Genomic DNA, 227,528 nt, shown 5'->3' on the forward strand with positions numbered 1-227,528 from the left:
ATGGAGCAGTCCGGTAGCTCGTCAGGCTCATAACCTGAAGGTCGCAGGTTCAAATCCTGCTCCCGCAACCAAATCAATCAAAGCCGTCCCTAAGGACGGCTTTTTTTTGTCAAAATCCCAAAAATACACAGACCAATTGACCTGAGCCCCTGATTATCCGCGTCTATAAGTTAGCCCGGTTGAGGTTTTTGCCTTCCTTTGACCGGTTAGCATATTCGCGTGGTGTTAGACCAGCCAGGCTCGTATGCGGGCGGTAATGGTTGAAGTTGATCCTCCAGTTTTCAATGATGTCCCGGGCGTGGCGATAGCTACGGAATTGATGTTTGTTGAGGCATTCATCCCGAAGTCGTCCGTTGAAGCTCTCGACAAAACCATTCTGCATCGGTTTTCCTGGCGCGGTGTAGTGCCATTCAACGCCACGATCCTGCTGCCATTTGAGCATGACGTTTGACGTGAGTTCGGTGCCGTAGCACGTCGGGAATAAGGGCATCGGAGACGAAGTCGAGGGACCAACGCTGATCGGCTGCCTGTGGCACCGTCATCGGGGCACGTGTTCCCAGGGCTCCCCTCCGCAAGGCCACAGTGCCACATCTCAATCAGACAGGGGGGGCGGGGACCGAAGTCAGGAGCGCCGGAAGCTTGAGTTTTCCGACGGCTATCACGGCGACGTGCTGGGGATGCCACCGGGGTCATGCATTGCGGTCGGGACGTTGTAACCGATCGCTGAATGAGGTCGTTCCACAGGAATCGGGAAGAAGGTGGCTCCCAGTCTAGCGGCTGTTCAACCGTCCAGGCCAGTAGGCCTCCAGGATTGCCGGGTCGGTCTCCATATGGCCGGCACCGATCAGTTGCAGGCAATAGGGAATTGCCGCAAAGACGGCGTTCAGGCAGACGTCGATGCTTGAAGGGGCTCCGGGCAAATTGAGAATAAAGGTCTTCCCGCGCGTTCCTGCGGTTTGCCGAGAGAGGATTGCGGTGGGGACATGTTCGAGACTGGCGCGGCGCATCAATTCGCCAAATCCGGGAAACTCCTTGGCGAGCACGGCGCGCATGGCTTCCGGTGTAAGATCGCGCGGGGAAGGGCCGGTGCCCCCGGTCGTCAGAACCATATCGACCGTCTCCCGGTCGCAAAGCGCGATGAGTTCGTCCCTGACCGTTTCGAAACCATCGGAAATGATCTTCCGTGAAATCTCCATCGGCGTGGTTACGGTTCTGCGTAGCCAGCTGTCGATCGCCGGGCCTCCAAGGTCCTCATAGGCGCCCCGGCTGGCTCGATCCGAAATTGTGAGAATGGTGATGCGCATGTCCTGACCTCCAGGTGTCGATCGCGTGCGTGCAATGGCAGACGTGCGGTTGAATTCGATGTGACGGCGTGTTCCGGCGGGTCAATCAGAGCCGCCATCATGATGGGACGTGCGGTGTCTTCATTGCCGTCTGGGAGCACGGCCCGTTGCCCGAAAAGCGTGTCAGCCATGGGCAGCCCTTGCGAGGGGCGCCTCGACCACAGCGGCACACCAGCGCAGAATGCCGGCCGTGTTTTCCGGCAGTTCGACCGACAGAGTTCCGGTGAAGCTGCGCCAGTCTTCCAGATATGGCGGGCGAACCGCGGTGAGAACGGGAATGTTCCTTTCCACCGCAGCTGCAATCAGTTGCCGGAAGCCCTGACCGTCCTGTTCTCCCTTGCCGAACCGGTTGAGCACGAGGAGGTCGGGAAAGGCGTCGAGTTCGCGCATGAGGCGCGCGGTGATCTCTGCGAGACCGCGAGGATCCAGGCGGCAGCCGCGCGAGGCCTTGCCCAGGGGCTGCGAAATTTCGATGCGTTCACCGGTTGAAAGGAGTTCGAGTCCCATGTCGGCGCAGCATGTATCGACAGCTTCGGCCTGCCGTTGCAATACGCCTGATACATGGTGGCCGTTGCGGCGGAGCGTTTCGCAGACATCTTGCAGGAGAACGTCCACGGCGCTGCCTCTGGTGGTGAGAACCGCGGCACAGATCGGTGTCGTTTCGGTCATCCGTCTTTCCTTCTCGATGGATGCGATCGGTTGTCCATTTCGTCGTCCGGAACGGGAGGAAGGGGACGCGCAGGGTCTTGTTGCCGCGGAGCCGCCCCGTTTCCGGTGAGGCCAGAATGCGTGTCGCTGCGGATTTCCTGTTGATCTTTGTCAAGCGTACAGGCGGTTGTCCGGAAAAAAAGCGCGCAGGGGATCAATATCAAAATACCCGGAATCCGATGGCAAGGGGCACGGTTGCATCCCACAAACCACTAGGGTACTTCTGCCAACCGAGGGCTTGATAAACATCAAGAGGACGAAGGCATGCGCACAACCGACATGGAAGTGGTCAGAGGACTGCCGCTGTTCCGCAGCATGAGCGAGCAGGCCTTCGACGATCTGGTGCAGGCCGCCTACGTCCAGAACTTTCCCGCTCAGCTGGACCTGATCCATGAAGGAGAACCGGCCGATTTCCTCTATGTCGTCCTGGAGGGTCGTGTCGAGCTCTACACCAACTGGAACGGGCGGTCGGCGACCATGGGGATGGTTTCCCCTGTCACGACATTCATTCTGGCCGCCGTATTGAAAGACGCGGTCTGCCTCATGTCGGCGCGCACCTGCGAACGGTGCAAGCTTCTGTTGATACCTGCGGCGAATGTGCGGGCCGCCTTTCATCGCGACGAGGCGTTTTCGCATGCGATCATCATAGAGCTTGCGGATTGTTATCGAACGGTCGTCAAGGCACACAAGAACCTGAAACTGCGCTCCGGTGTCGAACGTCTGGCCAACAAGCTGCTGCACTACCATACGGTTCAGGGCGGGACAGGCCGGATTGTCTTGCCCTATGACAAGAAACTGCTGGCCTCCATGCTGGCCATGACGCCGGAAAATCTCTCCCGGGCCTTCAACACGCTCAAACCCTATGGGGTTGAGGTCAATGGAGCGGAAATCACCTTCACTGATCTCAAGGGCCTCGAAACCCTGGCCAAGCCAAATCCACGCATCGACGACCGGCAGGTCTGAAAAGGCGAAATCCGGGAGGAAGGCCCCTGGCAGGACGGTGAGTCCGGCAGCCGGGGGACCGACCGAACGACCTGACCCGGCAGACACGCGGCCAGCTCGGTGCAGTATCATCCGTTCAGGCCGCCTTGGCATCCCTGGTTGAGCCGGCCGGAGAGCTGTCCGGCGGGCCGGCTTCCATCCGGCTCAGGTAGGGCCAGAAGGAAACGAGCCAAAGGCAGAAAGACATGGACCAGAGGCTCACGGCAATTCCGTGATAGGGGCCGGGCAGGTCCAGTCCGAAGTCCGGTGCTACGCGCAGGAAAGCCGACAGGCACAGGCAGAGCGCACCAAGCCGCACCCACCGCGACTGCCCGAGGGCCTGGCCGCTGTGCAGTTTTCCGGCGATGCAGTACACCGAATAGACCCCAAGTCCGAGTCCGCCGAGAAAGGCAAGATGCAGGCCGGTGACTTCCGCCCAGGGGGCGCCGAGCCTGGCGGCTCCGGCGAGCATCAGTCCTGTGCCGGCGAAGGCCGACGACCCCGCAAGCATCAGGATTTCCGACTGGAACGCCGCCCTGCCGATGAAGGCTTCTGCGACCCGATCGACGAAGGCCGCACCTGCCGCCATCAGGAGAAAGCCCGAGACGCCGGGACTGAGACCGGCAATGTCTCCCGCCATGGCGACGAAAACCAGCCCCGGCGCCAGGTTGAGACGTCCCGGATGGGGACGAAACGGCGAGGTTGCCTCGCTCGGATCGAGAATGTGGTTGGTCACCGGAACGCTGATGCGGCTCAGCGCCAGGCCGAGCAGACCGAGATAGGCCAAGCCGACCAGATGTAGGGCCCTTGCGGCAAACTCGACGTGGCCGTTCCAGAAGCCGATACGGACAGACAGGGTGCAGGCGATCAGGATCGCCAGCCACAGTGCGAAGGCAAGCAACCGGTCGGTCCTCTGCCGCCACGACAGTTTCAGAAGATAGACGAGGAGCACCGACATCCAGGCGAGATCCGCCACCGCTCCGGCGGTTCCCGGCCCGTCCCAGCCGGTCAGGCCACCCGCCCGCCCGGCGAGCCAGAGGGCTGCGAGGAGCCACAGGCCGCGGCCTCTGATCGGGCTGGTATCGGTCCATTCCGGCGCTGCCGTGGTCAGAAAGCCGATCAGGGCGGCGCCGAACGCGCCGACCAGCATTTCGTGACCGTGCCAGAGCTGGGGCGGCACGGTCGTGGCGAACGGAAGATCTAAGCCGAAGGCAAGCACCCAGAGAAATGGGGACAGGGCGGCGTAAACGGCTCCGAGCGTAAAAAACAGCCGGAAGCCCTCGTCCGCGAGCACGCTCCACAGGCCGGTCGGGATGGGACGGTCGCAGCTCTGGCACGCCGGGCCGCAGCTCATGTGATCTGCCTCTCATCGACATCGTGGATATGGCGGAACAGCGGATCGCTTGCGAGCGCCGATTGAACCCAGTCGAAATTCGTGGCGTCGGTCCGTTCGGCCGGTGCCGAGGGAAGGGGCCGGATGCCGAGAACGCCTTTGCCGTGACTGTCCAGGACCGCGATCCTGTCCGCCAGACGCGCGGCTTCCTGCAGATCATGGGTGATGAACAGTCCGGAAAGCTGGCCACCCGCGCAGGTGTCGATGACGAGATCCTGCATGCGGCGGCGAAGGGCGACGTCCAGCGCCGTGAACGGTTCGTCGAAATAGATGAAATCCGGGTGAACCGCCAGGGCGCGGGCGATCGCCACGCGCTGCTTCATGCCGCCGGACAGTTCAACGGGAAACTTCCGCAGGTCTTCCGGCAAGAGCGCGACGCGCGCAGCGGTATCGGCGATGCGGGCAGCTCTCTGCCGGCGTGGAACGCCGGCCAGCTTGAGGGAAAAGGCAATGTTGTCTTCGGCGGTTGCCCAGGGCAGTAGGGCCGGTTCCTGGAAAATCATCGTGTGACGGCGGTAGCCGCGCAGGACCCGTCCCGCGCGTGCCTCGATCAGATCCGCCGCGATATGCGACAGGGTGGATTTGCCGCAACCGGAGGGGCCAACGAGAGCGACGATTTCCCCCGTGGCGACCGCAAGATCGATCCCGTCGAGCACCGTCCGTCCGAGATAGGCATGCCCCACGCCTTGCAGGTTCAGCGCGTTCATCGCCTGATCCCCCAGGGCTGGGCCGCCCGCCGCCAGCGGTCGAGCTCGCCCTTGACCGGGTAGATGAGCGTGTATTCGACGGCGATCAGCAGGCCCACGGAAACGATGACCCAGGCAAGGGCGTTGGCGATATCGAGATTGGTGCGGGCGTCGGCGAGCGCGCCGCCGATGCCTCCGGCATTGGCAAGAAGTTCCGCCATGACCGCCACCTTGAAGGACGTCCCCAGGGCAAGCGCCAGGCCGGGAAACAGGGTGGTCGTCGTCTGGCGCAGCCCGACGGAGAGGAACCGCCTCAACGGCCCTGCTCCGAAGGCCTGGGCCATCCGGTCGAGACCCCGGTCCCGGGTCAGAATTCCGCGAGCCGCCCCCAGGAACACGACCGGCAATGCCGCGATCAGAATGACCGTGCGCACCGTTGCATCCGAACCGCCGAACCAGATCATGGCAAGCACGATCCAGGCAATCGGCGGAACTCCCAGGATGACGGTCACAAGCGGTGAGGCGAGGCGCATCGTGGCAGGTGAATAGCCCGCAACGATCCCCAGTCCTCCCCCCAGGAGCGCGGCCAGGGCGAATCCCGTGACGGCCCGCTGAAGCGTGGTCAGCGCAAGGGCCCAGGCACGGGGATCGGAGGCCAATGCGGCGGCGGCCTGCAGCGTTTCGACCGGGGAGGTCAGAATGAAAGGCCCATAGGCTTCATGACCTGCCTGCCAGACGGCGGCCAGGAGGCACATCGCGGCAAGTCCAGCCCAGCCGGACCACAGGAACTCCAGAACCCGGCCGATACGGTCGGCAAGGCGCGGGAGGAGAGTGCCGTGACGTCTTGTGGTCATTTGCGAAAGGTCTTCGAAAGTGAGCCGGTCGGCGGATGCGGCCGGCTCAGGTTCAGTCTTCTGTCACCTGCGCCCGCATGGCTGCGGGAGGCCGGGTGTCCTCACAGGTAGAAGCCGTCGTCCGGGAGCTTGCCGCCGATCCGGGCCTTGTTCTCGCCCGCCATGGCTTCGAGCATGCGTTCGATGTCGGCACGCGCCTCGCGCGCCGGCCGTGCCACAAGATTGCTGTGCGGGATGGACGCGGCCAGCAAGGGCGCGGGCAGTCCGAGCGGCTTGCTCGCATGGGTCGCTGCCTGAGACGGGGTTGCCAGGACCTCCGCCGTCGCGATGCGCAGCACGGTCAGGACATCCGGGAGCGAGGTGCCATGCGCCTCCAGAAACCCCTGGGTGACCGCCAGTCCCGCCTGCGGCAGGACGGGCGCTGCTCCGGTCATCTGGCCCCAGGCCGCCTGCAGGTCGATGACCCGCGTCACCGTCTTGCCGGCCTTGCGTCCGCGCAGGATCCCGGCCGTGGTCGACGGCTCGGCGGTGAGGGCGGCGTCAACCTGTCCGGCGAGCAGAAGCTGCATCGCTTCGATCGGCGTGCCCGCGTAGGCGATGTCCAGATCGGCTTCCGGATCCAGGCCGTTGTGCGCGAGAAGTTGCGTGAAAATGATCTCCGGCGTGTCGCCGCGGAAGGGGACGGCAACGCGCCGCCCCTTGAGGTCGGGAACCGAGCCGATGGTCTCGTCTTCGCTGATGACGTAAAGGAGACCATTGGTCATGACATTTGCGAGGCGGATCGGAAATCCCCGGTTGTAAAGGTTCGCGGCGGCCTGAACGGGCACGACCGACAGGCCGATTTCGCCGGATGTCAGTCCGGCGCGCAGTTCGTCCGGATTCCGCCAGACCGAGAATGTCGCCTCATCGGCGATTTCCTGAAACCCTCCATTGGCGACGGCGTTGGCGAGGGTTACCGAAGGACCGGCGGGCGGGCCGAAAAGCGAAAGTGTCCCGATCGTCTCCGCTTGCGCGGCGGCGGGCAGCAACGGAACGGCAACGCCTGCGGCCAGAAGGGAAAGCGCATTGCGGCGGGTCAGCAGGGGCTTGAAGGACATTTCATTTTCTCCGGAGTTCCCGGGTCTGGTGCGACATGCCATCGTTGCAGCCGCTCGCGATCAGGTGCTGCAGGACCGGGGATATGAGGAGCCGCTTTCGGGGCGGCAGGAATGGCTCGCACGAAGCTGGCTGTGGATCTCAGGCCGCCGGGGAGGGGCGTCCGAGGATGAAAATGGCGGCTCCAGCCATGCACAAGGCCTGAACACAAAGAACCGGCACAGAGACGGACAGGGCCAGACTGAGCGCGAAGACGCCCGCCATCATGGCGATCGACAGGAGTTTGAACCGCGGGGCAATCGCGCCGCTTTCGCGCCAGTCGGTTATGACAGGGCCGAATACAGGGTTGCTTTCCAGCGTCGCCTGGATCCGGGGGGCGCTTTTGCCGAAGGAAAAAGCGGCGAGAATGACAAAGGGTGTCGTCGGCAAGATCGGCAACACGGCCCCGAGCGCACCCAATCCCAGTGCGGATGTTCCCAGAAACAGCCAGAACGCGCGTCTTGCCGTTGGGACGGCTTCGTTCAGAAGGATTCTCAAGGCACTCGATTCCTTTAAGTGGAATATTATAGTCATAATTTAGCAGGCGGCGCACTGCGTTCATTTGACATTGGTCAAGTGAGGGGATTTTTCCGGCCGGGGAGAGGGCGTCTTCTGACCGGGAGGCGCGCGGGTCCGGGATGGCCCGACGCCATCAGCTGTCGGGGCAACCGGTCCAGCGTCGCAAGTGTCCTTCGGGATCCAGGCCTGCCGTGGCCAGGGCGCGCGCCGCGATCTGCCGGTTCATGTCGTCCAGGTCCGCAAGGCCGGAATAGAATGGCGGAACCGGTGGAAAGACGATGGCGCCCATGCGGGTGACCTTCAGCATGGCTTCCAGATGCCCTTCGTGCAGAGGGGCCTCGCGCGCGACAAGAACCAGCGGCCGGCGTTCCTTCAGGGTGACATCCGCCGCGCGGGCAAGCAGGCCCTCACCGGTCCCGTAGGCGATCGCCGCCAGACTGCGCATCGAGCAGGGCACAACGAGCATTGCCTCAGCCCTGAAGGACCCGCTTGCGATCGCTGCGGTCAGATCGGAGGGATGCAGGTCGTGCGTGGCAAGCGCATGGATCTCCGCGCGCGCCTGCGCACCCAGCTCATGGCGGATCGTCAGTTCGGCCCCCGCGGTCACCGTCACATGGCGGGCGATCCGCAAGTCCTTCAGGATCCGGAGTGTCTCCAGGGCAAGACCGGCCCCCGAGGCACCGGAAATTCCCACGACGACGTTTTTGTCTGCGCTCACCTGGCTGTTCCTTCCATGGCCGTCCCGCGCGAGATGGTGGCAAACAGCGCCTCGGCACGGGCATCCACATCGTCCGGCATGACCAGCCTGGCCGCGAAGGGCCGGGCTGTTTCGGAACCGACCTTGACCGTCGCGTCGATGCCGAGCTTGCCGCCGAGGCCGACGCGCGGACTGGCGAAGTCGAGCTGATCCACCGGGGTCCCCTCGAGCACGATCATGTCCCGCTCCGGATCCGAGCGGGTTGCGACCGCCCACATGACCTCATCCCAGTCGCGAAGGTTGATGTCCGGATCGACGGCGATGACATATTTGGTCATGGAGAACTGCGGCAGGAGCGACCAGAAGCCCAGCATCGCGCGTTTGGCCTGACCGGGATAGAGCTTGTCGATCGCCAGGATGGCCACCCGATAGGAGCAGGTGGCGGGAGGCAGGAAGACGTCAACGACCTCCGGCAGCGCCTGCCGCAGGATCGGCCGGAACAGATCCGTCATGGCCTCGCCGATGACCGAGGGCTCGTCCGGCGCGCGGCCGGTGAAGGTCGACAGATAGGCGGCATCATCGCGCATGCGCAGGCTTCGCAGCCGGAAAAGCGGGTAGGGCGCAGGGTCGTTGTAATAGCCCGTGTGATCGCCGAAGGGCCCTTCCAGAGCCGTTTCCCCGGGCTGCACCTCGCCCTCGAGAACGATTTCGGCGCTCTCGGGTACATGCATGTCGATCGTGCTGCAGGGAGAAAGGCGCACCGAGGCGTTGTTGAAGATCCCGGCAAGCGCGAGTTCGCTGATGTTGCCCGGCGCGGGCAGGACCGCGGCCAGCAGGGTTGCGGGATCGCAGCCGATCATGACGGCTACGGGCATCGCCTTGCCCTCGTCACGCCATTGCCGGTAATGGACGGCGCCGCCGCGGAAGGGGAGCCAGCGGACGATTGCGGTGTCCGGTCCCAGAACCTGCATCCGGTAGATCCCGAGATTGTAGCTGCGCGGATCGTCCGGCCCCGGCGGGCGGGTCACGACGACGCCCCAGGTGATCAGGGGGCCCGCGTCCTCCGGCCAGCAGGTCTGGACAGGCAGCCGGGTCAGGTCGGGCGCCACCGTCTTGAGCTTCCTGTCGAAGGATACCCGTTTCGGGCGGGTGTTCAGACCGGCTCTGGCAACGGGAAACAGCTTGCAGGTTTCGCGCAGGCTCGCCGGAGGTGAGGGTGCGCGCAGGGAGGCAAGGAATTCGCCGAGCGCCGGCAGGTGCTCCGGCGCCAGTCCCAGTCCGTTGGCGACCCGTTTGCGGGTGCCGAACAGGTTGACAAGAAGAGGTGCGGCAAATTGCTTCACGCCTGCTTTCACGGGTGTTTCCAGCAGGAGTGCGGGGCCGCCGCGTTCAATCGCCTTCCGGTGCAATGCGGTCGCTTCGAGCTCCACATCCACCGGGTCCCTGACATGCAGAAGTTCCCGGTTTTCGCCCAGGAAGGCGAGAAATTCCCTGAGATTGCGAAACGGTTGCAGGTCGCGGCTGGACATGAAGGGGACCGTTGGTTCGTGAAAGGCAGACATCGGAAACGCGCCTGCGGGAGCCGCCGGTATCCGGGAGCGGGATCTGAAGGGCCTTGATTATTGTCAAGAACTCCGCTTCGGGAGTCGGCATAGGGTCTGTGCCGGAAAGTGAGACCCCGCATGCAAGACCTACATACAAATCTCAGCCTCCCGCCCGTCGTTTCCACGCTGATCGAACCTCTTCCCAGGTCGCCGATCGAAGCGCTCCTGTCCGTGTTCACCCGGCGTCTGGTGGCCCGAAGACCGGACCTGCTGCGCCGGCTTGGCGCCGTCGTCCATGTGCCGATCGCGATCGTTCCCGACGACATGCCGCACGCCTTTCTTCTCTCGCTCGACGCAGACAACTCAAGGGTGGCGATCTGCGAAAAAAACGAGATCGGCGATGCGGAGGCGATCATACGGGCGCCGTTTCTGGTGTTGCTCGGTCTTCTGGACGGGACCTATGACGGCGATGCGCTGTTCTTCTCGCGCGATCTCAGGATTCAGGGCAGGACCGAATATGTTCTTGCGCTGCGAAATACGCTGGAAGAAGCCAATCTGACCTGCGGGGAGTTCTTCGGTCTTGCCGATGCGCCCGCCCGCTGGGTCGACGACATCACACGCAGCCTGCTTGCACAGGTCCGGCATTTCGCGTCCGTTTCAGCGGAGTGGAGCAACCGTGCTCCAGGGCGGCATTCGTGACTGTGATGAGCGGGAAGCGGATGGAACTGGTCTGTCCGGCGGGGACACCCGCCGCCTTGCGGGCCGCTGCCGATGCAGGCGCGGACGCGATCTATTGCGGCTTTGCCGACGAGACCAATGCCCGGAATTTTCCGGGACTCAATTTCTCGCCCGAGGAACTGTCCCGGGGCGTCGATTACGCGCATGGGCGGGGCGCGAAGGTTCTTGTCGCGATCAACACCTTCGCGCAGGCCGGAAGCACAGACCTTTGGAAAAACGCCGTCGACAACGCCGCTGATTGCGGCGCGGATGCGATCATCGCGGCCGATATTGCCGTTCTGGATCATGCCGCGACCCGCCATCCGGATCTTCGCCTGCATCTGTCCGTTCAGGCCGCGGCCAACACCCCGGAGGCGATCCGGTTCTACACCGAGACATTCGGCGTAAAACGCGTGGTCCTGCCACGGGTGTTCAGCGTCACCGAAATCGCGGCGCTGAACCGCGAGATCGATGTGGAAACGGAAGTGTTTGTTTTCGGCGGCCTGTGCGTCATGACGGAAGGACGCTGTTCGCTGTCGTCCTATGCGACCGGCAAGTCTCCAAATCTGACCGGCGTCTGTTCGCCGCCCGATCATGTTGACTACGCGGAAGACGAAGCAGGGCGAATGAAGGCGCGTCTGGGCGGCTTCACCATCGACTGTTTCGAACGGGGAGAGCCTGCCGGATATCCGACCCTCTGCAAGGGGCGGTTCTCCGCCCTGGGGCGCAGCGGTTATCTCTTCGAGGATCCGGTCAGTCTGAACGCCTTTGAACTGCTGGAAGAGCTTGCAAAGGCGGGTGTGACGGCGCTGAAGATCGAGGGCCGGCAGCGCGGCAAGGCCTATATCGCCGGTGTTGTGGGCGCGTTTCGCAAGGCGGTCGACGGCTTGTCCGGCGGCGCTGACGCGCGTGCCGCGATTTCCGCGTTGAAAGCCATGTCCGAGGGCGGGCAGCAGACGACCGGTTCCTACAGAAAAACGTGGCGGTAATACATGACGGTCGCATCTCCCATCGAACTTGCTCTGGGGCCCTGCCTGTTCAACTGGCCGGCGGACCGGCTCCTGGAGTTCTACAAGCAGATAGCCGCCGAAGCGCCCGTGGACCGGGTTTACCTCGGTGAGGTCGTGTGCGGCAAACGCATGCCGTATAACGATCCCGTCTGGCCGGACGCCATCGCGATGCTGACAGACGCGGGCAAGGAGGTCGTGCTTTCGACGCTTGCCCAGCCGGTCAACAAGCGGGAGAGGAACATCCTCGCCCAGCAGGCGGCCTATGACATGCCCATCGAAATCAACGACATGTCCATGCTGCCTGCCTGTCGGGGCCGTCGCTTCGCCGTCGGCCCGTTCCTGAATATCTACAATGAAGCCAGCCTGCGGTTTCTGGCGGAACAGGGGGCGACCAGCTGGTGTCCGCCTGTCGAGCTCCCGCTTGCCTCGATCCAGAAGATCACCGCGCTTGTTCCAGAAGTCGACACGGAACTATTTGCTTTCGGCAGATTGCCTCTGGCGCTGTCCTCCCGCTGCTACCACGCAAGGGCACATGGTCTGCGCAAGGATTCCTGTCAGTTCGTGTGTGAGAAGGACCCGGACGGGATGGACATTGCGACCCTCGACGGAACGCGGTTCCTGGCGGCAAACGGTATCCAGACCCTGTCCGATGCCTGTCACTATTCCGGTCTTTCCGGCGGACAGCTGAAAGCGACGGGCATAAGGCGTCTGCGCCTGTCGCCGCACTCGCTTGGCATGGTCGAGGTCTTGACCGTATTCCGGACGTTTCTGGATGGCGGCATCGATGCGCAGGAGCTGGAAGCGCGGCTGACCGCAATGAATTTGCCGGGCCCCCTGTGTAACGCTTATCTTTCTGGAGAACCGGGATGGAAGAAGACAGCCCTTCCTGCATGACCGACGACGTGGTGCCCCTGCGGGATTCCTGCTGTGACGTGGTGGACCAGATCCACCGCGAACTGGCGCGTCTCGACATGCCATGCACCTGCAAGACACAGCTGGACCGCACGATCGTCGCGATCGAGGTCTGGCGCAAACGGAAACGGCAGAAGGAACTGATCCGGACAATTTCCGCCGACTATGCGCAACTTGGTGCAGGAGTTGAATTCATGTCGGAACTCACCCGGATGGAAGAGCAGGCGCTGAGCCCGCAGGAAATGCACGACCATGCCGAGAGCCTGAAATTCCTCGCCGATCTTGCAGATCGCTGTGCGAGATATCTGACGGAACTGGCATCGATAACACCTTCACGATGACCGGTACGTCCTTTCCTGCAAGGGTCGGCTCGAACAGGCTCTGCCGCAGATCACCCCTCAGCTGACAGGAGAACAGGTTGGACGACGGACCTGAAAATGCATCCGCAAACGCGCTGGAGACACTGCCCGGCGATCTCATGATGTGGGTTCTGATCGTCAGCGAGTTGCTGGTTTTCGGGGCGGGGCTGGCGGCATTCCTGTCCGTCAGGATCACCGATCCGTCCGGATTTTCCCTGGCGCAGGCCAGGCTGTCCCCGACGGCTGCCGGCATCAACACCATTGTCCTGATCACGAGCGGGTTTCTGGCGGCTCGCGCACTGAACCTGCGGCTGCTGGCGCAACGGTCCGCGGCCCGCTGGCACCTGGTCGCGGCCATCGGACTGGGGGCAATCTTCATGGCGCTGAAGATCGACGAATATATGGAAAAGGCGGGAGAAGGCATTTCCACCGAGACCCATCCCTTCTTCACCTTCTACTACCTGCTGACGGGATTTCATGCGGCCCATGTCCTGGCCGGAATGGTCATTCTCGCTCTGGTCGCCTGGAAGGACGATCCGGGAGACATGGAGGCCGGAACGGCCTTCTGGCACATGGTCGATCTCGTCTGGGTTCTTTTGTTTCCCGTTATCTATCTTCTGGGGTGATCTGCGATGATCCGTGATGCCACGACACGTGCCTGGGTGATGCTCATGATGCTGAGCGCGGCATCCGTTATGGTTGCCCTGACGGATGGTGCGGGGTTCGGCGCCAGTAGTGCCGGTGCCGTCATCCTCCTGTTTGCCTGGATGAAGGCGCGGGTCATTCTCGCCCGCTACCTCGGTCTTTGGCAGGCGCCCGGCTGGCTGAGCGGCTTCAACTGGGTGCTGGGTCTCTACTGCCTGCTGTTGCTCGGCCTGTTTCTGGCTCCGGGTCTCGTCCGGTAAAAGCGGCTGACACTCCAATGCCGAACATGCGCGCTTCCGGCCGCAATCAACCTTGAAGTCAGTCGGTCATCCCTTGTGCCAGGCTTCGACGGGATCTTCCTCGGAAAAGGTCCGCAACCGTTCAATATCGTCGATTTCCGCGTGATTGCGGTTGACGCGCACTCCGGCGGACTTGAGACGGGCGAAGGATCGCGACAGGCTTTCGGGTTTCATGCCCAGACGGCCGGCGATCAGGAACTTGTCGTAGGGGAGGGTAACCTCGCACTGCCCTTTTTCCTGATCGCACAGTTCCAGGAGGAATTCGGCGACGCGCTGCGGGCCGGTCTGAGCCTTGAGCTGTTCCAGCTGCGAGACGAGCGAGTGCAGATGGGCAAAGGTGGACGCGATCATGGAGACGGCGATCTCCGGGTCTTTGCGCATGGCTTCCAGCAGCGCGATGCTCGGAATGCGCATCACCTCGCAGGACGTAACCGCTTCGGCCGAGACCGGGTAGGCCAGACCGCGGAAGGCGACCGCTTCGCCGAAGCTTTCTCCCCTGGTGAACACATTGACGATGGCCTCGCCGCCGTTGGGTGAAATCCTGTACAGCTTCACCCAGCCATCCATCACGATGTGAATCGCCTGAGCCGTTTCCCCCTGCAGGAACAGGGTCTTCCCCCTGTCGTAGGTCGACCAGCTGGACATGCTGAGAACCATTTCCCGGATCTGTTCCGGAAAACTCTTCAGCAACAGCGAGGTGCGGGCAATCTTTCTCTGGCGTTCGGTAGGCATTCCTTGTGACCCTTTCAGTCCACGCGACGGAACAGGCATGAGACATATAGTGATTTTGCACAATAGGTGAGTAGGGCCACTGACGATGTTTCACATGTCGATGTGCCGCAAGGCCGAAGGCCTGGGACAACGGGCCTGCAGCAGCCTGGCGGATGTCGGGCCGCACGCCCGCAGTCACGGTTTCAGGGCGAGGGGCGGATGCTGAAGCGCGCTTCGATGGCGCCTGAAACGGGGTCCCTGATCGTGGCCGAAGCGTCGACCGGATCAAGCGCTGTCCTGAATTCCGCGAAGCCGGCTTTCCGGAAAGGATGTCGGCAAAGCCTCTTTCCGAATTGCAGGCAATTGTTTCCAGGGGGCTCGCTTCGATCGTGGAAACCGGTGCCGATGGAGATGTTCGCCGGCAAGGCGAGGCGCCGGATTTCTCGCCATAGGATCCCGGAAGCGGTTGCTTCGGTCGCGTTTAAATAACAATTGGCATCTTGATAAATATCAAGAGCCTGATTGATCGGTATTTTCAACTGCTTGATGTTTCGATGGAATTGCCTCGACATGTGTGTCCGCATCATTTGTTTTGCTGCGTTTCCTGAGACATCTTGATCCAAATCAAGAGCAGCCGGTCCGAAGTCCTCAATCTCCTCAACGTGCTTGAAGAAAGCATGTCGCACACGCAGACGCGAGGAGGCAATTTCATGGACAGTACCGGGACCGTCCGCACCGCGGATCAGAACAGGGCCCTTGGACTGAGTACAATCGCATTTACGGCGTGTTTTGCCGTCTGGACGATTTTCTCGATCATCGGTGTCGCCATCAAGGCGGAGTTGGGGCTGAACGATACCGAGTTCGGCCTTCTCGTTGCCACACCGATCCTGACCGGGTCCGTTACGCGCCTGTTCCTGGGTGTCTGGACGGAAAAATACGGTGGCAGGCTGGTCTTTTCGGTCCAGATGATCCTGACGGCTCTGGCCACATGGGCACTCACGCTGGCAGACAGCTACATCATGTATCTGATCGCCGCCCTGGGCATCGGCCTTGCGGGCGGATCGTTCATCATCGGCGTTGCCTATGTCTCGCGCTGGTACGACGCAGGCCGTCAGGGCACGGCGCTGGGCATCTTCGGTGCCGGCAATGTGGGTGCCGCGGTGACAAAGTTCGTCGCCCCCTTCGTGATGGTCGCCTTCGGATGGCACGGCGTGGCCTACGCCTGGGCCGCGGGTCTGGCCATCATGGGCGTGCTGTTCTTTCTTCTGGCGAAAGACGATCCCGAACTGGTCGCGCGCCGCCAATCCGGTGTCCGGGCACCGTCCCTGGCCGAACAGTTCGCGCCCCTGAAGAATCTGCAGGTCTGGCGCTTCTCGCTTTACTACTTCTTCGCCTTTGGCGCCTTCGTCGCGCTGGCCCTGTGGCTGCCGCACTATCTGATCGACGTCTATAGCGTGAGCGTCGAGACCGCGGGCATGGCGGCCGCGTCCTTCAGCCTCGCCGCGTCGGTGTTCCGCGCCTATGGCGGCAAGCTGTCGGATCAGTTCGGGGCACGCAAGGTCATGTACTGGAGCCTCGGCTTCTCGACCATTCTGCTGTTCATGCTGTCCTACCCGGCGACCGACTATGTCATCCAGGGACGGAACGGTCCGATCGCCTTTTCCACGAGCATGGGTTTCTGGCCCTTCGTGATGCTTCTGTTTGCCCTGGGATTCTTCATGAGCCTGGGGAAGGCAGCTGTCTTCAAACACATTCCGGTCTATTACCCCCAACATGTGGGGGCCGTCGGCGGTCTTGTCGGGATGATCGGCGGACTGGGGGGCTTCGTCCTGCCCATCGTGTTCGGCACGGTCCTGGACCTGACCGGGGTCTATACCTCCTGTTTTGCCCTGTTGTTCCTGTTGGTTGGAGCGGCTCTCGTCTGGATGCACTTTGCCATCCAGATGATGGAACGCGAGGCACATGGCGTGTCGCGCGACGCCTTGCCGGAACTGGCCGAACTGGACGGCTTTCCGCTGCCTGAAACCGCCGGGGCGCCTCACACACTTGAGGAATGGGTGCCTGAAAACGCCGCCTTCTGGCAGGCCAGGGGCCGCCGGATCGCCCGCCGCAACCTGTGGATTTCCATCCCGGCGCTGTTGCTGGCCTTCTCGGTCTGGATGGTCTGGTCGATGGTGGTGGCGAAGCTTCCGGCAATCGGCTTCGACTTCACCACGACCCAGCTGTTCTGGCTTGCGGCATTGCCGGGCCTGTCCGGGGCGACGCTGCGGATCTTCTACAGCTTCATGGTGCCGATCTTCGGCGGACGGTTGTGGACGACACTGTCGACGGCTTCGCTGCTGTTGCCCGCAATGGGCATTGGCTATGCGGTCCAGGACGCCGAGACGCCATATCTCATCTTCCTGGTTCTGGCGCTGCTGTGCGGCCTGGGCGGCGGCAACTTCGCCTCGTCGATGGCCAATATCGCCTTCTTCTTTCCGAAAGCCGAAAAGGGCAATGCCCTGGCCCTGAACGCAGGTCTGGGCAACCTGGGCGTTTCGGTGATGCAGTTCCTGGTGCCGCTTGTCATCACGATGGGCGTGTTCGGGGCGATGGGCGGCGACCCGGTTACGCTGGAAGACGGCAGCCAGCTGTGGATGCAGAACGCGGGCTTCATCTGGGTGCCCTTCATCCTCCTGTCGACAGTCGCTGCATGGCTCGGGATGAACGACATCGCCGATGCCAAGGCCAGCTTCCGCGAGCAGGCGATCATTTTCACCCGCAAGCACAACTGGCTGATGTGCATTCTCTATACCGGCACATTCGGCAGCTTCATCGGCTATTCGGCAGGCTTCCCGCTGCTGACCCGACTGGCCTTTCCCGAAGTGAATGCGCTGCAATTCGTGTTCCTCGGGCCGCTGGTGGGGGCTCTGAGCCGGGCCGCCACCGGGTGGGTGTCCGACCGCTTCGGCGGCGGGCGTGTCACCCTGTGGGTCTTTGTCGCCATGATCGTCGCGGTCTTCGGTGTCATCACCTCACTGGGAGCGGGCAGCTTCACGGCATTCTTTGCCTGTTTCATGGCGCTGTTCTTCCTGACCGGGGTCGGCAATGCCTCCACCTTCCAGATGATACCCGCGATCATGGGGCGCGAAGTGCCGCGCCTGATGCCGGAACTGGATGCGGCCGAAAGCCGCCGCCAGGCGGAACGCGAAAGCGCCGCGATCATCGCCTTCACATCCGCCATCGCCGCCTACGGAGCGTTCTTCATCCCGCAGGCATATGGCACGTCGATCGCGATGACAGGCTCCGCCGTCGGCGCGCTGTGGGGCTTTCTGGTCTTCTACGTCATCTGCCTGGTGCTGACCTGGGTCTACTACGCGCGCCCGGGCGGGCTTCTCCATGACATCGAACGCGGTCGCGGCGCTGCCGCCGCCCAACCGGCCGAATAGGAAAGGAAACACCATGAGCCATCTGCTCGACAGATTGAACTTTCTGCAGCCCAAGGAACTCGAACAGTTTTCGGACGGGCACGGACAGGTCACTCGTGAAAGCCGCGACTGGGAGGATACCTACCGCAACCGCTGGCGGCACGACAAGATCGTGCGGTCCACGCACGGGGTGAACTGCACCGGGTCGTGCAGCTGGAAGATCTACGTCAAGTCCGGCATCGTGACCTGGGAAACCCAGCAGACCGACTACCCCCGCACCCGTGCGGATCTGCCCAATCACGAGCCGCGCGGCTGTGCCCGGGGAGCAAGCTACAGCTGGTATCTGTATTCGGCCAACCGGGTGAAAAATCCGCTGGTGCGCGGCCGGCTGATGAAGATCTGGCGCGAGCTGCGCAAGACGCTGGGCCCGATCGAAGCCTGGACCAAACTGCAGGCAGACCCGGTCCTGCGCGCCTCCTATGTCAAGACGCGCGGCAAGGGAGGTTTCGTGCGCGCCACCTGGGACGAGGCGACCGAGATCACCGCCGCCGCCAATGCCTATACGGCCAGGACCTGGGGCCCCGACCGCGTGTTCGGCTTTTCGCCGATCCCGGCCATGTCGATGGTCAGCTATGCCGCCGGCGCGCGCTATCTCAGCCTTCTGGGCGGCACCTGCCTGAGCTTCTATGACTGGTATTGCGACCTGCCGCCGGCGTCCCCGATGACCTGGGGCGAACAGACGGACGTGCCGGAGAGCGCAGACTGGTACAATGCCGGTTTTCTGCTGCTGTGGGGCTCGAACGTGCCGCAGACACGCACGCCGGATGCGCATTTCTACACGGAAGTGCGCTACAAGGGCACCAAGTCCGCCGTGGTCTCGCCGGACTATTCCGAGGCAGCGAAATTCGGCGATGTGTGGCTGAACGCCCGGCAAGGCACGGACGCGGCTCTGGCCATGGCCTTCGGGCACGTGATCCTGCGGGAATTCCATCTGGATCGCCAGGTCGACTATTTCGAGGACTATACACGCAAATATTCCGACTTTCCGATGCTGGTCAGGCTGGAGGAACAGGACGGCAAGCTGGTTCCCGGCCGGTTCCTGCGCGCCGACGATCTGGACGACAAGCTGGGGGAGGCCAACAACCCCGAATGGAAGACCGTCGCCTATGACGAACTCAGCGGGGGACTGGTCGCGCCGAACGGGTCGATCGGCTATCGCTGGGGGCAGGACGGTGTCTGGAACCTCGAGGAAAAGGCGAAGGATGCCCAGACCCGTCTTCGGAAGAGCTTTGTGCGCGAGGAAGATCACGATGAGGTTCTCGGCGTCGACTTTCCCTATTTCGGCGGCATGGCCGTCGGCCAGTTTGCCACCAACGCCGATCACCCGGATGTTCTGACCCGCAATGTCCCGGTGAAGGTGATCGAGACGAAGGAGGGCAAGGTCCGGGTCGCGACCGTGTTCGATCTTTTCTGCGCCAACTACGGTCTCGATCGCGGACTGGGCGGCGACTGGGTCACGAACGACTTTGCCAACGACATGCCCGGCACCCCCGCCTGGGCGGAAAAGATCACCGGTGTGAAGGCCGACAAGATCATTCATGTGGCGCGCGAATTCGCCTCCAATGCGGCAAAGACGCATGGCAAGTCGATGGTGATCCTCGGTGCGGGGATCAACCACTGGTATCACATGGACATGTCCTACCGCGGCATCATCAACATGCTGGTGATGTGCGGTTGCGTCGGTCAGTCCGGTGGCGGCTGGGCGCATTACGTGGGGCAGGAAAAGCTGCGTCCGCAGACCGGCTGGCTGCCACTGTGCTTTGCGCTGGACTGGAACCGGCCGCCGCGCCAGATGAACGGCACCAGCGCGTTCTATGCTCATACCGACCAATGGCGGTATGAGAAGATGACCGTGAAGGACATCCTGTCGCCGACGGCACCTGAAGGCGACTGGGACATCTCCATGATTGACTACAACATCCGTGCCGAACGGATGGGGTGGCTGCCTTCTGCGCCGCAGTTGAAAACCAATCCGCTGGAGGTGGGGAAGGCGGCGAAGGCGGCGGGCAAGGACATTCCGGCCTATGTCGCGGAGACCCTGAAGTCCGGCGAATTGCAGATGTCCTGCGAAGATCCCGATGCGCCGGAAAACTGGCCTCGCAACATGTTTGTCTGGCGCTCCAACCTGCTGGGATCGAGCGGCAAGGGGCATGAATATTTCCTCAAGCACCTGCTGGGCACCGACCATGGTGTCCTGGGAGCGGATCTGGGTGAGGAAGGCGGCCAGATGCCGAAGGAGGCGGTCTGGCACAAGGACGCGCCGCGCGGGAAACTGGACCTTCTGGTGACCATCGACTTCCGCATGTCCACCACGGCGGTCTATTCCGACATCGTCCTGCCCACGGCGTCCTGGTACGAAAAGGACGACATGAACACATCGGACATGCATCCGTTCATCCACCCGCTTCAGGCGGCGGTCGATCCGGCCTACGAATCCAGATCCGACTGGGAAATCTTCAAGTCTCTTGCCCGGAAACTGCAGGACATCGTCCCCGGCTATCTCGGCAGGGAGACGGACGTGGTGGCCGTGCCGACGTTGCACGACACGCCGTCCGAGCTTGCCCAGGACCAGGTGAGAGACTGGAAAAAGGGCGAATGCGATCTGATCCCCGGCAAGACAGCGCCCAATTACGTGCCCGTCGAGCGGGACTATACCGCGATCCATGACCGCTTTGTCACGCTCGGGCCCCTCATGGACAAGCTCGGCAACGGCGGCAAGGGGATCACCTGGAACACCGAGGATGAAGTCGAAAACCTTGGTGATCTGAACGGGCGGCAGCTGGACGGCTCCGCCGCTGGCCGGCCCAGGATCGACACCGGCATCGACGCCTGCGAAACGATCCTGATGCTGGCGCCCGAGACCAATGGCGAAGTCGCGGTCAAGGCCTGGCAGTCGCTGGAAAAGGCGACCGGGCGCGAACATGCCCATCTGGCCGAAGGTGAGCACCACAACAAGATCCGCTTTCGTGACATCGCCGCCCAGCCGCGCAAGATCATCTCCAGCCCCACGTGGTCGGGCATTGAATCGGAGAAAGTCAGCTACAACGCCGGCTATACCAACGTGCATGAACTGATCCCGTGGCGGACGCTGACGGGCCGGCAGCAGCTCTATCAGGATCACCTGTGGATGCGGGCCTTCGGCGAAGGCTTCATGTCCTACCGGCCGCCGGTCGACCTGAAGTCGGTGACGGAGGCGGTGAAGGACAAGGGCGACACTCTGGTCCTGAACTTCATAACGCCGCACCAGAAATGGGGCATCCATTCCACCTATACCGACAACCTGCTGATGCTGACCCTGAACCGGGGCGGGCCGGTGGTCTGGATATCGGAGGTGGACGCGGCAACCGCGGGCATCGCCGACAACGACTGGATCGAGGTGTACAACGTCAACGGCGCGCTGACGGCCCGGGCCGTTGTGTCCCAGCGGATCAAGAAGGGCACCACCTTCATGTATCACGCCCAGGAAAAGATCGTGAACACGCCGGGGTCGCAGAAGACCGGCAATCGCGGCGGCATCCACAATTCCGTCACGCGCACGGTGCTGAAGCCGACCCATATGATCGGCGGCTATGCCCAGCAATCCTACGGTTTCAACTACTACGGCACGGTCGGCGCGAACCGGGACGAATTTGTCGTCGTGAGAAAGATGAACAAGGTCGACTGGCTTGACGCCGAGAAGCCGTACCAACCCGCTCAGACGGAGGCCGCAGAATGAAAGTCCGCGCACAAATCGGCATGGTGCTGAACCTCGACAAATGCATCGGGTGTCACACCTGCTCTGTCACCTGCAAGAACGTGTGGACCAGCCGCGAGGGGGTCGAATACGCATGGTTCAACAACGTCGAAACCAAGCCCGGCCTTGGCTATCCCACGGACTGGGAGAACCAGAAACGCTGGAAGGGTGGCTGGGAGCGTACCAGATCCGGCAAACTTCAGCCCAGGCAGGGCGGCAAGTGGCGGATCCTGGCGAATATCTTCGGCAATCCGAACCTGCCGGAAATCGACGATTACTATGAACCTTTCACCTTCGACTACGACCACCTGAAATCGGCGCCCGAGATGGAGGCCTTTCCGACGGCCCGCCCGCGTTCGGTCATCACCGGCGAGCGGATCGAGAAGATCGAGAAAGGTCCGAACTGGGACGAAATCCTGGGCGGCGAATTTTCGAAGCGGTCCGGGGACTACAACTTCGAGGGCATTCAGAAGGAGATCTACGGGGAATACGAAAACACCTTCATGATGTATCTGCCCCGGCTGTGCGAACACTGCCTGAACCCGGCCTGCGTATCGTCGTGCCCCTCGGGCGCGATCTACAAGCGCGAGGAGGACGGCATCGTCCTGATCGACCAGGAAGTGTGCCGCGGCTGGCGCATGTGCGTGTCCGGCTGCCCCTACAAGAAGGTGTATTACAACTGGTCCACCGGCAAATCCGAGAAATGCACCCTGTGTTACCCGCGGATCGAGTCCGGCAACCCGACGGTCTGTTCGGAAACCTGCGTGGGGCGTATCCGCTATCTGGGCGTGATGCTCTATGACGCCGACAAGATCGAGGAAGCGGCCAACATGGAGGACGAGCAGGATCTCTATGATGCCCAGCTCGGCGTTTTCCTGGACCCCAACGATCCGGCGGTCATCGAGGCGGCGCGTGCCGACGGCATTCCCGAGGACTGGATCAAGGCGGCGCGCGAAAGCCCGATCTGGAAAATGGCGATGGAGTGGAAGGTGGCCTTTCCGCTGCATCCGGAATACCGGACGCTGCCCATGGTCTGGTATATCCCGCCGCTTTCGCCCATCCAGAATGCCGCCGAGGCCGGCAAGATCGGGCTTGACGGCGCCATGCCCGACGTCCGCAACCTGCGTATTCCGGTGCGTTACCTGGCCAATATGCTCACCGCCGGCGATGAGGAACCCGTGATCAGCGCTCTGGAACGGATGCTGGCGATGCGGTCCTACATGCGTTCGAAGACCGTGGAGGGTGTCATCGACGAAGGCATCGCCGAGCGCGTCGGCCTGAGCGGCCGCATGATCGAGGACATGTACAAGATCATGGCTCTGGCGGATTACGAGGACCGTTTCGTGATCCCCACCACCCATCGCGAACAGGTCGAGGACGCCTATGACCTGCGCGGGGGCTGCGGATTTACCGACTCCAACGGATGTTCGTCGGGCATTTCGACGGGATCCTTGTTCGGCGGGTCCAGAAAACCCCTCAAGATGCCTTCGGAGGTGCTGTGATGGACCCCCAACTCCAGGATCGCACGCTCAAGGCCCTGTCGCTGGTCCTGAGCTACCCGACACGGGAATTGCAGAAGGCCATGCCGGAGATCGGTGCCGTTCTGGCCTCCGACACGCGGCTGACCGCCGCCGAGCGGCGGGCATTGCGCCCGCTGGTCGAGGAACTGGCCAGTCGCGACATTTACGATCTCGAGGAGCAATATGTCATGCTCTTCGACCGGTCGCGCACCCTGTCCCTGAACCTGTTTGAACATGTCCACGGCGAAAGCCGGGATCGGGGAGGGGCGATGGTGTCGCTGGTCGAAACCTACCGTGCGGGCGGGTTCGATCCGGTGACACCGGAGCTTCCGGACCATCTTCCGGTCCTGCTGGAGTTCCTTGCCACACGTCCGTTCACCGAGGCCCGCGAAACCCTGGCGGATGCGGCGCATATCTTCACCGCCCTGATCGGCCGGCTTTCGCGGCGCGAAAGCAATTATGCGCCGGTGTTCGGAGCGTTGGTGCAACTGTCCGGGGTGAAGGCAGACAAGGAAGCGGTGGCAGAAATGCTCGACCGGCCCGACGACGATCCCAACGATCTTCAAGCGCTTGACGAGGTCTGGGAGGAAAGCGAAGTGCTGTTCGGTCCCGATCCGAATGCCGACTGCCCGCAAGTGCGCGACATGCTCGCCAAAATGGATCCCCCCCAGACGCCCGCGCCGATGCTTCGGCCGGCGGCTGACTGACGGAGGCTCAGATGCATACCTTCATTTTCGGAATCTATCCCTATATCGCCCTGACCGTGCTCGTGATCGGCAGTATCGTTCGTTACGAGCGCGATCCCTTCACCTGGAAAACGGAGTCCAGCCAGCTGTTGCGCAGCAAACGGCTGATCGTCGGGTCGATCCTGTTCCACATCGGCGTTTTGACGATCTTCTTCGGGCATGTTGTCGGCCTGCTGACGCCCATTCCGCTGCTGGAAGCGCTGCATGTCGGCCACGAGTTCAAGCAGATCCTGGCAATTGTCGTAGGCGGGGCCGGGGCCGTATCGGCGCTGATCGGCGGTTTCATCCTGCTGCACCGCAGGCTGTCGGATCCGCGCATCCGCAAGACCTCCAGCACGATGGACATCGCGATCCTGTCGCTGCTGCTGTTTCAGCTGGTGCTCGGGACCCTGTCGATCTTCGTTTCCCTTGAGCACATCGATGGCAGCGAAATGATCAAATTCATGATGTGGGCGCAGGGCATCTTCACGCTCGATCCGAACGCCGCCAGCTATACCGAAGGCACCTCGTGGATCTTCGAGCTCCATATCCTGACGGGTCTGACGATCTTCGTCCTGTTCCCCTTCACCCGGCTGGTTCACATGCTGTCGGGCATCTTCGTACCTCTGCGATACCTGTTCCTGCGTCCCGGGTATCAGATCGTGCGGTCCCGCCGTCAGACGACGCCGGCGCAACGGCGCGCCTCCACTCAAACTCCGGCGGAGTAGCGATCATGGCAGAACCGCTTCGAACAGTCGTAAGCCACAACGGCAAGGCTCTGGGAGGGCAGCAAACGGCTCCCAGGACCGCGGAAACCTCCCTGGTCGTCAACGGCGAAAAGGTGCCGCATGCCGTTGTCGCCGCCGAAACGCAGAACCACGAGGCCCCGAAGGGAAATCCCGGCATCGCCTGGCGCAAGGCCGCCAATGCGGTCGCCATCCGGACCCTGTTGCTGCAGGAAGCCCGGTCGCGCGGGATCGTGGCGGACCCGCAGGAAGTGGGCCCCGGACGTTTCGAAACCGAGGAAGAAGCCCTGATCCGGGGTCTTCTCGAACGGGTCATCGACGTTCCACTGCCTGACCAAAGCGACATTCGCCTGGAATGGGAGAAGAACCCGGCCCGCTTTCGGGCGCCGCCGCTCTGGGAAGTGTCGCACATTCTGTGCGCCTGCGATCCCCGCGATGAAGCCGGCCGGACAAAGGCGCTGGCACGTGCCGCCGGAATCCTTGAAGTGGCCCTGGGCGATCCGAAAGGGTTTGCGTCGCTGGCGGCGCGCGAAAGCGATTGCGGGTCGAAGGCGTCGGGCGGGGCGCTGGGACAGCTGGGACCGGGAGACACGGTCCCCGAGTTCGAGGCCGCCCTGCGGCAGCTTGCCGAAGGCGAGATCACCGCAGAGCCCGTTCTCACCCGTCATGGCTATCACATCATCCGGATGGACGCCCTGGGAGAAGGGCAGGTCCTGCCGTTTGAAGCTGTGCGGGAAAAGATCGCCGAGGCCATGGAGAAAACCGCCTGGGCCAGACAGGCGCGTCGGTTTGTCGATCAATTGGTGAAAGCTGCGGAAATAGAAGGCGCTGACTTGAACATGGGCTGATCGGGAGGAAAGCCAATGACTGGGGAGGCTGGACGAGGTTTGGCCGCGGCAGGAGGAGAAACCGCCAGACTTGGAGCATTGGAAAACCCGCTGGACTTCCTGGCCGAAGATCATGCGCGCGAACGGGAGGTCTGCGCGCTGATCGACAGGCTGGCTGCCGGGGCAGCGGTCGATGACGGCGAGCGCCGCATGCTTCTGGCTTTCCTGAACGAACAATTGCCGCATCATCTCGCGGATGAGGACATCGACCTCTTCCCCCTGATGCGGCAACGCTGCACGCCCGACGAGGACATTGATCGGGTGATCCGGCAGCTTCTCGCCGGACACGGGGCAACGCGCTCGGATGCGCCTGCCATAGCCGACCTGATCGAAGCCAAGGAAAGCGGGCAGGCGGCGTTTTCTTGGAAGATGCAGGTGCGGATGACAGAATTTGCGCGTCATGCGCGGCAGGACATGATCGTCGAAACCGCGATCATCCTGCCTCTGGCGCGTGCCCATCTGACCGGACACGATCTTGCGACACTGAAAACCCGCATGTTGCAGCGGCGCAACTCAGGGGCGTGATTGGGGAACTCGGGGCGTTGAGCGGCCTGCTGTCGAGCAATAGGCCTTGGTCCGAGCAGATTTCCGGGGAACTCCTCTACGGTCGTTCCTGTCGAGAGGCGTATGTAGCCCCTGCTTTATCCAGGAATAATCATCCCGCAACCAGGTACAAAAGCCTTCCATCAGGGCGGCTTATTTTCCCTGAAATCACGCGGGCCAAAAGCCACAGAACATTCCGGCAAAACCGGACAATTCCAAAGCCCTTCGCGAATCGCGACGGGCTTTTTGCGACTTGGATCGCTTCGCGGAAACAGGCACCGGCAGAACCAGGCAAGGCCCCGCTAGGCGAAGGAACGGGCGATGAGGTAGCTGACGGCGGTTATCACGAAAAGACTTCCGGTGATGCCTGAAAGCAGTCTGGGTCCCACTTTTAGCACCACACGCATATCTACGCTCAATCCAAGGCCGGTCATCGCGACGACGAAGAGAATATGGGATGCGCCTGAACTCGCGTTACTGAGTGTGGCCGGAACAAAACCCAGATTGGCCATCAGGGCTGCAATTAGAAACCCGGGCACGAACCATGGCACGACCTTCATCAAGAAGACCTGCGGCGCCGGTCTCCGGGGAGCCGGCTGCGCCCGGTTTCGCAACAGAACCGGGGCGATCAGCACGGCCGGGACCAGCATCAGGACCCGCAGCAGTTTTACTGTCGTGCCGATCTGGGCGCTGGCCAGGCTGACCGGCGCAGTTGCTGCCACCACTTGCGGCACGGCATAAACCGTCAGTCCGGCAAAGGTTCCGTATTGGAAATCGGACAGGCTCAGGTAGGGGGCGAGATAGGGCAGTCCGATGACGAAGAGAACTCCCAGAATTGCACTGAAACTGATGGCCGCTGCGACGTCTTCATTGCGCGCCTTGATGGCGGGGGCCACGGCGGCGATGGCGGCATTTCCGCATATGGAATTCCCGCAGGCGACCAGAATGGCCATTTCCTCCCCGATCCCGACCGCGCGGCAAATCGTGAAACAGGCCAGGATCATCCCGAGAACCAGAAGAAAGACGATGCCGACGAGTTCCAGCCCGCTTTCAATGAGGCCGCTGAAGTCAACGGTAAATCCGAGCAGAATGACGGCAATTTCCAGGATGCCCGAGGAGCTCAACCGGATGCCTTTCTCGACGGAGCTGTTGAGATGGAAGGCCGACCGGACGCAAATTCCAAGCAGGATCGCGCAGGTGAAGGGGTCCATGAACCGACTCCCGGCAAGCCACAGCTCAAGACGGTTGAGGCCAAGCGCGGCAGCCGCGAGCGAAACGCACAGAACAAGGCCTGGAAGGTGCTCTCGGCCCCTGATACGGTTCATTCGGCGAAGGCACGTTCGATGACGAATTCTGCTGGACGGTTGTTGGCGCCCTCGGTCAGACCGGCCTTTTCAAGAAGGTTCTTGGTATCCTTGAGCATGGCGGCCGATCCGCAGATCATGCCCCGGTCCGTTTCCGGGTCGAGAGGCGGTACCTTCAGATCCGAATAGAGCTTGCCGCTTTCCATCAGGTCGGTGATGCGGCCCATGCAGGGATAGTCTTCGCGGGTGACGGAGGTGTAGTGCCGCAATTTGCCCACATCGACCAGTTCGTTCAGCATATCGTCCGCACGGATCGTCTCGACCAGCTGCTGTCCATACTTGAGCTCGGCCACCTCGCGGCAGGTGTGTGTCAGGATCAGTTCGTCGAACTTCTCGTAGGTCTCCGGATCGCGGATGAGACTGGCGAAGGGGGCAATACCGGTTCCGGTCGAGAACATGTAGAGCCTTTTTCCGGGGATCAGCGCGTCGTTGACTAGCGTGCCGGTGGGCTTGCGCCGCATCAGGATGGCATCGCCTGCCCCGATATTCTGAAGGAGCGAAGTCAGGGGCCCATCGGGGACCTTGATGGAGAAAAATTCGAGCTCCTCGTCCCAGGCCGGACTTGCAATAGAATAGGCGCGGTAAAGTGGCTTGCCGTCGATCATCAGTCCAATCATCACGAATTCACCCGACCGGAACCGGAATTCGGACGGTCTGGTCATGCGAAAGCGGAACAGGTGGTCCGTGTAATGGGTGACTTCGGTCACCGTCTGCACAAAGGTTCCGGCGGGTGCGCAGGCGGACAGCTCTTCCGGGCGGGTCATGACATTCATGATCAAGGCTCCAACTAAAGATTTCCTGGGTCCGATTGACGGAGGCGTCAGACCGCTTCCACAACTGTTTCGCTCAAGAGGTCCAGCTTTCCCGGTTTTCCGTTCCATTCGTCGGCATCCGGGAGGGGCTCTATCCGCTCGGTAATCACCGGCCATTGCGCGGCAAGGCGGGCATTCAGCTCCAGCCACCTGGCCGCTTCCGGCTCCGTATCCGGCAGAATTGCTTCCGCCGGACATTCTGGCTCGCAGACGCCGCAGTCTATGCATTCGTCCGGATTGATGACGAGCATGTTCTCGCCCTCGTAGAAACAGTCGACTGGGCAGACCTCGACGCAGTCCGTGTACTTGCACTTGATGCAGTTGTCGGTGACGACAAATGTCATTGCGAGCTCCTCTTGGATTTCCAGTAGCGCCAGTCATGGCGGCGAATCCCGAAGCTGTCGGTCAACTAGTTGCTATTGCGGATTTTGGCCGTGTGGTCAGCTGGTCCCAGCGAGAGAGGGACCTGCAATGAAGACTGCTGAAATACAGCGGAATGATCCGCCGAGCCTGGACAACGGTGCTCGACCTGTGCCGCCACCGATCGAAGTCCGGCGGACATCCCAGAAAAAGGCCCTGGTCCTGACATGGGAGAACGGACAGGTATCGCAACTGTCCGCCCGGGTCCTGCGGGACAACAGCCAGTCTGCAGGCTCAAAGCGTCTGAGACTGCGTGGCCTGGATGTTCCTGCCTCGGATGACCTGACCATAGAGGCGATCAGACCCGTTGGTGCCTATGCACTCAATCTCGTTTTTTCGGATGGCCATGACCGGGGAATCTACCCCTGGTCGCTCCTGCGGGATCTCGTCGGCGGTGTGGAAACGCCCCCCACCGGCAAGGCGCCGGCAGTGGGCGCCGGACGCTTGCTGACGGTCGATGACTTTCTGATTGGCAATTAGTTGACCGACCCTGTTCGGCATTTGGACCTAGCCTCGTTCTCAAAGGCAAATATTTCCGGAGACAGATATGGACGACCTTCGTGAAGGATTGAATGAAGTCGAATGCGATCTATTGGTGATCGGCGGCGGGACCGCGGGGCCGATGGCCGCCTACAGGGCGCGGAAGAAAAATCCGAATGCCAAGGTCATCCTGCTGGAAAAGGCCAACGTCAAGCGGTCCGGGGCCATTTCCATGGGTATGGACGGACTGAACAACGCGGTCATTCCCGGCCACTCCACACCGGAGCAATATACCAAGGAAATCACCATCGCGAACGACGGTATCTGCGATCAGGCCGCTGTCTACAAGTACGCTCAGCAATGCTACTCGATCATCGAGGAACTGGACGGATTCGGCATTCGTTTCCAGAAGGACGAAAACGGCGAGTACGACGTCAAGAAGGTTCACCATATGGGAACCTACGTCCTGCCAATGCCGAACGGCGATACGGTGAAAAAGGCGCTCTATCGGCAACTTCGCCGTGCCCGGGTGCTGATCTCCAACCGCTTCATGGCAACCCGTCTTCTGATCGGCAAAAGCGGTCGGGCCGCCGGAACGATCGCCGTCAATACCAGGACGGGCGAGTTTCTCGTCATCAAGGCAAAGGCGGTCATCATGTGCATGGGCGCCGCGGGGCGCCTGGGGCTGCCGACGTCCGGTTATCTTTATGGCACATACGAGAACCCGACGAATTCCGGCGAAGGTTATGCGATGGCCTATCATGCGGGTGCGAAGCTGGCGAATCTCGAGTGCTTCCAGATCAATCCGCTGATCAAGGACTACAACGGCCCCGCCTGTGCCTATGTCGCCGGGCCGTTTGGTGGCTACACGGCCAACAGCAAGAACGAGCGCTTCATCGAGTGCGACTACTGGTCGGGCCAGATGATGCAGGAATTCTACAATGAACTGCAGTCCGGCAACGGGCCGGTCTTCCTCAAGCTCAATCACCTGCACAAGGATACGGCCGATCATATCGAGCACATCCTGCACACCGTGGAACGACCCAGCCGTGGCCGATTCCACGAGCAGCGCGGCACCAAATACTCCGAAAAGATGATCGAGATGCATATCTCCGAAATCGGCTTTTGTTCCGGTCATTCCGCGTCCGGCGTCTTCGTGGACGAGTTCGCACGCACTTCCGTTGCAGGGCTTTATGCGGCTGGAGACATGGCAAGTGTTCCGCACAACTACATGCTCGGCGCCTTCACCAATGGCGCAATCGCCGGCGAAGACGCGATCGACTTCGCAGAAGAAGTCGACTTCGATGACTTTGACAGCGAGGCCGTTGCGCTCGAGCGGGAACGGGTTCTCGCCCCGACCAGACGCGAGGACGGCATTCCGCCAAATCAGATCGAATACAAGACTCGCCGCCTTGTGAATGACTATCTTCAGCCGCCCAAGGTGACCGCGAAATATGAACTTTGTCAGCAGCGTCTGGCGGAAATCAGGGACGACCTGGAAAACCGCATGGTCGTCCGCGATGCTCACGAGCTGATGCGTTCCATGGAAGTCGCCAGCATTCTGGACTGTGCCGACATGGCGGCCTTTGCCTCGCTTTATCGCAAGGAGAGCCGCTGGGGGCTTTATCACTATCGTTCGGACTTTCCGGACTCCAATGACGAGGAGTGGAACTGCCACGTCATGCTGTCCAAGCAGAATGGCAGGATGACCTGCGAGAAACAGGCGGTTCAGCCTTACATCATCCCGATCGCGGACGATGAAAAGGATGCCTATTACAAGCAACGCATTACGGCGCAGGCCTGATCCCGGCGGAAGACAAGAAGGAGAAAGATAATGCCTCTGGCAAACACCCCCACTTCGGTTCCGGTAGAGGTCGATGAAGGCAAGTGCATCGCCGACAAGGGCTGCACCGTATGTGTCGATGTCTGCCCGCTCGACGTTCTGCGGATCAGTGACCTGACAGGCAAGGCCTACATGAAATACGACGAGTGCTGGTATTGCATGCCCTGTGAGGCGGACTGCCCGACCGACGCGGTTACCGTGAACATCCCGTATCTCCTGCGATAGGTGGACCTGATGGTATTCGAACCTTTTGAGGAAGAAAGCGATTTCGAGGAACTGGCGGAACGTCTGGACGATCCGGATCCGGCCATACGCCGTGTGGCCGTGTTGAATCTTGCAGATACCGCTGATCCCGAGGCGATCACCCTGATTGCGAGAGCGATCTCGGATTCGAGTCCGGAAGTGCGCCTTCAGGCGGCAATTGCTCTTGGTGAATTCGATGGGCTGGAAGCGGCAGCGGCCCTGTGCGAAGCCCTGCAGGATGGTGACAGCGGTGTGTCCAGAGCGGCAGCGGACAGCCTGGCGGAGATCAAGGATCCGCACGCGGGCGAACCCATGCTGGCGTTGACGTCACACCAGGACCCGAAAGTGCGCGAGGGTGCCCTTCTGGGGCTGAAGCAATTGCGTCGCCCTGATGCCCTGGCAAACGGCATCAAGGCAATGAATGACCCGGTTCCGGCAGTGCGCATTCAGGCGGTGGGTGTCGTCGGTTACCTGAAGGCCGAGGAGGCATTGCCAGCCCTGATTGCCGGATGCCGGGACGATGAACCGGAAGTCCGGCGGACGGCGGTTGGGGCTCTTGCCTTTTCGAAATCAGCCCATGCGGTTGAAGCGCTTGTCAATGCAACAGCTGATGACAACTGGACCGTCCGGGAAATCGCTGCGGAAGTTCTCGGCAAGCAGGACTCGGGAACACGGGCTTCCGAACTGATGGGCCTGCTGGAGGATCCATTCTGGCAGGTTCGGGTGAAGGCAGTGCGAAGTCTCGGGAAACTGCGCGTTTCGGCTGCCGTGGACAAGATCGCGACGCAACTTGACGAAACCGTCAGCAATCTGCGCAAGGAGGCTGCCGCGGCTCTTGGTGAAATTGCCGATCCGGCTGCATTGCCTTATCTGGAGAAGCTGGTCGATGACCCGGATCCCGATGTTCGAAAAAATGTACGTTGGGCATTGGGCCAAATAGGATAGTATTGCTGCAGAGCAGCAATTCTGGAGAGGTTGCGGGAGAGGTCCATCTTGGCCGGATTGGTAAAAGGGAACGGAATTCAGGACGAGCCTGAATATGCGGCGCGCATTGAGAATTGCGCGGGTGCAGCGGGCTCTGCCGCCAATGCTCCCAAATACCAGAAAATCGGCCATGACCTGATGAAAACCATACTGTCGGGCGGCTTTCCGGCCGGCAGTTATCTTCCGAGCGAGAGTTCGTTGATGCGCACCTACGGTGTCAGTCGTGTCACGATTCGGCTGGCTCTTGACGTGCTGCGGGAAGCCAACCTGGTGGTGGGGCATCAGGGCAAGGGGTATTTCATCCGCAATCTGCAGGCGGTGCAGGATCTGGGTCGTCTCCAGGGGTTCGGAGAGCTGATGGCGCCTCTCGGGGTTGAAACCCGTTCCGAGGTGCTTTCAGGTGACTTCGTCGCAGCGCCACCGGCGATCGCGACAGCGCTTGATCTGAAAAGAAATTCTGAAGTGGTGAAAATCCGGCGGCTCAGAATTGCTGCGGACGAGACCATGTCACTCGACGTCAGCTATTTCCCGAAAGACCTGGGGGCGGTGCTGCTGGAGCAGGATCTGGCGAATGTCGACGTGTTCACCCTCATCGAGAGCAATCTTGGTATTGAAATCGGTTTTGCCGACATTTCCATGACCGTGGTGCCGGCGGAGAGCGACGTTCAAAGGCAGCTCAACATGCAGCCCGGAGAGAGCGTGATCCGCATTGAACGCCTGACGTTCAGCGCTGCCGGGCGTCCGATCGATTTTGAATATCTGTATGTCCGTCCGGAAAGTTACAAGTTCAAGGTCAGGGTTCCGAGATGGTGAGGCTGAAGAGTCCGTTCTTGTAGCCAGGATGCGGGGCGGACGGGTTCAGAACTTTCTTGGTCGGACAGCTCTCTCCGGAAGTTGATAACATTATTTACTTGTAAGGCTCGGAGTTTAATGACTCCGGGCCGTTGCTTGTTCTCGGGCAGCTTCAAGAATTTCCCTGATAATAACTTTTCTTGGCGTGACTTGTATTAGGTCTTTCCGATATTTTGTGTTTATTGTGGTGGCAGTTGCTTGTTTGCTGAGCGAGTGAGCATGCCCGGTTTTGCGGCATGCATTTTCTGGAAATATTTTTCTGTCAATCAACATAAGTAAAAACAATGACTTATTAGTTTTTTGGATCTGTTTCCCGCGGAATTGGCACGCTGCTTGCGCATAAATGTTCGTCCTGAGATAGGCGGCAAACATTGAGGGGAATGATCATGAAACTTGCAAAACTTGCTCTAGGTTTAGGGTTGGGCCTGACGACGGCCCTATCGAGTTTCTCTGCTTTGGCAGAAACGATTACCATTGGCATCGGTCATCAGAGCACCGTCACGAACACGGTGCCTGGAGGCATCATTCTTGAGAAACTGGAACTTCTGCAAAAGCATCTGCCCACGACCGGAAAGTATGCCGACGCCGAGTATGAGGTCATCTACAAGGATTACACGTCCGGCCCTCCGATCACCAACCAGATGCTGGCCGGAAAGCTGGCCTTCGGTGTCATGGGTGACTACCCGTTGATCGTCAACGGGGCGAAATTCGAAGAGAGTGGATCGGAAGAAAGTCGGTTCATCGCCATCACAGGCTACAATCTCAAAGGGACGGGCAATGGTATCGTCGTGCCGGTTTCTTCAGATGTCTATTCCATCGACCAGCTGGCCGGCAAATCCGTGTCCACGCCAGTCGGCAGTGCGGCCTGGGGAATGTTGCTGAAGGTCCTTCGTGACAACGACCTGACCGACAAGGTCACCGTGGTCAACCAGTCACCGCCGGTCGGGGTCAACAACATCGCCCAGGGCAAGATCGGCGCGCATATCGATTTCTGTCCCTGGTCGGAAGTGATGGAGTTCCGTGGAACGGGCCGCAAGATCTACGACGGCAGCGAGGCTGGCATTCCAACGTTCCATGGTACGGTTGTCGCAACGAGCTTTGCGGAAAAGTACCCGGAAATCGTCCAGGCCTATGTCGATGCGACACTTGAAGCTCAGGAATGGATCGCCGCGGACCCGGTAACCGCTGCCGTCAAGGTTTCGGAATGGACGGGGATCGAGAAGGAAGTCCTGTATCTCTACTTCTCCAAGGGGGGCATCTCGACCTTCGAGGCATCCGTGAAGCCGCAATGGGTTGATGCCCTGAAGTACGACCACGACTTGCTGGTCAAGGAAAAGGGCATCCCGCCGCTGACTTTCGACAAGTGGGTCGACGAAACCTATGTCAAGGCTGCCTATGCCGCCAAGGGCGTGGATTACGACACGCTTGCCGCGACGGTTGTCGACACGAAAGAGGCCAATGTCGGCCTGCCGGTGGAGTTCTGGCACCCGCGTGACGGCATTCAGCAGTTCCAGACAATATCCGAGATGCTGAACGCCATCGCCGAGGTTGGAAACACGGGCTTCAAGCTCAATGCAATCTATGTCTACGACAAGCCGAGCGGCCTGAAACTCTTCGGCAACACCGCATTCTTCGTCAAATTCGGCGCGGACGAATATGCAGCCTTCATGCGCAAGGGGGATGCAGACGCCTTCGCCGCGGAAGCCGAAGGCGAGGTTCTCGACCTGCCGACCGCGGTCGCTGCGTACGTTCCGACCGAATAACAATGACACCAGGGATGCCGGGCTTTCGGCATCCCTTTTCGCCTGCAGCCGCACCGTTGGCGCATCGTGGCATCGAGGGAGAATGAGAATGACCATCAGTGGACAGAGTTCCAGTGCGTTGAAGGACGATCAAACGCCGCTCTCTGAACAGTCCTCCACACAGACAGAACAAGACGCCGGTGTTGCGGACGTGACCATCAACCGGAACCTGAACGAGGTTCTTCCTATCCGGAATGTCTTCGCATCTGCGGTGGCGATCATCAGGAAGCATGCTCTGCAGACGAGCATCAGCGTGATGTCCCTGGTCGTTGGAGTATATCTCTGGCATCTGGCCACGGCCTACAAGGTCGACCTGTACATCAACTTCCAGAATGTTCCGCCTCCGCTGAAAGTCTGGTCGGCGTTTTGGACCCATATGGGCCAGGCGGACTTCTACATTCACATGGCGGTTTCGATGCAACGCATCCTGACAGCCTATCTGACGGCAGCCGTTCTGGGCATCGTCATCGGCGTTCTCATGGGGCGTTCGAGGATCGCCCGGTCAGTGGTCTACCCCTATATCGAGATTCTGCGTCCGATTCCGGCCGTCGCCTGGATTCCTCTCGCCATCCTCATGTGGCCAACGGAAGAGGGGTCGATCGTGTTCATCACGTTATTGGGGGCATTGTTTCCGATTATCCTGAATACGCTTCACGGCGTCGAGCAGACCCCGGAAGTGCTCGTGCGCGCGGCAAAATCCCTGGGGGCCTCCAGGCTTCAGATCTTCCGGCATGTCATCCTGCCGGCTGCACTGCCATCAATTTCCGCGGGGCTTGCCATCGGGATGGGTGTGAGCTGGTTCTCGCTTCTGGCCGGCGAGATCATCTCGGGTCAATACGGCATCGGCTATTTCACTTGGGACGCCTATTCCCTGATCAACTTTCCCGACATCGTTGTCGGCATGTTGGTGATCGGCTGTCTCGGTACGCTTTCGACCTACGCCGTCAGGCTGGCGATGAAACCCTTTTTGGCATGGCAGAAGCGGTCACGCTGACCGGACACGCGCCCATCCGGTCAGGCTCCAGTCATGTCAACAATTCTCAACTGTTCAGAGAGGGGACAGTCATGAACACCCAGGTCGTCAATTTGAAGGAACACATCAATCCCAGGGACGGGCACCCGAAGAGTCCGGGTAGCGGTCATATCGTGATCGAAGATGTCGAGATCACTTTCGGCGCGGGCGCGGAACGGAACCATGCGGTGACGCGGACAAGTCTCGATATCAAACCCGGAGAGTTCGTTTGCATCCTCGGACCGTCCGGTTGCGGCAAATCCACCCTGCTCAACAGCATCGCGGGTTATGTCAGCCCGACCCACGGCAATGTGAGTGTCGATGACAGGAAGGTCGTGGGGCCAGGGCCGGACAGGGGAATGGTCTTCCAGCAATATTCCCTGTTTCCGTGGAAAACTATCCGCGACAACATTGCCTTCGGACCTAAGGTGGCTGGCCGCAGCACGGTGGAATGCGGCTCCATTGCGAACACCTTTCTGGAAATGGTGGGTCTGACAAAATTCGCCAACAAATATCCCGCCGAACTGTCCGGCGGCATGCAGCAGCGTGTCGGCATTGCCCGGGCGCTCGCCAATTATCCTTCTGTCCTGTTGATGGATGAACCCTTCGGTGCGCTCGATGCCCAGACACGTCTGGTCATGCAGGAAAACCTCCTGAACATCTGGGCGGATTTCGGGATTACCGTCGTCTTCGTCACCCACGACGTGGACGAGGCGATCTTTCTAGCCGACCGCGTTTTGATCATGAGCGCCAGCCCGGGGTCCGTGATTGCGGATCTGGAAGTGCCTCTGCCCCGCCCCCGGGATCCGGCCATGGCAATCTCGGAGGATTTTCTGGAGCTCAAGAAACTCTGCCTGGAGCGGATCAGGGCGGAAAGCACGAGGGCATTCGAGCAGCAGAATTCGTAATTGGGTCAATCAGAATTTTCAACCGGACGCGATGAGGGACGCATGAAACATATGTTGGCAGAAACCTCCACTTCTTCCAGGATGGATGCAGGCGAGCGCGACCGGGTTTCGGCGGTCTATTTGAGCGAGGAACTGGGCGATCTGGACGAAGGTGCAAATTTCCTGAACCGTCTCTCAGGTGCCGAATTGGAAGCCGCTTGCGCTGCCGGCAGTTCGTGCTCCTTTTCAAAGGGGGAGGGCGTGTTTTTCCAAGGAGACCAACACAACGGAATCTGGTTGATCGAGGAGGGAGCAGTGCGCACCTTCTATGTCGGGCCGTCGGGCCGGGAGATCACCCTGGCCTATTGGACGCCGGGTCACTTTATCGGCGGGCCGGAGGTGTTCGGCGGCGGGACACATATGTGGTCCGCTGATGCCCAGACGGATTCCCGTCTTCTCTATCTTACCGGCAGCAGCATCCGCCGGCTCGTGGATACCATTCCAAGCTTCGCGGTTTGCCTCATCAACGGCCTTGTCGCCAAGGGCAAATGCTATTCCGCGCTTGTGCAGATGCTGGGGACGCGCTCCGTCACCGAGCGCCTGGCCCAGCTGCTGATCATCCTGGGCGATACGCACGGACGACAGGAGGGTAACAGGCTGCTGATTGAACGAAAGATTACCCACGAACATCTGGCAACCATCGTCGGCTCCACCCGCCAGTGGGTAACGATGACCCTCGACAAGTTTCAGAAAAAGGGACTGATCACGATTGGGCGCTCACAGATCCGGATCGAGAACTACGAAATGCTCCAGAGCATGGCCTCCTGATCGCCGGTCGCGTTCGGGGCGGCAATTGTGGTGGGGTTATGCCGATGGCTTGTTGGGATACCCGGCCCTTCTCGATGCTGCCGGCCGTCCCCCCGACAATCTCCGGCATCATAAAAAGAATTAGATAATCCCGATCCAGCAGGTATCGTGCTCCTCAGGTTTTCGGCTGATACCTTGAGGGAACGAATGTGATGCAAGACTTTGTCCGGGCGATATTGGCAACGGCCATCCTGTTATCGCCATATGCCGGCGTTGCAACGGCGGAGGAAATGCCGCTTTTCGATGCGCATATCCATTACAGTCACGATGCGGTCAAACAGGTGCCGCCTCGTCAGGCGGCCAAGATCCTCCGCGACGCCGGGATAAGGAAAGCGCTTGTTTCGAGTTCCGACGATGACGGCACCCAGAAGCTCCATGAAGCGGCCCCGGATATCGTTGTGCCATCGCTGCGTCCCTACCGCCGCCGCGGCGAGACGCGTACGTGGGTGGATGACGAGAGCGTCATTGCCTACATCGAGGACCGTCTCTCGAGGTTCAAGTACAAGGCCATCGGAGAATTCCATGCCTATGGGAGCGATATCGACAAACCTGTCGTTCAGCGCATGATTGCCCTCGCGAAGGAAAACGGTCTTCTGCTTCATGCGCATTCGGATGCGGATGCGATCGATCGCATTTTCAGCACCTGGCCCGGGGCGAAGGTGCTCTGGGCGCATTCCGGCTTCGAGTCTGCGGAGGAGGTCGGACAGATGTTGGGCAAACACGAAAATCTCTGGAGTGATCTCGCTTTCCGCTCCGAGCACGGCAGTGGCGGCTCGGTGCCTGCCAACTGGCGCGCGGTGTTTGAGGCGTTTCCGGAACGTTTCATGATCGGAACGGACACATTTGCCCCGGAGCGCTGGTACTACATCAAGTCGCACGCGGATTTCTCCCGCGCCTGGCTGAAGGATCTGCCACAGGATCTGGCCCGGAACATCGGGTACAGCAACGCGGAACGCATGCTGGAGGCCGTGGGCCAGTGAGGAAGCGGGTCTGTCTTGCCGTCTGTCTTGCGATGGCCGTGCCGGCCTGTGCGCAGGCCGACTGTCCCGTGCCCGAAGGCTGGCTTGCCCTGCAGCCTGTCGGGGCGTCGGATGCGGTCGTTGCCGTTCAGCTGCCCTCAACGCCATTGCCGGTTGGAGAGCTGTTCGATATCGAGGTCAGCGTGTGCGATCCGCAGGACGGAAACCTGCCGCTTGCGAGGGCGGATGCCATGATGCCGGCGCACAGGCACGGAATGAACTATCGCCCCGAGATTGCGGGCCATGGTCCAAACCTTCATACGGTCAAGGGATTCATGTTTCACATGCCGGGAGCCTGGCAGATCAGCATTGAGCTGGGGGCGGTCGAACGGCAGCGTTTCGTTCTGGGCGTGACGGCGGAATGATCAGGTTTCGCCGTCTTCTGGCGGGCTTGCTGCTCTTCCTTGGTGCCGGCGCTGCAGGGGCGCAGGGCGTTCTGCTGGATCAGGGGGAAATTGACGCCGCCTTGTTGCACGGTCCGTGGCCGCCCCCCCGGACCGGCGACCCGAGCAACCGGGTTTCCGGCATCCCCGAGGCCATCGAGCTTGGCAGGATCCTGTTTTCAAGCCCGGCTCTGTCGTCCGGTGGCCGGCTCAGTTGCGCCAGTTGCCACGATCCTGACAACGGCTTCACGGACGGGCTCGAAACGGCAAGATCGCATGTCGGGCGGCTTGACCGGAACACGCAGGGTCTTTTCAATCTGGCAGGCATGCGCTGGTTCGGCTGGGACGGGCGCAGCGACAGTCTCTGGGCACAAAGCCTGTTGCCGATCATCCGCAGCGACGAGATGGCGCTCGATGTCGGCCAGATTGCGGACGCGCTGCAAGACGGACCGCTCCGCGAGCGCTATGAGGGCTTGTTCGGGCCGGCTGACAGTCAGGCGCCTGACCGGAATCTGGCAAATGTCGGCAAGGCGCTCGCCGCCTATATCGAAACGATCACGACCGGCAAGACACCTTTCGACAGGTTCCGGGATGCCCTGGAGGCCGGAGACCTGGAGGCTGCGGCCGCTTATCCGGAGGACGCCCAGCGTGGCTTCAGGATTTTTGCAGGCAAGGGCAAATGCACCTTCTGTCATGTCGGACCGTTGTTTTCCAACAGCGAATTTCACGATGCCGGTGTTCCCTATTTCGTCGAACCCACGCGGGTCGACACGGGGCGTCACGGCGGTATCGAGGCGCTTCTCGGCAGCCGGTTTACCTTGAGAGGCGCGTTTTCCGACGATCCGGCCAAGACGGGCGCATGGAAAGTGGAGCGACTGGTGCGGTCTCACGACGATTTCGGAACGTTTCGAACCCCGAGCCTGCGCGAGCTCACCAGGACCGCTCCATACATGCACAACGGCAGCCTTGCGACGTTACGCGATGTGGTGAACCATTACTCCACCATCGATCTGGAACGCATGCATACGGACGGCGAGGCAATTCTCGAGCCGCTGGATCTGTCAGAGCGGGAGACCGCCGATCTGGTTGCATTTCTGGAAAGCCTGTCCACACGGTAAACCGCCGATCGCCTTTCCGGCCGGCCGGGAATTTCAGCTTCGGTCTGTGGCGATCAGGTGCGGGAGGCGGGCGCGGAGCGCGATCGCCGGTCCCGGTTACAAACGGTTACACTTCAACAAACTCCGTTACTTGAATTGTAAGGCTTCCGATCGGATAGAAGGGTAAGGATGTTGGTGGGAGGCTCACTCCAGGATCAGTGAAAAGTTCAAATGAAACATCTCGCAAGTTTTCTTGCCGCTGCGATTCTGATCGCAGGCGTTTATGTCTACCAATTCGGTTTGCCATCCATTGCAGGGTTGCCGGGGCAGACTGCCGGGGTGTCTCAGGAGACCGCCAGGTCAGGCGCTGCGAATGCGCAGGGGCAACCTGCACGACGCGCTGCGGCGGGCGGTCCGGGAACAGGTGGTCCGGGCCCCGGCGGCCGCGGACGGGCCCAGGGGGCGACCTATGTGACCACGGCAGCCGTTGTCATGCAGCCCTATGCGGATGAGTACAGCGCGATCGGTACCGGTGTGGCGCAAAAGAGCGTCACATTGATTTCCGAAGTGTCCGGCCAGATCAGGGACGTGCTTTTCAAAGGCACGCCCTTTGTCTCAAAGGGGGATCTCCTGATTCAGCTCGATGACACGAGCGAACGGATCAACGTGGAAATCGCAAAGGCCAATCTGGTAAAGGCCCAGGACAGTCTGGAACGTTACCAGGCCCTTCAGAAGGTGAACAGCGGTGTGGTACCGCAGGTCACCATAAAGGAAGCGGAAGCCGCGCTCGCCATCGCCAAGGGCAATCTGGCACTTGCGGAGGAAGCCGTTAAGGACCTGGCCATCCGCGCACCGATAGACGGCAGACTGGGTCTGACCGAATTCGAGACCGGTGACTACCTGTCCAGCGGCAGCAAAATCGCCGAAATCAACAACACCGACACAATCCTTGTGAATTTCGAATTGCCCGAGCGCGCGATCTCCATCCTGAAGCTCGGCATGCCCGTGCGCGCGATCACGCTCTCGAAACCGGGGCAGGTGTTCGGTGGCGAGATTACCGCATTCGACAGTGTGATTGACGAAGCGACCCGGACAATCACGGTCAGGGCGGAAATCGACAACCCGGAAGGTCTGCTCTGGCCGGGCATGACATTCACCATTCACCTGGAAGAAGTCAGTGAGCCTGTCGCGTCCATTCCGGCCATGGCGATGACCTGGACACGCGAGGGCACCAGGGTCTGGGTCGAGGACGGAGGACGTGTCCAGCCCGTTCCTGTCGTTTTCCGAAAGCGGATCGATGACACGATCTGGGTGGAAGGTGACCTGAAACCGGGCACGAAGGTGGTTGTCGATGGCGTGCACAAGCTGCGCCCGGGGCTTCAGGTGCTGGTCGCCGGACCGGCGAGCGGAGACAATACCGCGTCGCTCGAGACCTGGCAGGGGGATCAGGCCGCCGGCGGGCAGGTCGCCCGGGCCAGGCTTGCGCAGGTTGTCCCGCCCGACGGGACGGTGCAGGAAACGGCCGGGCCGAAAGACGCGGATACCGTCCGATGAGCGCCGGGCACTCCTCATTCGGCGGCATGACACGTGTGTTCGTCAGCCGGCCCATTCTCGCGTTCGTTCTGAACCTTCTGATCATCATCGCCGGCCTTGCCGCCCTGATGGGGCTGGAAGTGCGCGAGATGCCCGATGTCGATCAGCCGTCCCTTTCCGTGCGCACCACGTATGATGGTGCCGCGGCGGATGTCGTCGACCGCGAGGTCACGTCTGTCCTCGAGGACGCCTTCGGCGCCCTTGACGGCGTCAAGGCGATATCGTCCACGTCGAGCTACGGGTACAGCAGGATCACGCTGGATCTGACCAGCAACACGGACGTGGATATTGCCGCGAATGAGGCGCGTGAAATCGTATCCCAGACGTCCCGGGATCTTCCGGACGACATCGATGAGCCGACGGTGCGCAAGAGCGATGCGGATGCCGACCCCATCATCCGGCTGTCCCTTTCCGGCAACCGGAGCATGGCGGAGCTCACCCTGCTTGCGGAAGGGCGCATTACGGACCGGTTGTCGTTGATCGAGGGCATTGCCGAGGTCACGATCACCGGCACCCAGGCGGATGAGTTCCGCATCACCGTCTTCATGCCCGCCCTGCTCTCACGCGGGCTGACACTGGAAGATGTCAGCACGACGCTTGAAACCCTGCGCAATGATTATGCGCTCGGTTCGGTCGACAGCGCCGCCAACACGACGGTTCTTCGCTCCGTCAGCCCGGATGTGACTGCGGAACTGATCGGCGGACTGCGGATCAATGCCACCACCCGTGTTTCCGATGTGGCACTGGTCCAGTTGACAGGCGAGGAAAGGGATGCCTACGCGCGGTCCAACGGCCGCCCGTCCATCGGTATCGATATCGTGCGCCAATCCGTCGGCAACACGCTGACGATCTCTCAGGAGGTGCGCCAGGCGGTTGAGGAACTGAAAACCCAGTTGCCGACCGATGTGACGCTGAACGTCATGACTGATGACGGCGTGTTCATCGAGGGTTCCATCAAGGAAGTGACGACCTCCATCCTCATGGCCATCGGCATCGTGATTGCCGTGATCTTCCTGTTCCTGCGTTCCTGGCGTGCCACGCTTATTCCGGCCGTGGCCATACCGGTCGCCCTCATCGGCACCCTGGGGGCAATCTGGCTGGTGGGTTTTTCCGTCAATACCATCAGTCTGCTTGCCCTGGTTCTCGCCAGCGGCATGGTTGTGGACGATGCGATCGTCGTGGTCGAAAACATCGTTCGCAGACGACATGAGGGCGAAGGCGCCCGCCTTGCGGCGGTGAACGGGTCGAACGAGGTTTTCTTCGCCGTCATTTCCACGACCGCCACGCTCGCTGCCGTCTTCATTCCCATTTCTTTCCTGCCCGGTCAGGCGGGAGGGGTTTTCTCCGAATTCGGATTTGTCCTCGCCTTCTGCGTGACGATATCCTCCGTCGTTGCCCTGACCCTGGTTCCCATGCTCGCATCGATACTGGATCCGGGAGGCAAGCGCTCGAACCGGCCGTCCGGGGAGGAGGGGAATGGGGCAGACGAAAAGGTGGGAACCGTAACCCGGGCCTTCCTGTGGCTCATCGACCAGTCGATCCGGCTGCCGCTTCTTACCATCGGCATTGCATTGACGATTGCCGTCTTTGCGATCGGGGCCTCGCAGAAACTGACGAGCACGCTGACCCCGCCGGAAGACCGCGGCACCTTTTTCACGATCGTGGCGGGTCCGGTCGGGGCGAACAACGATTACATGAGCGAGCAGGCCGCGCAGGTGGAGGCCATTCTGCAGCCATACCGGGAAAGCGGCGAAGTGGAAGCCGTCCTGTCCCTGATCGGCAGGGGCGGCGGGACCACCGCATTCGTGATCGTCCGTCTGGCCGACTGGTCGGCGCGTGAGCGGTCCCAGCAGGAAATCGGTGCTGACCTGAACCGTGATCTGGCGCAGGTGCCGGGTGTCCGGATCCTGCTGCGTTCTCCCAATTCTCTCGGTATTCGCGGGGGCGGTTCGGGACTGAAATTCGCGGTGACCGGCAATGATTACGGCCGTCTTGAAGCCGGTGCCGCCGAACTGATTGCCGCGATGCAGGATGATCCGGTCTTTACCAATCCGCAACTGGCGGAGAACGATACCTCCCCTCAGATCAGCGTCGATATCGATCGGGACCGGGCCCTGGAGCTCGGCATCGAGCCGGAGACGATCGCCGACATGATCTCGGCGGTTACCGAGGGTCTGACGGCGACTTCCGTGTATCTCAACGGCGAGGAGGTCGATCTTATGATCCGGGTGGGCGGGAAGCCTGTGGACGACGATGGGGACCTGGAGCGCGTGTTTGCGCGAACCGATGACGGAAGCATCATCCCGTTGTCGTCGGTAACGCACTTTTCCACCGAACTGGCCCAATCGTCCTATGCGCGTGAAAACGGTTCGCTTGCGATCTCGATCAATGCGAACCTGCCTCCGGACGTGAGCCTGGGTACGGCTGTCGCGCGAATGAACGAACTTGCGGCGGATATCCTGCCTGACGGCGTGGGCGTCACGCTGCTCGGGGAGGCGGCGGAGCTGGAATCCGGCAAGTCCGGAACCTACGCCATCTTTGCCATCGCCGGACTGATCGTCCTGCTGGTGCTTGCCGCCCAGTTCGAGAGCTTCGTCAGCGCCACCATCATAATGCTCACGGTGCCCTTCGGTCTGGCGGCTGCCATGATGGCGATCACCCTCAGTGGAGGGACGCTGAACTATTACAGTCAGATAGGTCTGGTGATGCTGATCGGCGTGATGGCGAAGAACGGTATCCTGATCGTCGAGTTTGCCGATCTCCTGCGGGAGAAGGGGCAGGATATCGACAGCGCCATCCGCAACGCGGTCAGGCTCCGTCTCCGGCCTGTCATGATGACCATGGTCTCCACTGTCTTCGGTGGATTGCCGCTCATCCTGACGTCCGGTGCCGGGGCGGAAGCGCGGATTGCCGTCGGCTGGGTTGTCGTTGGCGGTCTCGGATTTGCCACCATTTTCACGCTGTTTCTCACGCCGGTGCTCTATCGGTGGATCGCGCCTCTGGGCGGTGCGCCCGGCGCGGCACACAGGAAGCTGCTGGCCGAAGTCGGGCAACCGGCTGAAATCAGTGCCTGAGCAGGCGTGAACCGCTCCAGATCCGGGTGCCGGTCGATTGCGACCATGCAACGGGCATGACGGCTGCGCCGGGGCATCGAGGTCCAGACCGGGAAGCCCGCAGGAGCTTGCGGGCTTTCTCATCGGATGCTCCCGTAACCCGGGATCCGCAGCAGCAGCCGGCGACAGCCCTGTTCCGACCCTCTCCATGACAGGTGACTGTCGACGCGTTGCAGCCACCCGGTCACCCCCGGGGACCTGCAGGGTGGCGGAGACCCGTCGCACAGCTCCTATCCCCCCACCGGGGATGCGGGGAGGTCTTTCCCCGCAGCCCGGGGCGGCATCGCCGGGCCCATCAGCGAATGCGAACAACCGCTGACCGTCTGTGCGTCCCGGACGGATGCGGGGATAAATCCCGGCAGCCGGTCCGACTTCTTCAGCGCCGGCATTTCCTCCAACACTTCGCCGCCGGTTCCGAAGCTCATGCCGGAGTGCAACAGGTCAGCGATGGTCTCGGTGCCTACGTTCTGAAGAATGCTTCCTGCACCGGTCAGAAAAATGACCAGCAACTTGATCAGGCGTGTCCGGCGCTTGCTGTCCTCTATGGCTTGATAGGTGTTCGGATCACGTTCTTCCGGTTTCATCTGCTTGTTCCTACGTTCGTAAGCGACTTGCAGGCTGGAAGATGGTCGGCAATTCGCCAGCCAAAGCGCAGGAAATGTGTCTCAAGCGTGATATTTTCGATCAATTGTGATCGCCCGAAGGTGGTCTCCGGGGACCGGAGACCAGAAGGTCATCCATCAGTCTTTGTGTCGCGAGTTGCGACCAGGCAGGATATGGCGGATGGCTGCCTTGGGAGCGGCGGGCCGGTTGTGGGGGGCTTCCGGTCGACGGACGCGATACGGCTCCGATGTCGTCGACAGGCCTGAGGGCGGCCGGTCTGATTTCCATCGAGGGGCCTGGAACCGGTGATCGGGCAAATGGCAAAGCCGTCCGGGGATGCCCCGGGCGGCTTGCTTTTCATGGACGACCATATTCGCCCGGATCAATTGTCCTGGAGCGCAACCGTCCGAAGGTTCCATTCAGGCCGCATGGGGAAGGCGAGGGTGATCGCGCTGACTGCGCTTGAATGCAACACGCTTCGGGGTTTCCGTCCGGTCTGTTTTCGTGACGGATGGCAGCCTATCCCCGAGGGGGCGGTGCGTCGTTCGGAAAACAGGCTGAAACTCCCTTCTGAACTTGCGTGCAGGTTCCGGAGATCGTCTGGTTGCGGCGCGGGTCATTGAAGGAACAGGGTGTTTGTTCCTGCTGGTTCGCACATGCTGCGATCGCTTCTTCGGGAACGCGGCGGGGCCTCTGGTTATTGGCTGCCATGAGGCCGTCGGACTTCGCCAGTATCGTAAGTCCGTTCAGCGTGCTGCCGCCGGCGGTCGAGCCAGAGTCGAAAAACAGGGTGTCCTCTCCCCTGACAATGCTTGCCGCCTGTAAGCCGCACCCGGTTACGACCATGAGAGCGATCGCAAATCTGAACCGGCGCGTGCGGCGCTTCCTGCGTGTGACGTCATTTTTTTCGGCTGGGGTGAGTTCTTCCGGGGTCATGCTTCAGATCCTTCGTTCCGAGGTGTATGCAGCGGGAAAATGAACCGCAAATCGCCAGCGAAAACGCAGGAAATATGGCCGAATCGTGTTTTTTACTTATTCCGGATCGAAGGAATATCCCACTCCGTAGACGGAGCGGATCGGGTCCCAGTCTCCGGTGGATTTGATCTTGTGGCGTATATTCTTGATGTGACTGTCGATCGTCCGGTCAAAAATTTCGCTGTCCTGGGGAAAGGCGAGATCGAGCAGCTGCGATCTGGAAAAGACACGGCCGGGACGCCTGTAAAGCGCCTCGAGCAGCTGGAATTCGCGTCTGGTCAGATTGAGCAGTTTTCCGTCCAGTCTGGCAATCCAGCCGGTGGTGTCTATGGAGAGCCTCGAGGAGGAGGATCCGGCTTCCGTTGAAGCGCCACGCGATCTGCGCAGGACCGTGCGGGCCCGGGCAATCAGCTCCCGCGGAGAAAACGGCTTGCAAAGATAGTCGTCGGCGCCCAGTTCCAGGCCGATCAGGCGATCTATTTCCTCCACCTTTGCCGTGACCATGATGATCGCCACGTCGGAGGACTGACGGACCTCGCGGCAAATCTCCAATCCGTCCTTGCCCGGCAGCATCAGGTCAAGCACGATCAGGTCGTAGGATCCGCAGAGAATGGCTTCGACGGCCGGTGTTCCGTGATCCAGATGATCGACAGCCATATCGGCGTCGATGAAATAGTCGCGCATGATTTCCGCAAGGGCGGTTTCATCTTCGACGACCAGGACTCTCGGAGCTATCTTTTCTTCTTCTTCAGGCATTTCGAAGGTCTTGCAATTGTGCGCTGTGCAGCGGCAGAGTGAGGGCGATACGCAATCCGCCGAGGTCGGAGAAGGACGCAGCGATAGTGCCGCCGTGGGCCGCGACGATCGTCTCGCAAATGGACAGTCCCAGCCCGGATCCGCCAAAAACACGCGAACGGGAGGTCTCCTCGCGGTAGAAGCGCTGGAACAATTTGGGCATGGATGTCCTGGCCGGAGACGGAGACGTATCTTCTATCACGAGCTTCGCCCGGTGATCCGAAACGCTCGCCTGGATCTGGATCTGACCCGGTGCATCGGTATATCGGCGTGAATTTTCAAGAAGGTTGTCCAGCAGTTGCCCGATCCTTGTCGGATCGCAGGCAATCGAAACGCCAGGCTCCAGGAACAGGGTCAGCGTGAGCCCCTCTTTCTCAATTCTCAATCGCGCCCTTTCGACGGCCTCGTTCACAAGTTTCGACAGGTCATGCCGGTTCGGATCGATTTCGATGTGACCTTCCTGGGTGCGCGCGAGAGAGTTGAGATCGTGGACAAGGGCGGAAAGACGCATGACGGAGGCGTGCAGTCCCGCCAGTGTTTTCGGATCCGGTTTCCGGATGCCGTCCTGAAGCGCCTCGATTTCCGCCCGCAGAAGGCTTACGGGCGTCTGGAGTTCATGAGAGGTGTTTGAGACCCAGAGGCGTTCGGCCTTTTCCTTGTTTTCGAGATTCTCGGCGAGTGAATTGAAATCGTCTATCAGGGCTCCCAGTTCATCCTGACGATTGTTGACGATGCGCGTTGCGAACCTTCCATCGGCCAGGGCATTGGCGCCTTCCGCAAGGAGGTTGACCGGTGTCAGAATTTGCCGGGCCAGGACGAAGGCGGCGATCAACGACAATGCAATGGCGGCCACGGAAACGACTATCAGCGATTTCGTCTGGCCTTCAAGAAAGACGGCATCCGCGGGGCCGGCGCCGCCGAGAGGGGCGGTCATGCCCAGCCAGCCAAGCGGCCTGGAGCTCGCGCCCGTGGTGCTGTCGGCATTGTCCGGAGCCGGGATCGGCCGTTTGGCGAAGCGGGTGCCGGAAGGCGCCGAGCCGATGAGGATCTCGCCATTGGCATCAAGGAGGATGATTCGGTCGGACAGCTGTTTCAGGTCAAAAGCCGGCCGCGGCCCGGGAGGCATCGGTCCTTCGGCACCGGCCGGGGGATGGCGCGGTTCCCCCGTCCTGAAGTTGTCGACGACGAATTCATGCCAGGACGCGTGCGATGCCACGAGATCGGGCCACCCCGGGTTTTCCGGATCATATGAGGCCGTCAGGGCCTGCTCCAGGGATTGCAGCCGACCAATCTCCTCCTGGAGAACATATTGCGCAAATCCTTCACGCATGCTCATGACGACAAGGAGCGCCATGGCGGCTACGATTGTCGCGGATGTCGCCCCTATTGCGATGAACAGCTTGCTGGTGAGGGAAAGTTTGCGCCAAAACATATGGAACTCGTGACCGGCAATTGTGGAGGGAACATGGAGATCATGTCCGCAAGGGAAGGCGAGCAAGAAAAATGAGCTCTCTTTCAAGAGTTCTGGGACATGCCGGTGCGGAGATGGCGACATATTTCCTGCATCCTGTCTTCACATTGTCATGCAATGTGGCACGCCAACAAAAGGAGCCGGACATGCATTTCAAAAAGCGGATCGCAGTCGCCCTGCTGGTGGCGGGCGGGGTTTCACAGACGGCCTTCGCTGACGATGAGACAGAACGTCTGGCGGAAATCTCCGCCTATTTCACGTCAGCGAACCTTCTGAAGCCGATCACGGTGGTCGACTGCACATTGTCCGGGGGCACCACGACCCGCTGTGCGTCCATTACCACCAATGCCGAACCGGGCGCCCGGGAAATGGGCCCCTGGTGTCCGGACTCGATCGAAGACGGTGCAGACAAGGGGGGGATATGGCTTGAAAGTGGAAGAAAATATGACGTTTCGGGCCAGTTCGTAAAACAGCTGGCCGAGTTCTATGAAGACCCGGACTGGCAGCTTTACGATACGCAGACCGGCAAGGTCCACGTCACCGACACGGAAGAAGCCTGCCGTGCGGCGGCCAGGCCGGATGTGGACGTGAAATATCAAAACTATTGCGTGGAATGCAGCCCCTCCTATCTGGGCGAAGATCATTCGACGACTTTTGTCATCCCGTTGGAACCGGTTGAGGCAAAGAAGAGCCTTTGGTTTCTCGATCTGTTCGACAGGCGGAGGCCGCCCGGTTTCGGCGTCGCGTTCGATGGTGTGAAACTCGAAGCCCCCGCACCTGTCGATGCGATCCTTGATGCCCATACGCTCGCCCCCTTCGATGACTGTGGTGGGCATGTGAACCCGCATGAGGGATATCATTATCATGCGGTTACCGGCTGCACGCCCGAGATAGCTGCCGCCGAGGAACATGCTCCGATGATCGGTCTGGCCCTCGATGGTTACGGGATATTCGCGCAGTTGAACCGGGACGGGAGCGAACCGGCAGGTCTCGATGAATGCCGAGGCCATGAGGAACCGGGGCTCGGATATCACTATCATGCCGACGCGGCCGGCTCGAACCTGATCATCGGCTGCCTGAAGGCACAACACGGGTGTACGCTGGACGACCCGGACAAAAGCTGCGATGCCAGCGTCAGGCCGGAAAGACCCTAGGCCGGCAGCCCGGTCAGGCACGCTGATGATACGGGCCGAAGCCGGGTGGGATTCTGATGTTTCGTTCGCGGTCACGGCCTGCCGAGGGGAGACATTGCGGCGCTCGCCTGAATCGGGCCGGCTGTTGCATCGAGGCGGAAACGAGGCGAACCACCGTCAGACCCTGTCCGGACTTACGGACCCGGCCCGGAGGAGCCGGTCCCTTTCATGTCACCTGCTTCGGTGACAGGCCGAATTCCCGTTTGAAGGCAGTGGAGAAGTTGGCGGGTGAGGAATAGCCGGCCAGATGGGCGGCATCCGCGATCGTGGCCGAGTCCCGTTCCAGCGCTTCGCGGGCTTTTTCCAGCATGAAGCGGCGGATGAAGCGGGAGGTCGACAGGCCATAGCTGCGCGACAGCAGGCGCTGCAGGGAATTCTGGCTCATGCCGGTATGCCGGGCGAGTTCTTCCGCCGTCACCCAGTGGCCTTTCTGGCTGCCAAGGTAGTGTTCGATGGCCCGCAGACGCTGCCGGTCCTGGCCGCTGCCATGGGCTCCCGGATCGCCTTCAGACCGGTTTTCCGAAAAGTGCCGGAAGGCTTCTTCCAGGAGACCGTAGACCCGTCCGGCGATATAGAGCCGGTGCTGGAACGGGGACCGGCCCGGTGCGGCGATGATCTGCTCGGCCAGACTGATCGCATGGCTGCTTGGCCACCAGCTCATGTGGGTCATGTGTTCCGCGGTGAAGTCCAGGAAGGCCGCATGGTCGGGATCGGTGGCGTCGAGATAGGTCCGCACCCATGCGTGGGACACCGTGATCACGACTTTTTTCAGACGGACACCCCGGCGCGCCTGCCGGACAAATTTTTCCGGCCGGTTCTGCGAGTAGACGGTCGCCACCGGCTGCCAGCGCCGGGCGGCAGCGTCATAGCGCGGCATGGGCACGCGGAACGGCCCCACATAGGCTTCGACTTCCCCCTCGAGGAAGAGCGAGACGCACAAGCGCGGTTCCGTGTCTGATTCGATCTTCAGATCATGCAGATCTTCCGCATTGGAACAATGCACGGACAGTCCGTCCTCGATTTTCACGAAATGGATCGCACCGCGCAGAACCGGATCTTCCGTCTCCAGTCTCGGCCCGAGCCAGCGCACGGGCCGGGTATCCGCATGACGGATAAGGTCTTCCTTGGTGACGTAGTGTCTTTGGTGGTCGGTCGGAACAAACATGTCGGTGCCGTATCTCGTGGAGAAAACAAACCGGGATGGTCCGACAATGCCGGTCTGTCCGGCTGTCCAAAGACCCGTCCCGCCGTCCGGTGGGATTCGCAAAGGTCTTTGAGTGACAGGCAAACGGATTCGGAATTGTCTGGACCCGGCAAGCCACTTATCAAATACATGAGTAATTAAATCAAGTTTAAGTCCTGCCGGCATCTCGCATGAGTCAGGTGCCGGGGGATTGTGGTTGGGGTGCAATATGAAGTGTCGTGTTTCAATTCGGGCGGTAGTTGTGGCGTCTGTCAGCGGTCTGGCTCTGACAGCGGGGCAGGCAGGCGCCCAGGACGTGCAGCAGCTTGAAACCGTTGTCGTCACGGATGCGGAAGCGGACAAATACGAGGCGCTGGAAACCAGCGTCAACATCAGCCGTGAAGAGATCGAGGCGCGGCAGCCCGCCGATCTGAAGCAGCTGTTCCAGGGAACCCCTTCCGTGACCACCGCCGGCGGCAGTCCGGCCTCGCAGAAAATCTACGTGCACGGGATCGACCAGTCCAAGCTCAACGTGACGGTCGACGGGGCCCGGCAGAAAAACAACGTCTGGCACCATAACGGCGATCTTGGCATCGATCCGCGCTTCCTGAAGGCCGTCGAGGTCAACGAAGGCGTGGCGCCTGCCGATGGCGGCCCCGGTGCGCTGGGCGGCTCCGTGGAATTCGAAACGGTGGATGCGGTCGACATGCTGAAGGAGGGGCAGAAGCTCGGTGCGCTCGTTTCCTTCGGCTACGACACCAATTCCATGACGCTTACGGGAACCACCGCCGCCTATGGCATTGAACAGGGCTTCGAGTATTTCGGCGCCCTGACACGGGCGGAAGGTCAGGACTACGATGCGGGCGACGGGTTTACGGAGCCTGGAACCGCAACGGACCTCTGGACAGGCCTCGGCAAGCTGGCCTACCAGAGCCAGGAAGGGCATCGTTTCGAGGTCTCGGGTGAATATTACCGTGACAACGGCTATCGGCGGCTGCGTACCAACATGGGAGCGGTCGGCACGGACTTCAACGAGAATCTCTATGAACGCATCACGACGACCTTCAGGTATTCTCTGGAAGGTGCCGATGGCCAGTTCGACCCGGATGTGCTGCTCTATTACAACCGCAACAAGCTGAGCAGGCCGAACAATTCCGGCTACACGCGGGCGAGCGGGGATTTCAATTCCGATCTGCAATCCCTCGGCGGCCACATCGAAAACCGTTTTCACTTCGCCATGGGAACGCTTACGGCCGGTGTCGATTTCTACCACGACCAGATCGATATCGAGCGGTTCCACTTTTCCACCAATGCCTCTGAAGACATCACCAATATCGGCGGCTACGTGCAGGCCCGGCTCATGCCGGTTCAGGGTCTCGATGTTTCGACCGGCCTTCGGGCGGATTTCCAGAGCTATCATTCCGTCGATGACCAGACCTTCGACAACGTGGGTCTCTCGCCGAACATCAATCTGGGCTACGAGATCTTCACCGGCCTGACGGTCAATGGGGGATATTCCTATGTCTTCGGCGGTCTGGAGCAGTCAGAGGCGGCGCTCTACCACGCGCAGGACTACACCTATTCCTCCGATCTCGACCCGACGACGGCGCATAATGCCAAGGTCGGCCTGACCTACCGGTGGAGCGGCCTGACCCTCGGGGCGGACCTGTTCTACATCAAGATGCTGAATCCGATCACCTACGACTATGCGACCCTCACGCGCGTCAATGGCGACGACCTGATCTCCAAGGGCTTCGACCTTTCCGCGCGCTTCGACTGGGCCAATGCCTATGTGTCGGCCGCCTATACCCATACGGATGTCGAGTATGGCGACCGGATCGCTCTCTTCGGGGATGTGAACTCGGCTGTGCCGGTGGGCGATATTCTGGCGCTCGGCGCAGGGTATACCTTCGAAGACTGGGACCTGACGCTCGGGGCCGATGCGGAAATCGCATTCGAATATTCCAACCAGGACCTTGCGGACAACGGCTTCGAGAACCCGATCCCGGGATATGAAGTGGTCAATGTCTTCGCTGAATGGGCGCCCACGTTCGGAGAGACCGATTTCTCCCTGAGAGCCGAGGTCAACAATATCTTCGACGAGACCTACTACAGCCGGGGCAGCTACAGCGCGACAAGCCGTGTGGTGCCTGTCAATTCGCCGGGACGGAGCTTCTTCCTGACGGCCTCCGCTAAATTCTGAAGATAGAATTCATCTTTTTCGCGCGGGCCGGTTCCCCCGGCTCGCATTTTCAGTGTAAAGAACGGACCGCCAGGGCAATGTTCATCGTCACCACGACGGCAGAGACCGCCTCAGCCTCAAAATATCTTCAGCAGCTTTGCAAGCATTTTGCCCACAAGGTTCCGGCCGAATGGGATTCTGCGTCCGGCAAGGTGTGTTTTCCGTTCGGTTCGTGCCGGATGGAAGCTTCGCCGACCTCCCTGACGATCCGCTGCGAGGCCGACGAAGAGCAGAAAATCGACCGCATGAAATACGTGATCGACGATCACCTCGAGCGGTTTGCCTGGAGAGAGAAACTGACACTCGAATGGTGCGGGCCGGACAGTTCCAGGCAGGACTGACGCCCGCAGGATTGCTCCAACGGGAGAGCTAAGGGATGAAAAGATCTTTGGTTCCGGCACTGGTTTCGGCCTGCCTCCTTGCTAGCGCGGCCGGCGCGCAGTCGGCCGAGTCGATTTCCATTCAGCTGAATGGCGCCGAGACGGTTGGCGACGCCTGCAGACTCACCTTCGTCATCCGCAACGAACTCCCGAAACCGGTCAAGGCTCTCGGGCTCGATCTGGTGATGTTCGACAGGTCCGGAGGGGTGGCCGGCTATGCGGCCGTCGACTTCGGAGACTTGCCTGCCGGAAAGACCCGGGTCCGCCAGTATGACGTGGCCAGGGGCGAGTGCTCCGGCATGTCGCGCGTGCTGCTGAACGAGGTCCGGGCTTGCGAAATCGACGGCGAACCGGCCGGAGACTGCCTGCCCAAACTGCAGCTCAGCACCCGTTCGGAAATCGATTTCATCCTTTGATCCAGATTGTGTTGACCAGACATGCCCGAAGGCGCTGATGTAACGATGCCGCAATTCCTTTCTCCCCTGACCGGCCTGATCGACCAGGGCGGTCCGGTGGTCATTTTCCTGCTTGTACTCTCGCTTGTCGCGGTGGCCCTGATCGCGGCCAAGATCCTGCAGTTCACCTTTCTTGGCGTCGGACGTTTCGGGGCCGCCCGAAAGGCGCTTGCCGCCTGGCTGGACGGACATCCGGATGACGCGAAGGCGATTGCCGCGCGGGGCAGGTCGGTTGTCGCGGACATCATGCTGAAACTGATCCTGGGCAGCGGGGCCGGTTCGGCTCCGGCGGAGGTGCTGAAAGAGGATGTGGAGCGTATCTGCATCCAGCGGATCAACGCGCTTCGGGCCTATCTGCGCCCGCTCGACATGATCGCGCAGACCGCACCTCTGATCGGTTTGCTCGGGACCGTGCTCGGCATGATCGAAGCCTTTCAGGCCATGCAGGGCGCGGGGGCCGCTGTGGACCCCTCGGTGCTTGCCGGCGGAATCTGGGTGGCCCTGCTGACGACGGCGGTCGGCCTCGCCGTGGCGATTCCCGTTTCCGCGGTCGTCGGCTGGCTCGACAGCCGCATCGAGGCGGAGCAGTCCGAGATGGAAGCGCTGGTGACCGCATTCTTCACCGGCGCGGTCGCCGAGCGAGGGCCCGGGCGGGTCGTGTCTCTCGAAGCGCCACCGGAGACGAGGCATGCAGTTTAAGCCGAGAACGCGGCGCCGGCCTGTCGGCCTCACCTCGCTCATCGATGTCATTTTCCTGTTGCTGCTGTTTTTCATGCTCGCCTCCAGCTTCACCCGCTACCAGGCGCTAGACGTTTCGAGCGGCGGCGAGGGCGGCGGTGCGGATGTCCGGCCGGCCTATCTGCGTATTCACTCGGCCAGCAAGCTTGACCTGAACGGCAGACCGCTCGTGAAGGCCGAGCTGTCCCAGCGCTTTGCCGAGCTGAAGGAAGACAGTCTCGTCGCGATCTGGTCCGGGCCGGAGGCGAATGTTCAGGATGTGGTCGACAGCATGTCCGCAGCGCGCCAGACCGGCCTGCGGACCGTTCTGGTAACCGGAAACTAGGTGATTTCATGCGCATGAAAAAACAGCAGCGCCGGGAACCGCCGGAAAACACCATTCCGCTGATCAATGTCGTCTTCCTGATGCTGATCTTTTTCCTGTTTGCCGGGTCGATCGCCAGGGATGACGCACGGCAGATCAAGCCGCCGGTGAATATCCTCGAGGATGAAACCATCCGCTCCACGGGCGCGCTGATCATCGACCCGCAGGGGCGGACCTATGGCGGTGAGATCGAAATGACCGTCACCGACTGGCTGGCGCAACGGGAAGAGACGTCCGAAGAAGACGGTCCGATCAAGGTGGCTGCCGACGGTACCCTGAAAGCCGATGCCCTGGAAAAGGTGCTCAAGGACCTGAAAGAAGCGGGCCGCAGGGATATTGTCCTGATCACCAGAAGGGGCGCGCAGTGACTTTCTCCCGTTTCCTGCTGGCGGGTGCCGTCGTTTCGCTGGTGCTGCACGGTACCGGCGCGGCGTATTTTGCCAAGGATCCGGACGACGTTTCGATCGCCGCCTCCCAGGGCGGTGGCGTTTCCGTGATCGGATCGCTCGAGGACCTGGTCGCCGGTGTCCAGGTGGAAATCGTGTCCGAGACCAGGCCGGTGGAGGAGATCGAACCGGATCCCGATCCGCTGGAGCCTGTCACGGAGCCGGTGAAAATGACCGAGGTGCCACCGGACACAGCGGTGAAACCGGTGGAGATCGCTTCCGTTCAGCCGGCCGCTGCTGCTCCGGTTGTCGCCGGCGTGACTTCGGCGGATCCGGTAACGGCCGCAAAACCCGTCGAGACCGTTCAGCCGGAAGCCACGCCACCGACCGAAACGGTTCCCGAAGCACCGGAAACGGTCAGGCCGGTGGAGGCTGTACAACCGACGGAGCCGCAACAGGACCGGACACCGGTCGAGATTGCCAGGGTCGAACCGCCTGTGAGCGTCGAGCCGGTCAAGCCAGTTTCCGAGGTCCTGCGGCCTGTCGAGGATCCGCTGCAGGATGTGACAGAGACGCCCAGAACCAAGCCGAAACCGCCGTTCCGCACGACACGGCCGAAAAAGACACCGGACAAAAAACTCAAGACGGCGCAGACCAGGGGCGCCGAAGCCAGTTCCCGGAAGGGCGGAGAACGGGTCACCAGCAAGACGGCCCGTTCAAACTCCAACGGACGCAAGGACAGCAAGTCCACGGATGGCGGTACCAGGGCGACCTCGAATTACAAGGGGAAGATCCTGGCAAAGCTGCGGCGTGCGAAACGCTATCCGCGACAGGCGCGTCGCGAGAATCTCAGCGGAACGGTGCAGGTCGCCTTCACCATCTCCCGAAGCGGGGCGGTGTCGGGCATTCGCGTCGTCCGCTCCTCCGGTCAACCGGTCCTCGACCAGGCGGCGCTGGACATGGTGCGCCGCGCGGCGCCCATGCCGAAATTTCCCGCCGGGATGACCGTCGGCAGACTGAGCCTTCAGGTGCCGGTGCGCTTCAGCCGTTAACAGCGAAGGACACCTTCGGCCGCTTTCCGTCCATCTGAGGGGCAAGGCGGCGCAGACCATTTTGCGGCGTGAGGCAAACGATATTTCAAACAGTGTTTTACATGAGTAAAATTCTCATGTATACGATCCGGCGTGCCGTGCAAGTGGGGCCGGCACAAGCCAATCTCGGCTGACCCGCCGGATCCAGCTGCTTTCGAGACATCAAGAACAAGGGGGCTGACCTTGCCTGATCGCATGCGTCTATCAATTCTGCTTGCCAGCACAGTACTATCATCCACGCTGATCGCGGACATGGCCGCAGCGCAGGACAGCTCGTCGTCTTCCTCCGTGTCGGCAGCAGATGACATCACGCTGGAGACCATCGTGGTCACGCCAAGCGAAGCGGATCGTTACGACAAGCACCACGGGGCGGCGGACCGCGCGCAGTCGATCTATATTCCGCTCGAGGAGCTGCAGCGGACCGATCCGCAGAGTCTGCGCGAGGTCTTCGCGGGAGATGCGTCGATTTCGGTCGGCGGTGGCATTCCGGTTTCGCAGAAGGTCTTCGTCAATGGGATCGACGAGGCCAATCTGGCTGTCTCCATCGATGGCGTGCCGCAGGGCAACCGGATCTTTCACCACACCAGCACCAATTACATCGACCCCAGCTTGCTGAAATCCGTCCGGGTGGATCCGGGGGTCGCGCCGGCCGATGCCGGCTTTGCCGCCCTGGGCGGGTCAATTGTCTATGAAACGGTCGACGTGCAGGATCTCCTGCTCCCGGACCGCAATGTGGGCGCCTTCGCTTCCGTGAGTTACGACAGCAACGGCAGCACGTTCAGCGAAAGCGGGGCGGCCTATGCGCGCCATGGAATGTTCGAAATTCTCGGCTATGCAAAATTCGCCGATGGCGACGACTACGAGAACGGTGACGGTTTTACCATTCCGGGAACTGCAGCCGGTTTTCACAGCCTGCTTGGCAAGGCGGCTGTTGAAGTGGACAACGGTTACCGCTTCGAGGTCAGTGGTCAGCAGGTGTCGGACGATTCCCTGCGTCCCTACAGGGCCAATATCGGCGGTCTGAACGGCGACTATTCCCTGCGGCCCTATGACCTGAAGCGGACGAATTTCTCGGTTAGCTTCGGCAGAGACGAAGTCGAAGGTCTCTGGAACCCGCAATTTGTCGTCGGCTACAGCGAGAACGACTACACAGTGCCTGAACCCTACGGCAGCGAAGGCCTCGGCAGTGCCTGGACCGCCAAGATCGAGAATGTCTTCGAATTCAACGAAGGCAACACTCTGACAACCGGTGTCGACCTGTTGTCCCAGATTGGCGACTATTACGACCCTGCGGAGACCTACCGGGAACAGGTCACCAATGTCGGCGCCTATGTTCAGGCCCGCCTGCGGCCGATCGACCGGATCAACCTGTCCTTCGGCGGTCGTGCCGACAACAACCGGTTCGAAGGCAAGGACGGCACCACGCTGGACAATTCCGGGCTGAGCGGCAACGTCTTCGCGGAGGTCGATGTCTACGGCGGCTTCTCCGTCAATGCCGGTTACTCGAATGTCTTCGGGGGCATCGATCTGGAGGAAACCTTCGAATACTGGCGGCCCTGGGACTACGGCAATCTGAAGCCGGTCCGTTCGGACAATCTGACCGCCGGTGTCAAATACGAGCATGCCGGCTGGTTCGCGGAAGGCAACGTGTTCAACACCCGCTTCTGGAACTATCGCGACGGCGACGGCAATACGGATTTCTCCAGCTGGGGCTTCAATCTCGGCGCCGGATACAATTGGGGCAATGGCTTTGCCAAGATCTCCTATGCGGATACGCGGCTGGCCCTGGCCGACTCGGTGGTTGAATCCTACTACCTGATCAATGTCGGCGCCGGTGTCGGTCAGATCATTTCCGGTGAAATCGCCCATACCTTTACGCGCTACGACGTCACGCTGGGGGCATCAGTGGACGCGGCGCTGGAATATGACGGCTTTGTCTCGGCCGGTTACGAGCCGCTGGATCCCTATACGGTTTTCAACGCCTATGCGGAATACAAGCCGAAACAGTTCGAATATCTCTCGCTCCGGGTCGAAGCCAACAATATCTTCGACGAGAATTATGCGGACCGGGCGACCTACGGACAGGAGTATGACTCCATCACGCCGCTCTACGAACCGGGCCGTTCCTTCCGGCTGACCGCCAAGCTGCGCTACTGATCCTGGATATAGCGAAGACATGCACACCGGCGGTCGGCCGCGGGTGTGCATGTCATGCGTGATGCAGGGCGATCAGCTTGCCGTCGAGTTCCCGGATACGGACCTCCATGTTGTAGATTGCCGACAACGTCTTTTCGGTCATGAAATCTGCGGTCTTCCCCTGCGCGGCAACCGTGCCATCCTTCAGCGCTATGATGCGGTCCGCATAGGCGGCGGCATAGTTGATCTCGTGCAGCACGACCACGATGGTCTTGCCGTGGGTATCGGCAAGGGAGCGCAACTGCTTCATCAGATCGCGCGCGTAATGCATGTCGAGATTGTTCAGCGGCTCGTCAAGCAGCAGATAGTCCGTGTCCTGGGCATAGGCCATGGCCACAAGCACGCGCTGGCGCTGTCCGCCGGACAGCTCGTCGATGAAGCGTCCGGACAGGTCCCCGAGATCGAACATCTCCAGGGCCTCCCCGACCTTCTCGCGATCATGATTCCCCGGTCGTCCCCTGTGGTGCGGAAAGCGGCCGAAACCGATCATCTCCCGGACGGTGATGCGCGAGGCAATGCTGGTGATCTGGCGAAGAATTGCAAGTTTCAGGGCCAACTCCCTGGAGGGGCTTTGCCGAACATCGAGCTCGTCAAAGGTGATCCTGCCGGTCTGCAGCGGCAGCAGCCGCGCCATCAGCGCAAAAAGGGTCGATTTCCCGGCGCCGTTCGGGCCGATCAGGGCAGTGATGCCGCCTTTTTCGATTGTCAGCGAGATGTCCTTCAGGACCGGAGCTTTGCCATGACGGAACGAGACATTTTCGATCGTTATCATGCGCGCACCTTTCGCAGGATCAACATGAGGAAGACGAGGCCTCCCAGAAATTCGACGACAAGGCTCAGGCTGCCGCCCATGCCGAGCACCCGCTCGAACAGGGTCTGGCCACCGACAAGCACGATGACGGAGATCAGGACCGAGCCGATCAGCAGATCGCCGTGATGCTGGCTCCGGATGATCTCATAGGTGAGCGCGCTGATCAGCAGGCCGAAAAAGGCGACTGGCCCGACCAGTGCGGTGGAGGTTGCCACGAGAACGGAGACAAGGACCAGTCCGGTAAACAGCTCCCGCCGGTGGTCGAGCCCGAGGCTGATCGCCTGTTCACGGCCGAGGGCCATCACGTCGAGCACATGCCGCTTGCGCCAGGCAAGGAGGCTGCACAGGAGAATCAGAGCCCCGGACACCAGCAGCAACTGGGTGTTCGCCTTGTTGAAGCTCGCGAACATGGCCCCCTGGACGACCGCGAATTCGTTCGGATCGATCAGGCGCTGCAGCAGGGCGGTAAGGCTGCGGAAGAAGACGCCGAATATGACGCCCACGAGCAGCATGCGGAACAGATCGTTCAGGCCGCTGCCGAGCAGGCTGCCGAAAAGCGCAAGCGCCGCACCGGTCAGCAGCGCCACCTCGAAGGCGAATTTCGCGTCCGCCGGGATGGCCGCATATCCCAGCCCTCCGAGCAGAAACACCAGCCCGGTCTGGAGCAGCACATAAAGCGCGTCGAAACCCATGATGGATGGGGTCAGGATGCGGTTGCTTGTCAGAGTCTGGAACAGGAGTGTCGACAGGGCGAGGGCGGTGGCAACCAGAAGGAGGGCGGCGAGTTTCGTCCCCCGGAAGCTCAGTATGAAGCCCCAGTTTCCGCGCGCGCCGATTGTCATGTAGGCGAGGATGGCCAGACCGGCGAGGACGCCCAGCACGAGCAGTTTCCTAGCGTGCATGCACCGGCCTCGCGAACAGGAGCCACAGGAACACGCCGGTGCCGACGACACCGAAGACCGTTCCGGCCGGAATCTCGTAAGGGTAGCGCAGCAGCCGGCCGGCAATGTCGCTGGCCAGCACCAGGATACCGCCGAGAAGCGCCACAAGGGGCAGAGTCCGGCGGGCGTTGTCGCCATGAAAACGGCTGACGATGTTGGGAACAACGAGTCCCACGAAGGGCAGCATGCCGACGGTGATGACAGTGAAGGAGGTGATCAGGGCGACGATGCTGAGGCCGATGATCAGTACCTGGCGGTAATTGAGACCAAGACCGGTGGCAGCGTCCCGGCCAAGGCCGGCGATCGTGAACCGGTCGGCATACAGATAGGCGACCAGCGCCACCAGTCCGGCGGCCCAGAGCAGTTCGTAGCGCCCCTGCAGCACCCCGGAAAATTCGCCGTTCATCCAGATGCTGAGATACTGGATCAGATCGTTTTCATAGGCGATGAAGGTTGTGATCGCGGCGATGACGCTGCCATAGACGATGCCGGTCAGCGGCACCAGCAGCGGCTGGGATGGCGGCAGTCTCTGGACAAGCGCGAGAAAGACCGCCGTGCCCGCGAAGGCGGCGCCGCTGGAGACGATCATTTTCAGGAAAATGGAACTTGTCGGCATCAGCATGGTTACGGCCAGAAGGCCGAGTGCGGCGCATTCGGCGGACCCGGCGGTCGCCGGTTCGACGAACCGGTTGCGTGCCAGCATCTGCATGATGACGCCGGCGACGGCCAGAGAGGCACCCGCCAGGAATGCCGCGAGCGTGCGCGGTACGCGGCTGATGAGAAAAAGCTCGAGTCCCTCCGGCGTTTGAAGAAGGTCCAACAGGCCGATATTTGCTGCGCCGATGGCGAAGCTTGTCAGGATGAGGCCGGCCAGAAGGCCGGTCAGCCCGATGGACCACCGGATCGTTGTGGACGGAAATCGGCGTGTGCTCGGGTGCAAAGCCTCTTTTACCGCTTAATTCGCCTTGGAAAACGCGGCGGCAAGATCCGCCATCGTGTCCAGCACGGATTGGTATCCGCCGGCGGAGATATAGATCTTGGCGGCATCCAGATAAATGACCTGACCTTTTTTCCAGGCGGTCGTTTCCGCAACGAGCTTGTTGTCCAGGGTTTCGGCGGCGGATGCGCCTTCGGCACCGATCGCGGCCGCCCGGTCGATCACCAGCAACCAGTCCGGATTGACGTCCCGAATGAATTCGAACGACACGCCCTCGCCATGGGTGGAATCTTCGGTGGTCTCGACGGCGGCATCGATGCCGAGCTCCGTATACAGCCAGCCGAAGCGGGAGCCGGGGCCATAGACGCTGATTTTCGGGCCGTTGGTCAGGACAATGAGGGCCTTGCCTGCACCGGTTGCCTGTGTCCTGAGGCTGTCGATGGCAGCTGCCATTTCCGCATCCAGCCTCGCGGCCTCCTCCGTCTTGTCGAAGAGTTGACCATATGCGGCCAGCCGGGCCCGGGCCTGATCCAGAAGACCGTCGCCCCAGATGGTCACGTCGATGGTCGGTGCCAGGGCGGAAAGCGCCTCGACCTGGGACGAAGAACGGCCGCCGGCAATGATCAGATCTGGCTGCAGGGCGTTGAGGGCCTCGAAATCCGGTTCGAAGAGGGTTCCGATCGGTTCCGCGGATCTGGAGATGTCCTCAAGGTGATCGACATAGACATTTTGCGGTGCTCCCGCGATGGCGACGCCGAGCGCGTTGAGCGTGTCGATGGCCGCGATGTCGAACACCGCGATCTTCTCCGGGCTGGCGGGAACCTCTACCGGCCCCTTGGCCGTTTCGATCGACACCGTGCCTGCCAGGGCCTGGGTGCCAAGCACCATTGCAGCCGCCAGAGCGGCGAGGGAAGGAATGCTGCGCATCGTCCGTCTCCGAATATGGACGCCTGGCTGTTCCCGAAAGATGGCTGAGCGTGAAAAAGCGAGATTGCCGCAAGGCCTTGTGATCGAAGTGCTCACGGCCTGTCCGTCATGCCAAATGCGGTCCGGGAATTCAAGCTCCCCGGCTTGTGATTGTCGTCTCCAGGCGCGAAAGATATGCCTTTACGCCCGCAACAAGGAACGCGCGGATCGCCCCGACCAGGGCAGGGTTCGATTCTTCCGCCGCCATTGCCTCCATGGCGTCGACGGACGTGGTGAACATCAGCCCGATCAGCACAGGTGCCTGCAGCATTTCCCGGTCGATCTGCGGTGTGGTTGCCAACAGCAGGCCGATCAGTCTGGAAATGCCCGGGGCCGTGTAGTCCTGGGCTCTGGTCAGTACGGCTTCCTGTTCGGAGGAGGCACGCTGGATGAGATAGATGAATGGGTCACGCCGACCCGTTCGGGGATCGAAGCCGAGATTGACCAGGGCGTCGAAATAGGCGCCGGTCAGTTCGGCGATATCGGGTGCCGTGGTGTTGTTACGTGCGGTGACCGCGTTCAGGCGCTCCAGCAGCTCGGCATCAAGTTGCAGAAACCGGCGTTTCAGGATTTCGAGCAGGAGTTCCGTCTTGCTGCCGAAATAATAGTTCACCGCGGCGACATTCGCCTCCGAAGCATCGGTGATTTCGCGCACGGACGTTGCCGCGATCCCCTTTTCGGCCATCAGCCGTTCTGCATTGGAAAGCAAGCGCTGGCGTGTGGATTCCGATTCCATGACCTCTCCTCGGTTCATGAAAACGATGTAGACGGTTCATGCCGCAAATTCAAACGCCGTTTGACTTCTGCGCGGGGGCCCGGGCCAATTGCCACGGCAGCGGGACGGGTTCGCCGGTTCCGGTTTCGCTGATCGGAACCCGATCCCGCTGTCAGTCTGTTGCGGTCCCGGCTTCATCCGGGGCATAATTGGCAAGGCACCAGGCCCAGACTGCGTCGACGGTATCGCGCGGGTGCGGCGAGCGTTTCCGCACGAGGTAGAAATCCGAACCGACCTCGAACCCGGCCGGGCAGACCTTGATCAGTCGTCCCGTATCCAGATCCGCCTGCACGAAGGCCTGACAGGCAATCGCAATTCCCTGACCCGCAAGAGCGGCATCGAGCGCAAGTGATGTCTGGTTGAAAACAGCCCCGGGCAGTTTCCCGCCCGTGCCGAAAAACTTTGGCCAGTGATTGTCGGCATCGTGAAGCAGCGGCAGGCTCCTGATCTGCGCGCGGGTCACGGGCAGGCCGACGTCTTTCAGCAGATGCGGGCTGGCCACAAGAACGAGGTCCTGACGGAACAGCAAATGGGTCTCGAGAGAGGCGGGGAACGGCGGCCGTGTCTGACGCACCGCGATGTCGACCTGTTCACGGTCAAAGTCGGAGACGGTCACTGTTGCGACGGTGCGCAATTCCACTCCGGGCAGCGCCGTCTGGAGCCCGGAGAGACGCGGGATCAGCAATTTCGTCGCAAATGTCGGCGTGACACTGATCGTCAGGGTTTCGGCGCGGCCATGAAGCTGTGCTGTTGCCTTGTTCAGGGTGTCGAATGCGCGGGTGACTTCGGAAAGATAGGCAGCGCCCCGGGCGGTCAGTGCAACTCCGCGGGGCAATCGCTGGAACAATGAAATGCCCAGATGGTCCTCCAGCAGCCGTACCTGCTGGGCAACCGCTCCCTGGGTGACGCCAAGCTCTTCGGATGCCTTGCGGAAATTCAGTTGTCGCCCGGCCACTTCGAAGGCGCGCAAGGCGTTGAGTGGTGGCAATGACCTGCGAGAGTCCGGCATGTCTATCCTGTAGATTTTCTACACTATAGCAGGTTTCCTTCTGGCGAGAAACAAACCTGCGAATAGGCCATTATGCCGCTCAAGCCGCTCTGGCGGCATCCCCACGAAAACGAACCACCGCTGGCCCGCTTTCCCTCTGAACTGGCAGTAACCGGGCCGGAGATGTCGCTTCGCCCCTACTCCGGTAGCGGATCGGCCATATCGGGACAACACCGGGAATTTCAATGACGACACACCGAGAAATACTGATGCCAACGTCATATTCGGTCATTCTGGCCGTTAGCGGCACTCACCTCATCAACGACCTGATCCAGTTCCTGCTGCCGGCACTCTACCCGGTCCTGAAGACACAATATGCGCTCACCTATTTTCAGCTGGGCCTGCTCACGCTGGCCCAGCAGATCACAGCCTGCATCCTGCAGCCGGTCATGGGGCTTTACGGCGATCTGAAGCCGAAGCCCTATGCGCTTGCTGTTTCGATGACAGTGGTGGCCGTGGGCGTGGTGATGCTGGCGACCGCTGGTTCGTTTGTCTTCCTGCTCCTGGCGGCCACCGTTCTGGGTATCGGCTCGGCCCTTTTCCACCCGGAAGCTTCGCGCGTGTGCCGCATGGCCTCCGGCGGCAGGCTCGGATTCGCCCAGTCCAGCTTCCAGGTCGGCGGCAATACGGGAACAGCTCTCGGGCCTCTTGCCGCAGCCCTGTTCGTTTTGCCCCTCGGGCAGATCAGCACCGTCTGGTTCGGTCTGCTTGCCGTCGCCGCGGTCATGATCCTGATCCGGGTCGCAGGGTGGTTCACCAATCACCAGCGAATGATGCAATCAGCCGGGGCGCAGCGGAAATGGACCTCGCAACTGCCAAGGAAGCGCCTGATTCTCTCGTTTGCAGTCATCGGTGCCCTCCTCTTGAGCAAATTCGTCTACATCGAGACGTTCAAGAGCTACTATGCCTTTTACCTCATTGACCGGTTCGGACTGTCGATCTCGGAGGCGCAGACAGTCCTGTTCCTTTTCCTTGGTGCGCTCGCGGTCGGCACCTTTTTCGGTGGCCCGGTCGGAGACCGCGTCGGCCGCAGGAAGGTCATCTGGGGGTCTATCGTGGGCGCGTTGCCTTTCGCGCTTGTCCTGCCCCACGCCAGCCTGTGGGGCGTCATTGTTCTCAGCATCGTCGTGGGACTGATCCTGTCTTCCGCCTTCTCGGCCATCGTCGTCTATGCACAGGAGCTGCTGCCGCAAAAAGTCGGCATGGTCGCCGGTTTCGTCTTCGGGTTCGCGTTCGGAGTAGGCGCGCTCGGGGCGGCGGCACTGGGGGCCCTCGCCGACCAGATCGGAATGCAGCAGGTGTTCACTTACCTGTCCGCCATTTTGTTCCTTGGCTTTCTGACGGCCTTGCTGCCTGACATTGACCGGGATTTGAACGCCTAGAACAAACGGCCCGGGTCGAGGCGGATCGGTCTCCATCACCAGAGGAAAGCGCAGCCGCTGGTTCGGGCAACGCGGGTTTCTGCGGCTTTGCGTAAAGCAGCTTGCAGGAGGGCAGGCTGGCGTCTGCCCCTGGCCGGCGGCCTGTTTCTTCTTTGCTTTCCGTCGCATTCGACAGCACATGGTCGGTGGCCGTTAACGGAAATTGCAATTGCGAATGATTTGCAGTTGCAATTTCCGCGGCGGTGGTTATTGATATTGCGAAGCACTCGCAATTAATTGACTTTCCTGCGGGTGGCGGACGGATGTTCAGACCGGTGAAGCGGAAAGGAAGTTTTCATGACTTTGACCATGATAAAGCGTTTGTTGGGGGCTGCGGCCGTGACCGCAATGACGGCCGGTTCCACTTTTGCCGACGAGGACCGGATGAAGGTGGTGACCACTTTCACGGTGCTGGCGGACATGGCGCAGCACGTGGCCGGCGATGCGGCCGATGTGGTCTCGGTCACCAAACCGGGCGCGGAAATTCACGGCTATGAACCGACACCGCAGGACATCGTGCGGGCGCAGGATGCGGATCTCATTCTGTGGAACGGCATGAATCTGGAGCTCTGGTTCGAGCAGTTCCTCAGCAATCTCGACGATACACCCTCGGTGACCCTGACCGAAGGCATTGATCCGATCTCCATCGCCGCTGGTGCCTATGAGGGTAAACCCAACCCGCACGCCTGGATGGGGCTGGACAACGCGCTGGTCTATATCGACAATATCCTTGAGGCTTTTGTCGAACAGGATCCGGAGAATGCGGCGACCTATGTCGCGAACGCCTCGGCCTACAAGGACGAACTGCGGGCCACGCTGGAACCGCTGCGCCAGAAGATCGCGGCGATTCCCGAGGAGCAGCGCTGGCTGGTGACCTGCGAAGGCGCGTTCAGCTATCTGGCGCGTGACTTCGGCATGAAGGAGCTTTACCTGTGGCCGATGAATGCCGACCAGATGGGCACGCCACAGCAGGTGCGCCGGGTGATCGACGGAGTGAAGGACAACGATATTCCCGTGGTCTTCTGCGAGAGCACTGTCAATACGGCTCCGGCCGAGCAGGTCGCGCGGGAGACGGGCGCGCACTACGGGGGCGTGCTGTACGTGGACAGCCTGTCCGAGCCGGACGGTCCCGTGCCCAGCTATCTCGATCTGCTCAAGGTCACGTCACAGACGGTTGCGGACGGGCTCAAGGCCGGCATGAACTAGACGCCCTTTTCGTGAAGGGGGCTGGCCGGGCGGATCGCTGCCCGACCGGATCTTACCGTTTCCGATGCCGGCCCTTCCGGTAGAAAGTTCAAGATGAAACACGAAATCGAGATGACAAGTCCAGGTTTGCCGGGGGGGCGCGATTCAGGGGCGGGAATAAAGGCGCAGGACGTTACCGTCACCTACCGCAACGGCCACACGGCCTTGCGGAATGCCTCCTTCGAGATCCCGCGCGGCACCGTCACCGCCCTGGTCGGTGTGAACGGGTCGGGCAAGTCGACGCTGTTCAAGGCCATCATGGGGTTTGTTCAGGTCGCCAGGGGAGACATCCGCCTGCTCGGTCTCAGCGTGAAACAGGCGCTGAAGCAGAATCTCGTCGCCTATGTTCCACAGTCGGAAGAGGTGGACTGGTCCTTTCCCGTGCTGGTCGAGGACGTGGTGATGATGGGCCGCTACGGGCATATGGGCTTTCTGCGCCGCCCGTCGCAGGCGGATCGCGATGCGGTGGAGATCGCGCTGGGGCGCGTCAACATGCAGGACTATCGCCATCGCCAGATCGGCGAGCTGTCCGGCGGCCAGAAGAAACGCGTCTTTCTGGCCCGTGCGCTGGCACAGGACGGGCAGGTCATTCTGCTCGACGAGCCATTCACCGGGGTCGACGTGAAGACCGAGGAACAGATCATCGCGCTTTTGCGCGAGCTGCGCGACGAGGGCCGGGTGATGCTCGTTTCGACCCACAATCTGGGCACGGTGCCGGAGTTCTGCGACCGGACCGTTCTGGTGAAGGGGACGGTGCTGGCCTACGGCCCGACGGAGACGACATTTACCCACGCAAATCTCGAAGCGGCCTTTGGCGGCGTACTGCGACACTTCACGCTTGGCGGTACCGATCTGCATGACGACGACGATGCCCGGAAACTGTCGATCCTGTCCGACGACGAACGGCCCTTTGTGCAGTACGGTGACAAGATCAAGGTGGTGGAGGAGCAGAAATGATGACGCTCCTGGAACCCTTCAGCTATGGTTACATGACCAACGCCATGTGGGTCTCGGCACTCGTCGGCGGGGTCTGTGCCTTTCTGTCTTCCTATCTCATGCTCAAGGGCTGGTCGCTGATCGGCGACGCGCTCTCGCATTCGGTCGTGCCGGGTGTGGCGGGGGCCTATATTCTCGGCCTGCCCTTTGCCCTGGGCGCCTTTATTTCCGGCGGGCTTGCGGCGGCGGCGATGCTGTTCCTGTCCGACCGCTCCGGCCTCAAGGTCGATGCGATCATCGGGATCATCTTCACCTCGTTCTTCGGACTGGGTCTCTTCATGGCCTCGGTCAACCCGATGTCGGTCTCGATCCAGACCATCACCATGGGCAATATCCTGGCGATCACCCCCGAGGATACGCTGCAACTGGCGATCATCGGCTTTGTCTCGCTGGTGATCCTGCTGCTGAAATGGAAGGACCTGATGGTGGTGTTCTTCGATGAAAACCACGCCCGCTCCATCGGGTTGCGGCCGGGATTGCTGAAGGCGGTTTTCTTCGTGCTGCTCTCGGCCTGCGTGGTGGCGGCAATGCAGACGGTGGGTGCCTTTCTTGTCATCGCAATGGTGGTGACACCGGGGGCGACGGCCTACCTTCTGTGCGACCGCTTCCCGCGGCTGATCCTCACCTCGGTGCTGATCGGCACGGTCACGAGCTTTCTGGGGGCCTATATCAGCTATTTCCTCGACGGAGCGACGGGCGGGATCATCGTCGTGCTGCAAACGCTGATTTTCCTGGCGACCTTCATCCTGGCACCCAAACACGGACTTCTGGCAGCCCGGCGCAAGGCCGCACAGGCCCTTCAGACCGACGAGGTGACGTGATGATGGAGACCCTTCTCCTGCCGTTCCAGTTCAGCTTCATGCAGAATGCCTTCTGGATCGCGCTGATCGTTTCGGTGCCCACGGCCCTGCTGTCCTGTTTCCTCGTGCTCAAGGGCTGGGCCCTCATGGGTGACGCGGTCAGTCATGCGGTTCTGCCGGGAATCGTGCTGGCCTATGTGCTTGGATTTCCGTTGATCATCGGAGCTTTCGGCGCCGGCATGGTGACTGCGCTTGCCACGGGATATCTGTCGGAAAACAGCCGGGTCAAGCAGGACACGGTCATGGGTGTCGTCTTCTCCGGCATGTTCGGGCTGGGGATCGTGATCTATGTCTCGATCCACACCAATATCCATCTCGATCATATCCTGTTCGGCAACATGCTGGGCGTCGGAGCGGACGATCTGTGGACGGCGGGGCTGATCTCGGCCTTTGTCACCACGGCCCTGCTTCTGAAATGGAAGGACCTGATGCTGCATGCCTTCGATCCCGCCCAGGCCCGCGCCTCCGGCTTGCCGGTGGGGCTTCTGCATTACGGGCTGCTGACGATCCTTTCTCTGACCATCGTGGCGACGCTGTCGGCGACCGGGCTGATCCTTGCCGTGGGCTTGCTGATTGCACCCGGCGCCATCGCGTTCCTGCTGGTGCGTAATTTCGGACGCATGCTGGTGGTTTCCGTCGCGGTCTGCATGATCTCGATGCTGGCGGGGGCGTATGCGAGCTTCTTCCTCGACAGTGCACCGGCGCCGACCGTAATTCTGATCCTGACGTCGTTCTTCATCATGGCGTTCCTGCGCAGAACGCTGCAGACGCGCAGGGCATCCGCGCTCGATCCCGCCTGAGCGTCACGGCGCGCACTGGTGTGAGGCCAAACCGCCTTTGACACCGCCGTGGTGGTGGAAAGCCTCGTGGCAGGCGACCGGGCCTATGCCGACTACGCTCCGATTACGCTGCATCTTTCCGGTGGCGCTCTTGGCCCGTTGTGTGATCAGCGCCGGAAAAATCTAACTTCCGGCGATCCGGGGCACGGTCTCAGAACAGACGTTTTGGGGGTCTCTCAGGACGGAATGGAATTGCTTTTGCTGGAGATGCTGCTGCCAAGAGCCGTTGGCCTAAGCTGAATGACGGTGATAGTTGAACTCATCAAAATCGGCCCGATAGATCTTCTCAACGTCACGGTAGAGCGTGTCGTTGTAGTAGCGGGATAATCGTGACTGTGCGCTGGTCACCTTGCCCGGCTCCGACTTTTCCAGATTATGGGGGCGGTCCAGCTGTAAATGCGTCGGAACACTCACACCGATTTTCTGTAAGAAATCCGGAAGGTCGTGGGAAAGGTTTTCCAATTTGGCGACATAGGAGAAGTTGTGAACCGGTTGGTAGAGCAGGTCGGTTTGCGGCCAGAAATGCCGGTCAAAGGAAATTCCGCCGCTGCCAAGAAAGTCGACGAATTTCGCAAACCCTTCTCGACTCTCGTCACCAAAACCAGGAACCTTTTGAAAAAGAGCATCTTTGCCCGACCCGACCTTATCGAGAAACGCGGACAGTGCTCTCGTGTATGGATCACGGGTCACCAAAAAGGAATGATAGTTGCGAAGGTCGCGAAGCTCTGACAGCCGGAGACTGTGGGGCGTCGATATTCTGCGCTTCATTTCGATGGTGTTTGCGGCTTCGGGGTAGCCAGATATCTCTGAAAAAACCGCACAGACACTCGTGTTGCCAGATTTCTTTATCCGGTTGAAGCAAACTCGTATTTCCGGGAATATCGCGACGCAATCTGCGTTGTAGAAATTCTTATGGTTTATATCATTTCTTAAGATTAACTTCTTGGCTATTGCTTTTTTTAGTTTGTGTTTCTTAAGGCTGATAAGTTTTTTCATTGGTTCTATATTGATATTTCGAGCTGTTTAAGAGTGAATTTTACGGAATAAAGTTCACTCTAGCAATCTCAAATATTCCTTGATGTCTCGTGCCGGAGCGCGATGGGGGCAATGAGCCCATCATCGGTCTCAGGGACCAGCTGTCTCGGCATCCTGCCGCCTGTCAGGGCAACAAGCCGGTGACTGCAAGCATCAATTGCGAGCGGAACATTCAGGTGCTGAGGAACGCGATATCCCGATCCGCAGCAGCCTCGGCCGTCGGAGACGGCAGGACGGCTGCAGTCAGATGTCCGGATGCGTAAGCGCCCGTATCGATGGCCACACGGTTGGGAAACACTTCGGGCCGTCCGGATTTGGTAATCGTATGCCCATGCACGACGGTCTTGCCGAAGGACGCCTCGCTGGAGAGAAAGGGTTCCCGGATCCAGCGCAGGTCCTGGGGGGCCTGGGCATTCAGGGGAACGCCGGGGCGGACGCCCGCATGGACCAGGAAGAACCTGTCCAGATCCACGCAGGGAACGGCCTCGAGCAGAAGCCTGTAATGATGAGGATAGCGTTCGCGCACGCGCGCCGCAGCTGTCTTTTCGTCGTCATCCGGGTCAACGCCGTAGCTCCGGAGTGTTTCCAGGCCTCCATAGGTGTGCCAATTTCCGCGAGACTCCGCATCAAGCGTGCCATCGAGGAATTTCAGGAAATATTCGTCGTGATTGCCGAGGATCAGGCGTGAGCCTTCGTACCGGTCGAGACAGTCGCAAACGGTGTCGAGCACCGCGACATTTTCATGCCCCCGGTCAACGAGATCTCCGAGGAAGACCAGCTGCGGCACGGCCTGTCTCTGTATCGCGTGGGCTTCAATCCGCTCCAGGAGGTTCCGAAGCAGTCCTGCCATGCCGTGTATGTCGCCGATGGCGTAGACGATCCGATCTTCTGTCACGGGGCAGTCCTTCTTCTTCCAGTCTTCGAAGCCGCAGTGCCGGGCGCGGTGCGGGCGAAAGGCACTTCGGCCGAACCATGTGCGGCACCTGCTGCCGCACATGGTTCGATTTGATGCGCTACCGCGAAATTGCCTTGAACTTGCGGGTCTGGTCGATCAGCGCGATTTCGGTCGGAAGCCGTTCCATGGAGGAGGCTCCGTAGAAGCCATGGCAATCCGGGCAACGCTTGAGGACATAGGTGGCATCGTCCGGCTGCGCAATGGGGCCGCCGTGACAAAGCACGATCACATCCTCGCGCACCTCACGGGCCGCTCTGGACCAGGCGTTGATCTGGTCGACGCAGTCGTCCAGGGTCAGAGCGGTCTCGGCCCCGATCGCACCGCCGGTGGTCAGGCCAAGGTGGCAGACGATGATGTCCGCGCCCGCTTCGGTCATTGCCTTTGCATCATCTTCCGAAAAGACATAGGGCGTCGTGAAAAGATCCTTGCTGGCGGCAAGACGGATCATCTCGACTTCCTGAGCGTAGCTCATGCCTGTTTCTTCGAGATTCTTGCGGAAATTGCCGTCGATCAGCCCCACCGTCGGGAAGTTCTGTACGCCAGCGAAACCCAGATCCTTGAGGTGGTTCAGGAACCAGTCGAAGTTGCAGAAGGGATCCGTGCCATTGACGCCGGCCAGAACCGGGGTGTTCTTCACGACCGGAAGCACTTCGGATGCCATTTCCACGACGATTTCGTTAGCGTTGCCGTAAGCCATCAGTCCTGCGAGAGAGCCGCGCCCGGCCATCCGGTAGCGTCCGGAATTGTAAATCACGATCAGGTCGATCCCGCCGGCTTCCTCGCACTTGGCGGAAAGACCCGTGCCGGCGCCGCCGCCGATGATCGGTACGCCCTTGGAAATGTTGTCGCGCAGCCGGTCGAGAATAGTTTGCTTGTTCATCTTGGAGGTCGTCCTTCAGTTGTTTATCTCATTGAAGGCCGCAAGGGCGGCTTCAACGAAGACGGGATCATTGATGGCTGCGTCGACGGTGATCAGCTTGCGGTCCGGGGTCGGGTTGAAATTGGTCTCGATCGCCTGAAACAGCGCCTGATCCGCAGCGGGGTCGAAAAACGGCTGCCCTTCGACATCGATCAGGGAGACACCGCGAAGCGGCAAGAGGAACCGCACCGGGCCGGTCATCCGGTTGAGCTTTTCGGCGATCCAGGCGCCCATCTTCCCGTTTTCCTCCACGGTCGTCCGCATCAGGGTGACTTGCGGATTGTGAACGTAAAGCTTGCGGTCCCTGTAGCGTTCGGGAACCGTGTCCATGGCGCCGAAATTCACCATGTCGAGGGCGCCGACGGAGCCGACATAGGGAATTCCCGTGCGAATGATCGCGTCAAGGCGTTCTTCGCCGGCGGAAAACACCCCGCCCATATGCAGGTCGGCGATCTCGGTCGTGGTGATATCCAGCACAGCCTTGAGCATGTGGCTGTCCACCAGCTTTTCCATGGACTGGCCACCCACGCCGGTGGCATGGAAGACAAAGCAGTCATAGGTCTTTTCCAGTTCTTTCGACAGGGCCTGGATACAGGGCGTGGTGACGCCGAACATCGTCAGCCCGATGCCGGGCCGGCTGTCCGCTGCGGGCGGGACGGGGGTGCTCACCATGCCCGCGATCGCGTGGGCGGCATTGGCCAGGACCTTGCGGGAAATGCTGTTGAGGCCCTGCACGTCCGTCACGGAATACATCATGCAGATATCGGCCGGCCCCACATAGGGGCGCACGTCGCCGGAGGCGACGGTGGAGACCAGCACCTTGGGAACGCCGACGGGGAGAGCCCGCATTCCCAGAGACACCAGCGCCGTGCCGCCACTTCCGCCCGCGCCGATGATGCCGCCGATATCCGGGTTTGCCAGAAGATAGTGTTCAAAGGCGACAGCCATGGCCGCGACCGAACTGCCCCGGTCATTGGTGAACACGGAGCCGGCACCGTCGGGGTGGTGGGCCGCGACGGCGCCGGGCGTTACATCCGCGGCGGACTTGTAGCCGCTGCTGGTGGACAGATCGACCGTCTGCGCCTGACAGCCTGCGGCCACGACAAGATCGCGGATGTAATTCAGTTCGGCCGATTTGGTGTCGAATGTACCAGCCACGATGATCATGTTTTTCATTTCGTTCCTCCCGTGAATGATGTTCCGGACCGCCTTGGGGCGTTCGCCGGTGTGAGACAGGTTCAGGCGCTCCCCAATCCCAGAAGCTCCCCTTGCAGTGCCTTGTCCCTGTAAAGTTTTTCCGAGGCGACGGTGGTCTGGATCTTCCCGTTGACCATCACGGCGACTTCCTGCGCGCAGTCGCAGGCGACCCGGATGTTCTGCTCGATCAGGAGGATCGCCATGCCGTTCGCCACCAGCGTCTTCAGCGTCTCGATGACATGGTCGACGATCACCGGCGCCAGGCCTTCGGTCGGCTCGTCCATGACGAGCAGCGAGGGCTGCGTCAGCAGGGCGCGGCCTATGGCGAGCATCTGCTGTTCACCGCCGGACAGATTGGCACCGCCGTTGTTCCGGCGTTCCGCCAGGCGCGGAAAAATCTCGTAAACACTTTCCGTGGTCCAGGGGCCGCTGCGCAGTCCGGCCGCCAGCTGCAGATGGTCCTCCACCGTGAGCGAGGGCCACAGGCGCCGCCCCTGGGGCACATAACCGATACCGCGCGCAGCGATCTTGTGGGGCGCTGCGTTCATGATGTTCGTGCCGGACAGTCTGACGGAGCCGGAGGCGGCGCTCACAAGTCCCATCAGCGTCTGGCACAGGGTCGTCTTGCCCATCCCGTTCCGGCCGACCACGGACAGGACGCCACTGGCCAGCCTGATGTTCACGCCCTGCAGGATTCTGGCGTGGCCGAAGCTCACATGGAGATCCTCAACCGCCAGGATCGGTGTATCAGCCATGGTGACTTTCCCCGGTGTAGATGCGCTGGACCGCTTCGTCGGCCACAATCTCTGCCGGCGTGCCGGATGCCAGTATCCGGCCGTCCTGCATGATGGTCACCCGGTCGGCGACCTTCAGGGCGATATCTAGATCATGCTCGATGAGTCCGATGGAGAGATCCCGCGGGAGCTGTTCCAGAAGATCGGTCAGATGGGTGCGTTCGGTCGGGGACAATCCGGCCGCGGGTTCGTCGAAGAGCAGCAGATGCGGCTCTCCCACGAGGGCCATTCCTATTTCCAGCTGGCGCTGCTGGCCGTAGGACAGGTTGTCGACCGTCTTGTCCAGCATGTCGGTCAGATAGACCTGTTCCGCGCATCGATGCGCTTCCTCATAAAGGGATTTGTCCGCACGGCCGGGGAACAGCGCCTGGCGCCGGCCCCTTACGCCGCTCACGGCGAGAAACAGGTTTTTCTCAACGGTCAGGGATCCGAAGAGAAGGGATTTCTGATAGGTGCGGCGCAGACCGGAGCGAATCCTGAGGTGCGTCGGCAATCTGGTGACATCCCGCCCGTCCAGAAGGATCGTGCCCGAACTGGGCAACAGGTCGCCGGTCACCAGGTTGAACAAGGTGGTCTTGCCGGCGCCATTGGGCCCCAGAATGGCATGCCGTTCTCCGCGTCCGATCTCCAGATCGATATCGGATACCGCACGCAGAGCCTCGAAGTTCTTTCCAAGCCTGCGGATCGCCAGGGCGGGGGATGCGCGCCCCTGAGGGGCGCGCATGTTGTCGGCAGCTTTATCCATGTGACCGGCTACCTGTCGGGTCATTTGCACTCGGGGTTGTCACGGCCGACCGGGCCATATGCAAGGAAGGTTTCGCGGTCGTCGCCCAGGGTCTGATTGACCTGCGGAATGACCGAGATCAGCTCCGAGACCAGTCCGCCATCTTCGCCCGGCCTGATTTCGGACAGGAAAATGTCAGTGACCACCTGACGGTTCTCGTCCAGATGGCGCTCGCCGGCCGGGGTGAGGAAGGTCAGGTCAGACAGGGCGGCACGGAACGCCTTCTGCTGGTCGGACAGGTCTCCGTCCACTTCCTGGAGCGCCAGCAGGGCCGCCTTGGTGGAGACGTAGTATTCCTGGGCGAAGAGGGAGGGTGTCGGAAGCCCTTCGGGAAATTTTGCCTGGTAGGCCGATACGAAATCCGTCCATTCCTTGGCCGTGTTGGTGTCGGCGACCGGCGAGGAGGTTGGCGTGCCGATCAGATAGTCCTTGCTGCGTCCTTTCGAGGACAGGACGGACTGGTCAACCGTGATGGATCCGGCCACCATGGGTTTCTCGCCGCCTGCCTGCTGGTACTGGGACAGGAAGTTGATGGCGTCCGAACCGCCGAGCGTGACGAGAATTGCGTCGATATCGTCAGGGATGCTGGCGATGACGGAGCTGTAGTCCTTGGTTCCGAGCGGTACCCAGAAACGTTCCGCGACCTTGCCGCCGAGTTCGCAATAGGGCTTCATGAAACCGAACACGAGCGTATAGGGAAAGGAGTAGTCTTCCGCCACGATGGCGATGTTGCGGTAGCCCTTTTCCTTGAAGGTGTATTCGCCGAGACCGGCCACCCACTGGGCGCCGTCCGGATTCCAGCGGAAGAAATTCTCCGAGGGATCACGCAATGTGGTGTCCTGCGCAGCCGAACCGCCATTGAGGAAGGAAGCCTGGGGCTGGGTCTTGGAATAATCCTTGATCGCGAGGCCTTCCGATCCGGACAGCGGACCGATGACGATCTGGGCGCCGTCCTGTTCGACGAGCTTGCGGGCCGCGGCAACTGCGGTGTCCGGCTGGGCATTGGAGGAGCCGACCATCAGCTCGATCTTCTTGCCGGCGACTTCTCCGCCGAATTCCTCGATGGCGAGTTCGACGCCCCGGATCCCCTCCTGTCCCAAAACGGCAAAGGGGCCTTCAAGTGTTGCTATGGCTCCGAACTTGATCGTGTCGTCGGCCAGAGCTGCGCCCGTTTGCAGCGTCGCTGCAAGTGCCAGGGCTGTCAGGGTTTTCAGTTTCATTCTTTCCTCCCAGGAATGTGATGACAAAACGTCAGGGACGTTCGGTTTCCCCGTCCGCTCCTCTTTGCAGACCGGGGATGCGGATGCGGTCGGCCAGTCCGAGCAGGCCGTCACGCGAAACGAGAACAACGATCACGAACACCAGACCGATCACCGTGTTGAACCGTTCGGGGTCCACGAGATCGATGGCGAAAGTTTTCAGAAGAACAAAAAGGAGCGCGCCGATGAATGGGCCGATCGGGCGGGCCATGCCACCGATCACCGCGATGATCAGGATGTCGATCATCGGACCGACGGAAATGGTTCCCGGAGAAATCCGGCCGTTGTACCAGACCAGCAGGATGCCTCCGACCGAAGCCAGGAAGGCTGCCAGGCCATGGGCCATCAGGCGATGGGCGGGAACATTGTAGCCAAGCGCTGTGAGCCGGCGGGCATTGTCACGGACTCCGATCAGGCCAATGCCGAATGGCGAACGCCCGATGACCGACACCAAGGCCCAGCCGGCGGCGGCGAGACCGCCGCAAAGGAGAAAGAAGGGGACGGGCTGTCTGAGATCCAGGCCGAAAATCTTCGGAGCCTCAAGTCCGGCATAGCCGGTGAAGCCGTTGAAGATCGTATAGTTCTGGTTGGCAAGAAAATAGACGGCCACCCCGACGGCGAGCGTGATCATGATGGTGTGGATACCGGAGGTCCTGCCTGCGAGGGCGCCCACGAGAACACCGAAGACCGTCCCGATGGCGAGGGCTGACGGCACCACGATCACCATGGACAGGTCGAATCCGAGACCGGCGCTGTTGCTGCCCAGCAGCGCCACGCTGTATCCGGCGATGCCGGCCACGGTCATCTGGCTGAGGGAGACGATGCCGCCCCAGCCCGCCAGCACGGTCAGCGACAGGGCAATCAGCCCGAGAATGGCAGCCTGTGCGCCAATCTGAACCAGGAAGAAATCATTGGCGACGACGGAAAGGCCTGCCAGCGCGAAGAGGACGAGGGAAAATCTTGTCGGCATCAGCTGCTTTTCCCCATGAGGCCCTGGGGGCGAACGGCCAGGACAACGATCATGATCAGGAACGTGTAGACCACGCCATAGGTCGGCGAATAGGCGAGGCCGAAGGTGTCGGCAAAGCCGATCAGCAGGGCGCCATAGGCCGCCCCGGCGATGGATCCCATGCCGCCGACAATCACGACCACCAGAGAGGCGAGCAGATAGCGCAGGTCTTCCCCCGGCGAGAGCGAAAGCGCGCTGCCGCCGACCACGCCGGCCAGTCCGGCAAGGCCCGCGCCGAGCGCAAAGACCACGACAAAGATTTTCTGGATGTCGACGCCGGTGGCTTCCAGCATCGTGCGGTCATCGACACCGGCGCGGATCATCTTGCCCAGGCGCGTCCGGTTCAACAGCAGCCAGAGCAGGATACCGGCGAGAACCGCAGCCGCCAGCACGAACAGCCGGTAGATCGGATATTTCAGCCCCAGAAGGGGGATCTTCACCGAGCCCCAGAGAAAATCGGGCACCTCGAACTGATAGGCCTGCCCGCCCCATGTGGCGAGCATCACGTCGGCAACAATGATCGACAACCCGATGCTGACGAGGGTCTGGCGCAGTTCCTGGCCTTCCAGGAAGCGGAAAACGCACAGCTGCAAAAGTGCGCCGCAGAGCGCCATGCTGACGGCTCCTGCGGCGATCCCGATCAGCCAGCTTCCGGAAAATTCGGCGACTTCCCATCCGATGTAGCCGCCGAGCAGATAGAGCGCGCCATGAGCCAGATTGACCGAGCGCATCAGGCCGAACACCAGAGAAAAGCCTGACGCAACAAGGAAATACAATCCCGCCAGGGTCAGGCTGTTCAGGATTGTCAACAAGAACAGCTTCATATCAGATAGACCTCCCAAGTCCCGGCTTGTTCCGCCAGGTACCGGGCGATTACTACATCCGCGTCCGGGTCAGGCAATCCGTCGAATTTGTACGATTGGGTAAAATTGGGTAATAAAGGACCGGAATGATCGAATATAGACACAGTTGGCATGTGGGCCCCGGCGCCTCCGGGGTGCGTCTGTTATGGCCGGCGCACCGGTTTCAGGGCATGCCGTCGGACGTCGGCGCCTTGCTGCCCGTAGCGGACCACAACGCGATGGTCTTTGCCCTGATCGAAAGCTTCTCGCCGGTGCCGGGAACACCGGTGGTGGCGCCGCTCTTTCTTGCAAATCCCTTCCTCAACCTTCAGGACACGGCCCGGCGCCTGGAACGGATCAAGGTCGGCGCGATCGCCAATCTTCCTAGCGTTGTCCAGTATGATGCCGAATTCCGGGCCACGCTGGACAACGTCAATCTCGGAAGCGAGCGGGAGGAAAGGGCGCTGGCATTCTTTTCGGATGCCGGATTCGATATCTGCCGGACCATCACCCCTGAATGTGCGCAAGCGGCGGGCGACAGCGGCGCGAAATGTCTGCTGGTTGCCCATGGGTTCAAGGACCTCTCCGACCCGGATACGCGGGGCGAGCGGGTCGCGCGTCTGCTCCGGAGCCTGAAAACGGTGCCCGGAAAACCGCAGGTCGTTGTCCTTGGCAGGCAGCCGGAGACAACGGCCGACGTGCCGTATCTGGATCTGGATGACGCTCTGGAGGGCGAGCCTGCTCAGGGCTCCAGAATCCCGTAGGCCCGGATCTTGTTGAAGAGCGTCTTGCGGGAAATGTTTAGAAACTCGGCGGTTCGTCCGCGATGAAACCCGTGCCGCCACAGGGCGTCCAGTATGATTTCCCGTTCTGTGCGGCCCGAGCGGCCAAACCCCTTGGCGCTGTGGCCCAGGAGGGTGATCACATCCTGTTCGGAAACGGCTCCGCCGGGGTTCTGGGCGAGCAGCCGGCCGGCAAACAAACGCAGTTCTGTCAGGTTGCCGCTCCAGACGTGCAGCCGGATCCGGCGCATGGCGGCGGCCGAAAACCGGATCTGTTCGGAGGAGGCGCCGAGTTCCTCCAGCGCGAGTTCCAGGGACGCGTCCAGATCTTCGGGCCGGGCGCGAAGGGGCGGAACGTGAAGCTCGTTGACTTCCAGGTGGCGCGCCAGTTCCGGCATCAGGTGACCTTCGTCCACCAGGGACTTCAGGCTGTCGCTGGTCTCGAACACCATCATCGCCTTCCCGGTCCGCCGGCCACGGGCGCCGACCGGCGTATAGATTCCCTGGTCGAAATAGTAGACGAGCCGCTTTTGCAGCCGCCGGGGCAGGTCCTTCAGATCGCGCAGAACGACGATCATGTTGTCTTCCGAAAGCAGCTCGCGGGAGTTCCCCTGCCGGGCATGACCGAACAGGGTCCGGGTGAGCTGTACGGGGGTGAGTTCGCTGACCATCAGGTGTTCGATGGCGCTGCGGCCCGGCTGGCGCATGGTGCCGATGGCGTTGGCGACGCGGAAACGCCCGCTGCCGGCTTCCCCGGTAATGGTGATCGGCAGGCTCCCCCGAGCGGCTGCCTCGGCCCGCTCCATCAAGGTCATCAGGCTCTTCGAATGTCCTGCAAGGCCCACTTTTCGCGCCCGGGCCAGCAACCGGGCGCCACCGCTGCGCAGGCGGGCAAGAGACCGGGCTGCGTCCTTGAACAGAAGGGTCTGGTTGGTCACCGCCGTTTCGACCGGCAAGCGGTCGATCGTGGACCCGCCGATGTAGCCGTCGACCTTGGAATGCTGCAGAACCTGCAGCAGGTCGGCCGCATCCTCGATGGGGCCGCCTTCGAGCATGATCATGCAGTTCGGGGCAACCCTGGTGACCGTTCGCCGCAGTTCGGTTCCGATCGCCGCGGCTTCGATGAGGTCATGCCGGGAGGCCGGGCCGGTGGCGCCGCCGGCGTTCCAGCCGTAGACGAAGCACACGATTTCCACGCCGGACAGCGCCGCGAGCCGCGCCTGTTCGAGCGTGGTCACATGGGCAATGGTGACAAGCGAGCGGGCGCGGGCGCGCCGCAGCAAATCCAGCTCCCGGGAAAAGCCCAATCCGGCGGTCTCCAGGGCGGCGCGGGTGGCCTCGGGAAAGTGAGCCACGGTCGGAAAATTGATGATGCCCGCACAGCCGCTGCGCCTGGCGCTGTCCACCAGGCCGTCGAGGTCGTCATTGGGGTTCATTGCCGTGAGGCCGAGAAAAACCGGCCGGTTTGTCAGCGGCAGGACTTCGTGGAGGGCAAGGTTGAAGACCATGTCATTGGTGTTTTGCAGCGGCATCATGCAGGCAACGGAAGGAGCGCCCATGATGCGGATCCGTCCGGCGTTCAGCACCAGCGTGAAATCCGCATCGCCCCGCTCTGCGGCCCGTGCAATCGCACCGGAGCCGATGGCAGCTCCGACAAGGAATTCGCCGCGCTTTCTCTTGTGAACCAGCTCGGAAAGCAATTCTGAGACCCTCTATGCCCCTGTTCGCGCCAACCGCAAGGCACTCCATCGCTTTCTTTACACGGTTTGGCCATGGACCAACACCGGTAGCAGCGCGGGGAGCCTGCCGACTTCGGCAGGCCATCCGTGATGCTTCACCGGCGAGCGCGGTGGCAGGGACAATCTAGAACATCAAGGCCGGCAACCACAAAACGATGCCCGGAAAGACGATCAGAATGACGAGGCGCACGCAATCGGCAAGGAGAAAGGGCACCATGCCCTTCATGATTGCCGTCGATGACACATCGGGGGCAATTCCCTTGATGACAAAGAGGTTCATCCCGATTGGCGGAGTGATGAGTCCGAGTTCCGCAACGGTGACGATGAGGATGCCGAACCAGATCGGGTCGAACCCCTGCGCGACGATTACCGGAAATATGAAAGGTACGGTCAGCAGAATCATGGAAAGGGCGTCCATGAAGCAGCCGAGCACGATGTAGAAGAGCATGATGGTCAAAAGGACTGTCAGGGGGGACAGGTCGGCGCCTTCGATCGCGCCAATCAGGAATTGCGGCAGTCCCGTCGTCTCGATGAAATAGTTGAAGAGCGTCGCGCCGATCATGATGAAAAAGATCATCCCGGTCATGGACACTGTTTCCCACATGGCTGCGGAGGCGGCCTGCCTGGTCAGTGTCCGGCGGATGACGGCAATCAGGATCGCACCGCCTGCCCCAACGGCGGCCGCTTCCGTGGGGGAGAAGAGGCCGAATTGTATCCCGCCTATGACGACAAGAAACAGGAAACCGGCGGGCCAGGCGGCGCGTACCGCAGGCCCACGTTCGGCCCACGATTTGCGTTTGACGGTTGTTGCAAGGTCCGGTTTCAAATGGACAGCCACGGTCACGGCTAGTGCATAGAGCACAGTCGCCAGCACCCCCGGCAGGATCGCGGCGGAAAACAGTTTGCCGATCGACTGCTCGGTAAGCAGGCCGTAGATCACCAGGAGAATGCTCGGGGGTATCAGCACGCCCAGGGTTCCGGCTGCGGCAATGCTCGCAGCCGAGAGCTGGTCCTGATAACCCGCCTTGCGCATTTCCGGCAGGGCGACCTTCCCCATCGTTGCAACCGTAGCCAGGCTGGATCCGCAGATCGCTCCGAAACCGGCGCAGGCGCCGATGGCCGCAATTGCGAGTCCGCCGCGCATATGCCCCACCAGCGCATTGGCGGCGTTGAAGAGGTCGGCCGACATCCTGGAATGGGAGGCAAATACGCCCATGAGCAGAAACAGGGGGACGACAGAAAGAGAATAAGGGAAAATTGCCTCGAACGGACCGGCTGCCAGAATGAAACCGATCGTGGAAAACCCGTTGACGATTCCGAAGCCGATCACGCCGGTCGCGGCCATGGCAAGAGCAATCGGCACGCGCAGGGCGACGAGGAAAAGGGATGCGGCGAAACCGGCCAGGCCGATGAGCGGATCAGACATCATGATGCTCCGCTTGGGAGGCGCCGGCTGGGCGCGTTGCAACCATGTGGCGCAGCGCGCCGTCGATGACGGCGAGGAAGGAAAGCGCGAAGCCTGCCAGCAGAGGTATCCAGTACCAGACATAGGAAATGTTCAGCGTCGAAGAACTTGTGTTCAGCTCCAGCTGCCCCTGCATTTCCAGAAGCCCGTAACGGACGCCCGCTGCCAGAAAGACGGTAGCGATAACCATCGACAAGACCACGTTGAAGGATCGCACGGAAGCCGGCAACAGATTGTCGACCAGATCGATCGCCACATGCGCTTGACGATGAAAGGCCACGGCGATCGCCATGGAGGCGGCGGCCATCACGAAAAGCTGGGTCAGATCGACAAGACCTGGGACAGCCCAGGTGAGGCCGGTGCCGTTGAAGGCGGCGAATATCCGGCTGATGGTCCTGAGCAGGATATCGCACAGCGTCACCGCGATGGCGGCCAGAATACACAGGAAGGCGAAAAAAGCCGCCACCCGGATCAGGCCGCTGACCAGTTTCGTGTAGGTTCGGGAAAGAGAGACCATTCAAATAGCTTCCGGAGATTTTCGGTACCGTTCGTCAGGGCGAACGCGAACCCAGTCATCACATCTCGGCAGGCGAGCCCGGCGGCAGGGCCACCGGGCTCGCAGTCTGGTGCAGGTGCGGGATCAACCGTCGTATCGGGCCGCGGTTTCTTTCATCTTATCGTGAATTTCCCGTGCGTTCTCGATGCCCTTGTCTTCCAGATCGGCCAGATAGGCGTCGATCATCGGTTCAAGTTCTGCTGCCCATTCGGCCCGTTGTTCGTCATCCAGGGTGATGATTTCATGGTCGTCACCGGCGACGGCGTCCAGGCCGGCCTTGTCCCACGCGATCCACCAGTCACCGAACTTCGGGATCAGATTGTCACCGGAGAGCTGATCGACGCAGTCGCGGACGTTCTGGGGCCACGACTCGTAGGCCTTCCGGTTGGCCGTGAACCAGAAGGAAACGACATAGGCCTTTGCGTCGAGATGATGCTTCATCACTTCCGCAAGCTTGAAGGAGGCCATGGTATCCCACGTGAATGCGGCACCATCAATCACACCCTTTTGTGCGTTTTCATAGACGGCCCCCGGGGGCATTCCCTGAGGCGTTGCTCCCAGGGCTTCCAGCATCGACTTCACCGCGCCTGACGGAAACCGCAGGCGCAGCCCCTTGAGATCGTCGATGGTTTCGACCCGTTTGTCGGTCGTGTGGATCTGGCCCGGATTATGGGCGTGCAGGGCAAGCACCTTGAGACCGTCATACTCCCCGGCCAGATAGTCGGGATAAAGCTCCCAGAGCGTGCGGGTTGCGGCATCTGCCGAAGCGGCGGTAAAGGGCAGATCGATGATCCGCGTGCGTTCGAAACGGCCGCCCGGGATACCGTGCAGGCCGTGGGCGATATCGACGATACCGGCGCGGACCTCGTCATGAAGCTTTGCGATGTTTCCAAGCTGCGTGCCGCCGGGATAGATGGTCACTTCCACCTGCCCGTCGGTGCAGGCCTCAAGGTCCCGCGCCCAGGGCTCCATGAAATCGCTGTGCATGCCGTTTGCCGTCGGCAGGAAGTGGGCGAGCTTGATCCGGATCTTGTCCTGGGCTGTCGCACCGCATAGCGGAAACACCGCCATGACGGAGGCAAGCGCTGCTCCGATGAACGCCTTGCCGGTTTTACGTCTCAGATTCTGCATTTTTGTTTCCTCCCGATAATGGCGGTCCGGTTTTCCCAAGCCGGGCCCGCCTGATGACGTTTTACTTTCAGGCTGCCTTGCCGTTGGGATAGGACATGAGCACCAGCATCGACGCGGGCAGATTTCCCCGATTGACGATTTCGCGGCGCTCGCCGCCCGGCAAGAGGCAGGAGTCCAGAGGCCCCAGTACCGTTTCCCCGTCGTCGGTGATGATGGTGATCTCGCCGCTCAGAACGACATAGACCTTCTCCACCGGTGACGCGCTCGATGCCGCCCCGCCACCCGGCAGGAAATGGGAAAGTCCGGTCCAGAAATTCTCACTGGGTGATGCGTCGAAACCCTGAAGCCGCAATCCGACCATGTCGAAATGACCGGGGGCTTCATAGGGGCTGGCGTCCCTGATTCTCGTGACATGCATGCCTTTCCTCCTATCTGTTTGCCTTCGCCTGCACCGCCAGGAAATTCCGTAGGCTTGCCCGAACGTTCTCGGCCTCTTCAGGCGACCATTTACGGAATCCTTCTCCCGCCTTCATGCCGAGCTTTCCGCTCTCACACAGATCGAGGAGATAGGGATGGGGAGCCGGCGTGCAGTCCAGATCCGGCATGACGGTCTCGTGAATGGCGCGCGTCAGATCCAGTCCCACGAGGTCGGACTGCTCCAGGGGGCCCAGCACCGCCATGCGGCTGCCGAAACCGTATTTGACCACATCGTCGATGGTTTCGGCGTCGCAAACGCCGTTTGCCACCATGGCGATCGCCTCGCGTTTGAGAGCATGCTGAAGCCGGTTGCCGATGAAACCCGGCACATCCTTCCTGGCATGGACCGGCTTTCGACCGGCCTGCGCGAGAACACCGATCATCTTGTGCACCGCTGGCAGGTTTTCCTCCGCCATCTGGATGACCTCGACCAGAGGCACCAGGTGGGGCGGATTCCAGAAGTGGGTCCCGACCACGCGGGCCTTTTTCTTCACCCGTTCGCAAATCCGGCGGATTGGAATCGAGGAGGTGTTGGACGCCAGAATGCAGTCTTGCGACACCAGGGCCTCGAGGTCCTCGAATATGGTCTGCTTGAGCGCGAGATTTTCCGCAGCGGCTTCGATCACCATGTCCGCGTCGCTCACAGCGTCGCCCATGGAATCCGTGCCCCGGACCCGAGCACGGACATCCGGGCCGGCCCCGAAGAGCGTCTCGATGCTCTCCAGACGGCCCTGCAGGCTGGAGAGCGCTTCCCCTGACCGGTCGTGAACACGCACCTGATGGCCGGCAGCCGCCATCAGCCAGGCAATGCCGTGGCCCATGAGGCCGGCGCCGATGATGGCAACGGTCAAGCGCTCAGTCATTCCTCATCCTGCCGTATAGCCGCCGTCAACATACATGATCTGCCCCGTGCAGAAGCTGGATGCCGGTGTGAGCAGATACAGCGCCATGCCCATGAGGTCTTCCGCCTCGCCGAGACGGCCGAGAGGGATCCGCGACAGGGAGCGCTTGCGCGTTGCCTGACCCACTTCGTCATCGCTCCACATCCAGGCCGTCAACTTGGACCGGAACACGGTCGGTGCGATGGAGTTGACCGTTATGCCGTATTGTGCCCATTCGGTCGCCAGTACACGGGTCAGCGCATCCGTCGCGCCCTTTGAGGTGCAGTAGCCGGTGTAACCGGAATAGTTTCCGTGCCGACCGCGAACGGAAGACATCATCAGCATCTTGCCCTTGATCCCGCTCTCGATCCAGTAGGTGCCCACCACCTTCGCCATCAGCCACGGGCCCCGCACATTGGCATTCATCACGGCTTCCCAGTCGTCAAGGGGAAGGTCCTGGATGAACCCGGCCTTGTTGAAACCGGAAGCGATCACGAGCTGGTCGATACGCCCGTAGGCTTCCAGCGCCGCATCGCGAATTGCTTCGGCGTCTTCAAGCGTGTCCGGACGGCGAACGAGGACGCGGGCTTCACCGCCGACCTCCTTCACCTCCCGGAGAACGTCGTTCAGCTCATCCTGGGAGCCGGACACGAGCAGAAGCTTGCCTCCAAGAGAGGCCAGGGTGAGCGCGCAGGCGCGGCCAAAGGAACCGGATGCGCCTGTGATGATTGCGACCTTGTCTCTGGTGTCGAACATGGACAGCGGGTTGCGCAGGGGTTCTGAAATCATTCTGTCCTCCACATCTAGCCGTTCAGGTTGCCGCGTTCGAACCGGAAACTCTGGTCGGGATCGACAACAGCCAGGATGCGGACGCCGCACCCTTCGCCACCCGGCCAGCGCCAGGGGAAACACATGAAGGTGCAGCGCTTCCCGGTCACTTTTTCAAGTTCGCCGCCGACGCATTCCACTCCGGGAATGCCGCCCTTGCACATGAGCACCTTGTGCGCAGCCTCCCAGTAGGGGAAATCATCCTTCACGTCGCGACCGGTGTAGTCCCTGTATTCCTGGATGAGGTGCGGATGCGTCGGGCCAGGGCCGTGATCGACGAGTTTGGTCGCCATCGGATGGTCGTTGGCCTGCACATCGACGCCGACGAGCTTGACCTTCTTTTCAACCAGCCATTCGGCCCCTTCCTTATAAAGACCGGGCGAATAGGCGTAATATTCGTCGGTGTCGCCGAACTTGTGATGCATGCCCGTGTTGATCATCACGATATCGCCTTCCCGGATTTTCGGAGTGGCATTTTCCAGATCGTCGGCGGTGATGACTTCCCACTTGCCTTTCGGGATCGATACCGCAACGCCCGTGCCGAAAAACCGGGACATGTGATAGCCCATCAGGTCGGGCGTGTTTTCTGTCACGTGGAGCGGGGCGTCCATGTGAGTTCCGCGGTGCATGATGCCTTCGAACTCGGTCTGATAGACCCCGTGACGGGCATGAAACTTGCGGACCGTTACGTTGAGACCCGGACTGGAAGGCCATTGCGGCATGCCGTGGCCCCATCTGTTCGACAGGTCGAAGAACTGCAAAGTCATCTTGAAATTCCTGAAATTCGGAGCTGCTGGATTTAGGCGGCGCTGCCGGTCTCGATGCGGCATTCACCGGTGGGATCGAGCATGGCCACGAAGCGGATCGGACAGGCGTCGCCCTCGTGCCAGGCCCAGGGGGCGGCATGAAATGTCGCCCGCATGCCCCTGACCGCCGCAACGTCGCCGCCGACATTCTCGACCGTCGGAATGCCGGCCTCGAGGAGATTTCTGTGCGCGATGTTCCAGTCCGGAAAATCGGCTTTCGGATCGCGTCCGGTCTCCGTCCGGTACTTATCGGGCAGCCGGTTCAAGAGGGGGCCGCCGCGGTGTTCGGCCAGCGACGTGGCCAGCGGATGGTCGATTTGCGGTGTATCCATTGCCACCAGCCTGACCTTTTTCGCAATCAACCAGTCGGCGGCCGCCTTGGAAAGGCCCGGAGCGTCGCCGAAATATTCCAGGCTGTCGGAATATTTTTCATGCCAGCCGGTCACGATGACGACGAAATCGCCTTCGCGAATTTCGGGTGTTGCGCTTTCGAGGTCTTCCGGTTCGACGAGACCCCACCGCCCCTTCGGCAAGTCGACAAGCACGCCGTTGCCAAAAAGATGATCGAGAGAAATCTCGCCGACCCCTGCACCTTTCTGGACAAGATGGATCGGGGCGTTCATGTGGGTGCCGGAGTGCATCACCATCCGGATACGATGGGCCATCACGCCGTGCTGCCCGTGCTTCACGGCGCGGTACAGCTGGACGTCGTCGTCGCCGGGCATGGACGGGGCGCCGTGGCCCCATTCATGGCTGAGTTCGACGAACTGCAGTCCGGTTACAGGATCGTTGGGAAACGTCATGGCGTCTGGTTTTCCTCCCGGATAATCTTCCGCTCAAAACGCGGAAGCGCATCCTCCTGACGGGGTGCGCGTGTCATGTTCCGGGAGCAGTATCGACCGGTCGGAAGAGACACGGCCAATATAAAGAGGATCAAACTCTATAAATTTTTGGAATACCCAAACTTATGTAAAATGGACTAAAGCAATCGGTATTTGTTATAAAGATGATTGAAAAAGGTGAATTCGACTGGAATCTCCATGCATTCCCGACTTCTGAAGCATTTTCTCGCCATCTATGAAGCCCGCAGTCTGAGCGCTGCGGCAGCGGCTCACAGGATCAGCCAACCAGCGCTGACAAAAAGCCTGCAGTCCCTGGAACTCGAATTCGGCGTCAAGCTGTTCGAGCGCATCCCGACCGGAGTTCAGCCCACGCGCTACGGCGAGGTGCTGGCCCGGCGCGTGCGATTGATGGATATCGAGTACCGGCACGCCATCGCCGAGATCGACGCCATGCGCGGCGGCAAGGAAGGGCAGCTCCGGATCGGAGCGGGCCCGATCTGGATCACCCGGTACCTTCCGCCGGTCGTTGCCGATTATCAGAGACTGCGCCCCGAGATACGCATCTACATGGAAAGCGGTGTGATCGACACGCTCGTTCCTCTCCTGCAACGCGGCGAATTCGATCTCGTGTGCGCGTCGCTCGATTTTCCCAATCAGCCGGACCTGGTCAAGGAGGCGCTGGTCAACATCGAACACGTGGTGGTCGCCGCCCAGACACATCCCCTGGCAGGCCAGGGGATGGTCACCGCGCAGGATCTTGCCGGCTATTCCTGGGCCGCACTTGCGAAGGATCAGGTCGGGACCGGTCGTATCCTGTCCTATTTCGCGGCCTACGACTGCAATCCGCCACAGATCGCCGTGGAAACCTCTTCCACGCCGGCGATGTTCGACCTTCTGAACCTGACCGATTATCTGTGCCACATTCCACGGGCACTTCTGCCGCATGCCGCCAAGTTCAACGTCGTTCCCCTGGCACTTTCCGGGACGTTCTGGGAAACACCTGCCGGGATTATCTACCGGCAAAGCGAGAACAGGTTGCCCGCGCTCACGCAGTTCATCAGGGCCATGCGCGAGAGCTTCGAAAAAGGCAGCTAGAGTATGTCGCGTTGAACTGAATTCAGGAAATCGCCCGACCTCATGATTCCGCCTGAACGCGATAGGCCCTGGATCGTGAATTCGCCAATGGGCCGGTCTCGAGCGCAAATGTCGGCCCGTTCTGGAAAAGGCCCGTCGCAGGCGCGTGCGAGGCCGGTGTTGTCCGGTTGGTGGCCCACTTGGGGCGGGCACGGACCGGCGTTTCGATGCGCTGCCGGAAGATGGCCGGTGGTCAGTCGATGGACTTTGCCAGGGACATGGCTTCCTGGGCGCTTTTGCGCATGACGGAGGCAAGCAGGGTGACATCGATGGCGGTGGCGACGAAGGTGGCGCCGGTCTCGAGGGCCTTGCGCTGCAGGTCCGGTTGGAGCGTCAGAATTCCGCCCGCCTTGCCGGATGCGACAATTCTTTCCATCGCGTCCAGAATGGCCTTTTCGACCTCGGGGTGGCCCTGGTCCGCCGCATGTCCCATGTCGGCCGCCAGATCCGCGGGACCAATAAACACGCCGTCAACACCTTCAACCGCAAGGATGTCGTCCAGGGCGGCCATGCCCTTGCGGTTCTCGACCTGGACCAGCAGGCAGATCTCGGCGTCCGCGCTCGTCAGATAATCGGGGATGGCTCCGAAACCGGAAGCCCTTGCCAGGGCCGCCCCGACGCCCCGCACGCCTTCGGGCGGATAGGTCACGGCCCTGACGAGTTCAGCGGCCTGGGCGCCGCTTTCGACCATCGGCACCAGGAGCGTTTGTGCCCCGCCGTCCAGGAGCTGCTTGATCATCCAGGTCTCGCCGACCACCGGCCTGACGACCGGGTGGCTGCCGGATGCCGCGATGACCTGCATCTGCGCAATCGTGGAGCGCAGATCATTGGGGGCGTGTTCTCCGTCGATCAGCAGCCAGTCAAAGCCGGCACTGGCGCTGATTTCCGCGCTGTAGGGATCGGCGAGGCCCAGCCAGCAGCCCATCTGCGGAGTGCCGTTTTTTAATGCGGCTTTGAAAGGGTTGTGTGGCGCGGGCATGGCAGGATCCTCAGGCGAAATTCGTGTTTCCGGATCCCGAGGATCCGAACCGGCTTGAATGATCTTCGATGGCGGGCACGCCACCAGGCGGAGGAAAGCGCCGGACCGGGCGATATGTCCGGAGCCGGCGAATCGGCCCCAGTGTGCCATTCGCCAGGGGCCTCGGACAATGGTTTCCGCAGGGGCAAAACATGCACAGCGGAAACCGGCGGGTCCGGCTTCCGCTGTGCATGGCGAAGGGCGCCGATGCCGTCAGTCGAACAGCGACGGCAGGAACAGGGAGAAGGCCGGCACATAGGTGATCAGCATGAGCGCCACGAAGAGGGCCAGATAGAATGGCCAGATCGACTTGAGGGCGTCCTCGATGCGGATCTTGCCGACCGCGCAGCCGACGAAGAGGCACGTGCCGACGGGCGGTGTGCACAGCCCCAGGCCCAGATTGACCAGCATCATGATGCCGAACTGTACCGGATCCATGCCGAGCTCTCTTGCGATCGGCAGGAAGATCGGGGTGCAGATCAGGATCAGCGCGGCCATATCCATGATCATTCCGAGGATCAGCAGCATGATGTTGATCAGCAGCAGGATGACGATCTTGTTCTCGGAAATCGCCAGAAGAAACTCGCTCAGGCGCGTCGGGACCTGGTAGAGGGCGAGAAGATACGCGAAGGAACTGGCGAAGCCGATCAGGATCATCACCATCGCCGTGGTGCGCAGCGAGGAGGTAACGCAGACGACGAATTCCTTCCAGCCGAGGGTCCTGTAGACGATGGCCGTCAGGGCAAGGGCGTAGATCGCGCCGAAGGCGCCGGATTCGGTCACCGTGAAGATGCCGGACAACACGCCGCCGACGATGATGACGGCAGTGATCAGGCCGGGTATGGCGCTGACGGCGGATCGCGCGACCGCTCCCCAGCCCGGAAAGGGTTCGGAGCCGTAGTTGTGCTTGACCGCCACCACATAGGCGGCCACGGCAAGACACAGGCACATCAGGATGCCGGGGATGACACCGGCCAGGAACAGCTTGGAAATGGAGATGCCGCCGCCCGCCGCGACCACGAAGATGATCATGTTGTGGCTGGGCGGAATGACGATGCCGGCGATGGACGAGGTGACGGTGACGTTGACCGCATAGTCCGGCCGGTAGCCTTTTTCCTTCATGACCGGGATCAGAAGGGAGCCGAGCGCCGAGATGTCGGCGATGGCCGATCCGGAAATGCCGCCGAACAGCATGCTGGAGGATATGTTCACCATGGCCAGACCGCCGCGCACATGTCCGACCAGGGCGGAGGCGAACCGCACGAGGCGTGCCGCGATGCCGCCGTGCAGCATCAATTCGCCGGCAAAGATGAAGAACGGGATGGCGAGCAGGGAAAAGGACGCGATGCCCGAAATGGACCGCTGAAACGTCATCAGCAGGGGGAAGCCTTCGTACCAGAAGGCCGCTGCTGCGGAAATGCCCATGGCGAAGGCGACCGGAACGCCGAATAAAACGCTTATGCCGAAAACACCCAGCAGGATTGCGAGACCCATATTCTAAGACCTTTTCTATTCGTGGATCTCGCCGCGCAGGGTTTGGAGCCCTCTCAGGATGAAACGCGATCCGGCGAAAATGACAATGAGACCGCCACAGGCGACCGCCGAGGCGGTTCGGATACTCTCCGGGATGTTCAGCATCGGAAGAAGGGTCGCCCAGCCGAACTGGAAAAGCTCCAGGCTGGCGACAAGCATGACGGCTCCGAAAATCGCAAGGCACAGGTCGGTCAGCAGGAGAAGGACCTGCTTGGCCTTCGCCGGCAGGGCATCACGGAGAAACGTGACACCGAGATGCGACTGTTCGTGAATGCCGACGGCCGCGCCCAGGAATGTGATGTAGCAGATGAGGAGAAGGGCCAGCTGTTCGACCCAGGTCGGTGTCGCATTCAGGACGTAACGGCCGAAGACCAGCCAGCCGAAGGTGGCCACCAGAACAACGAGGGCGAGCGACCCGATAAACACGCAGACATTCTTGAGGCGGGACAGCCAGATTTCCAGACGGTCCTCGAAAGCACGCGAATGCGTCATCATATCCTCCCGGTGGCGGGCCGTGCCGGAAGCGCCGGCACGGCCCGTACCATGCGTTATTGCGCGTTTCTGAACAGGTTGACCAGATCGGTCAGTTCAGGATTCTGCGCCAGATACTGCTCGTAAACCGGAGCCATGGCTGCCTGGAAGGCTGCCTTGTCGGCGACGGAATTCACGGCGACGCCGCCTTCCTCGACCTTGGCCATGCTGGCAGCTTCACGTTCCTGCCAGAGCTTGCGCTGCAGTTCCGTACTGTTGCGGCCGGCCACCTTCACGATTTCCTGCTGTTCCGGGGTCAGGGAATCAAAGGTCTTCTTGCTCATGCACAGGCACTCGGGAATGATGAGATGCTGGGTGAGCGAGTAATATTTGGCGACTTCGAAGTGATTGGTGGATTCGTAGGAGGGAGGATTGTTCTCCGCACCGTCGACGACACCGGTCTTGATGGCCTGATACACTTCGGCGAATGCCATGGGCGTGGCGTTGCCGCCGAGGGAATCGACCATTCCGACGAACAGGTCGTTGTTCATGACCCGGATCTTCATGCCCGCGACGTCTTTGGGCTCCTCGATCGGCTTCACGGACGTATAGAAGGACCGCGCTCCGGCATCGTAGTAGCCGAGGGCGATGATGCCTTTTGCTTCAAGTCCCTTGCTCAGGGCCGCGCCGGCTTCACCGTCCATGAGCTCGTACATCTGCGGCACGCTCTTGAAGATGAAGGGTAGGGAGACGACATTGGCTTCCGGTACGACCTGACCCATCGGCCCGAGGCTGAAGACACCGAAATCGATCACGCCGAGGCGCGTCTGTTCGATGGCGTCGGGCTGGGAGCCGAGAACGCCGGAGTGAAAGATCTTGGCGGTCAGTTCGCCGTCTGTCTTCTCGCTCAGCTCCTTCGCGAAGGCTTCCATGCCGTGCGAAACCGGGTAGTCCTCCACGTGGATGTTCCAGCCGCGCAGCTGGCGTGCTTCGGCCTGCAGCGGCGGCATGGCAAGCGACGCAGCTACGACTGAGCCCAGAAGGACAGCTAATTTTACGGATTTGAATTTGGTCATCGGTTCCTCCCTGTTTGACCTCCCTAGACGATATGTATTTTACAAATATTTACAAGTTAAAAAATGAATAAAACAAATTGGTGTTTGCTCCCGGATTAACCGGTTGATTCTTAATTCCGAATTCGGAACTGGCGCCCGAGGCGCCGGCCCTGTCGTGGATGCGTCTGCGGCGGAAGGGAGCGGCCGGCATGGACCCTCGTGTCCGTGCCCGAGCCGGTTTCCCCTGCCGCAGACCCGTCAGGAAATCCTCAGGAAAACAGCATGCCACCGTTGATGTCGATACAGGCGCCGGTGATGAACGCAGCATCGCCCGAAGCCAGGTAGACCGCGAGATTGGCCACGTCTTCCGATGTGCCTTCGCGCTTGAGCGGCGTCACGCCGGCCACATGCTTGCGCACCTCGGGCTTGGTGAAGACATTGTGGAAGTCGGTGTCGATCATGCCGGGGCACAGGGCGTTCACGCGGATGTCGGGAGCCAGTTCCTTGGCCATGCCGCGGGTCATCGTCATGACCGCGCCCTTTGCCGTCGCATAGGCAATGGCCCCCGGACCACCGCCGTCCCGCCCGGCCTGGGAGGCCATGTTGACGATCGCGCCGCCGGCTCTCATGTGCGGCAGGGCCGCCTGGATGATCGTGAAGGCGGAGGTCAGGTTGAGGTCGAGGACCGCCTGCCAGTGCTCCGGCGTGATTTCGCTGACGGTCTTGCGGGCGATCAGCCCGCCGGTCACCGGCATGAGGATGTCGATGCCGCCGAATTCGGCGACCGTCCTGTCAACCAGCGTGGCGACATCCGCCGGCTTTGTCATGTCTCCCTGAAGGGCGAAGGCCCGGCCGCCGGCCGCGGTGATTTCCGCAACGGCGCTGTCGGCGCCGGTGGCGCTGTTGAGATAGTTGATGGCAACATTCGCACCGGCACTGGCCAGGGCCATGACGCATGCGCGGCCGATATCCCGGCCGCCGCCGGTAACGATGGCCGTCTTGTCCTTGAGGTTCATCGATTTGTTCTCCTGAGGTTTCCAAGTGAATGCTGCGGTTGTCGGAGCGCGGACCGAAGCGCGGTCATCTGCGGGCTACGGGCAATCCTCGTGCCTGCGGCTTCCGGTCTAGGTCTCTCCCTGCCGCACCAATAGCGCGGTTTGCGCACAGGGATCAATACAAATTTTTACAAATAATTGACAAATCGAGCGGGGCCGCATATTCCTTCGAGGAGCGCATGTCGCGTCCTGTTCTGCAAATATCGGAGCGTCCCCATGACGGGTTTGAGCAAGCAAGCACACGATAAACTGATGAGTGTGAGCACGGCTACACTGACGACCGTCCTGTTCAAGCATGGTTTGCGGAACATCTTCCTGCAGGGGCCGCAGCGTCTGCGGGCCGGCCGGAACATGGTCGGACCCGCCTATACGCTGCGCTACATTCCCGCCCGGGAAGATCTGGATATTCTGGAAACCTTTGCCAATCGCGAGAACGCGCAGCGCAAGGGGGTGGAGGAGTGTCCGCAGGGCGCGGTCTTCGTGATCGACTCGCGCGCCGATGCGTCCGCCGCCTCCGCCGGATGCATCCTGGCAACCCGGCTTCAGGCCCTGGGGTGCGAGGGGATCGTCACCGATGGCGGGTTCCGGGACACTCCAGAGATCGCGCAGCTGGAGATGCCTGCCTATCATACCCGCCCCAGCGCGCCGACCAATCTGACCAAGCATCATGCCGTTGCGGTAAATGATCCGATCGCCTGTGGCGGTGTCGCGGTCTTTCCGGGCGATATCATCGTCGGCGACAACGAAGGCGTTGTCTGCATACCTGTTCATATGGCACATGAGGTGGCGGACGAGGCTGCGGAGATGACCGTCTTCGAGGATTTCGTCATGGAAATGGTGCAACAGGGCGCGTCGACATTCGGGCTTTATCCCCCGACCGATCCCTCGACCAAGGAGAGGTTCAAGGCTTGGCGGCAGGAAAGAGGCAGGTAAGGGAGCTCGCGGCGTCGGACCGGCAGGTGCGCGACAAGACGCTCTCGGACAGGGCGTACGAGAGCATTCTTGCCAAGATCATGGATGGAGACATTCCCGTCGGCGGAAAGCTGCCGACAGAGCAGGTGCTGTCCGAGGAGCTGGGGGTTTCGCGGCCGGTCCTGCGTCAGGCGCTCAAGCAATTGCGCGAGGATGATGTCGTCGTCTCGCGCCAGGGGTCCGGATCCTATGTCAAGCGTCGGCCGGAAGGCGCGGTGCGTGATTTCGCACCCGTCGGCTCAATCGCCGATATCCAGCGCACATTCGAATTCAGGGCCGCCATCGAGGGCGAAGCCGCCTATCTGGCGGCGGAGCGCCGGCTGGAGTCCGATCTCAGGGAACTGCGTGAGGCGTTGCAGGAACTGGACCGCTGCATCACGAACGGCGAACTGGGCGTGGCCGCCGACGAGGCCTTTCATGTGGCCGTGTGCAACGCGGCGGACAACAAGTATTTCGTGGCGGCCAGGTCGTCGATGAAGTCCAATATCCTGACCGGCATGAACCTGACCAGAAACCTGTCGCTGACAAAGCCTCAGGACCGGTTGAAGCTGGTGCAGTCCGAGCACTATGCGATTTACGATGCGATCGAAAGATCCGATCAGGCAGCCGCCCGGGACGCCATGCGAAGCCACGTGGAAAATGCCCGCAAGAGGATTTTCGAGGGCTGAGCTGCCTCCTGCCGGTGCGCCCCGGAGGTTCCGGTGCTGTTTCCTCGACGTGACAATGCCCGGTCATTCGACCTGAAGGACGATCTTGCCGACATGGCTCTTTTCGCCGAAGGCCTGCTGGGCGCTGGCGATTTCCCGAAGCGGGAAGGTGGCTGCGACCAGCGGTCTGATGTCTCCGCGTTCGATCCGGCCGACCAGATTGGCGAAGACTTCCGGGTCGAGAACCGTGCAGCCGAAAAAGCTCAGGTCCTTCAGATACAGGGTGCGCACGTCGAGTTCGACCATCGGTCCGGCGATTGCGCCGGAGACCGCGTAGCGGCCGCCGGGCCGCAAGACGTCGAGCAGTGCCGGCCAGCCGGGACCGGCCACCAGGTCGATCACCACGTCGATGCTGTCGGTTCCCAGTTCCCTGACAGGATCATCGTTCCGGCCAATCGTTTTTGCCGCTCCCAGGTCCCGCAGGGCGGCGGCTTTCGACGCACCGGTGACCGCAATCACCTGCGCACCGCGCGCCCGGGCAAGCTGGACCGCAGCCGAGCCGACGCCCCCGGAAGCTCCGGTGACAAGGACGGTGTCGCCTTGTCCGGCCCCGGCGCGGGTCAGCATGTTTTCAGCGGTGGAATAGGAGCAGGGAAACGACGCCAGTTCCACATCGCTCAGGCTGCTTTCGATCCCGAAGGCATGACGGGCGGCGATGCGCACATAGTCCGCGAACCCGCCGTCGCATTCCGATCCCAGGTACCAGGGTCTTGCCGGTTCGTGCCCGTCCACCTCGCGCAGGCAGGGCTCGATCAGCACGCGCTCGCCGATCCGGGAGGCCGGAACGTCGTCGCCGACGGCAACGATGTGGCCGCATACATCGGCGCCCTGGATGCGCGGGAAGCTCAGCGGTGTGCCTCCCCAGGCCGCATCCTCCGCGGAGGCGTTGTTTTTCGAATACCAGCCGATGCGGGTGTTGATGTCGGTGTTGTTCACGCCGGCCGCCGCTACGCGCACGATGACATCACGCGGTCCGGGCCGGGGGACGGGAATGTCCGTCCGCCACTCCAGCATTTCCGGTCCGCCGTGTCCGGTCAGAACCATTGCGCGCATGGTGTCCGGCAATGTCATGGCAGATCCCTTCAGGTAGAATGTTTGTTCTACTTGCTCTAGGTAGAGCAATCATTCTACCTTGTCAAACATGAATGAAATCCAGACGAGGATAGCCGCCGGACTCGAGCGTGCCTTTGCCACCCACGGCTTTTCGGCGCCGAATGTCGACAGGCTGCGTGAGGCGGCGCAGGTGAGCCTGCGCACCCTTTACAGATATTATCCGTCCCGGGACGACATGGTTTTGGCCGCACTCGAGTTCCGCCATGAGCGGTACATGTCGCGGATCTTTTCCGACCTGCCGGCCCTGTCGCAGGACGCGCTGTGCGAGGTCATCCGGCGGATCGGGCACTGGATGGAGAGTGAAGCCGCGCACGGATGCCTGTTTCATTCGGCCGTTGCCGCAGCGCCGGAGAACCCGGCGCTGAAACAGCTCCTGCGGCGGCACAAGCTCGAATTTGCCCGGAGGCTGGCCGGGGCGGCGGGCCTTCCGGGATACGAGACGGAGCTGCTGCTGATCTGCGAGGGCCTGATGCAGTCGTGGCCCATTTGCGGGGACAAGGCCTGCGACAGCGCCATGCGGCTGGCAGCAGCACTGCTGGTGCATGCCGATGGCACGGCGCGCGGCAACGCCGATACCGGCGGCAACGGGACGGTCGTCCGGCAGCCTACGGAGCGGATCACGCCGTGAGAGAACGCACCGGATCCTTCCCTGCGGCCCGGTGCGGAGCTCCACCTGACGGTGAAGCCGGAGGACATTCATCTCTTCGACGCGGCCACCGGGACCCGGATCTGATCGGGAACCTGACCGGTGACCTGACGCCGGGCCCCGGCTCAAGGCCGGGGTGGCGGTCAGGGGGGCGCCTTCTGGGGAGCAGATTGGTGACCTGTTTTCAGCGGCCGATGGCGTAGGCCTGCATGAGGCGGGGCGTGGCGCCGGCCTTCAGTGTGCCGTCGGCCTCTCGCCTGGCGGCGGTCAGCCTGCCGATGGTCCAGTTGCCGGACACTTCGACCGAGTGACCGCGGGCCCTGAGTTCGTCGATGGTGCGGGCGCTGAAATTGCCTTCCGCCATGAGGTGGCCCGGCTGGCGCTGGCGTGGGTGGAAGGACGTGGGGAAATGGGTGGTGTGGAACAGCGGCAGGTCGATGGCTTCCTGAAGATTGAGGCCGTGGTGCACGAGACGCAGGAACAGGGAGAGCTGCCACTGGTCCTGCTGGTCGCCGCCGGGCGTGCCGAAGGCGAGTGTCGGCCTGCCTTCGTGGAATGCAAGGCTCGGGGTCAGCGTGGTGCGTGGGCGTTTGCCCGGCTCCAGGCTGGCGGCAAGGCCTTCTTCCAGCCAGAACATCTGCGCCCTTGAATTGAGGCAGAAGCCGAGCGCCGGAATGACTGGCGAGGACTGCAGCCAGCCGCCGGACGGGGTGGCTGCCACCATGTTGCCCCAGCGGTCGATGATGTCGAGATGTACCGTGTCGCCGCGACGCTCCGACAGATGCGCCATGGTGGGTTCGTAAATTCCGGTATCGGCAATGCCGGCCCGGTCGATCATCGCCATGCTTCTGGCCAGCTGGTCCTCATAGCCGGGAATGGTGCCCGGGCGCAGGTCGAAGGAGGCGCGTTCGCAGATCAGGGCGCGGCGGGCGGAATTGTAGTCCTCTCCAAGGAGCTGGTGAAGCGGCACGTCGATGAAGTTCGGGTCGCCGTAATAGACCTCGCGGTCGGCATAGGCGAGCTTCATGGCTTCGGTGACGTGGTGGACGAAGTCCGGGCCGGCCGGCTCCATCTTGCCGATGTCGATTCCGCGCAGAAGGGCGAGCGACTGCAGGAGCACCGGTCCCTGGCCCCACGGACCGGTCTTGGCGACGCTCCAGTCGTGATAATCGTCCGTCAGCGGGGCCTCGTAGGTGGCCTGCCAGTTCGCCAGATCGTCGGGGGTAAGGACGCCCTTGTGCGGGCTGCCCGAGCCGTCCATGACTTCGGCGGTTTCAAGGAAGGCTCCGATTTCCTCGGCGATGAACCCCCGGTAGAAGCAGTCCCGCGCCGCATCGATCTGCTGCTCGCGGCCGCTCTTGCCCTCGGCTTCGTCAAGCAGGCGTTTCCAGGTGGCCGCCAGGACGGGATTGCGGAACATCTCGCCGGCCTGGGGAACGGTGCCCCCCGGAACCCAGGTCTCATGGGAGGTCGGCCATTCCTTGCGGAAGAATTCCTCGAGCCCGCCGATGATCGAGGCGGTGCTGCGCAGCATGGGCTGGCCATGTTCCGCATAGTAGATGGACGGCTCCAGAACGTCGCGCAGGCTGAGGGTGCCGTGGTCGCGCAGCATCAGCATCCAGCCGTCGAAGGCGCCGGGAATGACGGTCGCGAGCAGGCCGTTGCCCGGAATGAGGGTCATGCCCTCGGCCTTGTAGTGGGCGATGGTGGCGCCCGCCGGGGCCGGCCCCTGGCCGCAGACGACGCTGGTTTCGTTCCTCTGTGCGTTGTGGAAGATGATCGGAAGATCCCCGGCGGGGCCGTTGAGATGCGGTTCGAGTACCTGCAGGACGAGGCCGGTGGCCACCGCCGCGTCGAAAGCGTTGCCGCCCTTTTCCAGGATGCTCATGCCGACGGCACTGGCGATCCAGTGGGTGGAGGTCACGACGCCGAAGGAGCCGGTGATTTCTGGGCGTGTTGTGAAAGTCGTCATAATCTACTCATTTGCGTTGAAAAAATCGGGTTCAGGTCTCGCGCGGGTCGAGAGCGTCGCGCAGGCCGTCGCCCAGCAGGTTGAAGCCGAGCACGACCAGGAAGATCGCCGCCCCCGGCCACCAGGCCATCCAGGGGGCCTGGGTCATGAAATTCTTGGCCACATTCAGCATGGATCCCCAGCTGGGTGCGGGCGCCTGCTGGCCCAGTCCGAGGAAGGACAGGCTGGCTTCGGCGATGATCGCGGTGGCCACGGTGAGGGTCGCCTGGACCAGGATAGGCGCCAGGACGTTGGGAAGAATATAGCGGCTCATGATGGCGGCATGGGTGAGGCCGACGGCGCGCGCGCCCTCCACGAAATCCTCCGTCTTCACGGCAAGCACCTGGCCGCGCGTGAGGCGGACGAAGATGGGCACGGCGGACAGGCCGATGGCGATCATCGCATTGCTCAGGCTGGGGCCGAGAAAGGCGGCGAGCGCGATGGCCAGAATGAGGAACGGGGTTGCCAGCAGCGCATCGGTGACCCGGGAGATCGCCTGGTCGGTCCAGCCGCCGAAATAGCCGGAGATCAGACCGAAGGGCACACCGACCATGACGGCGATAAGGACCGAGACGACACCGGCCAGCAGCGAGGCCTGGGCGCCCCATATCATGCGCGACAGGATATCCCGGCCGATCTCGTCGGTACCGAGCCAGTGGGCTGCGGACGGCGCCTGGCGGACCGCGCTCCAGCTCGTGGCCAGCGGGTCATCGATCGGCAGGATCGGCGCGGCCATGGCAATGATGATGAAGAAGGCGACGATCACCAGGCCGAAGCGGGCGCTTCTGTTGGCCTTCAGCTTCTTCCAGGCGCGGTTCTCCGGCCTGACGGTCTCGTCTGCCGGCTCGGCGGCGGAGGTCAGGGCGCTCACAGGCTGTTCCTCATGCGCGGGTTGAGAAGGAAATAGAGCACGTCGGCAATCAGGTTCATCAGGATGAAGCCGGCGGCGGTGCACATGACGACGCCCTGAACCACCGCATAGTCGCGGGTGAAGACGGCGTCGACGATCAGCTTGCCGAACCCGGGGATGGTGAAGATCTGTTCGGTGAGAACGGCGCCGGCAAGCAGTTCGCCGAAGAGGAGCGCGCTGAGGGTGACGATGGGCAGGAGCGCGTTGCGGAAGGCGTGCTTCAGGATGACGGTATGTTCCAGCAGGCCCTTGGCTCTTGCCGTGCGGACATAGTCGGCCTTCAGGACGCCGAGCATGGCCGAGCGGGTGTGGCGCATCAGGGTGGCGGCCAGGGCGGTGCCCAGAACGAAGGCAGGCATGATCATGGTCTGGAAGGATTTTACCGGATCCTCGAATGGCGGCACATAACCGGAGGCCGGCAGCCAGCCCAGATGCACGGATACCAGCATGATCAGCATGATGCCGAGCCAGAAGTTCGGGATCGACAGGCCGGACAGCGCGACGAAATTCGCGATGTAGTCGATGGCGGTGCCCTTTTTGACTGCGGACAGGATGCCTGCGGGGATGCCGATGGCGAATGCGATCACCATGGCCATGACGGCAAGCTGGATGGTGACCGGCAGCTTGTCGGCGATCAGGTCGAGCACCGGTTGCCGGGTTCGCAGGGAAATGCCGAGATCGCCCTGCAGCATGGCTTTCACCCAGTGGAAGTATTGCAGGATGATCGGGTCGTTCAGGTGGTATTTCTCGCGGATGAACGCCAGAACTTCCGGATCGCGCTCCTCGCCGGCAAGCACGAGTGCCGGGTCGCCGGGCAGCAGCTTCTGCAGCACGAAGACGAAGATCGATACGAGAATGAGCGTCGGTATGGCGATGACCAGCCGGCGCGCAATATAGGACAGCATTCAGGCAATACCCGCGTTGGACCGTCCCCCGGCGGGATGCCGGGGGACGCTGAGGGGTGGCTTATTTGAACTTGACGTTCTCGAGGCGGATCATGCCGTCCGGATAGGGGGTGAAGCCTTCCAGCTTGCCGGAAAGCGCCCAGATCCAGGTCGGATGATAGAGATAGATGATCGGCAGTTGCTCGTTGAGGATATCGCGCGCCGCATCGTATTTGGCCTTTCGGGTGGCGGTGTCGGTGCTCGTGCGGGCCTCGTCCAGAAGCTTGTCGACTTCCGGAATGCAGATCTTGGAATCATTGATGCCGCCGTTGCAGGTCATGAACTGGTGGATGTTGCCGTCCGGATCGACACGACCCGACCAGCCGACCTGGCTGGCCTGATAGTTGCCTGCGGACTGGTCCGCCAGCAGGCTGGCGAATTCCATCGTCTTCAGCTTGACGTTGAAGCCGGCTTCTGCGGCCATGGACTGGACGACCTGCATCATCTGGGTCTGGACCGGATTGTTGGCGACCTGGATCTCCACATCGAGGCTGTCATATCCGGCTTCCTTCAGAAGGGCCTTTGCCTTGTCCACGTCGCGGGCCGGAACCGGATGGTCCTTGTCGTACCACGGGCTGGTCGGCGGGAAGGGCTGGTTGCCCGGTGCGAAGACACCTTCAAAGACAACCTGGTTGATCGCATCGCGATCGAGCGACAGGTTGAAGGCCTGGCGGATGCGCGGGTCGTTGCCGAAGGGATTGTCGCCGGCCTCGCCGTTGGCGATGTTCACTGTGATGCCCTGGTAACCGAGGCTGACCGCTTCCGCATAGGCGAGATCCGCATCGGCCTTGACGGAAGCCACATCGGTGGCCGCGAGCCGTTCAAGCATGTCCAGATCGCCGGAGCGCAGGTTTGCCAGGCGCACGGTGGTGTCCGGGATCGGCAGGAAGGTCACCGTGTCGAAGTTGATGGCATCGGCGTTCCAGTACCCGTCGAACTTTGCGAGCACGATGCGGTCCTGCTGGACACGCTCCACGAACTTGAACGGGCCGGAACAGACCGGATTGGCTCCGAAGTCCGCACCGGCGGCTTCCGCGGCGGTGGGGGAGAGCATCATGCCGGCGCGGTCGGCGAACTGGGCCAGAAGCGTGGCGTCCGGCGCCGTCAGGTTGATCTTGAGCTGAAGCGGACCGGAGACCTCAACGCTCTCGATGGATTTGACCTCACTCTTGCGGCGGCTTTCCGGAAGGTTTTTCGAGCGCTCGATATTCGCCTTCACGGCCTCGGCGTCGAAGGGCGTGCCGTCATGGAAGGTCACACCGTCGCGCAGGTCCATGGTCAGGACCTTGCCGTCGTCGGACCAGCTCCAGCCGGTGGCGAGCTGCGGTATGATCTCCAGGTCCGGCGTGATGTCGACCAGCTTGTCGCACAGTGACGCATAGACGATCCGGCCGACGAAGGTCCGGGACTGGTCGGGGTCGAGCACGTCGGCATCGTCCTGAAGGCCGATTCTCAGATCGGCGGCATGGGCGGCCGTTGCCAGGGTTGTCGCGCTCAGCAGCAGCGCTGCAAGGAATTGCTTACGCATTGTTGTCACTCCTCTCGGAAAGCTTGGTTTTCGGTTTCTGTTGCGGCCGTGACCGGCTCTTGTCGTTGGCTTCTCTGGCGGAACAGCGCAAAGCGCCTTTCCGCAATTGTGCTCCTGGGGGGCTCGCGCACGGGCGCTTGCGTGCTTTCTGCAATTGTCTCCCAGTGATGACAGGCGACCGCCCGACCGGTGCCTGCGCCGGTCAGGACGGGCTTTTCCGATGCGCACAGGCTGGTGGCCTGGGGGCAGCGGGGATGAAAGCGGCAGCCGGATGGAGGCGAAAGCGGTGAGGGAACATCGCCGGTCAGGGACACATTCATCGACCGGCCATGGGGCGAGGCGATCGGGATCGCCCGCATGAGGGCCTGCGTATAGGGATGCAGGGGGCGCTCGAACAGCGCGTCGTTGGGGGCCAGTTCGACGATCTCGCCGAGATACATCACGGCGATGCGGTCGCTCATGTGGCGGATCACCGCAAGATCATGGGCGATCAGGATCAGCGTCAGGTCGAATTCGTCTTTCAGGTCCTCCAGAAGGTTGATGACCTGCGCCTGGACGGAGACATCGAGGGCGGAGACGGGTTCGTCGCCGACAATCACCCTGGGGCCGCTGGCCAGGGCTCTCGCGATGCCGATGCGCTGGCGCTGGCCGCCGGAAAACTCATGCGGGTAGCGGTTGGCGAAAGCCGGGCGAAGACCGACCCTGGCAAGAAGATCCGCCACCTTGCGGCGCCGTTCCGCGCGCGAAAGAGACGTATGGACCTTCATCGGTTCCTCTATCAGCGCGCCGACGGTCATGCGCGGATTGAGCGAGGAAAAGGGATCCTGGAAGACGAACTGGAGATCCTTGCGCAGGCGGCGCATCTCCGCATCCGAGAGGGAGGAAATGTCGTTGCCCTCATAGAGCACTTCGCCGCCGGAGGGCGGCAGCAGGCGGACCAGTAGACGGGCCAGGGTCGACTTGCCGCAGCCGCTCTCGCCGACGATGGAAAAGGTTTCCCCGCGGCGGATGTCCAGGGAGACCTCGTTGACGGCGCTGACGCCGGCAGATGACCTGAAGAGGCCTTTTCTGCCGGGAAACCGCTTGGTCACGGCACGGGTCTCGATGATCCTGTCGCGTGTCGGCGGTCTCATGAGCCGGTTTCCGCGAAAACGGTTTCCAGCGGAGCATAGTGACACGCGGCCCGATGGGAGGGGCCGTGTTGATCAAGCACCGGTGGAGAAAGCGCACAATTTTCCTGGGCGAAGGGGCAGCGGGGGGTGAAGCGGCAGCCCGTCGGCATGTCGTCGATGGCCGGTACCATGCCGGCGATGGTCGCAAGCCTGCCCGAGCGCGGGCCGACGGAGGGCACGGAGCTCATCAGTCCGATGGTATAGGGGTGCTGGGGATCGTCGAAAATGGTCTCCACCGGGCCATCCTCGACAATGTGGCCGGCATACATGACGCAGACCCTGTCGGCGATTTCCGCGACAACGCCCAGATCGTGGGTGATCATGATCAGGGCCGTACCGGTTTCCTTCTGCAGCTCCTCGATCAGGTCGATGATCTGGGCCTGGATGGTCACGTCCAGGGCGGTGGTCGGTTCGTCGGCGATGAGCACGGCGGGGTCGTTCGCCAGCGCCATGGCGATCATGACGCGCTGGCGCATGCCGCCGGAAAGCTCATGCGGATAGTCGTTCAGCCGGCTGGCGGCGGCCGGGATCCTGACCCTTTCGAGCATGTCGCGCGCACGCCGGCGTGCGTCCGCCCCGGTCACGTTCCTGTGGCGCAGTACCACCTCGGCGATCTGGTCTCCGATCCTGTAGGACGGATTGAGCGAGGTCATCGGTTCCTGGAAGATCATCGAGATGGTGTTGCCGCGCAGATCCGCCATGGTGCGCTGGGAAAGCGTCAGCAGGTCGCGATCGCCGAACATGGCCCGTCCGGACATGACCTGTGCGACGGAACGGGGCAGCAGTCCCATCAGGGACAGGGCTGTGACCGACTTGCCGCAACCGCTTTCACCGACGATGCACAGGGTCTCACCGGGGCGGACGTCAAAGGAAATGCCGTCGATGATGTTGGCGGGGGCGCCCTTGAAGCGCAGCGCGAGATTGTCGACGCTCAGGACCGGCGCGGCATGCGGTTCACGCTCCGGGCGCATCGGAAACCTCCGGGGCGCTCTGGTAGAGAAGGCGTTGCTGGAGGGCCAGAAGATGACCGCGCATGGCCTTTTCCGCCGAAACCGGATCACGGTTCTCGATGGCCCTGATGATATCGACGTGTTGGGATTTGTAGAGCGCCATCGCGTCGCTGGTCCGCAGTGCCTCGCGTACGTGCCGCCAGGCCGCGTCCTGCCGGACCCGGTCGACCACATCGAAGAGCGCAAGGAAAAGCGTGTTGTTGGCGGCGCGCGCGATGGCCCGGTGGAGGGCGCTGTCCCACAGTTCCCGGCCGTCCAAGTCGTCGGCCTTGCCGACCCGGCCGGCTATTTCCCGCATGGCGGCGATATCCGCCGGATTTGCGCGCAGGGCCGCGAGACGGGCAAGGACGGGTTCCAGCTGCAGCCGGACTTCCATCACCTCGAGCATGTTGGATTCTTCGTTCAGGGCCACGAACTGCTTTTCCGGATGGGCTGGCTCGCTGCCGATAAAGGTCCCGGCGCCCTGCCGCCGCCAGATCTTGCCTTCGGTCTCCAGAACTTCCAGCGCCCGCCGCACCGCCCTGCGGCCGACGCCGATGGTCTCCGACAGTTCGCGTTCGGTGGGAAGCTGTTCCGCACCCTCGACAGTCAGCTGGTTCACGATGATCCTGAGCCGCTCGAGAGCCATGCTTGAATTCCGCTGCGAAGGTTTTTCTGTTTCTTTCATCGTATACCAATGTGAACCAATTTTGATTGGTTTCAGTATTGGCGGGATAAGTTCCGCACGCAACCCCTCCGGATGCGGCAATTCCTGGCGCGCTCCGGTCGGTCGGACCGGTGGTTCTTGGATGTATGGTTCCGCCTGACAGGAAGGAGTTTCATGATAATATACTGTTTTTAAATAGATATTATCATTTTCGCATGAAGGGGTGTCGGGGCAGTTCGTCGAATGTGCGGTGGGTCTGCATGAAATTTATGCGATGGAACAAATTTTAATCGGTTCCCCTTGTTTCCGGTTCGGAAAATGCGGGCGTAAAGATATTTCTCTGTATGGTGCAATATGTTCGGATTATTCACCGGTGCGTATGAAAATATGCCATATTTTTCAGATGGGTTGCTGGTCTGTGCGCGAATTTCCGTGTGAGCGGGATGACTTTCGATTGGTTCGTGCTGGGCTTCTTCTGAAGAGCGCTGTGCATGGTGAAGTTTTATGCGTGCCGGATCTTTGGGCGCTGGCGCGATTGACAAGCGTTTTTTGTTCGGCAATCCTTCACGGAACATAGCGGCATCCGTTCGACCGCATGGCAATCGCGCCCCGATCTTTCGCAGACGTGAGTCTGTGGGTCGGGGTTTTTTTATGTCCGGCCGCTGTCGCGCGTTTCAGGCGGCGCACGGGCAGAACAACAGGTGGATTTGGTCTTGAGGGAAATTCCTGTCGGCGTCCTGTTTTCGAAATCCGGATCCTATTCCGTGATCGGCCAGGAAGGATATTGGGGTGCCCGGATCGCCATCGACGAGGTCAACGCCTCCGGGCTGTTCGATTTCCGTCTGCTGAGGGTCGACCGGGACCCGGCGGGCTGTGCAGAAGCCTATGCCGTGGAGGCGGACCGGATGATGAGCGAGGCCGGATGCCGGCACATCATCGGCACGCAGACCTCGTCCAGCCGCAAGGAAGTGCTCCCGGTGCTGGAGCGCGGGCGCGGGCTGCTCTGGTACACGACGCCCTATGAAGGTTTCGAAAGCCATGACCGCGTGGTCTACACGGGGGCCTGCCCGAACCAGGGTGTCGTTCCCCTGTTCCGGCACATCGTGCCGAAGTTCGGCCGCAGCGCCTTTCTCGTCGGGTCGAACTACATCTGGGGCTGGGAAACCAATCGCATTGCCCGCGAGCTGCTGGCCGGCTGCGGCGGCGAGGTTCTGGGCGAGCGCTATGTCGCCATCGGCGACGAGAAGATCGCGCATCTGATCGCGGAAATCCGCGAAACACGGCCGGCCTTCATCCTCAACAACCTCATCGGTGTCAGCAGCTATGCCTTCCTGCGGGCCATGAAGACCCTGGCCGGGGAAGATCCCGCCTTCGCGCCAGACCGCTGTCCGATCCTGAGCTGCAATCTGACCGAAGCGGAGCTGCCTGTTCTGGGGGCGGCGGCAGACGGGCTGGTTTCCACCTCGACCTATTTCGAAACCCTTGAAACCGCGGAAAACGCGGCCCTGCGTGCGCGGCTGGCAAGCCTGCGCGGTCCGGATGCGGCGATATCCTCCATGTTCGTCGGCCCGTATGAGGCGGTCTGGCTGCTGGCGCGGGCCATCGAGGCCTGCGGAAGCGACCGGCCGGACGACGTGCTGACGGAGCTTTGCCGTCGATCCCACAGGACGCCGCTGAGGGATATCCGCATCGATCCGCAAACCCAGCATGCCCATCTGCAGCCGCTGATCGCGGTGGTGGAAGCGGGCGGCCCGGCGGGGGTGCCGCCGGTCGGCCGGGCGCGGTTCCGGATCATCGAACAGACCCGCGGGCCGCTGGCGCCGGACCCCTATCTCGTTCACTACGATCCGCTGGACCGAGGCGCCGGAGGGACCGCCGGCATGCCCGTTCCGGACAGCGGCAAGACCCCGAACCTGAGGCTGGTGTCGTCATGAGCAGCCTGTTCCGCACTCCCAGTTTCCGGGGCCGCTCCGCCAGCATTCTGCACCGGCCGCACGCGGACCGCGATGCGGTCTGTCGTCAGCTGCACCGTCTCGGTGTGGAGATCTCGACCGCATGGCCGGAGTTGCCCGCAGAAGCCCGGCAGGCGGACCTGCTGATTTTCGATGCCGATGCCGGCCATGATGCCCAGTTCCCCTGGTCCGTCGATGTGCATCCGATGCCGATGATCGCGCTCATGGGAACAGAGGCGCCCGGGCGCGTCGAATGGGCGATCCGGCGGGGTGCCATCGCGCATCTGAACAAGCCGGTCACGTCGAGCGGTGTCTATGGGGCCCTTGTCGTCGCGCAGCGGACCTTTGCCATGCGTCTGGCCTCCGAAGAGCGCATCGCCACGCTGGAGGCGCGCCTCGCCTGCCGGCCGCAGGTCGCGGAGGCCATTCTTCTGCTGATGCGACATCAGGGGGGCGACGCGGACACCGCCTATCGCCTGCTGCAGGACATGGCGATGACAAGCCGTCAGACCATAGAGGCTGTCGCCCGGGACCTCATCGATCGCGCGGGAGGGCAGAATGACGGCCGACGCGAAGCCTGACCTCCTGCCGGAGGTGGCCGTCGAATCGCCCCGCGGCGTGTTCCGGCGCCTGGTGGGCCGGAAACTGGCGCTTTTTGCCATGACGGTGATCGGGATCATTGTCGGGGCGGCCCTGTTCGCGCCGGTGGTGGCGCCGTTCAATCCGGAGGAACAGTTCTTCGAGGGACTGACGCTGGAAGGCGCGCCGTTACCGCCGGGTGAACGGTTCTGGCTGGGCACGGATCTTCTCGGCCGGGATCTTCTCTCGCGTCTGATCTATGGGGCCAGAACGTCGCTGCTCATCGGGATCGTGGCGAATGGCATCGCGGTTGCGGTGGGTGCCTTCGTCGGCATCCTTGCAGGTTTCTTCCGCGGCTGGGTGGAAACGCTGCTGATGCGGTTCACCGATCTGATGATGGCCTTTCCAGCGCTCCTGCTGGCCATCACCCTGGCCGCGCTCTTCCATCCGTCGCTGTGGATCGTCGCCATGGTCATCGCCATGGTGAACTGGGTGCAGATGGCGCGTGTCGTCTACACCGAAACCAGATCGCTTTCCGAACGGGAGTTCATTCTCGCCGAGCGCGCCATGGGGGCAGGGCTGTTCCGCATCCTGTTCCGGCACATTCTCCCGCACCTGTTGTCCACCATCGTGGTGTTCGGCACGCTGGGCATTTCCACGACCGTGCTTCTGGAGGCAACGCTCAGTTATCTCGGCATCGGCGTGCAGCCGCCGACCCCTTCCTGGGGCAACATCATCTACGAGAACCAGACCTATTTCACCTCGGCGCCCTGGCTGGTGTTCTTTCCCGGATTTGCCATCATCGCGCTGGCGCTGGGCTTCAATCTCCTGGGCGACAGCCTGCGGGAAGTGCTCGACCCGACCCAGAAGGGGAGGCACTGACCATGGGCGGCTATGTCCTCCGGCGCATCCTGCAATCGCTGCTGATCCTGCTCGGGATCTCGTTCCTGACGTTCATCCTGCTGTATCTAATCCCGGCCGATCCGGCGCGCCAGATTGCCGGCCGCAGCGCGACGGCCCAGACCGTGGAGAACATCCGCGAGCAGCTCGGGCTCAACCTGCCGTTTTACCAGCAGTATTTCCGGTATCTGACCGGTCTCCTGCAGGGCGACCTCGGCCGGTCCTACCTGCAGAAGACGGAAGTCGGTGAACTGATATGGTCGCGTCTTCCCGCGACACTCCTGTTGATGGCGGGCGCAATCGTCAGCGAACTTGCCATCGGCCTGACCATGGGGCTCGTTGCAGCCCTTCGCCGCAACACGGCGACAGATACGAGCCTCATGGTCCTTTCCTTCGTCGGCGTGTCGTCACCGCAATTCGTGATCGGCATCCTGTTGCTCTACGTGTTTTCCGTCCAGCTCGGCTGGTTTCCCATCGGCGGTTACGGGACGTTCCGGCACATGGTCCTGCCGTCCCTGACGCTCGGGCTGCTGGGGGCCGGCTGGTATTCGCGCATGATGCGCTCGGCGATGATCGACGTGCTGCGCCAGGATTTCATCCGTACCGCGCGGGCCAAGGGCCTGAAGCGCTGGCAGGTGCTGTTCGGCCATGCCATGCCCAACGCGCTGCTTCCGGTCATCGCCATGATCGGCATCGATATCGGCCTGTTCATGAGCGGCATCGTCGTCGTGGAAAGCGTCTTCGGCTGGCCGGGCATCGGTCAGCTCGCCTGGCAGGCCATCCAGCGTGTCGACATCCCGATCATCATGGGTGTCACCCTTGTCTCCGCATTCGCGATCGTTCTGGGGAACTTCCTTGCCGATCTGATCGCGCCCCTGATTGATCCGAGGATCAAGCTGCGCTGATGCGCGGCGAAACTGCCGGAAAATCCGCCGCAGAGCGAACCGGTCCAATCACCTGAACCTGGAGGTTTGACATGAACAAAACACTTCTGGCAGGGGCTGCCGCCCTACTTGCCGCCACGGCTCTCTCCCCCGCGCAGGCGGAGGACATCAAGCAGGGTGGATCGATGATCGTCACCTACAAGGACGATGTCTCCACGCTCGATCCGGCGATCGGCTACGACTGGCAGAACTGGTCGATGATCAAGAGCCTGTTCGACGGCCTGATGGACTATGAGCCGGGCACCACCAACCTGATGAACGATCTTGCCGAGGACTACACGATTTCCGACGACGGCAAGGTGTTCACCTTCAAGCTCCGTCAGGGCGTCAAGTTCCACAACGGCCGCGAAATGACCGCGGAAGACGTGAAATATTCCCTCGACCGGGTCGCCAATCCGAAGACCCAGAGCCCGGGCGCCGGCTTCTTCGGCTCCATCAAGGGGTTTGATGCGGTTGCCGCCGGCGACGCGGACAGTCTCGAAGGGGTCACCGTGGTCGATCCCTATACCGTGCAGATCGAACTGTCCCGCCCGGATGCGACGTTCCTGCATGTGATGGCGATCAACTTCTCGTCGATCGTTCCCAAGGAGGCCGTCGAGGAATGGGGCGCCGACTTCGGCAAGCATCCGGTCGGCACCGGTGCGTTCTCGCTGGAGGAGTGGACCCTCGGCCAGCGTCTGGTGTTCAAGCGCAACGAGGACTACTGGCGGGCCGGCGTTCCCAGGCTCGACGAGATCACCTTCGAGGTCGGACAGGAGCCGATCGTCGCCCTTCTGCGTCTGCAGCGCGGCGAAGCCGACATTCCCGGCGACGGCATTCCGCCGGCGAAGTTCCTCGAAGTCACCAAGGATCCGCAATACAAGGACCTGATCATCGAGGGCGGGCAGCTGCACACCGGTTATGTTACCATGAACGTGAAGATGCCGCCGTTCGACAAGCCGGAAGTGCGCAAGGCCGTCAACATGGCGATCAACAAGGACCGGATCGTGCGGATCATCAACGGCCGCGCCGTTCCGGCCAACCAGCCGCTGCCGCCGACCATGCCCGGTTACGACAAGGACTATGAAGGTTACGCCTATGATCCGGACGCGGCGAAGGCGCTTCTGGCCGAAGCGGGGCTCGGTGACGGTTTCGAGACGGAACTCTATGTCTACAACACCGATCCGAACCCGCGTATCGCCCAGGCCATCCAGGCGGATCTTGCCGCCATCGGCATCAAGGCGGAAATCAAGGCGCTGGCCCAGGCCAATGTCATCGCGGCGGGCGGCGAACCCGACCAGGCGCCGATGATCTGGTCCGGCGGCATGGCCTGGATCGCCGACTTCCCGGATCCGTCCAACTTCTACGGTCCGATTCTCGGCTGCGCCGGCGCGGTCAAGGGGGGCTGGAACTGGTCCTGGTATTGCAACGAGGAGCTGGACGCGCTGGCGACGGCTGCCGACAGCATGACGGATCCCGCCCAGAAGGCGGAGCGCGAGGAAGCCTGGCGCAAGATCTTCATCGCGGTCATGGATGACGCCGCCTGGGCGCCGGTCTTCCACGAACAGCGTTTCACGATGCGGTCCGAGCGGCTGGGTGGTCCTGACGCCATCTTCGTCGATCCGGTCCACATCCCCGTCAACTACGATTATGTATGGGCGAAAGATGTGCAGTAACTGCAAGGCCGCTTATACCATTCATGCGGCGCAACATCACTTCGGCTGGGACAATTCGTTTGCCCCGGTCGAGACGGTGGCTCCGGGCACGGTGCTCGAATTCGAGTGTCTCGACAGTTCCGCGGGGCAGCTGACGCCGGAAAGCACCGTCGAGGACGTTGCGGCCATGGATTTCGGCAAGATCAATCCGGTCAACGGCCCCATCCTTGTGGACGGGGCCGAGCCGGGCGATGCGCTGGTGGTGAAGATCCACGAGTTCAAGCCGTCCGGTTTCGGCTGGACAGCGAATATCCCCGGTTTCGGCCTGCTGGCCGACCAGTTCAAGGATCCTGCGCTGCATGTGTGGTCCTATGACAGGGACAAGCCGGTCATGTCCGCCTTCGCGCCTTTCGGCAAGGTGCCGCTCAAGCCCTTCGCGGGGACGATCGGTGTCGCGCCCGCGGAGGCCGGGCTGCATTCCATCGTGCCGCCACGGCGTGTCGGCGGGAACATGGATATCCGCGACCTTGCCGCCGGCACGACGCTCTACCTGCCGGTGGAGGTTGCCGGTGCCCTGTTCTCCATAGGCGATACCCATGCGGCCCAGGGCGATGGCGAGGTCTGCGGCACGGCGATCGAAAGCCCGATGAACACGGTGATCGAACTGGATCTCATCAAGGGCGCGGATCTGAAGATGCCGCGTTTCGAGACCCCGGGCCCGGTCACCCGTCATCTTGACGTAATGGGCTATGAGGTCACGACCGGTATCGGCACCGACCTGTACGCGGGCGCCCAGGCGGCCGTGTCCAACATGATCGATCTCCTGTGCGCCCGTCACGGCTACAGCGCGGTCGATGCCTACATGCTGTGTTCGGTCTGCGGCGATCTGAGGATCTCGGAAATCGTCGATGCGCCGAACTGGGTGGTGTCCTTCTATTTCCCGAAGGTCGTGCTCCAGTAGTCACATCCGGGCGGCGGCCGCGTGGCTGCCGCCCGTCTTTTCCAATCCAGTCAACAGAGTGAGCCGAGTGTCCGCAGCGTCAGATTCTTTCCAGTCCTCCGACGGCGTCATCCTGTCGGTCCGGGGCCTATGTACGGATGTTGCCACGCCCACCGGAGCAAGAACCGTGGTCAGGGACCTGTCTTTCGATCTGCGGCGCGGGGAAACGCTGTGCATCGCGGGGGAATCCGGGTCCGGCAAGTCGGTCACGGCGCTGTCCATCATGGGGCTGCTGCCGGAGCGGATCGCCCGGGTCTCTGCTGGCCAGGTGCTGTTTCAGGGGCGGGACCTGACGAAGATCCGCGAGGACGAGCTGCGCCGCATCCGCGGCGGCGACATTGCGATGATCTTTCAGGAGCCGATGACCTCCCTGAATCCGGTGCTGACGGTCGGACGGCAGTTGCGCGAGGCCATTCTGGCGCATCAGGACGTCTCGCGGGCAAAAGCGGAAGACATAGCGCTGGCGATGCTTGAATCGGTCCGGCTGTCCGAGCCGCGCCGCCGGTTGCGCCAGTATCCGCACGAATTGTCCGGCGGCATGCGCCAGCGGGTGATGATCGCCATGGCGCTTGCCTGCAATCCGAAGGTCCTGATCGCCGACGAACCGACTACGGCGCTCGATGTGACCATCCAGGCGCAGATCCTGCAGCTCATCCGCGATCTGCAGCGCGACTTCGGCACCGCCGTGATCATGATCACCCATGACATGGGTGTGGTCGCCGAAATGGCCGACAGGGTGATCGTGATGAACCAGGGGAGGATCGTCGAGCGGGGCGAGGTTGCCGATGTGTTCGAGCGGCCGTCGGATCCCTACACGCGCGGTCTTCTGGATGCTGTTCCGAAGCTGGGTGCCATGACGGGTGTCGACAGCGCGCCGGGGAAGGCAACCGATGCGCAGCCGCGGGTCCTCGATGTCGAGGATCTGGTTGTCCGCTTCGACCTGCGCGGCGGGCTACTCAACCGGGTCACTTCCCGCGTCCATGCGGTCGAGGGCGTTTGCCTGCACCTGAAGTCGGGCGAGACGCTGGGGCTGGTCGGGGAAAGCGGCTGCGGAAAATCCACCATCGGCAAGGCGCTCATGAATCTGGTACCCTGGGAAGGGACAGTCCGGGTGGCGGGGCAGCATGCCGGTGTCGGCGGGGCGGTGCAGCAGAAGCGCCTGCGGCGGGACATGCAGATGATCTTCCAGGATCCCTACGCCTCGCTCGATCCGCGCATGACTGCCGGGGATATCGTCGGCGAACCGCTGGTCATTCACGCCTTGTCGAAGGGGCGGGACCTCACGGATCGCGTGGCATCGCTCTTCGAGCGGGTGGGGCTGCCGGCAGAGATGATGAGGCGCCACCCGCACGAGTTTTCCGGCGGCCAGCGCCAGCGCATCTGCATTGCGCGGGCGCTGGCCCTGTCTCCGAAGGTGATCATCGCCGACGAAAGCGTTTCGGCCCTGGATGTGTCCGTGCAGGCCCGTGTTCTGGACCTGTTGCAGGAACTGCAGGAGGATCTGGGTCTTTCCTATCTGTTCATCTCGCACGACATGGCGGTGGTCGAACAGATCTCCCACCGGATCGCCGTCATGTATCTGGGGCAGATCGTGGAGACGGGGACGCGGCGGCAGGTCTTCGAAAATCCGCAGCACGAATATACGCAGCGCCTGTTGAAAGCCGTGCCCATTCCGGACCCGAAAAGGCGGCGCACCGTGTTCGATGTGCCAGCCGGCGAAATCCCCTCGCCGGTGCTGCCGCTCGGACAGGCCGTCAGCAGGGTGCGCTATACGGATGTGGGCGCAAGGCATCTGGTCGCGCAGGGCTAACCTGCCTTCGGTTCGGCCGCGCCCGCGTTTTCAGTCCGACGGAGCCACCCGGTAGGGAACGATGCCGCGCCGGCCGGGCTCGATGAAGGGATCCTTGTCGATTGCCGGGAAGGCGCGCTGGTCGCAATTGTCCCGCGGGCAGATCCGGCAGTTGACGCCGATGGGCTCGGGAGGCGAATTGCCGTCCACCGCAAGACCGTCCGCATAGACGATCGCATCGGCGTATTTGACTTCGCAGCCGATGCCGAGCGCGTATCTGCGTTCGCCTGTCCGGTAGTCGGGCTGATGCTTGGTCACACTGGTGGCCATGCAGATGTATTGAACCCCGTCGGGCATCTGGGCGATTTGGGCGGTGAACTTGTTCGAATTCTGTTCGAAGGCCTGATGCACGTTCCAGCGCGGGCAGGACCCGCCGAACCTGGCGAACTGGAAGCGGGTGGCGCTGTGTCTCTTGACGACATTGCCGGCGCGGTCGATCTTGACGAAGTAGAACGGCAAGCCGTTGGCGCCCGGCCGCTGCAGGGTCGACAGCCTGTGGCAGACGGTCTCGATGCTGGCGTCCATCTGGTTCGACAGCAGCTGAATGTCGTGGCGGCATCTCGTGGCGGCGCGCAGGAAATCGTCGTAGGGCAGCAGCAGTGCGCCGGCAAAATAGTTCCGCAGGGCAAGTCTGGCGATGCTCTGGGCCGAGCCGGTCTTGAACTTCGCCCGTTCGACTTCCGCCGAGATAAGATCCTTCACGCAGAGTTCGGCGATGAAGGACCCCAGCAGGAAATTCTTGGCCGACTGGGGAATGGCACCATAGATGAAAATCCGGCGGCTATAGTCTTCCTGGCGGATGAGGGTGCCCTGATAGTCGGGTTGCTGTTCGACCGTGATCTTGAAGCGCTGATCGAGCCAGCGGGTCAGGCAGTCGAATTTCGAGGCGCAGCCCGGCAGGCCGATTTCATAGCACAGCTTTTCCGCCGCCCGGTCGAGCAGGTCGACGTAATTGTCCATGTAGTGAAAGTAGTCGCGGACCTCGTCATAGGCGGATTTTCTCAGGGAGGTGCCGGCGTCCGCGGTGCCGTTCATGTGAACCAGCTCGTCCTCGATGGCGTCCCGATCCTGAAAGCTGCGCAGGTTGCCGTAGAGATCCATGATCGCCCTGGTGATGCCCGGTGCGCGGGTGACCAGCTCATGCAGTTCCTGCTTGCCGATGGTGGAACTGTGAAATCGGGTGTCGGCGAAGATTTCCTGCAGGTCCCGGACGACCCGGTCGAGATCGTTTTTCTCGAAGGCTGCCAGATCGGTTCCGAAAATCCGGTTGATGGCCAGAAGGACCGAGGCCGTGACCGGCCTGTTGTTGTTCTCGATCTGGTTGACATAGGCAGTCGACAGGCCGACTTTCTTGGCAAATTCGCCCTGGGACAGGCCGAATTCGGACCTGATCTGCCGCAGGGTGTGGCCGGAATAGAGTTTCTTGCTCAAGACACTGTCCTTGTCCGTCCGGAGCGCTTCGGAGGTCGGGTGTCCGTCCCGGCAGGGCCCTCCGGGACCCTTCCTTTGCGAAGGCTTGCGAATGCAGAATGCTCTATATGCAAATTATTAGCAATATACACTAAGCTTTTTTACATTTTACAAAATCGTCATACTGGTGAAAAGTCCCGAGCTACACCTCATAACGAAATCGGGAGAAAGCTATGACGGCTCAATTTGCTCTCGACGAAAGTGCCGGCCTGAAAGGGCAGGGCAATTCCGTCGCAGGATGTGCTCGCTGGCCGATCAACCTGTATGATGTGATGACGCCGCGCCAGCTCGAAATCATGCTTCTGCTGTGCGAGGGAATGGTCAACAAGCAGATCGCCTATGAACTGGATGTTTCCATCGCGACCATCAAGGTACACATCCGCAATGCCATTACCCGGCTCGGTGCGAAGAACCGGACGAACGCCGTGGCAATCGTCGCCGCCAACAGCGCGATCTTCAGAAACGCGGCCGGCTGACCACCCGGTGCATATCTCGCGGGACCGGAAACAGGATTTCCGGCTCAGGTTCCCCGTTTGACCATTGCGCTATGCATGCGCGTGACTTCCGTGGAGAGGAAGTCGCAGAAATCCTTGGCCACGATCGAAATCGGGCGGTGGGTCGGGGTGAGGATCGACAGGCTGTTCTGAACGCGGGGCCTGAAGGGCCTGAAGACGATCATCGGCGGGCCCATGCCGAGCCGGCCGTTTTCCTGCGCCTTGTAGGCGGTGATCATGTCGCAGATCAGGGCACAGAGCCCGGCCTGGACGAAATGCAGTCCCGGAAGGGCGGTCTGTAGTTCGAAACGCTGGTTGAACTGCACTCCGGCGTCCCTGAACCTGGCAAGGGTCTGCTTGTGACTGCGGTGGTCGGCGTGCAGCAGCGCCAGGGGGTAGCCGTCCAGCTCCGCCGGCGTGATGACCTCCCTGGAGGCCAGCGGGTCGGTCGCGGGAATGGCGCACATGCACTCCAGGTCGAAATCGATCTGGTCGAAAGAATTGCGCGCACGTGGCGTTTCCGCAAAGCCGATGTCGAACTGCTGGGCCGCGATCAGTTCCTCGATTTCCGAGGATGTCTTGCTCGCCAGGGCGACCTTGACGCTTGGCTTGTCGGCGATGAACCTCGACAGGCTGTCGGGCAGAAAATCGGATGTCGCTTCGGGAATGCCTGCGATGCGCAACTGGCCGTGTTCGCGATTGGCGAGGCCGCGCAGGGTGCGCTTGGACACTTCCAGTCGCTTGAGGATCGCCTCGGCTTCTTCCAGAAAGAATTCGGCTTCCGGGGTCGGGACGAGGCGACCCTGTTCGCGCATGAAAAGTTTCAGTTCAAGTTCGGTTTCAAGCCCGGCGATCGTCGAGCTGACAGCAGGCTGTGTCCGGCCGAGCGTGCGTGCAGCTTCAGAGATCGAGCCGCTGCGCATCACTTCGCGAAATGTGGCCAACTGCCGAATTGAAAGATTCATGGTTCCTCGAGAACCGCCCCCTGAAATTATATTTTGTTTAATGTGTCTCTTAATTTGGAGCGGGTCAACTACTGTGACATTAGGCACTGATTCGGATAGTTGTTAATTCTGTCAAATTCTCAATAAGTGGGGTTTTATCCAAGTTGGGCGGAAAAATCAGCTTAATTTTGCTTATGACGATGCAGATGCTGGTAAACTTCCGTAACGTCCGTGAAATTCTCTTCGCGTATTACGGGCGTGGCTGCCAGAGGCGGTCGAGATCGAAAGCATTCACGTCCTCGGCCAGTTCGATAAAGCCCCTGGCCGCGTGATCCAGAGACAGCCGGCCTTTTTCGGCCGTGGCCAGGGCGGCATTGCCCAGGGCGCCTGCCGGGTTCAGATCCTGCGCAAGCCAGCCGAACTGGGCTTTCCCATGTCCTCTCAGGTGCTTGAACTCCTTGAGGTAACTCTGTTGCTCCGACAGAAAGTCCTTCGCCAGATCCATCCGCACGAGTTCGGGGTGCAAATGCAGCATCAGCGATGTTTCGATGTCGCCACCGTGAATGCCGTAGGTGAATTCGTCTTGCGGAAAGAGCCCCTCCGGCTGGCCGAAGCGGAGCCAGTTGGTCGCGGTGACGAACATGTCGTGTTTCACCCGCAGTTCCCGGGCAACGATATCGAGAACCGGGACATTGCCGCCGTGGGCGTTGATCAGCACCATCTTGCGTATGCCTGCCCTGGCGACGCTTTCGCCGATCTCCAGCCAGCAGCGGGTGAGGGTGTCCCAGGACAGGGTCAGGGTGCCCGGAGAGTGGATGTGCTCGTCCGATTTGCCGATGGCCTGAACGGGAAGAAAGGTTACCGGCAAGGTGTCGGGCAGAAGTTCCACCACCCGGTTGATCTGGCCCTGCGCAATGGCGGTGTCGGTGAAGAGGGGCAAATGGGGGCCGTGCTGTTCGACCGCCGCCACCGGCAGCACAGCAATCCAGTTCTCCCGGTCGGCATCGCGAAAGTCGACCGTGGTCATTTCATGCCAGAAACGCTTGGGCAGCATGGTTCTGTCCTGTCCGGGTTGGAGTTTGTGTCCTCTTTGCACAGCCGGACGGGGCAGGCAAGGGTGCCCGGCCTTTGCTCCGGCACCGCCCGATCACGCGGATATGATGGCGGCTTTCCCGTAGCCGTTCAGACTTTACTGACCTCTTGCGGTGACAATCGCGCTCATGATTGGCGCGCTTCTGTCCAATGTGCCGGCAGCCCAGTTGAGAAACAGTGGTGTTGGCGGCGCAGTTGAATCCGGTTCCGGGGAGGTTTCTTCGAACCGGGATGGCGAGCGTGCGCGCGAAAGTCTTGCCGCACCGAGGGCCATGGCCCTGCGGGCGGCGAGCAGTCCGGTTCTGACGTCTGAAGCGGTTCTGGCGCTTCAGGATGCCGAGGGGTCCGAGGCGAACGCCCGGCGGCGGCCGGATGCGTCCGGCGGCAAGGCGGACACCCTTGAAGAAACGCAATCGGGCGCGGACGACCCGTTATCGTCCGGCGCGGAAGCAGATGGCGAGAGCGATCCTGCTTCGGGCAGTACCGGGGGCGCCACGGATGGTGCCCTGGAGGCTCCGCAGGACGAAGACGAGGATGCGGACGGCGACGGGCTGAACGAGGCGGAAGAAGAGCAGGTCGATGAGCTGGCGCAGCGGGACCGGGAAGTGCGGGCGCATGAACAGGCTCATGCACGGGCCGGTGGCGCTCATGCCGGCGCGCCCAGCTACACGTTTCAGCAGGGACCGGACGGCAAACGGTATGCGGTCGGCGGCGAAGTGCAGATCGACACCTCCAAGGAACGGACGCCGGAAGCAACGATCCGCAAGATGCAGACGGTCATCCGGGCTGCGACGGCCCCCGCAGAGCCCTCTTCCCAGGATCTCAAGGTGGCGCAGCAGGCCCGCGGGCAGCTGGCCGAGGCCCAGGCGGAACGCCGGAAGGAGGCAGCTGAGCCCTCCGAGGAAGGCGACAGCGCTGTTGACGGTCATTCCGCCGCCGAGCGGCCGGGAACGGCTGACGGACAAACAGGACCTTCAGACCGCGGGGCCTCCGTGCGGTCCGGGCAAGGATCGGATGAGTCTTCAGGCGAAACCGCCGGCTCCGGCGAGGGGCGTCCCGGATCGACCCCTGAGGGACATGATGCCATTTCCGCCTACCGGTCGGCGCTGGACCGGAGCAGGGAAAGCGCGCCTCCGGGCCGGGTCCTGGTTGCCTGACCGGCGGGGGCGAGAAGCGTGCTTGAGAAACGCATTCATGCGTGAGACAAAGGCGCTTCTCTCCAGGGACCGGTAAGCAGATGCACCGGTTCGCGACATTTCAGATTCTGGTCAAACCATGCAAGCAATTGCCGCCCGCCGGGTCGTTTCGGCGATCTTTTTCATGTGCGGGTCCGCCATCGGCCTGTGGGCCTCGCGCATTCCGGACGTGAAGAGTGCGACGGGGCTGGACGAGGGGGGCTTCGGTCTGCTGCTCCTCGTCATGGCCAGCGGCGCCTTTGTCTCCTTTCCCTTCACCGGCGTTCTCGTTGACCGGCTCGGAGCGGCGCCTGCGTCGAAGATTTTCTCGGTGGGGATTGTCATCAGCTTCACGACCATCGGCTTTGCGCCGACGACTTCCCTGCTGGCCGGGGCGATGTTCTTTTCCGGATTCTGTATCGGTGCGCTGGATGTCTCCATCAACGGCTGGGGGGCGGAGGTGGAAAAATCTCTCGGCCGGCCGGTGATGTCATCGTTTCACGGTCTTTTCAGCCTCGGCGCGGGAGCGTCGGCGGCGGTCGGCGGACTGGCGATCGAGGCCGGGTACACGCTGCCCTGGCACTTCAGCCTCTGGGCGGTCGTGACGGTGCCCTTTCTGGTCTGGTTCTGCCTCCAGCCCTGGCCGAAGGAGGAGAGCACCGGCGGAGCAGGGGGCAAGGCGCCGCTTTTCGCATTGCCGAAGGGGGGGCTCATTCTTGTCGGGCTGATCGCTCTCGCGGCTGCCTTAGGGGAAGGGGCGATCACCGACTGGGCCGCACTTTACCAGATCGACGATCTCGGTTACGCGGAATCCGTGGCCCCGACGGCGTTCACCGTCTTTTCCATCGCCATGGTCGTCATGCGGCTTGCCGGCGACAGGGTCATCGCCCGTTTCGGGCCCGTGCCGGTTGCCCGCTTGAGCGGGGTGGTGGCCTTCCTGGGCTGCCTGCTTCTGATATCCGGGATCAATATCTGGGTCGTCTGGACAGGATGTTTCATCATGGGCCTCGGATATGCGGTCCTTTTTCCGCTGGCCATGTCGCGAGCTGCCAGCGATCCGCACATGTCGAAAGGCTCCGCCCTTGCCGCGGTGGCGACGCTCGGATACGGCGCCTTCCTGCTGGGGCCGCCGCTGCTCGGCTTTCTCGGCGACGCCCTGTCGCTGCGAGCCTCCTTCGGTGCCGTTGCCCTTTTGACTCTGGGGCTGCCGTTCCTTGCCGGAGCCCTCAGGGTCAACGGCTAGGCATGGGCGGCTTCCGACCGTCCGGCCGACAGTGTCTGGCGCAAGCCGGAAAAGCAGTCGTCAGACAGATGCGCAGGGGAAAATTCTCACGCCAGGTCAAAACGTCTGTGCGGCATCCGATGTGTCATTTGACGGTTAAAGAGTTGCATTAGGGTGCGCCACATCAAGGCTGGGTATCGTTCGTTCGAATTGAGGACAGGTGTGGGTCAATGGCTTTCAACTACAAGAAGAGCATAACGTTTCGTCTGGTTCAGGCCGCGAAGGCGCAGCGGGCCCGTGCCGGCGCGCATCTGATGCGGATCGGACTGCATCCGGGGCAGGAGCTTGTGCTGAAGGTGCTGGCTGACGGTGACGGGCGCACCATGAGCCAGCTGGCCCTGGCACTCGGGGTCCAGCCGCCCACGGTGACCAAGATGATCACCCGCCTGTCCGCCCAGGGGTTTGTCCGCCGTCAGGTCTCCGATACGGACGGTCGTCTTGCCAGGGTTTTTCTGACGGATTCCGGCCGGGACCTGGTGCAGTCGGTCGACAAGGCCTGGAAGCGACTGGAACGCGAGGCCATGTCCGGCCTGGACGACAAGGACCGCAAGAAGTTGCGCAAGCTTCTGCGTCAGGTGGAAAAGAACCTGTCGGTTGCCGTCGATGATGATCCGGAGCACGAGTCCGATTTCGACACGGACGAGGAAGCGGACGACGGCAAGGGCAAGGAAAAAGAGCTCGCGGTCGCTTAGGAAGTCACACCCCGGGACCGGACGTGCAGCGCAGTGATAGAGGGTGAACTGGAACGAACCTCCGGCTGGACGGAACGCGCCCGAACCGGCTGCTTGCAGGCCCCTGCAACCTCCTCCTAGACCGGTAGAAATTTCGCCAGCAAACCGAGGGCGGCCGTAACCGCCAGAACGGTGGCAATGCCTCTTTTGGCGGCAAACACCAGCAGGGCAGCGACCAGCGCCATGGCCGCCAGCACCGGATCGAGGCTGGTGATATCGGGTTGAAGCACGGTGACCGGGCCGTAGCTGACGGTGCGGGTTTGCGTGAAAAGGACATTGAGGGCGAACCAGAGCGCCAGATTCAGGATCGTGCCGGCCACCGCCGCCGTGATCGCCGAGAGCGCCTTTTCCAGCCTGCGGTTGCCGCGCAAACGCTCCATCCAGGGGGCGCCGGCGAGAACGAACAGGAAACTCGGGGCAAAGGTCACCCATGTGGTCATGGCGGCTGCCAGAAGCGCACCCGTCAGGGGCTGAAACGGGGCCGGGTCGCGCCAGCCCGCGAGAAACCCGACGAATTGGGTGACGAGAATGAGCGGGCCGGGGGTCGTCTCCGCCAGTCCCAGGCCGTCGAGCATTGCGCCGGCGCCGAGCCATGATTTCGTCTCGACGGCCACCTGCGCCATGTAGCTGAGAAGCGCATAGGCGCCGCCAAAGCTGACGACAGCCAGCAGGGAGAAGAATTCGGCGACATCGACAAGCAGGCTGCCCGGGGACAGGAGGACCGCCGCCACCAGGGGCGGAGCACCCCACACGGCCAGGCCGGCCAGAAGGGTTTTCACCGTCCGGGAAAGTGACGCCGGCCGGGTCCGGGTATCTGTTTCTGCCAGGCCGGACCCGGATGCGGTTCCGAATGCCAGGCCGAGCAGGGCAGCGCCCGCGATGACAAGGGGGAAGGGGACGGAGAAGAAGAACAGGGCGCTGAAGGACCCGGCGCAGATGAACCAGGCAAGGCGGGTTTTCAGGGCTTTTCCGCCGATCCGCAGCAAGGCCTGCAGCACGATTGCCAGCACTCCGGCCTTCACGCCGTAAAACACGGCGGCCATGAGCGACGTGTCTCCGTAGGCGGCATAAATGTAGCTGACGACCGCCATGGCAATGGCGCCGGGAAGAACGAACAGCAATCCTGCGATCAGTCCTCCGAGCGTGCGTCCGCTCAGCCAGCCGCAATAGGTGGCAAGCTGCTGCGCTTCGGGGCCGGGCAGCAGCATGCAGTAATTGAGCGCATGCAGGAAACGGTCCTCGGACAGCCATTTCCTGTTTTCGACGAATTCCTGATGCATGACGGAAATCTGCGCCGCCGGACCGCCGAAGGACAGAAGCCCGACCTTGAGGGATACCCTGGTGACTTCGCCCAGCGAGGGAGCCGTGCTGCCGTTTGCGGCAGTGGCGGCCGTCCCTGGTGGTGGAGTGGTTCTGCGCATGAAGACCCTTGCCCTGAAAACCTTACCGCTTCCTACGCGCGGTTTGTGAAAGCGGCAAGACCGTCCGTCAGTCCGGCAACATTACAAAACGGTCATTTGCAAATCCGCTCCGCCGCAGCCACGTGTGAGGCAGAAACAGGAACCGAGCTGCGAGGGTAAGAGACGAATGTCCCGCACAATCAACGAAGAACGGGGTGCCAGGCGCGCGGAAGATCTGCGTCGCCGGTTCCGGCATGTCTCCGATGTATCCTTCAGGAGCGCGTCCGGCAGCCGGTCATGGCAGGGACAGCGTCATCCGGGCAGAAATCCGGCAACCGCGCCTGCGGGCGTGCAGCGGCTGCGGGCGCGCCGGTCACAGATGACGGATTTTCTCACCTGGTGTGTTCTGGCCGTGATCGTCGCCACGATCGGATTGGTCGTTTTCATTTAGGAGTTCACGCCCCGGGTGTGAAAAGCCCGCAATCCCGCGACAACGGGTCCTCGGAAAAGGTGTCAGATTTCGCAATAATGGGGTATCTGTTGCCGGCTCGCCCGAGTGAGGCAGGCCATGGCGCTTAAAAAACGCGCCTGCCGGAACTTTTTCGCGCGACGTGCGTTCCTCTTTGAGGTACCGGAATAGTAACGATTCGTGGTGCGGGGTAAACAGTGATGACATCGGCTGCCGCAGGACGGGAGACGGCGTTCCGACGCTGTTTGTATCTGGAAACACGGGATGAGCACGAAGCCACAGAAGCCACGTTCTCTCCCTTCATCGACGATCCCCATGGCCGGCTGACGTGGTTTCTTGCCGCGCAGCGATCGGGTCTTGCCGCGATTTTCCAAAGTCGTGCCAGCGAGGCCTGTGTGCTTTCGGGGACTGTCGTCGACGATCTTGTCAGGCGACTCGACCAGGATCTTCTGTCGGCCGGAGCGGTTGCCGTGGAGGTTGCTCCGGCCGGCCCGCTCGAACCTCTGGCGATCGACTATCTGGTGCTCGGTTCGCGTCTCGGCACGCAGGCACTGCGCCTGCGTCTGTTTTCCGGGGATCGTGCCGACGAAATTCCCGCTTATTTCCGGGCGCCTGCCTTGCCGCAGCTCTGGCGCGCCCATTGCCTCGCGCTTGAGGCCATCGCTCCGGGATCCGCGCGTGCGGACAGAATTCTGGAAAACGTCAAAACCGGCTTTGCGTTGTTCGCTCACGCTGCCGCCGCACAGAAGACATGACAAGGAACCGGGTTTGACTATCAATCATTCGGATCGGAATGCGGAACTTACTGTCGATTTGACCAATTGCGATCGTGAACCGATCCACCAGCTCGGACGTGTCCAGTCCTACGGCGCATTGCTTGCCGTTTCCTCGGACTGGATCGTCCAGCATGCCTCGATGAATCTCCGGGACATTCTCGGTATCCGGCATGAAGATGCTCTCGGGCGCCCCTTGGGCGAAATCGTTGTTGCCGAGGGTCTTGCCCGCATCCGCGATAATCTGCGTGCTGTCGCGAGCCCTCATGGAGCGGCGCGGCTTTTTGGTGTGGTGATGCGCGAAAGCGGAAACACTTTCGATGTCTCCGTGCATCAGTCGGGCAGCCATCTGATCATCGAATTCGAGCCGAAGCTCAGCACCCGCGGGCGGGATGTCCTTTCGGAGGTCTACCCGCAGATCGCCGCCCTGCGGCGGAACCGCGACCTGCGGCTGCTTGCGGGAGACGCGGCGCGCGGCCTGGGGGAGCTGACCGGATTCGACAGCGTCATGGTCTATCAGTTTCAGGCCGATCACTCCGGCAAGGTGATTGCGGAACAGCGGCTCGATCGCCAGAAAAAATACGACGGGATGATGTTTCCGGCTTCCGATATCCCGGTGCAGGCGCGGGCCCTCTACAAGCGCTCTCTGCTGCGGCTGATCGCGGATGTGAACGACGAGGGCAGCGCGATCGTGCCGGGCGCCGGTGTCGATGGTGTGCCTCTCGACCTGTCCCTGGCCGTCACCCGGTCCGTCTCGCCCATCCATATAGAATATCTTCGCAACATGGGGGTCGAGGCCTCCATGTCGGTATCGATCATGAAGGACGGGGAACTGTGGGGGCTGTTTGCCTGCCATCACGATAGCCCGCGATATATCGACTACGAGCGGCGCACCGCTGTGGAAATGTTCGCTCACATGTTCTCCTACGAGTTGAGCCGGTTCGAGGACGGTTTGCGGAAAACGGTCGAGCAGGATACCAGCCGGCTCCACGCCATGCTCATGGGGCATATGGCCAACGGGCGCGCCCTGGCCGACAGTCTTCTGGCCGTTTCGGAGGAGATCAATTCGGTCATTCCCCATGACGGGCTTGTCCTGTTTGAGAACGAGGGCTTCCACGCCACCGGTTCCGTGCCCAGCGAAGAGGAGTTTCTCTCCCTTGCACGCTTTCTCGACCGCTCCATCGGGTCTGCGGTCTTCACGACCGATTGCCTGAGCAAGCTCCATGAGCCGGCGGCGGATTACGCGGATCGGGTCGCCGGGCTGATGGCCATCCCGATTTCCAAGCGACCGCGCGACTATCTTGTCCTGACACGCCGGCAGGTGGAGGAAACGGTCGACTGGGCGGGAGATCCCTCCAAGCCGGCGAGCGTGGGGCCGAACGGCGCCCGCCTGACGCCGCGCAAGAGCTTCGAGGTCTGGCGGGAAACGGTCTTCAGACGCAGCCTGCCCTGGGGGGCACAAGAGGTCCATGCAGCGGACCTGCTGCGGGTGATCCTGCTGGAAGTGTTCCTGAAAGTGACGGACGCGGCCAATCTGGAACGCAAACGGGCGCATGAACAGCAACAGCTGCTGATTTCGGAACTGAATCACCGGGTGCGCAACATCCTCAACCTCATGCGCGGGCTCGTGGCGCAGTCGCGCTCTTCCGCACGAACGCTCGAGGAGTTCACCGCCAATCTTGACGGACGCATCCATTCGCTTGCCCGCGCCCACGACCAGCTGACCCTGGAACAGTGGGAACCGGCCTCGCTGCGCGCGCTGATCGCCTGTGAGTTCGCCGCCTATGCGGATAGCCAGTCCGAGCGCCTGTCGCTGAAGGGGCCGGATGCGATGATCACGCCCAATGCCTACACCACCCTGGCGCTCGTGTTGCACGAGATGGTGACGAATTCGATCAAATACGGGGCCCTGCACAACGAGGCCGGCCGGGTGTCGGTGGACATCACCGTGGAAAACAGCGGTGGTCTGCTGATCGACTGGACCGAACGCGGGGGACCGCCCGTGATGTCTCCCAAGCGCCGCGGTTTCGGGACCACGATTATCGAAAGCTCCATTCCTCATGAGCTGAAGGGGGATGCCGAAATCTCCTACAAGGTAACCGGCGTTGAAGCCCGGTTTCGACTGCCGGCGAGGGTGATCTCGCAGATCGTTGCCGAGGACGGGCCGGGCGGCACGGACCGGATTGCAGCGGCGGCCTCGGTGGACCTGCAGGAATACCGGCTGTCGGGTCAGGGACTGGTGCTGGAGGATACGCTGATCATCGCCATGGATGCGGCCGGCATGCTTCAGGACCTGGGGGCGTCGGATGTGAAGCTCGTCTCCTCGGTGAAAGCGGCGCTGGCCTGGCTCGAGGACAATACGCCGGAATTCGCCCTCCTGGATGTGAACCTGGGCGAGGAGCAGTCCGTGCCGGTGGCCGAAAAGCTTCGTGCGGAAGGCGTGCCCTTCGTGCTTGCCACGGGTTATGGAGAGGCGCCGGACCTCGTGAAGGCCTATCCGCCCTGCATTCTGCTGCAGAAGCCGTTTTCCATGAGCGCGCTCACCGGAGCCGTTTCAAAGGCCTTCACCCTGCCTGCATGATGGGCCGCAGCCGGTACACGGCCTCCGGCCGTGTTCCCGTGCCTCGGTCCCGGCAATGCGTGCCTCACAGAAGGAAGGGAAAGCCGCCTTCAAGCTTCAGGAGGGCGATCTTTGTTTCGGTGCCGCTGGCTCCGGAATAACCACCCAGTCCGTTTGCGGACAGGATGCGGTGGCAGGGGATGACGATGGGGATGGGGTTGGCCCCGCAGGCCTGGCCGACCGGCTGGCCGTAGGTGCCGAGGTCCCTGGCCAGGTCGCCATAGGTTCTGGTCTGTCCGTATGGGATCGCCTGCATTTTTCGGAAAACGGCCTGATGCAGTGCGCCGCCCCCGGGGGCAAGCGGCAGGTCGAACTCCTTCAGCCGGCCGTCGAGATAGGCCAGCACCTGCCGGCCTGCCTCTTTCAGCAAAGATGTTTCTCCTTGGCCTGGAGGTCCGTTCCATTGTATCTGGGTGATTGCGCTGTCAGTTTCGTGAATCGTCAGGCGCCCCAGCCATGTTTCAATCTCTGCGACAGGCATTTGCGTCCCCGCTTGGCTTACCCATTAAGTAAGGCCCGGGCGGGTTTATCTCAACCGGGGAATTTCAACCGGAAGGCTCCGGTTTCGTATCGTTTCGTCAATGGATGAATTTCAGGAAAAAGGCCCGCTGCCGATGGCGCAGGACAGTCAGAAAGACATCGCGGCCGGGGGGCATTCCACCACGGTGCCCCTGGTCGGGATCAGCCTCATCGTCCTGGCTTGCTTGTGTTTTGCCGTGCTCGATGCCACTGCGAAGTATCTTTCGGCGAGCCTGCCGACCCTGCAGATCGTCTGGATACGTTTTCTCAGCCATACGGTCATCGCGATGGTTCTGTTCCGGGTGTGGAAGACGCCCTCGCTCCTGAAGACGCGGCGCCCGGTGCTGCAGCTCGTGCGCGCGGTCTGTCTGCTGTCCACGACAATCCTGAATTTCTTCGCAGTGCGCTATCTGCAGCTTGCCGAGACCATGTCGATCATGTTCGCCGCACCTTTCGTCATCACGGCCCTTGCCGGGCCGCTGCTGGGAGAATGGGCCGGAATCCGGCGCTGGTGCGCGATCATCGTCGGCTTCATGGGCGTGCTGGTGGTCACCCAGCCGGGCGTGGGGGGCATGCATTGGGCCGCGATCTACTCGGTCGCCGCCATGATCACCTATGCGCTGTATGCGCTGTTGACCCGGCAGCTCACCGCCACGGACGGGTCGGCGGGAATGCTGATCATTTCGGGCCTCGTGGCGGCTGTCGCCATGACGCCGATCGGACTGTCGGTATGGGAAATGCCGCAGGACATCTGGACCTGGGCCTTGCTGCTGGTCACCGGCGCGCTCGGTGCAGGGGGGCATTTCGTGTTCATCATGGCGCACCGGATCGCGCCGGCTCCGGTCCTGGCACCTTTCATCTACAGCCAGATCGTGTGGATGATTGCGCTGGGCTATCTGATCTTCGCCGATGTGCCCACAGCAACAACGCTCCTGGGGGCAGCCATCGTGGTCGGCTCGGGACTCTATATTCTCTACCGGGAACGGGTGAAGGGCATCTAGGGCATGAGGCACGCGGAACTGGCGAGCATTGGGAAAAAGACCGAAATCCGGCGGTCAGGTGTCCAGAGGTTGACGGGCTTCGTGACTTCCAGTCTTATTGGCCCATCGCGTTGAAACGCCGATAAGATTTTGTCACCTGCCTGTTTTCAGGAGGAATGGGATGGAACTCGACCGCCGTATGTTGCTGGGAGGCGCTGCCGCTGCCGCAGGCAGCCTTCTTTTGCCGCAGGCCGCGCAAGCCAATGCCGCCGCAAATGCCTATTTCAACGGCTATCAGGACGACGCCGGTTACCAATACCGGCGAACCAATTTCAAGCGCATCGATCCGGTCTGGCGTCGCCAGATGGTCAAGTATTTCAGCCCCGAACCGCCGGGCACCGTCGTCGTGGATACCTCCAATCATTTCCTTTACTGGATCTGGGAGAACAACACCGCGCTGCGCTACGGTGTCGGAGTGGGCCGGGACGGCTTCAAGTGGTACGGCCGGGCGCGCATCGACCGGAAGGCCCTGTGGCCGCGCTGGGTGCCGCCGCCGGAAATGCTGCAGCGCCAGCCGGATCTGCCGCGTCTGGTCGAAGGCGGGGCGGCGAACAATCCGCTCGGACCGCGCGCCCTTTATCTATACCGGGACGGATCGGATCTCGGCTACCGGCTGCACGGTACGCTCGAGCCCTGGAGTATCGGTCATGACGTGTCCAGCGGCTGTGTGCGGATGTTCCCGGAGGATGTCATCGATCTGTACCAGCGTTGCCCGAAGGGGACCGCTGTTCTTGTGCTCGAGCATCTGGGTGCCGGTGCCGGCTGAGACCGGCGCATTCAAAACATGTGACTGAAGGATTGGGGGCTTCCTTGGGAAATCGGATTGGCCTGTTCGGCCGGGGCATACTCGCTGCCTTTCTTTGCGGGATGGGGCTGGCTGCCTGCAACAGCGCCGGCGGGCTGGTCTCTCCGGATGTGACCAACGCTCCGGCTGCCGGATTCGTCGATATTTCGCCCGGTTCCGAGGAAGAATTCATCGTCAATGTCGGGCGCCGGATCTACTTCGACCAGGGATCCGCCGTCGTCACCGATGAAGCCCGGATCACGATCACCAAACAGGCGGACTGGCTGAAGAAGAACAAGAAGTGGCTGGTCAAGATCCAGGGTCACGCCGATGATCCGGGAAGCGAGGCCGCCCAGAAGACCCTGTCGACCCAACGGGCAAATGCGGTGATGGCCGAACTCGTCAAGCTCGGGGTCAGTCCGAAGCGGATGTGGGTCAAGGGCTATGGCGTGGAACGTCCGGTCACCGACTGCGATGAGCTGGCGTGCAAGTCGCAGAACCGGCGGGTGGTTGTCAATCTGCGCGAGGAATTCGACGACTCCGCACCGCGATGACGACGGTTGATGGCGGCGTTGCCGGACCGCTGGCGGCCCTTGAGCGGCCGCGGGCGCCGTTCGCGCAGCGCTCATTGCCGGTTACCCCACAGCGGGATGCCATCAGGCGTGTTCGCATTTTGTCGAATGGTATTCCCTCCGCAAATGTGAGGTATAGGACTCGGGTGTGATTGAGAAAGCAGTGAATGTCTGAAGACAACGGATCGACCTCGCCGCCACCGGGAATACCGCAGAAGCCCGGGAAGCGGCTGACGCTCGGTCATATTGCGGATCATCTGGGAATTTCGACCGCGACCGTCTCCCTCGCCTTGCGTGACAGTCCGCTTGTTGCGGAGGAAACGCGGGCGAAGGTGAAGCTGACCGCGCAGGAGATCGGCTATATCTACAACCGGTCGGCCGCATCCCTGCGCACCGCCCGCAGCCAGATTGTCGGCGTCGCGGTTCACGACATTCTCAATCCCTATTTCGCCGAGGTGTTTTCCGCGCTCGAGGATGTGCTGGAAGAGCAGGGGCAGATGATCTTCATCTGCAATCACCGGGACGACGTGAACCGCCAGCGGGCGTTCGTGAACACGCTCCTGCAGCACAGGGCGGACGGGCTGATCCTGTGTCCCTCGGTGGGAACATCGGCCGAAGAGATTAACCGCCTTGTGGACCAGGGCATCCCGGTCACGCTGGTGGCGCGCGAGGTGCCCGGTGTCTGGGCGCCCTGTGTGCGCGGTGACGATCTTGTCGGTACCCGCATGATCACCAAACATCTGATCGACCAGGGGCACACCAGGATTGCCATGGCCGGCGGGCGGCGGGCAAGCTCGACCGGGCGGCTGCGGAATGCCGGCTGGCGGAAAGCGCTGGATGAGGCGGATATCGATCCGGACAGCCAGATCGATCTGCCCGAACTGATGACGCAGGCCGATGGCCGCGCGGCGGTGTCGGAAATTCTCGGCGCCAAGGTCCGCCCGACGGCCATTGTCGGCTTCAACGACCTGGTGGCCCTCGGCATGATGACGACCCTGCGCAGGGCGGGGGTCGAACCGGGGCCGGAGATGGCGATCACTGGATATGACGACATCGACGGGGCCGATACCCGTACGCCGGCGCTGACGACGATCCGCAATCAGCCGGACAAGATCGGCCGCCTGGCGGCCCTCACCCTGTTGCGGCAGATCGCGGGAGAGCGGGTTCCGAACAAGCCGATCGTCATCGAGCCGGAACTGAAGATCAGGGAAAGTTCCCCGCCGCCGGGCGTGCGGCTCGGGCCAAGGCTGGCCGAATAGGCGCTTCATGTGACAGCGGGTCTTAAAAGTACGGGCGGCCATGGCCGCCCGTTTTGTTGTCTGATGTCTTGTCTGGTCCCGCGCTAGCGCGGTTCGTCCCAGAGGCCCTTGAAGATCGCGTAGCAGGCCAGCAGGAGCACGATGGTGAATGGAAAGCCGGTGGACACGGCCATCGCCTGCAGGGCGCCGAGTCCGCCGCCGATGAGCAGGGCGATCGCGACCAGTCCCTCGAAGGTGCACCAGAAAACGCGCTGCGACAGCGGCGCGTCGACCTTGCCGCCGGCGGTGATCGTGTCGATGACCAGTGAGCCGGAATCCGAGGAGGTGACGAAGAAGACGATCACCAGGATGATGGCGATGAACGAGGTGATCGACGCCATCGGCAGATCCGCCAGCATGCCGAACAGGGACAGTTCGGGGTTGTAGCTGGCTATGACATATTCGTGCACCTGGCTGTCGCTGTCCGTCAGCACCTGTTCGACCGCCGTGCCGCCGAATGCGGTCATCCACAGGACGGACACGATGGTCGGGATGATCAGGACGCAGACCAAGAATTCGCGGACGGTCCTGCCGCGGCTGACGCGGGCGATGAACATGCCGACAAAGGGTGACCAGGAAATCCACCAGGCCCAGTAGAACGAGGTCCAGCCCTGACGGAAGCCGTCATCGTCGCGCCCGAACGGCATGGACAGCGGCACCACCTCGCGGGCATAGGCGCCGAGGTTGGAGAAGAAGCTGGAGATCAGCGTCCCGGTCGGGCCGGCGATGATGACGAACAGCAGCAGCAGTGCGGCGATCATCATGTTGATCTCGGAGAGCACCTTGACGCCGCCATCCAGGCCGCGCACGACGGAGATCATCGCGATGCCGGTGATGGCGATGATCAGGATGACCTGGGCGGTGATGCTGACGGGAATGCCGAAGACGAATTCCAGACCGGCGTTGGCCTGCTGTGCGCCGAAGCCGAGGGATGTGGCGAGGCCGAACAGGGTCGCGAACACAGCCAGGATATCGATGATGTGGCCCGGCCAGCCCCAGGTGCGTTCTCCGAAGATCGGGTAGAACACCGAGCGCATGGTGAGCGGCAGTCCCTTGTTGAAGGAAAACAGGGCGAGTGCGAGCGCGACCACCGCGTAGATCGCCCAGGGGTGAAGTCCCCAGTGGTAGATGGTCGCCGCCATGCCCATGGCCTTTGCGGCGGCGACATTCTCCGGAATGAGGTTTCCATCCGCATCGAAGGGCGACGGCACTCCGAGAGGCGCGGAGAACGCCATGTGATAGACGGGCTCCAGCACCCCGAAGAACATCAGCCCGATGCCCATGCCGGCGGCAAAGAGCATGGCGAACCAGCCGAAGTAGGAATAGTCCGGCTCCGCGTCCTGACCGCCGATACGGACCTTTCCGAGCGGTGTCACGATGAGTGTCAGGCAGACCAGCACGAAGACATTGGCCGAAATGATGAAGAACCAGTCGAGGCCGGACGTCAGCCACTTGCGCAGGGCATCGAACAGCGGTCCGACTTCCGTCTGGAACGCGAGGGTCAGAAAGACAAAGGCAACGACCGTCAGGCCGGAAATGAGAAAGACCGGGTTGTGGATGTCGAGATTGAACGGGCCGACATTGGCTTCGATATTGTCCTGACCGATCTCGTAACTGGTGTCGATGACGCCGGCAGCCCCCTCCGGGTCGGGGATGCCCTGGTTGGAATCGTTATCGCTCATGAGCGCGTTCCTTGTTGTTCGGGAGTTCCGGTTATCTGACGAGGAAAACGGACACGTCCGAATGTGTTGCGATACGGCCGCCATTGGAGGGCCAGAAATGATCGGAAAGGTGGGGAATATGGGTTTGCATCACCACCAGATCGGCCCCGGTTTCGTGGATGGCCTTCAGCAGCGCGTTCTCCAGATCCACGGCGGGATCATGGGCGAACATGGCATGGCCCGACGCCTCGATGCCGAGCTTTTCCGCCTGAGCCTTCGCATAGGCGTCGAGCTTTGCCCGGAATTCGTCGGGGGTATGCGCGACCGGTCCCGGTACGCTGGAGGTCACCGCGGCAAAGACGACGGGAATGCTGCTCATTTTCGCAAGGTAAGCGCCCGTGGCTACCGCCTTTTCCAGCTTTTCCGCATGGGTCAGATCGATCGGAATGAGTATTTTCTTGAACAAACGTCCCTCCCTGTTTCAAAAAAAGGCAAGAACATAACTCTCGCCTTTGTCATGAAGGGGCGGAGTGCCATTTCGATAAATGGATTTCTTTTGATTTGTTGCCGGACCGCCCACGGTTTCTGATGGCACACTCGCATATGCCCGGCGCAAGGTCAAAGCTATGGCAAGCCCGGTTCCGGAAGGTTCCGGCCTGTGTCAGGCGGCCCCTGGTGAATGAGGGCGATCGGTGCCGGCCGACGTCGGTCGGGAGGTATAGATGACGCATTTGTTGCGGCCGGAGGACTTGGCCTCGTAGAGCGCGGTGTCGGCCTTTTGCATCAGGGACGAGAACTCGATGTCCGCAGGGGTGGCAGCGGCCAGACCCATGCTGCAGGTGACGGTCTGGCCGAACCGCTCCAACTGGCAGTCCGTCAGGATCTTCTTCCGCAGTCTTTCGCAGACCAGCAAGGCTTCCTCTTCATGGGTTTCATGCAGGATCATGCAGAATTCCTCGCCGCCGACCCGGCCGAGCACGTCCACGGCGCGCAGGGCGCCGCCTATGGATGCGGCAAAGCGGGCAAGCACCTCGTCTCCCACGGCATGGCCGAATCTGTCGTTGATCAGCTTGAAATTGTCGATATCCACCATGACGGCGACGAAGGGCTGTTTCGACCGGCGGAAGCGCTGGATTTCCGTGTTAGCGCGTTCCAGGAAGGCGCGCCGGTTGAGTACCTGGGTCAGATCGTCGATGCTCGCAACCCGCTCCAGATTGATCTTGGCGTCCATGAGGGCCTGATGGTCGCGTTGGCGGGCGATTTCGTGACTGATCCAGTCGGCGAACTGGCGGACAATCTGGAGGTCCGCCGCACTGAAATCGCGTTTGCGGGACTCCGGAGCGGTGAAATTGATGGTGCCATGCAGGACGCCGTCGACGAACAGCGGCGCGCCGATATAGGTTTCCAGGGAGAACAATTCGTAACAGGGATGGCTGGAGAATTGCGATTGGGCGGCATTCGAGGTCGCAATGGGACCGTTGGCCTGAATTGTCAGGATGCAATAGGTGTCGCCGAGCGGGAAGGTCGTGCCGGCAACCAGTTCGCCCGCCGGGCTGTGGGCGTGGGTAAGCGTGTACCGGTCTCCCTCAACATGGCTGATTATCCCGAAGGGCAACTCGAAGTGTTCGCAGCCCAGCCTCAGGATTTCGTTGATCTTTTCATCATGCCCCAATTTCCGGGTTGAGGTGATCGCGTAGAGTTCAGCCAGCGTCTGCTCGGTCTTCTTGCGATCGGTAATGTCGTTGATCAGGACGACGAAGCCATCGACACCGCCGCGGCTGTTGAAACGCGGATTGCAGTCCAGGTGGCAGTCGCGCCGGATTCCGTCGGGAAAACGCAGGCTGACTTCCAGGTCGACCTTCTGGCCCGAACGCGCCCGCTGGAATGCCGGCCGCAGGGCCTCGCGATCCTTCCACGCCAGCCGATCTTGCAGGAAGGTGCCGATCAGGTCGTCGGAGGACCCGTTGAACCATTCGCATCCTGTCTTGTTGATGAAAACGCAACGCCCTTCCGGATCGATCTCCGATATGCTCGCCGAAACATTGTCCGCGATCAGGGACAGGTTCTTGTAGGCGCTTTCCGCGCGCGCCTGGGTTTCCTTCAGTTCGGTGATATCTGCCCGAATTCCCGCGGTGCCGCCGCTGCGCGTGCGTGTTTCCGAAATGCGTAGCCAGCGGCCGTCCGCAAGATGCTGCTCGATGACGGCGCCGTCGGCCGCGCGGTGTTTTTCCAGGCGCTGCGCAATCCACTCGTCATCACTCAGACCCCCGGTGTCGAACTGATTGCTTTTCAGACCGAAACGCAGGATGTCTTCGAACTGTTTGCCGGGGACAATCGCCTGGGTGGTGTCCGCATAGAGGTCGCGGTAATTGTCGTTGCAGATGAAAAGGCGGTCGTCGCTGTCAAAGATGGCGAACCCCTCGGAAATCGCCTCAAGCGCATCCTCCAGTGTCAGGGCGATATCGCTGAGTTTCTTTTCCAGCGACTTGCGCTTGCTGATGTCGCGAGCAACGAACATATAGCCGGAAAGCGTGTCCGTGGAATTGAAGATCGGCGCACTGATGATTTCCACGGATGTCGTCGTGCCGTCGCTGCGGACCACTTCGAAGGCATGGGGTTTCTTGCGGGCCTTGGCATTGTCGGGGGAGCGATACAATTCGCCGATCTGTTCGAACTGTCCCGGGTCGGCAAAGAACTGCCTGGTCGTCGTTCCGACGAGGCTGGCGGGCTCAACGCGCAGCAATTGCTCCACGGCCCTGTTCGCATAGACGATGACCCGGTCCGGACCTGTTACGAGTATACATTCCTCCAGTTCTCCGAAGGATTGTTCCAGATCCAGGGTAATGCTTTCAGTCATCTCCGTCCTGTCGATCTCTGTTCCGGTCGACCCCTCCCAACTTGTACCTGAAAGTTTAAAAAAGAGGGTGCGTAGAAATTCCTATTGGAATTGTATTTTACTCTTCTTCAGGTCAAATTCCCTGATTGCAGATAACAACGCCGATTTTGTGTCTAAAGTTCGGAGTTGCTCAGGAACGTTTCGATTTTCCCAAGGGCAGTTTTGATGTTTTTTGTCGAATTGGCGTAAGAGAGGCGGATATAACCTTCGCCAAGAATGCCGAAATCCGGTCCGCCAATGACGGCAACGCCGGCTTCCTCCAACAGGGCGGAAGCCAGCTTCTTGGCCTTCCAGCCGGTCCCCTTGATGTTCGGATAGGCATAAAAGGCACCGAGTGGCGTCCGGCAGGAAATCCCCTCGATTGCGTTCAGTCCCTCGACGACCACCCGGCGGCGGGCATCGAATTCGGTGACCATGGACCGCACGGCGTCCTGCGGTCCCGTGAGAGCGGCCAGTCCGGCGTATTGCGCCGGTGCGTTGACGCAGGACCAGGCGTTGACCGCGAGCTTCCGGGCCTTGTCGATCAGGGCGTCCGGCCACAGGGAAAAGCCCATGCGCCAGCCGGTCATGGCGTAGGTCTTCGACCAGCCGTCCAGCAGGATCAGGCGGTCGCGCAGGCCTTCGAATTCCAGCAGGGAGACATGTTCCATGCCGTCATAGGTCATTTGCGAATAGATTTCGTCGGAAAGCACCGCCACATCCGGGAAACGCTCGAGACCGGCGACAAGTTTCTCGATCTCGCCTCGAGGCGTCACGCCACCGGTCGGGTTGGCGGGGGAATTGAGGATGAGAAGGCGTGTCCTGTCGGTGATCAGGGAGAGGGTTTCGTCAGCGGAAAAGGCGAAATCGTTTTCCTCGCGGATCGGGACCGGGACCGGGCGGGCGCCGGTGAATTCGATCATCGACCGGTAGATTGGAAATCCGGGGTCGGGATACAGAATGTCCGCGCCCGGCTCGCCGAACATCAGGATCGCCATGAACATGGTGACCTTGCCACCCGGCACGATCATGATGTTGCCCGGGTCGGTTTCCGCGCCGTGGCGGTTGAGCAGGTCCGCGGCCACCGCTTCGCGCAGCGGGGCGATGCCGGTGGCGGCCGTATAGCCGTGGTGTCCGTCCCGAAGGGCCTTGATGGCGGCCTCCACGATATGCTCCGGTGTCCGGAAGTCGGGCTGGCCGATGCCCAGATTGATGATGTCGCGGCCCTGCGCGGCAAGCTCATTGGCCCTGGCCAGAACCGCGAAGGCATTTTCCTCGCCAATCCGGTCGAATCCGCTGATCGTATGGAGCATGGAAACCTCCCCCTGTATTTTCCGATTCACTGTGCGAAGGGTATGCCCCCCATCCATTGCTGGAAAGGCAGCAAAGGCGGCAAACGGTTCGCAGCGGGACGGGCGGCAGTCCGCGTGTACGGGAAAATGCAGGTCGGCTCTCCCAATGCTGATGCGTTATGCTTATATTCCCGGCAAAGCAGCCTGCCCCGGCAGGCCGATCGGAAATCCTCTTGCCAGGAAAATGCATGATGTCTGCGACCCAGGACGCCCGGACACAGATCCCCGTTACCGTTCTTACGGGGTATCTCGGTGCCGGAAAAACCACGCTTCTCAACCGGATCCTCACCGAAAATCACGGTCAGCGCTATGCGGTGATCGTCAATGAATTCGGGGAAGTGGGAATCGACAATGATCTGCTGGTCGAATCCGACGAAGAGATCTTCGAGATGAACAACGGCTGCATCTGCTGCACGGTCCGCGGAGACCTGATCCGCACCGTGCAGAACCTGATGAAGCGCAAGGGAGCGTTCGACGCGATCATCGTGGAGACAACCGGTGTGGCCGATCCGGCGCCGGTGGCCCAGACATTCTTCATGGATGACGACGTACGCGCCTCGGCACGTCTGGACGCGGTCGTTGCCGTTGTCGACGCCCGGCATGTCCTTCAGCGCCTCAAGGATACGGAGGAAGCGCAGGACCAGATCGCCTTTGCCGATGTCATCCTGATCAACAAGACGGATCTCGTCTCGCCGGAAGAACTGGCGGCAGTCGAGGCGCGTGTCCGCTCGATCAACCCATACGCGGTTCTCCATCACAGCGAGCGTTGCGGAATCGATATTGCCAAGGTGCTGGATCGCGGCGCCTTCGACCTCGACCGGATTCTGTCCCTCGATCCTCATTTCCTGGAACACGGCCATCATGCCGACGAATGCGGTCCGGACTGCGACCACGATCACAGCCACGACCATCATGATCATGACCACGGCCATCACCACCATCACGGACATGACCATCATCATCATGAGGACGATCCGCATTCGGTGAAGAGCATCTCCCTGACGGCAGGTGACCTGAATCCGGAAATGTTCTTTGCCTGGATCAACCAGGTGACCCAGGCGCAGGGCCCCAATATCCTGCGCATGAAGGGCATTCTGGCGTTCAGGGACGATCCGCAGCGCTATGTCATCCAGGGCGTGCACATGATTGTCGAAGGAGATCACCAGCGTGACTGGAAGGCGGACGAGCCGCGCGAAAGCCGGCTCGTGTTCATCGGCCGTGACCTCAACTGGGATGTGCTGAAAGACAGTTTTCAGGCCTGCGTGGCACAATAAGGATTTGTGATTTGCCGACAGTTGCACCTGTGGATGTGGACGGCTTTGTCGTCCGGGCCGGTTTTCTGAACGGCTGTGCCTACTTTGCTTCCGGAGAAGGCGGGATCGTCCTGTCGGGCACGGGGGAGAGAACGCTTCAACCGCACAAGGCGGGCCTGCTGGCAGCAGAACCGGCCCGGGACGGCGCGGCGCTGATCACTTCCGGAGACGATGGCTGCATCTACCGCAGTGGCATGGACGGATCGTCGGAGCTTGTGGCGGAGCGGCCGCGAAAATGGATCGATCTGATCGCGTCCGGTCCCTCCGGTGCGGTCGCCTTTGCCAGCGGCCGCACGGCCTGGGTGCATCTCGCGGACGGCCGTGAGAAGGAATTCGCTCATGAGCGTGCGGTCGGCGGGCTGGCGTTCGCGCCGAAGGGGCTGCGTCTTGCCGTTGCCCGGTATGACGGCGCGACGCTCTGGTGGGCCGGCACGGACGGCGCACCGGTGGAGCTGAGCTGGAAGGGCGCGCATCTGGGAACCAGCTTTTCGCCGGACGGGAAATATCTTGTGACGGCGATGCAGGAAAATGCCTTGCACGGCTGGCGGCTGACGGACGGTCAGGACATGCGCATGACCGGCTATCCCGCCAAGGTCAAGTCGTTCAGCTGGTCGGTCAAAGGCCGGTATCTGGCGACCTCCGGAGCCAATGCCGCGATCCTGTGGCCGTTCTTCGGTAAGACGGGTCCGATGGGGCAGGCACCTCTCCAGCTCGGTGTGCGTGCCGACAATCTGGTCAGCGCGATCGCCTGCCATCCGAAGGAGGAGGTTGCGGCGGTCGGCTATCAGGACGGCATGGTGCTCATGTGCCGGTTCGAGGACAATGCGGAAGTGCTGCTGCGACGTCCCGGGAAAGGACCGGTTTCCTCGCTGGGCTGGGACGAGACCGGTACCCGGCTGGCCTTCGGAACGGAAACCGGTGAGGCCGGAGTCATCAGTCTGGAGGACTGACTTCAGCCGGTCCGGATTACAGGAGAAAAGATGGCGCGTATCCTGATGCTGATGGTCATGCTGCTGAGCGGCACGGCGACGTCGCAGCTGCCGGAGTTTTCCCAGCAGTACCGCCAGCGGCTTGGCGGAGCCATCGACGCGCTGGAAGAAATTCTGGCGGACTTCCGCAGGGATGCTGCCGAACACGGCCTGAGCCCGGTTGAAGCCATTGCCCGCCAGAAGGCTTCCGGCGATCCCTTCATCCGGTCGCGGGGGGAAAGCATGGTCGAGGCGGAAATCCGCCTGAGTCGCCTGAAACTGCAACAGGAAGAGCTGCTGACGGCAGGTCCGGTGCAGCGGATGATGGTCTTCGCGCGCGGCTTTGATCCGCAACTGGCCCGGGCGACGGCAGAGGACTACGAGCCGGCCGTGCCGGTCACCGTGAGCGGCTTTGTCAGCGCCGGTGCCGGGGCGCTCGCAGGGTTCGCGATCATGCGCCTGCTGATCGGAATAGCTCGGCTCGGTCGCCGCCGCAGGCGCATTGACGCCTAGGATCCATGCGTGACGGGAAGACGGAGCCCATGGCAGGTGTTTGCTGAAAGGCTTGCGCTCATGGCGGCTCACACCGGACCGGTCTTTTGACCCGTGAGCTGAAAATACGCTAAGCAGTTTCTTTCGCATGTGCCTCGGGCACGACCCAGAGGGAAGGAAGCCGGATGGATGCGATCACCCGGATGCGGTGTTTCATTCAAGTTGTCGATTCAAACGGATTTTCCGCCGCGGCCCGGGAGATGGGGCGCTCCAAGGCCCTTGTCTCCAAATATGTCGGCGAGCTTGAAGACGATCTGGGTGTCCGGCTGCTGAACCGGACCACGCGACAGGTCTCGCTGACCGAGGTCGGGGGCGCCTATTACAAGGAGGCGGCCGATATCCTGCAGCGGATCGACGATCTGCAGGCCTCCGTCCAGTCGTCGCACAAGGAAGTCAGGGGGCGGCTGCGGGTGTCGGCACCCAGATCCATGGGCGACGAGATGCTCAACAAGGCGCTGATGCAATTCCTGCTACGGTATCCGGACATCACGCTGGATCTCAGGCTGGAGGACCGTTTCGTCGACCTTGTCGAAGAGGGGTTCGACCTGGCGGTTCGGGTGACCCAGATGGACGATTCCAGCCTGATTGCCCGCAAGATCGCCCCGTTTCGCTCCGTCCTGTGCGCCGCGCCTGCAGCGGTCGAGACATTCGGGGCACCGCAGGTTCCGGCGGATCTTCTCTCCCGGCCGTGCATCATCGACACCAATCACAGGTTCAAGCACAACTGGATCTTTTTCGACAAGGGGGAGCGCGTGTCCGTGGCCGTGAAAGGACCTTTGGAGGTCAACAGCGCGGCGGCGGCGCGGGAGGCCGCGCTGTGCGGGCTGGGGTTTCTCAGAACGCCGCTGTTCTTCGTCAATGAAGACCTTCGGGCCGGCCGGCTGGTCACCCTTCTCGACGATTTCGAGGAACCCATGCGGGGCATTTATGCGGTCTATCCGCATCGGCGGCATCTGAGCGGCAAGGTGCGGGCCCTGGTCGATTTCCTCGTGGAATGGTATGCGCCGGGAAGGCCTGACGGCGCCGCCTCCGATCCGGGGCGTGGCTGAAGACCCTGCTTCCTTCGGGCCACAGGCTGCCAAGGGGCCGGTTTTCCTGACCCAGGTCACAGGCAGGCACGGCTGTCGCAGGACGGGGCGACCGGTGTGCGGGGGGCCTCAAATGATTTCAAAGACAAGCGGATCGGGCCGGGACTTGGGGGCGCCTTAGGAGCGATCCGTCAAGACTCACCTTGCAAATCCCGGGGCCGCGGTGGACACTCGCCGCATGAACGAAGCGCAGGAACAAATCGCGGCCGGTCTGGAACAGGTGTTCTGGAGCAGGGGCTTCGCGGAGCCGAGCGTTCCGGAGTTGCGGGCCGGCGTGGGCGTGAGCATGCGTACACTGTACCGGTATTTTCCCTCCCGGGAAGCCATGATTCTCGGCGCGCTTGAGCATCGTCACCGCCGTTACCTCAGCTATGTGCGCGAAGGCGTGGGGGCGCCGGGGCTGGCGGCTGCGGAGCAGCTGTTCGACAAGCTCGGCGGCTGGATGCGCATGACGGAGGGCAAGGAGTGTTTCTTCCGGCAGGCGCTGGCGGCAAATCCGGACAGTTCGGGCATCGAAGTGACGGTCAGGCGGCACAAGGGAGAACTTCTGAAGTTCTTCGGCGAGCTCTGCGGACAGGCGGGGTTTGCATCGACCCTCTATCTGCTGCATGAGGGCGTAACCGCCTGCTACGCGGAAATGGGTGAGACGGCCGTCGAAGACGCCAAGCGGCTCGTCCGCGAAATGTTCAGGGCGGCGAACGAAAAGCGCCTGTCGTAAATCAGCCCGGACCTTCGCCGCTCCGGAAGGGCGGCATGACCGCCTCTTCCCGGGCAGCGCAGACCCGTCCGGTGTCAGGCCTTTCCCGATTTCGCCAATCTCTCCTCGGCCATGGCGTCCGCGACACGTTCCGGCGTGGTCTCTTCCCTTGCGGCCCGCTCGAAGATGGCGGCAAGCGTGTCGCCGATGGCCTCGGTCTTTTCGCGAACGCGTGCGTCGTTACCGCCCGGTGTTGCCAGCGCGATGGATATGACCCCGCCGGCATTGATCACGTAGTCCGGTGCGTAAAGAATGCCGCGTTTCTTCAGGGCCTCGCCGTCGGCAGGGGTCTGAAGCTGATTGTTGGCGGCGCCGGCGACGATCCGCGCCCGGATCTGCGGAACGGTTCTGGCGTTGAGGCCGGCGCCGAGGGCGCAGGGAACGAAAATGTCGGCCTCGATCATATGGGCCTCGGCCGGGTCGACGGCCACCGCGCCGAAGGTCTCGGTCGCCCGCAGGACAGCGGGGGCGTGGATGTCGGATACGACCAGTTTCGCCCCGGCCTCATGGAGCCTGCGGGCGACATCGAACCCCACATGTCCGAGACCCTGGACGGATACGGTTCTGCCCTCAAGTCCGTCGTCGCCGAATGTATGGCGCGCGCAGGCCAGGATCCCCGTGAATACGCCAAGCGCGGTATAGGGGGAGGGATCTCCCAGCCCGGTGGCGCTCGTGCCGCGCACATGTTCGGTCTTGCGGGCGACGGCCTCCATGTCCTGCGGCGAAACGCCAACATCCTCGGCCGTGATGTAGGTTCCCGCAAGCCGTTCCACATGGCGGCCAAAGGCCTCCATCATCTCGACGGACTTGTCCTTGCGCGGGTCGGCGATGATCACCGCCTTGCCGCCCCCCAGGTCGAGACCGGCAAGCGAATTCTTGTAGGTCATGCCGCGGGAGAGGCGCAGCGCATCGGTCAGGGCGTCGTAGGCGTTGTCATAGGGCCAGACACGGCAGCCCCCCAGTGCAGGGCCAAGGGTCGTATCGTGAACCGCAATGATTGCTCTCAGGCCGGTGCGCTTGTCCCTGACGAATACAATGTCTTCGTGATCGCTCATTTCCGGGTGGTCGAAAACGGTGCTGGGGCGTATGGAAGTCTGCAAGGCGTTCATGGCAGGATAGTCCGGCTGATTGGGAATGCGAATATTTTAGGCGTGTTCTGGGGAATAGTGTCTTTTTTTGTCTAAAAATCGTCAGTGAACGGGAACAGATGTTCCGAAAAATGCTACGGAAGGTAGAAATTGTTTCAATGAAATTCCGCGCCGCACCACCCTGCCATTATCCTGCCCTCTTATGTGGTCTAGGTCTCCTCCAGTTCCATCTGACCAGACGGGTGATTCCGGTGCATTTTCGACCAGTCCCATTCCTCAGGGCCATGCGTTCGACGGGGCGCCAGGTGCTGCTTGCGGCAAGTCTGCTGCCCGTGTTGCTGTCGGTGCTTCTCACCAGCGCCGCCGCGCATCCGCATGTTTTCGTGGAGGCCAGATCGAAACTGGTCTTCGACGACACCGGCCAGGCTGTTGCGGTCAATCACGTGTTCCGCTTCGATGACGCCTTCTCGGCCTTCGCGATGCAGGGCTTCGACATGAACGGGGACGGTGTCTATTCGCGCGAGGAGCTGAGCGAGCTGGCGAAGGTCAATGTGGAGAGCATGGCCGACTTCGGCTACTTCACCTTCGGCGACAACACGCGGATCGAGTTCGATTTCAATGCGCCGAGCGAATACTGGCTGGAAGTCCGGACGGTGCCGCTCGAGGACTACTGGGCGATGAAGCCGGAAGATTTCGCGGCGATGGAAGAGGACATTCGCATGAACGGCGGGACGATGCTGGAAAGTGTCGATCTTCTGGAGCTGCATTTCACGCTTCCGCTCAAGGAACCGAGTGACGCGGCCAATCCGATCACGCTGGATGTCTATGATCCGACCTATTATGTGGATTTCCGGTTCGGCAAGGAAAGCAGCGCTATCGGCACGGTCAACGCGCCCGGCGCCTGTCAGGTGACCCGCAAGGAACCGCCGCCGCTGGATGACGCGACGGCCTATGCCCTGGCGCAGATCGGCGCCGACCAGCGGGATCTGCCGCCGGAGCTGCAATCGGCCGCGGCGACCCAGGTCAACCAGATGATTGTCAATTGCGCCGCTGCCGTGGCCGCCGGTTCGGCGGAAGTCCCGTCCGGGGAACCCGCCGCGACAGAGGTTGCGGCGGCGTCTCGGGACGGCGACGCGGCGATCAAGTCCGCGTCACGGGCGGAGGCGGTCGTCAGTGCGGTGGAGACGGATGTTGCGGTCATCGATCCTTCCGCCGGAACCTCTTTTCAATCGGGAATTCTGGACACGATCTTCGGCACCATCGCGGTCAAGCAGAAGGAATTCTACCAGGCGCTGGTGGCAAGTCTGCGGTCGTTCCGCAACAATCCGCACGCCGTATGGCTTCTCATGGGGCTGTCCTTTACCTACGGCATCTTTCATGCGGCGGGACCCGGGCACGGAAAGGCGATCATCACATCCTATGTGGTGGCCAACAACGAGACCTTGCGGAAGGGCATCGTCCTGTCCTTCGCTTCCGCCTTCGCCCAGGCGGTGACGGCCATCGTCCTTGTCGGGGGGCTTGCCGTGGTGTTCAACCTGACGAGCATTGCCATTCAGGATACCGCGCGCTGGTTCGAGATAGGCTCCTACGTGATGATCACGGCGCTCGGTGGCTGGCTGCTCTGGCAGAAGGCCCTACGGCCATTGCTGGCTTTTGCCGTGTCGCGGCTGACGACCGGTCAACTCGCGTATGCGGGAGCATCCGGGCACGCGCATGACCACGGTCATGACCATGGTCATCACCACCATCATCATCACGAGATGGGGCCGGACGGGGTCTGCGCCACCTGCGGTCATGCGCATGCGCCGACACCGGACATGCTTGTCGGCCGCATCACTCTGGCGCGGGCGGCTTCCATCGTTCTTGCGGTGGGTCTGCGCCCGTGTACCGGCGCGTTGATCGTGCTGGTCTTCGCCCTGTCGCAAGGAATGATCGCCGCGGGCATCGCCTCCACCCTGGCCATGGCCGTGGGAACCGGCATAACGGTTTCCCTGCTCGCGGGGCTGGCGGTCGGCGCCAAGGATCTGGCCGTGAGGCTTTTCGGCGAAGGCAGCCCGATGTCGGGCCGGATCCACAGGACCATCGAGATTGTGGGGGCGGTCATCGTCTTCCTGCTCGGGGTGACCCTGCTGATCGCGACTGTCGGCTGGGGATAGCCATCTCATTGACCGCGCGCTGGGCCGCGTTCTGCATGCCGTCGCTGCCGTGAAACCAGGACTGTGGCACAAGCTGCGAGAGGTCCCGGATCAGGTCCGGGACGGCAGGCGGGTGCCGGACCGGTTCCCTTCGGCAGCGGCAGTGCTTCAATCCGCCTTCAAAGACCCAGGCGTCTTTCCCTGTAGGCGCGGACCGCATCGCCGAAAGCGGCGAACAGTTTTTGCGAAGGCCCGTCCGTCATCACCCAGTATTCCGGGTGCCACTGGGTGGCGAGCACATACCCGGGGCTGCCGGCGAGCGAAACGGCTTCGATGGTGCCGTCTTCCGCCAGGGCCTCGATTGTCAGTCCGTTGCCGAGATCGCCGAGCGCCTGCCGGTGCAGGGAATTGACCTCGAAGGGCTCCGCGCCGATCACCTTTTCCAGGCATCCGCCGGCCGACACCTCAACCGGATGGGCGATGCGGAAGCGTTCTTCCTGACGCTCGGAAACCGGCGCGCGGTGGTCCCTGCGGCCCTCCATCGCCTGGATTTCCGTCAGCAACGTGCCGCCGAGGGCGACATTCAGCTCCTGCATGCCGCGGCAGATGGCAAAGACCGGGACGCCCCGTTCGATGGCGCGCTTGAGGAGCGGCAGCGTGGTTGCATCGCGGTCCGGATCGTAGGGGCCGTTTTCCTCCGTCGGTTCCTGGCCGTAGAGCTGCGGATTGACGTTCGAACGCGAGCCGGTCGCCAGAACGCCGTCGACCTGGTCGAGGGCGGCATCCAGATCGAGATCCGGACCGAGGGACGGCAGAATCATCGGGATGGCATCCGAGCCTTTCAGGACGGCCTGAAGATAGGTCGATACTGCGGCGTGCCAGTTGTAGCCATCGAGGGCTTTCACGTCGGCGGTTACCAGGACGAGCGGTTTGGTCATGTTCGGGCCTGTAGTGCGGGGGACGACTTGCGGATAGTTTGCAGGACGGGTTTAGCGGATGATCCTAAGGCTCCGTACCCTAATCCAGCAATCCCAGATCCTGCGCAACCTTGTAAAGCTGCGCGGCATTCTTGTTGCCGACCTTTTCCCGGAGGTTGAGGCGGTGGGACTCGACGGTGCGGACGCTGATGCCGAGCTCCTTGGCCACTTCCTTGTTGGGCTGGCCCCGGGCGATGGCGGACAGCACCTGGCGTTCGCGTTCCGTCAGGCCGTAGGGGTCTTCCACCGGGGCGGAGGTGGCCGCGCCCACAAGGGTGGGGCCGACGGCGGCGGAAAAATAGTAGCCGCCGGTGGCGACGCTGGTGATGGCGGTGATCATCTCCGTGGCCGAGATATCCTTGAGGATGTAGCCGCGTGCGCCGGCCTGGACCACGCCGCGCACATATTCGGGATTGTCATAGACCGAAAGGACGAGGACCGCGGTCTCCGGCAGGCTCTTGCGCACCTGTCGTGCCGCCTCGAGGCCGTTCATGACCGGCATGGAAACATCCATCAGGAGGACGTCGGGGCGCAGTTCCTCGGCAAGGCTGACCGCCTCACGGCCGTTGGTGGCTTCCCCGACCACTTCCAGGTCCGCAACCTTCTGGAGCCGGGCGCGGATGCCGTCCCGGACCAGTTCGTGATCGTCGGCGAGCAGGACCCGGACCGGCTTGCCGCTTTGCCTGCGTGCTGGCGAATGTGAGTGCATTGTCATTCCCGGATCATGCCGCGCTTGCGAGCCGTTTGTCGAGCGGCATCTGAACCCTGATCCGGGTGCCGCCCACGGGCCTGCGGCTCAGGGTCAGCCTGCCGCCGTAGGTCTCTATCCGCTCACGCATGTTGCGGAAACCCAGGCCGCCGGATCTGGGCAGGGGACGCGGCAGGCCGACGCCGTTGTCATCGACGGACAGAATGAGGTTGTGGAGGCCGACCTTCAGGCTGATGGTGACCTCGGAGGCGCCCGCATGCCGGGCGACATTGGTCAGGCATTCCTGCACCACCCGGTAGAGGGCGGTCTTTGCGCCTTCGGCCAGGCGGGTATGACACTGGTCGGCGGTCACATTGACGACGATGCCGGACTGGTTCTGGAATTCCTTGCCGAGACTTCCGAGGGCGGCGGAGAGCCCCATGTCGTCCAGGACGCTCGGGCGCAGGTCGCGGGAGATCCGCCGGACCTCGGCAATGGTCCCGTCGAGGGTCGTCAGGCATTTGGCGGCCTGGGCCTGCAGATCCGGGGCGCGGCCTGCCTCGCTATGGATCATCTCCACGCCGTAGCGGACGGAGACGAGCAGCTGGGAAATGCTGTCGTGGAGTTCGGTCGAAACCCGTTTTCGCTCCTGTTCCTGAACCTGGAAGATGCGATTGGTCAGTTCCTTCAGCTTGCTGTCGGCGAAGCGCTGTTCGGAAAAGCGCACGCCGGCGATCAATGTGCCGGCAACGACGATGGCGACCAGCGTGATGATGAAGGTCACCAGCAATGTCTGCCGGATGCTGCGGGCGATGTCGGAATGGATCGCGGCCACCTCGCGCGCGATGTCGTCAGTATAAAGGCCCGTGCCCAGCATCCAGCCCCATTTGTCGAGCAGGATCGCGTAGCCGAGCTTTTCCTCGACGGTTCCTGTCGAGGGCTTGTGCCAGACATACTGATGAAAGCCGCCGCCGGCCCTTGCGGCCTCGATGAGGTTGCGGATCACATAGTCGCCGTTGGCGTCCTGAAGCTCCCACCAGTTGCCGTCGACAAGGTGGGGCAACTTGGGATGGACGATGTTGGTTCCATCGAGGGTATAGACGAAGAAATAGCCGTCATAATCGAAGGTCAGATGCTGCAGGATATCCTTGACCCGCGCCTGGGCGGCCTCGCGGCCGCCGGGTTCATCGCGGTAGATCTGCTCGATCGATGTCAGGGCGAGGCTGACATAATTGCGGATCTCCTGACGCTTGGTGGACAGGATCCGCTGTTCGACAGTCCGCGTCTGGGCGTCGATCATTTCGCGCGATTGGTAATAGGTCGTGCCGCCGATCAGGATGGACACCGCGATCAGGGGGAGGATCGTGATAAGCAGCAATTTGGTCTTGAACGTCACGTATATCGCCCTTTAGTTGCGCGGAGCTCTCCTATGCCGTATTTCTCTTGCGCGCATTCGGTAGTATTACTGAAAAGCTGCGCAGAACCACGAATAGCGTACTGGCCATCCGGTCAACTAGACATACGGCGAGATCGGTGCAAGTGTGTGCCCCGGTCCGAATATCGGGTCCGTTTAGGGAGGAAACTAATGGATCGTCGTTCATTTATCAAAAAGGCTGGCCTTGGCGCCGGCGGTGTTGCTGCCGGTTCCGTTCTGGCAGCTCCGGCAATTGCCCAGGGCACCAAGGAAATGGTCATCGTTTCCACATGGCCGCGTGATTTTCCCGGTCTGGGTGTTCCGGCACAGCGCCTGGCAGCCCGTATCGCCGAGCTGACCGAAGGTCGCCTCAACGTGCAGTATTTCGCAGCCGGTGAACGTGTCGGTGCATTCGACTCCTTCGACGAAGTCGCTTCCGGCAACGCACAGGCCTATATCGGCGCCGACTACTACTGGAAGGGCAAGCACCCTGGCTGGGCCGCTTTCACGGCCGTTCCGTTCGGTCTGACCTACGCGGAAATGGATGCCTGGACCAAATACGGCGGCGGCCAGGAACTGTGGGACGAGCTGGCCGGTGAATTCGGTCTGAAGAATCTTGCCATGGGCAACACCGGCGTCCAGATGGGCGGCTGGTTCAACAAGGAAATCGAGACCGCTGACGACCTGAAGGGTCTGAAGATGCGTATTCCGGGCCAGGGCGGTGACGTCATGGCGAAACTGGGCGCGTCTCCGGTTTCCCTGCCGGGTGGCCAGATTTACGAAAACCTCGTTTCCGGCGCCATCGATGCCACCGAGTGGGTTGGTCCCTTCAACGACTACTTCATGAAGTTCTACGAAGCGGCCAAATACTACTACTATCCGGGCATGCACGAGCCGGGCGCACAGCTGGCGATCGGCCTGAACAAGGCATTCTGGGACGGTCTGAGCAAGGTCGATCAGGAGATCATCAAGGCTGCTGCTGCGGAAGAGAATGCCAACACCATGGCGGAAACCAACGCCAACAATGGTGCGTATCTCAAGCGTCTTGTCGAAGAACATGGCGTTGAGCTGCGCGAGTTCTCCGACGAGATCTACGACAGCTTCGGTGAAGCTGCTCAGGAAGTTCTGGAAGAAGCGATGGATCACTCCCCGCTTTCCAAGAAGATCTACGAGAGTGTGATCAACGCGCGTCAGGAAATTGGCAGCTACATGGCAATCTCCGATATCGCCTTCAGCAACAAGCGCAACCGCTTCCTCGGTATTCCGAGCTAAGCACCGCGGATAAAAGGGACGGGGCAATTCCCCGTCCCTCTTTATGTTTATGGACAAAGATAAAAAGGCTCAGCCACGATGACGGCCTTGGACATGGTTCAAGACGGCTCGCCTGTTATGAATTCCGGTGAAACGCCATCACCGGAAAGTGCCCGCATCTTTCGCCTGTTCGGCTGGATCGTATTGGCCATCATGACGGCGTTTTTGCTCAACAACTATCTGACATACTGGCAGGATCTTCCCGGTATTGCGCCGATCTACGGCGGAGCGGCCAACGGGTCGCTGCCGGTCTTGTGGTCATGGCTGCAGGTTGGGATCTATGCGGTGTTCCTTCTCGGGGCCACCGCCTATGTTCTGAAAAGCGGGCGGAGCCTCCGAGAGGACAGTCGCACGATCAGCGACATAAATGCCTTTCTGATCCGCGCAGCATTCTTCGCGGTGCTCATTGTCGGCCTGACCGACGCCGTGATCTCGTTCCTGCGAATCGAGGATTTCCTGTCCGGCATCGTCGGAGAGCAGCTTGCGGACAATCTCGGGCGGGCCCGGTTTCGCGGACCCTATGTGCACATGCCGCTGATTGCCCTGTCGGTGGTGATCGCCGCCTTCACCCGCACGCTCGGTTTCACCTGGCTGGCGCTTCTGGTTGTCGTGGCGGAGCTTCTGATCGTGATCGGGCGGTTCGTGTTTTCCTATGAACAGGCGTTTCTGGCCGACCTGGTGCGCTTCTGGTATGCGGCGCTGTTCCTGTTCGCCAGCTCCTACACGCTGCTGGAGGAGGGACACGTGCGCGTGGACGTCTTCTACGCGAGCTTTTCCCCCAGAACCAAAGGCATCGTGAATGCCGTCGGATCGGTGATCCTCGGCATGAGCCTTTGCACGGTCATCCTTGTCATCGGCATGGGTGGCAAGCAGAACATCATCAATAGTCCCATCCTGACATATGAGACGACGCAGGCCGGTTTCGGGCTGTTCGTGAAATACCTCATGGCGGGCTTTCTTGGCGTGTTCGCGGTTTCCATGATGATCCAGTTCGTGTCCTACTTCATGGACGCGGTCGCCGATGTTCGCGGCGAACCGGGCGGCCGGGATCACGAAAGCCATTCTATTCAATAGCGCCTGACGAGACCGCTCGATATGGAACTTTTCTTCCTTCTTCTTCTAGTTCTCCTGATGGCATTTGCGCTCGGGGCCGGTTTTCCGGTCGCCTTCGCCCTGCCCGGATCCGCCATTATCACCATCGGCATCGCCGCCGGGACGGGCTATCTGCTCGCAGGCGACACCGCGGCCTATTTCTCTCACGGCGGCCCGAGCCAGTGGCTCAGTGCCGGGGTGACCAACTTCAGAGGCATCTACTGGGAGGCCGAGCGGGATACGCTGATCGCCATCCCGTTGTTCGTCTTCATGGGCATCATGCTGCAGCGCTCCAAGATCGCCGAGGACCTGCTGGTGACCATGGCGCGCCTGTTCGGCCCGGTTCCGGGCGGTCTCGGCATTTCGGTGGTGTTTGTCGGCGCGCTTCTTGCCGCAACGACGGGTATTGTCGGGGCAACGGTTGTCGCCATGGGCCTGATCTCCCTGCCGGCCATGCTGCGCAACAATTACTCGGTGCCGCTGGCGACGGGCACCATCGCCGCATCCGGCACGCTCGGCCAGATCATTCCACCGTCCATCGTGCTCATCATCCTGGCTGACCAGCTTGCCAGCGCCGTCGATCAGGCGGGGTCGCTGCGCCAGACACTCTACAAGTCGAGCACCGGCGAACTTTCCATGCCGTCGGACTTTTCCGTGGTCTCGACAAGTGCCGGGGAAATGTTCCTGGGGGCGTTCCTGCCCGGGCTGGTGCTCGTCGGACTCTACATGCTGTTCATTCTGGGGTTCGCGCTGCTCAACCCGAAATCGGCGCCGGCCGTCCATCAGGAGGGCACCTTCACGCGCCAGTTCGCGGTCCGGGTCGTCCTTACGCTGGTTCCGCCGCTGGCGCTGATCTTCCTCGTGCTCGGCTCGATCATTGCCGGTGTCGCCACCGTCAACCAGGCAGGGGCCATCGGCGCCGTCGGTGCCATGGTCATGGCCGGCTACCGGCTTCGCGACGGCGAGCGCGGCGCCTATTCCCCCGCGATCCTGGCCATTCTGGCCCTGCTTGGTCTTGCCGTGGTCATCGGATTTTTCGGTTCGGTGAACATCAAGCTGATCCAGACCAGCGACGACCTGGTGGCCCTGGTGCTGGCACTGATCGCGGTCTCCCTGCTGCTGATCGCGATCTTCTGGTCGGGATGGCGCACGCTGCAACTTGAAAACACGCTGCGCGGCGTCATGGTGGAAACCGCCAAGACCACGTCGCTGGTGTTCATCATCCTGCTGGGCGCGGCCATGCTGACCTCGTCCTTCCGGGCGTTCGGAGGCGAGGAACTGGTCAAGGATTTCCTCCAGGGACTGCCTGGCGGTTTCTGGGCGCAGTTCCTGATCGTGATGCTGGTGATCTTTGTCCTCGGCTTCTTCCTCGACTTCATCGAAATCGCGGTGGTGGTGGTGCCGATCGTGGCGCCGATCCTGCTGGCGGATCCGGAAGCGAACGTCACGGCCGTATGGCTCGGCGTGATGATCGGTCTGAATATCCAGACGTCCTTCCTGACGCCGCCCTTCGGGTTCGCGCTGTTCTACCTGCGCGGTGTGGCGCCGGCGGTGGTCCGGACCCTGGACATGTACAAGGGCGTGATCGCCTTCATCTGCCTGCAGCTCTTCGCGCTCGGGATCGTCGGACTTTATCCGCAGCTGGTGAACTATCTGCCGAACCGGTCGACGCTGCTGTCGGAAACGGCGCCGCCGCCGAAGAATCCGCGGCTGCAGTATTGCATGGAGACCCTGGTCTACGAGGAATTCCAGCAGAACGGCGACAGCATCCGGCAAGCCATCGACGCTGCCGGGAAGATCGACATCAGTTACCTGCCGGAGGATCTGCGTGAGGACCTGACCGAGAGCTTCGAAAAGGCGCGCGAAGCGATGCCGCAGATGCTGGCCATCCGCGAAGCGGAACTCAAGGTGGCGGAGGCCGCCGTAGCCTACAAGCCGGTTCACGTCGAGGTCCGTGCTCTGGAGCGGGACGCCCGCAGGATCGACGAGCAGATCGAGGAGCTCAAGGTGGTTGTCACCCGTTCCGGCGGTGGCGGGATCTACACCGAAGCGCAGGGAGAACGCGCACAGGAGCGGATCGATGCCCTGCAGCGTGAGCATGACGCTCTTCTGGCGCAGATTCCCTCCGACTGGCCGGATGTCTACGCCACGTTCGCCAAGATCCAGAAAGCCGAAAACACCGCGCGGCTCAGCTATCGGCGGACTGTCGATCAGGCCTATGAACCGATCATGGAGCTGAAGGCCGTGCTCGCGGATACGGATCTGGTGGCGAGTTTCCGGCCCGAGCTGGAAGCGCTGAAAACCGAACTGCCGGGGCTTGACCCGAAAGCAGCCGAGGAAGCGATTTCCGAGATGCGTTCCAGGATCGGCGAGGCGGAAGGCACAAGCGATATCCGCAAGGGATTGAGCGAAGCCCGCAAGATCATGCGCAGCCGCACCCCGGATGCGGATGAGGCCCTGGCCGAAATCGACAAGTCCATCGCGGCACTGGAAGCCGATCTGGCCTGGCGCCAGAAGGCTGCCACGGAGATCCTGCCGCAGTTTTCGGCCTATGACGCGGCGGTCGGGGACACGATCGGTCTTCGCCAGCAGGACCGGTTGCCGAAGGACATGGCTCTCGACGTTGCCGCCTGCATGTCCAATCACCGGGATGTCTCGCTGAGTTTCTGACGAAACTGACAGCAACACCATGAACAGCAAGCCGGGGGAGCGATCCCCCGGCTTTTCGTTTCAGGGGGCTGGTGTCTGCTGAACCTGCGGCTCTTGTCTCGCCGGTCACGCATGTCTCCGGAACCCGGCCGTGCCGCCGAAGCGTCAGACCGGCGCGGCCCTTCCCGAGTGCGGATTTGCCTGTCTCGAGTGGGTCGGGTTCAGGGACGGGAGATGGTTGAGGGGCGGGACCGGTTGGCGGCGGTTGACATCACCCCCACTTCACATCGCAGGCGAGCATGTAGCCGGAACCGTAGATGGTGCGGATATGGGCCGGTTCGTTCTTGCGCGTGAGCTTCTTGCGGATGCGCGAAATGCGCACGTCGATCGACCGGTCGAGGCTTTCGTCGCGGCCGCCGTGTTCGAGAAGGTAGTCCCGGGTGAGCACCCGTCTGGGGGCCCGCAGCAGGGCTTCCAGCAGGGTTGCCTCTCCTGTGGAGAGGAAGGCCTCCTCGCCCTCCGGTGAGGTCAGCAGGTGGGAGGAGGGCTGATAGATCCAGCCTTCGAAACGGGCCTGTTCGGCGCCGGCTGCCGGCTGTGTCCGTCCTGCGGCGCGGCGCAGGATGGAGCGGATACGGGCAACGACCTCGCGCGGGTCGAACGGTTTGACCACATAGTCGTCCGCGCCGAGCTCCAGTCCCATCACGCGGTCGCTGGAGTGGCCTCTGGCGGACAGCACGATGATCGGCACGGAGGACTGCCGGCGGATCTCGTTGATCAGGGCCATGCCTTCCATGTCCGGCAGGCCCAGATCGACGATACAGGCATCCGGCTTGTCGTGAGCGAGCGCGTCCAGCATCCGGGTCGCGGTCGGGAAGACATGACCCTCGATGTTGAACTGGGTCATGGCATCCAGCAGCAGGTTGCCGATTTCCGGTTCATCGTCGACGATGAAGACCGTGGGTTTCGCCACCGGTTCGGAGTGTGTCTGCAAGGCTCGGTCCCTGGTCATTTACGGTCCTGGACATTCGGAAGGCGCGGTTGGGGATGTGGCGAGTATCCTGTGGAGGATGTCCGCGAGCTGATCCTCCGCGAAGGGTTTGGCAAGCACCGGAAACTCGCATTGCGCGTCCTGACCGGCCAGGGCCGACCAGTCGGCGTAGCCGGACATGAGAGCGATGGCGAGGTCTTTGCGTTTGCGGTGAATTTCCCGGGCCAGCGCCAGGCCGTTGACCTGTCCGGGCATGATGATGTCGCTGAGCACGGCGCGCAGTTCCGGCAGGTTCAGGGCAAGGCTGCGGGCATCTTCCGCGCTTTCGGCACGCAGAACGGAATATCCCAGATTCTGCAGCTGCTCGGTGACCGTATTGGCGACATCCGGATCGTCCTCGACCAGCAGCAGAAGTTCCCCTTTGCCGCGCGGCGGGGGTGTCGCCAGCCGATCGGCAGGGGTGCCACCGGCACCGGCTTCCAGCCGTCTGAGGGGCAGATAGAGGGTCAGATAGGTGCCGATGCCCAGGGCGCTGCTGATCTGGATGGCACCGCCGGACTGGCGGATGAAGCCGTAGACCATCGACAGGCCCAGCCCGCTGCCCGTGCCGAAGGTCTTGGTGGTGAAAAACGGTTCGAAGACCTGCAGCTGCGTCTGGGGGTCCATGCCGCTGCCGGTGTCCTCCACCATGATCTGCGCATAGGCACCGGCGGGAACGCCAAGGTCGTCGGCTTCCCGTTTCCCGAGGCGTGTTTCGGTGAGGGCGATGCGCAGCGTGCCGCCTTCGGGCATGGCGTCGCGGGCGTTGAAGGCAAGATTGATGAGCGCCGTTTCCATCTGGGTGGGATCTATCTGCGCGGCGATATCCGGGCTTTCGATCTCTGTCTTCAGGGTGACGCAGGACGGCAGGGAGCCTTCCAGAAGCCGGCCGGCACTGGTGATCACCCGGGCAAGGGAGACGATCTGCGGGTCGACGGCCTTGCCGCGGCTGAAGAGCAGCAGGCGCTGGATCAGGTCGGAGCCCCGTTTGGTGGCTTCCAGCATCGGCGACAGTTTCGCGTCGAGGGTGTCCTTGCTGATCGGCGTGTCCATCCGGCCCAGACTCAGGAGATTGCCCATCAGGATGGCCAGCAGGTTGTTGAAATCATGGGCCAGTCCGCCGGTCAGCTTGCCGACCGCATCCATGCGCTGGGACTGGACCAGCGCGGCCTCGGCCTGTTTCTGATCGGTCGCATCCAGCGACAGCACGAAGATCCCCAGTGTGCGGCCGTCCTGGGTCATGTCGGGGATCAGGGTGGAACGCATGTAGGCGGAGGAGCCGTCGGGGCGCTTGCGCTGGTATTCGTAGCTTACCGCATTTCCCTCGAAGGCCCGGTTGATGTGCGGTTCCAGTTCCCTGAAGAGTTCCGGACCGACGACCTCCCGCGCGGAACGGCCGGCGATCGAGGCAATGGACTGGCCGAACCAGTCCGCATAACGGCGATTGGCGAAGCGGAACACCGGGCCGGGACCGATATAGGCGATCAGGGCGGGAATGTTGTCGGTCACGAGCCGCAGCCAGTCTTCCGACTGCTGCAGGGCGCGGGTGCGTTCCTCGACCGTGCGCTCCAGCTTCTTCTGGCGGTGCCGGTCCTCGGTCACATCCGAATAGGTGGTCACGAAGCCGCCCTGCGGCAGCGGCGTGCCGGAGACCGCGATGATCTGCCCGTTCGGGCGGATGCGCTCGAAATAATGCGGTTCGAAGAGCTTGGCCCGCTCCAGGCGCCGCCGGATCTTGCCCTCGATATCGCCGGGGCCGTATTCGCCGCGCTCCGCGTTGACACGCAGGAAGGCCTCCAGATGGGTGCCGCGCCGTGCCAGGTCCTGCGGGAAATCGAGCATTTCCCACAGTCCGCGGTTCCAGGCCACCAGCCGCAGATCCGCATCGAAGGCCGAAAAGCCCTGGTTGATGTGATCGAGCGCGGCCTGCATCAGATCGAGCTGTGTCTTCAGCTGCTGTGTCTCCTCCATGAAGAGGAGACTAGTGCAAAACGCAGGCGGACTGAACCGCTTTGGCGTAGCCTGTTTGGAGGAGGGCGGGCCTGTGCTGCTGCGCCAGCACGCCGGTCATCGCCGGGAGCGGTCGCAGGACCCGGGCATGTTGCGCGATACCGCCGTTTTCAGCGTTTCTCCCGCCGCGCTCAGGGCTGGGTATCGTCCTCGCGCTCGGCCTCGGCCTGTTCCGCGGCCCAGGTCCCTGCGGCCTCGACCGCCACGGGGCTGGCGGTGGGCAGAACGCTGAGATAGCTCTCGGTGTCTTCCAGCGGAATCATGGGGCGCTGGGTCATGCGATAGAGGGCGTATAGGGCGATGGCGCAGAAGGTCGTGCCCAGCACCAGCCAGAACGCGTAGGGGCCGACCTGCTGCATCGCCCAGCCGGTCAAAAGCGGTCCCAGGATGGCGCCCACCCCGAAGGTCAGCACGAGACCGCCGGACGCGGCGGGCATGTCCTCGAGCGACAGGGAGTCGTTGGTATAGGCCAGGAACAGGGCATACAGCGGGGTCGTCACCCCGCCCGCCAGGAAAGCGGCGGCCATCAGGTGCCACAATCCGCCGTCATTGAACCAGCCCAATGCGCAGGAAGCCGCGCCGATAGCTGCAGCCCCGAAGATGAGCTTGCGGCGATCGACCCGGTCCGAGAGCCAGCCGACAGGATATTGCAGCACCAGGGCTCCGGCGAACAGCATGGCGACAAACAGGGCGATCTGTGTGGCGGACAGTCCGATCTGGGTGCCGAAGACCGCACCCATGCCCGACTGGGTGGCGTAGACGTTGCCAAGCAGAAAGATCCCCACCGTGCCGAGGGGCGACCCGGAGAGAAGCTCGCGCAGGGGCATGGGGCGGGCGACTTCGGCGGCCGGAGTGTGGGTGACGGACAGCAGGATGGGCGCGAAGGAGATCGAGACAAGGATCGAGGCGCCGATGAACAATACGGCGGTGCCCGCATCGCCCAGGGTCAGCAGCCCCTGGGCGCCGATGATTCCCAGGGTCTGGGCGATCATGTAGGTGGACAGGACCTTGCCCCGCGTCTCGTTGGTGGCGGCATCGTTCAGCCAGCTTTCGGCGGTCACATAGATGCCCGACATGCAGAACCCCACGAGCAGCCGCAGGATCGTCCAGGCCCAGGGTTCGGTCAGCAGCGGAAAGGCGATCAGTCCAGCCGACATGAAACTGCCCAGGGCCGCGAAGACACGCACATGTCCCACTCGCCGGATCATGGTCGGGGTCAGGCGGGCACCCGACAGGAACCCCATGAAATATCCGGAAGTGACAATGGCCAGCTCCGCCGCCGAAAAACCCTCGATACCGCCGCGCAGGCCGATAAGGGTGAACTGCATGCCATTGCCCAGCATGATGAAGACGATGCCGATCAGAAGCGCCCAGACACCGGACAGGACTTGCAGCATGAGATGGCCTTTCGCGACCGGAACCCCTCCCTCGGCAGATGTGTCGCACGTCTCCCGATCCGCCGACTTCGCTGCAGCGCCACAAGCCTGTCTGTTTCCGACAAGGTCTCAATCGTGATGCCGGAGCCGCCGGGTTGGAGCACCGGCAACCGCGGCCGCGTCAGAGGCTTCTTGGCGAAAATCCGCAGCAGGGCTTGCATTGGCCCTTCCGGATGAATAGCTGCGGGACAAGGAGACTTTCATGAAACATTTCTCACTGCTCGATCTGTCGCCGGTGCCGGAAGGCAGGACGGTTGCCGATGCGCTCGCCAACACGGTCGATCTGGCCCGTGCGGCGGAGACGGCGGGCTATCACCGCTTCTGGCTGGCGGAACATCACAACATGCCCGGCATCGCCAGCGCGGCGACGGCGGTGGTGATCGGCCATGTGGCGGCGGCCACGACAAGCATGCGCATTGGCGCCGGCGGGATCATGCTGCCCAACCATGCGCCGCTGGTGGTGGCCGAGCAGTTCGGAACGCTGGAAACGCTCTATCCCGGGCGGATCGACCTGGGGCTGGGCCGTGCGCCGGGCACCGACATGGCGACCGCCAGGGCGCTGCGCCGTCACATGGCGCCCGAGGACAGTTTCCCGCAGGATGTGGCCGAGCTGATCGGCTATTTCGCCGATGCACAGGAAGGCTCTTCCGTGCGGGCCATTCCGGGCGAGGGGACCCATGTGCCGGTCTGGATCCTCGGGTCCAGCCTCTACGGCGCGCAGCTCGCCGCCTATCTGGGCCTTCCCTATGCCTTCGCCTCGCATTTCGCGCCGGACATGCTGGAAGAGGCGCTGGCGATCTACCGGTCCTCGTTCAAACCCTCGGCCAGGCTGTCGGAACCCTATGCGATGATGGCTGCCGGGGTCTGCGCGGCGGACAGCGACGAGGAAGCCGCCTTTCTGCGGTCCTCGCAGGTTCTCGCCTTCGCCCGGCTGCGCATGGGCCGCCCCGGCAAGCTGCCCCGTCCGAGCGACGATCCGGCCGCCGAAATTCCCGCGCCGGTAATGGCACAGGTCAACCACGCCCTGTCCTGCTCGGCGACGGGATCTCCGGCGACCGTCAGGGACAGGCTGCAGGGCCTGATCGAGAAACACAGGCCCGACGAACTGATGGTGACCGGCATGATCCACGACCCGGCAGCGCGGATCCGCTCATTCCGGATCGCCGCGGAGGTGCTGACGGACTTGCGGGAAACACCAAAGACCGCATGAGAAAGGCGCCTGCGGGAGAGGTGTCTGAGAGGCAGCGTGTCTCGGCAGTCGCCTTGACCGCACAGACTGCCGCCTCGCCCCGGGGCCCATTCGCTTTTCCGCTTGCTGAAGCAATGGTGGTTTGAGTGAGACGTGCTGCCTGCTTTTTCAGTCTGGTGCGATGAGCCGCGTGATCGGAGCCTGCCGACTGGAGCGGTCTTCGGAGACACCCAATTGACTCTCTGCGAACGAGTAGGCCCCGGCTCTGCGCTGCGCTTGGCCGGGGAGTCGCGCTGGGGGAACCTGCGTGACTGATCCGCCATCTGCAGGGGCTCCGTCAGCAGTCGCCTTGATCTCAGAATCTGTCGTCTTGCTCCGGAGATTCCCCGGACGCAGCGCAGCGGAGATCCGGGGTCCACTCGCTTTTCCGCTTGCTGAAGCAATGGTGGTTTGGGCGAGACGTGCTGCAGGATTTTCAGGCTGCGCGGTTTTGCGTGATCGGAGCCTGCCGACTGGAGCGGTCTTCGGGGATGCCCAATTGACTCTCTGCGAACGAGTGGACCCCGGCTCTGCGCTGCGCTTGGCCGGGGAGTCACGCTGGGGGAACCTGCGTGACTGATCCGCCATCTGCAGGGGGCTCCGTCAGCGGTGGTTTTGACCGCACAACCTGCCGTCATGCTCCGGAGATTCCCCGGGCGAGCGGAGCGAGACCCGGGGCCCAATCGCTTTTCCGCTTGCTGAAGCCGTGATGGTTTGCGCGAGACGTGCTGCAGGGTGCGGGAGCGTTTCCGGATCCGCCAGTTACCGTTCTTAGGAGACCCCGTGCTGAACCGCGAATGGGTCTGACGCGGGATCTTCGGTCCAGCTGTATTCGGCGCATCGCGCCAGGTGTCTGGCGGTGTCTTGGTCCAGAAGGCGGGAAATCACCGCCAGACTCATGTCCATGCCTGCGGATACGCCGGAGGAGGTGAAGAACTTGCCGTCCTCCACCCAGCGGGCCTTGCCGATCCAGTCCACCTTCGGACCGAACTGGACCGCCCAGTTGAATCTCATCTTGTTGGTGGTTGCCTTGCGGCCATCGAGAACGCCGGTGCTGGCCAGAAGGGCGCTGCCGGTGCAAACGCTCATGACGATGCCGGCCTTGCCGCAGGCGGTCCTGATCCAGTCGTGAACCGCCGTGTTGGCCTTGTCCACCGGGGTGCCCGGCCCTCCGGGCACAAGCAGCAGATCATAGGCGTCACCCTCATCCAGCAGGCGGTCGACAGCGATTGTCTGGCCGCTCCTGCAGGTGACGGAACCGGCGGTCTCGCCGACCGTGACGATGCTGAACTCCTCAGGCAGCCAGCCGAAAAACTCGAGAGGGCCGAACAGGTCCAGTGTCTCGAAACCGGGAAAGATCAGGGCGCCTATGGATTTCATGTGATGATCCTTTTCAGATCCGGAAGGGGCGCCTTCCGGGGGCATTCAGGAAACGCCCGTCATCACTGGCAGAACTTCGTGAAGATTTCGGCCTCGCGACAGTCCATGTGGCGCGCCCGCACAGGACATCGCCTTGTCCCGCGGTCCGCAGTCAGGACTTTCGCCGGATGGTTCCGACGAGTTCCGTTGCCTCGGCCAGCGTGTTGGAAATCGTGCCGAACTTGCGCAGGTTCCTGTGCAGCAGATCGAGCCGCTGGTCGGTCTCGTCCGTATCGACAAGGATCTCATAGTCGATACGGACCATCTTCGGCGGGCTGTCCTGGCGCACCCCATGCAGGGTGATCGCCATGTCCCGCAGGTCGAATTTCAGCATGGGCGCGACGCGTTCGGCCCCTTTCAGCATGCAGGCAGCCAGACTTGCCAGCAGCATTTCGGCCGGATTGAAGGCATCGTCGCGGCCGGCCATGTCCGTGTCGAGCACGATGCGGGCCTCCTTGGTGCGGGCTTCGGAGCCGTGGCTGTCGATCCGTCTGGCGGTCACTTCGTACTCAAGCATCATTCCCATTCCATCTGCTGGAAGGCGGTCTGGGCGTTGCGGCCCGCGAGCGCCTCGAATTGTTCCAGATAGGCAAAGGCCGACTGGTCGACCTGCGGCGCGTCGGTGATGTCGCCACCGGCGTCGATCAGCGCGCCGATCCGCATGCGCAGGTTCATCAGGTAGTCATAGGTGTCGGCGCGGGCACGGGCCATGGTGGTGGGGCCGCCGTGGCCCGGAACCACATGGGCCGCGCCGGTGGCGGCAACGGCCTCGAAGGCGGCGGGCCATGCGGAGATGGAGCTCTGGTCGCCGACCCCGAGAATGCGTTCCACATAGACGATGTCGCCGGTGAAGACCGTGTCGCGGGCGGGCACCCGGACGAAGGCGTCGCCCGGGGTATGGGCGGGGCCGGGGTGGACGATCTCGAAGGTCAGTCCGCCGAGCTCGAAGGTGTAGGCGTCGGTAAAGGTCACGTCCGCATGGGCCGGTTCCGTCCCCGCAAGGGCGTCGCCGATGAGCTGCGAGAGTGCGGACAATTGCATGGAGCCGCGGGCCTGCTGGTCCGCAACCGCCGCCTCGGAGGCAATCACGGTGGCGCCCTGCGCCTGCCAGTAGCCGTTGCCCAGCCAGCGGTGATCCTGCCCGCCGGTGTTGACCACATGGGTCACGGGCCGGTCGGTCACACCGCGGATGGTCTCATGCAGCGCCTCGGCTCCGCGCCAGGATCCGCCCGGATCGATCAGCACGGCCCCTTCCTCGGTGACGACAAGGCCGAAGGTGGCGTTGTTGGCGAGGTTTTCGGGGCTGCGCTGGGCCTTTTCGCCGACGATGGCCCACACGTCCTGCGCGACGGGGCGGACGTCGAGGGCCTGCGCCCGGGCGGCGGCCGGCAGGGCAAGAAACGCCAGCCCGAGCAGCGCGCGGATCATGCCGACAGCCATCCGTCGAGCCTTTCGGCATCGGGCAGGCCGCCCGCGTGGACCAGCTTGCCGTCGACGGAAATGCCCGGGGTGGACATGACGCCGGCCATGGCGATGGATTTGGCGTCGGTGACCTTTTCCACCTGGACATCGACGCCGAGTCTTTCGGCGGCGGCCTTCACCATGGCTTCGGTTTCCGCGCAGCGCTTGCAGCCGGGGCCGTAGATCCTGACGGTTTTCATGGGTTGGGTCCTTTCACGAACTGACGCGGGCCGGGACGGCCGCGCGAAGGGAAGGCGAGCTGGAGGGCGTCCGCCCTCACGGTCACATGAGGAAGTTGAACAGATAGCCGGTGGCCAGGATGCCCGCCGAGACGACGCCGGCGAAGATGGCGATCAGCCGCAGCTTCAGCACCTGCTTGAGGATGATCATTTCCGGCAGGGACAGGGCGATCACCGACATCATGAAGGCCAGCGTGGTGCCGAGGGCTGCGCCCTTGCCCAGGAAGGCCTCGACGATGGGAATGACACCGGCGGCATTGGTATACATGGGCACACCGATGACCACCGCCGAGGGAACCGACCACCAGGCGTCGCCGCCCATGACCTTCAGCATGATGGCTTCGGGCACATAGCCGTGGATCGCCGCGCCGATGCCGATGCCGGCCAGCACCCAGATCCACACCTTGCCGACGATCTCGCGCACCTGCCCGACGCCGACCTTCAGCCGGTCCACCATGGTCAGGCTGTCCTCGGGAAGATCGCCCGCCGGACCGGCGGTCAGCTCGCGCACCCAGTCCTGCAGGTAACGCTCCAGCTTCAGCCGGCCGAGCACATAGCCCGCGACAGTGGCGATGGTGAAGCCGAAGACCAGATAGACCGTGGCGATCTTCCAGCCGACCAGCCCGTAGAGCAGTCCGAGGCCGACCGGGCCGACCATCGGTCCGGCGATCAGGAAGGAGAAGGTGACGCCGAGCGGAATACCGGCGGAGACGAAGCCGATGAAGAGCGGCACCGAGGAACAGGAGCAGAAGGGCGTCAGCACGCCCAGGAGGGCGGCCAGCGGATAGCCCCAGATCTGGCGCTTTCCGGCGAGGATGGCGCGGGTCTTTTCCGGGCTGAACCAGCTGCGCAGCACACCGGTGACAAAGACGATGCCGGTCAGCAGCAGCAGCACCTTGGGCACGTCGTAGACGAAAAAGGCGATGGCCTCGCCGGTGTGGCTGTCGCGGGCGACCGGAAACAGGGAGGTCACCCATTCGGAAAAGGGGATCAACTGGCCGTAGACCAGCCACCAGAGGATGGCGGCGGCGGCCACGCCGGCATACCAGACCCAGTCGGGTGTTGCGCGCCGCAGGGCGCTGTCGTGCGTTTCGCTACTCATGCCATTTCCTGTTCGAGCAGTTTTTCGGCCTTCAGCACGGCGGTGACCACCGCCCTGAAGTCCGGTTCAAGATCGGGATTGCGGCGGAAACGGACCCATTGGGCATCGCGCCGGGCGATGACGAGACCGGCCTCTCGCAGCACCTTCATGTGCCGGGACACCCGGCTCTGGCTGGCGTCCAGCCGCTCCATCAGCTCACAGACACAATGCTCGCCTCCGTCCCAGACGATGGCCAGGGCGGTGCGGCGGGTGGGGTCACAAAGGGCGGTGAGAATGTCCTGCATGCGATCATGCTTATGCGTTCTGGCGCATATGCGCTTTGATGCATGTCAATTGGGGGCAGAAGGGGCGGGGTCAGTTCCTGCCGGTGTCCCGGCGTTTTGGGAGTGGCGGCTTTGAGATTTAAGTCGTTTGGTTGTTGCGAGTTTCACGAATGGATGGAATGGGCCGGGAGTGGACTGGCGGATTCCAGCGTTTAGACCAGTGACAGCAGACACACGCGATTAGTATGCGTAGGTCGCTTCCGGCCCTGAGCAGGCGCTCGAGTAAAGTGCAGCGAATGACGGCTTGGAGCCCTTTCTCGCTTCTTGTCGGTTGGATTTCTGCGAGTGCATTGGCCTGTTCCCAGGCCAGCTTTTCTGTTCGGCTGTGCTGTACGATCGGGAGAAGCGGACCTTCGTCCGGGGTGAGCTGCGAAGCGTTATTGCTTCGCAGCTATGAAGTGTCGAACGCGCGGGGCTGTATTTTCCAAATGCAATCGACGCACAGCCGCGTGGCTGTCGAGATCTGCATTGCTGACACGCTCATGTTGCGCCAGATGCTCGTTCCAGCTCGGCAGATGGAAAGTCTCGATCCACAACCCCGGCTCCTCCACGCTTTCATGGACATGCCACTGCATCGCGCCATTGCGCAGTCTTTCGTGCGCCACAGCATTCAACCTAGCAAGAAACTCGGGCTTGTTCTCTACGGCGATTCGGTACTCCACCATCACCATGGCCGGACTGTCCGGTGCCTGGCCCTCCGCGGGAAGCGGCGCCATCGGCCAAGCGGAGGCGGGCGTCAGATCCAGCATCTCACCCTGGCCGAGTTTCAGGCACCGCGTCGCCAGAAGGCCTAGGGCCAGCCCCGCAGTCGCTAGCAGGAGTGCGGCGCGTACCGACAGTTGAGCCGCGACCTGTCCCCAGACCAGCGAGCCGAGCGCCATGGCGCCGAAAAAGACCATGAGATAGACCGCCAGCCCACGCGCCCGCACCCAACCGGGCAACGCCGTCTGCGCCGAAACGTTGAAGGATGTCAGGACAGCGATCCACGACAACCCTCCTAGAAAGGCTGCTGGAAGAAGAAGCGTCGCGGTGCCGGCCAGAGCCATTAGGACCAGCGCGATCCCCGTACCAACAGTGCCGATCTGCGCCATGGCGTCGGTCGCAGCAAGGTGGTTCAGCCGCGGCAGAAGTAGCGCTCCGGTTACGGCCCCGGCCCCGACGACCCCCATCAATGCACCATAGAGCGTGGAGCCCCCGCCCTCGACCCCGCGGGCGATCAGCGGCAGCAGCGACCAGTAGGCAGAGGCGAACAGGAAGAACGCCGCTGCTCGCGCCGCAGTCGCTAGCATGGCGGGGTTGTGTCGCACATGCCGCAGGCCGGTGGCCATGTCCATCAGGATGCTTCCGGTGGGTCTGAGCACGGGTGCTGGGCCGGGCTTCCACATGCTCAGCGCCCCAAGGATCACGAGAAAGCTGAGCGCGTTGAGCGCGAAGGGGGCCGCCAGCCCGACCGAAGCAATAAGCACCCCGGCAACCGCCGGACCTATGGCGCGGGCGACATTGATCCCCATGGAATTTAGTGCGATGGCGGGGCGCAACTGCTCCGGTGGCACCAGTTGCGGTACTATGGCCTGCCAGGCGGGTGCCATGAACGCCGCGCCCGTTCCGATGGCCAGGGTGAAGGCGATCAGCAGGCCCGGGGTCATCTGTTCCCCCCATACCAGGAGCGCCAGCGTCGTCACCACGCCGAGCAGCAGCAAATTGATGATGATCAGCATACGCCGACGGTCAAACCGGTCCGCCAGAGCCCCGGCCAGCAGCGCGAAGCAGAACACCGGCAGCGTGGTCGCGGCCTGAACGAGCGTGACGACCGCCGGGCTGGAGTCTAGCGTGGTCATCAGCCAGCCCGCGCCCACGTCGTGCATCCAAGTGCCGATGTTCGAGATCAGAGTAGCCGTCCAGAGAAGCGCGAAGGCGCGCTCTCCGAACGGGGACCAGGCGCCTGCCTGTGCCGGAGGGTTACCACTGGATGACATCGGCCAGCTCTTCGCGGTGTTTCATGGAATGGGCGCGTACGAAGGGACACAGCGGCACGATGCGCTGACCCCTGGCACGCGCATCCGAGATCAGACGCTCGGCGAGCGCCCTGCCGACGCCGGTGCCGCGCATGCTGTCGGGGACATCAGTGTGATCTGCGATGATCAGCGTGTCGGAAACTTTCGAGGTGGTGAGTTCCGCTTCGCCTGTCTTGCCTTCGACAGTGGCGGCATAGCGGCCTTTGCTGTCGGTCTCGGAATAGGTGATTTCGGGGGATGTCATAATACAGGATCCTTGTGGAGTGTGTTGAGGATGGCCGCGGCGATCAGACCGCCGATCAGACCCATGTTGGCCGTGAATGCCGCGAAGTTCGGCAGAAAGGCGTCCTCTGGCAGAGCCCAGAACGGATGCACTAGGAACGACGCCGCCAGTGAGAAGATCACGAGTGCCGCCGCCCCGAACGGCGCGAATACGCCAAGGATCAGACTGATCGACCCGCCAGCCTGCACCAGTACGGTCATCACGGCGACGAAGACCGGCGCTGGCAACCCGATTGCCGCAACTTCGGCTATGGTGCCTTCGAAATCCGCCGCCTTGACAAGGGCGCTGGCCCAGAAGGGACATGTGATACCCGCGTTGATTGCAGCCACTGCGGCACGGCTTAGATACATTTTCCGAACTCCTGGTCGAGGGCGCCCACTTGGCGCCGGGGGTCAAACCGCGAAACAGGCGCATCCTAGGGCACCCCAGAACGCGGAGGCATCGCGCACGGGTATCGGATTGGTCCAAGCGATCCCGTGGTTGTGACCATGCAGCCCGCAACCGTTCGTGCAACCGTCATGACAGGCGCGCATGTCCATCGACGCCGGCGCGAGGGGTGCCTGCCGCTCTGCAGGGCTGGCGAACAAAGCGTTGGCGGCCCAGGCGGGGCTGGCGGGCGGGAGCGGCGGGTTGTGCTCGGTGAAGTCGTCCTCGGCAAAAACCACCTTGCCGCCGACGACCGTCATCACCGACGTGATCCCGCGCAGCCTGGCGTCGGGCACCGACATCATGTCATCGGACAGCACCGCCAGGTCGCCGTACATACCCACCGACAGGCGACCCTTGACCGACTGCTCGCCCGAGAACCAGGCCGAACCGGTTGTCCAGAGCGCCAGCGCCTCTTCGCGGGTCAACAATCTGTCGTCACCGTACAGCGTCATCCCGCCCACGGTCTTGCCCGTCGTCAGCCAGTGCATCGACACCCAGGGATCGTAGCTCGCAACACGCGTGGCGTCGGTTCCGGCACCCACGGGCAGGCCGGTGTTCAGCATTTCGCGGATCGGTGGCGTTGCATCCGCCGCCTGCGCCCCGTAGCGGTCAACGAAATATTCGCCCTGGAACGCCATGCGGTGCTGTGTGGCGATACCGCCGCCCAGTGCCTTGATCCGTTCGATGTTGCGCGAGCTGATCGTTTCGGCGTGGTCGATGATGAACCGTGTCCTAAACGGCGTGTTGCCGTTGACGCGTTCGAAGACATTCAGGAACCGGTCGATGGTCTCGTCATAGGTAGCATGGATGCGGAATGGCCATTCGTTTGTCGCCAGCAGCTCCACGATACGCTCCAGTTCCTCCTCCATCACCGGTGCGGGCTCTGGTCGCGGCTCGAGGAAGTTCTCGAAATCGGCCGCCGACCAAGCAAGGTTTTCACCCGCGCCGTTCATGCGCAGCCAGTCGTCGCCGGCCCCCGGTTCGGTCATCCCGATCCAGCGCTCGTAGTCCGACAGTTCCTGCCCGGCTGTCTGGGCAAAGAGGTTGTAGGCCACCCGCAGAGTCATCTCGCCCGCGTCGTGCAGGGACTGGATCACGTCATAGTCCTGCGGATAATTCTGCCCGCCGCCGCCTGCATCGATGACCGAGGTGACACCCAGCCGGTTGAGTTCCCGCATGAAGTGGCGGGTCGAGTTTTTCTGGTCCTCAATGGCCAGTTTCGGCCCCTGTGCCAGCGTCGAATAGAGGATCAGTGCCGAAGGGCGCGCGATCAGCATGCCTGTAGGATTCCCCTTCTCATCGCGCGCAATCTCTCCGCCGGGCGGGTTGGGCGTATCCTTGGTGAACCCAAGCGCCTTGAGCGCCGCGCGGTTGAGAAGGGCGGCGGCGTAAAGATGCAGCACGAAGACCGGCGTATCGGGGGAGGCGTCGTTGATCTCGTCCAGCGTAGGCATCCGCCGTTCTGCGAACTGGAACTCGGACCATCCGCCGACCACCCGTACCCATTGCGGGGCCGGCGTGTTGTCCGCCTGTCGGCGCAGCATCGCCAGCGCATCGGCGACCGATGGCACGTTTTCCCAGCGCAGCTCCATGTTATAGTTCAGCCCGCCGCGGATCACATGGGTGTGGCTGTCATTCAGGCCCGGGATTACCCGACGGCCCCGAAGGTCAATGACCTTGTCCACATCTTCGCCATGCAGTCGCATTACCTCGGCATCCGACCCGATAGCGGCCACCTTGCCGTCGATGATCGCGATGGCCGTCGCGTCGGGAGTCTTGGGATCAAGCGTGGTGATCTTGCCGTTTCTTAGAATCAGAGTGGTGTCCGTCATGGTCTTGTCCTGTGCCAGGGCAATGCGGGGATGGATCAGGCCGAGGGCGGTGGTTGCCGCTAGACCCGCCAGCACGGTGCGGCGGTGTGTGGACATTACGCTCTCCTGCTTAAGGGGATCGGGCCGCCGATACCTGGGGCCGCGGCGGCCTGAGCGGTTTACATTGTGGGGACGGGATCAAGACGCGTGCCGGAATGGGCGCTGCGGCTGCTGGCCTTGTGAACCATCGTATACGCGTAATCGACTCCCATGCCGTAGGCACCGGAATGCTCGCGCACCAGGTCCATCACCGCATCGTACGTATCGCGGCGCGCCCAGTCGCGCTGCCATTCCAGCAGGACCTGCTGCCAGGTCACCGGCACCACACCCGCCTGCATCATGCGGGCCATCGCCTGGTCATGCGCCTCTTTCGTCGTGCCGCCGGAGGCGTCCGACACCATGTAGATTTCCAGATCAGTATCCGCGAGACAGCTCAGCGCGAAGGTGCAGTTGCAGACCTCGGTCCAGAGACCTGCGACGACGACCTTGGTGGCGCCCTTCGCCGCGTTGGCCAGCAGGGCGTCGCGCACATTCTGGTCATCCCAGGAATTCATTGAGCTGCGCTCGAGAATCGGCGCCAGGGGGAAGACATCCAGCAGCTCGGGGAAGGTGTGGCCGGAGAAGGCATCGGTTTCCACGGTGGTGATCGTGGTCGGCACATCGAAGATCTTCGATGCCTTGGCCAGGCCCACGACATTGTTCTTCAACGTCTGACGGTCGATGGACTGCACGCCGAATGCCATCTGGGGCTGCTGGTCGATGAAGATCATCTGGCTGTTAAGCGGGGTGAGTACGTCAAGTTTCGACATCGGAAGATCCTTAGGATTGAGAAAGAGATTCGGGAAAAGGCAGGGAAACACGGGGCGGACCAGCCGCCCCGCAAGCAGGGCTCAGCCTTCGATGAAGGCCAGCAGGTCGGCGTTCAGCACGTCGGCATTGACCGTCAGCATGCCGTGCGAGAAGCCCAGATAGGTCTTCAGCGTGCCGTTCTGCAGCAGCTTGACCGATTTCTGTGCCGATGCGGCAATCGGCACGATCTGGTCGTCCTCGCCATGCAGCACCAGCGTCGGCACGGAGATCGCCTTGAGATCCTCCGTCTGGTCGGTCTCGGAAAAGGCCTTGATACCGTCGTAATGGGCCTTGGCGCTGCCCATCATGCCCTGGCGCCACCAGTTCTGGATGTTGCCCTCGTGGACCTCGGCGCCCTCGCGGTTGAAGCCGTAGAACGGGCCGGAGGGCACATCGCGGAAGAACTGGGCGCGGTTGGCGGCCAGCGCTGTGCGGAAGCTGTCGAACACCTCCAGAGGTGTGCCTTCCGGGTTGGCGTCGGTCTTCAGCATCAGCGGCGGTACGGCAGAGACCAGCACGGCCTTGGCCACGCGGCCGGCGGGTTCACCGAATTGCGCGACATAGCGGGCAACCTCACCACCGCCGGTCGAATGGCCGATGTGGACAGCGTTTCTCAGGTCCAGCGCCTCGGCCACGGCGAAGGCGTCGGCTGCGTAGTGGTCCATGTCGTGACCGTCGGACACCTGGTCGGAGCGGCCGTGACCACGGCGGTCATGGGCGACGACGCGGTAGCCCTTGGACACGAAGAACAGCATCTGCGCGTCCCAGTCGTCCGAGCTCAGCGGCCAGCCGTGGTGGAAGACGATGGGCTGGGCATCCTTGGGGCCCCAGTCCTTGTAGAAGATGTTCACGTCGTCCTTGGTGGTGATATAGCCCATGGTCATGTTTCCTTCCGGAAGTGTGTGAGAGAGGGTGGCGGCCATGAGGCCGCGGCTGGAAAGGGTGAGGCCCACTACAAGGGCCGAGGCCGAAAGCAGGGCCTGGCGGCGGCTGATGTTGAAAGCGCCCAGGCTAGGTTTTGTCATCGCGTTGGCCTTCGGGTTGTGGAGGATGGGATGGAGCTGCCTGGTCGCCGTTCCTTGCCGTGTCGAGCGGCCGTTGGGGGCCGCCGGGCAGATGTCCGAAAATATGAGGATGGCAGGTTGTGCGGTACCAGACGGCATCGACGGTGCCATTGCGCCAGCATTGCCGCAGAAGCGGCACAGCCTGTTCGCCGATCAGGATACCGAGCAATCCGATCAGAGCGATGATCGGCGGTGCCGGCGACCGGACATTGAGCAGGCTGTAGATCGCTCCGACCAGTACGCCGGCTGCGAGAGAGGCAAGATAAAGGCGCATCGGAATACTCGTGGTTTGCGTGGCGGACTTGGTGTAGCTATTGCCTTCGGCGCGCTGGCCGGATGGGCTTGATTGTCGCTACACCCACAGATTTATCGAACGACCGCGCTGCGCTCTTGTCTCTGGTGCTCCATTTTATGACGAAGTGATCGCCATGACCGGCCGGCGGCTCCAAATGTCTGGGCACGGTGTCAGGTCTGGGTCTAATTCACTTACTGAGTTCGTTTTGCTGAGGTAATCTCGGCCAAGCAGTCGTGAGAGGTGAGCGAGATGACCGGACAGGGAACCAGCAGCAACGAAAAGATGGAGTTTCTGCGTGTCCGTGAGGCGCAGACAGTCCGGGCATCGATCCTCGACAAGGCGATCATTTCCGCTTCGCGGCTGACCCGCGACACTCCGAACCACGGCTACTCCGATCAGCACGCGGTGGAAGACGCCTTCATGCTCAGCTACCAGCGAAGGGACTATCAGGGCGACATCTGGGTGGACGGGAAGAATGTCGCGGTGGATGGCCTGCCAAAAGGCACATTCAGCTTTTACGACTACAAACGCTCGTGGCAGGCGAACTTGCGCTCCAGCTTCGATTGCGTGAACTTCCATATCCCTCGTCGGGCGATGACCGCGCTCGAGGAGGATCTTGGCCCGCGCCGCATCGAGACGCTGACGCCGGCACCGGGCGCGAGTGTTTCGGATCCCATCGTTAGGGGCTGGTCGGTGCGCTGATGCCAGCCTTTGCCGGCACTTCAGAGGCCAGTTTGCTGTTTCTGGATCACGTCGGCTTCGCGTTATGCTCCCATCTTGCGGTGAGCTATGGCGACGCTACGGTGAGGACGCTCCCCGTGGCCCACGGACTGGCACCCTGGCAGCTTGCCCGCACCAAGGACATGATCGACGCGGCACTCGACGGGACTGTCACCGTCGCGGAGCTGGCGGTCGCCTGCCGCCTGTCTTCTTCGCATTTCACCCGCGCCTTCAAGATGTCGACCGGCATGCCCCCCTATCGCTGGATGACCCTGCGCCGGATCGACAAGGCGCGCGACCTTCTGGCCGGGACCCGGTTACCGCTCAGCAATATCGCCCTGAGCTGCGGGTTCCTCGACCAAAGCCACTTCACCCGCGCCTTCACGCGGGCGGTGGGGATCTCACCGGGGCGTTGGCGCCAGACCCTGCGGAGCTAGGTTGCAGCTTGGCGGCCGAATTCGGAAGGCACCGTGCGGCGAGGCGGCGAAACGTTCTGCCGGGCCTTGCGCCAGACACCGGGGCTTTCGCCCATGATGTCTGCGAAAACACGCGTGAGGTGACTCTGGTCTGCAAAACCGCAGGCGACGGCAATCTCGCTGATCGGCATCCCGGTGTTCAGCAGGTCGCGGGCCTTTGCGACGCGGTATTCCGCCAGCCAGCGCATCGGCGACTTGCCGAAGCTGATCTTGAAGGCCTTGTTGAAATAGCTCCGCGACAGGTCGCAGGCGGCGGCCAGCTCCTCAAGATGGATTTCGCACGTCATATGCGCCGCAAGAAATTCGGTGGCCCGCTCCTCCTGCCAAGGCGCCAGCCCGCCCCGGCGCGCCGAGGGGTAGGTCAGGCCGCCGTAGCGTTGCGTCAGATGGGCAAGAAGGGCACATCCCATCTGGTCGAGAAAGAGCCGGCTGGCCGACCCGCGATGCGCGAGCACCGGCATCAGCGCCTGGGCCAACCCGTGAATCGAGGGATCGTGAATGCCCTGCACCTGATGCAGGCTGGTGAACTCCAGCCGTCCCGCGGCGATCGCAAAGTCGCGAACCCGGGCATGGGGGATGTGAAAGACCGCCGCATCAAGGCCCTCGGGGTACTGGGCGCGCCAGCCCGCCCCGGTGTCCCTGATCGAAACCGCCCCCTCGGGCAGATGCCCTTCAGACACCAACCGGTGATCGCGCCACAGCCGATGCTGGTTCAGCGGTCGCATGTGAACCTCGATCAGATAGCCGTCGCACAGCAGCGGGACGAGGCTGGACGTCTCGTCCGGCGAGGACTGTAGCAAGCGGAAAAGCGTCATCGATGACAGGGTGAGCGTCGGGATGGTTTCACGCGATTCAAAGGTCATTGCCGGGCTCCTCCGCAAGAACAGTCGGGCCGCATGCATCCGCTGCACTCCGCAAGCGCCGGAGCGTCATCGGGCAGGCCGTAGGTGTGAACAAGATGGGCACAGAGCGCCATCGCGATGTGTCTGAGCAGCGGTGCCTCACCATCCGCTTGTCTGAACAAGGGCAAAAGCGCATCGGCAAGGTGCCCGATCACCGGGTCCTCCTTGCCGCGCAGGCATGTCAGGCGCGCACTGCCACTTTCCGAAAGCCGGGCCGCAATCTTTAGCAGAGCCTTGGGGCAGACGAAGGCAATCGCCCGAAGGTCGGTTTGCAGCAGGATCGACGCGCCCTCTTTCAGGTCGACGAGGCAGATCGTCTGCGCCGGGAAAAGGCGTGGCGGCAAGCGGGTGCCGTCAGGAAGGATATCGGCATGTGTCGCAGGCGCGAGGTAGATCATGAGGAAATAGGCGTCGCGGGCCGGCAGGTGGACCTCTCTGCCCTGCGAGAGCGGACCAGGCACGTCGATCAGACTAGCAGAGAGAGCGGGATCACCTGCCGGGCGGATGGACAGGCATGGGGAAGCCGGCACCCCGAAGCATCGCCCGATGTCGCAATTCCCTTCAGTCTTCGATGGCATTCAGGCACTCCGTTTGGCAAGTTCTGCGCTGCCCGCAAGGGGCAGGGTCCCTCTCCGTACGCGTGGGGCAGCTGCGGCGGCTGTCCGATGAAGAAGTGTCCTAAGGCTATGCGGTTGGCGTGGCAGGGTCTTGTAGATTCCTGCCACGCCGTAATGTGCCACGTGGAGGATCGCCGCGCAGATCAGCCGGTCAGCAGGTCTTCCAGGGCGGTGATCTCGCCCTGCCGCAGCTCGTGGCCACCATCGTGAATCTCGGTGGCCACCTGCGCTCCCTGCGCTTCTGCCCAGCGTATCAGCCGCTCGCTCAATGGCCAGGGGCAGATCGAATCCCGCCGTCCGGCGGTGATCAGAATCCACTTTCCGTTCAGATCGACCCGCCCCGCCTCCCAGGGGATCAGCGGATGCAAAAGGCCGACCCGCGCGAATAGCTCCGGCTGCGCCATCACAACCGACGCCAGGATATTGGCGCCGTTCGAATAGCCGAAGCCGTAAACTGGCGCGTCGGGGTACCTGCCCGATTCCTCTGCGATGAAGGCGGCCATGCGCCGCGTTCGCAGGGCAAGGTCGTCCATGTCATAGACGCCTTCCCCAGTGCGGCGAAAGAACCGCGCCGCACCGCCTTCGCTGACATCCCCCCGGGGCGAGACGATGCCCGCGCCGGGATGAATCTGCCGCACCAGGTCGAAGAACTGGTCTTCGTCCCCGCCCGTGCCATGAAAGGCGAAGACGAGAGGGGCGCCGGCTTCGGGTGCCCGTCTGCGGGCCTGATAGCTTGCAGTGGTGTCCATGGCTCTCACGCTCCGATAGGGGGAAGAAAGGGTTCGATCTGGTCGCGGTAGGGTTCGTAGCGGGACGGCAGTTTCAGGGCCTGCCCCAGGTGCGCCGTGTCTTCGTCGCGGTCGAAGCCCGGCTCGTTCGTGGCAATCTCGAACAGCACGCCGCCCGGGGTCCGGAAGTAGATCGCCCAGAAGTAGTCGCGGTCGATCACCGGCGTGACCTGGTAGCCCGTGTCGACCAGCGCCTGACGGACCCGCAGCTGCGCCGCGCGATCCTCGACCGCGAAGGCGATGTGGTGGACCGATCCGGCCCCCTGCGCCGCGGCCTTGCCCCCTGCGACGGCTTCGAGGTCGATGGTATCGGCTGCGTTGCCGCCCTGGATCCGGTAGCGCGTCACATTGCCGTCGGTCTCGTCCTTCTGGTAGCCCATGAAGGTTAGCAGCTCGGCGGTGGCAGCGCTGTCGCGCAGCCGCATCCGGGCGCCGTGAAAGCCGAGGATGCCGGCATCTTCGGGCACGCCCGCGCCCGTCCAGGCCGTGCGGCCGTGATCGGCGCCTTCGACCAGGGCAAACCCGTCCCCGTCCGGGCCGGCGAATTCGAGGCGTTTCTCGCCCAGGAAGCTGTTCTCCGTCAGGCCGCTGACGCCGCTATCGGCCAGCCGCCCCTTCCAGTAATCCAGCCCCCCCTCGGGCACGGCGAATTCGGTCACGCCAACCTCGCCGGTGCCGCGCTTGCCCTGCGGCATCCGCCCGAAGGGGAAGTAGGTCATGACCGAACCGGGGGTGCCGATCTCATCGCCGTAATAGAGGTGATAGACCTCTGGCGCATCGAAGTTGACGGTCTTCTTGACCCGGCGCAGTCCAAGCGTCTGGGTGAAGAACCGGTTGTTCTCTGCTGCGTCCGCCGCCATCGAGGTGACGTGGTGCAGACCCTTGATGTCATTTATCATTTTTCGTCCTCATGCGGTGTGTGCTTCTGTTGAGACCAAGATAGGCGCATCGATAATTTCAAAAAATAGAAGTTTTTCGGCATTTACTGTTTCGATGAATGATAACAATACTGCGGCATGCAGAGCATCAAACCCATCCGCGTCTTCCTGTCCGTCGTCGAGCATGGCAGCTTTGCCGGTGCCGCCCGCAGTCTGCGGATGACGCCCGCATCGATCACCCGCATCGTCGCGCAGCTCGAAGCGGATCTCGGCCAGCAACTGCTGCTGCGCACAACGCGGCAGGTGTCGCTGACCGGCATGGGGGCGATGGTCGCTGCCCGCTACCGCCCGGTGCTGGAAGAGTTCGACCGCATCACCGAAGAGATCGAGCGCACCACGAGGCCCGACCGCGGCCGCCTGACGATCAATGCGCCGATGTCCTTCGGCATGCGGCTGATGCCGGGGCTGGTGGCAAGTTTTCGCCTCGCCTATCCGCATATCGCGATCAACCTGCAGCTGACGGACACGCTGGTCGACATTCTGGAAGGGACGTGTGACCTCGCGATCCGCATTTCCGACCCGCCGCAAGACAAGTCGACGATCTGGCGCCGGATCTGCCGGATGCCACGAAGTGTGGTGGCCGCCCCTTCCCTGTTCGAGCGCATTTCGCGCCCCGCAGCGCCGGAAGACCTTTTGCCCGACCATTGCCTGTCCTATGGGGCGAAGGGCGTGGCAGAGACCTGGACCTTCGCCAGCGGCGGGCTGAGCCTCAGCGTCAGGGCGGGCACCGAAGTGGTCTCGAACAATGGGGAATTCCTGCACGCCCTGGCGCTTTCGGGGAATGGGATCGTGAACTTGCCTGATCTTCTGGTGCGCGACGGGCTGAATGCCGGTGTGCTGGAGGTGGTGCTGCCGGACTGGCAGATCGCGCCGCTCAACCTGATGCTCTACTATCCGCCCTACGAGAAGCTTCCGCCGCTGGTGGCGACCTTCACCGATTTCTTCGAAGCCTATATCCGTGATCTGGCCGGGTTCGATTTCGGCGCGGGGCCTGCCGGCTGAAGAGCAGCAGGCCAGCGGAACCGGACACGGGGATCGCAGACACAAGGGGCCGTTCACCGGCCCACGCCCCGCGTCACGGCCAGGACCAGCGCAAGCCCTGAGAAGGCCGCGCCCGCAAGGCAGACGGCCGTCCAGCCGCCGGAGTGGAAGGCCAGGCTTGCCACCCCGGAGCCGAGCGCTCCACCAAGGAACATCGCGCCCATGAACAGCGTGGTCACCCGGGCGCGAATATCCGCCCCAAGGGCGAAGACCGCATGCTGATTGGAAATCAGCGCAGCCTGAACGGCAAAATCCAGCACGACGACGCCGACGACCAGCCCGACCAATGTCTCCCACAGGCCGAAGACCGCCCAGGCCCCGAGCGTCAGCACGGCGCCTGCCAGGATCACCAGCTCCGGCCCGCGCTGGTCGGCGACCCGGCCTGCAATCGGCGCCGCGGCAATGCCCGCAAGCCCCACCAGGCCGAAGAGCCCGGCAACGTCTGCCCCGAGCCCGAATTTCGGACTGTCGAGGTACAGTGCAAGAACCGTCCAGAAGGCCGAGAAGGCGGCGAAGAGCAGCGCCTGGATCGTCGCGGCCCGGCGCAGAACGGGCTGCGTTTTCCAGATTTCATAGAGCGAGAGCAACAGGGGGGCGTAGCCGCTGCCACGTTGCATGGGCTCGGACGGCAGCAGGCGTGCCATGAGCACCCCGAAGACGACCGCGACGGGGGCTGCTATGGCGAACATCTCGCGCCAGCCCCAGTATTCACCGACGAGGCCGGCAATCGTGCGGCTCAGAAGGATACCCGCAAGAAGACCCGCCATGACGGTTCCCACCACAGCGCCACGACGTTCGGGCCGCGCCAGGTGCGCGGCGAAGGGCACGATCTGTTGCGCCACCGTGGCGGTCGCCCCGACCAAAAGAGAGGCCGCGACAAGGGCACCGCCCGTGGGCGCGAGCGCCGCAAGCAGAAGCGCCGCCGCCAGTGCTAGGAACTGCACCAGGATCAAGGTCTTGCGCGGCAGGACATCGCCCAGCGGAACCAGCAGGAGAAGCCCAGCAGCATAGCCCAGCTGGGTCGCCATGGGGACCAGCCCGGTCAGGCGCACGCCAAGGTCGCCCTGCATGATCTCCAGCATCGGCTGGTTATAGTAGATGTTGGCCACGGCCGCGCCCGCCGCGACGGACATCGCAAGCAGCAGGGGGCGGGTCAGCAATGAAGGCGTTGTGGACGCCTCGAAGTTGGTATCGGTCTGTGTCATGGGGGTCTCCGAAAAGGCGTACGCCGGTGGCGGAAGGCGCGGCCGACCGCGTGGGTGAAAGATGCAGGGTCCCATCCGGCCCGCGAGGTGCGGGCCGGGCGAAGCGTGGGCCATCGGGCTGGATGTGCTTGAAACCGAGTGCGTGTTACGGCAGCGGGATGAACTCGTCCGCGTCGCCCGGTGGCAGGTGGAAGCGGCCGTGGGTGAAGTCCCCTTGCCGCCACGCTTCTTTGGCGGCATCGATCCGCTCCTGCGAGGACGCGACGAAGTTCCACGAGATGTAGCGCGGCCCGTTCAGTGTCTCTCCGCCAAGCAGCATCAGGCGCGCGCCCCGCTCCCCGGCCTTGACGCTGATCCGGTCACCGGGACGGAACACCATCATGCGACCTGCCTCGAAGGTCTCGCCGGCCACCATGATCGACCCTTCGGTGACATAAATGCCGCGGTCCTCGTGATTGTCCGGAAGCGGCAGCGCGGCACCGGGGGCAAGCACCGCATCGGCATAGAAGGTTTCGGTAAAGGTCTTGACCGGCGCCGTCTCGCCATAGGCGGACCCCAGGATCAGGCGGATCTGATTGCCGCCTTCATCAAGGAAGGGCAGCGCCTCCTGTCCGTGATGCTCAAAGCTCGCGGCCTGATCCTCGGCATGTTCGGGCAGCGCCACCCAGGTCTGGATGCCAAAGAGCGAGCCGGGTTTGGTGCGCATCTCTTCGCTGGTGCGCTCGGAATGGGTGACGCCCTCACCCGCGATCATCCAGTTCACCTCGCCGGGATAGACCATCTGGTCGGCGCCGGTGCTGTCGCGGTGATGGAATTCCCCCTTGTAGAGATAGGTCACCGTGGCCAAACCGATATGCGGATGCGGGCGCACGTCGATGCCGCCGCCGGTCAGGAATTCTGCCGGGCCCATCTGGTCGAAGAAAATGAAGGGGCCGACCATCTGGCGCTTGGGCGCCGGAAGGGCGCGGCGCACCTCGAACCCGCCAAGATCGCGGGCACGGGGAATGATCAGCGTCTCGATGCTGTCGAGGCTGCCGCTATCGGGACAGTCGGGGTTCTGTGAGGGATTCCAGCTCATGTGCGGGTCCTTTCGGGATATGCCAAGGGGGGGATCAAGGAGCGGTTCGGCGGTTTCTGACCTGCCTCACCATCAAGGAGAAAAGCGGGACGGGCGATGCCTATTCGTCCGATGCGGCAGTGGGCGGCGCGTCAGGCGGCCCCAGGTAGACAGTGCAGACGCGATAGCCCCGCTCCGCCAGCTGCGCCGCGAACTGACCGATCCAGCGTGGCAAATCGCGGACGCTCGTCCCGAAGACGATGCCCGGCAGCGTGACGCCCCTGTTGACGTCCCGTGTCAGCTGCCGGCGCATCTCGAGATCCGGATCAGGAGGATCGAGCATCAGCAAAAGGGTGTCCCTGGCCGCGCTGACATCAATGCAGGCCAGCAGACAGGGCCAGCCCGTCGCGCCAGGCAGGATCCTTAGGAACGCCCCCGCCTCACCCGAGGGGTCGGCCATGAGGGCACCCGGACCGCAGATGTGCAGGAGCAGCATGCCCTGATCGGCGGGGGCCGACATCTCGACAACCCCTTCGACCGTCGGCAGCCAGGTCCCGTCCATCGCCGGCATCAACCGGCCTTCGTCGTTCTGCTCCTGCGAGGTCATGCCAGAAGCCCCTCTGCGCGGTCCTGCGCGAAATGCCGCCGCCAGACATGTGGACTTGTGCCCATGGCGCGACGGAACTGGCGGCCAAGATGCGCCTGATCCGTGAAACCGCAGGCATAGGCGATGTCGGCCAGCGTATCGAGCGTTTCCAGCATGAGGGTGCAGGCCTGCTCCACCCTGCACGAAAGGACGAATTTCTGCGGCGTTTCCCCGAAGCTGGCGCGGAAGGCCTTGCAGAAATAGCTGGTGCTGAGGCGGGTCAGCGCGGCCAGTTCATCATTGGGCAGACCCCGTTCGATGTTGCGCGCCACGTGGGCCCTGACCTTCGCGATCTGCCAGGGGGCAAGACCGCCCGTCGCTGCCTCGGCCGTCGTCGCGCTGGCCGAGGCGACCAGGCGGCGCGCCGCCACGATCCGGGCGCGCACATCGGCGTCCACGGTCGCTGCAAGCGCCCCGTCGAGAGCGGCCGTCATTTCGTTGAACAGGACGGAGGGGAAGGTAACGATCTGGGGGGTCATGGGTCACTCCTCATTCTGCCGACCCGATGTCGGCCTTGAGACGAAGATGACGCATCGCCGGTTCCGGCGGCAGTTAAGTGTCGTGAAGATCTGTTAAGCGGCGGGTGCGCGGTACCATGGGGCGCCGGCCGTTTCGCCACGGGCAAGCGCGAACATCTCGCGCTGCATCTTGCTCGCCTCCGGTGTGGACTTACCACGGTATCCGTCCACAAAGATCCGCCAATGGTGCAGAGCATGGCGCGACGTGGTGGCCTGCAAGGCGTCCAGAAGCTCTTCCGCGAAGGCGGTTTCTTCCGCGGCCAGCGCCACGGGTATGCAGGCGATGGCCAATCCGTAAGAAACCGAAAGCGCATGATCCAGTTCCAGCGCCGCGGCTGCGCAGCTGCGCGCAAGTTCCAATGCGCCGGGCAGATCGCCAAGCATCCATTGCAGGCGCATCAACAGGGACATCGCCGCGATCCCACCGTCAACCTGCGCGTGGTTTGAGTGGGTTTCGCGCTCCGGGGCCGCGTCGAGACGCATCAACCCCTCCAGCAGTTCTAGCGCGGTCTCGTGATTTCCCAGGAAATGATGCGAGAGGGCACGCATGTGATCCGCGGTCTGACGGTTGGATAACGCCGTGTCCGCCGGAAGCCGGGCGGAGAACGCCTCGGCATGGCGCAGGCTTGTGGCATAGTCGCCTGCCAGGATCGCGTGGGCCCAGATTCCCCAGAGCGACCTGAGCACCAACGGCTCGTCCTCAAGACCGCGCGCGACCTCAAGCGCCCGAGCAAACGCCTCCCCCATCTCCGGGATCGGCCCTCGGACATGCCACAAGGCATGACCGTACCCGTTCAGAAGTTCGACCAGATCGGCATCGGCGTGATCCTCGCCCAGAAGCGCCAGCAGCTCCTCCGCGCGCGACAGGTATTCCGACGCGAGAGACAGATGGAACCACAAAGGCGCTCCTTGGATCAGCAAGTGCAGCGTCTGCCGTCCGCCCCCGCTTTGGGCTTTGGTCCAGTCAAGCGCCGCCCGCAAGTCTTCCAAGTAACGTGCCTTGCCGATCAGCCAGTTGCGCTGTGCCCCGCCTTCCCAGGCAAGCGCCGTGTCCGACATAATCGTGAGCAGCCGATTGACATGGGCCTCACGCGCAGCACGCAGGTCACCGCTTTCCCCCAGTCGCTGCAATCCGTAATGCCGCGTCGTTTCCAGTAAACGAAACCCGCCCCTGGTACTGACCACCAGCGACTTCGATACCAGCTCATGCAGCGTGTCCCGAGTCACCGGCGGACTTTCCCCAATGACCGCGCGCGCGTCCTCCAGCACGAATTGCCCTTGGAACACTGATAGTCTGTCAAGACTGCCCTGCTGCCTAGCGTCCAGCAGCCCGTAACTCCAGTCGAGTGCGGCGCGTAGGGTCTGGTGGCGCGGGAGTGCGGTGCGCCGGCCACGGGTCAGCAAGGCAAAACGGTCGCCAAGGGCATCTGCAATGTCCCGGGATGTCATCAGGTCGCTGCGACTGGCGGCCAGTTCGATCGCCAGCGGCATGCCGTCCAGAGTGCGGCAGATCTCGGCCACCGCCTCCGCATTGTCCGCGCCCAACTCGAAATCATTGCGCACGGCCCGGGCGCGCTCTGCGAAAAGCTGACAGGCAGCGCTGGAGGGAACGGCAGCCGGATCTTCGGGAAGGGCAAGCGGAGGCAGGCGGTACACCCATTCCCCCTCGATCCGCATGGGTTCGCGGCTAGTGAGCAGGATCATCTGACTTGGCACGCGCTGCATGAGTGTTTCAGCCAGATCGGCCACCGCTTCGAGCACGTGTTCGCCGTTGTCGAGAAACAGCAGGTGCGGCCGGGCACTCAGGGTCTCTACAATCCGGTCAAGTCCGTCCTCCTGCGTCCCGCCAAGCGCTGCGGCGAGGCTGTTTGTCACGTTTCCCGGGTCGTTCAGCGGGGCAAGCTCCACCAGAACAGGCGGCACAGCCAGTTGCGCGGAGACCTGACGCGCCACTTCCATCCCGACCGTGGTCTTGCCCATACCGCCCGCCCCGGCGATGGTCAGAAGCCGATGCTCGGTCAATGCCTCGCACAGCTCCGCGATGACACTTTCCCGACCGATGATAGAGGTCAGACGCAGGGGCAAGCCCGCCATCCCCCTGTTGTCCTGAGCCGCTGCACTTTGCACGGTAACCGGCAGCGCCAACCGATACCCGCGCCCCGCCTCATTCACGATGGTCGGATGCCCGGCAAGAGGGTCAAGCACTTTGCGCGCGGCAGACAAGTGGACACGAAGGGCACTCTCGTCGATGGCCTGCCCGCCCCAGACCTGTTCGAGCAGGGCGTTGCGGTGAAGAAGCTCGCCCTGCGCCTCGGCCAGCGCCGCCACGAGGCGCAGCGCACGTGCTCCAAGCTTCACGGGCGCACCCGTGTGCTTCAGGTCCATGGAAGGCATTTCCAGGGTAAAGGGGCCGAAAGAATAGGAAAGGATCATATGCACCCGCAAGTATGCTTCGCGCCTGTGAGTCGAGGGCACATTGGCCCAGGACGCGTATCTTGCCGGGCTCTCCGGTGAAGGCAACCGGAAATAGTTTAACTTAGCAATTAGGACCGAATTCTTCGGGGGAATGCTCTGCTCGACTTCCCTGCGGCAATGATGGTTAGAGGTCGCGGGTAGGTTCGCAGGTGCCGGATGCTGCGCTAATTTCGAGTGACTGCTTGTGGTATCACCGTGTTTTCCCGACGATGGTGTCCGGCACCGTTCGCCGCGATGGCACGCCTCATGCTGCTCACGCAGCGAATGACCGGAAAGTCCGCATTGCCGCCATTGGTTTCTGGTGCAGCGAATTCACAATTCCCCGCCCATCCTCGACCTTAGTTTGTGTCGCAATGAACGACTGTTTTCTGTCCCGATCTTGAACTGGCGGAGGACCGAAATGACCATGCAAAGCGGAAGTCAGGCGAACTGATGGTTGTTGTCCGCCCCTGACCGGCAACGGTCGCCGACCTGATCTCCGGGGCCCCTCCCTCCCTTCGCACCCGCAGCGCAATTGAAACAATTCGACATGATTGAAACATACTGCTGAAAATCCCTCCTCCTAGCTTGCCAGTGTCGGTCCTGAAACGGGCTGCAGGGCAATTTCCGGAAATTTCCGGTTGAAGGTTGCGGCGGCAGGGCGTTTCATGGGCGGCAGGGAATGACCCCGGAACAACCGGGGCGCCTTCAAGGGATTTGCCCGCTGTCACGGCATGACCGCGGACAGGGCGATCCTCCAGAACAAGAATGAAGCATCTTGTCCGCGTTCCGTCGGACGCGGGATGTTTCAGGGGAAGAAACGACATATGGTTGGGTCGGCCAGCGCTTCACCGCGCGGGGAGGACACCTTTCCGAAGATCCTTTTGCACAATGCGAAGGTCCTCGGGAACCGGACGGCGTTCCGGGAGAAGGAATTCGGGATCTGGCAAAGCTGGACCTGGTCCGGGGTGTTGGAAGAAATCCGCGCATTTTCCATCGGATTGCAGTCTCTCGGGCTCACGGCCGGAGACAAGATCGCCATCGTCGGCGCGAACCGGCCGAGGCTCTACTGGGCCATGGTCGCCGCGCAGGCGCTCGGCGCCGTGCCGGTGCCTGTCTATGCGGACAGTGTCGCCGAGGAGATGGCCTTCGTGCTCGGCCACGCGGAAGTCCGCTTCGCCGTGGTGGAGGACCAGGAGCAGGTGGACAAGCTTCTGTCCATGGCCGGGGAAGTCCCGTCGCTGCAGCATATCATCTATGACGAGCCGCGCGGCCTGCGGGACTACGACCACACCCGGCTGCACGACTATGCCAGCGTCCAGGAGATCGGCCGCGACAAGCTGCGCCAGTCGCCGTCGCTCGCCGATGAATGGGAGCGCGGATTTGCCGGGGCCACGGGCGCCGACATCGCCGTGATGCTTTATACGTCGGGCACCACCGGGCGCCCCAAGGGCGTCATGCTGTCCTTCGACAATCTGATCGTGTCGGCCCGCAACGCCAATATCTTCGATCATCTGGACGAGAGCGAGGAAGTGCTCGCCTATCTGCCGATGGCGTGGATCGGCGATCACGTGTTCTCGCTCGCCCAGGCCTTCACCGCCGGCTATTGCGTCAACTGTCCGGAAAACATGGACACGATCGACGTGGACCGGCGCGAGATCGCCCCGACCTATTTCTTCGCGCCGCCGCGCGTCTTCGAAAACATGCTGACCATGATCATGGTGCGGATGGAGGACGCCGGGAAGGCCAAGCGCGCCATGTTCGACTACTTCATGGGCGTGGCCCGCAAGGTCGGCGAGAAGATCCTCAACGGCGAGACGGTGGGGCTGAAGGACCGCCTGCTGTATCGCCTGGGCGAATTCATGGTCTACGGGCCGCTGAAGAACCGCATGGGCCTGACCCGCATGAAGGTCGGCTACACCGCCGGCGAGGCGATCGGGCCGGAGATCTTCCAGTTCTACCGCTCGCTGGGGCTGAACCTGAAGCAGCTCTACGGCCAGACGGAAGCCAGCGTCTATATCACCCTGCAGCCGGACGGCGAGATCTACGGCGATACGGTCGGCAAGCCGGCGCCGCAGGTGGAGCTGAAGATCGCCGACAACGGCGAGGTCATGTACCGCTCGCCGGGGGTTTTCGTCGGCTATTTCAAGAACGACGAGGCCACCGCGAGCACCAAGACCGAGGACGGCTGGGTCCATACGGGCGATGCGGGCATCATCGCCGACAACGGCCATCTGAAGATCATCGACCGGGCCAAGGACGTGGGCAAGCTGACCGACGGTGCCCTGTTCGCGCCCAAATACATCGAGAACAAGCTGAAGTTCTTCCCGAACATCAAGGAGGCGGTCGCCTTCGGTCACGAGCGGGACATGGTGGGCGTGTTCATCAACATCGACCTGACCGCCGTGGGCTCCTGGGCCGAGCGCAACAACGTCAACTATGCCTCCTACCAGGAACTGGCCGCGCACCCGGACGTCTACAGGATGATCGAGGGCCATGTGGACCAGGTCAACCGGGATCTGGCCCGCGAGCCGATGATGGCCGGCGCGCAGATCCGGCGCTTCCTGGTGCTGCACAAGGAACTGGACGCCGATGACGGCGAGCTGACCCGCACCCAGAAGGTGCGCCGCAGCTTCATTACCGAACGCTACGGGCCGCTGATCGAGGCGCTCTACGACGGTTCTTCGGAAAAATACGTGAGCACGGAGGTCACCTTCGAGGATGGCCGCAAGGGGGCCATCGAGGCCACGGTGGAAATCCGCGACATGGCACTTCATGTCGCCGGCAAGAGCTTTCAGGAGGCTGCCGAATGAACGCTTTTGTCGCCGACAGGGCGCCTGCACCGGTGGAGGACGCCGGCGAGCGCGAATTGCTGCTCAGGGTCGACAACGTGTCGCTGGCCTTCGGCGGGGTGAAGGCGATCACCGACATCTCCTTCGACATCCGCAAGGGCGAGATCCGGGCGATCATCGGCCCGAACGGCGCCGGCAAGACCTCGATGCTCAACGTCATCAACGGCTTCTATCATCCGCAGGAAGGCACCATCACCTGGCAGGGCAAGGTGCGGCGGAAGATGAAACCCTATGAGGCCGCCAGCCAGGGCATCGCCCGTACCTTCCAGAACGTGGCGCTGTTCAAGGGCATGACCACGCTGGACAACATCATGTCCGGCCGGTCGCTGAAGATGCACCGCAATTTCTTCTGGCAGCTGCTGTGGCGCGGCCCGGCGGAGCGCGAGGAGATCGCGCATCGCAGGAAGGTCGAGGACATCATCGACTTCCTGGAAATCCAGGCGATCCGCAAGACGCCGGTGGGCCGTCTGCCCTATGGCCTGCAGAAGCGGGTCGAGCTGGGCCGGGCGCTGGCCATGGAGCCGGAACTGCTGCTGCTGGACGAGCCCATGGCGGGCATGAACCTGGAAGAAAAAGAAGACATGAGCCGGTTCATCATCGACGTGAACCAGGAATTCGGCACGACGATCGCCCTCATCGAACACGACATGGGCGTCGTCATGGACCTGTCCGACCGGGTGGTCGTGCTCGACTACGGCAAGAAGATCGCCGACGGGCCGCCGGAAGAGGTCCAGGCCAGCCAGGCCGTCATCGACGCCTATCTCGGCGTGAGCCATTAACGGGGGGATACAGTTATGCTCTACGACATATTCATCGATCCCTTCGTACAGATGTACGACATGCCGGATTTCTTCCTGCAGGTCCTGTGGGAAGGGTTCGTGGCCGGAATTCTCTACGCCCTGATCGCGCTCGGCTTCGTGCTGATCTTCAAGGCGTCGGGCGTGTTCAACTTCGCCCAGGGCATCATGGTGGTGTTCGCCGGGCTGACGCTGGTGGGGCTGCATGAAAACGGCGTGCCGGCCTATCTGGCGCTGATCCTGACCATCGGCGTGATGGGGGTTCTGGCCTACGGGGTGGAACGGGTGGTGATGCGGCCGCTGGTCAACCAGCCGGAAATCATCCTGCTGATGGCGACCATCGGCCTGACCTATTTCCTCGTCGGTTTCGGCGAATTCGTCTTCGGCGGCGAGCCCAAGCAGATGATCACGCAAGAACTGGGGCTGCCGACCGGCTCGACGGCCTTCGAGATCGGCGACCGGGGGCTGATCATCCTGCAGCATATCGACATCGCCGCGGCGGTCATCGCGGTGATCATGGTCACCGCGCTGGGCCTCTTCTTCAACAAGACCCGCATCGGACGGGCGCTGCGCGCCGTTGCCGACGATCACCAGGCGGCGCTGTCCGTGGGGATCTCGCTCAACCAGATCTGGGCCATCGTGTGGTTCGCCGCCGGTCTGGTGGCGCTGGCCACCGGCATCATGTGGGGGGCGCGTTCGGATGTGTCCTTCGCGCTGGAAATCGTCGCCTTCAAGGCGCTTCCCGTGCTGATCCTCGGCGGCTTCACCTCGATCCCGGGCGCCATCGTCGGCGGCCTGATCATCGGCTTCGGCGAAAAGATCGGCGAGCTTTACTGGGGTGGTCTGGTGGGCGGAGGAGTCGAATCCTGGCTCGCCTACATCATCGCCCTGGTCTTCCTGCTGTTCCGGCCGCAAGGCCTCTTCGGCGAACGCATCATCGAGCGGATTTAGAGAGCCTTCCATGTTTTACCGTGAAGCCGGCCAATTCAAGACGAGCTACAAGGCGGACCAGGCGCTGTTTCCGATCCTGCAGGACCGGATCGGCATCGCCGCCATCCTGCTGATCGCCTTCGTGGCCATTCCCCTCTTCGCCAGCGATTTCTTCCTGACGTCGATCATGATCCCCTTCCTGGTGTTCGCCCTGGCGGCGATCGGCCTGAACGTGCTGACCGGCTATTGCGGCCAGCTGTCCCTGGGAACCGGGGCCTTCATGGGGGTGGGGGCCTATGCGGCCTACAAGCTGACCACCGCCTTTCCGGACGCCAATGTCATTGTCATGGTGCTGCTGTCCGGCGTGTTCTCGGCCGCCATCGGCGCCGTGTTCGGCCTGCCGAGCCTGCGCATCAAGGGCCTCTATCTGGCCGTGACCACGCTGGCGGCGCAGTTCTTCCTGGAATGGTGCTTCATCCGCATTCCCTGGCTCTACAACGACAACGCCTCCGGCGCGATCGAAGTGCCGCGCCGGGAGATGTTCGGCTTCATCGTCACCGGGGCCGAGGCCCTGCCGATCACCCGCTATTTCGTCGTCCTGTGCATCACCGCCGGCATCGCCTATCTGATGGCCAATGTGCTGCGCGGGCGGATCGGCCGCTCGTGGATGATGATCCGCGACATGGATATCGCCGCCGAGCTGATGGGGGTGCGTCCCCTGCAGACCAAGCTGATGGCCTTCGCGGTGTCGTCCTACATCTGCGGCGTGGCCGGGGCGATGATGGTGTTCTTCTGGCTGAACGCGGCCGAACCCTCGTCCTATTCGATCCGCCTGTCCTTCCAGATCCTGTTCATGGTGATCCTCGGTGGGCTCGGCAGCCTGGGGGGCGCCTTCATGGGCGCGGCCTTCATCTGGATTCTGCCGGTGCTGCTGAAATTCGTTCCCGGCATGCTGGGCATGGACATCGCGGCGGAGACCGTGGAGCACGCGACGTTCATGATCGTCGGCGCGCTGATCATCTTCTTTCTGATCGTCGAGCCGCACGGGTTTGCGCGGCTGTGGCAGATCGCAAAACAGAAGCTCAGGGTCTGGCCGTTCCCCTATTAGGCTCAGGCCGGGGACTGCCAGTCTTTTCGCAACGCCATCCGGACCCTGGACCAGGCCGGTGAGGAATGGCGCAACCGGTCCGGCGGCGTGCATCGACTTGCGCCGTATGGGAGGAAAAACATGAAAGACTTCAAGCAATTTGCCTTGGGAACGGCAGTGGCTCTCGGCGTCGGTCTGACGGGCCTCATGGCCCCGACGGCCCAGGCGCAGGACAGCAACTACGTGCCGCTGCTGACCTATCGCACGGGCCCCTATGCGGGATCGGGCATTCACATCGCCAACGGCATGCATGACTACCTGCAGATGCTGAACGAGCGGGACGGGGGCATCGGCGGCGTCAAGCTCGAGCTGGAAGAATGCGAGACCGGCTACAACGCCCAGAAAGGCGTCGAGTGCTACGAGGCCACCAAGGGCAAGGGCGCGCTGGTCTACAACCCGTATTCCACCGGCATCACCCTGCAGCTGATCCCCAAGGCCAGCGTCGACAAGATCCCCGTCCTGTCCATGGGTTACGGCCTGTCGGCGGCAGCGGACGGCAATGTCTTTCCCTGGGTCTTCAACGGGCCCGACACCTACTGGGACGGCGCTTCCGTGGTGATCAAGTATATCGGCCAGCAGGAAGGCGGGCTTGAAAACCTCAAGGGCAAGAAGATCGGCTACCTCTTCCTGGATGCCGGTTACGGCCGCGAACCGATCCCGCTTCTGGAGCAGCTTGCCGAGAAATACGGCTTCGAACTGCTGAAATATCCGGTGCCGGGCGCGGAAATGCAGAACCAGTCCTCGCAATGGCTGAACGTGCGGCGCGACCGTCCGGACTACATGGTCATGTGGGGCTGGGGTGCGATGAATCCGACCGCCATCAAGGAGGCCGTCAAGATCCGCTTCCCGATGGACAAGTTCATCGGCGTGTGGTGGGCCGCGGGCGATGATGACGCGGCAGCCGGCGGCGAAGGCGCCAAGGGCTACAAGGCGCTGAACTTCTCCGGCGTCGGCCCCGACTTCCCGGCGATCGACGACATCAAGACGCATGTGGTCGAGGCCGGCCTGAGCTCGGCGGATCCGGAAACCGTCGGCGGGACCCTCTACAACCGCGGCGTCCTGAACTCGGTGATCATCGCCGAGGGCATTCGCACCGCGCAGGAACTGACCGGCAAGACGGTCATCACCGGTGAGGACATGCGCATGGGCCTGGAAGCGCTCAATCTGGACGAGGCCCGGCTGAAGGAACTGGGTCTGGCAGGATTCGCCCATCCGATGAAAGTCACCTGCGAGGACCATTCCGGCAGCAATCCGGTCTTCATCCAGCAGTGGAACGGCACGGAATGGCGTCAGGCGTCCGACTGGATCGAACCGATGAACGATCTGGTGCGTCCGCTGCTCGAGGCAGCGGCCAAGGAATACGCCGAGAAGAATGCGCCGTGGCCGGCACGGACCGAAGCCTGCCCGAACTGATTGGCAGTCCGCTCCGCCGCGCGCACCATCCGCGCGCGGCGGAGCCTCTCAGGAGTGGACGGAATGACACTGATTGATATCGAACAGCCCGGAGAGGACACGGCGGTGCAGAAGGCCGAGACGATCCTGACGGTCAACAATATCGAGGTCATCTACGACCACGTTATTCTGGTGCTGAAGGGCGTTTCCCTCACGGTTCCCAAGGGCGGTATCGTGGCTCTTCTGGGCGCCAACGGCGCCGGCAAGACGACAACCCTGAAGGCCATTTCCAACCTGCTCGGCGCGGAACGCGGCGAGGTCACCAAGGGCAAGATCGTGTTCGAGGGGGAAGAGGTTCAGGCCCTTTCGCCCAACGACCTGGTCCGCCGCGGGTGCATCCAGGTGATGGAAGGCCGGCACTGTTTCGGACATCTGTCCATCGAGGAGAACCTGCTCACCGGCGCCTATACCCGCAAGGACGGCTACGGTGCGGTGAAGGCCGACCTCGAGATGGTCTACAATTATTTTCCGCGTCTGCGCGAGCGCCGGCAGAGCCAGGCCGGCTACACCTCCGGCGGCGAACAGCAGATGTGCGCCATTGGCCGCGCCCTGATGAGCCGGCCGAAGATGATCCTGCTCGACGAGCCCAGCATGGGCCTGGCGCCGCAGCTGGTGGAGGAAATCTTCGAGATCGTCCGTCAGCTCAACCACAAGGAAGGCGTTTCCTTCCTGCTGGCCGAGCAGAACACCAATGTGGCGCTGAGATACGCCACCTACGGCTACATTCTGGAATCCGGACGCATCGTTCTGGACGGCGACGCCAAGGCGCTGCGCGAGAATGAGGACGTGAAGGAATTCTATCTGGGCGTGGGCGGCGAAGGACGCCGGTCGTTCAGGAACGTCAAACATTACAAGCGGCGGAAGCGCTGGCTGGCCTGATCTAGCGGGCATTAACAGGCGGAGACGACCATGAGCGACACTCAGTTCGATGCGTGCGAGCGGCAGCCGCCGGCTCAGCGCGAGAGGGACCTTTTTGCGAGATTGCCGGACCTGCTGTCGCATGCGGTGGCCAATTCACCCGCATGGGCGGCGCATCTGGACGGTCACGACATCGGCGCCGTGCAGGACCGCAGCACCCTTGCGGGCCTGCCCGTGCTGCGCAAGCATGAGCTTCTGGACAGGCAGCGCGCGGACCCGCCGTTCGGCGGCTTTCTGGCCGGGCCCCTGTCCTCCGCGGCCAGGGTGTTCATGTCTCCCGGTCCGATCTGGGAACCGCAGGCCCCGGGGCTGGATCCGTGGAACGGTGCCCGCAGTCTTCATGCGGCCGGCTTCCGTGCGGGCGATGTCATCCTGAATGCGTTCTCCTATCATCTCACGCCCGGCGGTTTCATCCTGGACCAGGGGGCCATCGCCCTGGGCTGCACGGTGTTTCCCGCCGGAACCGGCAATACGGACACGCTGGCGGAAGCGGTGGAGATCCTGAGGCCCTCGGGATTCGTCGGCACGCCGGATTATCTCAAGGTCATTCTGGACCGGGGCCGCGAGCAGGGCCGGACCATGACGTCCATCCGCAAGGCTCTCGTTTCCGGCGGCGCGCTGTTTCCCTCGCTGCGCGAGGAATATGAGGCCCAGGGGATCGCGGTCAGCCAGTGTTACGCGACAGCGGATCTGGGAGTCATCGCCTATGAAACCGAAGCCCGCGAGGGGATGGTGGTCAACGAGGACTATATCGTCGAAATCGTCCGCCCGGGAACCGGAGAACCCGTTGCCGATGGCGAGGTGGGCGAACTCGTGGTCACCGGTTTCAACAGTCTCTATCCGCTGATCCGCTTTGCCACGGGCGACCTTTCCAGGATCGTTCCCGGCCAGTCGCCGTGCGGGCGCACCAACATGCGCCTTGCCGGCTGGATGGGCCGCGCCGACCAGCGCACCAAGGTGAAGGGCATGTTCATCGACCCGGCGCAGATCGCGCAGATCGTCTCCGCCCATCCGGAAGTGCACAAGGCCCGCCTTGAAGTCAGCCGGATCGGCGAGATGGATGCCATGACGCTCTCGGTGGAAACGGAGGAAACGGGCAACGGCCTGCCGGACCGGCTGGCGGCGACCCTGCGGGAAGTGACCCGGCTGAAGGGGGATGTGCAGCTTGTTCCCCCCGGCGGCCTGCCGAACGACGGCAAGGTCATTGCCGATGAGCGGGAGTACGGCTAGGGCACGATCCTTTCGGCGGCGGGTGATCCGCGCGTTTCTCCCTGCGTAAGCTCTTTGCCGCATTGGCGTTCGTTCGAACCTGACCTATGTAGAGCGGCAAAGAGACAAACATTCAGGACACGCTCCGCCCATGACCGTTCAATCTCCCCGCCCGCCGGCAGCAGACCAGGCTGCGGAATTCCGGGAAGTTCATCTGCCGCAGGACCATCCCGCCGTGAAGACCGGCAAGGTCGGTGTCCTGCTGGTCAACCTGGGCACGCCGGATGGCACCGACTACTGGTCGATGCGCCGCTACCTGCGCGAATTCCTGTCCGACAAGCGGGTGATCGAGTGGCCAAGGGCCATCTGGTATCCGATCCTCTACGGCATCGTCCTGATGACCCGTCCGGGAAAATCCGGCAAGGCCTATGAGGAAATCTGGAACCACGAGAAGAACGAGTCGCCGCTGCGGACCATCACCCGCAACCAGTCGGACCGGCTGGCGGAGATGCTCGGCGATGATGGCGGCCGCCTGAAGATCGACTGGGCGATGCGCTACGGCCAGCCGTCCATTCCCGACAGGCTGAAGGCCCTGAAGGACGCGGGATGCGACCGGATCCTGGTGTTCCCGCTCTATCCGCAATATTCGGCCGCCACCACGGCGACGGTCAACGACGTGGTCTGCCGGACGCTTCTCGACATGCGCTGGCAACCGGCCATCCGCACCGTGCCGCCCTATCATGACGATCCCGTCTATGTGGAGGCACTGGCCAGGTCCGTCGAGCAGCATCTGGAAGGCCTGGACTTCAAGCCGGATGTGGTGCTGGCCTCCTATCACGGCATTCCGCAGTCCTATTTCAAACGCGGCGATCCCTATCATTGCCACTGCATGAAGACGACACGGCTGCTGCGCAAGGTGCTCGGCTGGAGCGAGGACAAGCTGCGCGTGACGTTCCAGTCGCGTTTCGGTCCGGAAGAATGGCTTCAGCCCTATACGGACAAGACCGTGGAACAACTGGCGAAGGACGGGGTGAAGAATATTGCCGTCATGAATCCCGGCTTCGTCGCCGACTGCCTCGAAACGCTGGAGGAGATCGCCGGGGAAGCGGCGGAAATCTTCACGGACAACGGCGGCGAGAATTTCAGCCATATTCCCTGCCTGAACGACAGCGATCCGGGCATGGACGTCATCGCGCATGTGGTGCGCCGGGAACTCGGCGGCTGGATCTGACGGCCGCGTGGCCCGGCCTGCCTGCAGAAGACAGGACCTTCCTGTAGACCACAGCCGGTGAGATGCAGACAGGGGGCTTCACACGGGTGTCGTGACCGGTGTCCAGACTTGCGCGGCAAATTTCCGATCCCCGACGGGGCGCGCGCCAGCATCGTCAAATGCGCTGGTGCGACACCTCGAAACGGGGCATTATGACTGTTCTATTTTAAGAGCTTACGGGAGCCATTCATGCAACTTGCGGGATTCGACATTTTCCTGATCGCCCTTCTGGTGCTGGTCATTCTGGTCTTTTTCGCGGGGGTAAAGACAGTTCCCCAGGGCTTCAACTACACGATCGAGCGCTTCGGGAAGTACCGCAAGACCTTGATGCCGGGGCTGAATTTCATCATTCCGTTCATCGACAGGGTCGGCCACAAGCTGAACATGATGGAACAGGTTCTGGATGTTCCCTCGCAGGAAGTCATTACCCGCGACAACGCGAGCGTCACGGCCGACGGCGTGACCTTCTACCAGGTGCTTGACGCGGCGCGGGCCTCCTATGAGGTTCTGGGACTGCAGAACGCCATCCTCAACCTCACCATGACGAACATCCGTTCGGTCATGGGGTCGATGGATCTCGACAGTCTGCTGTCGAACCGGGACGAGATCAACGCCCAGATCCTGCGCGTCGTCGACGCGGCGGCGGAGCCCTGGGGGATCAAGATCACCCGCATCGAGATCAAGGACATCAATCCGCCCCGCGACCTGGTCGATGCCATGGGACGGCAGATGAAGGCGGAGCGCGAGAAGCGGGCCTCCATCCTCGAGGCCGAAGGCAAACGCCAGTCGGAAATCCTGAAGGCGGAAGGGCAGAAGCAGTCGCTGATCCTGGAGGCCGAAGGCCGGCGCGAATCGGCTTTCCGCGACGCGGAGGCCCGGGAACGCGAAGCCGAGGCGGAAGCCAAGGCCACCCAGATGGTCAGTGAGGCAATCTCGGCCGGAGATATTCAGGCGATCAACTATTTCGTCGCCAACAAATACGTCGAGGCCTTCAAGGCACTTGCCACGTCGCGCAATCAGAAAACGCTGATCCTGCCGATGGAGGCAACGTCGCTGCTGGGTGCGCTGTCCGGCATCGGGGAAATCGCGAAGGAAGCCTTCAGCGATGACAAGCGCAGCGACAAGTCCGCATCGGGCATTCCCCGCACCGGCGCTCCCGACGGAGAAGACGCGTGAGTCTGACGGAGAGCCTGATCGCCTTTCTGGGCCCCTGGAGCTGGTTTGTCCTGGGGCTCATCCTGCTGGCCCTGGAGATCCTGGCGCCGGGGACGATCTTCCTGTGGTTCGGCGTCTCGGCGCTGGCCGTGGGCGTCGTGGCGCTGGCCTTCGGCTTCGGCTGGCAGGTTCATGTCGGACTGTTCGTGGTGCTGTCGCTGGTGAGCCTGCTGATCGGCCGGCGCCTGATGGCGCGGCTGTCTTCCGAAAAGGGAGATCCGGGGCTCAATCAGCGCGGCAGCCGCTATATCGGCCGGGAGTTCACGCTGACGAAACCGTTGAGCGAAGGAGCCGGGAACCTGTCCATCGACGATACCATCTGGCGGATCACCGGTCCGGATCTTCCCGCCGGAACGAAGGTGCGTGTCGATGCGATCGACGGAGCGCGGCTGGTCGTCTCGCGCGTCGAGTAACGCGCGCCGGGCGCAGAGGGCCGGCGGCCGGTGTTACGGATTGTGGCCTGCCGGCAAGGGCGGTTCTTCGGATTTCAGCAGGATGCCGATCCGCCGGTTGGCCGCGAGATAGGGATCGTTCGGAAACAGCGGTTCCGTATCCGCCTTGCCGATGACCGCGTAGAACTGATCGTCCTGAACGCCGTATTCGGACAGGATCTGCCGGGCGACATTGGCCCGTTCGCTTGAAAGATCCCAGCCCGTGTAGCTCGGATCGCCCGTCATCTGGCCGGAGGTCGTGTGGCCGGAGATTTCGATCCGGTTCGGCATCTGCGCCAGGACGGGGGCCATCTTGGCGATCAGGCGCCGGGTGGTCTCGTAAGGGTATTTCGACCCTTCGCGGAACATCGAGCGGCCGTCCTGATCGACGAGCATGATGTTCAGACCCTCTTCCGATTCCTCCAGGATGATGTTGTTGGAAATCTCGGTGATCTCCGGCATTTCCTGCCAGGCCTGACGCAGGGACGCGGCGGCGGTGGCGAACTGGCGCGGCTTTTCGATCTCGGCTTCCAGCGTGTCGTGGGTATTGGCTTCGGGACCCTGTTTCTGCCGTTTTTCGTGGCGTTCCTGGGCGAAATCCGAATCCTTCTCCTGATCGATCTGGCTGACATCCTTCATGTAGTCGCGGATCGGAATGCCCTCGACCTCGATGATGCCGGTCTTGCGGGCGGAATCCTTCACGCCGAAGGCCTCGCGCATGGATCCGGCGACCACCTGGAGTTTTTCCTTGTCCTGAATGGAAAAGGAAATGATCAGAACGAAGAAGCACACGAGCAGGGACATCAGGTCGGCGAATGTTACCAGCCAGTCGGGAGCCCCGCCGCCACCTTGCGGTTTCTTCCTTGCCATTGCCTAGAACCCTTGTTGTCTCTTGCCGGGCGTCGTCGAAAGGGCGCCGTCAGACGGCCCATGTACAGGCGTTTGCCATCAGGCTGCTTCCACCAGCTCGGCGCGAATCTTCTCCGGCAGATAGGCCACGAGCATTTCCTTGATGAGGGCGGGGCTCTTGCTTTCCCGGATCTGGCACACGCCGTCGATGATCAGGGTCTGGTTGAGCTCGTCGACATCGAATTTCGCGTCGAGCTTGTCCACCAGCGGCAGACAGATGATGTTCGATATGAGCGCCCCATAGAGCGTCGTCAGAAGGGCGATGGCCATGGACGGGCCGATGGCGGCCGGATCGTCCATGTTGGCCAGCATCTGCACCAGGCCGACCAGGGTACCGATCATGCCGAATGCCGGTGCGGAATCTCCCAGCGCCTTGAACACGCGCTTGCCTTCGGCGAGTCGCGAAAGCTGAAGATCACGCTCGCGTTCCATGGATTCCTTGATGAAATCGAGTTCGTATCCGTCGGCGACATACTGGACGCCTTTTGCCAGCACGGGATCCGACACATCGACATTTTCCAGTCCGAGGGGACCGGATTTGCGGACGATCTCGCCAAGTGTGGTGATTTCGGAGATCAGATCGCGGGGACTTGCGTTGCGCCCGGCAAGGGCGACCTTGAACCCGGTCACGAAAGCCGCGGCGATGTCCGAAAGCTGAAACCTGATCAGCGTTGCGGCCAGACCGCCGCCGATCACGATCAGGATCGAGGGAACGTCAACGAATTGGCCGAAACTGCCGCCAAGAAAAATCGCGGTAACGACGATGCCGAAGGCACCAACTATTCCGATGAGGGTCGCCAGATCCATTCTGTACACACACCAAGGTCTTCGGCTCTACAGCCATTGAAACTTGGACGCAGTGTAAGAGGACTATGGCTAATCAAATCCTAATGCGGCGCGAAATCGGACGCCGGAAAGTAACTTTTCCGCGCCGAGCCGCATTTTTGCGCAGAAAAGCGCGGTGCCGGCGGCCGCAATCAGGCGGCGCCGATCCGCAGCAGGTCGTGCAAATGGACAATGCCGACGGGGCGTCCGTCCGAGACGACGAACACGGAGGTGATCGCCAGGCTGTTCGCCAGTTCCAGTATGGAGGCGGACAGGGTGCTCGGCGACACGGTCTTCGGCGCCCGGGTCATGATCTCGCCGGCGGTCTTTTCCAGAAGGTTGGAAGACACGTGGCGGCGCAAGTCACCGTCGGTGATGATGCCGATGAGCTGGTTCAGCTCGTCGGTGACACCAAGGACACCGAAGCCTTTCTGGGTCATGAGAACGATGCCTTCGCTCATCAGGGCCGATTCAGGCATCAGCGGCATGCTGTCGCCGGTATGCATGATATCCTTGGCGGTCTTCAGGCTTGCGCCGAGCCGGCCGCCCGGATGGAAGACGCGGAAATCCTGTGCGGTGAAGCCGCGGCCTTCCAGCAGCGCGACGGCAAGCGCATCGCCGATGGCCAGCTGTATCAGCGCCGATGTCGTCGGGGCGAGGCCGTGCGGGCAGGCCTCCGCCACGCTCGGCAGCTTCAGCACCACATCGGCGGACCGGCCCAGGGTGCTGTCCTGACGGGAGGTGATGGCGACCAGAGGAACCTTGAAGCGCCTCGTGTAGCCGACGATGCTCGCGAGCTCCTGGGTTTCCCCGGACCAGGAAAGGGCGAGAACGACATCGCTTTCGGTGATCATGCCCAGATCGCCGTGGCTTGCCTCGCTGGCATGCACGAAAAACGCCGGCGTTCCGGTGGATGCCAGGCTGGCGGCCAGCTTGACGCCGATATGGCCGCTCTTGCCAACGCCGGTGACGATGACCCGGCCCCTGCTGTTGCGAATGAGATCGAAGGTCTGCTGGAACGGCCCGGCAAGGCCGTTTTTCAGGGCCGCCCGAACCGCACTCAGACCGGCAATTTCCGTTTCCAGGGTGCGCTCGGCGGAAACCAGGCAAAGCGACGTCATGTCCACGTCTTCGTCAGAGATGGGATCGGGCAAGGGGTTTGTCATCTGTTTGATCTTATTGTTCCTGATCGTACTAGCTCTAGGCTACTCCCCGTGCCGGATCAAGAAGCCGCCATTCATTAAATGGATTTAATCGATAAAGTTGTTTCCCCATGCCAATTTGCGACAAGGAAACGAAGCATTAACCATCCTTCGTCAGTTTGATCAGGTTCCTGAAACCGACCGGTTCTGACTGTTCATGCGCGGCGTCCTGCTCCTTTTAATCTGTTCTGCCTGTCTGCAGGTCCTGCCGGCGGCCGCCCAGACGTCCACGTCCGATTTGCGGGGCGTGAGCAATCCTGCCGACCCGCTGGGCGCGGAAGAGGCCGGGGATGTGGCTGTGCAGGGCACGGCGCGCAATCCCACGCAGGCCGATGTCTTTCCGCTTCGGGGCACGTTCAACAGCGCAGAGGCGGAAACCGGGTCGAGCGGCCTTGGCACCAACGGCCGGGTTCAGCCCGTCAGATCCTTCTCTGACCGCCTGGCTGCAGTCAATCGGGCGGTTCCCCTGCCGGAAACCCTGGCCGACACGGCCGTTTTCGACGGCGACACCGAATTCGATGCGGCCGAGGGGATCCGTCTGGGCTCTTTCACCCTGACGCCGCAGCTCACGGTGTCCTCCGGCTGGACGGACAACACTGCCGGAGCGGCCAACGGCACCTCGGGCGGTTTCTACAGCCTGTCGCCGGATGTCGCGCTGACATCGGGCTGGTCGCGGCACCAGTTCGACATGTCCCTGCGCGGAACCTTCACCGGCTATCCGGAGTCCCCTGACGACAACGATACGTCCGTCACGGCGGCAGCCAATCTGCGCCTGGACATCAGCGAGGCGACCCAGGTGAACACCGGACTGGCCTATTCCTATGCGCGGGAAGACGACAGCAGCGCGGAATCCACCTCCGGCACCGACAATGTCCAGACGCTTTCGGGTACCCTGGGCGCCACAAGGGCCATCGGCCTGGTAGCGGCCACCGCGTCCGTGGGTGCGGAGCGCAACATTTACACCTCCGACGGGGGCAGCTCCGAAAGCGGGCGGGACAATACGCTCTATTCGACAACCCTGCGGCTGGACGGCAATACGGGGAGCGTCCTGTCGCCCTTCGTGGAGGGATCCCTTCTGTTGCGGCGCTATGACCAGACCTGCAGCGACAGTCTTTGCGAAAAGCGCGACGCCAACGGCTATCAGCTCCGCGGCGGTCTGACCGTGGCTTCCGGGCCGAAGATCACCGGCGAACTCGGCGCGGGCTGGCGGATCGAGGACATCGAGGACAGCAGGCTGGAGAACCTGTCCGGACTCGTGGTGGACGGCTCTCTGGTATGGTCACCGAGCCGCCTGACAACCGTCACGGCGGGTGTGGGAACCAGCTTCGATTCGACGGACATCGACGGAGCCAGCGGGTCGATCATCTATTCCGGAGATATCCGCCTGGCCCATGCCTTCAGCGACCGTCTGGTCGCGGAGACGGGCCTGGGATACAGTTATCGCACCTATCAGGGCGTTTCGATCGAGGAAAGCACCCTGACCGGGCTCGGCGGGCTGACATTCGCGCTGACCCGCAATGTGGCACTGACCGCCGATTACACCCACAGCCGCTTCGACAGTTCCCAGTCCGGCAGCGACTATACGGAAAATGCGGTTGAAGCGGGCCTGAGATTCCGGCATTAACGGTACGGTAACCTAAACAGGACCATTGATGGTGCGGGGGCAGAAGCAAATACGGAACGGGCTGAAGGAGGCCCTGATGCGGATACCTATGCGTCACTCAGCAAACGTCAATTTCTCTGCGCCCTTCGACAGGACACGGAAAGCCCTCCTGTCGCGTTTTCTCTGCATGGTGCTGCTGACAGGCGGACTGATCGCCTCGTCCCTGCCGGCCCGGGCGGATGCGGGCTTCAAGCGCTTCATTTCCGATTTCTGGCCGACGGCCAAGGCGGCGGGGATCTCCTCGCAGACCTACAATGCCGTATTCTCGGGCATGGAGCCGGACGAAGACACGCTGCGGCTGATGAGCAAGCAATCGGAATTCGTCAAGCCGATCTGGGACTATCTCGACAGTGCGGTGTCCGAGGATCGGGTCGAGAAGGGCCGCAAGCTTCTGAAGGAATACGGACCGGTCCTGCGGCAGATCGAGGCGCGCTATGGGGTCGACCGCGAGGCGGTGCTGGCAATCTGGGGCATGGAAACCAATTACGGCGGCTTCATGGGCCGCCACAATGTGGTGCAGGCACTGGCGACGCTGGCCTACGCCGCGCCGCGCCGCAAGAGCTTCTGGCAAAAGGAACTGGTCACTGCGCTCGGCATCGTCCAGGCCGGACATGTGCGCTTTCAGGACATGGAAGGTTCCTGGGCGGGCGCCATGGGGCATACGCAGTTCATGCCGTCCAGCTGGAAGGCCTATGCGGCCGACTACGATGGCGACGGCCGGAGGGATATCTGGACCTCCATTCCGGACGCCCTGGCCTCCACGGCGGCCTATCTGCGCAAGCACGGCTGGCAGACCGGCAAGACATGGGGCTACGAGGTCAAGCTGCCGGCCGGTTTCGACTATCACCTGGCTGATGGCGACAAGACGCTGACCCTGGGCGAATGGAGCCGGTACGGCATCCGCCGGTCGAACGGCAAGGGCTTTCCCCGGCCGTCGGACAACGCCATTCTGGTTCTGCCGGCCGGTGCCAACGGTCCGGCCTTCCTGATGCTGCGCAATTTCTACGTGATCAAGCGCTACAACAATGCGACCGCCTATGCCCTCGGGGTCGGCCTTCTGGCGGACCGGATCATCGGCGGCGGCACGCTGGAAGGCGACTGGTCGCGGGAGCATATGCCGCTCAACCGTTCCGAGACGGCGGAACTTCAGGCGCTTCTCAACCGCCGCGGATTTTCCGTGGGCACTGCCGACGGCAAGATCGGACCGGCGACCCGCCGGGGCATCCGTGCCTATCAGAGTTCCAGGGGGCTTGTTCCGGACGGCTATGCCTCCGTGGTTCTGCTGGCGCATCTGAAGATGGACGGGTAAAGTCGGTCTGAAACCCATTTCCGTCTGGAGCCCGGTGTGACCATCCGAACCCGGAAATACAGAGCCAGCCAGACTTCGCGGTTGCCTGCAGGTCTGGCGATCGCTCTTTGCCTTGTTCTCTTGAGCGGGGGGGCTCCCGCCGCCCTGGCGCAGGATGCGCGGGGCGGGGACATCGTCGTCGCGCAGAACGGTTTTCTCGGTGGCTTCAATCCCTTTGCACCGCTGCAACGGCTCTTCGGCGGTGGACGGGAGCGCAAGCCTGTACAGAAGAAGTCGACCGACAAGGCGAGGCCCAGGGTCTCCCGGCCGGCGGGAACTGCGCCCAGGTTCGAGATCATGCCGAAAGACCCGGACGCAGGGCTGATCCTTGTGGTCGGCGACCGGATGGCGCGTGGCGTCGCGGACGGCCTCAAGTACACGCTGGCGGACAAGCCGCAGATCCGCGTCGAGGCAGTGACGGAAGACAAGGCGGGCCTTGCCGGCGACAATGCGCCGGACTGGGCCGCCCGGGTGCTGTCCAGGATCCGCGGCGCGGACGTCAAGGCGGTGGTGGTGATGATCGGCCGGGAGGATATCGGCAAGCCCTTTCCGGGTGAACCGCCGGTGGAATTCATGACCGCGGAGTGGCTGGACACCTACCGCAGGAAGGTCGATGCGCTGGTGCGCGTGGTCCGGCAGGAGAGAAAGCCGCTCGTCTGGGCGGGTCTGCCGCCGACGAACCAGGAACTCCTCAACGGCGATTTCACCCAGCTCAACTCTATTTTCCAGAGTGCCGCCGAAGACCGGCGGGTCCGCTACGTGGATATCTGGGACATCTTCCTGGCCAGTGACGGCAGCTATTCCTCCTACGGGCCGGATGTGGACGGCAAGAACGCCAGGCTGCGGGCGAACAACCGGATCGATTTCACCTGGGCCGGCTACCGCAAGGTGGCGTTCTTCGTGGAACGGGAGCTGTCCCGCCTTCTGGGCGGCTACGGCGGTCTGGCGTTCGAGGGCGTCGAGGACGACCCGAACTTCATCGTTCTGACCGGCCGCACGACCTCGCCGGAAACCCTGCTGCTGGGCGGCGAGGACGACGCGGAGATGGACCGGGACAGCGCGGCCTACAATCTTTTCGTCGCCGGAAAGCCGTTGCCGCCGGTCCCCGGCCGCGTCGACGATCCGCGCCTGCCGGTGGCGGGCGCTTCGGAGCTCGGGGAAGTGCCACCGGTCGAGGAAAAAACATCGCTTTCGCTCACGCCGTCGGTCACAGGTCTGCACGTCCCCTTTTCGGAATCGTCCAGCGCCGGTGAAGGGGGGCGGATTTCAGTCACTCTGCAGCCGTCCGGTCAGTGAGGGTCTGAAATGGTGTCAGCACCGCAACATCCTGATCAGAAACCGCGACTGGCGCGCTTCTGATGCCTCCATCCATATACGCGAGCCCGAGGTCGGTACGGGAGTCGAGACGCATGGCCTCTAAATGGCGGCTACACGTTTCAGGGGCGCTGACTGTCCCAGAGCTAGAACCTTGCGGCCATTCTGGCACTGAAGGCATGATTCTGGGCATTGATGCCGAGATCGCCGTTGTAACCGGCAGTGAGGTTAATGTTTTGGCCGAAATCGAGGTCGATACCCGCCTGGATCAGAACTGTGTCACTGTCCAGCGGCAGGCCCGTGATCTCGAACGGATCGCCGCCGGAGTCGAAACGCATGATTGAAGTGGCATCGCGATCGCCGAAGGCATGCTGCCAGGCGAGAGAGCCGGTGAGGGTGGCGGTGAAAGTGTCGCCTGCAGCCACCTGCCGCTCGGTGCGAAGACCGAGGCTGGTGATGCCGAGAGTCTGCGATGCGGCGGCAACGGAGAGCGCCGCCGCGCCACCCGTCTCGGTGAAGCTGTCGTTGCTCTGATGGATCAGGGCCGCGCCTGCGAAGGGCTCGAACCGGGCAATCTGTGTATTGACGGTAAAGCCGGCCTCGGCGAAGAGCTGCGCAGTGGCTGCGGAATAGTCCGCGCTTAACGTGTTGTGCAGCGTTCCGGCGGTCACGCTCCGGCTGGTCGAGACATCGTGCCAGGAATAGCTGGCACCGGCCCGCAGCCCCAGGGCATTGAGCTGATTGCCGGCATAGGCGCCGAGCGTGTAGCTGTCCGCACTGCCTGACGATGCACGGGCATCGACATCGAAGCTGGTGTTGCCGTAGCCTGCTATCACGCCGCCGCGCCAGCCGTCGAAGAGGCTGGCGTCCACGCCCATGAAGAAGCCGCCGCTGACATGGTCCATGGTGCCTGCATTGCCATCGCCCTTGCTCCGGCCCCAGTTGCCATAGGCCTGTCCCCAGGCGTAGGTGTCGTCGCCCGGCACAGCCGGTGCTTCGCCTTCGCCGTTGAAAGCTATCATCTGCATTTCGCCGGAAGCGATGCTGTCGAAGGCCGTACGGATGCGATCGCCAACGGCATCGCGGGCGAGACTGCTCTGCTGGATCATCAGGGTGTTCACGGAGGCCTGGACTTCGCCCGAGAGACTGTCGAAGGCGGCACGGGCGTCGGTCTCTCCGAGCACACTCACAGCGTCATACACCGCATTGCCGGAACCGAGCGTGTCGAGAGCACCTGCCGTTGCGCGCTGGTTCGGCGTCATGGCAAAGGTGGTGAACAAGAAGTCGTTGCGAAACAGCTTCAGGTAAACGTTGTTGGCGTCATAGCTGAGGGACGCGTCCAGGAAGGCGAAGGTATCGGTGACCGAGCCAAAGGTGCCGGTGACACCCGTGTTGGCGGTGAGCATCGTGTAGGTGGTCGCGACAGAATAGGTGGAACCATCGTCCGTGCCGTTTTCCGGCGAGACGCTGACTGTCGCGCCGCTGTCGATAGTAACAGTGCCCGTGGCAACGATCCTGTCGGAATTTCCGTTCTTGTCGACTTCGACGGCGTAGGTGGAGCCGGAGGCGAAACTTGTGTTGCCGCTGATATTCAATGTGCCAATGGAATTGCCTGGAGCAATGGTGCTGCCGGACTTTGCGGTCACCGAACCGACCGTGCCGGAGCCGCCAAGTGTGCCCCCGTTCAAGGTAATGTCGCCAGTGCTGCCGTTGACCGTCAGCACTCCGCTCCAGACCGTCGTGCCGCCGGTGTAGCTGTTGGTGCCGATAAGGGTCAGTGTCCCGGCACCGGACTTGGTGAGACTGCCGGTCCCGGAGATTTCTCCACCGTAGCTCAGCGCATCGGAGCGATTGAAGATCAGGGCGCTGTTGTTGGTGACATCGCCTGAGAAGCTGCCGCTCGTGCCACCATCACCGACCTGGAGCGTGCCGGCCGTGACCGTCGTGCCGCCGGTATGTGTGTTGGTGCCGGTAAGGGTCAGTGTCCCGGCACCGGACTTGGTGAGACTGCCGGTGCCGGAGATTTCTCCACCGTAGCTCAGCGCATCGGAGCGATTGAAGATCAGGGCGCTGTTGTTGGTGACATCGCCTGAGAAGCTGCCGCTCGTGCCACCATCACCGACCTGGAGCGTGCCGGCCGTGACCGTCGTGCCGCCGGTATGTGTGTTGGTGCCGGTAAGGGTCAGTGTCCCGGCACCGGACTTGGTGAGACTGCCGGTGCCGGAGATTTCTCCACCGTAGCTCAGCGCATCGGAGCGATTGAAGATCAGGGCGCCGTTGTTGGTGACGTCGCCTGAGAGGCTGCCGCTCGTGCCACCATCACCGACCTGCAGCGTGCCGGCCGTGACCGTCGTGCCGCCGGTATGTGTGTTGGTGCCGGTAAGGGTCAGTGTCCCGACACCGGATTTGGTGAGACTGCCGGTGCCGGAGATTTCTCCGCCATAGCTCATTGCATCTGAGCGATTGAAGATCAGGGCGCCGTTGTTGGTCACATCGCCTGAGAAGCTGCCGCTCGTGCCACCATCACCGACCTGCAGCGTACCGGCCGTGACCGTCGTGCCGCCGGTATGTGTGTTGGTGCCGGTAAGGGTCAGCGTCCCGGCACCGGATTTGGTGAGACTGCCGGTGCCGGAGATTTCTCCACCGTAGCTCAGCGCATCGGAGCGATTGAAGATCAGGGCGCCGTTGTTGGTGACGTCGCCTGAGAGGCTGCCGCTCGTGCCACCATCACCGACCTGCAGCGTGCCGGCCGTGACCGTCGTGCCGCCGGTGTAGCTGTTGGTGCCTGTCAGTTTTGTCGTTCCGGAGAGGACACTGATTGATCCGTCGCCACTGATGTCGGCATCGAATGTGTAATTCGTGTCCGTGTGATTAAAGACAATCTCGCCGTCACCCGCCCCAAAGGCAATAACTCCCGGAGCAAAGATGCCAGCCGCAATGGCTGTGTCGCCGGAGGCCGAACCAATGTTGAGCGTACCGGTCGAACCGGCCTGGCTGGCAAGGGTTACCGTTCCCGAAGCGTTCACAGTGCCCCCTGCGGACAGGGTGAGGGCCCCTGCACCGGCATCGCCCACGGTGAGGCCTGAGGAGTTCGTCCAGGTGGAGCCGGTGCCGGTTACCGTGACAGTTCCGTTGCTGCCGCCCAGACCGCCGACAATGCCGCTTGAGTTTGTCAGCGTTGCGCCACCGGAAACGGTCAGAGGCCCCGTACCGTTCTGCGTCAGCGTGGTGACCCCGGTCAGGTTGCCGGTGAGGGTGACCGTCCCTGTCCCGCTGTTGGTCAGGGACCCGGTCAGGATCCCTTCGAGCTGCATCGCGCCGGTGTTTGCCACGTCGCCGGTTATCGTTCCGGTCGAATGGGCCGTCGCGCTGTTGGTGACGTCACCGGTGATGGTTCCGGCGTTGTAGAGCGTACCGGAGCCGGAGTTGGAAACTGTTGCCGCCGTCAATTCGCCGCCGGCCTCGATCTGGACGCCTGCCGTCGCCAGCGTCGAGCCGGAGCCGCCGGACGTGTTGTTCAGGCTGGTGCGATCAAGGGCGCCGCCCGAAATGTTGAGTATCGCGCCGTTCTCGTTGACGAAGGCAGCGACGCCGGACCTTGCGGTCGCGCCGGTGACGTTGAAGACCGCGGACGATCCGTTGTTGATGGTGGTGGCCGCATCCAGTTGTCCGCGCACGTTCATGGTGCCGTTGTTGGTCAGACTGCCGCCCGTCGCATCAAGGTGGCTTGTGGCCGTGTTGGAATTGAGTGTCGCCCCGGCGTGGTTGACGATGGTGTCGCCCGTGAGCGTCCAGTTGTTGGTGATGACGGAAGCCGCGGCACCGCTCGCAAGGCCGTTCTCTATGGTGCCGGTGACATTGAGCGTCGCCGAACTGGCGACTGTCGTGCCCGATCCACCGGTCGTGGTATTGGTCAGGCTGCCGATTGTGCTTGTCGTGCCGCTGCCGATGTCGAAGGTCGCCGTCCCGGTGTTGGTGAAGGCGGTTACCCCGGTCAGGTCGCCGGTTATGTTGAAATCGCCGCCTCCCTGGTTGGTCACGGCCCCGGTCAGCGTCCCCTGTGCGTTGACCACACCGCCGGTGTTGTTGGTCAGCGTGTCGGCAGTCAGTACCGAGGAGCTGCCAAGCATGTCGATCGTGCCGGCGTTGGTGATCGTGTCGCCCGCGGCGTTCAGCGTTGCACCGTTTGCGATGTTGATATCGCCCGTGCCGCTGTTCTGAAATGCGCCTCCGACGGAATTGACTGCCGTGGTGCCGGCATTGAAATTCAGGGTGCCCGCATTGGTGATGACGCCGGCCTGGACATCGAATGTCTTGGCGCCCGCATCATTGAAATTGACGATGCCACCAGCGAGGTTGTTGTAATCGCCGGTCAGTTCGACCAGAGAACCGCCGCCGGCGACATTGACCGTGCCGGAATTGTTGGCGGTGTTGCCCGTCCCCACCAGGCTGGCCCCGGTCTGAACGTTGATGGTCGAGCCGCTTGCATTGGTCACCGCGGAGGCTCTCAGGGTATCGCCGGCGCTGACGGTCAACGCGGCGCTGCTGGTGTGGGTGAGCGTGCCGGTTGTGGTGAAATCCCCGCCCGTGGTGAAGACACCCGCCGCTGCGGTGGCGAAGTTCGTGGTATGGCCGGTGCCAGACCAGGTCGGTCCGGCGGTCCGCTCTTCCGTGATCGTATCGGAAACGTTGAAGGTCACGGTTCCGGTTTCGGAATGCCCGTCCCGGTAGGTCAGGTTCTGGGTGTTGACCGTGATTGACCCGGCTGCGCTGCCGATCGACCCATTGCCAATGAAATTGGTCAGCCCGGTCAACTGCACTGCGCCACCACCGGAGTTGGTGACCGATCCTGCGGCGTTGTTGGTGAAGGTGCCGCCGACCGTCGAGGTGCCGGTCAGGTCGAAAGTGGCATTGTTGGTGACATCGCCAGCCCAGGAGCCGGCGACCACCGTACCGGCATTGTTGGTCAATGTGCCGGTGGCGGTATTGGTGCCGCTGAGCGTGAGCGTGCCCGAACCCTGCTTGGCCAGTCCGCCGGTGCCGGAAATGACACCCGATATCTCGCGGTCGGCGGCATCGCCTGTCGTGAGCGTGTTGTTCTTCAGGTTGATGTCGCCCGCCCCGAAAACCGCGCCAATGGTTTCGTCATTACCGGTCAGGGTGAGAATGCCCCTGTTATCGATCACCGCGGTATCGCTGATTGCGTCGCCGTCACCGGCCACATTCAGATCGCCGATGCCCCACGTCAAGTCTTCCTCGATGACGATATCTTCCGTCGCCAGCGAGCCGGTCACCGTTGTCATGCCGAATTCGACGATCAACTGACCTGTGAAGGTATTGTCACCCGATAACGTCTTTGCCGCAAAAATCGCGAAGTTGCCGGCTCCGGAAATGACGCCGGAATAGAGACCGGTGCTGGAAGCCGAATTGCTTCCGACCGAAAGCGTCTGTCCGGACGCAATTACTGTATTACCGCTCCCGACAAAATCATCGATGGACTGGGTAGCCGCGACCTCGAAGGTTGCACCACTGTTGACAGTGACCCCATCGCCAGTCCCATTGAGTGCATTGACTTGTGTGGTGCGCAGTGTTCCCTCTTCGACGGTGATCATCCCGTATATTTCGGTGAAATTCGCCAGGACCAGCGTGCCGCCGCCGGTTTTGCGCATGCCGACGTATCCTGCTCCATCGGACGGGCGCAAACTGATGGTCGCGGTCCCCGTGGCGACATTGATTTCATTGCCCCCTGCGGTAAGGGTGAGGGCGTCACCGGTCAGTGTGTAACCGCTCGAATTGAAGCTCAGGCCGCCAACGGTCTGCGCTCCGCTCACGGTGACGGTTCCCGCTGTGCCGCCGAAGATGGCTTGCGCACCCGGTGTCCAGGCCTGGTTCGTGGCGCCGGCGTTGTCCGTCCAGGTCAGTGCCGATCCGTCCCATGTACCCGACCAGCCGACGACCGAAGAATCTCCGGTGGTGGTGTCCCATGTCAGGCTCTGCGCTCGCGCAGGCGTCGTCAGGAGAGAGACAAGAACAAGGCTGCCCGTCAGCGCCGTGGCCAGCATCAGTGCGGGGCGATGCGGGGTTGCACGGGAAGCAGGTGAAATGTGACGGGAAAGGAAGAATTTCTGCGCGCGTACAACCGGTAACAAATACATCGTGGCCCGTAAATTCTGAATAAGTCGGCGCTGATGCCGAGGTTTCGGGGTCGCGCACGACGAGTCGCCGACTCGGGATGTCAACCTGTAAGTGCATATTGGATATCGAGGGAGACGTCAGCTATCCGATTTCGGCAAAACAGGAAAAAAAGTCAGAAAAATACTGAAATCTATTAATGGTGAAATGAACCGGGTCGCGAGCGTTCCTGACGGCAAGATGCCGAGCATATGTTCGCAAGCCATCCTGATCCTTCCCCTTCCCGAGGCGAACGCCCCGGCGCGAAGCCGGGGCGGTGGGAAGAGTGTCGGAATCGTGAAAGGGCGGTTGGCCGTCAGCGCGGCAGATCCGAGGAGCCAGTCAGGAATTCATCGACGGAACGGGCTGCCTGGCGGCCTTCGCGGATGGCCCAGACGACGAGGGACTGGCCCTTGCGCACGTCGCCGGCGGCGAAGACCTTGTCGAGACTGGTCTTGTAGGTGTCCGTATCGGCCTTTACGTTTGTGCGTCCGTCCAGCTCCAGCGCGTCGCCTGCCTGGGCGATGTAGGTGTCGAGCAGGGGGCCGGAAAAGCCGATGGCGGCCAGAACCAGATCGGCGCGCAGGATGAACTCGGTGCCGGCGATCGGCTGGCGCTTTTCATCCACGCGGGCACATTTGACGCCGGTCACCTTGCCGTCTTCGCCGACAAGGGCGAGGGTGGCTGCGGAGAACTCGCGTTCGGCACCTTCTGCCTGGGAGGACGACGTGCGGAACTTGGTCGGCCAGTAGGGCCAGACGGCGAGCTTGTCTTCCTTGAGCGGCGGAATCGGCCGGATGTCGAGCTGGGTAACGGAAAGCGCCCCCTGGCGGAAGGCCGTGCCGACGCAGTCGGAGGCCGTGTCGCCACCGCCGATGACGACGACATGCTTGCCGCCGGCCCAGATCGGTGCTTCGTCGCCTTCCGGTTCGCCGCCGACGCGGCGGTTCTGCTGCACCAGATAGGGCATGGCCCAGTGGCAGCCTTCCAGTTCCATGCCGCCGACACCCGGATCGCGCGGGCGCTCGGCGCCGGCACAGAGGATAACCGCGTCGTGACGCTCGGCCAGTTCTTCCAGGCTGACGGTTACACCAACGTTGACGCCGTAATGAAAGCTGACGCCTTCGGCTTCCATCTGGGCGACGCGACGGTCGATATAGTGCTTTTCCATCTTGAAGTCGGGAATGCCGTAGCGCAGCAGGCCGCCGGCCTTGGGTTCGCGCTCGTAGACATGCACGGTGTGTCCGGCGCGGGCCAGCTGCTGGGCCGCGGCCATGCCCGCCGGGCCGGAGCCGACGATGGCGACCGCGTGGCCGGTCTTGGCGGCGGAAGGTTCGGGAACGATCCAGCCTTCTTCCCAGCCCTTGTCGGCGATGGCCTGTTCGACGCTCTTGATGTTGACCGGCACGTCTTCCAGATTGAGCGTGCAGGCTTCCTCGCAGGGCGCCGGGCAGATGCGGCCGGTGAACTCCGGGAAGTTGTTGGTGGAATGCAGGTTGCGCAGGGCAATGTCCCAGTCGCCCTGATAGACAAGGTCGTTCCAGTCCGGGATCTGGTTGTTGACCGGACAGCCATCGGGACCGTGGCAGAACGGAATGCCGCAGTCCATGCAGCGCGCTGCCTGGTTGACGACTTCCTGCTCGTTCAGCGGAATGATGAATTCGCGGAAATGGCGGATACGGTCAGCGGCAGGCTGATACTTCTGCTCCTGCCGGTCGATTTCCAAAAAACCGGTTACCTTCCCCAAGGCGACCTCCTCAATCTGTGTGCGTCCTCAAGTGGCTGCAATCGGCCGCGGAATGCGGCCGAGAGCCTGTCGTTCGATTGACCCGTTATTCGGCCGCGACCATGCCAACCCGCTGGTCTTCCATTTCCCGCAACGCGCGGCGGTATTCCACCGGCATCACCTTGACGAATTTCGGCCGGTAGGCGGACCAGTCGTTCAGGATGGCTTCCGCCTTGGCGGAGCCGGTCAGTTCCAGATGCTTGGAGAGCATCTGGCGCAGGCGTTCGTCGTCGTGGCGGGACATGTCGCAGGACAGGTCCACCCGGCCCTTGTGCTCGATGTCGCCGCCATGGTGATGCAGTTTTTCGAGAAGATCGTCTTCCTCGGTCACCGGTTCCAGTTCGACCATGGCCAGATTGCAGCGGGAGCCGAAGGTGCCGTCCTCGTCGAGGACATAGGCAATGCCGCCGGACATGCCGGCCGCGAAGTTGCGTCCGGTCTGGCCGATGACGACGACGACGCCGCCGGTCATGTATTCGCAGCCATGGTCGCCCACGCCTTCCACAACGGCCAGCGCGCCGGAGTTGCGGACTGCGAAACGTTCACCGGCCACGCCCCGGAAGTAGCACTCGCCTTCGGTGGCGCCATAGAGGACCGTGTTGCCGACGATGATGGAATTCTCCGCGACGATGCGGGTGTTTTCCGGCGGGCGCACGATGAGCTTGCCGCCCGACAGGCCCTTGCCGACATAGTCGTTGGCATCGCCTGCCAGGTCGATGGTGACCCCGCGCGCCACAAAGGCGCCGAAGGCCTGACCCGCGGTTCCCTTCAGGTTGATCTTCAGGGTGTCGGGCCGCTTGAGGCCCTTGTTGCCGTAGCGCCGGGCGATCTCGCCGGACAGCATCGCGCCGACGGACCGGTCGACCGAGCAGATGGTTTCCTCGATCACGGTCGGCTCGAGGTTGTCCAGGGCCGGTGCGGCCGCCGCGATGAGGCGGCGGTCGAGAATATCGTCGATCGGATGATTCTGGCGGCTCGTCCAGCGGGTTTCTTCCGGAGCGGCTTCCGGCTGGAAGAAGATGCGGGAGAAATCTAGCCCCTTGGCCTTCCAGTGCTCGATCGCCGCATTCTTGTCCAGGAAGTCGGAGCGGCCGACAAGTTCGTCCAGATGGGTGACGCCGAGGCCCGCCATCAGTTCGCGCACTTCCTCGGCGACATAGAAGAAGAAGTTGATGACATGTTCCGGCGTGCCCTTGAAGCGCTTGCGCAGCACCGGATCCTGGGTAGCGATGCCGACCGGGCAGGTGTTGAGATGGCACTTGCGCATCATCAGGCAGCCTGCGGCGATCAGCGGAGCTGTGGAGAAGCCGAACTCGTCGGCGCCGAGCAGCGCGCCGATGATGACGTCGCGCCCGGTGCGCAGGCCGCCGTCCACCTGAAGGGCGATGCGCGAGCGCAGGCCGTTGAGCACAAGGGTCTGCTGGGTTTCGGCAAGGCCGATCTCCCAGGGCGAGCCCGCATGCTTGATGGAGGTGAGCGGCGAAGCGCCCGTGCCGCCGTCATAACCGGAAATGGTGATGTGGTCCGCCCGGGCCTTGGCGACGCCGGCGGCCACGGTGCCCACACCGACTTCCGACACCAGCTTGACGGAAATGTCCGCCTGCGGGTTGACGTTCTTCAGGTCGTAGATGAGCTGCGCCAGATCCTCGATGGAATAGATGTCGTGGTGCGGGGGCGGCGAGATCAGGCCGACGCCCGGCGTGGAGTGACGCACCTTGGCGATGACGGCATCCACCTTGTGGCCCGGCAACTGCCCGCCTTCACCGGGCTTGGCCCCCTGGGCGACCTTGATCTGGATCATGTCCGAATTGACCAGATATTCGCCGGTGACGCCGAAACGGCCGGAAGCAACCTGCTTGATGGCGGAGCGCTGGGGGTTCATCGAGCCGTCCGGCAGCGGATTGAAACGCTCGGGCTCCTCGCCGCCTTCACCGGTGTTCGACTTGCCGCCGATCCGGTTCATGGCCATGGCAAGGGTGGTATGGGCCTCGCGGGAGATGGAGCCGAAGGACATGGCGCCGGTGACGAAGCGCTTGACGATGTTTTCGGCCGGTTCCACTTCGGCAATGTCGACGGGCTTGCGGCCGATCTCCTCGGCGCTCCTGATGCGGAAGAGACCGCGGATGGCGTAGCGGCCGCTCTCCTCGTTCACCTGCTTTGCGAAGGCCCGGTACATGTCCGGCAGGGCCGAGCGCACCGCATGCTGGAGCGTGGCAACGGAGTCCGGTGTCCACATGTGGCTTTCGCCGCGGGTGCGGTAGGCATATTCGCCGCCGACATCGAGCGAGCGGCGCAGGATGGCTGCATCGCCGAATGCATCCGCGTGGCGCTGGACCGTTTCCTCGGCGACCTCCTCGAGACCGATACCCTCGATCATGGTGGCGGTGCCGAAGAAGTATTTCTTCACGAATTCCGAGGACAGGCCGACGGCATCGAAGATCTGGGCGCCGCAATAGGACTGGTAGGTCGAGATGCCCATCTTGGACATGACCTTCAGGATGCCCTTGTCGATCGACTTGATGTAGCGGTAGACGACCTCGTCCTGATCGACCTCCTGCGGAAAATCCATTTCCATGTGCATGGACAGGAGCGTTTCGAAGGCGAGATAGGGGTTGATTGCCTCCGCACCGTAGCCGGCCAGCACGCAGAAATGATGGACCTCACGGGCCTCGCCCGTTTCCACCACCAGGCCGACCGAGGTTCTGAGGCCCTTGCGGATCAGGTGATGATGCACGGCGGCAGTGGCAAGCAGGGCGGGGATGGCGATGCGCGACCGGCTGATCAGCCGGTCGGACAGGATGATGATGTTGTAACCTTCCCTGACCGCCCTTTCGGCACGCTCGCACAGTTCCTCAACCGCGCCGGCCATGCCGCCGGCACCCTTTTCGGCATTATAGGTAATGTCCAGCGTCTTGGCGGAGAACTGGTTGTCGGCGATGTCGCCGATGGCGCGGATCTTTTCCAGGTCCTCGTTGGTGAGGATCGGCTGGCGCACTTCCAGACGCTTGGAGGTGGACATGCCTTCCAGGTCGAAGATGTTCGGCCGCGGACCGATGAAGGAGACAAGGCTCATCACCAGCTCTTCGCGAATCGGATCGATCGGCGGATTGGTGACCTGGGCGAAGTTCTGCTTGAAATAGGTATAAAGCGGCTTGGACTTGTCGGAGAGGGCCGAAATCGGCGTGTCCGTTCCCATGGAGCCGATGGCTTCCTGACCGACGGTCGCCATCGGCGTCATCAGCAGCTTGATGTCTTCCTGGGTGTAGCCGAAGGCCTGCTGACGGTCGAGCAGGCTTTCGCCGGCCACCGGAGCCCGCTGGCGGACGCCAGGCAGGTCTTCCAGAACGATCTGGGAGCGGTGCAGCCAGTCCTTGTAGGGATTGGCGGTCGACAGTTGCCGCTTGATCTCGTCGTCGGAGACGATCCGGCCTTCGTCCAGGTCGATCAGCAGCATCTTGCCCGGCTGCAGGCGCCATTTCTGGATGATGCGCTCTTCCTCGACCGGCAGAACGCCGACTTCGGAGGACATGATGACAAAGTCGTCGTCGGTGACGATGTAGCGGGCCGGACGCAGGCCGTTGCGGTCCAGCGTCGCGCCGATCTGGCGGCCGTCGGTAAAGGCAACGGCGGCCGGTCCGTCCCACGGCTCCATCAGGGCGGCGTGGTATTCGTAGAATGCCCGGCGGTTGTCATCCATAAGCGGGTTGCCGGCCCAGGCTTCCGGGATCAGCATCATCGCCGCATGGGCGAGGGAATAGCCGCCCATGACGAGGAATTCCAGCGCGTTGTCGAAGCAGGCGGTGTCGGACTGGCCCTCGTAGGAAATCGGCCAGAGCTTGGAGATGTCGTCCCCCAGCAGCGCCGAGGAGACGGAGGCCTGACGGGCCGCCATCCAGTTGACGTTGCCCCGCAGCGTGTTGATCTCGCCGTTGTGTGCAACCATCCGGTAGGGGTGGGACAGATCCCAGGACGGGAAGGTGTTGGTGGAGAAGCGCTGGTGCACCAGGGCAAGGGCGGAGGTGAAGCGTTCGTCCTTCAGATCGGCGTAATAGGCGCCGAGCTGATAGGCGAGGAACATGCCCTTGTAGACGATGGTGCGGCTGGACAGCGAAACGATATAAAAGCCCTTGCCGACCGCCTCGGTTTCGGCGCGCACCCGGTTGGAAATCACCTTGCGCAGCACATAGAGCCGGCGCTCGAAGTCGTCGGGATCGTCGCCGTTGGTCTTGCGGATGAAGACCTGACGCGACGTCGGTTCGGTCGCGGCGATGTCGGGGGACTTGGAGAGCGAGGAATTGTCGACCGGGACATCGCGCCAGCCGATCAGCTCCTTGCCTTCTTCCTCGATGATGGTCTCGATGATCTCTTCGCACCTGGCGCGCAGGGCGGCGTCCTGGGGCATGAAGATGAAGCCGACGCCATAGTCGCTGAATTCCGGCAGCGGGGTGCCCACCTTTTCCATTTCCCCGGCGAAGAAGTCGTGCGGGATCTGCACGAGAATGCCCGCGCCGTCGCCCATGAGGGGGTCGGCGCCGACCGCGCCGCGGTGGGTGAGGTTTTCCAGAACCTGCAAACCGTCCGCGACGATCCTGTGGGATTTTACGCCCTTCATGTGGGCGACGAAGCCAACACCGCAGGCGTCGTGTTCGCGCGACGGATTGTAGAGACCTTTTTCGGCGGCCGTGTCCAGTCGATCGGCAAGGGTGGCTGCGGGTTTCAACTCCACGCCGCCGGCCTGAATGGCTGTGCTGGTCGTCAGCTCCGATTTTCTCATGTGCGCCCTCACTGTTAACCCCAGTGCCCCCGCGGCACGAAGCGTCCGGTTCCGTTCGGGTCGCATTCCTTCAAGAATGCGGCTCGGTGAACCCTGGCTTTCCTGCCCCGGCTCTGTTGTTGTATTTACTGCGCCGGTCTACCAAAACAAACCGTCACAATGACACAGCGGAGATTCCGCTGTCGAAACTTTTCGTCTCGCCTCTTCGCCGACCCTCCCCGGGTCCGCGAACGGTCTGCCTGTGCGCTGCTCCTGGCCCGGCATTGTAGCAGGCCGGTAGTGCTGCAGCAAATGGGACAGTAACCCTGTCCTATTGCAGGCGGCGCGAACATGACAGATTTCTCAGTCAGGAGCAAGTGTGTTTCTTGTAGCAGGTATTATAATTGTTTCGCGCAAAAAGTGCCAATCGTCTGGAACGGTCGATTCCGGATGTGTTTGAGAAAGAATCTTGCGTCCCTTAAAGTTTTCTTAGTGCGGGGCGCAGAAGAGTAACAGGCGTTTGATTTCCTATTTATCGACAAGACGCTCATGTAATCCTTGTGAACCGGGCTGCCCTCCAGGCGCCGCGGCTCATTCAGGATCCGAGGAACGACCAGAGGAGTTCGAGATGAATCATAAAACGATGTCTGCGGCGATCGTCGCCGGTGCCGTGGCAACCGCGGTTGCCGGCCTGTCGTCCACCGTGCCGGCCAATGCACAGGCCAAGGAGAAATGCTATGGCGTTTCCCTCAAGGGCCAGAACGACTGCAAGGCCGGCGCCGGGACCACCTGTGCCGGAACATCAACAGTCGATTACCAGGGCAATGCCTGGACGCTGGTTCCCAAGGGAACCTGCGAAACCATGGACGTACCGGGCGATCGTCACGGCTCCCTGAGCGAACTGAAGCGGGACCTGCCGAAGGCCTGACCCTGATGCATTCGGGCAGGCGGACTTGCTGCTGCCTGCCCGAAATTCGCTTTTCCGCTGTGGAGATTGCCATGTTTTCCGCGTCCCAGCCGTCGCATAAGTCCCGTGTCGATGCCCGGATCCCGGCACGTGCCGGAGCCGGCCTCAAGCCGGACCATATCGCCGACATTCTGGCGGAGCGCGCGGACATCGGCTTCTTCGAGGTGCATGCGGAGAACTACATGGGGGCGGGCGGCCCGCCGCACCGGCAGCTTGAAGCCATCCGGCAGGACTATCCGCTTTCGCTCCATGGGGTGGGGCTGTCGATCGGTGCGGAACAGGCCCTGGACAAGGCGCATCTCCAGCGCCTGGCCGAGCTCAACCGGCGCTACGAGCCCGGGCTGTTTTCCGAACATCTGGCCTGGTCGACCCATGACACGACCTATTTCAACGATCTTCTGCCCGTGCCCTATGACGTGGAGACGCTTCGGCGGGTGTGCTCGCATATCGACCAGGTTCAGGACACCGTCGGGCGGCGCATGCTGCTGGAAAATCCCTCGACCTATGTCGCCTTCGAACAAAGCACGATGAGCGAGCTGGACTTCCTGAAGGAAGTCGCGCGCCGGACCGGCTGCGGACTGCTTCTCGACGTCAACAATGTCCATGTTTCCTGCACCAATCATCAGCGTTCCGCCGAGGCGTATCTTGCGGAGTTTCCCGTTGACCAGGTCGGCGAAATTCATCTGGGCGGCCATGCGCCGGATACGGATGACGAAGGCCGGCCGCTGCTGATCGACGCCCACGACCGGGAAGTCGATGACGCGGTCTGGAAACTGTACGAGAGTGTCATTGGCCAGATCGGGCCGCTGCCGACCCTGATCGAGTGGGACAACGAGGTTCCTGCCTGGCCCGTCCTTCATGCCGAGGTCGTCGCAGCGGAAGGGATACTTTCCCGGGCCGTGGAACCCGGCCTCAGGCGCGCGGTGTGAGAATGACCGCGCCAAAGTCTCCTTCCGATACCGCCGATGCGACCTGCAAGGGGAACCGCATCGGGGCCGGGGCCTTCAGCCGGGCCCTGCTGGATCCGGACGCACCGCCGCCGGCGGGGCTTGTCGGTCCCGATGGCAAGGCGGCTGGAAAGCGCTTCAATGTCTACCGCAACAATGTGATCGTCAGTCTCTGCGAGGCCCTCGAACAGACCTTTCCCGCGATCGTGACCCTGGTGGGGGATGCCTATTTCAAGGCCCTTTCCCGCGCCTTCGTGGTCGACCATCCGCCGCAGACGCCGGTGCTCATGTGGTATGGCGGGGCCTTCGCCGGTTTTCTCGAAGAGTTTCCGCCGCTGGCGGCCTATCCCTATCTGGCGGATGTGGCGCGGGTGGAATGGGCCTGGCTCCAGGCCTTTCACGCGGCGGATGCCCCGCCGCTCGACCCGGCCGTCCTGAGCTCGCTTGCGCCGGAAGAGGTCGCTTCGGTCCGATTCGTCCGGCATCCGGCGGCGGATATTGTCACGTCGAAATGGCCGGTTCTGGATCTTGTGCGCGCCAACCGGTTTGCGGAGGATGCGGCCGGTGTGGATCTCGACGTGCCCCAGGCGGTTCTGGTGACGCGGCCGGAACTGGATGTTGAAGTGTTGTTGTTGCGGCCGGGGGCGGATGTGTTCCTGCGTGCCTTGTTCGAGGGGGCCTCCCTGGGGGAAGCCGCCGCAAGGGCGCTGGACATGACGCCGGAGTTTTCGCTGGCAGACAGCTTGTCGGACTGCCTTTCGGGCGGTGCGTTTACCGCCGTGGAAGGTCACGGATAGTATTGATGAGCCCGGAAGATCCGGGGTGGCTTCAAACAGGGGGATTTCATGGGTGCGCTGATCGGATTTTTCGTAAGACTGTACACGCTGGTGTTCGGAGCGCTGGAGCGCCTGACCAATGGCTGGTTTCTGGGGCTGGCGTCCCGGTTCATCTTCGCGGCGATCCTGCTGCAGTTCTTCTGGAATTCCGCGCTGACGAAAATCGGCGGAAACGTGATGAACATCTTCACGCCCACGGCGGGCGCCTATGCGCAGATGCTGCCGAAACTGATGGAGCAGGTCAGTTACGACACCAGTCAGATTGCCTTCTTCCCCTACGGTCTGATGGTCCTTCTGGGCACCTGGGGCGAATTCATCCTCCCGGTGATGGTGGTCGTCGGCCTGTTCACCCGATTCGCCAGCCTCGGCATGATCGTGTTCATCTGTGTCATGTCCTATGTGGATGTCTACGGACACGGGGCGGATGCCAAGACGATCGGCGCGCTGTTCGACGGCGAACCCTATGCGATCATTGCGGACGACCGGCTGCTGTGGATCTTCCTGCTGCTGGTGCCGACGCTCAAGGGGCCGGGGGTCGTTTCCCTCGACTGGCTGCTCGGGCGCTACTACCGCAAGCGGGAAATGTATTACTAGGGCTTTCTCCGGGGTTCCTGCGGGTGCGGACCGTTCCGCATCCAGGGAGTCGGTGAGGATTTCACCGCAGGGATGCCGGCCGCAAGGCCGCGGTTTCCGCCGGCCGGAAATCGGTTGCCGCCCGTGCGAACAGATGCTTAAACCGGTCCATGAACTTCGCAAGCGACAATTGGGCGGGTGCGGCTCCGGCGGTGATGTCGGCGCTGGCCCGTCATAATTCCGGTTTCGCACCGGCTTACGGCACGGATCCGCTGACGGACCGTATTTCGGCAAAATTCAACGAGATCTTCGAGCGGGAGGTGGCTGTCTTTTTCGTGGCCACGGGCTCCGCTGCCAATTCGCTTGCGCTGGCCGCCTGTGCGCGGCCGGGCGGTGTCATCTTCTGTCACGACGATGCCCATATCCGGGTGGATGAATGCAACTGCCCGGAATTCATGACCGGCGGCGGCAAACTGGCCGGCGTCCCGGGGGCGGACGGCAAGATCACGCCACAGGGCCTTCACGAGGCGATGGCGGCTTATCCGGACGGGGTCGTGCACCACGGCCAGGTGGCGACGGTCTCGATCAGCCAGGCCACGGAAAGCGGCACGATCTACACCCTGGAGGAGATCTCCGAGCTCAGGGAGGTTGCCCGGTCACGCGGCGTGCCCCTGCATATGGATGGCGCGCGCTTTGCCAACGCCCTCGTCACGCTTGGCTGCACGCCAGCGGACATGACCTGGAAGGCGGGCGTCGACGTGTTGTCCTTCGGGGCGACCAAGAATGGTTGCTGGTGTGCCGAGGCGGTGGTCTTTTTCGACCCGGAGGCCGCAAGGGGATTCGAATATCTGCGCAAGCGCGGCGGGCACCTGTTTTCCAAGAGCCGCTTTGTGGCCGCGCAGCTCGACGGCTATTTCGAGGATGACACATGGCTTGCGGCGGCCGGGCACGCCAACGAAATGGCCACCAGGCTGGCTGAAGGTATCCGGGAGCGGGGCGGGCGGACCGCCTGGGCCGTGGAAGCCAACGAGGTGTTTCCGATCCTGAAGCGCCGGCAGTTCGAGGCGCTGGAAGCGGCGGGCGCCCGGCTCTACGAATGGCCCGCGAAGGACCTTTCCTCGGCCACCGCGCCGGCGGAAGATGAAATCTGCCTGCGCATGGTCACCAGTTTCGCAACCTCCGAGGAGGATGTGGCCACCTTCCTGAAGGTGCTGTCGGAAGCCGGTTGAAGGCAGCGGAACGGTCTTTTCAACGCAAAAAAAGGGCGCCCGGTTTTCCGGGCGCCCTGCGTGTGGTCACGGTTCACCTGAGGCTGCTGCCTCAGTGAGCGGTGGTTTCGATCTGCTTGGCCGTGCCGGGCGTGATCTCGATCTTGCGTGGCTTCATGGCTTCGGGGATCTCCCGGACAAGATCGACATGGAGCAGCCCGTTTTCCAGGCTCGCGCCTTCCACGCGGACGTGTTCGGCGATCTGGAAGCGGCGCTCGAACGTGCGCGATGCGATGCCGCGATACAGGATTTCCCGTTCGGAATCCTCTTCCGCCTTCTCACCCTTGATGGTGAGCACATGTTCGCGCGCTTCCACCGAAAGCTCGTCATCGGTGAACCCGGCGACCGCCATGGTGATACGGTAGGTGTTCTCGTCGGTCCGCTCGATGTTGTAGGGCGGATAGCTGGGGGCATCGCTGCCAGCTGTGTCCAGCATCGAGAAAAGTCGGTCGAACCCGACGGTTGACCGGTAAAGGGGAGAAAAGTCGAAGTGACGCATGGTTCTGTCCTCTCTTTGAGCAACTGATACTTCACTGGGTCGCGTTCCTCGTGTCCCCCGGATTGGCGGGACTGGAGCGCGATGCAGGCCCGTGTCTGGCGCCTGCATGAGAAAGGTGGGAACTGCGTTTTTTCATTTCAAGAGGGATCGGGGGGCGGAGCGCTGAAGATGAATGCCGGATGAATGAAGCCTTCCGGTTCGGTTCAAGCGGTTCGGTGCATCTTCCGGTCATCGTCAGCAGGGCGCTGGCGGCAATGACAGGAGATCCAAGATGTTTGCCACTGTTTCAAAACTTTCCGCCCCGATCGCCGGCGCCATGCTGCTGGTGTCCGCAGGTTTCATCTCCACGGCCGAGGCCGCTCCGCGGGCCGCGGGAGTGAAGGGCCAGACGGCGCAATCGGAACTCGTCGTGCAGATCGATCACCGCAAGGGCGGTCAGGTGCGCAAGGGAGGGCGTGGCTGGAACAGGCAGATGGATCCGCGCCAGGTCCGCCGCAGCCTGCGTCATCGCGGATTTCACGGCATCCAGATCATCAAGCGGCGTGGCGCAGTGTATGACGTGAACGCCAGAGGCTGGCGGGGCGCGCCGGTTCGGCTGGTCGTCGATTCGCGTACCGCGCATATCGTTCGCAGCCGACCGATCACCCGTGGTCACCGCTGAAGGTGATCGGGCCGATCCGGCCGATCCGGCCGTTCGTCGAATGTTTTCAGGACCGGCGCCGACCCGCGCCGGTCTGAAGTCTGTTGTGAGCCTGGCGGAAGCCAGCTATCAAAAGGCGTCCCCTGAGTGAAACGGATCGCCATGAACCTGATAGACCTTCCAGACAATCCGGTGCCGGCAGGTGCCAGAACCGGATATGTGGAAACCCCTGACGGTGTCAGACTTCGCTACGCGCACTGGCCTGCGGCCGGCGGGCCGCGGAAGGGGACGGTGACGCTGCTGCAGGGGCGGGCGGAATATATCGAGAAATATTTCGAGGTGATCTCGGACTTGCGCGGACGCGGATTTGCCGTCGTCACTTTCGACTGGCGCGGGCAGGGCGGGTCGCAGCGTCTGACCCGCAATGTGCGGCGCGGGCATGTTTCGAGTTTCGGCAAGTTCCGTCTCGACCTGCGCACGATCCTCAAGGAAATTTCCCTGGCGACCTATCCCGGACCGCATTTCGCACTGGCCCATTCCACCGGGGCGCTGGTGGTCCTTTCCGATACGGAGCGGCTGCGGACGATGCTCGACCGCGCGGTATTGACCGCGCCGTTGCTCGGCCTGCCTTCGGGCGTCCTGCCGCCGAATCTTGGCGGGGTTGCCCGGTCCGTGCTGAAGATTGCAAGCCTCGGACGGCTCGGCGGTTCGCCGAGCAGGGCGAAAGTGCAAAAGAAGCCGGCCCTGAGCGAGAGGATCGGCTTTCCCCTTGCCCGCCTGTGTTCGATGATCGGCCTGGGGCGGCTTTTCGTTCCCGGCGGAAACGGCAACATTCTCGTGCCCTTCGAGACGAACCGGCAGACCTCCGACAAGACCCGGTTCGACCGGTTCAACAAGGTGCTGGAAGCCGCGCCCGAACTGGGCATCGGCGCGCCGACGCTCGGCTGGCTGAACGCGGCGGCCGGTGCCATGCGCGCCTTGCGGAAGAGAGACGCCGGGCCGAACATGAAGTTGCCCTGCCTGGTTCTGGCCGCGGGCAACGACCGGATCGTCTCCACGCCCTGTACCGAGGATTTCGTGTCCAGGGCCAAGGCTGCGGCCTATGTGGAAATTCCGGGTGCCCGGCACGAACTGATGATGGAGCGGGATGAGTTCCGCGATCAGTTCTGGGCGGCGTTCGACGCCTTCATACCGGGTCTTGAAATGGAGCAGGAGCTGGCGCGCAACGGGGGCTGACGACGGCCGGAAACGCGAATTACGGCGTTCTGGCGAGTTCCTTCAGAAGGATGTCGTGAAGACGCGGGTCGCCGGAGGCCACAATCTGGCCGCCCTCGCAGGGGGAGCCGCCTGTCCACGTGGTGACCACGCCGCCTGCGCCCTCGATGATCGGTACCAGCGCAACGATGTCATAGGCCTGCAGGCCGGCCTCGATGACCGCATCGCCATGGCCGGCGGCAACCATGCAGTAGGCATAGCAGTCCGTGCCGTAGCGGGCGAGCTGTACCGTGTCTTCGATCCGGTCGTAGGCTGCGCGCTCGGTGTCGTTGAACAGGGCAGGTGTCGTGGTGAAGATTGTCGCCTCTTCCAGCCGGTCACAGGCGCGGGAGGCCAGCGTTCTCGTTCCGAGGGGGCCGTTGTACCAGGCCTGGTGACAATCGCCGCCGAACCGTTCGCCGATGTAGGGCTGGACCATCATTCCGAGGCTGGCGGTGCCGCTGGTGCGCAGGCCGATCAGGCTTCCCCAGGTCGGCAACCCGGTGATGAAGGCCCGGGTGCCGTCGATCGGGTCGAGTACCCAGACATGTTCCGCGTCCAGATTTTCCCCGCCGTGCTCTTCGCCCAGAATGCCGTGCCCGGGATAGGTGCTGTTGATCAGCGCTCGCATGGCGGTTTCGCCATTCCTGTCGGCGATGGTGACCGGGTCGAACCCGGTTTTCCACTTGTTGTCGACGGCGAATCCCTGCCGGAAATGAGGCATGATCGCCGCACTTGCCGCATCGGCGAGCCGGTCCAGAAAAGGGGCGAATTCATTGGAACTGAAAATCTGGCCCTGTGTCATCGATGCCTTTCCGATTGTCGCGATCTGGAATTTATTCGGATTGTGAAAAAATCCGAATTGCCATCTGTATAACCGCTTGTGCCGAAAAATGAATCTGCAATATTGGGCGATATGCCCATTGTTTGATCAAAAACGCCCCCTTCCAGACTTGACCTTTGTGCAGTGCGGTGCGATTTTATTGCAGTGCGATACGCTGTATTGCGCCGCCCTCCTTGGGCGTTTCCTCCCTAGACTCAGGCCGCCTCATCTGATGAGTGCGGCCTTTTTTTTACTCTGCCGCGATGGAATCGGCGGGCAGGGCCGCGTCGGGCATCGAGGTGAGTTCTCGGGCGAAATTGCGCAGGTTCTGGAACAGGTCGGTAAAGCCGGCTGAAGGCTGGTGGGTTGTCTCGTCCATGTAGAGGCCGCGATTGATCTCGATCTGCAGCGCATGCAGGCCACTGGCGGGTCTGCCGTAGTGTTCCGTGATAAAGCCGCCGGCATAGGGTTTGTTGCGCGACACGCTGTAGCCCATGTTTCTGAGAACGGTGCAGGCAAACTCCGTCAGGTCGCTGCTGCAGCTGGTGCCGTAGCGGTCACCGAGAATGAAGTCCGGGCGCGTGTCAGAGGCCTGGCACTTCACGCTGGATGGCATCGAGTGGCAGTCGATCAGAACGGAAAAGCCGAAGGTCACATGGGTCTGGGCAAGCAGGCGGCGCAGGGTCGAATGATAGGGCTTGTAGATCTCCTCGACCCGGCTCAGCGCTTCCTCCACCGGAAGCTTGTGCCGGTAGATCTCGTGGTTCTCGCTGACAATCCGCGCCACCGTGCCCAGGCCGCCGGCCACACGGATGGAGCGGCTGTTCGCATAGGTCGGCAGGCGGCCCTCGAACATCTTGGGATCGAGCTCGTAGGGCTCCCGGTTCACGTCCAGATAGGCTCTGGGGAAGTGGGCCCGCAGAAGCGGCGCGCCCAGGGGCACGACATGGGCGAAGAGATCGTCCACATAGGCATCTTCCGAACGCCTGATGGCATTCTCGTCGAGACGGGATGAGGCCAGGAAGCTTCTGGAATACTGGCGTCCCGAATGGGGGGAATTGAAGACGAAGGGCACCCGTTGATCGGCCGGGCACAATACTTCAAACGCGGGCAAGCCGTTAAAGTCAGCTTCAAAGGGCATTTGAAAGGCAGTCAGCTTTTCATCCGTCAAATGATGTGTCCCGTCTTATGTGTCGCCATCGTGCCAAGGAATTGTCCTACAGTCCACTCTCATGGCCGCAAAAGCCCGCGTCATCGTGACATTTGTTCCCGGCCTGGCTGCAGTCGGACAAATACGGAGGAAGGCGAAGAGGCGGCGCCAGGCGGGAATTGACCGGGTTTGACCGCGCCCGGCAGCGGGCGCACGGGCCGTCCGTGGCCTGGCCGCCGCCGTCTGCGTCCGGTGCGCAACAAATCTGTGCAAACGCTGCGGCGGTTCTATCCACACGGCGATCTGAAAGAACCAATTCTCCCTATCATTCTGTGGAATTCGAGCTATAACCGGCAGAAGAGACCCGGACAGCCAACGCATACCTAGGAGATTGGTCGATCACGATGCCACGTATCCTGCTTGCCGAAGATGATAATGACATGCGCCGTTTTCTGGCAAAGGCGCTGGAAAATGCCGGTTATGATGTCGTGTCGTTCGATAACGGAAAAAGCGCTTATGAGCGCCTGCGCGAGGAGCCGTTTTCCCTTCTCCTGACCGACATTGTCATGCCTGAGATGGACGGGATAGAACTGGCGCGCCGGGCGACCGAACTCGACCCCGATCTCAAGGTGATGTTCATTACCGGGTTTGCCGCAGTGGCGCTCAATCCGGAATCCGACGCACCGAAGGACGCCAAGGTCCTGTCAAAACCCTTTCATTTGAAAGACCTTGTGCAGGAAGTGGAGCGAATGCTGGCGGCTTGAGGCCGGGGCCGGAAAAAGAGTGTCGATAGGGTCCGGAATTTTTGCCGGATCGGTGAAAAGGGGGGTTGCACAGATCGGCGTTCCCCGTTATATCGCACTCCACCACGGCGTTGGGGCGTCGGAGGACCGAGTAAATTCGGGCGTGTAGCTCAGCGGGAGAGCACTTCGTTGACATCGAAGGGGTCACAGGTTCAATCCCTGTCACGCCCACCATTATAGCGCTGATTGAGGTTTCATGAAGCGCGGGTTGATCTGAAGCCGGGCGCAAATTCTGCTGCTGCTTCGTGACCAGCCGGAAACACCCGGGCGCCTCTGGCGCTCATTTGGTTTAAAGAAGCAGGACCCTCTCGGGGGAGAATGACATGAAGATCAAGAACTCGCTCAAAGCACTGATGACGCGCCACCGGGACAACCGCATGGTTCGCCGTAAAGGCCGCGTCTACATCATCAACAAGAAAAACCCGCGTTTCAAAGCACGTCAGGGCTGAGCCCCGCCGCAGCGCTTCGCGTTGCGGGCTTGTGAAACACGTTGCGGGTGAGGCACTTAAGCTGCCGATCCCGGCGCAACGGCGGCTGTTGCAGCCAGTGCGCACGAAGATGTGTCAAATTCCAGGATTGACCACCGCGTTCAACGATTCATAATCGTCGGATGCGGATTTTTGTATTTGCCCTTCTCTATGTACTGAGCGCGTCCCTGGCGGGCGCACAGACCGTTCCCGAGCTGGGGCCGGAAGTCGATCCGCCGTCGGCGGAAGATTTCATCCCGCTGCCGGAGGCGCTTCCCCAGGAGGGAGGCAAAGTGGTGGTGGAGGACGCGGATCCGGACACGGAGAAATCCCGTCTCGAGCAGCTTTATTCCGATCTGGCCGAAGCGAAGTCCCCGAAATCCGCCGAACGGATCGCGCGGGAAATCCAGTTGATCTGGATGGAATCGGGCAGTGATACGGTCGATGTGCTGATGTCGCGAGCGGGCAGGGCCATCCAGTCGGAAAACGCCGCCCTTGCCCTCGATTTCCTCGATGTGGTGGTGATCCTGAACCCGTCCTACGCGGAGGGCTGGAACCGCCGTGCGACCGTCCATTACATGCGTGAGGACTTCGGCAAGTCCCTTGTCGATATCGAGCGCACGCTCGCCCTGGAACCACGTCACTGGGGTGCCCTGTCCGGACTGGCGATCATCCAGCGCCGCCTGGGCTTCGAGGAGGAGGCGCTGGTCACCTTTCGCCAGGCGCTGGAGATCAATCCGGGTCTGGAGAATGCCGCCAAGGCGATCGAGGATCTGGAGAAGGACGCCGAGGGCGAGGGGGTCTGAAGACGACCGGTGGCAGTCCTGACTTCCGACGTCGACCGGAACCCGGGTCTTTGCCCAATTCCGGGCGGAAGGATCCGCTGATCCGGCGCCGTTCCGCAACAGGGCAGCGCGCCCAGTGGGAATCACAAAAAAAGGCGGCCCCGGGGACCGCCTTCATTCAACCGATTAGACCGTCAGATGCCGCCCTGTCCGTCACTGCCGACAAAGGCAATCCGCAACATGTTGGTTGACCCGGGTGTGCCGAAGGGCACGCCCGCAGTGACGATGATCCGCTGGCCGGGCTTGGCGTATTCTTCCGAATAGGAAATCCGGCAGGCGCGGTCGATCATGTCGTCCTCGTTGGCCGCATCCTCGCTGACCACGCAATGGAGACCCCAGGCGAGCGAAAGCCGCCGTGCGGTTGCCAGAACGGGAGAGAGCACGATCACGGGGCAGGCGGGCCGCTCGCGCGCGGCACGCAGGCCGGTGGCGCCCGACGTGGTGTAGCAGACGACGGCAGCCAGATTGAGCGTTTCGGCAATCTGCCGGGCGGCTGCGGAAATCGCATCCGCCCCGGTGGCTTCCGGCTCGGTCCGCTGCGCATAGATGATATTCTGGTAGTTCGGGTCCCGTTCCACCTCATGGGCGATCTTGTCCATCGTGGAAACGGCCTCGACGGGAAAGCTGCCGGCAGCCGATTCGGCAGACAGCATCACCGCGTCAGCTCCCTCGAACACGGCGGTCGCCACATCGGAGACCTCCGCGCGGGTGGGGACCGGCGAGGTGATCATGGATTCGAGCATCTGGGTGGCCACCACGACGGGCTTGCCGGCCCGGCGGCAGGCGCGAGTGATGCGCTTCTGCAGGCCGGGGACCTGTTCCAGGGGCATTTCCACACCGAGGTCGCCGCGGGCCACCATGATGGCGTCGGAGAGCTCGATGATTTCATCGAGGCGGCCGATGGCCTGGGGCTTTTCGATCTTGGCGAGAACGCCGGCGCGACCGCGGGTGATCTTGCGCACTTCGGCGAGATCGTCCGGACGCTGAACGAAGGACAGGGCGACCCAGTCGACATTCTGGTCGAGTGCCGCAATGAGGTCCCTGTGATCCTTGTCCGTCATGGCGCTGGTGGCGATTTCGGAGTCCGGAACGCTGACGCCCTTGCGGTCGGACAGCTTGCCGCCGACGATCACTTCCGTGACGGCGGAGGTGGCGCTGGCTTTCACGACCTTGAGCTGTACCTTGCCGTCATCCAGCAACAGCCGGTGCCCCGGTTCGAGAGCCTGGAGGATTTCCGGATGGGGAAGGTGAACCCGGTTGACGTCACCGCCGGATTTGTCGGCATCCAGCGTGAAGGATGCGCCGTTCTCGAGCATGACGGGACCGTTGGTAAAGGTTCCCACCCGCAGTTTCGGACCCTGGAGATCTGCAAGAATGCCGATCGGTCGTCCGACCTTTTCCTCGACAGAACGGATGCGTTCCACAAGCATCTTCAGACGATCATGATCTGTATGGCTCATGTTGATACGGAACACATCCGCACCGGAGCGGTACAGTTTTTCAATGATGTCTTCGTCTGAGGAGGAGGGACCGAGAGTTGCCAGAATTTTTACTCGCCGGTTTCGCCTCATCGCCCACCTGTTCCCTGTTGCACGGGTTCGGTCAGCTGAACTGTCCAGCTGCTCTGTTCGCCCGTGTCGATTTCAAAAAAGCCTGTCCGCTCAAAGCCGCGGGCCACACAGTCTTCAATTCCGCGAATGGTGAATTCCTTTTCCCGGGTGCACATGAACGCCCGGCCTCCCCATTCTCCGAATTGATCGTAATCAACTGCGTAGATGTAATAGTAGCGTGACACAAGTGCACCCGGTACCAGCGTTTCGCAGGAATTGGAGGAAAGATTCCACCATCCCTCGGTGACCCAGTCGGTTTTGTCCTTGTAACCGATGGCCACGCCAACCTGACTGTCGGTCTTGTTACAGAGCCGCAGGTCAGCCTTCGCTTCGTCGCTGGTTGTCGGGAGAAACAGCATGGAGAGAAGAGCGGCACAGACAGTTTTCAGCGGCGCGCCAACACGTGCCCGAGACCTATCCTGCTTCCGTTCCCCAAACTCAAACATATGCAGTCGTTCACTTTGCTGCTTTACAGACATTCGCTTTTTGCGTTGACGAGGAGTGCTTGTCAACGTCGTTAACAGGATCAGGAGCGCTTTCGCCCAATCTTGGTACCGGAAACCGCCCACATACTTCTGCCCAAGGGAACGGTCCCCCTCTATGAGGTCAGAAATGGGGCGGGAACATGACCGGATCTCCGGTGTTGGAATTTACCCGTCGATAAACCGTGGGAGACGGGAAGGGTCTTGGCAAAACTGCATGTGACTCCAAGGCTAATTCACTGGCCGGGCGGATTTCAGCCGACGCGAATCATAG

The 227,528-nt window shown here is 62.3% G+C and carries 207 protein-coding genes, 1 tRNA gene and 1 pseudogene; 102 read left to right on the forward strand and 107 right to left on the reverse strand.

Annotation, left to right across the window (positions count from 1 at the left end):
* Positions 1-163 precede the first annotated feature (163 nt).
* The 3 genes and pseudogenes from DCO57_RS06175 to DCO57_RS06185 all read right to left on the reverse strand — a co-directional run.
* A pseudogene (locus tag DCO57_RS06175) lies at positions 164-572 on the reverse strand (transposase); the annotation flags it as partial.
* 198 nt (positions 573-770) lie between these two features.
* The gene (gene mog, locus DCO57_RS06180; RefSeq protein WP_116698007.1) at positions 771-1,304 is read right to left on the reverse strand and encodes a molybdopterin adenylyltransferase; all 534 of its coding nucleotides are present in this window, start codon (positions 1,302-1,304) and stop codon (positions 771-773) included.
* A gap of 162 nt (positions 1,305-1,466) precedes the next feature.
* The gene (locus DCO57_RS06185) at positions 1,467-2,012 is read right to left on the reverse strand and encodes a DUF2478 domain-containing protein (protein ID WP_116698008.1); all 546 of its coding nucleotides are present in this window, start codon (positions 2,010-2,012) and stop codon (positions 1,467-1,469) included.
* Between the two features lie 303 nt (positions 2,013-2,315).
* On the opposite strand from DCO57_RS06185, the gene DCO57_RS06190 reads away from it, so the two are divergent.
* Positions 2,316-3,014: a cyclic nucleotide-binding domain-containing protein gene (locus DCO57_RS06190; protein WP_116698009.1), complete on the forward strand. Its 699-nt coding sequence runs from the start codon at positions 2,316-2,318 to the stop codon at positions 3,012-3,014.
* A 115-nt stretch (positions 3,015-3,129) separates the two neighbouring features.
* On the opposite strand, the gene DCO57_RS06195 is transcribed toward DCO57_RS06190, so the two are convergent.
* The 7 genes from DCO57_RS06195 to DCO57_RS06225 all read right to left on the reverse strand — a co-directional run bounded on the left by DCO57_RS06195 (position 3,130) and on the right by DCO57_RS06225 (position 9,844).
* A complete protein-coding gene (locus DCO57_RS06195; protein WP_116698010.1) occupies positions 3,130-4,386 on the reverse strand; it encodes an NnrS family protein in 1,257 nt (418 codons plus the stop codon).
* Positions 4,383-5,132 carry an ATP-binding cassette domain-containing protein gene (locus DCO57_RS06200; RefSeq protein WP_116698011.1) on the reverse strand — a complete coding sequence of 250 codons (750 nt, stop codon included), beginning with the start codon at positions 5,130-5,132 and terminating at the stop codon, positions 4,383-4,385. Before DCO57_RS06200 ends, DCO57_RS06195 begins: the two co-directional genes overlap by 4 nt.
* Positions 5,129-5,965, reverse strand: coding sequence for an ABC transporter permease subunit (locus DCO57_RS06205; protein ID WP_116698012.1), 837 nt, complete (start codon positions 5,963-5,965; stop codon positions 5,129-5,131). Before DCO57_RS06205 ends, DCO57_RS06200 begins: the two co-directional genes overlap by 4 nt.
* A 101-nt stretch (positions 5,966-6,066) precedes the next feature.
* Positions 6,067-7,062, reverse strand: coding sequence for an ABC transporter substrate-binding protein (locus DCO57_RS06210; protein WP_116698013.1), 996 nt, complete (start codon positions 7,060-7,062; stop codon positions 6,067-6,069).
* A gap of 139 nt (positions 7,063-7,201) precedes the next feature.
* Positions 7,202-7,597, reverse strand: a complete 396-nt coding sequence (locus DCO57_RS06215) for a YbaN family protein (protein WP_208977834.1) — start codon at positions 7,595-7,597, stop codon at positions 7,202-7,204.
* Between the two features lie 154 nt (positions 7,598-7,751).
* On the reverse strand, positions 7,752-8,336 hold the full coding sequence (locus DCO57_RS06220) for a UbiX family flavin prenyltransferase (RefSeq protein ID WP_116698015.1): 585 nt from the start codon (positions 8,334-8,336) through the stop codon (positions 7,752-7,754).
* Entirely contained in the window at positions 8,333-9,844 is a 1,512-nt protein-coding gene (locus DCO57_RS06225; protein WP_116698222.1) for a UbiD family decarboxylase, read from the reverse strand. Before DCO57_RS06225 ends, DCO57_RS06220 begins: the two co-directional genes overlap by 4 nt.
* A 153-nt stretch (positions 9,845-9,997) precedes the next feature.
* Here DCO57_RS06225 and DCO57_RS06230 point away from each other — a divergent pair, with 153 nt between their 5' ends.
* The 6 genes from DCO57_RS06230 to DCO57_RS06255 all read left to right on the forward strand — a co-directional run bounded on the left by DCO57_RS06230 (position 9,998) and on the right by DCO57_RS06255 (position 13,762).
* Entirely contained in the window at positions 9,998-10,558 is a 561-nt protein-coding gene (locus DCO57_RS06230) for an SCP2 sterol-binding domain-containing protein (RefSeq protein ID WP_116698016.1), read from the forward strand.
* A 5-nt stretch (positions 10,559-10,563) separates the two neighbouring features.
* Entirely contained in the window at positions 10,564-11,565 is a 1,002-nt protein-coding gene (locus DCO57_RS06235) for a peptidase U32 family protein (RefSeq protein ID WP_244287900.1), read from the forward strand.
* 3 nt (positions 11,566-11,568) lie between these two features.
* Complete coding sequence (locus DCO57_RS06240; protein ID WP_116698018.1) at positions 11,569-12,480, forward strand: U32 family peptidase; 912 nt, start codon at positions 11,569-11,571, stop codon at positions 12,478-12,480.
* The gene (locus DCO57_RS06245; protein ID WP_116698019.1) at positions 12,453-12,839 is read left to right on the forward strand and encodes a hypothetical protein; all 387 of its coding nucleotides are present in this window, start codon (positions 12,453-12,455) and stop codon (positions 12,837-12,839) included. The genes DCO57_RS06240 and DCO57_RS06245 overlap by 28 nt, the downstream gene beginning before the upstream one ends.
* Before the next feature lie 77 nt (positions 12,840-12,916).
* Positions 12,917-13,483 (forward strand): cytochrome c oxidase subunit 3 family protein, encoded by a 567-nt coding sequence (locus DCO57_RS06250; RefSeq protein WP_347876550.1) that lies wholly within the window; start codon positions 12,917-12,919, stop codon positions 13,481-13,483.
* Between the two features lie 6 nt (positions 13,484-13,489).
* Positions 13,490-13,762, forward strand: a complete 273-nt coding sequence (locus DCO57_RS06255) for a cytochrome C oxidase subunit IV family protein (protein ID WP_116698020.1) — start codon at positions 13,490-13,492, stop codon at positions 13,760-13,762.
* A 66-nt stretch (positions 13,763-13,828) separates the two neighbouring features.
* Here the strand turns inward: DCO57_RS06255 and DCO57_RS06260 are convergent, their stop codons facing one another.
* The gene (locus tag DCO57_RS06260) at positions 13,829-14,533 is read right to left on the reverse strand and encodes a Crp/Fnr family transcriptional regulator (RefSeq protein ID WP_116698021.1); all 705 of its coding nucleotides are present in this window, start codon (positions 14,531-14,533) and stop codon (positions 13,829-13,831) included.
* A gap of 182 nt (positions 14,534-14,715) precedes the next feature.
* On the reverse strand, positions 14,716-15,084 hold the full coding sequence (locus DCO57_RS06265; RefSeq protein WP_133192634.1) for a hypothetical protein: 369 nt from the start codon (positions 15,082-15,084) through the stop codon (positions 14,716-14,718).
* A gap of 138 nt (positions 15,085-15,222) precedes the next feature.
* Here DCO57_RS06265 and DCO57_RS06270 point away from each other — a divergent pair, with 138 nt between their 5' ends.
* The 7 genes from DCO57_RS06270 to DCO57_RS06300 are packed head-to-tail and all read left to right on the forward strand — an operon-like array spanning position 15,223 to position 26,115.
* Positions 15,223-17,940 (forward strand): MFS transporter, encoded by a 2,718-nt coding sequence (locus DCO57_RS06270; protein ID WP_116698224.1) that lies wholly within the window; start codon positions 15,223-15,225, stop codon positions 17,938-17,940.
* 13 nt (positions 17,941-17,953) lie between these two features.
* Positions 17,954-21,694: a nitrate reductase subunit alpha gene (locus DCO57_RS06275; protein WP_116698023.1), complete on the forward strand. Its 3,741-nt coding sequence runs from the start codon at positions 17,954-17,956 to the stop codon at positions 21,692-21,694.
* Positions 21,691-23,214, forward strand: a complete 1,524-nt coding sequence (narH, locus tag DCO57_RS06280) for a nitrate reductase subunit beta (protein ID WP_116698024.1) — start codon at positions 21,691-21,693, stop codon at positions 23,212-23,214. The genes DCO57_RS06275 and narH overlap by 4 nt, the downstream gene beginning before the upstream one ends.
* Positions 23,214-23,939, forward strand: a complete 726-nt coding sequence (gene narJ / locus DCO57_RS06285) for a nitrate reductase molybdenum cofactor assembly chaperone (protein WP_116698025.1) — start codon at positions 23,214-23,216, stop codon at positions 23,937-23,939. Before narH ends, narJ begins: the two co-directional genes overlap by 1 nt.
* Before the next feature lie 11 nt (positions 23,940-23,950).
* A complete protein-coding gene (gene narI, locus DCO57_RS06290) occupies positions 23,951-24,685 on the forward strand; it encodes a respiratory nitrate reductase subunit gamma (RefSeq protein WP_116698026.1) in 735 nt (244 codons plus the stop codon).
* Positions 24,686-24,690: 5 nt separating this feature from the next.
* Positions 24,691-25,551 (forward strand): peptidylprolyl isomerase, encoded by an 861-nt coding sequence (locus DCO57_RS06295; RefSeq protein ID WP_116698027.1) that lies wholly within the window; start codon positions 24,691-24,693, stop codon positions 25,549-25,551.
* 39 nt (positions 25,552-25,590) lie between these two features.
* A complete protein-coding gene (locus DCO57_RS06300; RefSeq protein ID WP_165814659.1) occupies positions 25,591-26,115 on the forward strand; it encodes a hemerythrin domain-containing protein in 525 nt (174 codons plus the stop codon).
* 320 nt (positions 26,116-26,435) lie between these two features.
* Here the strand turns inward: DCO57_RS06300 and DCO57_RS06305 are convergent, their stop codons facing one another.
* The 3 genes from DCO57_RS06305 to fdxA are packed head-to-tail and all read right to left on the reverse strand — an operon-like array spanning position 26,436 to position 28,653.
* Positions 26,436-27,458 (reverse strand): putative sulfate exporter family transporter, encoded by a 1,023-nt coding sequence (locus tag DCO57_RS06305; protein WP_116698029.1) that lies wholly within the window; start codon positions 27,456-27,458, stop codon positions 26,436-26,438.
* On the reverse strand, positions 27,455-28,270 hold the full coding sequence (locus tag DCO57_RS06310) for a ferredoxin--NADP reductase (RefSeq protein WP_116698225.1): 816 nt from the start codon (positions 28,268-28,270) through the stop codon (positions 27,455-27,457). The genes DCO57_RS06305 and DCO57_RS06310 overlap by 4 nt, the downstream gene beginning before the upstream one ends.
* A gap of 47 nt (positions 28,271-28,317) precedes the next feature.
* On the reverse strand, positions 28,318-28,653 hold the full coding sequence (gene fdxA / locus DCO57_RS06315) for a ferredoxin FdxA (RefSeq protein ID WP_116698030.1): 336 nt from the start codon (positions 28,651-28,653) through the stop codon (positions 28,318-28,320).
* A 127-nt stretch (positions 28,654-28,780) separates the two neighbouring features.
* Here fdxA and DCO57_RS06320 point away from each other — a divergent pair, with 127 nt between their 5' ends.
* The 14 genes from DCO57_RS06320 to DCO57_RS06385 all read left to right on the forward strand — a co-directional run bounded on the left by DCO57_RS06320 (position 28,781) and on the right by DCO57_RS06385 (position 44,865).
* Positions 28,781-29,209, forward strand: a complete 429-nt coding sequence (locus DCO57_RS06320) for a DUF971 domain-containing protein (RefSeq protein ID WP_116698031.1) — start codon at positions 28,781-28,783, stop codon at positions 29,207-29,209.
* A gap of 67 nt (positions 29,210-29,276) precedes the next feature.
* A complete protein-coding gene (locus DCO57_RS06325) occupies positions 29,277-31,013 on the forward strand; it encodes a fumarate reductase/succinate dehydrogenase flavoprotein subunit (protein WP_116698032.1) in 1,737 nt (578 codons plus the stop codon).
* A gap of 30 nt (positions 31,014-31,043) precedes the next feature.
* Positions 31,044-31,277 carry a ferredoxin family protein gene (locus DCO57_RS06330; RefSeq protein WP_116698033.1) on the forward strand — a complete coding sequence of 78 codons (234 nt, stop codon included), beginning with the start codon at positions 31,044-31,046 and terminating at the stop codon, positions 31,275-31,277.
* A gap of 9 nt (positions 31,278-31,286) precedes the next feature.
* The gene (locus tag DCO57_RS06335; protein WP_116698226.1) at positions 31,287-32,240 is read left to right on the forward strand and encodes a HEAT repeat domain-containing protein; all 954 of its coding nucleotides are present in this window, start codon (positions 31,287-31,289) and stop codon (positions 32,238-32,240) included.
* Between the two features lie 48 nt (positions 32,241-32,288).
* A complete protein-coding gene (locus DCO57_RS06340) occupies positions 32,289-33,092 on the forward strand; it encodes a GntR family transcriptional regulator (protein ID WP_244287890.1) in 804 nt (267 codons plus the stop codon).
* Positions 33,093-33,517: 425 nt separating this feature from the next.
* A complete protein-coding gene (locus DCO57_RS06345; protein WP_116698228.1) occupies positions 33,518-34,894 on the forward strand; it encodes an ABC transporter substrate-binding protein in 1,377 nt (458 codons plus the stop codon).
* Between the two features lie 88 nt (positions 34,895-34,982).
* Positions 34,983-35,927, forward strand: coding sequence for an ABC transporter permease (locus tag DCO57_RS06350; protein ID WP_116698034.1), 945 nt, complete (start codon positions 34,983-34,985; stop codon positions 35,925-35,927).
* A 71-nt stretch (positions 35,928-35,998) separates the two neighbouring features.
* On the forward strand, positions 35,999-36,853 hold the full coding sequence (locus DCO57_RS06355; protein WP_116698229.1) for an ABC transporter ATP-binding protein: 855 nt from the start codon (positions 35,999-36,001) through the stop codon (positions 36,851-36,853).
* A 42-nt stretch (positions 36,854-36,895) separates the two neighbouring features.
* Positions 36,896-37,660: a Crp/Fnr family transcriptional regulator gene (locus DCO57_RS06360; protein ID WP_244287891.1), complete on the forward strand. Its 765-nt coding sequence runs from the start codon at positions 36,896-36,898 to the stop codon at positions 37,658-37,660.
* A 191-nt stretch (positions 37,661-37,851) separates the two neighbouring features.
* A complete protein-coding gene (locus DCO57_RS06365) occupies positions 37,852-38,679 on the forward strand; it encodes an amidohydrolase family protein (RefSeq protein ID WP_208977835.1) in 828 nt (275 codons plus the stop codon).
* On the forward strand, positions 38,676-39,083 hold the full coding sequence (locus DCO57_RS06370; RefSeq protein WP_133192635.1) for a hypothetical protein: 408 nt from the start codon (positions 38,676-38,678) through the stop codon (positions 39,081-39,083). The genes DCO57_RS06365 and DCO57_RS06370 overlap by 4 nt, the downstream gene beginning before the upstream one ends.
* The gene (locus tag DCO57_RS06375; RefSeq protein ID WP_116698037.1) at positions 39,080-40,219 is read left to right on the forward strand and encodes a cytochrome c peroxidase; all 1,140 of its coding nucleotides are present in this window, start codon (positions 39,080-39,082) and stop codon (positions 40,217-40,219) included. The genes DCO57_RS06370 and DCO57_RS06375 overlap by 4 nt, the downstream gene beginning before the upstream one ends.
* Positions 40,220-40,429: 210 nt before the next feature.
* On the forward strand, positions 40,430-41,752 hold the full coding sequence (locus DCO57_RS06380; RefSeq protein WP_116698038.1) for an efflux RND transporter periplasmic adaptor subunit: 1,323 nt from the start codon (positions 40,430-40,432) through the stop codon (positions 41,750-41,752).
* Entirely contained in the window at positions 41,749-44,865 is a 3,117-nt protein-coding gene (locus tag DCO57_RS06385) for an efflux RND transporter permease subunit (RefSeq protein WP_116698039.1), read from the forward strand. The genes DCO57_RS06380 and DCO57_RS06385 overlap by 4 nt, the downstream gene beginning before the upstream one ends.
* A gap of 269 nt (positions 44,866-45,134) precedes the next feature.
* On the opposite strand, the gene DCO57_RS06390 is transcribed toward DCO57_RS06385, so the two are convergent.
* From DCO57_RS06390 to DCO57_RS06405, 4 genes are all read right to left on the reverse strand, one after another.
* The gene (locus tag DCO57_RS06390; RefSeq protein ID WP_116698040.1) at positions 45,135-45,488 is read right to left on the reverse strand and encodes a hypothetical protein; all 354 of its coding nucleotides are present in this window, start codon (positions 45,486-45,488) and stop codon (positions 45,135-45,137) included.
* Positions 45,489-46,026: 538 nt separating this feature from the next.
* Entirely contained in the window at positions 46,027-46,443 is a 417-nt protein-coding gene (locus DCO57_RS06395) for a hypothetical protein (RefSeq protein WP_116698041.1), read from the reverse strand.
* 96 nt (positions 46,444-46,539) lie between these two features.
* Positions 46,540-47,238, reverse strand: coding sequence for a response regulator (locus tag DCO57_RS06400; RefSeq protein ID WP_116698042.1), 699 nt, complete (start codon positions 47,236-47,238; stop codon positions 46,540-46,542).
* Positions 47,231-48,709, reverse strand: a complete 1,479-nt coding sequence (locus DCO57_RS06405; protein ID WP_165814660.1) for an ATP-binding protein — start codon at positions 48,707-48,709, stop codon at positions 47,231-47,233. Before DCO57_RS06405 ends, DCO57_RS06400 begins: the two co-directional genes overlap by 8 nt.
* 185 nt (positions 48,710-48,894) lie before the next feature.
* Between DCO57_RS06405 and DCO57_RS06410 the strand changes: the two genes are divergently transcribed.
* Positions 48,895-49,902 (forward strand): YHYH protein, encoded by a 1,008-nt coding sequence (locus DCO57_RS06410; RefSeq protein WP_165814661.1) that lies wholly within the window; start codon positions 48,895-48,897, stop codon positions 49,900-49,902.
* 205 nt (positions 49,903-50,107) lie between these two features.
* Here the strand turns inward: DCO57_RS06410 and DCO57_RS06415 are convergent, their stop codons facing one another.
* Positions 50,108-51,106, reverse strand: a complete 999-nt coding sequence (locus DCO57_RS06415) for an AraC family transcriptional regulator (RefSeq protein WP_165814662.1) — start codon at positions 51,104-51,106, stop codon at positions 50,108-50,110.
* Positions 51,107-51,386: 280 nt separating this feature from the next.
* Here DCO57_RS06415 and DCO57_RS06420 point away from each other — a divergent pair, with 280 nt between their 5' ends.
* The 8 genes from DCO57_RS06420 to DCO57_RS06455 all read left to right on the forward strand — a co-directional run bounded on the left by DCO57_RS06420 (position 51,387) and on the right by DCO57_RS06455 (position 58,937).
* Positions 51,387-53,327, forward strand: coding sequence for a TonB-dependent receptor (locus tag DCO57_RS06420; protein WP_205756095.1), 1,941 nt, complete (start codon positions 51,387-51,389; stop codon positions 53,325-53,327).
* Between the two features lie 77 nt (positions 53,328-53,404).
* Positions 53,405-53,707: a DUF2218 domain-containing protein gene (locus tag DCO57_RS06425; protein ID WP_116698047.1), complete on the forward strand. Its 303-nt coding sequence runs from the start codon at positions 53,405-53,407 to the stop codon at positions 53,705-53,707.
* 35 nt (positions 53,708-53,742) lie between these two features.
* The gene (locus DCO57_RS06430) at positions 53,743-54,162 is read left to right on the forward strand and encodes a hypothetical protein (protein WP_116698048.1); all 420 of its coding nucleotides are present in this window, start codon (positions 53,743-53,745) and stop codon (positions 54,160-54,162) included.
* 45 nt (positions 54,163-54,207) lie between these two features.
* Positions 54,208-54,900, forward strand: a complete 693-nt coding sequence (locus DCO57_RS06435; RefSeq protein WP_208977836.1) for a MotA/TolQ/ExbB proton channel family protein — start codon at positions 54,208-54,210, stop codon at positions 54,898-54,900.
* A complete protein-coding gene (locus tag DCO57_RS06440; RefSeq protein WP_116698050.1) occupies positions 54,890-55,264 on the forward strand; it encodes a biopolymer transporter ExbD in 375 nt (124 codons plus the stop codon). The genes DCO57_RS06435 and DCO57_RS06440 overlap by 11 nt, the downstream gene beginning before the upstream one ends.
* An 8-nt stretch (positions 55,265-55,272) precedes the next feature.
* Positions 55,273-55,671 (forward strand): biopolymer transporter ExbD, encoded by a 399-nt coding sequence (locus DCO57_RS06445; RefSeq protein WP_116698051.1) that lies wholly within the window; start codon positions 55,273-55,275, stop codon positions 55,669-55,671.
* Positions 55,668-56,741 carry an energy transducer TonB gene (locus DCO57_RS06450; protein WP_116698052.1) on the forward strand — a complete coding sequence of 358 codons (1,074 nt, stop codon included), beginning with the start codon at positions 55,668-55,670 and terminating at the stop codon, positions 56,739-56,741. Before DCO57_RS06445 ends, DCO57_RS06450 begins: the two co-directional genes overlap by 4 nt.
* 234 nt (positions 56,742-56,975) lie before the next feature.
* A complete protein-coding gene (locus DCO57_RS06455) occupies positions 56,976-58,937 on the forward strand; it encodes a TonB-dependent receptor (RefSeq protein ID WP_116698053.1) in 1,962 nt (653 codons plus the stop codon).
* Between the two features lie 52 nt (positions 58,938-58,989).
* On the opposite strand, the gene DCO57_RS06460 is transcribed toward DCO57_RS06455, so the two are convergent.
* The 6 genes from DCO57_RS06460 to DCO57_RS06485 form a co-directional block, all read right to left on the reverse strand.
* Positions 58,990-59,748, reverse strand: a complete 759-nt coding sequence (locus DCO57_RS06460; protein ID WP_116698054.1) for an ATP-binding cassette domain-containing protein — start codon at positions 59,746-59,748, stop codon at positions 58,990-58,992.
* A complete protein-coding gene (locus DCO57_RS06465; RefSeq protein WP_205756096.1) occupies positions 59,745-60,689 on the reverse strand; it encodes an iron chelate uptake ABC transporter family permease subunit in 945 nt (314 codons plus the stop codon). The genes DCO57_RS06460 and DCO57_RS06465 overlap by 4 nt, the downstream gene beginning before the upstream one ends.
* Positions 60,679-61,668 (reverse strand): iron chelate uptake ABC transporter family permease subunit, encoded by a 990-nt coding sequence (locus tag DCO57_RS06470; protein WP_244287892.1) that lies wholly within the window; start codon positions 61,666-61,668, stop codon positions 60,679-60,681. Before DCO57_RS06470 ends, DCO57_RS06465 begins: the two co-directional genes overlap by 11 nt.
* Before the next feature lie 15 nt (positions 61,669-61,683).
* Positions 61,684-62,592, reverse strand: a complete 909-nt coding sequence (locus DCO57_RS06475; protein WP_116698055.1) for a siderophore ABC transporter substrate-binding protein — start codon at positions 62,590-62,592, stop codon at positions 61,684-61,686.
* A 130-nt stretch (positions 62,593-62,722) separates the two neighbouring features.
* Entirely contained in the window at positions 62,723-63,367 is a 645-nt protein-coding gene (locus tag DCO57_RS06480; protein ID WP_165814663.1) for a TetR/AcrR family transcriptional regulator, read from the reverse strand.
* 151 nt (positions 63,368-63,518) lie between these two features.
* Positions 63,519-64,415: a LysR substrate-binding domain-containing protein gene (locus tag DCO57_RS06485; RefSeq protein WP_116698057.1), complete on the reverse strand. Its 897-nt coding sequence runs from the start codon at positions 64,413-64,415 to the stop codon at positions 63,519-63,521.
* 248 nt (positions 64,416-64,663) lie between these two features.
* Here DCO57_RS06485 and DCO57_RS06490 point away from each other — a divergent pair, with 248 nt between their 5' ends.
* From DCO57_RS06490 to DCO57_RS06510, 5 genes are all read left to right on the forward strand, one after another.
* A complete protein-coding gene (locus tag DCO57_RS06490) occupies positions 64,664-65,836 on the forward strand; it encodes an MFS transporter (RefSeq protein WP_244287893.1) in 1,173 nt (390 codons plus the stop codon).
* A gap of 387 nt (positions 65,837-66,223) precedes the next feature.
* A complete protein-coding gene (locus tag DCO57_RS06495) occupies positions 66,224-67,081 on the forward strand; it encodes a metal ABC transporter substrate-binding protein (RefSeq protein ID WP_244287901.1) in 858 nt (285 codons plus the stop codon).
* Positions 67,082-67,174: 93 nt separating this feature from the next.
* Positions 67,175-68,077: a manganese/iron ABC transporter ATP-binding protein gene (locus tag DCO57_RS06500; protein ID WP_279629129.1), complete on the forward strand. Its 903-nt coding sequence runs from the start codon at positions 67,175-67,177 to the stop codon at positions 68,075-68,077.
* Positions 68,074-68,937: a metal ABC transporter permease gene (locus DCO57_RS06505; protein WP_116698060.1), complete on the forward strand. Its 864-nt coding sequence runs from the start codon at positions 68,074-68,076 to the stop codon at positions 68,935-68,937. Before DCO57_RS06500 ends, DCO57_RS06505 begins: the two co-directional genes overlap by 4 nt.
* Positions 68,934-69,776 (forward strand): metal ABC transporter permease, encoded by an 843-nt coding sequence (locus tag DCO57_RS06510; RefSeq protein ID WP_116698061.1) that lies wholly within the window; start codon positions 68,934-68,936, stop codon positions 69,774-69,776. The genes DCO57_RS06505 and DCO57_RS06510 overlap by 4 nt, the downstream gene beginning before the upstream one ends.
* A gap of 270 nt (positions 69,777-70,046) precedes the next feature.
* Here the strand turns inward: DCO57_RS06510 and DCO57_RS06515 are convergent, their stop codons facing one another.
* From DCO57_RS06515 to DCO57_RS06550, 9 genes are all read right to left on the reverse strand, one after another.
* Positions 70,047-70,811, reverse strand: coding sequence for a sulfotransferase family protein (locus DCO57_RS06515; RefSeq protein WP_116698062.1), 765 nt, complete (start codon positions 70,809-70,811; stop codon positions 70,047-70,049).
* A 211-nt stretch (positions 70,812-71,022) separates the two neighbouring features.
* On the reverse strand, positions 71,023-71,745 hold the full coding sequence (locus DCO57_RS06520) for a metallophosphoesterase family protein (RefSeq protein WP_165814665.1): 723 nt from the start codon (positions 71,743-71,745) through the stop codon (positions 71,023-71,025).
* A 118-nt stretch (positions 71,746-71,863) separates the two neighbouring features.
* Entirely contained in the window at positions 71,864-72,685 is an 822-nt protein-coding gene (locus DCO57_RS06525; RefSeq protein ID WP_116698064.1) for a phosphoenolpyruvate hydrolase family protein, read from the reverse strand.
* Between the two features lie 15 nt (positions 72,686-72,700).
* The gene (locus DCO57_RS23495) at positions 72,701-73,900 is read right to left on the reverse strand and encodes a Tm-1-like ATP-binding domain-containing protein (RefSeq protein WP_165814666.1); all 1,200 of its coding nucleotides are present in this window, start codon (positions 73,898-73,900) and stop codon (positions 72,701-72,703) included.
* A 62-nt stretch (positions 73,901-73,962) separates the two neighbouring features.
* Positions 73,963-74,676, reverse strand: a complete 714-nt coding sequence (locus DCO57_RS23500; RefSeq protein ID WP_165814667.1) for an ABC transporter ATP-binding protein — start codon at positions 74,674-74,676, stop codon at positions 73,963-73,965.
* Positions 74,669-75,460: an ABC transporter ATP-binding protein gene (locus tag DCO57_RS06535; protein WP_116698065.1), complete on the reverse strand. Its 792-nt coding sequence runs from the start codon at positions 75,458-75,460 to the stop codon at positions 74,669-74,671. Before DCO57_RS06535 ends, DCO57_RS23500 begins: the two co-directional genes overlap by 8 nt.
* 20 nt (positions 75,461-75,480) lie before the next feature.
* Positions 75,481-76,719, reverse strand: coding sequence for an ABC transporter substrate-binding protein (locus DCO57_RS06540; protein ID WP_116698066.1), 1,239 nt, complete (start codon positions 76,717-76,719; stop codon positions 75,481-75,483).
* A gap of 31 nt (positions 76,720-76,750) precedes the next feature.
* Complete coding sequence (locus DCO57_RS06545) at positions 76,751-77,728, reverse strand: branched-chain amino acid ABC transporter permease (protein ID WP_116698067.1); 978 nt, start codon at positions 77,726-77,728, stop codon at positions 76,751-76,753.
* Positions 77,728-78,591 (reverse strand): branched-chain amino acid ABC transporter permease, encoded by an 864-nt coding sequence (locus DCO57_RS06550; RefSeq protein WP_116698068.1) that lies wholly within the window; start codon positions 78,589-78,591, stop codon positions 77,728-77,730. Before DCO57_RS06550 ends, DCO57_RS06545 begins: the two co-directional genes overlap by 1 nt.
* 125 nt (positions 78,592-78,716) lie before the next feature.
* On the opposite strand from DCO57_RS06550, the gene DCO57_RS06555 reads away from it, so the two are divergent.
* Positions 78,717-79,373, forward strand: a complete 657-nt coding sequence (locus tag DCO57_RS06555) for a phosphoenolpyruvate hydrolase family protein (RefSeq protein WP_116698069.1) — start codon at positions 78,717-78,719, stop codon at positions 79,371-79,373.
* Here DCO57_RS06555 and DCO57_RS06560 read toward each other — a convergent pair.
* From DCO57_RS06560 to DCO57_RS06600, 9 genes are all read right to left on the reverse strand, one after another.
* Complete coding sequence (locus DCO57_RS06560) at positions 79,352-81,091, reverse strand: phosphoenolpyruvate hydrolase family protein (protein ID WP_116698070.1); 1,740 nt, start codon at positions 81,089-81,091, stop codon at positions 79,352-79,354. The two genes, DCO57_RS06555 and DCO57_RS06560, sit on opposite strands and share 22 nt — an antisense overlap.
* A gap of 163 nt (positions 81,092-81,254) precedes the next feature.
* Complete coding sequence (locus DCO57_RS06565) at positions 81,255-82,556, reverse strand: TRAP transporter large permease (RefSeq protein WP_116698071.1); 1,302 nt, start codon at positions 82,554-82,556, stop codon at positions 81,255-81,257.
* The gene (locus DCO57_RS06570; protein WP_116698072.1) at positions 82,549-83,112 is read right to left on the reverse strand and encodes a TRAP transporter small permease subunit; all 564 of its coding nucleotides are present in this window, start codon (positions 83,110-83,112) and stop codon (positions 82,549-82,551) included. The genes DCO57_RS06565 and DCO57_RS06570 overlap by 8 nt, the downstream gene beginning before the upstream one ends.
* Before the next feature lie 123 nt (positions 83,113-83,235).
* Complete coding sequence (locus tag DCO57_RS06575) at positions 83,236-84,282, reverse strand: TRAP transporter substrate-binding protein (RefSeq protein WP_116698073.1); 1,047 nt, start codon at positions 84,280-84,282, stop codon at positions 83,236-83,238.
* 67 nt (positions 84,283-84,349) lie between these two features.
* A complete protein-coding gene (locus DCO57_RS06580) occupies positions 84,350-84,700 on the reverse strand; it encodes a cupin domain-containing protein (RefSeq protein WP_116698074.1) in 351 nt (116 codons plus the stop codon).
* A gap of 10 nt (positions 84,701-84,710) precedes the next feature.
* Positions 84,711-85,622 (reverse strand): 3-hydroxyacyl-CoA dehydrogenase NAD-binding domain-containing protein, encoded by a 912-nt coding sequence (locus DCO57_RS06585; protein WP_116698075.1) that lies wholly within the window; start codon positions 85,620-85,622, stop codon positions 84,711-84,713.
* Positions 85,623-85,625: 3 nt separating this feature from the next.
* On the reverse strand, positions 85,626-86,429 hold the full coding sequence (locus DCO57_RS06590; protein WP_116698076.1) for an SDR family oxidoreductase: 804 nt from the start codon (positions 86,427-86,429) through the stop codon (positions 85,626-85,628).
* A 14-nt stretch (positions 86,430-86,443) separates the two neighbouring features.
* Entirely contained in the window at positions 86,444-87,235 is a 792-nt protein-coding gene (locus DCO57_RS06595) for a cyclase family protein (protein ID WP_116698077.1), read from the reverse strand.
* A 32-nt stretch (positions 87,236-87,267) separates the two neighbouring features.
* A complete protein-coding gene (locus DCO57_RS06600) occupies positions 87,268-88,077 on the reverse strand; it encodes a cyclase family protein (RefSeq protein ID WP_116698078.1) in 810 nt (269 codons plus the stop codon).
* A gap of 237 nt (positions 88,078-88,314) precedes the next feature.
* Between DCO57_RS06600 and DCO57_RS06605 the strand changes: the two genes are divergently transcribed.
* Positions 88,315-89,211, forward strand: a complete 897-nt coding sequence (locus tag DCO57_RS06605; RefSeq protein ID WP_116698079.1) for a LysR family transcriptional regulator — start codon at positions 88,315-88,317, stop codon at positions 89,209-89,211.
* A 232-nt stretch (positions 89,212-89,443) separates the two neighbouring features.
* On the opposite strand, the gene DCO57_RS06610 is transcribed toward DCO57_RS06605, so the two are convergent.
* From DCO57_RS06610 to DCO57_RS06630, 5 genes are all read right to left on the reverse strand, one after another.
* Complete coding sequence (locus DCO57_RS06610; protein WP_116698234.1) at positions 89,444-90,229, reverse strand: HpcH/HpaI aldolase/citrate lyase family protein; 786 nt, start codon at positions 90,227-90,229, stop codon at positions 89,444-89,446.
* A gap of 252 nt (positions 90,230-90,481) precedes the next feature.
* Complete coding sequence (locus DCO57_RS06615) at positions 90,482-91,762, reverse strand: TRAP transporter large permease (RefSeq protein ID WP_116698080.1); 1,281 nt, start codon at positions 91,760-91,762, stop codon at positions 90,482-90,484.
* A 15-nt stretch (positions 91,763-91,777) separates the two neighbouring features.
* On the reverse strand, positions 91,778-92,293 hold the full coding sequence (locus tag DCO57_RS06620; RefSeq protein ID WP_116698081.1) for a TRAP transporter small permease: 516 nt from the start codon (positions 92,291-92,293) through the stop codon (positions 91,778-91,780).
* Positions 92,294-92,349: 56 nt separating this feature from the next.
* The gene (locus DCO57_RS06625; protein WP_116698082.1) at positions 92,350-93,348 is read right to left on the reverse strand and encodes a TRAP transporter substrate-binding protein; all 999 of its coding nucleotides are present in this window, start codon (positions 93,346-93,348) and stop codon (positions 92,350-92,352) included.
* Positions 93,349-93,596: 248 nt separating this feature from the next.
* Positions 93,597-94,343 carry a glucose 1-dehydrogenase gene (locus tag DCO57_RS06630; RefSeq protein ID WP_116698083.1) on the reverse strand — a complete coding sequence of 249 codons (747 nt, stop codon included), beginning with the start codon at positions 94,341-94,343 and terminating at the stop codon, positions 93,597-93,599.
* A gap of 255 nt (positions 94,344-94,598) precedes the next feature.
* On the opposite strand from DCO57_RS06630, the gene DCO57_RS06635 reads away from it, so the two are divergent.
* Positions 94,599-95,315 carry a ribonuclease activity regulator RraA gene (locus DCO57_RS06635; protein WP_116698084.1) on the forward strand — a complete coding sequence of 239 codons (717 nt, stop codon included), beginning with the start codon at positions 94,599-94,601 and terminating at the stop codon, positions 95,313-95,315.
* Positions 95,291-96,022, forward strand: coding sequence for a FadR/GntR family transcriptional regulator (locus DCO57_RS06640; protein ID WP_208977838.1), 732 nt, complete (start codon positions 95,291-95,293; stop codon positions 96,020-96,022). Before DCO57_RS06635 ends, DCO57_RS06640 begins: the two co-directional genes overlap by 25 nt.
* A 63-nt stretch (positions 96,023-96,085) precedes the next feature.
* On the opposite strand, the gene DCO57_RS06645 is transcribed toward DCO57_RS06640, so the two are convergent.
* Positions 96,086-97,132, reverse strand: a complete 1,047-nt coding sequence (locus tag DCO57_RS06645) for an alcohol dehydrogenase family protein (RefSeq protein ID WP_116698085.1) — start codon at positions 97,130-97,132, stop codon at positions 96,086-96,088.
* 70 nt (positions 97,133-97,202) lie between these two features.
* On the opposite strand from DCO57_RS06645, the gene DCO57_RS06650 reads away from it, so the two are divergent.
* A complete protein-coding gene (locus DCO57_RS06650; protein ID WP_116698086.1) occupies positions 97,203-97,802 on the forward strand; it encodes a TetR/AcrR family transcriptional regulator in 600 nt (199 codons plus the stop codon).
* 202 nt (positions 97,803-98,004) lie between these two features.
* On the opposite strand, the gene DCO57_RS06655 is transcribed toward DCO57_RS06650, so the two are convergent.
* From DCO57_RS06655 to DCO57_RS23260, 8 genes are all read right to left on the reverse strand, one after another.
* Positions 98,005-99,792: a gamma-glutamyltransferase family protein gene (locus tag DCO57_RS06655; RefSeq protein ID WP_116698087.1), complete on the reverse strand. Its 1,788-nt coding sequence runs from the start codon at positions 99,790-99,792 to the stop codon at positions 98,005-98,007.
* Between the two features lie 31 nt (positions 99,793-99,823).
* On the reverse strand, positions 99,824-100,702 hold the full coding sequence (locus DCO57_RS06660; protein WP_205756097.1) for an ABC transporter permease: 879 nt from the start codon (positions 100,700-100,702) through the stop codon (positions 99,824-99,826).
* Positions 100,699-101,646, reverse strand: a complete 948-nt coding sequence (locus DCO57_RS06665) for an ABC transporter permease (RefSeq protein WP_116698088.1) — start codon at positions 101,644-101,646, stop codon at positions 100,699-100,701. The genes DCO57_RS06660 and DCO57_RS06665 overlap by 4 nt, the downstream gene beginning before the upstream one ends.
* A 61-nt stretch (positions 101,647-101,707) precedes the next feature.
* Positions 101,708-103,213 carry an ABC transporter substrate-binding protein gene (locus DCO57_RS06670; protein ID WP_116698089.1) on the reverse strand — a complete coding sequence of 502 codons (1,506 nt, stop codon included), beginning with the start codon at positions 103,211-103,213 and terminating at the stop codon, positions 101,708-101,710.
* Positions 103,214-103,218: 5 nt separating this feature from the next.
* Complete coding sequence (locus DCO57_RS06675) at positions 103,219-104,346, reverse strand: dipeptide ABC transporter ATP-binding protein (RefSeq protein ID WP_116698090.1); 1,128 nt, start codon at positions 104,344-104,346, stop codon at positions 103,219-103,221.
* Complete coding sequence (locus tag DCO57_RS06680; protein WP_116698091.1) at positions 104,343-105,356, reverse strand: ABC transporter ATP-binding protein; 1,014 nt, start codon at positions 105,354-105,356, stop codon at positions 104,343-104,345. Before DCO57_RS06680 ends, DCO57_RS06675 begins: the two co-directional genes overlap by 4 nt.
* Positions 105,340-106,023, reverse strand: coding sequence for an FCD domain-containing protein (locus DCO57_RS06685; protein ID WP_244287894.1), 684 nt, complete (start codon positions 106,021-106,023; stop codon positions 105,340-105,342). Before DCO57_RS06685 ends, DCO57_RS06680 begins: the two co-directional genes overlap by 17 nt.
* Before the next feature lie 209 nt (positions 106,024-106,232).
* Positions 106,233-106,616: a hypothetical protein gene (locus tag DCO57_RS23260; RefSeq protein WP_133192636.1), complete on the reverse strand. Its 384-nt coding sequence runs from the start codon at positions 106,614-106,616 to the stop codon at positions 106,233-106,235.
* Between the two features lie 138 nt (positions 106,617-106,754).
* Between DCO57_RS23260 and DCO57_RS06690 the strand changes: the two genes are divergently transcribed.
* The 7 genes from DCO57_RS06690 to DCO57_RS06720 all read left to right on the forward strand — a co-directional run bounded on the left by DCO57_RS06690 (position 106,755) and on the right by DCO57_RS06720 (position 114,860).
* Positions 106,755-107,975, forward strand: coding sequence for a transporter substrate-binding domain-containing protein (locus tag DCO57_RS06690; protein ID WP_165814669.1), 1,221 nt, complete (start codon positions 106,755-106,757; stop codon positions 107,973-107,975).
* Positions 107,972-108,574 (forward strand): ANTAR domain-containing protein, encoded by a 603-nt coding sequence (locus tag DCO57_RS06695; protein WP_116698094.1) that lies wholly within the window; start codon positions 107,972-107,974, stop codon positions 108,572-108,574. The genes DCO57_RS06690 and DCO57_RS06695 overlap by 4 nt, the downstream gene beginning before the upstream one ends.
* Entirely contained in the window at positions 108,552-109,454 is a 903-nt protein-coding gene (locus tag DCO57_RS06700) for an ABC transporter permease (RefSeq protein WP_116698095.1), read from the forward strand. The genes DCO57_RS06695 and DCO57_RS06700 overlap by 23 nt, the downstream gene beginning before the upstream one ends.
* A gap of 2 nt (positions 109,455-109,456) precedes the next feature.
* Positions 109,457-110,377 (forward strand): ABC transporter permease, encoded by a 921-nt coding sequence (locus tag DCO57_RS06705; protein ID WP_116698096.1) that lies wholly within the window; start codon positions 109,457-109,459, stop codon positions 110,375-110,377.
* A gap of 71 nt (positions 110,378-110,448) precedes the next feature.
* Entirely contained in the window at positions 110,449-112,071 is a 1,623-nt protein-coding gene (locus tag DCO57_RS06710; protein ID WP_116698097.1) for an ABC transporter substrate-binding protein, read from the forward strand.
* The gene (locus tag DCO57_RS06715) at positions 112,061-113,011 is read left to right on the forward strand and encodes an acetamidase/formamidase family protein (protein WP_116698098.1); all 951 of its coding nucleotides are present in this window, start codon (positions 112,061-112,063) and stop codon (positions 113,009-113,011) included. The genes DCO57_RS06710 and DCO57_RS06715 overlap by 11 nt, the downstream gene beginning before the upstream one ends.
* 67 nt (positions 113,012-113,078) lie before the next feature.
* Positions 113,079-114,860: an ABC transporter ATP-binding protein gene (locus tag DCO57_RS06720; RefSeq protein WP_244287895.1), complete on the forward strand. Its 1,782-nt coding sequence runs from the start codon at positions 113,079-113,081 to the stop codon at positions 114,858-114,860.
* A 30-nt stretch (positions 114,861-114,890) separates the two neighbouring features.
* Here the strand turns inward: DCO57_RS06720 and DCO57_RS06725 are convergent, their stop codons facing one another.
* Positions 114,891-116,330, reverse strand: coding sequence for a helix-turn-helix transcriptional regulator (locus tag DCO57_RS06725; RefSeq protein WP_116698100.1), 1,440 nt, complete (start codon positions 116,328-116,330; stop codon positions 114,891-114,893).
* Between the two features lie 212 nt (positions 116,331-116,542).
* Here DCO57_RS06725 and DCO57_RS06730 point away from each other — a divergent pair, with 212 nt between their 5' ends.
* The gene (locus DCO57_RS06730) at positions 116,543-116,845 is read left to right on the forward strand and encodes a helix-turn-helix transcriptional regulator (RefSeq protein ID WP_116698101.1); all 303 of its coding nucleotides are present in this window, start codon (positions 116,543-116,545) and stop codon (positions 116,843-116,845) included.
* Positions 116,846-116,889: 44 nt separating this feature from the next.
* On the opposite strand, the gene DCO57_RS06735 is transcribed toward DCO57_RS06730, so the two are convergent.
* On the reverse strand, positions 116,890-117,828 hold the full coding sequence (locus tag DCO57_RS06735) for a LysR substrate-binding domain-containing protein (protein WP_116698102.1): 939 nt from the start codon (positions 117,826-117,828) through the stop codon (positions 116,890-116,892).
* Between the two features lie 229 nt (positions 117,829-118,057).
* A complete protein-coding gene (locus DCO57_RS06740) occupies positions 118,058-118,861 on the reverse strand; it encodes a creatininase family protein (protein WP_116698103.1) in 804 nt (267 codons plus the stop codon).
* A gap of 166 nt (positions 118,862-119,027) precedes the next feature.
* Here DCO57_RS06740 and DCO57_RS06745 point away from each other — a divergent pair, with 166 nt between their 5' ends.
* The 3 genes from DCO57_RS06745 to DCO57_RS06755 all read left to right on the forward strand — a co-directional run bounded on the left by DCO57_RS06745 (position 119,028) and on the right by DCO57_RS06755 (position 122,048).
* Positions 119,028-120,056, forward strand: coding sequence for a putative metalloprotease CJM1_0395 family protein (locus DCO57_RS06745; RefSeq protein WP_205756098.1), 1,029 nt, complete (start codon positions 119,028-119,030; stop codon positions 120,054-120,056).
* Positions 120,057-120,174: 118 nt separating this feature from the next.
* Entirely contained in the window at positions 120,175-121,317 is a 1,143-nt protein-coding gene (locus DCO57_RS06750; RefSeq protein WP_165814670.1) for an MFS transporter, read from the forward strand.
* Between the two features lie 209 nt (positions 121,318-121,526).
* Positions 121,527-122,048, forward strand: coding sequence for a MarR family transcriptional regulator (locus DCO57_RS06755; RefSeq protein ID WP_116698105.1), 522 nt, complete (start codon positions 121,527-121,529; stop codon positions 122,046-122,048).
* Positions 122,049-122,164: 116 nt separating this feature from the next.
* Here DCO57_RS06755 and chrA read toward each other — a convergent pair whose 3' ends face one another.
* Complete coding sequence (gene chrA / locus DCO57_RS06760; protein WP_116698106.1) at positions 122,165-123,508, reverse strand: chromate efflux transporter; 1,344 nt, start codon at positions 123,506-123,508, stop codon at positions 122,165-122,167.
* Positions 123,509-123,674: 166 nt separating this feature from the next.
* On the opposite strand from chrA, the gene DCO57_RS06765 reads away from it, so the two are divergent.
* The 3 genes from DCO57_RS06765 to DCO57_RS06775 all read left to right on the forward strand — a co-directional run bounded on the left by DCO57_RS06765 (position 123,675) and on the right by DCO57_RS06775 (position 127,310).
* On the forward strand, positions 123,675-123,938 hold the full coding sequence (locus tag DCO57_RS06765; protein WP_116698107.1) for a hypothetical protein: 264 nt from the start codon (positions 123,675-123,677) through the stop codon (positions 123,936-123,938).
* Between the two features lie 218 nt (positions 123,939-124,156).
* Positions 124,157-124,711 (forward strand): hypothetical protein, encoded by a 555-nt coding sequence (locus tag DCO57_RS06770; protein ID WP_208977839.1) that lies wholly within the window; start codon positions 124,157-124,159, stop codon positions 124,709-124,711.
* Positions 124,712-124,724: 13 nt separating this feature from the next.
* Positions 124,725-127,310, forward strand: coding sequence for an HWE histidine kinase domain-containing protein (locus tag DCO57_RS06775; RefSeq protein ID WP_116698108.1), 2,586 nt, complete (start codon positions 124,725-124,727; stop codon positions 127,308-127,310).
* A gap of 64 nt (positions 127,311-127,374) precedes the next feature.
* On the opposite strand, the gene DCO57_RS06780 is transcribed toward DCO57_RS06775, so the two are convergent.
* Positions 127,375-127,719: a methylated-DNA--[protein]-cysteine S-methyltransferase gene (locus tag DCO57_RS06780; RefSeq protein ID WP_208977840.1), complete on the reverse strand. Its 345-nt coding sequence runs from the start codon at positions 127,717-127,719 to the stop codon at positions 127,375-127,377.
* A gap of 244 nt (positions 127,720-127,963) precedes the next feature.
* Here DCO57_RS06780 and DCO57_RS06785 point away from each other — a divergent pair, with 244 nt between their 5' ends.
* The 4 genes from DCO57_RS06785 to DCO57_RS06800 all read left to right on the forward strand — a co-directional run bounded on the left by DCO57_RS06785 (position 127,964) and on the right by DCO57_RS06800 (position 131,523).
* Positions 127,964-128,869: a DMT family transporter gene (locus tag DCO57_RS06785; RefSeq protein WP_116698239.1), complete on the forward strand. Its 906-nt coding sequence runs from the start codon at positions 127,964-127,966 to the stop codon at positions 128,867-128,869.
* A 160-nt stretch (positions 128,870-129,029) separates the two neighbouring features.
* Positions 129,030-129,674: a L,D-transpeptidase gene (locus DCO57_RS06790; RefSeq protein WP_116698110.1), complete on the forward strand. Its 645-nt coding sequence runs from the start codon at positions 129,030-129,032 to the stop codon at positions 129,672-129,674.
* Positions 129,675-129,775: 101 nt separating this feature from the next.
* Positions 129,776-130,246 carry an OmpA family protein gene (locus DCO57_RS06795; RefSeq protein ID WP_116698240.1) on the forward strand — a complete coding sequence of 157 codons (471 nt, stop codon included), beginning with the start codon at positions 129,776-129,778 and terminating at the stop codon, positions 130,244-130,246.
* A gap of 185 nt (positions 130,247-130,431) precedes the next feature.
* Entirely contained in the window at positions 130,432-131,523 is a 1,092-nt protein-coding gene (locus tag DCO57_RS06800; RefSeq protein ID WP_116698111.1) for a LacI family DNA-binding transcriptional regulator, read from the forward strand.
* Positions 131,524-131,606: 83 nt separating this feature from the next.
* Here the strand turns inward: DCO57_RS06800 and DCO57_RS06805 are convergent, their stop codons facing one another.
* The 4 genes from DCO57_RS06805 to DCO57_RS06820 form a co-directional block, all read right to left on the reverse strand.
* On the reverse strand, positions 131,607-133,244 hold the full coding sequence (locus DCO57_RS06805; RefSeq protein ID WP_116698112.1) for a BCCT family transporter: 1,638 nt from the start codon (positions 133,242-133,244) through the stop codon (positions 131,607-131,609).
* A gap of 31 nt (positions 133,245-133,275) precedes the next feature.
* Entirely contained in the window at positions 133,276-133,689 is a 414-nt protein-coding gene (locus tag DCO57_RS06810; protein ID WP_116698113.1) for a universal stress protein, read from the reverse strand.
* 195 nt (positions 133,690-133,884) lie between these two features.
* Positions 133,885-136,080, reverse strand: a complete 2,196-nt coding sequence (locus DCO57_RS06815) for a diguanylate cyclase (RefSeq protein ID WP_116698114.1) — start codon at positions 136,078-136,080, stop codon at positions 133,885-133,887.
* A 152-nt stretch (positions 136,081-136,232) separates the two neighbouring features.
* A complete protein-coding gene (locus DCO57_RS06820) occupies positions 136,233-137,411 on the reverse strand; it encodes a pyridoxal phosphate-dependent aminotransferase (RefSeq protein ID WP_116698115.1) in 1,179 nt (392 codons plus the stop codon).
* Between the two features lie 230 nt (positions 137,412-137,641).
* Between DCO57_RS06820 and DCO57_RS06825 the strand changes: the two genes are divergently transcribed.
* The 5 genes from DCO57_RS06825 to DCO57_RS06845 all read left to right on the forward strand — a co-directional run bounded on the left by DCO57_RS06825 (position 137,642) and on the right by DCO57_RS06845 (position 142,089).
* On the forward strand, positions 137,642-138,724 hold the full coding sequence (locus DCO57_RS06825; RefSeq protein ID WP_116698241.1) for a GTP-binding protein: 1,083 nt from the start codon (positions 137,642-137,644) through the stop codon (positions 138,722-138,724).
* Between the two features lie 11 nt (positions 138,725-138,735).
* The gene (locus tag DCO57_RS06830) at positions 138,736-139,713 is read left to right on the forward strand and encodes a WD40 repeat domain-containing protein (protein ID WP_116698116.1); all 978 of its coding nucleotides are present in this window, start codon (positions 138,736-138,738) and stop codon (positions 139,711-139,713) included.
* Positions 139,714-139,743: 30 nt separating this feature from the next.
* Positions 139,744-140,244, forward strand: coding sequence for a DUF2937 family protein (locus DCO57_RS06835; protein WP_116698117.1), 501 nt, complete (start codon positions 139,744-139,746; stop codon positions 140,242-140,244).
* Between the two features lie 164 nt (positions 140,245-140,408).
* Complete coding sequence (locus tag DCO57_RS06840) at positions 140,409-141,332, forward strand: LysR family transcriptional regulator (protein ID WP_116698118.1); 924 nt, start codon at positions 140,409-140,411, stop codon at positions 141,330-141,332.
* Between the two features lie 217 nt (positions 141,333-141,549).
* Positions 141,550-142,089, forward strand: a complete 540-nt coding sequence (locus DCO57_RS06845) for a TetR/AcrR family transcriptional regulator (RefSeq protein ID WP_116698119.1) — start codon at positions 141,550-141,552, stop codon at positions 142,087-142,089.
* A 74-nt stretch (positions 142,090-142,163) separates the two neighbouring features.
* Here DCO57_RS06845 and DCO57_RS06850 read toward each other — a convergent pair whose 3' ends face one another.
* A complete protein-coding gene (locus DCO57_RS06850; protein ID WP_116698120.1) occupies positions 142,164-143,237 on the reverse strand; it encodes a Glu/Leu/Phe/Val dehydrogenase dimerization domain-containing protein in 1,074 nt (357 codons plus the stop codon).
* 263 nt (positions 143,238-143,500) lie between these two features.
* Here DCO57_RS06850 and DCO57_RS06855 point away from each other — a divergent pair, with 263 nt between their 5' ends.
* On the forward strand, positions 143,501-145,372 hold the full coding sequence (locus DCO57_RS06855) for a DUF1007 family protein (protein WP_116698121.1): 1,872 nt from the start codon (positions 143,501-143,503) through the stop codon (positions 145,370-145,372).
* A 158-nt stretch (positions 145,373-145,530) separates the two neighbouring features.
* Here the strand turns inward: DCO57_RS06855 and DCO57_RS06860 are convergent, their stop codons facing one another.
* The 3 genes from DCO57_RS06860 to DCO57_RS06870 all read right to left on the reverse strand — a co-directional run bounded on the left by DCO57_RS06860 (position 145,531) and on the right by DCO57_RS06870 (position 148,412).
* Positions 145,531-146,289 (reverse strand): gamma-glutamyl-gamma-aminobutyrate hydrolase family protein, encoded by a 759-nt coding sequence (locus DCO57_RS06860; RefSeq protein WP_116698122.1) that lies wholly within the window; start codon positions 146,287-146,289, stop codon positions 145,531-145,533.
* Between the two features lie 79 nt (positions 146,290-146,368).
* The gene (locus DCO57_RS06865) at positions 146,369-147,037 is read right to left on the reverse strand and encodes a response regulator transcription factor (protein WP_116698123.1); all 669 of its coding nucleotides are present in this window, start codon (positions 147,035-147,037) and stop codon (positions 146,369-146,371) included.
* 13 nt (positions 147,038-147,050) lie between these two features.
* Positions 147,051-148,412 carry a cache domain-containing protein gene (locus DCO57_RS06870; RefSeq protein WP_116698124.1) on the reverse strand — a complete coding sequence of 454 codons (1,362 nt, stop codon included), beginning with the start codon at positions 148,410-148,412 and terminating at the stop codon, positions 147,051-147,053.
* 189 nt (positions 148,413-148,601) lie between these two features.
* On the opposite strand from DCO57_RS06870, the gene DCO57_RS06875 reads away from it, so the two are divergent.
* The 3 genes from DCO57_RS06875 to DCO57_RS06885 all read left to right on the forward strand — a co-directional run bounded on the left by DCO57_RS06875 (position 148,602) and on the right by DCO57_RS06885 (position 153,503).
* Positions 148,602-149,702 (forward strand): TRAP transporter substrate-binding protein, encoded by a 1,101-nt coding sequence (locus DCO57_RS06875; protein WP_116698125.1) that lies wholly within the window; start codon positions 148,602-148,604, stop codon positions 149,700-149,702.
* A 117-nt stretch (positions 149,703-149,819) separates the two neighbouring features.
* Positions 149,820-150,815, forward strand: coding sequence for a TRAP transporter small permease subunit (locus DCO57_RS06880; RefSeq protein WP_208977841.1), 996 nt, complete (start codon positions 149,820-149,822; stop codon positions 150,813-150,815).
* Between the two features lie 21 nt (positions 150,816-150,836).
* The gene (locus DCO57_RS06885; RefSeq protein WP_116698127.1) at positions 150,837-153,503 is read left to right on the forward strand and encodes a TRAP transporter large permease subunit; all 2,667 of its coding nucleotides are present in this window, start codon (positions 150,837-150,839) and stop codon (positions 153,501-153,503) included.
* A 250-nt stretch (positions 153,504-153,753) separates the two neighbouring features.
* On the opposite strand, the gene DCO57_RS06890 is transcribed toward DCO57_RS06885, so the two are convergent.
* The 3 genes from DCO57_RS06890 to DCO57_RS06900 form a co-directional block, all read right to left on the reverse strand.
* Positions 153,754-154,494, reverse strand: coding sequence for a response regulator transcription factor (locus DCO57_RS06890; RefSeq protein ID WP_116698128.1), 741 nt, complete (start codon positions 154,492-154,494; stop codon positions 153,754-153,756).
* Complete coding sequence (locus DCO57_RS06895) at positions 154,495-156,483, reverse strand: PAS-domain containing protein (RefSeq protein WP_116698129.1); 1,989 nt, start codon at positions 156,481-156,483, stop codon at positions 154,495-154,497.
* Between the two features lie 170 nt (positions 156,484-156,653).
* Positions 156,654-157,919 carry an MFS transporter gene (locus tag DCO57_RS06900; RefSeq protein ID WP_116698130.1) on the reverse strand — a complete coding sequence of 422 codons (1,266 nt, stop codon included), beginning with the start codon at positions 157,917-157,919 and terminating at the stop codon, positions 156,654-156,656.
* Positions 157,920-158,160: 241 nt separating this feature from the next.
* On the opposite strand from DCO57_RS06900, the gene DCO57_RS06905 reads away from it, so the two are divergent.
* Complete coding sequence (locus DCO57_RS06905; protein ID WP_116698131.1) at positions 158,161-159,168, forward strand: LLM class flavin-dependent oxidoreductase; 1,008 nt, start codon at positions 158,161-158,163, stop codon at positions 159,166-159,168.
* A gap of 789 nt (positions 159,169-159,957) precedes the next feature.
* On the opposite strand, the gene DCO57_RS06910 is transcribed toward DCO57_RS06905, so the two are convergent.
* From DCO57_RS06910 to DCO57_RS06970, 13 genes are all read right to left on the reverse strand, one after another.
* Positions 159,958-160,566: a DJ-1/PfpI family protein gene (locus DCO57_RS06910; RefSeq protein WP_116698132.1), complete on the reverse strand. Its 609-nt coding sequence runs from the start codon at positions 160,564-160,566 to the stop codon at positions 159,958-159,960.
* A gap of 151 nt (positions 160,567-160,717) precedes the next feature.
* Positions 160,718-161,122 carry an OsmC family protein gene (locus tag DCO57_RS06915; protein ID WP_116698242.1) on the reverse strand — a complete coding sequence of 135 codons (405 nt, stop codon included), beginning with the start codon at positions 161,120-161,122 and terminating at the stop codon, positions 160,718-160,720.
* Complete coding sequence (locus DCO57_RS06920; RefSeq protein WP_116698133.1) at positions 161,122-162,045, reverse strand: MBL fold metallo-hydrolase; 924 nt, start codon at positions 162,043-162,045, stop codon at positions 161,122-161,124. The genes DCO57_RS06915 and DCO57_RS06920 overlap by 1 nt, the downstream gene beginning before the upstream one ends.
* Complete coding sequence (locus DCO57_RS06925; RefSeq protein ID WP_116698134.1) at positions 162,030-162,266, reverse strand: thioredoxin family protein; 237 nt, start codon at positions 162,264-162,266, stop codon at positions 162,030-162,032. The genes DCO57_RS06920 and DCO57_RS06925 overlap by 16 nt, the downstream gene beginning before the upstream one ends.
* An 82-nt stretch (positions 162,267-162,348) precedes the next feature.
* Entirely contained in the window at positions 162,349-163,407 is a 1,059-nt protein-coding gene (locus tag DCO57_RS06930; RefSeq protein WP_116698135.1) for a permease, read from the reverse strand.
* Positions 163,404-163,691 carry a metalloregulator ArsR/SmtB family transcription factor gene (locus DCO57_RS06935; RefSeq protein WP_116698136.1) on the reverse strand — a complete coding sequence of 96 codons (288 nt, stop codon included), beginning with the start codon at positions 163,689-163,691 and terminating at the stop codon, positions 163,404-163,406. Before DCO57_RS06935 ends, DCO57_RS06930 begins: the two co-directional genes overlap by 4 nt.
* A 416-nt stretch (positions 163,692-164,107) precedes the next feature.
* A complete protein-coding gene (locus DCO57_RS06940; protein ID WP_116698137.1) occupies positions 164,108-165,706 on the reverse strand; it encodes an MFS transporter in 1,599 nt (532 codons plus the stop codon).
* Positions 165,690-165,989 carry a GNAT family N-acetyltransferase gene (locus DCO57_RS06945; RefSeq protein WP_116698138.1) on the reverse strand — a complete coding sequence of 100 codons (300 nt, stop codon included), beginning with the start codon at positions 165,987-165,989 and terminating at the stop codon, positions 165,690-165,692. The genes DCO57_RS06940 and DCO57_RS06945 overlap by 17 nt, the downstream gene beginning before the upstream one ends.
* A complete protein-coding gene (locus DCO57_RS06950; protein ID WP_116698139.1) occupies positions 165,986-166,378 on the reverse strand; it encodes a DoxX family protein in 393 nt (130 codons plus the stop codon). The genes DCO57_RS06945 and DCO57_RS06950 overlap by 4 nt, the downstream gene beginning before the upstream one ends.
* 42 nt (positions 166,379-166,420) lie before the next feature.
* On the reverse strand, positions 166,421-168,385 hold the full coding sequence (locus DCO57_RS06955; protein ID WP_208977842.1) for an amidohydrolase: 1,965 nt from the start codon (positions 168,383-168,385) through the stop codon (positions 166,421-166,423).
* 62 nt (positions 168,386-168,447) lie between these two features.
* Positions 168,448-169,137 carry a hydrolase gene (locus tag DCO57_RS06960; protein WP_116698244.1) on the reverse strand — a complete coding sequence of 230 codons (690 nt, stop codon included), beginning with the start codon at positions 169,135-169,137 and terminating at the stop codon, positions 168,448-168,450.
* 81 nt (positions 169,138-169,218) lie between these two features.
* Complete coding sequence (locus DCO57_RS06965; protein ID WP_205756103.1) at positions 169,219-170,055, reverse strand: alpha/beta fold hydrolase; 837 nt, start codon at positions 170,053-170,055, stop codon at positions 169,219-169,221.
* A gap of 133 nt (positions 170,056-170,188) precedes the next feature.
* On the reverse strand, positions 170,189-170,515 hold the full coding sequence (locus DCO57_RS06970) for a DUF1427 family protein (protein ID WP_116698141.1): 327 nt from the start codon (positions 170,513-170,515) through the stop codon (positions 170,189-170,191).
* A gap of 270 nt (positions 170,516-170,785) precedes the next feature.
* Here DCO57_RS06970 and DCO57_RS06975 point away from each other — a divergent pair, with 270 nt between their 5' ends.
* Positions 170,786-171,238 (forward strand): hypothetical protein, encoded by a 453-nt coding sequence (locus DCO57_RS06975; RefSeq protein ID WP_116698142.1) that lies wholly within the window; start codon positions 170,786-170,788, stop codon positions 171,236-171,238.
* Entirely contained in the window at positions 171,238-171,693 is a 456-nt protein-coding gene (locus DCO57_RS06980; RefSeq protein WP_116698143.1) for an AraC family transcriptional regulator, read from the forward strand. Before DCO57_RS06975 ends, DCO57_RS06980 begins: the two co-directional genes overlap by 1 nt.
* Here the strand turns inward: DCO57_RS06980 and DCO57_RS06985 are convergent.
* The 4 genes from DCO57_RS06985 to DCO57_RS07000 all read right to left on the reverse strand — a co-directional run bounded on the left by DCO57_RS06985 (position 171,690) and on the right by DCO57_RS07000 (position 174,938).
* Positions 171,690-172,595, reverse strand: a complete 906-nt coding sequence (locus DCO57_RS06985) for an AraC family transcriptional regulator (RefSeq protein ID WP_165814671.1) — start codon at positions 172,593-172,595, stop codon at positions 171,690-171,692. The genes DCO57_RS06980 and DCO57_RS06985 overlap by 4 nt on opposite strands.
* The gene (locus DCO57_RS06990; RefSeq protein ID WP_133192637.1) at positions 172,592-173,212 is read right to left on the reverse strand and encodes a hypothetical protein; all 621 of its coding nucleotides are present in this window, start codon (positions 173,210-173,212) and stop codon (positions 172,592-172,594) included. Before DCO57_RS06990 ends, DCO57_RS06985 begins: the two co-directional genes overlap by 4 nt.
* A 182-nt stretch (positions 173,213-173,394) precedes the next feature.
* Positions 173,395-174,000: an alpha/beta hydrolase gene (locus DCO57_RS06995; protein WP_116698146.1), complete on the reverse strand. Its 606-nt coding sequence runs from the start codon at positions 173,998-174,000 to the stop codon at positions 173,395-173,397.
* Positions 174,001-174,005: 5 nt separating this feature from the next.
* On the reverse strand, positions 174,006-174,938 hold the full coding sequence (locus DCO57_RS07000; RefSeq protein ID WP_116698147.1) for a VOC family protein: 933 nt from the start codon (positions 174,936-174,938) through the stop codon (positions 174,006-174,008).
* Between the two features lie 117 nt (positions 174,939-175,055).
* On the opposite strand from DCO57_RS07000, the gene DCO57_RS07005 reads away from it, so the two are divergent.
* A complete protein-coding gene (locus DCO57_RS07005; RefSeq protein WP_116698148.1) occupies positions 175,056-175,979 on the forward strand; it encodes a LysR family transcriptional regulator in 924 nt (307 codons plus the stop codon).
* A gap of 53 nt (positions 175,980-176,032) precedes the next feature.
* Here the strand turns inward: DCO57_RS07005 and DCO57_RS07010 are convergent, their stop codons facing one another.
* The 5 genes from DCO57_RS07010 to DCO57_RS07030 form a co-directional block, all read right to left on the reverse strand.
* Positions 176,033-177,223 carry an MFS transporter gene (locus DCO57_RS07010; protein ID WP_116698149.1) on the reverse strand — a complete coding sequence of 397 codons (1,191 nt, stop codon included), beginning with the start codon at positions 177,221-177,223 and terminating at the stop codon, positions 176,033-176,035.
* A gap of 145 nt (positions 177,224-177,368) precedes the next feature.
* Positions 177,369-178,301 carry a pirin family protein gene (locus DCO57_RS07015; RefSeq protein WP_116698150.1) on the reverse strand — a complete coding sequence of 311 codons (933 nt, stop codon included), beginning with the start codon at positions 178,299-178,301 and terminating at the stop codon, positions 177,369-177,371.
* A gap of 100 nt (positions 178,302-178,401) precedes the next feature.
* Positions 178,402-178,887 (reverse strand): hypothetical protein, encoded by a 486-nt coding sequence (locus DCO57_RS07020; protein ID WP_116698151.1) that lies wholly within the window; start codon positions 178,885-178,887, stop codon positions 178,402-178,404.
* Complete coding sequence (locus DCO57_RS07025; protein WP_116698152.1) at positions 178,884-179,405, reverse strand: AraC family transcriptional regulator; 522 nt, start codon at positions 179,403-179,405, stop codon at positions 178,884-178,886. Before DCO57_RS07025 ends, DCO57_RS07020 begins: the two co-directional genes overlap by 4 nt.
* 93 nt (positions 179,406-179,498) lie before the next feature.
* Positions 179,499-181,877, reverse strand: a complete 2,379-nt coding sequence (locus tag DCO57_RS07030) for a winged helix-turn-helix domain-containing protein (protein ID WP_116698153.1) — start codon at positions 181,875-181,877, stop codon at positions 179,499-179,501.
* Between the two features lie 848 nt (positions 181,878-182,725).
* Between DCO57_RS07030 and DCO57_RS07035 the strand changes: the two genes are divergently transcribed.
* The 10 genes from DCO57_RS07035 to DCO57_RS07080 all read left to right on the forward strand — a co-directional run bounded on the left by DCO57_RS07035 (position 182,726) and on the right by DCO57_RS07080 (position 194,101).
* The gene (locus DCO57_RS07035) at positions 182,726-184,711 is read left to right on the forward strand and encodes an AMP-binding protein (RefSeq protein WP_116698154.1); all 1,986 of its coding nucleotides are present in this window, start codon (positions 182,726-182,728) and stop codon (positions 184,709-184,711) included.
* Positions 184,708-185,529 (forward strand): ABC transporter ATP-binding protein, encoded by an 822-nt coding sequence (locus DCO57_RS07040; RefSeq protein WP_116698155.1) that lies wholly within the window; start codon positions 184,708-184,710, stop codon positions 185,527-185,529. The genes DCO57_RS07035 and DCO57_RS07040 overlap by 4 nt, the downstream gene beginning before the upstream one ends.
* A gap of 15 nt (positions 185,530-185,544) precedes the next feature.
* On the forward strand, positions 185,545-186,498 hold the full coding sequence (locus DCO57_RS07045) for a branched-chain amino acid ABC transporter permease (RefSeq protein WP_116698156.1): 954 nt from the start codon (positions 185,545-185,547) through the stop codon (positions 186,496-186,498).
* A gap of 10 nt (positions 186,499-186,508) precedes the next feature.
* On the forward strand, positions 186,509-187,585 hold the full coding sequence (locus DCO57_RS07050) for a branched-chain amino acid ABC transporter permease (RefSeq protein WP_116698157.1): 1,077 nt from the start codon (positions 186,509-186,511) through the stop codon (positions 187,583-187,585).
* Between the two features lie 120 nt (positions 187,586-187,705).
* Positions 187,706-189,037: an ABC transporter substrate-binding protein gene (locus DCO57_RS07055; protein ID WP_116698158.1), complete on the forward strand. Its 1,332-nt coding sequence runs from the start codon at positions 187,706-187,708 to the stop codon at positions 189,035-189,037.
* A 63-nt stretch (positions 189,038-189,100) separates the two neighbouring features.
* On the forward strand, positions 189,101-189,955 hold the full coding sequence (locus DCO57_RS07060; protein ID WP_116698159.1) for an ABC transporter ATP-binding protein: 855 nt from the start codon (positions 189,101-189,103) through the stop codon (positions 189,953-189,955).
* A 30-nt stretch (positions 189,956-189,985) separates the two neighbouring features.
* Positions 189,986-191,224, forward strand: a complete 1,239-nt coding sequence (locus tag DCO57_RS07065) for an AMP-binding protein (RefSeq protein ID WP_116698160.1) — start codon at positions 189,986-189,988, stop codon at positions 191,222-191,224.
* A 130-nt stretch (positions 191,225-191,354) separates the two neighbouring features.
* Entirely contained in the window at positions 191,355-192,434 is a 1,080-nt protein-coding gene (gene hemH / locus DCO57_RS07070; RefSeq protein WP_116698161.1) for a ferrochelatase, read from the forward strand.
* 228 nt (positions 192,435-192,662) lie between these two features.
* On the forward strand, positions 192,663-193,649 hold the full coding sequence (locus DCO57_RS07075; RefSeq protein ID WP_116698162.1) for an SPFH domain-containing protein: 987 nt from the start codon (positions 192,663-192,665) through the stop codon (positions 193,647-193,649).
* Complete coding sequence (locus tag DCO57_RS07080) at positions 193,646-194,101, forward strand: NfeD family protein (RefSeq protein ID WP_116698163.1); 456 nt, start codon at positions 193,646-193,648, stop codon at positions 194,099-194,101. Before DCO57_RS07075 ends, DCO57_RS07080 begins: the two co-directional genes overlap by 4 nt.
* 33 nt (positions 194,102-194,134) lie before the next feature.
* On the opposite strand, the gene DCO57_RS07085 is transcribed toward DCO57_RS07080, so the two are convergent.
* The 3 genes from DCO57_RS07085 to DCO57_RS07095 form a co-directional block, all read right to left on the reverse strand.
* Positions 194,135-194,989: a flagellar motor protein MotB gene (locus tag DCO57_RS07085; protein WP_116698164.1), complete on the reverse strand. Its 855-nt coding sequence runs from the start codon at positions 194,987-194,989 to the stop codon at positions 194,135-194,137.
* Positions 194,990-195,067: 78 nt separating this feature from the next.
* Positions 195,068-195,835 (reverse strand): MotA/TolQ/ExbB proton channel family protein, encoded by a 768-nt coding sequence (locus DCO57_RS07090; RefSeq protein ID WP_116698165.1) that lies wholly within the window; start codon positions 195,833-195,835, stop codon positions 195,068-195,070.
* A 170-nt stretch (positions 195,836-196,005) separates the two neighbouring features.
* Positions 196,006-197,019 (reverse strand): KpsF/GutQ family sugar-phosphate isomerase, encoded by a 1,014-nt coding sequence (locus DCO57_RS07095; protein ID WP_116698166.1) that lies wholly within the window; start codon positions 197,017-197,019, stop codon positions 196,006-196,008.
* A gap of 283 nt (positions 197,020-197,302) precedes the next feature.
* On the opposite strand from DCO57_RS07095, the gene DCO57_RS07100 reads away from it, so the two are divergent.
* The 3 genes from DCO57_RS07100 (at position 197,303) to DCO57_RS07110 (ending at position 201,362) form a co-directional block, all read left to right on the forward strand.
* A complete protein-coding gene (locus DCO57_RS07100) occupies positions 197,303-198,679 on the forward strand; it encodes an outer membrane beta-barrel protein (protein WP_208977843.1) in 1,377 nt (458 codons plus the stop codon).
* 88 nt (positions 198,680-198,767) lie between these two features.
* Positions 198,768-200,027: a lytic murein transglycosylase gene (locus DCO57_RS07105; protein WP_116698168.1), complete on the forward strand. Its 1,260-nt coding sequence runs from the start codon at positions 198,768-198,770 to the stop codon at positions 200,025-200,027.
* A 36-nt stretch (positions 200,028-200,063) separates the two neighbouring features.
* A complete protein-coding gene (locus DCO57_RS07110) occupies positions 200,064-201,362 on the forward strand; it encodes a DUF459 domain-containing protein (protein ID WP_116698169.1) in 1,299 nt (432 codons plus the stop codon).
* A gap of 164 nt (positions 201,363-201,526) precedes the next feature.
* Here the strand turns inward: DCO57_RS07110 and DCO57_RS24055 are convergent, their stop codons facing one another.
* The 3 genes from DCO57_RS24055 to gltB all read right to left on the reverse strand — a co-directional run bounded on the left by DCO57_RS24055 (position 201,527) and on the right by gltB (position 214,111).
* Positions 201,527-207,442 (reverse strand): autotransporter domain-containing protein, encoded by a 5,916-nt coding sequence (locus DCO57_RS24055; RefSeq protein WP_165814672.1) that lies wholly within the window; start codon positions 207,440-207,442, stop codon positions 201,527-201,529.
* A 425-nt stretch (positions 207,443-207,867) separates the two neighbouring features.
* Complete coding sequence (locus DCO57_RS07120; protein ID WP_116698171.1) at positions 207,868-209,298, reverse strand: glutamate synthase subunit beta; 1,431 nt, start codon at positions 209,296-209,298, stop codon at positions 207,868-207,870.
* Positions 209,299-209,383: 85 nt separating this feature from the next.
* The gene (gene gltB, locus DCO57_RS07125) at positions 209,384-214,111 is read right to left on the reverse strand and encodes a glutamate synthase large subunit (protein ID WP_116698172.1); all 4,728 of its coding nucleotides are present in this window, start codon (positions 214,109-214,111) and stop codon (positions 209,384-209,386) included.
* Between the two features lie 607 nt (positions 214,112-214,718).
* On the opposite strand from gltB, the gene DCO57_RS07130 reads away from it, so the two are divergent.
* The 5 genes from DCO57_RS07130 to DCO57_RS07150 all read left to right on the forward strand — a co-directional run bounded on the left by DCO57_RS07130 (position 214,719) and on the right by DCO57_RS07150 (position 218,642).
* The gene (locus DCO57_RS07130) at positions 214,719-215,018 is read left to right on the forward strand and encodes a DUF2282 domain-containing protein (protein ID WP_116698173.1); all 300 of its coding nucleotides are present in this window, start codon (positions 214,719-214,721) and stop codon (positions 215,016-215,018) included.
* A gap of 71 nt (positions 215,019-215,089) precedes the next feature.
* On the forward strand, positions 215,090-215,986 hold the full coding sequence (locus DCO57_RS07135) for a DUF692 domain-containing protein (RefSeq protein ID WP_116698174.1): 897 nt from the start codon (positions 215,090-215,092) through the stop codon (positions 215,984-215,986).
* Positions 215,987-215,988: 2 nt separating this feature from the next.
* A complete protein-coding gene (locus tag DCO57_RS07140; RefSeq protein WP_116698175.1) occupies positions 215,989-216,801 on the forward strand; it encodes a putative DNA-binding domain-containing protein in 813 nt (270 codons plus the stop codon).
* A gap of 48 nt (positions 216,802-216,849) precedes the next feature.
* Entirely contained in the window at positions 216,850-217,434 is a 585-nt protein-coding gene (locus DCO57_RS07145; RefSeq protein ID WP_116698176.1) for a DoxX family protein, read from the forward strand.
* Between the two features lie 149 nt (positions 217,435-217,583).
* Entirely contained in the window at positions 217,584-218,642 is a 1,059-nt protein-coding gene (locus DCO57_RS07150; RefSeq protein ID WP_116698177.1) for a low specificity L-threonine aldolase, read from the forward strand.
* A gap of 91 nt (positions 218,643-218,733) precedes the next feature.
* Here DCO57_RS07150 and DCO57_RS07155 read toward each other — a convergent pair whose 3' ends face one another.
* Positions 218,734-219,180: an Hsp20 family protein gene (locus DCO57_RS07155; RefSeq protein ID WP_116698178.1), complete on the reverse strand. Its 447-nt coding sequence runs from the start codon at positions 219,178-219,180 to the stop codon at positions 218,734-218,736.
* A 271-nt stretch (positions 219,181-219,451) separates the two neighbouring features.
* On the opposite strand from DCO57_RS07155, the gene DCO57_RS07160 reads away from it, so the two are divergent.
* Both DCO57_RS07160 and DCO57_RS07165 read left to right on the forward strand, forming a co-directional pair.
* The gene (locus tag DCO57_RS07160) at positions 219,452-219,841 is read left to right on the forward strand and encodes a hypothetical protein (RefSeq protein WP_116698179.1); all 390 of its coding nucleotides are present in this window, start codon (positions 219,452-219,454) and stop codon (positions 219,839-219,841) included.
* A 126-nt stretch (positions 219,842-219,967) separates the two neighbouring features.
* On the forward strand, positions 219,968-221,056 hold the full coding sequence (locus DCO57_RS07165) for an alpha/beta hydrolase (RefSeq protein ID WP_244287896.1): 1,089 nt from the start codon (positions 219,968-219,970) through the stop codon (positions 221,054-221,056).
* 19 nt (positions 221,057-221,075) lie between these two features.
* Here DCO57_RS07165 and hisN read toward each other — a convergent pair whose 3' ends face one another.
* A complete protein-coding gene (gene hisN, locus DCO57_RS07170; protein ID WP_116698181.1) occupies positions 221,076-221,879 on the reverse strand; it encodes a histidinol-phosphatase in 804 nt (267 codons plus the stop codon).
* Between the two features lie 268 nt (positions 221,880-222,147).
* Complete coding sequence (locus tag DCO57_RS07175) at positions 222,148-223,038, reverse strand: N-formylglutamate amidohydrolase (protein WP_116698182.1); 891 nt, start codon at positions 223,036-223,038, stop codon at positions 222,148-222,150.
* A gap of 413 nt (positions 223,039-223,451) precedes the next feature.
* Between DCO57_RS07175 and DCO57_RS07180 the strand changes: the two genes are divergently transcribed.
* The 4 genes from DCO57_RS07180 to DCO57_RS07195 all read left to right on the forward strand — a co-directional run bounded on the left by DCO57_RS07180 (position 223,452) and on the right by DCO57_RS07195 (position 225,123).
* Positions 223,452-223,811, forward strand: coding sequence for a response regulator (locus DCO57_RS07180; RefSeq protein ID WP_068409675.1), 360 nt, complete (start codon positions 223,452-223,454; stop codon positions 223,809-223,811).
* A 138-nt stretch (positions 223,812-223,949) separates the two neighbouring features.
* Positions 223,950-224,024, forward strand: a tRNA-Val gene (locus DCO57_RS07185).
* Positions 224,025-224,173: 149 nt separating this feature from the next.
* On the forward strand, positions 224,174-224,299 hold the full coding sequence (ykgO, locus tag DCO57_RS07190; protein ID WP_006932207.1) for a type B 50S ribosomal protein L36: 126 nt from the start codon (positions 224,174-224,176) through the stop codon (positions 224,297-224,299).
* A 161-nt stretch (positions 224,300-224,460) separates the two neighbouring features.
* A complete protein-coding gene (locus DCO57_RS07195; protein WP_116698183.1) occupies positions 224,461-225,123 on the forward strand; it encodes a tetratricopeptide repeat protein in 663 nt (220 codons plus the stop codon).
* Positions 225,124-225,296: 173 nt separating this feature from the next.
* On the opposite strand, the gene pyk is transcribed toward DCO57_RS07195, so the two are convergent.
* Positions 225,297-226,733 carry a pyruvate kinase gene (pyk, locus tag DCO57_RS07200; RefSeq protein WP_116698184.1) on the reverse strand — a complete coding sequence of 479 codons (1,437 nt, stop codon included), beginning with the start codon at positions 226,731-226,733 and terminating at the stop codon, positions 225,297-225,299.
* Positions 226,730-227,131 (reverse strand): DUF1036 domain-containing protein, encoded by a 402-nt coding sequence (locus DCO57_RS07205; protein ID WP_116698185.1) that lies wholly within the window; start codon positions 227,129-227,131, stop codon positions 226,730-226,732. Before DCO57_RS07205 ends, pyk begins: the two co-directional genes overlap by 4 nt.
* Positions 227,132-227,528 lie beyond the last annotated feature (397 nt).

The organism is Labrenzia sp. 011 (assembly GCF_003075075.1).
Taxonomy (GTDB): Bacteria; Pseudomonadota; Alphaproteobacteria; order Rhizobiales; family Stappiaceae; genus Roseibium.

Excerpts from the sequence above, each read along its gene's own strand:
- mog (WP_116698007.1), bottom strand. The coding sequence starts at position 1,304 with ATGCGCATCACCATTCTCACAATTTCGGATCGAGCCAGCCGGGGCGCC.
- DCO57_RS06185 (WP_116698008.1), bottom strand. The coding sequence starts at position 2,012 with ATGACCGAAACGACACCGATCTGTGCCGCGGTTCTCACCACCAGAGGC.
- DCO57_RS06190 (WP_116698009.1), top strand. The coding sequence starts at position 2,316 with ATGCGCACAACCGACATGGAAGTGGTCAGAGGACTGCCGCTGTTCCGC.
- DCO57_RS06195 (WP_116698010.1), bottom strand. The coding sequence starts at position 4,386 with ATGAGCTGCGGCCCGGCGTGCCAGAGCTGCGACCGTCCCATCCCGACC.
- DCO57_RS06200 (WP_116698011.1), bottom strand. The coding sequence starts at position 5,132 with ATGAACGCGCTGAACCTGCAAGGCGTGGGGCATGCCTATCTCGGACGG.
- DCO57_RS06205 (WP_116698012.1), bottom strand. The coding sequence starts at position 5,965 with ATGACCACAAGACGTCACGGCACTCTCCTCCCGCGCCTTGCCGACCGT.
- DCO57_RS06210 (WP_116698013.1), bottom strand. The coding sequence starts at position 7,062 with ATGTCCTTCAAGCCCCTGCTGACCCGCCGCAATGCGCTTTCCCTTCTG.
- DCO57_RS06225 (WP_116698222.1), bottom strand. The coding sequence starts at position 9,844 with ATGTCCAGCCGCGACCTGCAACCGTTTCGCAATCTCAGGGAATTTCTC.
- DCO57_RS06230 (WP_116698016.1), top strand. The coding sequence starts at position 9,998 with ATGCAAGACCTACATACAAATCTCAGCCTCCCGCCCGTCGTTTCCACG.
- DCO57_RS06235 (WP_244287900.1), top strand. The coding sequence starts at position 10,564 with ATGAGCGGGAAGCGGATGGAACTGGTCTGTCCGGCGGGGACACCCGCC.
- DCO57_RS06240 (WP_116698018.1), top strand. The coding sequence starts at position 11,569 with ATGACGGTCGCATCTCCCATCGAACTTGCTCTGGGGCCCTGCCTGTTC.
- DCO57_RS06245 (WP_116698019.1), top strand. The coding sequence starts at position 12,453 with ATGGAAGAAGACAGCCCTTCCTGCATGACCGACGACGTGGTGCCCCTG.
- DCO57_RS06255 (WP_116698020.1), top strand. The coding sequence starts at position 13,490 with ATGATCCGTGATGCCACGACACGTGCCTGGGTGATGCTCATGATGCTG.
- DCO57_RS06260 (WP_116698021.1), bottom strand. The coding sequence starts at position 14,533 with ATGCCTACCGAACGCCAGAGAAAGATTGCCCGCACCTCGCTGTTGCTG.
- DCO57_RS06265 (WP_133192634.1), bottom strand. The coding sequence starts at position 15,084 with ATGTCGAGGCAATTCCATCGAAACATCAAGCAGTTGAAAATACCGATC.
- DCO57_RS06270 (WP_116698224.1), top strand. The coding sequence starts at position 15,223 with ATGGACAGTACCGGGACCGTCCGCACCGCGGATCAGAACAGGGCCCTT.
- DCO57_RS06275 (WP_116698023.1), top strand. The coding sequence starts at position 17,954 with ATGAGCCATCTGCTCGACAGATTGAACTTTCTGCAGCCCAAGGAACTC.
- narH (WP_116698024.1), top strand. The coding sequence starts at position 21,691 with ATGAAAGTCCGCGCACAAATCGGCATGGTGCTGAACCTCGACAAATGC.
- narJ (WP_116698025.1), top strand. The coding sequence starts at position 23,214 with ATGGACCCCCAACTCCAGGATCGCACGCTCAAGGCCCTGTCGCTGGTC.
- narI (WP_116698026.1), top strand. The coding sequence starts at position 23,951 with ATGCATACCTTCATTTTCGGAATCTATCCCTATATCGCCCTGACCGTG.
- DCO57_RS06295 (WP_116698027.1), top strand. The coding sequence starts at position 24,691 with ATGGCAGAACCGCTTCGAACAGTCGTAAGCCACAACGGCAAGGCTCTG.
- DCO57_RS06305 (WP_116698029.1), bottom strand. The coding sequence starts at position 27,458 with ATGAACCGTATCAGGGGCCGAGAGCACCTTCCAGGCCTTGTTCTGTGC.
- DCO57_RS06310 (WP_116698225.1), bottom strand. The coding sequence starts at position 28,270 with ATGAATGTCATGACCCGCCCGGAAGAGCTGTCCGCCTGCGCACCCGCC.
- fdxA (WP_116698030.1), bottom strand. The coding sequence starts at position 28,653 with ATGACATTTGTCGTCACCGACAACTGCATCAAGTGCAAGTACACGGAC.
- DCO57_RS06320 (WP_116698031.1), top strand. The coding sequence starts at position 28,781 with ATGAAGACTGCTGAAATACAGCGGAATGATCCGCCGAGCCTGGACAAC.
- DCO57_RS06325 (WP_116698032.1), top strand. The coding sequence starts at position 29,277 with ATGGACGACCTTCGTGAAGGATTGAATGAAGTCGAATGCGATCTATTG.
- DCO57_RS06330 (WP_116698033.1), top strand. The coding sequence starts at position 31,044 with ATGCCTCTGGCAAACACCCCCACTTCGGTTCCGGTAGAGGTCGATGAA.
- DCO57_RS06335 (WP_116698226.1), top strand. The coding sequence starts at position 31,287 with ATGGTATTCGAACCTTTTGAGGAAGAAAGCGATTTCGAGGAACTGGCG.
- DCO57_RS06345 (WP_116698228.1), top strand. The coding sequence starts at position 33,518 with ATGAAACTTGCAAAACTTGCTCTAGGTTTAGGGTTGGGCCTGACGACG.
- DCO57_RS06350 (WP_116698034.1), top strand. The coding sequence starts at position 34,983 with ATGACCATCAGTGGACAGAGTTCCAGTGCGTTGAAGGACGATCAAACG.
- DCO57_RS06355 (WP_116698229.1), top strand. The coding sequence starts at position 35,999 with ATGAACACCCAGGTCGTCAATTTGAAGGAACACATCAATCCCAGGGAC.
- DCO57_RS06360 (WP_244287891.1), top strand. The coding sequence starts at position 36,896 with ATGAAACATATGTTGGCAGAAACCTCCACTTCTTCCAGGATGGATGCA.
- DCO57_RS06365 (WP_208977835.1), top strand. The coding sequence starts at position 37,852 with ATGCAAGACTTTGTCCGGGCGATATTGGCAACGGCCATCCTGTTATCG.
- DCO57_RS06375 (WP_116698037.1), top strand. The coding sequence starts at position 39,080 with ATGATCAGGTTTCGCCGTCTTCTGGCGGGCTTGCTGCTCTTCCTTGGT.
- DCO57_RS06380 (WP_116698038.1), top strand. The coding sequence starts at position 40,430 with ATGAAACATCTCGCAAGTTTTCTTGCCGCTGCGATTCTGATCGCAGGC.
- DCO57_RS06385 (WP_116698039.1), top strand. The coding sequence starts at position 41,749 with ATGAGCGCCGGGCACTCCTCATTCGGCGGCATGACACGTGTGTTCGTC.
- DCO57_RS06390 (WP_116698040.1), bottom strand. The coding sequence starts at position 45,488 with ATGAAACCGGAAGAACGTGATCCGAACACCTATCAAGCCATAGAGGAC.
- DCO57_RS06395 (WP_116698041.1), bottom strand. The coding sequence starts at position 46,443 with ATGACCCCGGAAGAACTCACCCCAGCCGAAAAAAATGACGTCACACGC.
- DCO57_RS06400 (WP_116698042.1), bottom strand. The coding sequence starts at position 47,238 with ATGCCTGAAGAAGAAGAAAAGATAGCTCCGAGAGTCCTGGTCGTCGAA.
- DCO57_RS06405 (WP_165814660.1), bottom strand. The coding sequence starts at position 48,709 with ATGTTTTGGCGCAAACTTTCCCTCACCAGCAAGCTGTTCATCGCAATA.
- DCO57_RS06410 (WP_165814661.1), top strand. The coding sequence starts at position 48,895 with ATGCATTTCAAAAAGCGGATCGCAGTCGCCCTGCTGGTGGCGGGCGGG.
- DCO57_RS06415 (WP_165814662.1), bottom strand. The coding sequence starts at position 51,106 with ATGTTTGTTCCGACCGACCACCAAAGACACTACGTCACCAAGGAAGAC.
- DCO57_RS06425 (WP_116698047.1), top strand. The coding sequence starts at position 53,405 with ATGTTCATCGTCACCACGACGGCAGAGACCGCCTCAGCCTCAAAATAT.
- DCO57_RS06430 (WP_116698048.1), top strand. The coding sequence starts at position 53,743 with ATGAAAAGATCTTTGGTTCCGGCACTGGTTTCGGCCTGCCTCCTTGCT.
- DCO57_RS06435 (WP_208977836.1), top strand. The coding sequence starts at position 54,208 with ATGCCGCAATTCCTTTCTCCCCTGACCGGCCTGATCGACCAGGGCGGT.
- DCO57_RS06440 (WP_116698050.1), top strand. The coding sequence starts at position 54,890 with ATGCAGTTTAAGCCGAGAACGCGGCGCCGGCCTGTCGGCCTCACCTCG.
- DCO57_RS06445 (WP_116698051.1), top strand. The coding sequence starts at position 55,273 with ATGCGCATGAAAAAACAGCAGCGCCGGGAACCGCCGGAAAACACCATT.
- DCO57_RS06455 (WP_116698053.1), top strand. The coding sequence starts at position 56,976 with ATGCGTCTATCAATTCTGCTTGCCAGCACAGTACTATCATCCACGCTG.
- DCO57_RS06460 (WP_116698054.1), bottom strand. The coding sequence starts at position 59,748 with ATGATAACGATCGAAAATGTCTCGTTCCGTCATGGCAAAGCTCCGGTC.
- DCO57_RS06465 (WP_205756096.1), bottom strand. The coding sequence starts at position 60,689 with ATGCACGCTAGGAAACTGCTCGTGCTGGGCGTCCTCGCCGGTCTGGCC.
- DCO57_RS06475 (WP_116698055.1), bottom strand. The coding sequence starts at position 62,592 with ATGCGCAGCATTCCTTCCCTCGCCGCTCTGGCGGCTGCAATGGTGCTT.
- DCO57_RS06480 (WP_165814663.1), bottom strand. The coding sequence starts at position 63,367 with ATGGAATCGGAATCCACACGCCAGCGCTTGCTTTCCAATGCAGAACGG.
- DCO57_RS06485 (WP_116698057.1), bottom strand. The coding sequence starts at position 64,415 with ATGCCGGACTCTCGCAGGTCATTGCCACCACTCAACGCCTTGCGCGCC.
- DCO57_RS06490 (WP_244287893.1), top strand. The coding sequence starts at position 64,664 with ATGCCAACGTCATATTCGGTCATTCTGGCCGTTAGCGGCACTCACCTC.
- DCO57_RS06495 (WP_244287901.1), top strand. The coding sequence starts at position 66,224 with ATGACGGCCGGTTCCACTTTTGCCGACGAGGACCGGATGAAGGTGGTG.
- DCO57_RS06500 (WP_279629129.1), top strand. The coding sequence starts at position 67,175 with ATGAAACACGAAATCGAGATGACAAGTCCAGGTTTGCCGGGGGGGCGC.
- DCO57_RS06505 (WP_116698060.1), top strand. The coding sequence starts at position 68,074 with ATGATGACGCTCCTGGAACCCTTCAGCTATGGTTACATGACCAACGCC.
- DCO57_RS06515 (WP_116698062.1), bottom strand. The coding sequence starts at position 70,811 with ATGAAAAAACTTATCAGCCTTAAGAAACACAAACTAAAAAAAGCAATA.
- DCO57_RS06525 (WP_116698064.1), bottom strand. The coding sequence starts at position 72,685 with ATGAACAAGCAAACTATTCTCGACCGGCTGCGCGACAACATTTCCAAG.
- DCO57_RS23495 (WP_165814666.1), bottom strand. The coding sequence starts at position 73,900 with ATGAAAAACATGATCATCGTGGCTGGTACATTCGACACCAAATCGGCC.
- DCO57_RS23500 (WP_165814667.1), bottom strand. The coding sequence starts at position 74,676 with ATGGCTGATACACCGATCCTGGCGGTTGAGGATCTCCATGTGAGCTTC.
- DCO57_RS06535 (WP_116698065.1), bottom strand. The coding sequence starts at position 75,460 with ATGGATAAAGCTGCCGACAACATGCGCGCCCCTCAGGGGCGCGCATCC.
- DCO57_RS06540 (WP_116698066.1), bottom strand. The coding sequence starts at position 76,719 with ATGAAACTGAAAACCCTGACAGCCCTGGCACTTGCAGCGACGCTGCAA.
- DCO57_RS06545 (WP_116698067.1), bottom strand. The coding sequence starts at position 77,728 with ATGCCGACAAGATTTTCCCTCGTCCTCTTCGCGCTGGCAGGCCTTTCC.
- DCO57_RS06550 (WP_116698068.1), bottom strand. The coding sequence starts at position 78,591 with ATGAAGCTGTTCTTGTTGACAATCCTGAACAGCCTGACCCTGGCGGGA.
- DCO57_RS06555 (WP_116698069.1), top strand. The coding sequence starts at position 78,717 with ATGATCGAATATAGACACAGTTGGCATGTGGGCCCCGGCGCCTCCGGG.
- DCO57_RS06565 (WP_116698071.1), bottom strand. The coding sequence starts at position 82,556 with ATGTCTGATCCGCTCATCGGCCTGGCCGGTTTCGCCGCATCCCTTTTC.
- DCO57_RS06570 (WP_116698072.1), bottom strand. The coding sequence starts at position 83,112 with ATGGTCTCTCTTTCCCGAACCTACACGAAACTGGTCAGCGGCCTGATC.
- DCO57_RS06575 (WP_116698073.1), bottom strand. The coding sequence starts at position 84,282 with ATGCAGAATCTGAGACGTAAAACCGGCAAGGCGTTCATCGGAGCAGCG.
- DCO57_RS06580 (WP_116698074.1), bottom strand. The coding sequence starts at position 84,700 with ATGCATGTCACGAGAATCAGGGACGCCAGCCCCTATGAAGCCCCCGGT.
- DCO57_RS06585 (WP_116698075.1), bottom strand. The coding sequence starts at position 85,622 with ATGACTGAGCGCTTGACCGTTGCCATCATCGGCGCCGGCCTCATGGGC.
- DCO57_RS06590 (WP_116698076.1), bottom strand. The coding sequence starts at position 86,429 with ATGATTTCAGAACCCCTGCGCAACCCGCTGTCCATGTTCGACACCAGA.
- DCO57_RS06595 (WP_116698077.1), bottom strand. The coding sequence starts at position 87,235 with ATGACTTTGCAGTTCTTCGACCTGTCGAACAGATGGGGCCACGGCATG.
- DCO57_RS06600 (WP_116698078.1), bottom strand. The coding sequence starts at position 88,077 with ATGACGTTTCCCAACGATCCTGTAACCGGACTGCAGTTCGTCGAACTC.
- DCO57_RS06605 (WP_116698079.1), top strand. The coding sequence starts at position 88,315 with ATGCATTCCCGACTTCTGAAGCATTTTCTCGCCATCTATGAAGCCCGC.
- DCO57_RS06610 (WP_116698234.1), bottom strand. The coding sequence starts at position 90,229 with ATGCCCGCGCCACACAACCCTTTCAAAGCCGCATTAAAAAACGGCACT.
- DCO57_RS06615 (WP_116698080.1), bottom strand. The coding sequence starts at position 91,762 with ATGGGTCTCGCAATCCTGCTGGGTGTTTTCGGCATAAGCGTTTTATTC.
- DCO57_RS06620 (WP_116698081.1), bottom strand. The coding sequence starts at position 92,293 with ATGACGCATTCGCGTGCTTTCGAGGACCGTCTGGAAATCTGGCTGTCC.
- DCO57_RS06625 (WP_116698082.1), bottom strand. The coding sequence starts at position 93,348 with ATGACCAAATTCAAATCCGTAAAATTAGCTGTCCTTCTGGGCTCAGTC.
- DCO57_RS06630 (WP_116698083.1), bottom strand. The coding sequence starts at position 94,343 with ATGAACCTCAAGGACAAGACGGCCATCGTTACCGGCGGCGGCCGGGAT.
- DCO57_RS06635 (WP_116698084.1), top strand. The coding sequence starts at position 94,599 with ATGACGGGTTTGAGCAAGCAAGCACACGATAAACTGATGAGTGTGAGC.
- DCO57_RS06645 (WP_116698085.1), bottom strand. The coding sequence starts at position 97,132 with ATGACATTGCCGGACACCATGCGCGCAATGGTTCTGACCGGACACGGC.
- DCO57_RS06650 (WP_116698086.1), top strand. The coding sequence starts at position 97,203 with ATGAATGAAATCCAGACGAGGATAGCCGCCGGACTCGAGCGTGCCTTT.
- DCO57_RS06655 (WP_116698087.1), bottom strand. The coding sequence starts at position 99,792 with ATGACGACTTTCACAACACGCCCAGAAATCACCGGCTCCTTCGGCGTC.
- DCO57_RS06665 (WP_116698088.1), bottom strand. The coding sequence starts at position 101,646 with ATGCTGTCCTATATTGCGCGCCGGCTGGTCATCGCCATACCGACGCTC.
- DCO57_RS06670 (WP_116698089.1), bottom strand. The coding sequence starts at position 103,213 with ATGCGTAAGCAATTCCTTGCAGCGCTGCTGCTGAGCGCGACAACCCTG.
- DCO57_RS06675 (WP_116698090.1), bottom strand. The coding sequence starts at position 104,346 with ATGAGACCGCCGACACGCGACAGGATCATCGAGACCCGTGCCGTGACC.
- DCO57_RS06680 (WP_116698091.1), bottom strand. The coding sequence starts at position 105,356 with ATGCGCCCGGAGCGTGAACCGCATGCCGCGCCGGTCCTGAGCGTCGAC.
- DCO57_RS06685 (WP_244287894.1), bottom strand. The coding sequence starts at position 106,023 with ATGGCTCTCGAGCGGCTCAGGATCATCGTGAACCAGCTGACTGTCGAG.
- DCO57_RS23260 (WP_133192636.1), bottom strand. The coding sequence starts at position 106,616 with ATGTTCCGTGAAGGATTGCCGAACAAAAAACGCTTGTCAATCGCGCCA.
- DCO57_RS06695 (WP_116698094.1), top strand. The coding sequence starts at position 107,972 with ATGAGCAGCCTGTTCCGCACTCCCAGTTTCCGGGGCCGCTCCGCCAGC.
- DCO57_RS06700 (WP_116698095.1), top strand. The coding sequence starts at position 108,552 with ATGACGGCCGACGCGAAGCCTGACCTCCTGCCGGAGGTGGCCGTCGAA.
- DCO57_RS06705 (WP_116698096.1), top strand. The coding sequence starts at position 109,457 with ATGGGCGGCTATGTCCTCCGGCGCATCCTGCAATCGCTGCTGATCCTG.
- DCO57_RS06710 (WP_116698097.1), top strand. The coding sequence starts at position 110,449 with ATGAACAAAACACTTCTGGCAGGGGCTGCCGCCCTACTTGCCGCCACG.
- DCO57_RS06715 (WP_116698098.1), top strand. The coding sequence starts at position 112,061 with ATGTGCAGTAACTGCAAGGCCGCTTATACCATTCATGCGGCGCAACAT.
- DCO57_RS06730 (WP_116698101.1), top strand. The coding sequence starts at position 116,543 with ATGACGGCTCAATTTGCTCTCGACGAAAGTGCCGGCCTGAAAGGGCAG.
- DCO57_RS06735 (WP_116698102.1), bottom strand. The coding sequence starts at position 117,828 with ATGAATCTTTCAATTCGGCAGTTGGCCACATTTCGCGAAGTGATGCGC.
- DCO57_RS06740 (WP_116698103.1), bottom strand. The coding sequence starts at position 118,861 with ATGCTGCCCAAGCGTTTCTGGCATGAAATGACCACGGTCGACTTTCGC.
- DCO57_RS06745 (WP_205756098.1), top strand. The coding sequence starts at position 119,028 with ATGATTGGCGCGCTTCTGTCCAATGTGCCGGCAGCCCAGTTGAGAAAC.
- DCO57_RS06750 (WP_165814670.1), top strand. The coding sequence starts at position 120,175 with ATGCAAGCAATTGCCGCCCGCCGGGTCGTTTCGGCGATCTTTTTCATG.
- DCO57_RS06755 (WP_116698105.1), top strand. The coding sequence starts at position 121,527 with ATGGCTTTCAACTACAAGAAGAGCATAACGTTTCGTCTGGTTCAGGCC.
- chrA (WP_116698106.1), bottom strand. The coding sequence starts at position 123,508 with ATGCGCAGAACCACTCCACCACCAGGGACGGCCGCCACTGCCGCAAAC.
- DCO57_RS06765 (WP_116698107.1), top strand. The coding sequence starts at position 123,675 with ATGTCCCGCACAATCAACGAAGAACGGGGTGCCAGGCGCGCGGAAGAT.
- DCO57_RS06770 (WP_208977839.1), top strand. The coding sequence starts at position 124,157 with ATGACATCGGCTGCCGCAGGACGGGAGACGGCGTTCCGACGCTGTTTG.
- DCO57_RS06785 (WP_116698239.1), top strand. The coding sequence starts at position 127,964 with ATGGCGCAGGACAGTCAGAAAGACATCGCGGCCGGGGGGCATTCCACC.
- DCO57_RS06790 (WP_116698110.1), top strand. The coding sequence starts at position 129,030 with ATGGAACTCGACCGCCGTATGTTGCTGGGAGGCGCTGCCGCTGCCGCA.
- DCO57_RS06795 (WP_116698240.1), top strand. The coding sequence starts at position 129,776 with ATGGGGCTGGCTGCCTGCAACAGCGCCGGCGGGCTGGTCTCTCCGGAT.
- DCO57_RS06800 (WP_116698111.1), top strand. The coding sequence starts at position 130,432 with ATGTCTGAAGACAACGGATCGACCTCGCCGCCACCGGGAATACCGCAG.
- DCO57_RS06805 (WP_116698112.1), bottom strand. The coding sequence starts at position 133,244 with ATGAGCGATAACGATTCCAACCAGGGCATCCCCGACCCGGAGGGGGCT.
- DCO57_RS06815 (WP_116698114.1), bottom strand. The coding sequence starts at position 136,080 with ATGACTGAAAGCATTACCCTGGATCTGGAACAATCCTTCGGAGAACTG.
- DCO57_RS06820 (WP_116698115.1), bottom strand. The coding sequence starts at position 137,411 with ATGCTCCATACGATCAGCGGATTCGACCGGATTGGCGAGGAAAATGCC.
- DCO57_RS06825 (WP_116698241.1), top strand. The coding sequence starts at position 137,642 with ATGTCTGCGACCCAGGACGCCCGGACACAGATCCCCGTTACCGTTCTT.
- DCO57_RS06835 (WP_116698117.1), top strand. The coding sequence starts at position 139,744 with ATGGCGCGTATCCTGATGCTGATGGTCATGCTGCTGAGCGGCACGGCG.
- DCO57_RS06840 (WP_116698118.1), top strand. The coding sequence starts at position 140,409 with ATGGATGCGATCACCCGGATGCGGTGTTTCATTCAAGTTGTCGATTCA.
- DCO57_RS06845 (WP_116698119.1), top strand. The coding sequence starts at position 141,550 with ATGAACGAAGCGCAGGAACAAATCGCGGCCGGTCTGGAACAGGTGTTC.
- DCO57_RS06850 (WP_116698120.1), bottom strand. The coding sequence starts at position 143,237 with ATGAACGCCTTGCAGACTTCCATACGCCCCAGCACCGTTTTCGACCAC.
- DCO57_RS06855 (WP_116698121.1), top strand. The coding sequence starts at position 143,501 with ATGCGTTCGACGGGGCGCCAGGTGCTGCTTGCGGCAAGTCTGCTGCCC.
- DCO57_RS06860 (WP_116698122.1), bottom strand. The coding sequence starts at position 146,289 with ATGACCAAACCGCTCGTCCTGGTAACCGCCGACGTGAAAGCCCTCGAT.
- DCO57_RS06865 (WP_116698123.1), bottom strand. The coding sequence starts at position 147,037 with ATGCACTCACATTCGCCAGCACGCAGGCAAAGCGGCAAGCCGGTCCGG.
- DCO57_RS06875 (WP_116698125.1), top strand. The coding sequence starts at position 148,602 with ATGGATCGTCGTTCATTTATCAAAAAGGCTGGCCTTGGCGCCGGCGGT.
- DCO57_RS06880 (WP_208977841.1), top strand. The coding sequence starts at position 149,820 with ATGAATTCCGGTGAAACGCCATCACCGGAAAGTGCCCGCATCTTTCGC.
- DCO57_RS06885 (WP_116698127.1), top strand. The coding sequence starts at position 150,837 with ATGGAACTTTTCTTCCTTCTTCTTCTAGTTCTCCTGATGGCATTTGCG.
- DCO57_RS06890 (WP_116698128.1), bottom strand. The coding sequence starts at position 154,494 with ATGACCAGGGACCGAGCCTTGCAGACACACTCCGAACCGGTGGCGAAA.
- DCO57_RS06895 (WP_116698129.1), bottom strand. The coding sequence starts at position 156,483 with ATGGAGGAGACACAGCAGCTGAAGACACAGCTCGATCTGATGCAGGCC.
- DCO57_RS06900 (WP_116698130.1), bottom strand. The coding sequence starts at position 157,919 with ATGCTGCAAGTCCTGTCCGGTGTCTGGGCGCTTCTGATCGGCATCGTC.
- DCO57_RS06905 (WP_116698131.1), top strand. The coding sequence starts at position 158,161 with ATGAAACATTTCTCACTGCTCGATCTGTCGCCGGTGCCGGAAGGCAGG.
- DCO57_RS06910 (WP_116698132.1), bottom strand. The coding sequence starts at position 160,566 with ATGAAATCCATAGGCGCCCTGATCTTTCCCGGTTTCGAGACACTGGAC.
- DCO57_RS06915 (WP_116698242.1), bottom strand. The coding sequence starts at position 161,122 with ATGCTTGAGTACGAAGTGACCGCCAGACGGATCGACAGCCACGGCTCC.
- DCO57_RS06920 (WP_116698133.1), bottom strand. The coding sequence starts at position 162,045 with ATGGCTGTCGGCATGATCCGCGCGCTGCTCGGGCTGGCGTTTCTTGCC.
- DCO57_RS06925 (WP_116698134.1), bottom strand. The coding sequence starts at position 162,266 with ATGAAAACCGTCAGGATCTACGGCCCCGGCTGCAAGCGCTGCGCGGAA.
- DCO57_RS06930 (WP_116698135.1), bottom strand. The coding sequence starts at position 163,407 with ATGAGTAGCGAAACGCACGACAGCGCCCTGCGGCGCGCAACACCCGAC.
- DCO57_RS06935 (WP_116698136.1), bottom strand. The coding sequence starts at position 163,691 with ATGCAGGACATTCTCACCGCCCTTTGTGACCCCACCCGCCGCACCGCC.
- DCO57_RS06940 (WP_116698137.1), bottom strand. The coding sequence starts at position 165,706 with ATGTCATCCAGTGGTAACCCTCCGGCACAGGCAGGCGCCTGGTCCCCG.
- DCO57_RS06945 (WP_116698138.1), bottom strand. The coding sequence starts at position 165,989 with ATGACATCCCCCGAAATCACCTATTCCGAGACCGACAGCAAAGGCCGC.
- DCO57_RS06950 (WP_116698139.1), bottom strand. The coding sequence starts at position 166,378 with ATGTATCTAAGCCGTGCCGCAGTGGCTGCAATCAACGCGGGTATCACA.
- DCO57_RS06955 (WP_208977842.1), bottom strand. The coding sequence starts at position 168,385 with ATGTCCACACACCGCCGCACCGTGCTGGCGGGTCTAGCGGCAACCACC.
- DCO57_RS06960 (WP_116698244.1), bottom strand. The coding sequence starts at position 169,137 with ATGTCGAAACTTGACGTACTCACCCCGCTTAACAGCCAGATGATCTTC.
- DCO57_RS06965 (WP_205756103.1), bottom strand. The coding sequence starts at position 170,055 with ATGGGCTATATCACCACCAAGGACGACGTGAACATCTTCTACAAGGAC.
- DCO57_RS06970 (WP_116698141.1), bottom strand. The coding sequence starts at position 170,515 with ATGCGCCTTTATCTTGCCTCTCTCGCAGCCGGCGTACTGGTCGGAGCG.
- DCO57_RS06975 (WP_116698142.1), top strand. The coding sequence starts at position 170,786 with ATGACCGGACAGGGAACCAGCAGCAACGAAAAGATGGAGTTTCTGCGT.
- DCO57_RS06980 (WP_116698143.1), top strand. The coding sequence starts at position 171,238 with ATGCCAGCCTTTGCCGGCACTTCAGAGGCCAGTTTGCTGTTTCTGGAT.
- DCO57_RS06985 (WP_165814671.1), bottom strand. The coding sequence starts at position 172,595 with ATGACCTTTGAATCGCGTGAAACCATCCCGACGCTCACCCTGTCATCG.
- DCO57_RS06990 (WP_133192637.1), bottom strand. The coding sequence starts at position 173,212 with ATGCCATCGAAGACTGAAGGGAATTGCGACATCGGGCGATGCTTCGGG.
- DCO57_RS06995 (WP_116698146.1), bottom strand. The coding sequence starts at position 174,000 with ATGGACACCACTGCAAGCTATCAGGCCCGCAGACGGGCACCCGAAGCC.
- DCO57_RS07000 (WP_116698147.1), bottom strand. The coding sequence starts at position 174,938 with ATGATAAATGACATCAAGGGTCTGCACCACGTCACCTCGATGGCGGCG.
- DCO57_RS07005 (WP_116698148.1), top strand. The coding sequence starts at position 175,056 with ATGCAGAGCATCAAACCCATCCGCGTCTTCCTGTCCGTCGTCGAGCAT.
- DCO57_RS07010 (WP_116698149.1), bottom strand. The coding sequence starts at position 177,223 with ATGACACAGACCGATACCAACTTCGAGGCGTCCACAACGCCTTCATTG.
- DCO57_RS07015 (WP_116698150.1), bottom strand. The coding sequence starts at position 178,301 with ATGAGCTGGAATCCCTCACAGAACCCCGACTGTCCCGATAGCGGCAGC.
- DCO57_RS07020 (WP_116698151.1), bottom strand. The coding sequence starts at position 178,887 with ATGACCTCGCAGGAGCAGAACGACGAAGGCCGGTTGATGCCGGCGATG.
- DCO57_RS07025 (WP_116698152.1), bottom strand. The coding sequence starts at position 179,405 with ATGACCCCCCAGATCGTTACCTTCCCCTCCGTCCTGTTCAACGAAATG.
- DCO57_RS07030 (WP_116698153.1), bottom strand. The coding sequence starts at position 181,877 with ATGATCCTTTCCTATTCTTTCGGCCCCTTTACCCTGGAAATGCCTTCC.
- DCO57_RS07035 (WP_116698154.1), top strand. The coding sequence starts at position 182,726 with ATGGTTGGGTCGGCCAGCGCTTCACCGCGCGGGGAGGACACCTTTCCG.
- DCO57_RS07040 (WP_116698155.1), top strand. The coding sequence starts at position 184,708 with ATGAACGCTTTTGTCGCCGACAGGGCGCCTGCACCGGTGGAGGACGCC.
- DCO57_RS07045 (WP_116698156.1), top strand. The coding sequence starts at position 185,545 with ATGCTCTACGACATATTCATCGATCCCTTCGTACAGATGTACGACATG.
- DCO57_RS07050 (WP_116698157.1), top strand. The coding sequence starts at position 186,509 with ATGTTTTACCGTGAAGCCGGCCAATTCAAGACGAGCTACAAGGCGGAC.
- DCO57_RS07055 (WP_116698158.1), top strand. The coding sequence starts at position 187,706 with ATGAAAGACTTCAAGCAATTTGCCTTGGGAACGGCAGTGGCTCTCGGC.
- DCO57_RS07060 (WP_116698159.1), top strand. The coding sequence starts at position 189,101 with ATGACACTGATTGATATCGAACAGCCCGGAGAGGACACGGCGGTGCAG.
- DCO57_RS07065 (WP_116698160.1), top strand. The coding sequence starts at position 189,986 with ATGAGCGACACTCAGTTCGATGCGTGCGAGCGGCAGCCGCCGGCTCAG.
- hemH (WP_116698161.1), top strand. The coding sequence starts at position 191,355 with ATGACCGTTCAATCTCCCCGCCCGCCGGCAGCAGACCAGGCTGCGGAA.
- DCO57_RS07075 (WP_116698162.1), top strand. The coding sequence starts at position 192,663 with ATGCAACTTGCGGGATTCGACATTTTCCTGATCGCCCTTCTGGTGCTG.
- DCO57_RS07085 (WP_116698164.1), bottom strand. The coding sequence starts at position 194,989 with ATGGCAAGGAAGAAACCGCAAGGTGGCGGCGGGGCTCCCGACTGGCTG.
- DCO57_RS07090 (WP_116698165.1), bottom strand. The coding sequence starts at position 195,835 with ATGGATCTGGCGACCCTCATCGGAATAGTTGGTGCCTTCGGCATCGTC.
- DCO57_RS07095 (WP_116698166.1), bottom strand. The coding sequence starts at position 197,019 with ATGACAAACCCCTTGCCCGATCCCATCTCTGACGAAGACGTGGACATG.
- DCO57_RS07105 (WP_116698168.1), top strand. The coding sequence starts at position 198,768 with ATGCGTCACTCAGCAAACGTCAATTTCTCTGCGCCCTTCGACAGGACA.
- DCO57_RS24055 (WP_165814672.1), bottom strand. The coding sequence starts at position 207,442 with ATGCTGGCCACGGCGCTGACGGGCAGCCTTGTTCTTGTCTCTCTCCTG.
- gltB (WP_116698172.1), bottom strand. The coding sequence starts at position 214,111 with ATGAGAAAATCGGAGCTGACGACCAGCACAGCCATTCAGGCCGGCGGC.
- DCO57_RS07130 (WP_116698173.1), top strand. The coding sequence starts at position 214,719 with ATGAATCATAAAACGATGTCTGCGGCGATCGTCGCCGGTGCCGTGGCA.
- DCO57_RS07135 (WP_116698174.1), top strand. The coding sequence starts at position 215,090 with ATGTTTTCCGCGTCCCAGCCGTCGCATAAGTCCCGTGTCGATGCCCGG.
- DCO57_RS07140 (WP_116698175.1), top strand. The coding sequence starts at position 215,989 with ATGACCGCGCCAAAGTCTCCTTCCGATACCGCCGATGCGACCTGCAAG.
- DCO57_RS07145 (WP_116698176.1), top strand. The coding sequence starts at position 216,850 with ATGGGTGCGCTGATCGGATTTTTCGTAAGACTGTACACGCTGGTGTTC.
- DCO57_RS07150 (WP_116698177.1), top strand. The coding sequence starts at position 217,584 with ATGAACTTCGCAAGCGACAATTGGGCGGGTGCGGCTCCGGCGGTGATG.
- DCO57_RS07155 (WP_116698178.1), bottom strand. The coding sequence starts at position 219,180 with ATGCGTCACTTCGACTTTTCTCCCCTTTACCGGTCAACCGTCGGGTTC.
- DCO57_RS07160 (WP_116698179.1), top strand. The coding sequence starts at position 219,452 with ATGTTTGCCACTGTTTCAAAACTTTCCGCCCCGATCGCCGGCGCCATG.
- hisN (WP_116698181.1), bottom strand. The coding sequence starts at position 221,879 with ATGACACAGGGCCAGATTTTCAGTTCCAATGAATTCGCCCCTTTTCTG.
- DCO57_RS07175 (WP_116698182.1), bottom strand. The coding sequence starts at position 223,038 with ATGCCCTTTGAAGCTGACTTTAACGGCTTGCCCGCGTTTGAAGTATTG.
- DCO57_RS07180 (WP_068409675.1), top strand. The coding sequence starts at position 223,452 with ATGCCACGTATCCTGCTTGCCGAAGATGATAATGACATGCGCCGTTTT.
- ykgO (WP_006932207.1), top strand. The coding sequence starts at position 224,174 with ATGAAGATCAAGAACTCGCTCAAAGCACTGATGACGCGCCACCGGGAC.
- DCO57_RS07195 (WP_116698183.1), top strand. The coding sequence starts at position 224,461 with ATGCGGATTTTTGTATTTGCCCTTCTCTATGTACTGAGCGCGTCCCTG.
- pyk (WP_116698184.1), bottom strand. The coding sequence starts at position 226,733 with ATGAGGCGAAACCGGCGAGTAAAAATTCTGGCAACTCTCGGTCCCTCC.
- DCO57_RS07205 (WP_116698185.1), bottom strand. The coding sequence starts at position 227,131 with ATGCTGTTTCTCCCGACAACCAGCGACGAAGCGAAGGCTGACCTGCGG.